247 protein-coding genes, 6 tRNA genes, 5 pseudogenes, 1 riboswitch and 1 other annotated feature (2 of these 260 running past the window's edge) are annotated in these 224,814 nt (G+C 51.7%); of the genes and pseudogenes, 105 read left to right on the top strand and 153 right to left on the bottom strand.

Annotated elements, in window-relative coordinates:
* Positions 1-407, bottom strand: the 5' portion of a protein-coding gene (proQ, locus tag OGY06_RS13095) for an RNA chaperone ProQ (protein WP_003833781.1). 280 nt of this gene lie to the left of the window's left edge; the window shows 407 of its 687 coding nt (coding positions 1-407); the start codon lies at positions 405-407; the stop codon falls past the left edge of the window.
* A gap of 96 nt (positions 408-503) precedes the next feature.
* Positions 504-1,001: a free L-methionine (R)-S-oxide reductase MsrC gene (msrC, locus tag OGY06_RS13100; protein WP_003833782.1), complete on the bottom strand. Its 498-nt coding sequence runs from the start codon at positions 999-1,001 to the stop codon at positions 504-506.
* Positions 1,002-1,129: 128 nt separating this feature from the next.
* Here msrC and yebS point away from each other — a divergent pair, with 128 nt between their 5' ends.
* From yebS to OGY06_RS13125, 5 genes are all read left to right on the top strand, one after another.
* Positions 1,130-2,413 carry a membrane integrity lipid transport subunit YebS gene (gene yebS / locus OGY06_RS13105; RefSeq protein ID WP_003833783.1) on the top strand — a complete coding sequence of 428 codons (1,284 nt, stop codon included), beginning with the start codon at positions 1,130-1,132 and terminating at the stop codon, positions 2,411-2,413.
* A complete protein-coding gene (locus OGY06_RS13110) occupies positions 2,382-5,015 on the top strand; it encodes a PqiB family protein (protein ID WP_003833785.1) in 2,634 nt (877 codons plus the stop codon). The genes yebS and OGY06_RS13110 overlap by 32 nt, the downstream gene beginning before the upstream one ends.
* Before the next feature lie 82 nt (positions 5,016-5,097).
* Positions 5,098-6,519 carry a 16S rRNA (cytosine(1407)-C(5))-methyltransferase RsmF gene (gene rsmF, locus OGY06_RS13115; protein ID WP_003833786.1) on the top strand — a complete coding sequence of 474 codons (1,422 nt, stop codon included), beginning with the start codon at positions 5,098-5,100 and terminating at the stop codon, positions 6,517-6,519.
* A gap of 100 nt (positions 6,520-6,619) precedes the next feature.
* Positions 6,620-6,856, top strand: a complete 237-nt coding sequence (locus tag OGY06_RS13120; RefSeq protein ID WP_029139506.1) for a YebV family protein — start codon at positions 6,620-6,622, stop codon at positions 6,854-6,856.
* Positions 6,857-6,958: 102 nt separating this feature from the next.
* Complete coding sequence (locus OGY06_RS13125; RefSeq protein WP_003833789.1) at positions 6,959-7,150, top strand: YdfD/YebW family protein; 192 nt, start codon at positions 6,959-6,961, stop codon at positions 7,148-7,150.
* Here OGY06_RS13125 and pphA read toward each other — a convergent pair whose 3' ends face one another.
* The 4 genes from pphA to yobA form a co-directional block, all read right to left on the bottom strand.
* Positions 7,151-7,792: a protein-serine/threonine phosphatase gene (pphA, locus tag OGY06_RS13130; protein ID WP_003833791.1), complete on the bottom strand. Its 642-nt coding sequence runs from the start codon at positions 7,790-7,792 to the stop codon at positions 7,151-7,153.
* Between the two features lie 412 nt (positions 7,793-8,204).
* On the bottom strand, positions 8,205-8,543 hold the full coding sequence (locus tag OGY06_RS13135) for a YebY family protein (protein ID WP_003833793.1): 339 nt from the start codon (positions 8,541-8,543) through the stop codon (positions 8,205-8,207).
* A 20-nt stretch (positions 8,544-8,563) separates the two neighbouring features.
* Positions 8,564-9,436: a copper homeostasis membrane protein CopD gene (copD, locus tag OGY06_RS13140; RefSeq protein ID WP_008785042.1), complete on the bottom strand. Its 873-nt coding sequence runs from the start codon at positions 9,434-9,436 to the stop codon at positions 8,564-8,566.
* 3 nt (positions 9,437-9,439) lie between these two features.
* On the bottom strand, positions 9,440-9,814 hold the full coding sequence (gene yobA / locus OGY06_RS13145; RefSeq protein ID WP_003833799.1) for a CopC domain-containing protein YobA: 375 nt from the start codon (positions 9,812-9,814) through the stop codon (positions 9,440-9,442).
* A 143-nt stretch (positions 9,815-9,957) separates the two neighbouring features.
* Here yobA and OGY06_RS13150 point away from each other — a divergent pair, with 143 nt between their 5' ends.
* The 3 genes from OGY06_RS13150 (at position 9,958) to exoX (ending at position 11,637) form a co-directional block, all read left to right on the top strand.
* Complete coding sequence (locus tag OGY06_RS13150; RefSeq protein WP_003034925.1) at positions 9,958-10,188, top strand: DNA polymerase III subunit theta; 231 nt, start codon at positions 9,958-9,960, stop codon at positions 10,186-10,188.
* 106 nt (positions 10,189-10,294) lie between these two features.
* Complete coding sequence (locus OGY06_RS13155) at positions 10,295-10,951, top strand: carbon-nitrogen hydrolase family protein (protein ID WP_063940873.1); 657 nt, start codon at positions 10,295-10,297, stop codon at positions 10,949-10,951.
* A gap of 23 nt (positions 10,952-10,974) precedes the next feature.
* Positions 10,975-11,637 (top strand): exodeoxyribonuclease X, encoded by a 663-nt coding sequence (gene exoX / locus OGY06_RS13160; RefSeq protein ID WP_003833802.1) that lies wholly within the window; start codon positions 10,975-10,977, stop codon positions 11,635-11,637.
* Here exoX and ptrB read toward each other — a convergent pair.
* From ptrB to yebG, 4 genes are all read right to left on the bottom strand, one after another.
* Positions 11,628-13,682: an oligopeptidase B gene (ptrB, locus tag OGY06_RS13165; protein WP_286605464.1), complete on the bottom strand. Its 2,055-nt coding sequence runs from the start codon at positions 13,680-13,682 to the stop codon at positions 11,628-11,630. The genes exoX and ptrB overlap by 10 nt on opposite strands.
* Before the next feature lie 86 nt (positions 13,683-13,768).
* Complete coding sequence (locus tag OGY06_RS13170; protein ID WP_063940875.1) at positions 13,769-14,428, bottom strand: tellurite resistance TerB family protein; 660 nt, start codon at positions 14,426-14,428, stop codon at positions 13,769-13,771.
* A 94-nt stretch (positions 14,429-14,522) separates the two neighbouring features.
* On the bottom strand, positions 14,523-14,876 hold the full coding sequence (gene yebF, locus OGY06_RS13175) for a protein YebF (protein WP_020996626.1): 354 nt from the start codon (positions 14,874-14,876) through the stop codon (positions 14,523-14,525).
* A gap of 121 nt (positions 14,877-14,997) precedes the next feature.
* On the bottom strand, positions 14,998-15,288 hold the full coding sequence (gene yebG, locus OGY06_RS13180) for a DNA damage-inducible protein YebG (protein WP_032943780.1): 291 nt from the start codon (positions 15,286-15,288) through the stop codon (positions 14,998-15,000).
* Between the two features lie 132 nt (positions 15,289-15,420).
* Between yebG and purT the strand changes: the two genes are divergently transcribed.
* The gene (gene purT, locus OGY06_RS13185; RefSeq protein WP_003833812.1) at positions 15,421-16,599 is read left to right on the top strand and encodes a formate-dependent phosphoribosylglycinamide formyltransferase; all 1,179 of its coding nucleotides are present in this window, start codon (positions 15,421-15,423) and stop codon (positions 16,597-16,599) included.
* Positions 16,600-16,666: 67 nt separating this feature from the next.
* Here the strand turns inward: purT and kdgA are convergent, their stop codons facing one another.
* The 3 genes from kdgA to zwf form a co-directional block, all read right to left on the bottom strand.
* On the bottom strand, positions 16,667-17,308 hold the full coding sequence (gene kdgA / locus OGY06_RS13190) for a bifunctional 4-hydroxy-2-oxoglutarate aldolase/2-dehydro-3-deoxy-phosphogluconate aldolase (protein ID WP_003034901.1): 642 nt from the start codon (positions 17,306-17,308) through the stop codon (positions 16,667-16,669).
* A gap of 34 nt (positions 17,309-17,342) precedes the next feature.
* The gene (gene edd, locus OGY06_RS13195; protein ID WP_003833815.1) at positions 17,343-19,154 is read right to left on the bottom strand and encodes a phosphogluconate dehydratase; all 1,812 of its coding nucleotides are present in this window, start codon (positions 19,152-19,154) and stop codon (positions 17,343-17,345) included.
* 233 nt (positions 19,155-19,387) lie between these two features.
* Entirely contained in the window at positions 19,388-20,863 is a 1,476-nt protein-coding gene (zwf, locus tag OGY06_RS13200; RefSeq protein WP_003833817.1) for a glucose-6-phosphate dehydrogenase, read from the bottom strand.
* Positions 20,864-21,227: 364 nt separating this feature from the next.
* On the opposite strand from zwf, the gene OGY06_RS13205 reads away from it, so the two are divergent.
* On the top strand, positions 21,228-22,097 hold the full coding sequence (locus OGY06_RS13205; protein WP_126319786.1) for a MurR/RpiR family transcriptional regulator: 870 nt from the start codon (positions 21,228-21,230) through the stop codon (positions 22,095-22,097).
* A 119-nt stretch (positions 22,098-22,216) separates the two neighbouring features.
* Positions 22,217-23,659 (top strand): pyruvate kinase, encoded by a 1,443-nt coding sequence (pyk, locus tag OGY06_RS13210; RefSeq protein ID WP_003833821.1) that lies wholly within the window; start codon positions 22,217-22,219, stop codon positions 23,657-23,659.
* A 46-nt stretch (positions 23,660-23,705) separates the two neighbouring features.
* On the opposite strand, the gene lpxM is transcribed toward pyk, so the two are convergent.
* From lpxM to znuA, 3 genes are all read right to left on the bottom strand, one after another.
* Complete coding sequence (gene lpxM, locus OGY06_RS13215) at positions 23,706-24,677, bottom strand: lauroyl-Kdo(2)-lipid IV(A) myristoyltransferase (protein WP_020996628.1); 972 nt, start codon at positions 24,675-24,677, stop codon at positions 23,706-23,708.
* Between the two features lie 120 nt (positions 24,678-24,797).
* A complete protein-coding gene (gene mepM, locus OGY06_RS13220) occupies positions 24,798-26,117 on the bottom strand; it encodes a murein DD-endopeptidase MepM (RefSeq protein ID WP_003833825.1) in 1,320 nt (439 codons plus the stop codon).
* A 15-nt stretch (positions 26,118-26,132) separates the two neighbouring features.
* Positions 26,133-27,077, bottom strand: a complete 945-nt coding sequence (znuA, locus tag OGY06_RS13225) for a zinc ABC transporter substrate-binding protein ZnuA (protein WP_063940898.1) — start codon at positions 27,075-27,077, stop codon at positions 26,133-26,135.
* A 78-nt stretch (positions 27,078-27,155) separates the two neighbouring features.
* Between znuA and znuC the strand changes: the two genes are divergently transcribed.
* Positions 27,156-27,911, top strand: coding sequence for a zinc ABC transporter ATP-binding protein ZnuC (gene znuC / locus OGY06_RS13230; RefSeq protein WP_003833829.1), 756 nt, complete (start codon positions 27,156-27,158; stop codon positions 27,909-27,911).
* Entirely contained in the window at positions 27,908-28,693 is a 786-nt protein-coding gene (znuB, locus tag OGY06_RS13235) for a zinc ABC transporter permease subunit ZnuB (RefSeq protein WP_003833831.1), read from the top strand. Before znuC ends, znuB begins: the two co-directional genes overlap by 4 nt.
* Before the next feature lie 78 nt (positions 28,694-28,771).
* On the opposite strand, the gene ruvB is transcribed toward znuB, so the two are convergent.
* From ruvB to aspS, 6 genes are all read right to left on the bottom strand, one after another.
* Positions 28,772-29,782 (bottom strand): Holliday junction branch migration DNA helicase RuvB, encoded by a 1,011-nt coding sequence (ruvB, locus tag OGY06_RS13240; RefSeq protein WP_003034872.1) that lies wholly within the window; start codon positions 29,780-29,782, stop codon positions 28,772-28,774.
* A gap of 8 nt (positions 29,783-29,790) precedes the next feature.
* Entirely contained in the window at positions 29,791-30,402 is a 612-nt protein-coding gene (ruvA, locus tag OGY06_RS13245) for a Holliday junction branch migration protein RuvA (protein WP_003034869.1), read from the bottom strand.
* Between the two features lie 80 nt (positions 30,403-30,482).
* On the bottom strand, positions 30,483-31,004 hold the full coding sequence (gene ruvC, locus OGY06_RS13250; RefSeq protein WP_003034867.1) for a crossover junction endodeoxyribonuclease RuvC: 522 nt from the start codon (positions 31,002-31,004) through the stop codon (positions 30,483-30,485).
* Between the two features lie 34 nt (positions 31,005-31,038).
* Positions 31,039-31,782 carry a YebC/PmpR family DNA-binding transcriptional regulator gene (locus OGY06_RS13255; protein ID WP_003833836.1) on the bottom strand — a complete coding sequence of 248 codons (744 nt, stop codon included), beginning with the start codon at positions 31,780-31,782 and terminating at the stop codon, positions 31,039-31,041.
* Positions 31,783-31,810: 28 nt separating this feature from the next.
* Positions 31,811-32,254 carry a dihydroneopterin triphosphate diphosphatase gene (gene nudB, locus OGY06_RS13260; RefSeq protein WP_003034863.1) on the bottom strand — a complete coding sequence of 148 codons (444 nt, stop codon included), beginning with the start codon at positions 32,252-32,254 and terminating at the stop codon, positions 31,811-31,813.
* Position 32,255: 1 nt separating this feature from the next.
* Entirely contained in the window at positions 32,256-34,028 is a 1,773-nt protein-coding gene (aspS, locus tag OGY06_RS13265; RefSeq protein WP_286605466.1) for an aspartate--tRNA ligase, read from the bottom strand.
* A gap of 287 nt (positions 34,029-34,315) precedes the next feature.
* On the opposite strand from aspS, the gene OGY06_RS13270 reads away from it, so the two are divergent.
* From OGY06_RS13270 to cmoB, 5 genes are read left to right on the top strand one after another with little or no spacing between them, the layout of a single operon-like run.
* Positions 34,316-34,882: a hydrolase gene (locus OGY06_RS13270; protein WP_240389403.1), complete on the top strand. Its 567-nt coding sequence runs from the start codon at positions 34,316-34,318 to the stop codon at positions 34,880-34,882.
* Entirely contained in the window at positions 34,879-35,697 is an 819-nt protein-coding gene (locus OGY06_RS13275) for a DUF72 domain-containing protein (protein WP_003833844.1), read from the top strand. Before OGY06_RS13270 ends, OGY06_RS13275 begins: the two co-directional genes overlap by 4 nt.
* A gap of 52 nt (positions 35,698-35,749) precedes the next feature.
* Positions 35,750-36,145 carry an MAPEG family protein gene (locus OGY06_RS13280; protein WP_003833847.1) on the top strand — a complete coding sequence of 132 codons (396 nt, stop codon included), beginning with the start codon at positions 35,750-35,752 and terminating at the stop codon, positions 36,143-36,145.
* 40 nt (positions 36,146-36,185) lie between these two features.
* The gene (gene cmoA, locus OGY06_RS13285) at positions 36,186-36,929 is read left to right on the top strand and encodes a carboxy-S-adenosyl-L-methionine synthase CmoA (RefSeq protein WP_008785057.1); all 744 of its coding nucleotides are present in this window, start codon (positions 36,186-36,188) and stop codon (positions 36,927-36,929) included.
* A complete protein-coding gene (gene cmoB / locus OGY06_RS13290; protein ID WP_286605468.1) occupies positions 36,926-37,894 on the top strand; it encodes a tRNA 5-methoxyuridine(34)/uridine 5-oxyacetic acid(34) synthase CmoB in 969 nt (322 codons plus the stop codon). The genes cmoA and cmoB overlap by 4 nt, the downstream gene beginning before the upstream one ends.
* A gap of 163 nt (positions 37,895-38,057) precedes the next feature.
* On the opposite strand, the gene cutC is transcribed toward cmoB, so the two are convergent.
* The gene (gene cutC, locus OGY06_RS13295; RefSeq protein ID WP_286605470.1) at positions 38,058-38,804 is read right to left on the bottom strand and encodes a copper homeostasis protein CutC; all 747 of its coding nucleotides are present in this window, start codon (positions 38,802-38,804) and stop codon (positions 38,058-38,060) included.
* 2 nt (positions 38,805-38,806) lie between these two features.
* On the bottom strand, positions 38,807-39,373 hold the full coding sequence (locus OGY06_RS13300) for a VOC family protein (RefSeq protein ID WP_003833855.1): 567 nt from the start codon (positions 39,371-39,373) through the stop codon (positions 38,807-38,809).
* 238 nt (positions 39,374-39,611) lie between these two features.
* Between OGY06_RS13300 and argS the strand changes: the two genes are divergently transcribed.
* Together argS and mrdA2 are read left to right on the top strand one after the other, a co-directional pair.
* Positions 39,612-41,345, top strand: a complete 1,734-nt coding sequence (gene argS, locus OGY06_RS13305; RefSeq protein WP_003833857.1) for an arginine--tRNA ligase — start codon at positions 39,612-39,614, stop codon at positions 41,343-41,345.
* Positions 41,346-41,575: 230 nt separating this feature from the next.
* Positions 41,576-43,513 (top strand): peptidoglycan DD-transpeptidase MrdA2, encoded by a 1,938-nt coding sequence (gene mrdA2 / locus OGY06_RS13310; RefSeq protein WP_003833859.1) that lies wholly within the window; start codon positions 41,576-41,578, stop codon positions 43,511-43,513.
* Here mrdA2 and bglB read toward each other — a convergent pair.
* From bglB to tar, 10 genes are all read right to left on the bottom strand, one after another.
* Entirely contained in the window at positions 43,485-44,624 is a 1,140-nt protein-coding gene (bglB, locus tag OGY06_RS13315) for a beta-galactosidase BglB (RefSeq protein WP_267440876.1), read from the bottom strand. The genes mrdA2 and bglB overlap by 29 nt on opposite strands.
* Positions 44,625-44,930: 306 nt before the next feature.
* Positions 44,931-45,323 (bottom strand): flagellar protein FlhE, encoded by a 393-nt coding sequence (gene flhE, locus OGY06_RS13320; RefSeq protein WP_003833862.1) that lies wholly within the window; start codon positions 45,321-45,323, stop codon positions 44,931-44,933.
* Entirely contained in the window at positions 45,323-47,401 is a 2,079-nt protein-coding gene (gene flhA, locus OGY06_RS13325) for a flagellar biosynthesis protein FlhA (RefSeq protein WP_003833865.1), read from the bottom strand. Before flhA ends, flhE begins: the two co-directional genes overlap by 1 nt.
* On the bottom strand, positions 47,394-48,545 hold the full coding sequence (gene flhB / locus OGY06_RS13330; RefSeq protein WP_003833866.1) for a flagellar biosynthesis protein FlhB: 1,152 nt from the start codon (positions 48,543-48,545) through the stop codon (positions 47,394-47,396). The genes flhA and flhB overlap by 8 nt, the downstream gene beginning before the upstream one ends.
* Before the next feature lie 158 nt (positions 48,546-48,703).
* On the bottom strand, positions 48,704-49,348 hold the full coding sequence (gene cheZ, locus OGY06_RS13335; RefSeq protein ID WP_003034659.1) for a protein phosphatase CheZ: 645 nt from the start codon (positions 49,346-49,348) through the stop codon (positions 48,704-48,706).
* A gap of 10 nt (positions 49,349-49,358) precedes the next feature.
* Entirely contained in the window at positions 49,359-49,748 is a 390-nt protein-coding gene (gene cheY / locus OGY06_RS13340) for a chemotaxis response regulator CheY (protein ID WP_003034656.1), read from the bottom strand.
* Positions 49,749-49,765: 17 nt separating this feature from the next.
* A complete protein-coding gene (locus tag OGY06_RS13345) occupies positions 49,766-50,815 on the bottom strand; it encodes a protein-glutamate methylesterase/protein-glutamine glutaminase (protein WP_003833872.1) in 1,050 nt (349 codons plus the stop codon).
* Positions 50,812-51,684, bottom strand: coding sequence for a protein-glutamate O-methyltransferase CheR (gene cheR, locus OGY06_RS13350; RefSeq protein ID WP_003833874.1), 873 nt, complete (start codon positions 51,682-51,684; stop codon positions 50,812-50,814). Before cheR ends, OGY06_RS13345 begins: the two co-directional genes overlap by 4 nt.
* 19 nt (positions 51,685-51,703) lie before the next feature.
* Positions 51,704-53,305, bottom strand: a complete 1,602-nt coding sequence (tap, locus tag OGY06_RS13355; protein WP_164562670.1) for a methyl-accepting chemotaxis protein IV — start codon at positions 53,303-53,305, stop codon at positions 51,704-51,706.
* 43 nt (positions 53,306-53,348) lie between these two features.
* Positions 53,349-55,004 carry a methyl-accepting chemotaxis protein II gene (gene tar, locus OGY06_RS13360; RefSeq protein ID WP_003833879.1) on the bottom strand — a complete coding sequence of 552 codons (1,656 nt, stop codon included), beginning with the start codon at positions 55,002-55,004 and terminating at the stop codon, positions 53,349-53,351.
* 406 nt (positions 55,005-55,410) lie between these two features.
* On the opposite strand from tar, the gene OGY06_RS13365 reads away from it, so the two are divergent.
* Entirely contained in the window at positions 55,411-56,670 is a 1,260-nt protein-coding gene (locus OGY06_RS13365) for a dicarboxylate/amino acid:cation symporter (protein WP_003833882.1), read from the top strand.
* Between the two features lie 76 nt (positions 56,671-56,746).
* On the opposite strand, the gene cheW is transcribed toward OGY06_RS13365, so the two are convergent.
* From cheW to flhD, 6 genes are all read right to left on the bottom strand, one after another.
* Complete coding sequence (cheW, locus tag OGY06_RS13370; protein ID WP_003034638.1) at positions 56,747-57,250, bottom strand: chemotaxis protein CheW; 504 nt, start codon at positions 57,248-57,250, stop codon at positions 56,747-56,749.
* A gap of 20 nt (positions 57,251-57,270) precedes the next feature.
* Positions 57,271-59,307, bottom strand: coding sequence for a chemotaxis protein CheA (gene cheA / locus OGY06_RS13375; RefSeq protein WP_267440877.1), 2,037 nt, complete (start codon positions 59,305-59,307; stop codon positions 57,271-57,273).
* Positions 59,308-59,311: 4 nt separating this feature from the next.
* Positions 59,312-60,241, bottom strand: coding sequence for a flagellar motor protein MotB (gene motB, locus OGY06_RS13380; protein ID WP_003034631.1), 930 nt, complete (start codon positions 60,239-60,241; stop codon positions 59,312-59,314).
* Positions 60,238-61,125: a flagellar motor stator protein MotA gene (motA, locus tag OGY06_RS13385; protein WP_286605474.1), complete on the bottom strand. Its 888-nt coding sequence runs from the start codon at positions 61,123-61,125 to the stop codon at positions 60,238-60,240. Before motA ends, motB begins: the two co-directional genes overlap by 4 nt.
* Before the next feature lie 124 nt (positions 61,126-61,249).
* Positions 61,250-61,834 carry a flagellar transcriptional regulator FlhC gene (flhC, locus tag OGY06_RS13390; protein ID WP_008785071.1) on the bottom strand — a complete coding sequence of 195 codons (585 nt, stop codon included), beginning with the start codon at positions 61,832-61,834 and terminating at the stop codon, positions 61,250-61,252.
* Entirely contained in the window at positions 61,831-62,172 is a 342-nt protein-coding gene (gene flhD, locus OGY06_RS13395) for a flagellar transcriptional regulator FlhD (protein ID WP_003034622.1), read from the bottom strand. The genes flhC and flhD overlap by 4 nt, the downstream gene beginning before the upstream one ends.
* 793 nt (positions 62,173-62,965) lie before the next feature.
* Between flhD and uspC the strand changes: the two genes are divergently transcribed.
* The gene (gene uspC / locus OGY06_RS13400; protein WP_063940887.1) at positions 62,966-63,394 is read left to right on the top strand and encodes a universal stress protein UspC; all 429 of its coding nucleotides are present in this window, start codon (positions 62,966-62,968) and stop codon (positions 63,392-63,394) included.
* A 17-nt stretch (positions 63,395-63,411) separates the two neighbouring features.
* On the opposite strand, the gene otsA is transcribed toward uspC, so the two are convergent.
* The 6 genes from otsA to OGY06_RS13430 all read right to left on the bottom strand — a co-directional run bounded on the left by otsA (position 63,412) and on the right by OGY06_RS13430 (position 70,300).
* Entirely contained in the window at positions 63,412-64,833 is a 1,422-nt protein-coding gene (gene otsA, locus OGY06_RS13405; protein ID WP_003833894.1) for an alpha,alpha-trehalose-phosphate synthase, read from the bottom strand.
* Complete coding sequence (gene otsB / locus OGY06_RS13410; protein WP_063940888.1) at positions 64,808-65,611, bottom strand: trehalose-phosphatase; 804 nt, start codon at positions 65,609-65,611, stop codon at positions 64,808-64,810. The genes otsA and otsB overlap by 26 nt, the downstream gene beginning before the upstream one ends.
* A gap of 175 nt (positions 65,612-65,786) precedes the next feature.
* Complete coding sequence (araH, locus tag OGY06_RS13415) at positions 65,787-66,773, bottom strand: L-arabinose ABC transporter permease AraH (RefSeq protein ID WP_003034609.1); 987 nt, start codon at positions 66,771-66,773, stop codon at positions 65,787-65,789.
* A 14-nt stretch (positions 66,774-66,787) separates the two neighbouring features.
* A complete protein-coding gene (gene araG / locus OGY06_RS13420; protein WP_286605477.1) occupies positions 66,788-68,302 on the bottom strand; it encodes an arabinose ABC transporter ATP-binding protein AraG in 1,515 nt (504 codons plus the stop codon).
* 132 nt (positions 68,303-68,434) lie between these two features.
* Positions 68,435-69,424 (bottom strand): arabinose ABC transporter substrate-binding protein, encoded by a 990-nt coding sequence (locus OGY06_RS13425; protein WP_003833897.1) that lies wholly within the window; start codon positions 69,422-69,424, stop codon positions 68,435-68,437.
* A gap of 318 nt (positions 69,425-69,742) precedes the next feature.
* The gene (locus tag OGY06_RS13430; protein ID WP_267441255.1) at positions 69,743-70,300 is read right to left on the bottom strand and encodes a DJ-1/PfpI family protein; all 558 of its coding nucleotides are present in this window, start codon (positions 70,298-70,300) and stop codon (positions 69,743-69,745) included.
* A 553-nt stretch (positions 70,301-70,853) separates the two neighbouring features.
* Between OGY06_RS13430 and OGY06_RS13435 the strand changes: the two genes are divergently transcribed.
* The gene (locus OGY06_RS13435; protein WP_003034597.1) at positions 70,854-71,357 is read left to right on the top strand and encodes a non-heme ferritin-like protein; all 504 of its coding nucleotides are present in this window, start codon (positions 70,854-70,856) and stop codon (positions 71,355-71,357) included.
* A gap of 139 nt (positions 71,358-71,496) precedes the next feature.
* On the opposite strand, the gene OGY06_RS13440 is transcribed toward OGY06_RS13435, so the two are convergent.
* Entirely contained in the window at positions 71,497-71,748 is a 252-nt protein-coding gene (locus OGY06_RS13440; protein WP_003034595.1) for a DUF2766 family protein, read from the bottom strand.
* 129 nt (positions 71,749-71,877) lie between these two features.
* Here OGY06_RS13440 and OGY06_RS13445 point away from each other — a divergent pair, with 129 nt between their 5' ends.
* The gene (locus OGY06_RS13445) at positions 71,878-73,299 is read left to right on the top strand and encodes an MFS transporter (protein ID WP_286605480.1); all 1,422 of its coding nucleotides are present in this window, start codon (positions 71,878-71,880) and stop codon (positions 73,297-73,299) included.
* 33 nt (positions 73,300-73,332) lie between these two features.
* Here the strand turns inward: OGY06_RS13445 and OGY06_RS13450 are convergent, their stop codons facing one another.
* Positions 73,333-73,971 (bottom strand): RpiB/LacA/LacB family sugar-phosphate isomerase, encoded by a 639-nt coding sequence (locus tag OGY06_RS13450; protein WP_003034591.1) that lies wholly within the window; start codon positions 73,969-73,971, stop codon positions 73,333-73,335.
* Between the two features lie 267 nt (positions 73,972-74,238).
* Here OGY06_RS13450 and OGY06_RS13455 point away from each other — a divergent pair, with 267 nt between their 5' ends.
* Together OGY06_RS13455 and ftnA are read left to right on the top strand one after the other, a co-directional pair.
* On the top strand, positions 74,239-74,574 hold the full coding sequence (locus tag OGY06_RS13455) for a YecR-like family lipoprotein (protein WP_063940890.1): 336 nt from the start codon (positions 74,239-74,241) through the stop codon (positions 74,572-74,574).
* Between the two features lie 194 nt (positions 74,575-74,768).
* The gene (gene ftnA, locus OGY06_RS13460) at positions 74,769-75,266 is read left to right on the top strand and encodes a non-heme ferritin (protein WP_286605482.1); all 498 of its coding nucleotides are present in this window, start codon (positions 74,769-74,771) and stop codon (positions 75,264-75,266) included.
* Between the two features lie 45 nt (positions 75,267-75,311).
* Here ftnA and OGY06_RS13465 read toward each other — a convergent pair whose 3' ends face one another.
* Positions 75,312-75,551, bottom strand: coding sequence for a YecH family metal-binding protein (locus OGY06_RS13465; RefSeq protein WP_003034586.1), 240 nt, complete (start codon positions 75,549-75,551; stop codon positions 75,312-75,314).
* 225 nt (positions 75,552-75,776) lie between these two features.
* Here OGY06_RS13465 and tyrP point away from each other — a divergent pair, with 225 nt between their 5' ends.
* Positions 75,777-76,988: a tyrosine transporter TyrP gene (tyrP, locus tag OGY06_RS13470; RefSeq protein WP_063940420.1), complete on the top strand. Its 1,212-nt coding sequence runs from the start codon at positions 75,777-75,779 to the stop codon at positions 76,986-76,988.
* Positions 76,989-77,014: 26 nt separating this feature from the next.
* Here tyrP and OGY06_RS13475 read toward each other — a convergent pair whose 3' ends face one another.
* The 6 genes from OGY06_RS13475 to OGY06_RS13500 all read right to left on the bottom strand — a co-directional run bounded on the left by OGY06_RS13475 (position 77,015) and on the right by OGY06_RS13500 (position 81,026).
* The gene (locus tag OGY06_RS13475) at positions 77,015-77,680 is read right to left on the bottom strand and encodes a YecA/YgfB family protein (protein WP_003034581.1); all 666 of its coding nucleotides are present in this window, start codon (positions 77,678-77,680) and stop codon (positions 77,015-77,017) included.
* A 209-nt stretch (positions 77,681-77,889) separates the two neighbouring features.
* Positions 77,890-78,171: a heavy-metal-associated domain-containing protein gene (locus OGY06_RS13480; protein ID WP_003833910.1), complete on the bottom strand. Its 282-nt coding sequence runs from the start codon at positions 78,169-78,171 to the stop codon at positions 77,890-77,892.
* On the bottom strand, positions 78,168-78,524 hold the full coding sequence (locus tag OGY06_RS13485; protein ID WP_003833912.1) for a mercuric transporter MerT family protein: 357 nt from the start codon (positions 78,522-78,524) through the stop codon (positions 78,168-78,170). The genes OGY06_RS13480 and OGY06_RS13485 overlap by 4 nt, the downstream gene beginning before the upstream one ends.
* The gene (locus OGY06_RS13490; RefSeq protein WP_286605485.1) at positions 78,502-79,644 is read right to left on the bottom strand and encodes a transglutaminase-like domain-containing protein; all 1,143 of its coding nucleotides are present in this window, start codon (positions 79,642-79,644) and stop codon (positions 78,502-78,504) included. Before OGY06_RS13490 ends, OGY06_RS13485 begins: the two co-directional genes overlap by 23 nt.
* A gap of 208 nt (positions 79,645-79,852) precedes the next feature.
* Complete coding sequence (locus OGY06_RS13495; RefSeq protein WP_003833916.1) at positions 79,853-80,323, bottom strand: SRPBCC family protein; 471 nt, start codon at positions 80,321-80,323, stop codon at positions 79,853-79,855.
* Between the two features lie 13 nt (positions 80,324-80,336).
* Positions 80,337-81,026, bottom strand: a complete 690-nt coding sequence (locus OGY06_RS13500) for a LolA family protein (RefSeq protein WP_003833917.1) — start codon at positions 81,024-81,026, stop codon at positions 80,337-80,339.
* A 204-nt stretch (positions 81,027-81,230) separates the two neighbouring features.
* Here OGY06_RS13500 and OGY06_RS23225 point away from each other — a divergent pair, with 204 nt between their 5' ends.
* Positions 81,231-81,575 carry a hypothetical protein gene (locus OGY06_RS23225; protein WP_003833919.1) on the top strand — a complete coding sequence of 115 codons (345 nt, stop codon included), beginning with the start codon at positions 81,231-81,233 and terminating at the stop codon, positions 81,573-81,575.
* Positions 81,576-81,731: 156 nt separating this feature from the next.
* Here OGY06_RS23225 and OGY06_RS13510 read toward each other — a convergent pair.
* The 6 genes from OGY06_RS13510 to uvrY form a co-directional block, all read right to left on the bottom strand.
* Positions 81,732-81,818, bottom strand: a tRNA-Leu gene (locus tag OGY06_RS13510).
* 12 nt (positions 81,819-81,830) lie between these two features.
* Positions 81,831-81,904 (bottom strand) — tRNA-Cys (locus OGY06_RS13515).
* A gap of 51 nt (positions 81,905-81,955) precedes the next feature.
* A tRNA-Gly gene (locus OGY06_RS13520) sits at positions 81,956-82,031 on the bottom strand.
* A gap of 151 nt (positions 82,032-82,182) precedes the next feature.
* On the bottom strand, positions 82,183-82,731 hold the full coding sequence (pgsA, locus tag OGY06_RS13525) for a CDP-diacylglycerol--glycerol-3-phosphate 3-phosphatidyltransferase (RefSeq protein WP_003030490.1): 549 nt from the start codon (positions 82,729-82,731) through the stop codon (positions 82,183-82,185).
* A gap of 55 nt (positions 82,732-82,786) precedes the next feature.
* Positions 82,787-84,619 carry an excinuclease ABC subunit UvrC gene (gene uvrC / locus OGY06_RS13530; RefSeq protein WP_063940422.1) on the bottom strand — a complete coding sequence of 611 codons (1,833 nt, stop codon included), beginning with the start codon at positions 84,617-84,619 and terminating at the stop codon, positions 82,787-82,789.
* Positions 84,616-85,272 carry a UvrY/SirA/GacA family response regulator transcription factor gene (uvrY, locus tag OGY06_RS13535; protein WP_003834023.1) on the bottom strand — a complete coding sequence of 219 codons (657 nt, stop codon included), beginning with the start codon at positions 85,270-85,272 and terminating at the stop codon, positions 84,616-84,618. The genes uvrC and uvrY overlap by 4 nt, the downstream gene beginning before the upstream one ends.
* 296 nt (positions 85,273-85,568) lie before the next feature.
* Between uvrY and OGY06_RS23315 the strand changes: the two genes are divergently transcribed.
* Positions 85,569-85,712, top strand: a complete 144-nt coding sequence (locus OGY06_RS23315) for a hypothetical protein (RefSeq protein WP_420269641.1) — start codon at positions 85,569-85,571, stop codon at positions 85,710-85,712.
* A 19-nt stretch (positions 85,713-85,731) separates the two neighbouring features.
* A complete protein-coding gene (locus OGY06_RS13540; protein WP_003030482.1) occupies positions 85,732-85,956 on the top strand; it encodes a DUF2594 family protein in 225 nt (74 codons plus the stop codon).
* A 66-nt stretch (positions 85,957-86,022) separates the two neighbouring features.
* Here the strand turns inward: OGY06_RS13540 and sdiA are convergent, their stop codons facing one another.
* The 8 genes from sdiA to OGY06_RS13580 form a co-directional block, all read right to left on the bottom strand.
* Positions 86,023-86,745 (bottom strand): quorum-sensing transcriptional regulator SdiA, encoded by a 723-nt coding sequence (gene sdiA, locus OGY06_RS13545; protein ID WP_032934487.1) that lies wholly within the window; start codon positions 86,743-86,745, stop codon positions 86,023-86,025.
* Positions 86,746-86,975: 230 nt separating this feature from the next.
* Entirely contained in the window at positions 86,976-87,728 is a 753-nt protein-coding gene (gene tcyN, locus OGY06_RS13550) for an L-cystine ABC transporter ATP-binding protein TcyN (RefSeq protein WP_003030477.1), read from the bottom strand.
* Positions 87,725-88,393 (bottom strand): cystine ABC transporter permease, encoded by a 669-nt coding sequence (gene tcyL, locus OGY06_RS13555; RefSeq protein ID WP_003030474.1) that lies wholly within the window; start codon positions 88,391-88,393, stop codon positions 87,725-87,727. Before tcyL ends, tcyN begins: the two co-directional genes overlap by 4 nt.
* A 21-nt stretch (positions 88,394-88,414) precedes the next feature.
* On the bottom strand, positions 88,415-89,401 hold the full coding sequence (dcyD, locus tag OGY06_RS13560; RefSeq protein WP_063940423.1) for a D-cysteine desulfhydrase: 987 nt from the start codon (positions 89,399-89,401) through the stop codon (positions 88,415-88,417).
* A gap of 107 nt (positions 89,402-89,508) precedes the next feature.
* On the bottom strand, positions 89,509-90,309 hold the full coding sequence (gene tcyJ, locus OGY06_RS13565) for a cystine ABC transporter substrate-binding protein (protein ID WP_003030469.1): 801 nt from the start codon (positions 90,307-90,309) through the stop codon (positions 89,509-89,511).
* Positions 90,310-90,409: 100 nt separating this feature from the next.
* Positions 90,410-90,961 carry a flagella biosynthesis regulatory protein FliZ gene (gene fliZ, locus OGY06_RS13570; protein WP_003030467.1) on the bottom strand — a complete coding sequence of 184 codons (552 nt, stop codon included), beginning with the start codon at positions 90,959-90,961 and terminating at the stop codon, positions 90,410-90,412.
* A gap of 57 nt (positions 90,962-91,018) precedes the next feature.
* Positions 91,019-91,738, bottom strand: a complete 720-nt coding sequence (locus tag OGY06_RS13575) for an RNA polymerase sigma factor FliA (RefSeq protein ID WP_003030465.1) — start codon at positions 91,736-91,738, stop codon at positions 91,019-91,021.
* A 162-nt stretch (positions 91,739-91,900) separates the two neighbouring features.
* Complete coding sequence (locus OGY06_RS13580) at positions 91,901-93,679, bottom strand: FliC/FljB family flagellin (protein ID WP_286605487.1); 1,779 nt, start codon at positions 93,677-93,679, stop codon at positions 91,901-91,903.
* A 255-nt stretch (positions 93,680-93,934) separates the two neighbouring features.
* Between OGY06_RS13580 and fliD the strand changes: the two genes are divergently transcribed.
* The 4 genes from fliD (at position 93,935) to amyA (ending at position 97,697) form a co-directional block, all read left to right on the top strand.
* Positions 93,935-95,347: a flagellar filament capping protein FliD gene (fliD, locus tag OGY06_RS13585; RefSeq protein WP_125112507.1), complete on the top strand. Its 1,413-nt coding sequence runs from the start codon at positions 93,935-93,937 to the stop codon at positions 95,345-95,347.
* A 15-nt stretch (positions 95,348-95,362) separates the two neighbouring features.
* Positions 95,363-95,770, top strand: coding sequence for a flagellar export chaperone FliS (gene fliS / locus OGY06_RS13590; protein WP_048216065.1), 408 nt, complete (start codon positions 95,363-95,365; stop codon positions 95,768-95,770).
* The gene (gene fliT, locus OGY06_RS13595) at positions 95,770-96,141 is read left to right on the top strand and encodes a flagella biosynthesis regulatory protein FliT (RefSeq protein WP_008785101.1); all 372 of its coding nucleotides are present in this window, start codon (positions 95,770-95,772) and stop codon (positions 96,139-96,141) included. The genes fliS and fliT overlap by 1 nt, the downstream gene beginning before the upstream one ends.
* A 68-nt stretch (positions 96,142-96,209) precedes the next feature.
* Positions 96,210-97,697: an alpha-amylase gene (gene amyA, locus OGY06_RS13600; protein ID WP_286605489.1), complete on the top strand. Its 1,488-nt coding sequence runs from the start codon at positions 96,210-96,212 to the stop codon at positions 97,695-97,697.
* A gap of 40 nt (positions 97,698-97,737) precedes the next feature.
* Here the strand turns inward: amyA and yedD are convergent, their stop codons facing one another.
* Positions 97,738-98,151, bottom strand: a complete 414-nt coding sequence (gene yedD / locus OGY06_RS13605; protein WP_003030454.1) for a lipoprotein YedD — start codon at positions 98,149-98,151, stop codon at positions 97,738-97,740.
* A 185-nt stretch (positions 98,152-98,336) separates the two neighbouring features.
* On the opposite strand from yedD, the gene yedE reads away from it, so the two are divergent.
* Positions 98,337-99,542 carry a selenium metabolism membrane protein YedE/FdhT gene (gene yedE / locus OGY06_RS13610; RefSeq protein ID WP_286605491.1) on the top strand — a complete coding sequence of 402 codons (1,206 nt, stop codon included), beginning with the start codon at positions 98,337-98,339 and terminating at the stop codon, positions 99,540-99,542.
* Complete coding sequence (gene yedF, locus OGY06_RS13615; RefSeq protein WP_000790504.1) at positions 99,539-99,772, top strand: sulfurtransferase-like selenium metabolism protein YedF; 234 nt, start codon at positions 99,539-99,541, stop codon at positions 99,770-99,772. Before yedE ends, yedF begins: the two co-directional genes overlap by 4 nt.
* Before the next feature lie 54 nt (positions 99,773-99,826).
* Here the strand turns inward: yedF and fliE are convergent, their stop codons facing one another.
* Positions 99,827-100,141: a flagellar hook-basal body complex protein FliE gene (fliE, locus tag OGY06_RS13620; RefSeq protein WP_079935374.1), complete on the bottom strand. Its 315-nt coding sequence runs from the start codon at positions 100,139-100,141 to the stop codon at positions 99,827-99,829.
* A 216-nt stretch (positions 100,142-100,357) separates the two neighbouring features.
* On the opposite strand from fliE, the gene fliF reads away from it, so the two are divergent.
* The 14 genes and pseudogenes from fliF (at position 100,358) to rcsA (ending at position 111,858) form a co-directional block, all read left to right on the top strand.
* Positions 100,358-102,031, top strand: a complete 1,674-nt coding sequence (gene fliF / locus OGY06_RS13625) for a flagellar basal-body MS-ring/collar protein FliF (RefSeq protein ID WP_003834046.1) — start codon at positions 100,358-100,360, stop codon at positions 102,029-102,031.
* Positions 102,024-103,022: a flagellar motor switch protein FliG gene (gene fliG, locus OGY06_RS13630; RefSeq protein ID WP_003834047.1), complete on the top strand. Its 999-nt coding sequence runs from the start codon at positions 102,024-102,026 to the stop codon at positions 103,020-103,022. The genes fliF and fliG overlap by 8 nt, the downstream gene beginning before the upstream one ends.
* On the top strand, positions 103,015-103,722 hold the full coding sequence (gene fliH / locus OGY06_RS13635; RefSeq protein ID WP_003834049.1) for a flagellar assembly protein FliH: 708 nt from the start codon (positions 103,015-103,017) through the stop codon (positions 103,720-103,722). Before fliG ends, fliH begins: the two co-directional genes overlap by 8 nt.
* Positions 103,722-105,092 carry a flagellar protein export ATPase FliI gene (fliI, locus tag OGY06_RS13640; RefSeq protein ID WP_003030440.1) on the top strand — a complete coding sequence of 457 codons (1,371 nt, stop codon included), beginning with the start codon at positions 103,722-103,724 and terminating at the stop codon, positions 105,090-105,092. Before fliH ends, fliI begins: the two co-directional genes overlap by 1 nt.
* A 21-nt stretch (positions 105,093-105,113) precedes the next feature.
* Complete coding sequence (fliJ, locus tag OGY06_RS13645) at positions 105,114-105,557, top strand: flagellar export protein FliJ (protein WP_003834052.1); 444 nt, start codon at positions 105,114-105,116, stop codon at positions 105,555-105,557.
* Positions 105,554-106,768: a flagellar hook length control protein FliK gene (fliK, locus tag OGY06_RS13650; protein ID WP_286605494.1), complete on the top strand. Its 1,215-nt coding sequence runs from the start codon at positions 105,554-105,556 to the stop codon at positions 106,766-106,768. Before fliJ ends, fliK begins: the two co-directional genes overlap by 4 nt.
* A gap of 104 nt (positions 106,769-106,872) precedes the next feature.
* Positions 106,873-107,340, top strand: a complete 468-nt coding sequence (gene fliL / locus OGY06_RS13655) for a flagellar basal body-associated protein FliL (RefSeq protein ID WP_003834054.1) — start codon at positions 106,873-106,875, stop codon at positions 107,338-107,340.
* A gap of 4 nt (positions 107,341-107,344) precedes the next feature.
* Positions 107,345-108,349, top strand: coding sequence for a flagellar motor switch protein FliM (gene fliM / locus OGY06_RS13660; protein WP_003030434.1), 1,005 nt, complete (start codon positions 107,345-107,347; stop codon positions 108,347-108,349).
* Positions 108,346-108,759: a flagellar motor switch protein FliN gene (gene fliN, locus OGY06_RS13665; protein ID WP_003030433.1), complete on the top strand. Its 414-nt coding sequence runs from the start codon at positions 108,346-108,348 to the stop codon at positions 108,757-108,759. Before fliM ends, fliN begins: the two co-directional genes overlap by 4 nt.
* Positions 108,759-109,136: a flagellar biosynthetic protein FliO gene (gene fliO, locus OGY06_RS13670; RefSeq protein WP_103014243.1), complete on the top strand. Its 378-nt coding sequence runs from the start codon at positions 108,759-108,761 to the stop codon at positions 109,134-109,136. Before fliN ends, fliO begins: the two co-directional genes overlap by 1 nt.
* Positions 109,136-109,873: a flagellar type III secretion system pore protein FliP gene (gene fliP / locus OGY06_RS13675; protein WP_003834056.1), complete on the top strand. Its 738-nt coding sequence runs from the start codon at positions 109,136-109,138 to the stop codon at positions 109,871-109,873. The genes fliO and fliP overlap by 1 nt, the downstream gene beginning before the upstream one ends.
* Positions 109,874-109,882: 9 nt before the next feature.
* Complete coding sequence (gene fliQ / locus OGY06_RS13680; RefSeq protein WP_003030425.1) at positions 109,883-110,152, top strand: flagellar biosynthesis protein FliQ; 270 nt, start codon at positions 109,883-109,885, stop codon at positions 110,150-110,152.
* Between the two features lie 8 nt (positions 110,153-110,160).
* A pseudogene (fliR, locus tag OGY06_RS13685) lies at positions 110,161-111,001 on the top strand (flagellar biosynthetic protein FliR).
* Between the two features lie 233 nt (positions 111,002-111,234).
* Positions 111,235-111,858: a transcriptional regulator RcsA gene (rcsA, locus tag OGY06_RS13690; RefSeq protein WP_003030421.1), complete on the top strand. Its 624-nt coding sequence runs from the start codon at positions 111,235-111,237 to the stop codon at positions 111,856-111,858.
* Positions 111,859-111,912: 54 nt separating this feature from the next.
* Here the strand turns inward: rcsA and dsrB are convergent, their stop codons facing one another.
* The gene (gene dsrB / locus OGY06_RS13695) at positions 111,913-112,101 is read right to left on the bottom strand and encodes a protein DsrB (RefSeq protein ID WP_003030419.1); all 189 of its coding nucleotides are present in this window, start codon (positions 112,099-112,101) and stop codon (positions 111,913-111,915) included.
* 163 nt (positions 112,102-112,264) lie between these two features.
* On the opposite strand from dsrB, the gene yodD reads away from it, so the two are divergent.
* Positions 112,265-112,492 carry a YodD family peroxide/acid resistance protein gene (gene yodD / locus OGY06_RS13700; RefSeq protein ID WP_003030417.1) on the top strand — a complete coding sequence of 76 codons (228 nt, stop codon included), beginning with the start codon at positions 112,265-112,267 and terminating at the stop codon, positions 112,490-112,492.
* Positions 112,493-112,698: 206 nt separating this feature from the next.
* On the opposite strand, the gene OGY06_RS13705 is transcribed toward yodD, so the two are convergent.
* Complete coding sequence (locus OGY06_RS13705) at positions 112,699-112,884, bottom strand: YodC family protein (protein WP_003834060.1); 186 nt, start codon at positions 112,882-112,884, stop codon at positions 112,699-112,701.
* A 77-nt stretch (positions 112,885-112,961) separates the two neighbouring features.
* A complete protein-coding gene (locus OGY06_RS13710) occupies positions 112,962-113,873 on the bottom strand; it encodes a DUF808 domain-containing protein (RefSeq protein ID WP_003834061.1) in 912 nt (303 codons plus the stop codon).
* Positions 113,874-114,051: 178 nt separating this feature from the next.
* On the opposite strand from OGY06_RS13710, the gene yedA reads away from it, so the two are divergent.
* The gene (yedA, locus tag OGY06_RS13715) at positions 114,052-114,972 is read left to right on the top strand and encodes a drug/metabolite exporter YedA (protein WP_003834062.1); all 921 of its coding nucleotides are present in this window, start codon (positions 114,052-114,054) and stop codon (positions 114,970-114,972) included.
* Here yedA and OGY06_RS13720 read toward each other — a convergent pair.
* The 3 genes from OGY06_RS13720 to OGY06_RS13730 form a co-directional block, all read right to left on the bottom strand.
* Entirely contained in the window at positions 114,964-115,431 is a 468-nt protein-coding gene (locus OGY06_RS13720) for a very short patch repair endonuclease (protein ID WP_003834064.1), read from the bottom strand. The two genes, yedA and OGY06_RS13720, sit on opposite strands and share 9 nt — an antisense overlap.
* Entirely contained in the window at positions 115,412-116,842 is a 1,431-nt protein-coding gene (locus OGY06_RS13725; RefSeq protein ID WP_479922176.1) for a DNA cytosine methyltransferase, read from the bottom strand. The genes OGY06_RS13720 and OGY06_RS13725 overlap by 20 nt, the downstream gene beginning before the upstream one ends.
* Before the next feature lie 76 nt (positions 116,843-116,918).
* Positions 116,919-117,611 (bottom strand): phosphohydrolase, encoded by a 693-nt coding sequence (locus tag OGY06_RS13730; RefSeq protein ID WP_218667338.1) that lies wholly within the window; start codon positions 117,609-117,611, stop codon positions 116,919-116,921.
* Positions 117,612-118,052: 441 nt separating this feature from the next.
* Here OGY06_RS13730 and ompC point away from each other — a divergent pair, with 441 nt between their 5' ends.
* A complete protein-coding gene (ompC, locus tag OGY06_RS13735; protein ID WP_206159612.1) occupies positions 118,053-119,240 on the top strand; it encodes a porin OmpC in 1,188 nt (395 codons plus the stop codon).
* Between the two features lie 169 nt (positions 119,241-119,409).
* On the opposite strand, the gene OGY06_RS13740 is transcribed toward ompC, so the two are convergent.
* Both OGY06_RS13740 and OGY06_RS13745 read right to left on the bottom strand, forming a co-directional pair.
* Positions 119,410-119,532 (bottom strand) — tRNA-OTHER (locus tag OGY06_RS13740).
* Between the two features lie 309 nt (positions 119,533-119,841).
* A complete protein-coding gene (locus tag OGY06_RS13745) occupies positions 119,842-121,401 on the bottom strand; it encodes an EAL domain-containing protein (protein ID WP_286605498.1) in 1,560 nt (519 codons plus the stop codon).
* 269 nt (positions 121,402-121,670) lie between these two features.
* On the opposite strand from OGY06_RS13745, the pseudogene OGY06_RS13750 reads away from it, so the two are divergent.
* Positions 121,671-121,772, top strand: a pseudogene (locus OGY06_RS13750) (DinI family protein); the annotation flags it as partial.
* A gap of 170 nt (positions 121,773-121,942) precedes the next feature.
* Here OGY06_RS13750 and OGY06_RS13755 read toward each other — a convergent pair.
* Positions 121,943-122,398, bottom strand: a pseudogene (locus OGY06_RS13755) (recombinase family protein); the annotation flags it as partial.
* Here OGY06_RS13755 and OGY06_RS13760 point away from each other — a divergent pair.
* Together OGY06_RS13760 and OGY06_RS13765 are read left to right on the top strand one after the other, a co-directional pair.
* Positions 122,396-122,788: pseudogene (locus OGY06_RS13760) on the top strand (phage tail protein); the annotation flags it as partial. The pseudogenes OGY06_RS13755 and OGY06_RS13760 sit on opposite strands and share 3 nt — an antisense overlap.
* A 12-nt stretch (positions 122,789-122,800) precedes the next feature.
* On the top strand, positions 122,801-123,331 hold the full coding sequence (locus tag OGY06_RS13765) for a tail fiber assembly protein (RefSeq protein WP_286605502.1): 531 nt from the start codon (positions 122,801-122,803) through the stop codon (positions 123,329-123,331).
* Here the strand turns inward: OGY06_RS13765 and OGY06_RS13770 are convergent.
* From OGY06_RS13770 to OGY06_RS13875, 22 genes are all read right to left on the bottom strand, one after another.
* Complete coding sequence (locus OGY06_RS13770) at positions 123,303-123,842, bottom strand: tail fiber assembly protein (RefSeq protein WP_286605504.1); 540 nt, start codon at positions 123,840-123,842, stop codon at positions 123,303-123,305. The two genes, OGY06_RS13765 and OGY06_RS13770, sit on opposite strands and share 29 nt — an antisense overlap.
* Positions 123,843-123,845: 3 nt before the next feature.
* Positions 123,846-125,888: a phage tail protein gene (locus OGY06_RS23320; RefSeq protein WP_286605506.1), complete on the bottom strand. Its 2,043-nt coding sequence runs from the start codon at positions 125,886-125,888 to the stop codon at positions 123,846-123,848.
* Positions 125,881-126,444 (bottom strand): phage tail protein I, encoded by a 564-nt coding sequence (locus tag OGY06_RS13780; RefSeq protein ID WP_286605507.1) that lies wholly within the window; start codon positions 126,442-126,444, stop codon positions 125,881-125,883. Before OGY06_RS13780 ends, OGY06_RS23320 begins: the two co-directional genes overlap by 8 nt.
* Complete coding sequence (locus OGY06_RS13785) at positions 126,434-127,354, bottom strand: baseplate assembly protein (protein WP_032943847.1); 921 nt, start codon at positions 127,352-127,354, stop codon at positions 126,434-126,436. Before OGY06_RS13785 ends, OGY06_RS13780 begins: the two co-directional genes overlap by 11 nt.
* Positions 127,338-127,691, bottom strand: coding sequence for a GPW/gp25 family protein (locus OGY06_RS13790; RefSeq protein WP_032943848.1), 354 nt, complete (start codon positions 127,689-127,691; stop codon positions 127,338-127,340). The genes OGY06_RS13785 and OGY06_RS13790 overlap by 17 nt, the downstream gene beginning before the upstream one ends.
* Positions 127,692-127,730: 39 nt before the next feature.
* On the bottom strand, positions 127,731-128,849 hold the full coding sequence (locus OGY06_RS13795; protein ID WP_286605510.1) for a contractile injection system protein, VgrG/Pvc8 family: 1,119 nt from the start codon (positions 128,847-128,849) through the stop codon (positions 127,731-127,733).
* 1 nt (position 128,850) lies between these two features.
* Positions 128,851-129,066, bottom strand: coding sequence for a tail protein X (locus tag OGY06_RS13800; protein ID WP_110248547.1), 216 nt, complete (start codon positions 129,064-129,066; stop codon positions 128,851-128,853).
* The gene (locus OGY06_RS13805) at positions 129,041-129,502 is read right to left on the bottom strand and encodes a phage tail protein (protein WP_502872899.1); all 462 of its coding nucleotides are present in this window, start codon (positions 129,500-129,502) and stop codon (positions 129,041-129,043) included. Before OGY06_RS13805 ends, OGY06_RS13800 begins: the two co-directional genes overlap by 26 nt.
* A gap of 5 nt (positions 129,503-129,507) precedes the next feature.
* Positions 129,508-131,433, bottom strand: coding sequence for a hypothetical protein (locus tag OGY06_RS13810; RefSeq protein WP_286605514.1), 1,926 nt, complete (start codon positions 131,431-131,433; stop codon positions 129,508-129,510).
* A gap of 102 nt (positions 131,434-131,535) precedes the next feature.
* Complete coding sequence (locus OGY06_RS13815; protein ID WP_286605516.1) at positions 131,536-131,835, bottom strand: phage tail assembly protein; 300 nt, start codon at positions 131,833-131,835, stop codon at positions 131,536-131,538.
* A gap of 58 nt (positions 131,836-131,893) precedes the next feature.
* Positions 131,894-132,400 (bottom strand): phage major tail tube protein, encoded by a 507-nt coding sequence (locus OGY06_RS13820; RefSeq protein ID WP_016150414.1) that lies wholly within the window; start codon positions 132,398-132,400, stop codon positions 131,894-131,896.
* Complete coding sequence (locus OGY06_RS13825) at positions 132,397-133,866, bottom strand: phage tail sheath family protein (protein WP_286605518.1); 1,470 nt, start codon at positions 133,864-133,866, stop codon at positions 132,397-132,399. Before OGY06_RS13825 ends, OGY06_RS13820 begins: the two co-directional genes overlap by 4 nt.
* 38 nt (positions 133,867-133,904) lie before the next feature.
* Positions 133,905-134,522: a phage baseplate assembly protein V gene (locus OGY06_RS13830; protein WP_032943854.1), complete on the bottom strand. Its 618-nt coding sequence runs from the start codon at positions 134,520-134,522 to the stop codon at positions 133,905-133,907.
* Positions 134,515-135,069, bottom strand: coding sequence for a hypothetical protein (locus OGY06_RS13835; protein ID WP_032943855.1), 555 nt, complete (start codon positions 135,067-135,069; stop codon positions 134,515-134,517). The genes OGY06_RS13830 and OGY06_RS13835 overlap by 8 nt, the downstream gene beginning before the upstream one ends.
* 11 nt (positions 135,070-135,080) lie before the next feature.
* Positions 135,081-135,737, bottom strand: a complete 657-nt coding sequence (locus tag OGY06_RS13840) for a hypothetical protein (protein ID WP_286605520.1) — start codon at positions 135,735-135,737, stop codon at positions 135,081-135,083.
* Position 135,738: 1 nt separating this feature from the next.
* Complete coding sequence (locus OGY06_RS13845) at positions 135,739-136,095, bottom strand: head-tail joining protein (RefSeq protein WP_181631347.1); 357 nt, start codon at positions 136,093-136,095, stop codon at positions 135,739-135,741.
* Positions 136,095-136,430, bottom strand: coding sequence for a capsid cement protein (locus OGY06_RS13850; RefSeq protein ID WP_053389958.1), 336 nt, complete (start codon positions 136,428-136,430; stop codon positions 136,095-136,097). Before OGY06_RS13850 ends, OGY06_RS13845 begins: the two co-directional genes overlap by 1 nt.
* Before the next feature lie 72 nt (positions 136,431-136,502).
* On the bottom strand, positions 136,503-138,605 hold the full coding sequence (locus OGY06_RS13855) for a ClpP-like prohead protease/major capsid protein fusion protein (RefSeq protein ID WP_286605524.1): 2,103 nt from the start codon (positions 138,603-138,605) through the stop codon (positions 136,503-136,505).
* Complete coding sequence (locus OGY06_RS13860; protein WP_106902753.1) at positions 138,562-140,073, bottom strand: phage portal protein; 1,512 nt, start codon at positions 140,071-140,073, stop codon at positions 138,562-138,564. The genes OGY06_RS13855 and OGY06_RS13860 overlap by 44 nt, the downstream gene beginning before the upstream one ends.
* An 8-nt stretch (positions 140,074-140,081) precedes the next feature.
* Entirely contained in the window at positions 140,082-140,297 is a 216-nt protein-coding gene (locus OGY06_RS13865) for a hypothetical protein (RefSeq protein WP_053389961.1), read from the bottom strand.
* Entirely contained in the window at positions 140,294-142,411 is a 2,118-nt protein-coding gene (locus OGY06_RS13870; RefSeq protein WP_286605526.1) for a phage terminase large subunit family protein, read from the bottom strand. Before OGY06_RS13870 ends, OGY06_RS13865 begins: the two co-directional genes overlap by 4 nt.
* Positions 142,412-142,414: 3 nt before the next feature.
* Positions 142,415-142,921, bottom strand: a complete 507-nt coding sequence (locus tag OGY06_RS13875; protein WP_016150425.1) for a DUF1441 family protein — start codon at positions 142,919-142,921, stop codon at positions 142,415-142,417.
* A 313-nt stretch (positions 142,922-143,234) separates the two neighbouring features.
* Here OGY06_RS13875 and OGY06_RS13880 point away from each other — a divergent pair, with 313 nt between their 5' ends.
* The gene (locus tag OGY06_RS13880; protein WP_197385758.1) at positions 143,235-143,774 is read left to right on the top strand and encodes a cytochrome b; all 540 of its coding nucleotides are present in this window, start codon (positions 143,235-143,237) and stop codon (positions 143,772-143,774) included.
* A 75-nt stretch (positions 143,775-143,849) separates the two neighbouring features.
* On the opposite strand, the gene OGY06_RS13885 is transcribed toward OGY06_RS13880, so the two are convergent.
* The 4 genes from OGY06_RS13885 to OGY06_RS13900 form a co-directional block, all read right to left on the bottom strand.
* Positions 143,850-144,380, bottom strand: a complete 531-nt coding sequence (locus OGY06_RS13885; RefSeq protein ID WP_197385757.1) for a DUF2514 domain-containing protein — start codon at positions 144,378-144,380, stop codon at positions 143,850-143,852.
* On the bottom strand, positions 144,377-144,994 hold the full coding sequence (locus OGY06_RS13890) for a glycoside hydrolase family 19 protein (RefSeq protein WP_286605528.1): 618 nt from the start codon (positions 144,992-144,994) through the stop codon (positions 144,377-144,379). Before OGY06_RS13890 ends, OGY06_RS13885 begins: the two co-directional genes overlap by 4 nt.
* A gap of 155 nt (positions 144,995-145,149) precedes the next feature.
* Positions 145,150-145,431, bottom strand: a complete 282-nt coding sequence (locus OGY06_RS13895) for a phage holin family protein (protein WP_197385755.1) — start codon at positions 145,429-145,431, stop codon at positions 145,150-145,152.
* Positions 145,418-145,804, bottom strand: coding sequence for a phage holin family protein (locus OGY06_RS13900; RefSeq protein WP_003833974.1), 387 nt, complete (start codon positions 145,802-145,804; stop codon positions 145,418-145,420). The genes OGY06_RS13895 and OGY06_RS13900 overlap by 14 nt, the downstream gene beginning before the upstream one ends.
* A 363-nt stretch (positions 145,805-146,167) precedes the next feature.
* On the opposite strand from OGY06_RS13900, the gene uspF reads away from it, so the two are divergent.
* Complete coding sequence (gene uspF, locus OGY06_RS13905) at positions 146,168-146,602, top strand: universal stress protein UspF (RefSeq protein ID WP_048221179.1); 435 nt, start codon at positions 146,168-146,170, stop codon at positions 146,600-146,602.
* A 439-nt stretch (positions 146,603-147,041) separates the two neighbouring features.
* Here the strand turns inward: uspF and OGY06_RS13910 are convergent, their stop codons facing one another.
* Positions 147,042-147,230 carry a hypothetical protein gene (locus tag OGY06_RS13910; RefSeq protein ID WP_286605530.1) on the bottom strand — a complete coding sequence of 63 codons (189 nt, stop codon included), beginning with the start codon at positions 147,228-147,230 and terminating at the stop codon, positions 147,042-147,044.
* 144 nt (positions 147,231-147,374) lie between these two features.
* Here OGY06_RS13910 and OGY06_RS13915 point away from each other — a divergent pair, with 144 nt between their 5' ends.
* Positions 147,375-147,749, top strand: a complete 375-nt coding sequence (locus OGY06_RS13915; protein ID WP_016152722.1) for a FlxA-like family protein — start codon at positions 147,375-147,377, stop codon at positions 147,747-147,749.
* A gap of 733 nt (positions 147,750-148,482) precedes the next feature.
* On the opposite strand, the gene OGY06_RS13920 is transcribed toward OGY06_RS13915, so the two are convergent.
* From OGY06_RS13920 to OGY06_RS13940, 5 genes are all read right to left on the bottom strand, one after another.
* Positions 148,483-149,118 (bottom strand): hypothetical protein, encoded by a 636-nt coding sequence (locus OGY06_RS13920; RefSeq protein ID WP_286580222.1) that lies wholly within the window; start codon positions 149,116-149,118, stop codon positions 148,483-148,485.
* The gene (locus tag OGY06_RS13925; RefSeq protein WP_286580267.1) at positions 149,115-149,474 is read right to left on the bottom strand and encodes a RusA family crossover junction endodeoxyribonuclease; all 360 of its coding nucleotides are present in this window, start codon (positions 149,472-149,474) and stop codon (positions 149,115-149,117) included. The genes OGY06_RS13920 and OGY06_RS13925 overlap by 4 nt, the downstream gene beginning before the upstream one ends.
* A complete protein-coding gene (locus OGY06_RS13930; protein WP_286605532.1) occupies positions 149,467-149,775 on the bottom strand; it encodes a Ref family recombination enhancement nuclease in 309 nt (102 codons plus the stop codon). The genes OGY06_RS13925 and OGY06_RS13930 overlap by 8 nt, the downstream gene beginning before the upstream one ends.
* 147 nt (positions 149,776-149,922) lie before the next feature.
* The gene (locus tag OGY06_RS13935; protein ID WP_044711856.1) at positions 149,923-150,102 is read right to left on the bottom strand and encodes a hypothetical protein; all 180 of its coding nucleotides are present in this window, start codon (positions 150,100-150,102) and stop codon (positions 149,923-149,925) included.
* Positions 150,103-150,223: 121 nt separating this feature from the next.
* Positions 150,224-150,460 carry a DinI-like family protein gene (locus OGY06_RS13940; protein WP_191236184.1) on the bottom strand — a complete coding sequence of 79 codons (237 nt, stop codon included), beginning with the start codon at positions 150,458-150,460 and terminating at the stop codon, positions 150,224-150,226.
* Positions 150,461-151,033: 573 nt separating this feature from the next.
* Between OGY06_RS13940 and OGY06_RS13945 the strand changes: the two genes are divergently transcribed.
* From OGY06_RS13945 to OGY06_RS13965, 5 genes are read left to right on the top strand one after another with little or no spacing between them, the layout of a single operon-like run.
* Entirely contained in the window at positions 151,034-151,690 is a 657-nt protein-coding gene (locus OGY06_RS13945; RefSeq protein WP_286605536.1) for a thermostable hemolysin, read from the top strand.
* A complete protein-coding gene (locus OGY06_RS13950; RefSeq protein ID WP_286605538.1) occupies positions 151,671-153,113 on the top strand; it encodes an AMP-dependent synthetase/ligase in 1,443 nt (480 codons plus the stop codon). Before OGY06_RS13945 ends, OGY06_RS13950 begins: the two co-directional genes overlap by 20 nt.
* Positions 153,110-153,775 (top strand): iron-containing redox enzyme family protein, encoded by a 666-nt coding sequence (locus OGY06_RS13955; protein ID WP_286605540.1) that lies wholly within the window; start codon positions 153,110-153,112, stop codon positions 153,773-153,775. The genes OGY06_RS13950 and OGY06_RS13955 overlap by 4 nt, the downstream gene beginning before the upstream one ends.
* On the top strand, positions 153,762-154,568 hold the full coding sequence (locus tag OGY06_RS13960; protein WP_286605542.1) for an SDR family oxidoreductase: 807 nt from the start codon (positions 153,762-153,764) through the stop codon (positions 154,566-154,568). Before OGY06_RS13955 ends, OGY06_RS13960 begins: the two co-directional genes overlap by 14 nt.
* Positions 154,565-155,185 carry a tetratricopeptide repeat protein gene (locus tag OGY06_RS13965; protein WP_191236179.1) on the top strand — a complete coding sequence of 207 codons (621 nt, stop codon included), beginning with the start codon at positions 154,565-154,567 and terminating at the stop codon, positions 155,183-155,185. Before OGY06_RS13960 ends, OGY06_RS13965 begins: the two co-directional genes overlap by 4 nt.
* A 182-nt stretch (positions 155,186-155,367) precedes the next feature.
* Here OGY06_RS13965 and OGY06_RS13970 read toward each other — a convergent pair whose 3' ends face one another.
* From OGY06_RS13970 to OGY06_RS13990, 5 genes are read right to left on the bottom strand one after another with little or no spacing between them, the layout of a single operon-like run.
* The gene (locus tag OGY06_RS13970) at positions 155,368-156,030 is read right to left on the bottom strand and encodes a DUF1627 domain-containing protein (RefSeq protein WP_286605545.1); all 663 of its coding nucleotides are present in this window, start codon (positions 156,028-156,030) and stop codon (positions 155,368-155,370) included.
* Positions 156,031-156,050: 20 nt separating this feature from the next.
* Positions 156,051-157,058, bottom strand: a complete 1,008-nt coding sequence (locus OGY06_RS13975; protein WP_286605547.1) for a phage replication protein O — start codon at positions 157,056-157,058, stop codon at positions 156,051-156,053.
* On the bottom strand, positions 157,055-157,297 hold the full coding sequence (locus OGY06_RS13980; protein WP_087052717.1) for a DUF4222 domain-containing protein: 243 nt from the start codon (positions 157,295-157,297) through the stop codon (positions 157,055-157,057). Before OGY06_RS13980 ends, OGY06_RS13975 begins: the two co-directional genes overlap by 4 nt.
* Positions 157,298-157,309: 12 nt before the next feature.
* Complete coding sequence (locus tag OGY06_RS13985; protein ID WP_286605550.1) at positions 157,310-157,786, bottom strand: toxin YdaT family protein; 477 nt, start codon at positions 157,784-157,786, stop codon at positions 157,310-157,312.
* Positions 157,786-158,025: a Cro/CI family transcriptional regulator gene (locus tag OGY06_RS13990; protein WP_016152706.1), complete on the bottom strand. Its 240-nt coding sequence runs from the start codon at positions 158,023-158,025 to the stop codon at positions 157,786-157,788. The genes OGY06_RS13985 and OGY06_RS13990 overlap by 1 nt, the downstream gene beginning before the upstream one ends.
* A gap of 80 nt (positions 158,026-158,105) precedes the next feature.
* Between OGY06_RS13990 and OGY06_RS13995 the strand changes: the two genes are divergently transcribed.
* Positions 158,106-158,516, top strand: a complete 411-nt coding sequence (locus OGY06_RS13995; protein ID WP_286605553.1) for a helix-turn-helix domain-containing protein — start codon at positions 158,106-158,108, stop codon at positions 158,514-158,516.
* Between the two features lie 314 nt (positions 158,517-158,830).
* On the opposite strand, the gene OGY06_RS14000 is transcribed toward OGY06_RS13995, so the two are convergent.
* On the bottom strand, positions 158,831-159,127 hold the full coding sequence (locus tag OGY06_RS14000; RefSeq protein ID WP_191236174.1) for a hypothetical protein: 297 nt from the start codon (positions 159,125-159,127) through the stop codon (positions 158,831-158,833).
* A 329-nt stretch (positions 159,128-159,456) separates the two neighbouring features.
* Here OGY06_RS14000 and OGY06_RS14005 point away from each other — a divergent pair, with 329 nt between their 5' ends.
* The 5 genes from OGY06_RS14005 to OGY06_RS14025 all read left to right on the top strand — a co-directional run bounded on the left by OGY06_RS14005 (position 159,457) and on the right by OGY06_RS14025 (position 163,555).
* Positions 159,457-159,651, top strand: a complete 195-nt coding sequence (locus OGY06_RS14005) for a hypothetical protein (RefSeq protein ID WP_137379916.1) — start codon at positions 159,457-159,459, stop codon at positions 159,649-159,651.
* Complete coding sequence (locus OGY06_RS14010; RefSeq protein WP_137379917.1) at positions 159,644-159,829, top strand: hypothetical protein; 186 nt, start codon at positions 159,644-159,646, stop codon at positions 159,827-159,829. Before OGY06_RS14005 ends, OGY06_RS14010 begins: the two co-directional genes overlap by 8 nt.
* Before the next feature lie 333 nt (positions 159,830-160,162).
* Positions 160,163-162,010 carry a RecE-related exodeoxyribonuclease gene (locus OGY06_RS14015; RefSeq protein ID WP_502872900.1) on the top strand — a complete coding sequence of 616 codons (1,848 nt, stop codon included), beginning with the start codon at positions 160,163-160,165 and terminating at the stop codon, positions 162,008-162,010.
* A gap of 284 nt (positions 162,011-162,294) precedes the next feature.
* Complete coding sequence (locus OGY06_RS14020; protein ID WP_071667664.1) at positions 162,295-162,537, top strand: DUF4224 domain-containing protein; 243 nt, start codon at positions 162,295-162,297, stop codon at positions 162,535-162,537.
* Complete coding sequence (locus OGY06_RS14025) at positions 162,512-163,555, top strand: tyrosine-type recombinase/integrase (protein WP_286580242.1); 1,044 nt, start codon at positions 162,512-162,514, stop codon at positions 163,553-163,555. Before OGY06_RS14020 ends, OGY06_RS14025 begins: the two co-directional genes overlap by 26 nt.
* Before the next feature lie 66 nt (positions 163,556-163,621).
* On the opposite strand, the gene OGY06_RS14030 is transcribed toward OGY06_RS14025, so the two are convergent.
* A tRNA-Ser gene (locus tag OGY06_RS14030) sits at positions 163,622-163,711 on the bottom strand.
* A gap of 93 nt (positions 163,712-163,804) precedes the next feature.
* On the opposite strand from OGY06_RS14030, the gene mtfA reads away from it, so the two are divergent.
* From mtfA to OGY06_RS14055, 5 genes are all read left to right on the top strand, one after another.
* On the top strand, positions 163,805-164,569 hold the full coding sequence (gene mtfA, locus OGY06_RS14035) for a DgsA anti-repressor MtfA (RefSeq protein ID WP_125112518.1): 765 nt from the start codon (positions 163,805-163,807) through the stop codon (positions 164,567-164,569).
* A 132-nt stretch (positions 164,570-164,701) separates the two neighbouring features.
* A tRNA-Asn gene (locus tag OGY06_RS14040) sits at positions 164,702-164,777 on the top strand.
* 260 nt (positions 164,778-165,037) lie between these two features.
* Entirely contained in the window at positions 165,038-166,075 is a 1,038-nt protein-coding gene (locus OGY06_RS14045) for an extracellular solute-binding protein (RefSeq protein WP_125112519.1), read from the top strand.
* Positions 166,059-167,747 (top strand): ABC transporter permease, encoded by a 1,689-nt coding sequence (locus OGY06_RS14050; protein WP_218667337.1) that lies wholly within the window; start codon positions 166,059-166,061, stop codon positions 167,745-167,747. The genes OGY06_RS14045 and OGY06_RS14050 overlap by 17 nt, the downstream gene beginning before the upstream one ends.
* A 10-nt stretch (positions 167,748-167,757) precedes the next feature.
* Positions 167,758-168,441 carry an ABC transporter ATP-binding protein gene (locus OGY06_RS14055; protein ID WP_191222418.1) on the top strand — a complete coding sequence of 228 codons (684 nt, stop codon included), beginning with the start codon at positions 167,758-167,760 and terminating at the stop codon, positions 168,439-168,441.
* A gap of 24 nt (positions 168,442-168,465) precedes the next feature.
* Here OGY06_RS14055 and ldtA read toward each other — a convergent pair whose 3' ends face one another.
* The 23 genes from ldtA to pduF form a co-directional block, all read right to left on the bottom strand.
* The gene (ldtA, locus tag OGY06_RS14060) at positions 168,466-169,395 is read right to left on the bottom strand and encodes a L,D-transpeptidase (RefSeq protein ID WP_193134166.1); all 930 of its coding nucleotides are present in this window, start codon (positions 169,393-169,395) and stop codon (positions 168,466-168,468) included.
* A 127-nt stretch (positions 169,396-169,522) separates the two neighbouring features.
* Positions 169,523-170,587 carry a nicotinate-nucleotide--dimethylbenzimidazole phosphoribosyltransferase gene (gene cobT / locus OGY06_RS14065; RefSeq protein WP_003834080.1) on the bottom strand — a complete coding sequence of 355 codons (1,065 nt, stop codon included), beginning with the start codon at positions 170,585-170,587 and terminating at the stop codon, positions 169,523-169,525.
* Positions 170,588-170,611: 24 nt separating this feature from the next.
* Positions 170,612-171,355: an adenosylcobinamide-GDP ribazoletransferase gene (cobS, locus tag OGY06_RS14070; protein WP_003834082.1), complete on the bottom strand. Its 744-nt coding sequence runs from the start codon at positions 171,353-171,355 to the stop codon at positions 170,612-170,614.
* Complete coding sequence (gene cobU, locus OGY06_RS14075) at positions 171,352-171,897, bottom strand: bifunctional adenosylcobinamide kinase/adenosylcobinamide-phosphate guanylyltransferase (protein WP_008785131.1); 546 nt, start codon at positions 171,895-171,897, stop codon at positions 171,352-171,354. The genes cobS and cobU overlap by 4 nt, the downstream gene beginning before the upstream one ends.
* Positions 171,894-173,414 (bottom strand): cobyric acid synthase, encoded by a 1,521-nt coding sequence (locus OGY06_RS14080; RefSeq protein WP_003834085.1) that lies wholly within the window; start codon positions 173,412-173,414, stop codon positions 171,894-171,896. The genes cobU and OGY06_RS14080 overlap by 4 nt, the downstream gene beginning before the upstream one ends.
* Entirely contained in the window at positions 173,411-174,226 is an 816-nt protein-coding gene (locus OGY06_RS14085; protein ID WP_003834086.1) for an energy-coupling factor ABC transporter ATP-binding protein, read from the bottom strand. The genes OGY06_RS14080 and OGY06_RS14085 overlap by 4 nt, the downstream gene beginning before the upstream one ends.
* A gap of 8 nt (positions 174,227-174,234) precedes the next feature.
* Positions 174,235-174,912, bottom strand: a complete 678-nt coding sequence (locus OGY06_RS14090; protein ID WP_003834087.1) for an energy-coupling factor ABC transporter transmembrane protein — start codon at positions 174,910-174,912, stop codon at positions 174,235-174,237.
* Positions 174,899-175,180 carry an energy-coupling factor ABC transporter substrate-binding protein gene (locus OGY06_RS14095; RefSeq protein ID WP_003030289.1) on the bottom strand — a complete coding sequence of 94 codons (282 nt, stop codon included), beginning with the start codon at positions 175,178-175,180 and terminating at the stop codon, positions 174,899-174,901. Before OGY06_RS14095 ends, OGY06_RS14090 begins: the two co-directional genes overlap by 14 nt.
* A 2-nt stretch (positions 175,181-175,182) precedes the next feature.
* A complete protein-coding gene (gene cbiM / locus OGY06_RS14100) occupies positions 175,183-175,920 on the bottom strand; it encodes a cobalt ECF transporter S component CbiM (RefSeq protein ID WP_003834098.1) in 738 nt (245 codons plus the stop codon).
* Positions 175,917-176,630: a cobalt-factor II C(20)-methyltransferase gene (locus OGY06_RS14105; protein WP_063940443.1), complete on the bottom strand. Its 714-nt coding sequence runs from the start codon at positions 176,628-176,630 to the stop codon at positions 175,917-175,919. Before OGY06_RS14105 ends, cbiM begins: the two co-directional genes overlap by 4 nt.
* Positions 176,627-177,421: a sirohydrochlorin cobaltochelatase gene (cbiK, locus tag OGY06_RS14110; protein WP_218667334.1), complete on the bottom strand. Its 795-nt coding sequence runs from the start codon at positions 177,419-177,421 to the stop codon at positions 176,627-176,629. Before cbiK ends, OGY06_RS14105 begins: the two co-directional genes overlap by 4 nt.
* A gap of 10 nt (positions 177,422-177,431) precedes the next feature.
* The gene (locus OGY06_RS14115; protein WP_003834104.1) at positions 177,432-178,217 is read right to left on the bottom strand and encodes a cobalt-precorrin-6A reductase; all 786 of its coding nucleotides are present in this window, start codon (positions 178,215-178,217) and stop codon (positions 177,432-177,434) included.
* Entirely contained in the window at positions 178,214-178,939 is a 726-nt protein-coding gene (locus OGY06_RS14120) for a precorrin-3B C(17)-methyltransferase (RefSeq protein WP_003030278.1), read from the bottom strand. Before OGY06_RS14120 ends, OGY06_RS14115 begins: the two co-directional genes overlap by 4 nt.
* Positions 178,939-179,994 carry a cobalt-precorrin 5A hydrolase gene (cbiG, locus tag OGY06_RS14125; protein WP_218667333.1) on the bottom strand — a complete coding sequence of 352 codons (1,056 nt, stop codon included), beginning with the start codon at positions 179,992-179,994 and terminating at the stop codon, positions 178,939-178,941. Before cbiG ends, OGY06_RS14120 begins: the two co-directional genes overlap by 1 nt.
* Positions 179,975-180,748 (bottom strand): cobalt-precorrin-4 methyltransferase, encoded by a 774-nt coding sequence (locus tag OGY06_RS14130; protein ID WP_240389237.1) that lies wholly within the window; start codon positions 180,746-180,748, stop codon positions 179,975-179,977. The genes cbiG and OGY06_RS14130 overlap by 20 nt, the downstream gene beginning before the upstream one ends.
* On the bottom strand, positions 180,741-181,310 hold the full coding sequence (locus OGY06_RS14135; protein ID WP_003834109.1) for a decarboxylating cobalt-precorrin-6B (C(15))-methyltransferase: 570 nt from the start codon (positions 181,308-181,310) through the stop codon (positions 180,741-180,743). The genes OGY06_RS14130 and OGY06_RS14135 overlap by 8 nt, the downstream gene beginning before the upstream one ends.
* Positions 181,300-181,905, bottom strand: a complete 606-nt coding sequence (locus OGY06_RS14140; RefSeq protein ID WP_003834111.1) for a cobalt-precorrin-7 (C(5))-methyltransferase — start codon at positions 181,903-181,905, stop codon at positions 181,300-181,302. The genes OGY06_RS14135 and OGY06_RS14140 overlap by 11 nt, the downstream gene beginning before the upstream one ends.
* Positions 181,899-183,035, bottom strand: coding sequence for a cobalt-precorrin-5B (C(1))-methyltransferase CbiD (gene cbiD, locus OGY06_RS14145; protein WP_003834113.1), 1,137 nt, complete (start codon positions 183,033-183,035; stop codon positions 181,899-181,901). Before cbiD ends, OGY06_RS14140 begins: the two co-directional genes overlap by 7 nt.
* Positions 183,032-183,664 (bottom strand): cobalt-precorrin-8 methylmutase, encoded by a 633-nt coding sequence (locus OGY06_RS14150; RefSeq protein WP_003834115.1) that lies wholly within the window; start codon positions 183,662-183,664, stop codon positions 183,032-183,034. The genes cbiD and OGY06_RS14150 overlap by 4 nt, the downstream gene beginning before the upstream one ends.
* 10 nt (positions 183,665-183,674) lie before the next feature.
* The gene (cbiB, locus tag OGY06_RS14155) at positions 183,675-184,634 is read right to left on the bottom strand and encodes an adenosylcobinamide-phosphate synthase CbiB (protein WP_197385741.1); all 960 of its coding nucleotides are present in this window, start codon (positions 184,632-184,634) and stop codon (positions 183,675-183,677) included.
* Positions 184,631-186,010: a cobyrinic acid a,c-diamide synthase CobB gene (locus OGY06_RS14160; protein WP_286605562.1), complete on the bottom strand. Its 1,380-nt coding sequence runs from the start codon at positions 186,008-186,010 to the stop codon at positions 184,631-184,633. Before OGY06_RS14160 ends, cbiB begins: the two co-directional genes overlap by 4 nt.
* 88 nt (positions 186,011-186,098) lie before the next feature.
* Positions 186,099-186,273, bottom strand: a riboswitch (cobalamin riboswitch).
* Between the two features lie 332 nt (positions 186,274-186,605).
* Positions 186,606-187,517 (bottom strand): transcriptional regulator PocR, encoded by a 912-nt coding sequence (pocR, locus tag OGY06_RS14165; RefSeq protein ID WP_003834122.1) that lies wholly within the window; start codon positions 187,515-187,517, stop codon positions 186,606-186,608.
* Positions 187,518-187,720: 203 nt separating this feature from the next.
* Positions 187,721-188,530, bottom strand: a complete 810-nt coding sequence (gene pduF, locus OGY06_RS14170; RefSeq protein ID WP_003030258.1) for a propanediol diffusion facilitator PduF — start codon at positions 188,528-188,530, stop codon at positions 187,721-187,723.
* 525 nt (positions 188,531-189,055) lie between these two features.
* Between pduF and pduA the strand changes: the two genes are divergently transcribed.
* The 21 genes from pduA to OGY06_RS14275 all read left to right on the top strand — a co-directional run bounded on the left by pduA (position 189,056) and on the right by OGY06_RS14275 (position 205,816).
* Positions 189,056-189,337 carry a propanediol utilization microcompartment protein PduA gene (gene pduA, locus OGY06_RS14175; protein WP_003030255.1) on the top strand — a complete coding sequence of 94 codons (282 nt, stop codon included), beginning with the start codon at positions 189,056-189,058 and terminating at the stop codon, positions 189,335-189,337.
* The gene (pduB, locus tag OGY06_RS14180; protein ID WP_003834129.1) at positions 189,337-190,149 is read left to right on the top strand and encodes a propanediol utilization microcompartment protein PduB; all 813 of its coding nucleotides are present in this window, start codon (positions 189,337-189,339) and stop codon (positions 190,147-190,149) included. Before pduA ends, pduB begins: the two co-directional genes overlap by 1 nt.
* An 18-nt stretch (positions 190,150-190,167) precedes the next feature.
* Positions 190,168-191,832, top strand: a complete 1,665-nt coding sequence (gene pduC / locus OGY06_RS14185; protein WP_286605564.1) for a propanediol dehydratase large subunit PduC — start codon at positions 190,168-190,170, stop codon at positions 191,830-191,832.
* Positions 191,833-191,842: 10 nt separating this feature from the next.
* Positions 191,843-192,517, top strand: a complete 675-nt coding sequence (pduD, locus tag OGY06_RS14190) for a propanediol dehydratase medium subunit PduD (protein ID WP_003834131.1) — start codon at positions 191,843-191,845, stop codon at positions 192,515-192,517.
* A 14-nt stretch (positions 192,518-192,531) separates the two neighbouring features.
* A complete protein-coding gene (gene pduE, locus OGY06_RS14195) occupies positions 192,532-193,050 on the top strand; it encodes a propanediol dehydratase small subunit PduE (protein WP_003834133.1) in 519 nt (172 codons plus the stop codon).
* A 15-nt stretch (positions 193,051-193,065) separates the two neighbouring features.
* Complete coding sequence (locus OGY06_RS14200) at positions 193,066-194,898, top strand: diol dehydratase reactivase subunit alpha (RefSeq protein ID WP_218667330.1); 1,833 nt, start codon at positions 193,066-193,068, stop codon at positions 194,896-194,898.
* Positions 194,888-195,238: a glycerol dehydratase reactivase beta/small subunit family protein gene (locus tag OGY06_RS14205; RefSeq protein WP_003834139.1), complete on the top strand. Its 351-nt coding sequence runs from the start codon at positions 194,888-194,890 to the stop codon at positions 195,236-195,238. Before OGY06_RS14200 ends, OGY06_RS14205 begins: the two co-directional genes overlap by 11 nt.
* A gap of 19 nt (positions 195,239-195,257) precedes the next feature.
* Positions 195,258-195,533: a propanediol utilization microcompartment protein PduJ gene (pduJ, locus tag OGY06_RS14210; protein WP_001057752.1), complete on the top strand. Its 276-nt coding sequence runs from the start codon at positions 195,258-195,260 to the stop codon at positions 195,531-195,533.
* A 24-nt stretch (positions 195,534-195,557) separates the two neighbouring features.
* On the top strand, positions 195,558-196,022 hold the full coding sequence (locus OGY06_RS14215; RefSeq protein WP_148361809.1) for a BMC domain-containing protein: 465 nt from the start codon (positions 195,558-195,560) through the stop codon (positions 196,020-196,022).
* The gene (locus OGY06_RS14220; protein WP_003834146.1) at positions 196,022-196,654 is read left to right on the top strand and encodes a phosphate propanoyltransferase; all 633 of its coding nucleotides are present in this window, start codon (positions 196,022-196,024) and stop codon (positions 196,652-196,654) included. The genes OGY06_RS14215 and OGY06_RS14220 overlap by 1 nt, the downstream gene beginning before the upstream one ends.
* Complete coding sequence (gene pduM, locus OGY06_RS14225) at positions 196,651-197,142, top strand: microcompartment protein PduM (RefSeq protein ID WP_164562631.1); 492 nt, start codon at positions 196,651-196,653, stop codon at positions 197,140-197,142. Before OGY06_RS14220 ends, pduM begins: the two co-directional genes overlap by 4 nt.
* A gap of 3 nt (positions 197,143-197,145) precedes the next feature.
* Positions 197,146-197,421: a EutN/CcmL family microcompartment protein gene (locus OGY06_RS14230; RefSeq protein WP_003030211.1), complete on the top strand. Its 276-nt coding sequence runs from the start codon at positions 197,146-197,148 to the stop codon at positions 197,419-197,421.
* Positions 197,422-197,429: 8 nt separating this feature from the next.
* Positions 197,430-198,437, top strand: a complete 1,008-nt coding sequence (gene pduO, locus OGY06_RS14235; RefSeq protein ID WP_164562630.1) for a two-domain cob(I)yrinic acid a,c-diamide adenosyltransferase PduO — start codon at positions 197,430-197,432, stop codon at positions 198,435-198,437.
* Positions 198,434-199,819: a CoA-acylating propionaldehyde dehydrogenase PduP gene (pduP, locus tag OGY06_RS14240; RefSeq protein ID WP_155848044.1), complete on the top strand. Its 1,386-nt coding sequence runs from the start codon at positions 198,434-198,436 to the stop codon at positions 199,817-199,819. The genes pduO and pduP overlap by 4 nt, the downstream gene beginning before the upstream one ends.
* Before the next feature lie 10 nt (positions 199,820-199,829).
* Positions 199,830-200,942, top strand: coding sequence for a 1-propanol dehydrogenase PduQ (locus tag OGY06_RS14245; RefSeq protein WP_003834163.1), 1,113 nt, complete (start codon positions 199,830-199,832; stop codon positions 200,940-200,942).
* Entirely contained in the window at positions 200,939-202,294 is a 1,356-nt protein-coding gene (gene pduS / locus OGY06_RS14250) for a cobalamin reductase PduS (RefSeq protein WP_125112530.1), read from the top strand. Before OGY06_RS14245 ends, pduS begins: the two co-directional genes overlap by 4 nt.
* Before the next feature lie 2 nt (positions 202,295-202,296).
* Positions 202,297-202,851: a propanediol utilization microcompartment protein PduT gene (gene pduT, locus OGY06_RS14255; RefSeq protein WP_003030201.1), complete on the top strand. Its 555-nt coding sequence runs from the start codon at positions 202,297-202,299 to the stop codon at positions 202,849-202,851.
* Entirely contained in the window at positions 202,851-203,201 is a 351-nt protein-coding gene (gene pduU, locus OGY06_RS14260) for a propanediol utilization microcompartment protein PduU (RefSeq protein ID WP_003834168.1), read from the top strand. The genes pduT and pduU overlap by 1 nt, the downstream gene beginning before the upstream one ends.
* Before the next feature lie 4 nt (positions 203,202-203,205).
* A complete protein-coding gene (gene pduV, locus OGY06_RS14265) occupies positions 203,206-203,658 on the top strand; it encodes a propanediol utilization protein PduV (RefSeq protein WP_197385734.1) in 453 nt (150 codons plus the stop codon).
* Positions 203,643-204,857, top strand: a complete 1,215-nt coding sequence (locus OGY06_RS14270; protein ID WP_003834172.1) for an acetate/propionate family kinase — start codon at positions 203,643-203,645, stop codon at positions 204,855-204,857. The genes pduV and OGY06_RS14270 overlap by 16 nt, the downstream gene beginning before the upstream one ends.
* A gap of 92 nt (positions 204,858-204,949) precedes the next feature.
* Positions 204,950-205,816 (top strand): GHMP family kinase ATP-binding protein, encoded by an 867-nt coding sequence (locus OGY06_RS14275; protein WP_003834174.1) that lies wholly within the window; start codon positions 204,950-204,952, stop codon positions 205,814-205,816.
* Positions 205,817-205,856: 40 nt separating this feature from the next.
* On the opposite strand, the gene OGY06_RS14280 is transcribed toward OGY06_RS14275, so the two are convergent.
* The 7 genes from OGY06_RS14280 to phsA form a co-directional block, all read right to left on the bottom strand.
* Complete coding sequence (locus OGY06_RS14280) at positions 205,857-206,192, bottom strand: DUF496 family protein (protein WP_003834176.1); 336 nt, start codon at positions 206,190-206,192, stop codon at positions 205,857-205,859.
* Positions 206,193-206,430: 238 nt separating this feature from the next.
* Positions 206,431-207,489, bottom strand: coding sequence for an FUSC family protein (locus OGY06_RS14285; protein ID WP_003834178.1), 1,059 nt, complete (start codon positions 207,487-207,489; stop codon positions 206,431-206,433).
* 107 nt (positions 207,490-207,596) lie between these two features.
* Positions 207,597-208,064 carry a DNA gyrase inhibitor SbmC gene (gene sbmC / locus OGY06_RS14290; protein ID WP_003834180.1) on the bottom strand — a complete coding sequence of 156 codons (468 nt, stop codon included), beginning with the start codon at positions 208,062-208,064 and terminating at the stop codon, positions 207,597-207,599.
* A gap of 123 nt (positions 208,065-208,187) precedes the next feature.
* Positions 208,188-209,360, bottom strand: coding sequence for a serine-type D-Ala-D-Ala carboxypeptidase DacD (gene dacD, locus OGY06_RS14295; RefSeq protein ID WP_032934491.1), 1,173 nt, complete (start codon positions 209,358-209,360; stop codon positions 208,188-208,190).
* Between the two features lie 139 nt (positions 209,361-209,499).
* Positions 209,500-210,267 (bottom strand): thiosulfate reductase cytochrome B subunit, encoded by a 768-nt coding sequence (phsC, locus tag OGY06_RS14300; protein ID WP_125112533.1) that lies wholly within the window; start codon positions 210,265-210,267, stop codon positions 209,500-209,502.
* Complete coding sequence (gene phsB, locus OGY06_RS14305; RefSeq protein ID WP_003844270.1) at positions 210,264-210,842, bottom strand: thiosulfate reductase electron transport protein PhsB; 579 nt, start codon at positions 210,840-210,842, stop codon at positions 210,264-210,266. The genes phsC and phsB overlap by 4 nt, the downstream gene beginning before the upstream one ends.
* A 14-nt stretch (positions 210,843-210,856) precedes the next feature.
* Positions 210,857-213,130 carry a thiosulfate reductase PhsA gene (phsA, locus tag OGY06_RS14310; protein ID WP_191222408.1) on the bottom strand — a complete coding sequence of 758 codons (2,274 nt, stop codon included), beginning with the start codon at positions 213,128-213,130 and terminating at the stop codon, positions 210,857-210,859.
* A gap of 399 nt (positions 213,131-213,529) precedes the next feature.
* Between phsA and sbcB the strand changes: the two genes are divergently transcribed.
* On the top strand, positions 213,530-214,954 hold the full coding sequence (sbcB, locus tag OGY06_RS14315; protein WP_003834187.1) for an exodeoxyribonuclease I: 1,425 nt from the start codon (positions 213,530-213,532) through the stop codon (positions 214,952-214,954).
* Positions 214,955-215,012: 58 nt separating this feature from the next.
* Here the strand turns inward: sbcB and plaP are convergent, their stop codons facing one another.
* From plaP to OGY06_RS14330, 4 genes and pseudogenes are all read right to left on the bottom strand, one after another.
* The gene (gene plaP, locus OGY06_RS14320) at positions 215,013-216,374 is read right to left on the bottom strand and encodes a putrescine/proton symporter PlaP (RefSeq protein ID WP_003834188.1); all 1,362 of its coding nucleotides are present in this window, start codon (positions 216,372-216,374) and stop codon (positions 215,013-215,015) included.
* Entirely contained in the window at positions 216,364-216,426 is a 63-nt protein-coding gene (yoeI, locus tag OGY06_RS23235) for a membrane protein YoeI (protein WP_099045591.1), read from the bottom strand. Before yoeI ends, plaP begins: the two co-directional genes overlap by 11 nt.
* A 162-nt stretch (positions 216,427-216,588) precedes the next feature.
* Positions 216,589-217,573 (bottom strand): annotated as a pseudogene (locus OGY06_RS14325) (LysR family transcriptional regulator).
* 41 nt (positions 217,574-217,614) lie between these two features.
* Positions 217,615-218,439: an SDR family oxidoreductase gene (locus OGY06_RS14330; RefSeq protein WP_003834190.1), complete on the bottom strand. Its 825-nt coding sequence runs from the start codon at positions 218,437-218,439 to the stop codon at positions 217,615-217,617.
* Positions 218,440-218,613: 174 nt separating this feature from the next.
* Between OGY06_RS14330 and hisL the strand changes: the two genes are divergently transcribed.
* From hisL to hisF, 8 genes are all read left to right on the top strand, one after another.
* Positions 218,614-218,661, top strand: coding sequence for a his operon leader peptide (gene hisL / locus OGY06_RS14335; RefSeq protein ID WP_100250077.1), 48 nt, complete (start codon positions 218,614-218,616; stop codon positions 218,659-218,661).
* Positions 218,637-218,759 (top strand) — a sequence feature (His leader region). (Overlaps the previous gene by 25 nt.)
* A 45-nt stretch (positions 218,760-218,804) precedes the next feature.
* Positions 218,805-219,704 carry an ATP phosphoribosyltransferase gene (gene hisG / locus OGY06_RS14340; protein ID WP_003834191.1) on the top strand — a complete coding sequence of 300 codons (900 nt, stop codon included), beginning with the start codon at positions 218,805-218,807 and terminating at the stop codon, positions 219,702-219,704.
* A gap of 127 nt (positions 219,705-219,831) precedes the next feature.
* The gene (gene hisD / locus OGY06_RS14345) at positions 219,832-221,136 is read left to right on the top strand and encodes a histidinol dehydrogenase (protein WP_063940463.1); all 1,305 of its coding nucleotides are present in this window, start codon (positions 219,832-219,834) and stop codon (positions 221,134-221,136) included.
* Positions 221,133-222,212: a histidinol-phosphate transaminase gene (gene hisC / locus OGY06_RS14350; RefSeq protein WP_164562624.1), complete on the top strand. Its 1,080-nt coding sequence runs from the start codon at positions 221,133-221,135 to the stop codon at positions 222,210-222,212. The genes hisD and hisC overlap by 4 nt, the downstream gene beginning before the upstream one ends.
* Positions 222,209-223,276 (top strand): bifunctional histidinol-phosphatase/imidazoleglycerol-phosphate dehydratase HisB, encoded by a 1,068-nt coding sequence (gene hisB, locus OGY06_RS14355; protein ID WP_164562623.1) that lies wholly within the window; start codon positions 222,209-222,211, stop codon positions 223,274-223,276. The genes hisC and hisB overlap by 4 nt, the downstream gene beginning before the upstream one ends.
* Positions 223,276-223,866, top strand: coding sequence for an imidazole glycerol phosphate synthase subunit HisH (hisH, locus tag OGY06_RS14360; RefSeq protein ID WP_001103544.1), 591 nt, complete (start codon positions 223,276-223,278; stop codon positions 223,864-223,866). Before hisB ends, hisH begins: the two co-directional genes overlap by 1 nt.
* Positions 223,866-224,603: a 1-(5-phosphoribosyl)-5-[(5-phosphoribosylamino)methylideneamino]imidazole-4-carboxamide isomerase gene (gene hisA, locus OGY06_RS14365; RefSeq protein WP_164562622.1), complete on the top strand. Its 738-nt coding sequence runs from the start codon at positions 223,866-223,868 to the stop codon at positions 224,601-224,603. The genes hisH and hisA overlap by 1 nt, the downstream gene beginning before the upstream one ends.
* On the top strand, positions 224,585-224,814 hold the beginning of the coding sequence (hisF, locus tag OGY06_RS14370; protein ID WP_000880132.1) for an imidazole glycerol phosphate synthase subunit HisF. The gene runs 547 nt beyond the window's last position; the window shows 230 of its 777 coding nt (coding positions 1-230); it begins with the start codon at positions 224,585-224,587; its stop codon lies off the right edge, out of view. The genes hisA and hisF overlap by 19 nt, the downstream gene beginning before the upstream one ends.

Here is a 224,814-nt window from a genome sequence, read left to right on the forward strand (position 1 = left end):
CGCGGTGCGTCTTCTTTTTCACCGGCGGCAGCGGCCGCTTCGCGTTTTTTCGCCTGTTGCTCTGCGCGTTGCGCCTGAACACGGGCTTTAGCTTCTTCCAGCTGTTTGCGAGCATGTTCAACATGTTGTTCATCCAGCTCACCACAAGGGTTGCCGTCGAGATCAACACGCGTTGCGCCCAATTTAACGCCATACAGATAGCGCCAGCTTGAAGTATAGAGACGTAAGGCAGAACGGAGCTGAGTCTTGCTGAGGTTCATTTCACCCTCAACACGCTCTACCAGATCCTGAAAAATGCCAATTTTCAGTGGGCGCGCTTCGCCTTCCGCACTAAAACACTGCGGGAAGCGTTCGGCCAGAAACGCGATGACTTCTTTACTGCTATTCAACTTAGGTTGATTTTCCATGAAATTTCCTGATTACAACGGACGTAGCCAACAAGCGCAGGCATGAACAGGCGACATTATAATGACGTCATCAGTAATTGCTACGTTATCCGTTGATTATCCTGCGACGCGCGCAAAGAATTTTTTGTAATCCGTCGTTGCAAGCACGGTTTCAAGCTGTGCCACAAGCGTACGCAGACCTTGTTCATCTTCTTCAGTAAAGCGGCCAAATGCCGTGCTATCAATATCCAGCACGCCTATTATCTGATTGTCGACAGCGATCGGCAGGACGATTTCAGCATTGCTGGCGGCATCACAGGCGATGTGCCCATCAAAAGCATGTACGTCCTCAATACGCTGAACCTGGTTCTGCGCCACTGCGGTACCGCACACACCGCGCCCTACCGGGATCCGCACGCAGGCAATTTTGCCCTGGAAGGGACCAAGCACCAGCGTATCGTCCTCAAGCAGGTAAAAACCGGCCCAATTCACTTCTGCAAGACGCTCGTACAACAATGCGCTGGTATTCGCCAGCGTTGCCAGAAAACTGGTTTCACCTGCCATCAATGCCTGAAAATCACGGTTCAGATCCGTGTATAGCTCTATTTTGTTCATTATATAATCACTTAGTTGTCTTACTTAAAACTGCAGCCTACTAAAATAAACATTAAATGCGTTAATGCTCAAGATCATTCCCGTCATGAGTTAAGATAACATTACTTCAACAATTTGATTCGCGATACATGGCCTTAACGACACCACGCATCACGCCAACTAAAAAAATAGCCATCAGGTCCATCGGTGAGGCACTACCTCGTGCACATTATCATCGCTGCCCTGAATGTGACCTGATATTTAGCTTGCCTAAAATGCGTTCGCACCAAAGTGCCTTTTGCCCACGCTGCCAGGCAAAAATTCGTGACGGACGCGACTGGTCGTTAACGCGACTGGCGGCCATGGCTTTCACCATGTTGCTGCTGATGCCCTTTGCCTGGGGAGAGCCACTTCTGCACATCTATTTATTAGGCGTGCGCATTGATGCCAATGTGATGCAAGGCATCTGGCAAATGACCCGACAAGGTGACCCCCTTACCGCCTCCTTCGTGCTTTTTTGCGTCGCTGGTGCGCCGCTAATTCTCGTGACTTCAATCGCTTATCTGTGGTTTGGTAATATTCTCGGGATGAACCTGCGCCCGGTGCTGCTAATGCTGGAAAGACTCAAAGAGTGGGTGATGCTCGATATTTACCTGGTGGGTATCGGCGTCGCCTCAATCAAGGTTCAGGACTATGCTTTTTTGCAGCCTGGCGTGGGGCTGTTTGCTTTTATTGCGCTGGTGATCCTCAGTATTTTGACGCTGTCGCATCTTAACGTTGAGCAGCTTTGGGACCGTTTCTACCCGCAAAGACCGGCTCGTCGGCCCGATGATAAGCTCCGCGTCTGCCTTGGCTGCCATTTTACAGGTTATCCGGACGCCCGCGGTCGCTGCCCCCGCTGCCATATTCCGTTGCGCTGGCGCAGAAATCAAAGTATCCAAAAGTGTTGGGCGGCTCTGCTGGCCTCGATAGTCCTGCTTTTACCCGCTAACCTGCTGCCCATCTCGGTAATTTATGTCAACGGCGGCCGGCAGGAAGACACAATCCTGTCAGGCATAATGTCTTTGGCAAACAGTAATGTCGGCGTAGCGGCGATCGTGTTTATCGCCAGTATATTAGTGCCATTTACCAAAGTGATTGTGATGTTTACGTTGTTATTCAGCATCCACTTTAATTGTGAACAAGGGTTGCGCACCCGTATAAAACTACTGCGTATGGTGACCTGGATTGGCCGCTGGTCGATGCTGGATCTCTTTGTTATCGCGTTAACCATGTCGCTGATAAATCGCGATCAGATACTTGCTTTTACTATGGGACCGGCTGCGTTTTATTTCGGCGCAGCGGTAATATTGACTATTCTTGCTGTGGAATGGCTGGACAGCCGCTTACTTTGGGATGCACATGAGTCAGGAAACGCCCGCTTCGCAGACTGAAGCGCAGATTAAAACAAAACGCCGTATCTCCCCGTTCTGGCTGCTGCCGTTCATCGCGCTGATGATCGCAGGATGGCTTATCTGGGGAAGCTATGAAGATCGTGGCAATACCGTGACCATTGACTTTATGTCTGCGGACGGCATTGTGCCAGGCCGTACTCCCGTTCGCTATCAGGGCGTTGAAGTGGGCACGGTGCAGGATATCAACCTCAGCAAAGATCTACGCAAAATTGAAGTCCGCGTCAGCATCAAATCGAGCATGAAAGATGCTCTGCGCAAAGATACCCAGTTCTGGCTGGTCACGCCGAAGGCGTCGCTGGCTGGGGTTTCTGGTCTGGATGCGTTGGTTGGCGGCAATTATATCGGCATGATGCCCGGTACTGGCGAGGCAGAGGATCATTTCGTCGCCCTCGACACCCAGCCCAAGTATCGTCTGGATAATGGCGATTTAATGCTGCATCTGCGCGCCCCTGATCTCGGATCGCTTAATAGCGGTTCACTGGTTTATTTCCGTAAGATTCCGGTGGGCAGGGTCTATGACTACACCATCAACCCGAACCATCAGGGCGTAACCATCGATGTATTGATTGAACGTCGCTTCACCAATCTGGTGAAAAAAGGCAGCCGCTTCTGGAACGTCTCCGGTGTAAATGCGGATGTCAGCCTTAGCGGTGCGAAGGTAAAACTGGAGAGTCTGGCGGCGCTGGTCAACGGTGCCATTGCTTTTGATTCACCCGAAGACTCAAAACCTGCTGCGGCAGACGACACGTTTGGTCTATATCAGGATCTCGCGCATAGCCAGCGCGGAGTAATCGTCAAGCTTGATTTACCCAGCGGAGATGGACTCAAAGCAGGCTCAACATCGCTGATGTATCAAGGATTAGAAGTCGGTCAGCTCACAAAACTGGATTTAAACCCAGGCGGTAAAGTCACCGGCGAAATGACGGTCGATCCCAGCGTCGTAACGCTACTGCGTGACAACACACGAATTGAGTTACACAGCCCTAAATTATCGTTAAGCGATGTGAATCTCAGTTCGCTGCTGACAGGTAAAACTTTCGAGCTGGTACCTGGCGAAGGCGAGCCGTGTAACCAGTTTGTCGTTATCCCCGCTGAGAAGTCGTTGTTACACGACCCAGGCGTCATGACGTTTACGCTGACAGCGCCGGAGAGTTACGGTATTGATGCTGGCCAGCCGCTAATTCTTCACGGCGTACAGGTCGGTCAGGTGATTGAGCGTACGCTTTCCAGCAAAGGCGTCTCATTTACCGTTGCTGTTGAACCACAGCATCGTGACCTGGTGCAGGGTGACAGTAAGTTCGTGGTGAACAGCCGCGTGGATGTCAAAGTTGGACTTGATGGCGTGGAGTTCCTTGGCGCCAGCGCCAGTGAGTGGCTCAGCGGCGGCATTCGTATTTTGCCCGGAACCAAGGGCGAAATGAAAAAAAGCTACCCGCTTTACGCTAACCTGGAGAAAGCGATTGAAAACAGCCTGAGCGATCTGCCAACCACCACGGTCAGCCTGAGCGCCGAAACGCTACCTGATGTGCAGGCCGGTTCGGTGGTGCTTTACCGCAAATTCGAGGTCGGTGAAGTGATTAGCGTTCGTCCTCGCGCCGATGCGTTTGATATCGATCTGCATATCAAACCGGAATATCGCAACCTGTTGACCAGCAACAGCGTGTTCTGGGCCGAAGGCGGAGCAAAAGTTCAGCTTAACGGCAGCGGATTAACCGTACAGGCATCTCCCCTTTCACGCGCGCTTAAAGGGGCGATCAGCTTCGATAATTTAAGCGGTGCCAGCGCCAGCCAACGCAAAGGTGACAAGCGTATTCTGTATGCTTCGGAAACCGCCGCGCGTGCGGTCGGCGGCCAGATAACGCTGCATGCGTTCGATGCCGGTAAACTCGCTGCAGGCATGCCGATTCGCTACCTGGGAATCGATATCGGCCAGATCCAAACGCTTGAGCTGATCACCGCCCGTAACGAAGTTCAGGCAAAAGCGGTTCTGTACCCGGAATACGTGCAGACCTTTGCGCGAAGCGGTACCCGTTTCTCTGTGATCACCCCACAAATTTCGGCAGCGGGCGTGGAGCATCTGGATACAATCCTGCAGCCGTATATCAACGTTGAACCCGGACGCGGTAATCCGCGCCGTGATTTTGAGCTGCAGGAAGCCACCATTACCGACTCTCGTTACCTCGATGGTCTGAGTATTGTGGTTGAAGCACCAGAAGCAGGTTCGCTGAATATCGGAACCCCGGTGTTGTTCAGAGGTATTGAAGTGGGGACCGTCACCGGGCTGACGCTGGGCTCGCTTTCCGATCGTGTGATGGTTGCCATGCGCATTAGCCAACGCTATCAGCATCTGGTACGCAACAACTCCGTGTTCTGGCTGGCATCCGGCTACAATCTCGACTTCGGTTTGACCGGCGGTGTCGTGAAGACTGGTACCTTCAACCAGTTCATTCGCGGCGGCATCGCCTTCGCGACTCCACCAGGTACACCGCTGGCACCTAAAGCACAGGCAGGTAAACACTTCCTGTTGCTGGAAAGCGAACCGAAAGAGTGGCGTGAATGGGGCACCGCCCTGCCACGTTAATGTATCCACTGCTCCGGCGCGAGTACGTACGCCGGAGCAGTTATGCTACACTGCGCACCTGTTTTTTTGCCGGTGGTACCAAGTGGCTTATTTTCCCGACGCCTTTCTGACTCAAATGCGTGAAGCAATGCCTTCCACGCTCTCATTCGATGAATTTCTCGCTGCCTGTCAGCGCCCGTTGCGCCGCAGCATTCGCGTCAATACGCTGAAAATCTCCGTTGCCGATTTCCTCGCGCTGACAGCACCTTACAACTGGTCTCTAACTCCGGTTCCCTGGTGTGCTGAAGGTTTCTGGATCGAACGCGATGATGAAGAGTCAGTGCCGCTCGGCAGCACCGCAGAACATTTAAGCGGCCTGTTTTATATTCAGGAAGCCAGCTCAATGCTGCCAGTCGCCGCGCTGTTCGCCGAAGGCAATACCCCGGAACGCGTAATGGATGTTGCGGCAGCCCCCGGCTCCAAAACCACGCAAATTGCCGCAAAAATGAATAATCGAGGCGCCATTCTGGCGAATGAGTTTTCTGCCAGTCGCGTCAAAGTCCTGCATGCCAATGTCAGCCGTTGCGGGATAGCCAACGTCGCCCTGACCCATTTTGACGGACGCGTATTTGGCGCTGCGTTGCCGGAGTCATTTGATGCCATATTGCTCGACGCACCGTGTTCCGGTGAAGGCGTGGTGCGTAAAGACCCTGATGCGCTAAAAAACTGGTCTGTAGAAAGTAATCTGGAAATTGCCGCGACCCAGCGCGAATTACTCGACAGCGCCTTCCACGCCCTGCGTCCCGGTGGCACATTGGTTTACTCGACCTGTACGCTTAATCGTGACGAAAATGAAAATATCATGCAGTGGTTGATTGAGACCTATCCTGATGCCGTCGAGTTTTTACCTCTGGGTGATTTATTTCCGCAGGCCGAACGCGCCCTGACGCCGGAAGGATTCCTGCATGTATTCCCGCAGATTTACGATTGCGAAGGTTTCTTCGTTGCGCGTTTGCGCAAAACAGCTGCAATCCCTGCACTACCTGCGCCGAAGTACAAAGTCGGAAACTTCCCGTTTAGCCCGCTTAAAGGACGCGAGTCCGCGCTTGTCACGCAAGCCGCGAGCGCTTGTGGACTGCAGTGGGAAGATAATTTGCGCCTGTGGCAGCGCGATAAAGAGATCTGGCTGTTCCCGACTGACATTGAACCTCTGATTGGCAAGGTTCGCTTTTCTCGACTCGGGATCAAACTGGCTGAAACCCACAACAAAGGGTATCGCTGGCAGCATGAGGCCGTTATCGCCCTCGCCGATCCGAACCACAGCCATGCATTCGAGCTGACCCTTGCCGAAGCGGAAGAGTGGTATCGCGGTAGAGATGTTTACCCGCAAACCGCACCGACGAGTGACGACGTACTGGTTACGTTCCAGCATCAGCCGATCGGTCTGGCAAAACGCATTGGATCGCGACTGAAGAATAGCTATCCGCGCGATCTTGTCCGGGATGGCAAACTCTTTACGGGATAACGCACGTTTTTACTGGCGCTTTTGCTAACGTTGACTACGCTGAAAAATGGACGGCCTAACTGGTCGTACCACAACCAGCAAATTAACGGAGAGCACGATGATGAAAACCAGTGTGCGCATTGGCGCTTTTGAAATCGACGACGCCGAGTTACATGGCGAATCGCCGGGGGACCGAACGTTAACCATTCCGTGTAAATCCGATCCAGATTTATGTATGCAACTGGATGCCTGGGATGCCGACACCAGCGTCCCGGCCCTGTTGAACGGAGAACATTCAGTACTATTTCGCGAACACTACGATCGTAAGTCAGATGCCTGGATCATGCGCCTTGCCTGATTCAAAAAGAACCCGTCGCCAGACGGGTTATTTCTTGGTTAATTTCCCTCACCTATCAACATCTTCTACACTACAGGTATGGCTTTACCATTTGAGGATGGAATGTTCACGCTGGTTCTTTTTGTGTGCTATCTGGATGGCGGTTGTGAAGATATCGTGGTTGATGTCTACAAAACTGAGCGGCAGTGCCTGATATCGATGGACGATCAACGTATTCGTAACGGCGGATGTTTACCTGCGGACGACTACATCGACAGTTTCTGGCATCCGGCCCAGGAATACAGCGATTTTTGATTATTGCAGTTGTACCAGCGTTAACTCGCCGCCGAATACAGCGCCGGTATCAATATAGTGTAGATTCTCGCGATCCAGCCGATGGCGCAACGGCGTGTGGCCAAACCAGAAGTGATCCGCGCCGCGAATCGCACAACCACTGTTCATCAGTCTCGAGCGGTCCCACAGCACGCGCTGTAAATCGATCTCTTTTAGCCACTGATAATCATCATCCGGGTAATCGGCATGAGCAATAACGTGTATACCGTTCTGACAATGCAGCTCCAGAATCCAGGGTAACTGCCAACACCCTTCAAGAGCAAATTTCGCTGCCGGTTGCTCCGCCTGCTCGAACCACGAGCCACCATTCATAAACCACATGAATTGATCCCCCGTCGCCAGCGCGTCCAGCGCCATCTGTTCATGGTTCCCCCTGACCGCGACAATCCAGCGTTTACGCAGTAGTTTCAGACAACGCAAACTGTCTGGTCCACGGTCGATAACATCCCCCACTGAAACCAGCAGATCCTGCCAGGGATCAAAACGGTACTGGCGCAGTTTAGCCATCAGCATCGAGAAGCATCCGTGGATATCCCCAACCACCCAGACGTGACGCCACTGCGTACCGTCGATTCGTTGATAGATATTGCCAGGTCGTCCCATGTCGCCTCCAGATTACAAGGGTACCTGATTATAATTTTAGCAATGATGGTAAAAAAGCCTGGACGATCGTGGGCAGGAGTATGGTATGGTTTATGGAGAATGCAGCATGCAATACGTCGTGTTTTGCCCTGGATGGCATCGCATTCGCCACATAAAAAGAGACCGAATACGATTCCTGTATTCGGTCCAGGGAAATGGCTCTTGGGAGAGAGCCGTGCGCTAAAAGTTGGCATTAATGCAGGCTAAGTTACCCTGCCATTTAAGAATAGATGACAGCGCCAGGTTTTCCAGTCCGCGGCTAAAGTGGCCGGAAAAAAAGGACGTTTGTTACGCATCCAAACGCAAAAACCGCAAGTTCTCCTGCGAGATCCTTGCGGTTTTTTATTGGAAATCAGAGCGCTACATCTGACAATTAACAGAGCTTTTCTGCACGCTCTACAAACGGTGCCAGGCTCATTTTTTCGCCCGGTTTCGCCGGATCATCAATCTGGATAATCTCTATCGGCTTTGCCGTGGTTTTTCCGCTCTCCACCTGCTGTCTGGCGACATCATTCAACGGGTATTGCACCAGCGTACTGGGATTGATGACATACAGCGCGTTACCTGGACGGCAGGTCAGCATCACCTCTTCCCGATTAAATGCCCACTTATCTTTGCCAACCTCAAAACGGCTGACGGTAATGACCTGCGGCGCAGCCAGCGCGGCTCCGGAGCTTGCCAGGAGTAATAAAGAGATAATGATTTTTTTCATGCGTTTCGCCAGTCCATCAATCAGAAAGGTTCGAGGGTTGCAAACAGGCTGACAATCGCCAGAACAACGGCTCCTATACCCCATTCCAGCTTGGTCATCCAAATAAAATAGAGAGTCATGCCGCGGTTATCCTGCCGCATGCGTGGTACCAGAACATACCGATTCACCAGCGCAATCGCCACCATTAGCATGACCAGGGCACCTTTTAACAAAAGCAGTCGCCCGTAAGCCATGTGCCAGGGAACAGAAAAACCGACAATAAACAGCGCATTCATAATACCGGTTAGTAAAACACCGATAACGAAAAGATGTCCATAGCGTGAGAAGCGCATCATGGTACTGATGGCCTGTTCCCGCCAGCGACCTTGCGCCATTCGCATACAGTAAAGTACGGGCAGCAAACCACCGAACCAGGCGGCAGCGCATACCAAATGTAAAGCGTGGTTAACCTGCTGGATTGCGCCAGGGATACCGCTGTGCAGCGTCGCATGTCCGACGCCAGCCAGCAAAATAAACTGCGCAATAGTCAGCATTAACAGTAGTCGCGGCATACTGCGCGGCACCATGATGGTCACCACCAGCGTGACCAAGGCGAGGATAATCTGCCATAACCAGACGCCACCAAATTGCGTTTGCAACACGGCGAGCCAAACGTCAGTAGAGACAACATCCCGCCAGCCTGAGCCCATTAACCCACCCTGAATCGCCAGCATCAGCGTCGCGCTGATAAAGCTCCACGTCGCAGCATGCCGTTGCAGACGTAAAAAACGACGCATCATTAAACGACGAACCGAAACGGGAGCCAGCCATGCGCCGTAAAGCGCACAGCCAAACACCAGCATCAAAGCGGTAAAATGGATAAACCGTAGTGCAACCCAGGTAAATGCCAGCATTGGTTATTTCACGCTAAAGGTATATTGCCCCTTCGTCTTGTGACCATCCACGGAGACAACGTGCCAGTCGACCGTATATTTTCCTGCTTCAAGTGTTTGATCAAGCGGAACAATCAGCTGCGTTTTGTCCTGCTCACTGCGCGATGCCTTGCCCGTTTTGATCTGTTCTTTGTTAGGACCGGTCAGCGTTGCACCGCTGAATCCCGGCTCTACGCCTTCAGAAAAATTCAGCGTCAACGCCTGAGGAGATGCCGCAACTTCAGCGTTAGCCGCCGGACTTTGTTTTGTGAGGTGGGCATGCGCCAATGCCGCTGGTGTTGCCAGAACGCTGGCGAGTACGATGAGCGCGTTGCGAAGCATAGATGCAGATGAAGCCATTTCGACTATTCCTTTTTGTTATGTCTAACCTGTAGAGAATAACCTTCTACAATGGTCGAGTCGAGAATCATCATTTCTGTCTTGCCATTAACGCACACTCTTAGTAACTTTGCGCGCCGAAAGACAGAGAAAAGGAAAAGCCCATGAACATCAATCTGGCCAAACTTGAGCAAGCGGAAATGGATAAGGTCAATGTCGATCTGGCTGCGGCTGGAGTGGCATTTAAGGAGCGATACAATATGCCCGTTGTTGCAGAAGTTGTTGAACGTGAACAGCCAGAGCATTTACGCGACTGGTTCCGTGAAAGACTCATCGCGCACCGCCTGGCATCCGTTTCGCTTTCACGTTTACCTTACGAGCCTAAAGTTAAATAAAACTTATATTACGTTACGATTCCTTACATGACGCCTGCTACAGTATAAGCATATTCTTAATCCACACATTAAGGATGGTTGTAGACACTATGAAAAGGAAATCATTATGTCATACTGGAAAATCGCAGCAGCACAATACGAACCTCTTCACACCTCAGTTACCGAACATGTCTCGCATCACCTGCAATTCATTCATGCGGCAGCTCAATGCCAATGTGAATTGCTGGTCTTCCCTTCCCTCTCATTGCTGGGTTGTGTTGATGAGAATGACGCGCTTCCTGCCCCACCCGATGAAGCGCTGTTAGAACCTCTCGCACATGCCGCCGCGACTTATCGCATGACGATAATTGCGGGACTACCGGTAGAACATAACAACCGGTTCGTGAAAGGCATTGCGCTTTTCTCTCCCTGGATGACTTCGCCATTAACCTTCCATCAGAGCCACGGGGCCTGTATTGCCAGACAGCGAAATGCCATCAGCGTTGTAGATAGCCAACCGGAAGGCATTGATATCGACCCGGCTTTTTCGCTGTTCACCAGCTGCCAGTCAGTCAGTGAACCGGAACTGCTCTCCTCTACATCTCGCCTACAAAGTTTCTCACATAAATTCGCCATCGCGGTATTAATGGCCAATGCGCGGGGTAGCAGTGCGTTATGGGATGAACGAGGTCGATTGATTGTTCGCGCAGACAGCGGTTCGTTGCTGTTAACCGGCCAACGCACGCCACGGGGTTGGCAAGGTGATATCATTCCATTACGCTAGTCGTTTTGGGTCAGGAGCATGGCATGTTGCGCATAATAGATACAGAAACCTGTGGTCTACAGGGAGGCATTGTTGAAATTGCTTCTGTCGACGTGGTTGACGGAAAAATAGTCAACCCCATGAGCCACCTGGTACGCCCTGACCGCCCCATCAGCCCACAAGCAATGGCTATCCATCGCATTACTGAAGCAATGGTGGCCGATAAGCCATGGATTGAAGACGTCATCCCGCAGTATTACGGCAGCGAATGGTACGTGGCGCACAATGCCAGCTTTGACCGCCGCGTATTGCCCGATATGCCCGGGGAATGGATTTGCACCATGAAGCTCTCCCGTCGGTTGTGGCCGGGGATCAAATACAGCAACATGGCGTTGTATAAATCGCGCAAGCTGAGCGTCCAGACACCAGCGGGTCTCCACCATCACCGCGCCCTGTACGATTGCTACATCACTGCGGCACTGCTGATCGACATCATGCAGACGTCAGGCTGGACAGCCGATCAAATGGTCGATATTACCGGCCGTCCCGCCTTACTCACTACTTTCACTTTTGGTAAGTACCGCGGAAAACCGGTATCAGAAGTGGCTGAACGCGATCCGGGCTATCTACGTTGGTTATTTAATAACCTTGACAATATGAGCCCGGAACTACGATTAACGCTAAAACACTATTTGGATCACGCCTGAGCAGGTAGTGTTCCCTGCGCCAGTCCAATCAAAAAAGCGTACTCAAGGGCCACGCCTTCGTAAGATTTAAAACGCCCGGATTTACCGCCGTGTCCGGAATCCATATCCGTGCAAAGTAGCAGCAAACGATCGTCCGTTTTCAGCTCACGCAGTTTTGCCACCCATTTTGCTGGTTCCCAGTATTGCACCTGGGAATCGTGTAATCCCGTCGTGACCAGCAGATGTGGGTATGCCTGCGCGGTTACATTGTCATACGGGCTGTAGCTTTTCATATAGGTGTAATACTCTTCGTCCTGCGGATTACCCCACTCTTCAAACTCACCGGTCGTCAGGGGAATTGATTCATCGAGCATAGTGGTTACCACATCGACAAACGGCACCTGAGCAATAACACCATGGAAGCGTTCCGGGCGTTCATTAATGGCGACGCCCATTAACATGCCTCCGGCGCTTCCGCCCATGCCATAACATAACTCAGGCGCGCCATAGCCCATTTTTAGCAGCGCATCACAGACGTCGAGGTAATCATTAAAAGTATTTTTCTTGTGCAGAAACTTACCGTCCTCGTACCACTGTTTTCCTAATTCACCACCACCACGCACATGGGCAATAGCATAAACAAAGCCGCGATCCAGTAAGCTCAAACGGCTGCTGCTGAAATCGGCATCCATGCTGGCGCCATATGAGCCATAGCCATAAACGAGTAACGGATTTTTTCCTTTCAGGAAATACTTTTGATGATAAACCAGCGAAACCGGAACCTCGGTGCCATCACGCGCAGTTATCCATAGGTGTTCGCTACGGTAATTCGCCGCATCAAATCCGGGGACCTCCGTCTGCTTAAGCACACGACGTTCCCCGGTGTCCATATCCAGTTCAAACAACGTGTCCGGGGTGGTCATGGAGGAATAACCATAGCGCAGGCGCGATGTCTCAGGCTCTGGATTATAGGCAAGCCAGGTCACATAAGCCGGATCGTCAAAGGCGATCCCGACCACTTCGCGCGTTTTACGATTAATCTGTCGTAGGCTGGTTAAGCCCCGCTGACGCTCTTCTACCACCAGCCAGTCAGTGAATAGCGTAAAGCCCTCCAGCATCACGTTGTCGCGCGCTGGGATCAGCGTCTCCCAGGCTTGCTCATCACGAACGCGGGTACGATACAGGCCGAAATTTTTCCCCTGACGGTTGGAGCGCAGATAAAAATTGTGTTGATAGTGATCGAGACTGTATTCATGGTCTTTGCGTCGCGCTAAAAAGACCAACGGTTCGGCATCCGCCAGTTCTGCGTCAAGCAGTAAAACCTCACTGGTGGTCGCACTGGCGATATGAATAACCACATAGTGTAGCGAGGTGGTTTTATGCAGGCTGACATAAAAAATATCATCGGCTTCTTCATACACCAGCTCATCCAGTGACGATGGCGAGCCGACTGTATGTCGCCACACCTGATACGGCAATAACGTTGTTTCGTGCTTGCGCACGTAATAGAAAGTCTGAGAATCATTCGCCCAGACCAGATCCGCTTCGACGTTTTCCAGCACTTCCGGATACCAGTTGCCGCTTTGCAAGTTGCGAAAACGCACGCCATATTGCCGGCGAGAGAGATAATCTTCCGCCAGCGCCATGATGGTGTTATCCGGAGATATCGCCAGTCCACCCAGCGTATAAAACTCGCTGTGTGCCGCGCGCTGGTTCCCATCCAATAGAGTATCCCAATCATCCCACTCTTCACTGAGGGCAGACTGACGCTGATAAATAGCATATTCGCACCCCGGTTCATAAATATGCCGGTAGCGATAACCATTCTTCACATAGGGGGCTGATACATCCTGAGGCGGGATACGGTCGATAATCTCTTTCAGGACGCGATCCTGCAAAGCCTGCTGCGAGGCCATAACCTGGCGGCCATACGCGTTTTCTTGTTGCAGATAATCCAGCACTTCTGGCTGCGAGCGGGTGTCATCTCGCAGCCAGTAATAATTATCAACACGAGTATCGCCATGCTGCGTCATGGCGTGAGGAATACGAGAAGCTTTTGGTAGCATGTCATTGTTCTTTTGCTTAAACATCCTATAAGGGTGGCAAAAGACAGCAATGATGCAAGCGAAACATGCGCCTTAGCGGTAAGTAATTAACCCGGTAAAGCCTGTTTTTGTTCTTTGAGATCCTGTTCAATGCCTTCACGAACATCCAGCGGGATCTTCAACGCATCGCCCAGCGCATTGAGATAGCTACGCTCCATAAAGTGGTCGATATCAATCGCCGCACAGCTCAGGAAGTAAATTTCCAGCGCTTCTTCTTCGTTGCGGATGCCCTGCGCCAGGCGCTGAGGATCTAACGGTTGTTCAATAGCACGTTCAATAAGAACGCGGCCCTGCTCTTCCACGCCCGCTTCACGGAGCTGCTGTTCAATGGCCGCTCGTTCTTTGGCATCAATATGTCCATCGCTTTTCGCCGCAAAAACCAGCGCCAGGATCAGACGCTCGGTGCGCTCATCCAGCGGTGAACTTTGTGCGCCAAACTGCGGCTCATCCTGATGCGCAGCGCGAACCTTATCCTTGTATTTGTTCCATAACACGGTACCGGCAACCGCACCGCCGCCCACCAGAAGCGCGCTGGTGCCGTATTTGCTCAGCAATTTTCGTGAAGATTTGTTGGCAACCAGTAATCCTGCCAGACCGCCTAACGCGCCTGGAACCAGAAGTTTACTCAGCCCTTGCTCGCCAGAAGATGACGCGGAGGATCCTTTTTGCCCAAGAAGAGATTGTAGTTGATTCAGCCAATTAGCCATTTTGCCCCTCAAGTACAGACGAATAATCATCAAAGCGTACCCGAGGGGATGTCAGGAAGTGTTCAGGTCATCAAAAGATGTGCAAATACCTGCGTTACTGCGGCTGATACTCCGCCGTTCCGGCTTTGCAGTCGACTTTTACCTGATAGTGAATATCCGCGCTTTTACCGCGAACCGTCAGAGGAACTGACCATTTCCCGTCTTTGCCCGTAATATCGGGCGTGTTGACCCAGGCGACAGGGTCGGCTTGCCCGACGAGTTTTTGATCGTCAGCCCAGCGCGCGATGCGATTTTGCTGATAGTCACGTTTCACGCTTGCCGCAATACCGTCAGCATCCAGTCCTTCGCACTTGGGGAACTGAACATTCTTGCTTTCCATATTTGCCGCAAATACCGATACGCTGGCAGACAATAACAGCAGGCTCAATAACGCTCTTTTTTTATACATTCTTTTCTCCTTAATCTCCCCTTCGTCCTTCAGGTTGCCTGCGGCAACGTGAAATAACGTCAGGGATTGCACAATGATTCAGGGAAAAGCATGGTACAAAACGTCAGGAGCGCAAGTCGTTTCAGGCAGCCTGAGTATCATCCTCAGTGTGTGCATCGTTTTCGACAGCCTGTGGCGAAGGCAGCTTGCCGTTTTTCAGAATGGCGCTCAGCACATCTTTTTGCTCAGCCAGCCACAGGGAGAGAGCTTCACGCTGCTCGTCTTCGAGCGCTACCGGCGATTGCTCCAGCCATGTGTCGAGCAGATCTGCTGTATCCAGCATTTTGTCATACGCATCGGCTTCCTTTTTGCTGGTAAACGACATTTTTTCCTCACCTTCCCGAATGACTACGTATTTAACTTCAACCGCCATTTTTGCAGCCTCTTAAATTAACTGTATTTATGTACAGTATATTCTTTTTAAGCTCTGAAATCAACCTGATAATAAAGACAGACGCAAACGTTTTCGTATATACTGCGCCCAGATAAAACAGGGGATTAATTTATGACGTTATTAGGCACAGCGCTGCGTCCCGCAGCAACGCGAGTGATGTTATTAGGTTCAGGTGAACTGGGTAAAGAAGTGGCGATTGAATGCCAACGCCTGGGTGTGGAAGTCATTGCCGTGGATCGTTACCCCGACGCGCCAGCCATGCACGTTGCCCATCGCTCCTACGTAATTAACATGCTGGATGGCGAGGCATTACGCCAGCTTGTCGAGCGTGAAAAACCACATTACATCGTGCCGGAAATAGAGGCGATTGCCACGGATATGCTGGTCAAACTGGAACAGGAAGGTCAACACGTTGTGCCTTGCGCACGAGCGACCCAACTGACCATGAACCGGGAAGGAATCCGTCGTCTCGCCGCCGAAGAATTGTCTTTACCTACATCATCTTTCCGTTTTGCAGACACCGAAACACGCTTCCGTGAGGCCGTTGCCGAAATCGGCTATCCCTGCATTGTGAAGCCGGTCATGAGTTCTTCCGGCAAGGGGCAGAGCTTTATCCGTTCAGCCGATCAGCTCACCGAGGCGTGGAACTATGCTCAACAGGGAGGCCGGGCAGGCGCCGGACGCGTTATCGTCGAAGGCGTAGTGAATTTTGATTTTGAAATCACCCTGCTAACCGTCAGCGCCGTTGATGGTGTGCATTTCTGCGCGCCGGTAGGTCATCGCCAGGAAGATGGCGATTATCGCGAGTCCTGGCAGCCGCAGCAGATGAGTGACCTGGCGCTGGCGCGCGCGCAGGAAATAGCCCGCAAGGTGGTACTGGCGCTGGGCGGTCACGGACTGTTTGGCGTGGAGCTGTTTGTCTGCGGTGATGAGGTGATTTTCAGCGAAGTCTCCCCTCGCCCTCACGACACGGGTATGGTGACCTTAATTTCGCAGGATCTGTCTGAGTTTGCCCTGCACGTACGTGCATTTCTCGGTCTGCCCGTTGGCGAAATCCGCCAGTATGGACCTTCTGCTTCCGCCGTTATTCTGCCGCAACTTACCAGCCAGAATATCACATTTGATAACGTACAAGCCGCTGTAGGTGCGGGTATGCAAGTGCGTTTCTTTGGCAAGCCGGAAATCGACGGGAGCCGTCGTCTGGGCGTTGTGCTGGCCACAGCACAGAGCATTGAAGATGCGGTGATACGCGCGAAAGACGCAGCCGCACAGGTGAAAGTCGCAGGATAAAAACCAGACCCGTAGGCCGGATAAAACATTGATGCCGTATCCGACCTACGGTTTACGCATTAACGGCTTACTGCTTCGCGCCTTCTACTGCTTCACGAGCCAGCTTGGTAATACGATCGTAATCACCCGCTTCCAGCGCATCCGCCGGAACCAGCCAGGAACCACCGATGCACAGCACGCTTTTCAGTGCCAGGTAGTCACGGTAGTTCGCCGGAGAGATACCGCCGGTTGGGCAGAAACGCACCTGAGAGAACGGACCCGCAATTGCCTGCAGCGCTTTGGTACCGCCATTTGCTTCAGCAGGGAAGAATTTGAACTCTTTCAAACCGTAGTCCATACCCAGCATCAGTTCAGACACGGTGCTGATACCAGGGATCAGCGGAATAGTACCTTCCGTCGCGGCTTTCAGCAGCGGCTCGGTCAGACCCGGACTGATAGCAAACTGTGCACCGGCTTCGGTAACTTCAGCCAGCTGTTGTGGATTCAGTACAGTACCTGCACCAACGATAGCGTCCGGAACTTCTTTTGCGATCGCGCGAATGGCATCCATCGCACATGCTGTACGTAAGGTCACTTCCAGAACGCGCACGCCGCCTGCAACCAGCGCTTTTGCCATCGGCACTGCGTGTTCCAGTTTATTAACCACGATAACCGGTACAACCGGGCCAGTGGTCAGGATTGCTTCTGCACTTGTCTTCCAGTTTTTCATCAGAGTTTTCTCTCGCCTGATTACAAAATAAGTCTTAAAAAGTGATACAGGTTGCGCCCTGTTCCGCACCGGACAGCTTTTCACGCAACGCGCTGAACATTTCACGGCCTGTGCCCACGCGCGATGCGCTGAGGTCAGGAATGTGAGGCTGACGAGAAGCAAGTTCCTCTTCATCAACCAGCAGCGTCAATTCACCTGTCTGTCCATTCACACGAATGATGTCGCCATCGCGTACTTTTGCCAGCAGCCCGCCATCGTAGGCTTCTGGGGTTACATGGATTGCTGAAGGCACTTTACCTGAAGCACCTGAAAGTCGTCCATCGGTAACTAACGCAATTTTGAAACAACGGTCCAATAATACACCAAGTGGCGGCATGAGTTTATGTAATTCTGGCATTCCGTTTGCTTTTGGTCCCTGATGGCGCACAACGACTACGCAATCACGGTCGAGCAGTCCCGCATCGAAGGCCGGCAATACATCATGCTGACTTTCAAAAACAACCGCGGGCGCTTCAATTACCTGATTTTCTACCGGAACCGCCGACGTTTTCATCACCGCACGTCCGAGGTTACCGCTCAGCACTTTGGTACCGCCGTGGTGGGAGAATGGCTGATCGATGGTAGCAATCACATTGCTGTCCAGCGACTTCGCTGCCCCTTCGCGCCAGTCCAGTTCACCCTCGTTGAGCCAGGGTTCCATGGTGTAACGCGACAAACCAAACCCAGCAACGGTGTTCACATCTTCATGCAGCAGACCCGCATTCAGCAGTTCGCGCATTAACACCGGCACGCCACCCGCTGCCTGGAAGTGGTTAATATCTGCCGGACCATTCGGATACAGACGCGCCATCAACGGCACGATATCGGACAGATCGGAGAAGTCGTCCCAGTTAATCAGAATCCCGGCTGCGCGCGCCATCGCAACCAGGTGCATTGTATGGTTGGTTGACCCCCCGGTCGCCAGCAGCGCGACAATACCGTTCACCACTACTTTTTCATCGATCATTTTACCGATCGGCATCCATTCATTGCCGTTACCGGTCAGACGCGTTACCTGACGAGCAGCCGCGGCGGTCAACGCTTCGCGCAGCGGGGCATCCGGGTGTACGAATGAGGACCCTGGCAGTTGCATCCCCATAAACTCCACCACCATCTGGTTGGTGTTTGCCGTACCATAGAACGTACAGGTCCCCGGTGCGTGATAAGACGCCGCTTCGGATTCAAGCAGCGCCATGCGATCGACTTTGCCTTCAGCATACAACTGACGGATACGCACTTTTTCTTTGTTCGCCAGACCACTCGCCATCGGGCCGGAGGGAATAAAGATCGAAGGCAGATGACCAAATGACAGTGCCGCCATCACCAGACCCGGGACAATTTTGTCGCACACGCCAAGGAATAACGCGCCGTCGAACATATTGTGTGAGAGGCCGACAGCAGCCGACATCGCAATCACTTCGCGACTCAGTAACGAAAGCTCCATCCCATCCTGTCCCTGGGTCACACCGTCGCACATCGCAGGAACACCGCCAGCGACCTGGCCTACCGCATTGGCTTCATGCAGCGCTTTACGAATGATGTCCGGATAATGTTCGTACGGCTGATGCGCGGAAAGCATGTCGTTATAGGAGGTAATGATCGCGATATTGTTACGCAGCATGCTTTTCAGCGAGGCCTTGTCATCTGGCTGGCAGGCAGCAAAACCATGCGCCAGGTTACCGCACGCCAGTTGTGAACGATGAACGGTAGTCGATTTCGCTTGTTCAATACGGGCAAGGTAGGCGGAACGCGTGTCGCGAGAACGTTCGACAATACGCTTTGTTACGCGTAACAAATTCGGATTCATAGAGGCTCCTAAAATTTATCTGTCAGAGCGTTGGATCAACAATGTGTTTCAGTTGGGTTAAAAGCAGCTGAATCGCTTGTTAGCCGTAGCTCAGGGGCAAAATCGTTTCAGGCAGTGTAATAAAAAAAGCCCCGCGGGTGAATCCACGCGGAGCTTAAAAGTGCAAAAATTATTCTACAATCTGTGTTAGATCATGTTACCGGTAAAATAACACCTATGGGCTAGATGATATTTTACTCGAATTCGTTCCAGGAACGACCATCACGGGTAATCATGGCCACAGAGGCAACCGGTCCCCAGGTCCCGGCCTGATACGGTTTAGGTGCGTCGTTGTCCATTGCCCAGGCTTCAGTAATAGAATCGACCCACTTCCATGCTTCTTCAACTTCATCTCGACGCACAAACAGCGCCTGAATGCCGCGCATCGTTTCAAGCAGCAGGCGCTCATAAGCGTCGGCCAGATGCGTTTGGTTGAAGGTTTCGGAGTAGCTCAGATCAAGTTTGGTAATTTGCAGGTTATGCTTGTGATCCAGCCCCGGCACTTTGTTTAGTACCTGGATATCGACACCTTCATCAGGCTGCAAACGGATAGTCAGCTTGTTCTGCGGCAGGTCCTGCCAGGATTCTCTGAACAGGTTCAGCTCAGGCGTTTTGAAGTACACCACCACTTCAGAACACTTGGTCGGTAAACGTTTACCGGTACGCAGATAGAATGGAACACCCGCCCAGCGCCAGTTATCGATATCCACACGGATCGCCACAAACGTTTCCGTGTTGCTGCTCTTGTTCGCGCCTTCTTCTTCCAGGTATCCCGGAACTTTTTTGCCCTGGGCAAAACCGGCGGTGTACTGACCACGAACTGTCTTTTCACGTACGTTCGAACGATCGATACGACGCAGTGATTTCAGTACTTTCACTTTTTCATCACGGATGCTGTCGGCGCTCAGATCGGACGGCGGAGACATCGCGATCATGCACAGGATCTGCAGCAGGTGGTTCTGGATCATGTCGCGCATTTGACCGGCCTGGTCAAAGTAGCCCCAGCGCCCTTCAATGCCCACTTCTTCCGCCACGGTAATTTCTACGTGGTCGATAGTGCGGTTATCCCAGTTATTCACAAACAGGGAGTTGGCAAAACGCAGTGCCAACAGGTTCAGTACCGTCTCTTTGCCGAGATAGTGGTCGATGCGGTAAACCTGGCACTCTTCGAAATACTCGCCAACCTGATCGTTGATTTCACGAGATGTTGCCAGTGATGTACCCAGCGGTTTTTCCATCACCACGCGGGCAGGCTTAGCATTCAGCTTTGCTTCACCCAGACCTTTGCAGATCGCGCCAAAGGTGCTCGGCGGCATTGCAAAATAGTTGATGGTGGTACGCGATTTTTGATCCAGCATTTTGCCCAGACGCTTAAACGCGGCGGTGTCGTTGACGTCCAGGTTACAAAACTCAAGACGACCGCTGAGGGTTTCCCACAAACTTTCATCAATTTTTTCTTTCATGAAGGTTTCGAGCGCTTCGCGCACAACCTTGGTATAGGCTGCTTTGTCCCAGTCGGCACGCCCAACCCCAATGATGCGGGTATCCGGGTTAATCTGGCCGGCCTTTTCCAGTTGATACAGGGAAGGCAGCAATTTCCGTCGCGCCAGGTCGCCCTTCGCGCCGAAAATGACCAGATCACATGCCTGGGCTGTTTGCGTTACCGCCATGTCATTCTCCTCAATTAAGTGCCTGGTGCTTTTGCCAGACACTGGTTGTAATTTTATTACAGTGCACTGTACTGCTTTTACGTGAATCCGGAAACCGTAAACGCTTATCCAGCCGTGCTGTTACCGCGAACAGCCGCTTTATTGGCGTATAACCCATCAAAATGGATAAAAAAGTCGTCTTTTTCGTACCCATGAAGAAGTATGAAAATCCGACTCCGATCATGTAATGAAAAAAAACAACAACTATTTTGTCCATTTTGCCCCGTTGCTGCACTAGCAGGGGTACTATCTACCAGAGTTACCACTCGATTTCCCCTTATCGTTGAAATCGTTTTTGCCCATGACCCATGAGTCTACCTACATCATGAATATGCTGGAAAAAATCCAGTTAAAACTGGAACATTTGAGCAAGTCAGAACGTAAAGTCGCCGACATTATTCTTGCCTCTCCCGAGCGGGCAATTCACTCAAGCATCGCTGCGCTTGCTGTAGAAGCCAACGTCAGCGAACCGACGGTGAACCGTTTCTGTCGTAGCATGGATACGCGCGGCTTCCCTGATTTTAAACTGCATCTGGCACAAAGTCTGGCAAATGGTACCCCTTATGTTAATCGCAATGTGGATGAGGATGACAGCGTAGAATCTTATACGGGGAAAATCTTCGAATCGGCGATGGCAAGCCTTGACCACGTTCGTCAGTCGCTGGATAACACAGCGGTAAACCGGGCGGTAGATTTGTTAACCCAGGCGAAGAAAATCGCCTTCTTTGGTTTAGGTTCTTCCGCCGCGGTCGCGCACGACGCGATGAACAAATTTTTCCGCTTTAACGTACCGGTAATCTATTCCGACGACATTGTCCTGCAACGGATGAGTTGTATGAATTGTAGCGACGACGACGTCATTGTGCTTATTTCTCATACCGGAAGAACCAAAAGTCTGGTTGAACTGGCGCAGTTAGCAAGGGAAAACGACGCTATGGTTATCGCCCTCACCTCTCCCGGCACGCCACTGGCGCGTGAAGCCACGCTGGCTATTACCCTCGATGTACCGGAAGATACTGACATTTATATGCCCATGGTCTCTCGACTTGCTCAACTGACCGTGATAGATGTGCTGGCTACAGGATTTACTTTGCGCCGAGGGGCAAAATTTAGAGATAACTTGAAGCGTGTCAAGGAAGCGCTCAAGGAATCGCGTTTTGATAAAGAATTACTCATCAAGAGTGATGACCGCTAAAAGCAATAACAATGTTCTACCCTTTTATCATCCGGGTCGTTCATTTTACCGTTAATGTTTGAGAACGGCCGGATTAATGTTCACGCAACACCTAGTTGTTTCAGTCAACGGAGTATTACATGTCCAGAAGGCTTCGCAGAACCAAAATCGTTACCACGTTAGGCCCGGCAACTGACCGCGATAACAACCTTGAGAAGATTATCGCCGCGGGTGCGAACGTCGTACGTATGAACTTTTCCCACGGCTCTCCAGAAGATCACAAACTGCGGGCGGATAAGGTCCGTGAAATTGCCGCAAAACTGGGACGTCATGTAGCTATTTTGGGTGACCTGCAGGGACCTAAAATCCGCGTATCTACCTTTAAAGAAGGTAAAGTTTTTCTTAATGTTGGCGACAAGTTCCTGTTAGACGCCAACCTCGGTAAAGGCGAAGGCGACAAAGAAAAAGTCGGCATTGATTATAAGGGACTGCCTGCAGACGTCGTGCCTGGCGATATCCTGCTGCTCGACGACGGTCGCGTACAGCTTAAAGTGCTGGAAGTTCAGGGCATGAAAGTCTTCACCGAAGTCACTGTCGGTGGCCCGCTGTCCAATAACAAGGGCATCAACAAACTGGGCGGCGGTCTCTCTGCTGAAGCCCTCACCGAAAAAGACAAAGCCGACATCATTACCGCAGCGCAAATCAGCGTTGACTATTTGGCTGTCTCCTTCCCGCGCTGCGGCGAAGATCTAAACTATGCCCGCCGTCTGGCGCGCGACGCCGGTTGCGATGCGAAAATTGTCGCCAAGGTAGAACGTGCAGAAGCCGTCTGCGACCAGAATGCGATGGATGACATCATCCTGGCTTCTGACGTAGTGATGGTAGCCCGTGGCGACCTGGGTGTTGAAATCGGTGACCCTGAGTTGGTAGGTATTCAGAAAGCGTTGATTCGCCGTGCGCGTCAGCTGAACCGTGCGGTCATCACCGCCACACAGATGATGGAGTCGATGATCACCAACCCAATGCCGACTCGTGCGGAAGTGATGGACGTGGCTAACGCCGTCCTCGACGGTACCGATGCCGTGATGCTCTCTGCCGAAACAGCAGCAGGTCAGTACCCGGCGGAAACCGTCACGGCAATGGCGCGCGTTTGCCTGGGTGCAGAGAAGATCCCAAGCATCAACGTCTCTAAACACCGCCTTGACGTGCAGTTTGATAACGTTGAAGAAGCGATTGCGATGTCAGCGATGTATGCTGCTAACCACCTGAAAGGGGTCACCGCTATTATCGCTATGACGGAGTCTGGTCGTACTGCGCTGATGACTTCTCGTATCAGTTCCGGTCTGCCAATTTTCGCGATGTCTCGTCATGAACGTACGCTGAATCTGACCTCTCTGTATCGCGGTGTCACCCCGGTTCACTTTGACAGCGAAACAGATGGCGTCGTTGCCGCCAATGAAGCAGTGAACCTGCTGCGCGATAAAGGCTATCTGGTTTCCGGCGATCTGGTGATTGTGACACAGGGCGATGTGATGAGCACTATTGGCTCAACTAACACCACGCGTATTCTGACCGTCGAGTAACGCCAGCGTTTGATGTAAAAAAGCCTCTCGTTTGAGAGGCTTTTTTTTATTTCTTCGGATAGAGATCTTTGCGCTTATAGGGCTCAATCTCGCCGGGTTTACGCGTCTTAAGCAGTTTCAGTATCCAGGTGTATTGTTCGACATGAGGCGTGACAAAAATTTCCACCTCTTCGTTCATTCGTCTGGCAATGGTGTGGTCATCCGCTGTCAGGATGTCATCCATCGGAGGACGGACCTTAATCGTCAGGCGGTGCGTTTTACCGTCATACACCGGAAACAGCGGCACTACACGCGCGTGGCAAACCTTCATCAAGCGACCAATTGCCGGTAACGTTGCTTTATAGGTAGCAAAAAAATCGACAAACTCGCTGTGCTCAGGCCCATGGTCCTGATCCGGCAGGTAGTATCCCCAATATCCCTGACGTACAGACTGAATAAACGGTTTGATGCCATCATTACGTGCATGTAATCGGCCTCCGAAACGACGGCGCACCGTGTTCCAGACGTAATCAAATACCGGGTTCCCCTGATTGTGGAACATTGCTGCCATTTTCTGTCCCTGGGAAGCCATCAGCATCGCCGGGATATCTACGCCCCAGCCATGAGGAACGAGAAAAATCACTTTTTCATCGTTGCGGCGCATCTCTTCGATGATTTCAAGGCCCTGCCAGTCAACCCGATTCTGAATTTTCTCCGGACCGCGCAGGGCCAGTTCCGCCATCATGACCATCGCCTGAGGGGCGGTCGCGAACATCTCATCGACAATGGCTTCGCGCTCAGCTTCGCTGCGTTCAGGAAAACAAAGGGATAAATTGATCAGTGCTCTGCGACGTGAGCTTTTTCCCAAACGTCCAACCATCCGTCCGAGCTTTGCCAGAATAGGATCGCGAAATGACGCCGGCGTTAACGCAATCCCAGCTATCGCCGCTACACCCAGCCAGGCGCCCCAGTAGCGCGGATAGCGAAATGATTTATCAAACTCAGGGATATACTCAATATTCTTTTTTTTCGTTTCCATGCTCTTCCAGTGTCTGGTGCGGCGAAAAGTAGATCTGCTGATAGTGTAGCGGCGCACGATGCGCCGTACAAAATAAAAAAAGCCGGCACGCATCGCGTACCGGCTTTATCAGTGTGCTAATTAATCAAAACGTAGCTGAGGCATAACTTCTTTCACCTGCGCCAGATAATCGGTGCGATCCGAGCCGGTCAGACCTTCTGTACGCGGCAGTTTCGCCGTCAGAGGGTTCACGGCCTGCTGGTTGATCCACACTTCGTAGTGCAGGTGCGGACCGGTTGAACGCCCGGTGTTACCTGACAGCGCGATACGATCGCCACGTTTCACTTTTTGACCTGGTTTCACCAATAGCTTACGCAGGTGCATATAACGGGTGGTGTAGGTGCGACCATGACGTACCGCAACATAGTATCCGGCAGCGCCGCTACGCTTCGCTACGACCACTTCACCATCGCCTACCGACAGTACTGGCGTCCCCTGCGGCATCGCAAAGTCGACACCTTTGTGCGGTGCTACGCGTCCAGTCACCGGATTCAGGCGACGCGGGTTAAAGTTCGAGGAGATACGGAACTGTTTCGCCGTCGGGAAACGCATGAAGCCTTTCGCCAGCCCGGTACCGTTACGGTCATAGAACTTACCGTCTTCAGCACGGATGGCGTAATAGTCTTTGCCTTCAGAACGTAAACGCACGCCCAGCAGCTGGCTTTGCTCGCGCTTACCGTCCAGCATTTCGCGAGACATCAGCACTGAGAACTCATCGCCTTTTTTCAGTTTGCGGAAATCCATCTGCCACTGCATGGCCTTAATCACCGCGCTGATTTCAGAGCTGGTCAGTCCGGCCTCTTTGGCGCTGGCGACAAAGCTTCCGCCCACCGTGCCTTTGATACGGCTGTTAACCCAATCGCCCTGCTGCATTTCGCTGCTCATTTTGAAACCTGTCGCAGTGCGATCGTAAGTGCGGGTTTCACGGCGGGACACTTCCCAGGTCAGGCGCTGCAGGTCACCTTCCGCGCTTAACGTCCAGGATAACTGTTGACCAATTTTCAGATTGCGCAGTTCTTTATCGGAAGCAGCGAGCTGACTGATGTCGCCCATATCGATGCCGTACTGATTAAGAATACTGCTCAGCGTATCGCCTGTGGAGACGACATACTCATGCACGCCGGCTTCACCAGACGTTTTGTCATCCAGTTCATCCTGCGGAATGGCTTCGTCTTCCTGCGCGGCCTGATCGATAGGTTCACTGGCCTCAGGCAACAGCGAACGAATCTCGCTTTTTTCCAGCTCGATAGTTTTAACGATGGGTGCAGAATCGGGATGGTAAACATAAGGCCGCCAGACGGCGACGGCCAATGTCAGTACGGTAAGCGACCCCAGCATAACGCGATGGGGTCGCGGCAGATTATTAAATGCCAGAGCGACAGAGCGGGCTATCTGTTGCACGTATTCACTTCCTCATTAATCTCCTTTCAGGCAGCTCGCATACTGGTTGGCTAATTGGTTCAAAAACGCTGAATAGCTTGTTTTACCCAGTTTGATATTCGTTCCGAGCGGATCCAGCGTTCCCATTCGAACGGATGTCCCTCTCGCGACGGCTTCAACGACCGCTGGCCTGAACTGTGGCTCAGCAAAAACGCAGGTTGCTTTTTGCTCAACCAACTGTGTTCTTATTTCATGTAAACGCTGCGCACCAGGTTGAATCTCAGGGTTCACGGTAAAGTGACCAAGCGGTGTTAGTCCGTAGTGTTTTTCGTAGTAGCCATAGGCGTCATGAAAAACGAAATAACCTTTTCCCTTGAGCGGTGCGAGCTCGTTACCTACCTGCTTATCGGTTGCGGCTAATTGTGCCTCAAAATCCTTCAGGTTGGCGTCAAGTTTGGCTCGACTTTGCGGCATAAGTTCCACTAATTTTTCATGGATTGCAACCGCTGAGGCCCGCGCTATCTCTGGGGAAAGCCAAAGATGCATGTTGTAATCGCCATGATGGTGATGCTCGTCACTTTTTTCACTGCCAGCATCATCGTGTCCATGATCGTCATCGTCGTCATCGGCACCTTTCATGAGTAACGGTTTCACGTCATTGAGCTGCGCAATCGTTACCTGTTTCGCGTTAGGAATATTCTTGACTGACTTCTCCATAAACGCTTCCATCTCAGGTCCAATCCAAACAACTAAGTCCGCGCCCTGTAAGCGTTTTACGTCTGATGGACGCAGTGAATAGTCATGTTCGGAAGCCCCATCAGGCAACAGAACCTCAGTGTCTGTTACCCCGTCTGCAATAGCTGAAGCAATAAACCCCAGCGGCTTGAGCGAGGCCACCACAGCGGCATTTGCTGCCTGTGTTGCACTACCCCAAAGAGCAGCGGATAATGCTGCGAAAAGAAGCGTATTTTTATGTAACATAATGCGACCAATCATCGTAATGAATGTAAGAAATGTGATATTATAACATTCTATAACTTCTGCAAGACTAAAATTGATATGACGACTTTGGTTTCACTGGAAAATGTCTCGGTCTCTTATGGTCAACGCCGCGTCCTGTCTGACGTATCGCTTGAACTTCGACCCGGTAAAATTTTAACGCTTCTCGGCCCAAATGGCGCCGGGAAGTCTACGCTGGTGCGCGTTGTATTAGGGCTGGTAGCGGCTGATGAGGGAGTAATCAAGCGTAATGGTCAATTGCGGATTGGCTATGTACCGCAAAAACTGTACCTCGATACTACGCTGCCACTGACGGTAAGTCGGTTTATGCGCTTACGTCCCGGTACCAAAAAAGAGGATATCCTTCCGGCACTGAAGCGCGTTCAGGCCGGGCATCTGATGGATGCGCCGATGCAAAAGCTCTCTGGCGGGGAAACACAACGCGTCCTGTTGGCCCGTGCTTTATTGAATAAACCTCAGCTACTGGTGCTCGATGAACCAACCCAGGGCGTGGATGTCAATGGGCAGGTCGCACTGTACGACCTTATCGACCAGTTGCGACGTGAACTGGATTGCGCCGTGCTGATGGTTTCCCATGACCTGCATCTGGTGATGGCCAAAACCGATGAGGTACTGTGCCTGAACCATCATATTTGCTGTTCCGGTGCGCCGGAAGTGGTTTCTATGCACCCGGAATTCATCTCCATGTTCGGGCAACGCGGCGCCGAACAACTCGGAATTTACCGTCATAATCACAATCACCGCCACGATTTACAGGGTCGTATCGTCTTACGCCGGGGAAATGGTCACTCATGATTGAATTGTTATTACCCGGTTGGTTAGCCGGGATCATGCTGGCCTGTGCCGCTGGCCCACTCGGCTCGTTTGTAGTCTGGCGTCGAATGTCTTATTTCGGTGATACGCTGGCCCACGCTTCGCTGCTGGGGGTCGCCTTTGGCCTGCTGCTGGATGTAAACCCTTTCTATGCGGTTATCGCCGTCACCCTGTTGCTGGCTGGCGGTCTGGTATGGCTGGAGAAGCGCCCTCACCTTGCGATCGATACCTTGCTGGGTATTATGGCGCACAGCGCGTTGTCATTGGGGCTGGTTGTTGTCAGCCTGATGTCCAACATCCGTGTGGATCTGATGGCTTACCTGTTTGGTGATTTGCTCGCCGTGACGCCAGAAGATCTTATCTCCATCGCCATCGGCGTGGTTATTGTTCTGGCGATTCTGTTCTGGCAGTGGCGCAACCTGCTGTCGATGACCATCAGTCCTGATCTGGCATTTGTCGATGGTGTGAAGCTGCAACGCGTGAAGCTGCTGCTGATGCTAGTTACGGCGTTAACGATTGGTGTGGCGATGAAGTTTGTCGGGGCGCTGATTATCACCTCACTGCTTATCATCCCTGCGGCGACCGCCCGTCGCTTTGCCCGTACGCCGGAGCAGATGGCAGGGGTTGCCGTTGGAGTGGGAATGATAGCGGTTACAGGCGGGCTGACCTTCTCGGCCTTCTATGACACCCCGGCAGGTCCTTCCGTGGTGCTGTGCGCCGCGCTGCTGTTTATTTTCAGCATGATGAAAAAGCAGGCGAACTAAGCATGCGTTGCCCGGTGGCGCTGCGCTTACCGGGCCTACAAAATCGCCCAGGCCTGATGAGCGTCACGACATCAGGCACTAAGGCATCTGTGGCGGTGTAATGCCAAAATGGTTCCAGGCGCGCACGGTTGCCATACGTCCACGCGGCGTACGCTGCAGAAAACCTTGCTGAATCAGATACGGCTCCAGCACGTCCTCAATGGTTTCACGCTCTTCCCCAATCGCCGCTGCCAGGTTATCCAGTCCTACCGGTCCGCCAAAGAATTTATCGATAACCGCCAGCAGCAGCTTACGGTCCATATAATCGAATCCTTCCGCATCCACATTGAGCATATCCAGCGCCTGGGCGGCAATATCAGCCGAAATCGTGCCGTCATGCTTCACTTCAGCGAAATCGCGTACCCGGCGTAATAAACGGTTGGCGATACGCGGCGTACCGCGGGCGCGGCGTGCCACTTCCAGCGCGCCTTCATCGCTCATTTCCAGGCCCATAAAGCGTGCGCTACGCCCAACAATGTGCTGCAGGTCTGCCACCTGATAGAACTCCAGGCGCTGCACAATACCAAAACGGTCACGCAGCGGAGAGGTTAACGACCCGGCGCGCGTCGTCGCCCCGATTAGCGTGAACGGCGGCAGATCGATCTTAATCGAACGGGCAGCCGGCCCTTCACCAATCATGATATCCAGCTGATAATCTTCCATCGCCGGATACAGCACCTCTTCCACCACTGGTGACAGACGATGAATTTCATCGATAAACAGCACATCGTGGGGTTCAAGGTTGGTAAGCATTGCCGCCAGGTCACCCGCTTTTTCCAGTACCGGACCGGACGTGGTGCGCAGGTTAACACCCATTTCATTAGCGACAATATTGGCAAGCGTAGTTTTACCCAGACCAGGAGGACCGAAAATCAGCAGGTGATCGAGAGCATCACCGCGCAGCTTCGCCGCCTGGATAAAAATCTCCATTTGCGAACGGACCTGAGGCTGGCCAATGTACTCTTCCAGCAATTTTGGGCGAATCGCACGATCCACCAGATCTTCAGGGGTAGTGCTGACAGCCGAAATCAGGCGATCTGCTTCAATCATCCGTTACCTCACAATGCCGCGCGAAGCGCTTCACGAATCAGGGTTTCACTGCTGGCATCAGGGCGGGCAATTTTGCTCACCATGCGGCTGGCTTCCTGAGGTTTATAGCCCAACGCCACTAGCGCAGCAACCGCTTCCTGCTCGGCGTCGTCCGTTGTCGGACTTGCCGGAGACGTCAGGACCAGATCCGCTGCTGGTGTAAAGAGATCACCATGCAAACCTTTAAAGCGGTCTTTCATTTCTACAATCAGGCGTTCTGCGGTTTTTTTACCAATACCCGGTAATTTCACCAGCGCGCCCAGCTCTTCGCGCTCCACGGCATTAACGAACTGCTGAGCAGACATACCGGAGAGGATCGCCAGCGCCAGCTTCGGTCCCACGCCATTGGTTTTGATTAACTCTTTAAACAGCGTGCGCTCTTGCTTGTTGTTAAAGCCATACAATAGCTGAGCATCTTCTCGCACCACAAAATGGGTGAAAATAATCGCTTCTTGCCCGGCTTCCGGCAACTCGTAGAAACAGGTCATCGGCATATGCACTTCATAGCCTACCCCGCCCGTTTCCAGAAGGACCAGCGGGGGTTGTTTTTCAATAATGATGCCTCTGAGTCTGCCTATCACGTGACGCTCCTGCGTTAAGGGCTAAAAGGTAATGCGCTATCATAAAAAAAGGCTGGATAGATATCCAGCCTCATTTGTCACTAACGTAATCGACCTCGCGCCAAATTCAGCCTCGACTCGCTCATTTGCATGGCGTTCTGACTGACATGGCAGTGGGTAATGGCTATCGCCAGTGCATCCGCGGCATCCGCTTGCGGATTCGCCGGGAGTTTTAGCAGCGTGCGTACCATATGCTGGACCTGGCTTTTTTCCGCGCTACCGATCCCCACCACGGTCTGTTTTACCTGGCGGGCCGCGTATTCAAAGACCGGTAGATCCTGATTGGTCGCCGCAACGATTGCCACGCCGCGAGCCTGTCCCAGCTTTAGCGCCGAGTCGGCGTTCTTCGCCATAAAAACCTGCTCAATGGCAAAATAGTCCGGCTGAAACTGGGTGATGATTTCCGTCACGCCCGCGTAAATCAACTTCAGACGTGACGGTAGATCGTCGACTTTGGTGCGAATGCAGCCGCTGCCGAGGTAGGTCAGCTGCCTGCCGACCTGACGAATAACACCATAACCGGTGATGCGCGACCCCGGGTCAATGCCGAGAATAATAGACATCACGCATCTCCTGTTATTTTATGGCTTAACCACATCATTCTAAGGTGGCAGCAACCTCATCGGAGATTTCACCGTTGTGGTAAACTTCCTGCACGTCGTCGCAGTCTTCTAGCATATCGATCAGACGCATCAGCTTCGGCGCTGTTTCTGCATCCATATCCGCTTTGGTGGATGGGATCATAGACACTTCAGCTGCGTCCGCTTTCAGACCAGCCGCTTCCAGCGCGTCACGTACTTTGCCCATCTCTTCCCACGCGGTGTAAACGTCAATTGCGCCGTCGTCGAAGGTCACAACGTCTTCAGCACCTGCTTCCAGCGCCGCTTCCATAATGGCGTCTTCGTCGCCCTGTTCAAAGGAGATTACGCCTTTTTTGCTGAACAGATAAGCCACGGAACCGTCGGTACCGAGGTTACCACCCGTTTTCGTGAACGCGTGACGCACTTCCGCAACGGTACGGTTACGGTTGTCAGACAGACATTCAATCATAACGGCTGTACCGCCAGGACCGTAACCTTCATAGATGATGGTTTCCATGTTGGAATCTTCATCACCACCCACACCGCGCGCGATTGCACGGTTCAGGGTGTCACGGGTCATGTTGTTAGCCAGCGCTTTATCAACCGCTGCACGCAGACGCGGGTTAGCATCCGGATCGCCGCCGCCCAGTTTAGCCGCCGTCACCAGCTCACGAATTATTTTGGTGAAAATTTTACCGCGTTTAGCATCCTGCGCTGCTTTACGGTGTCTGGTGTTGGCCCATTTACTATGACCTGCCATAAATAATATCTCCAAAAAGCGCGCCTTTTCAGGCGACGTTAATTACAAACTCTTCAATCGCCTGCCGGTTACTCCACGACTTGGTTAATTGGGCGGCTTCAACCGCATTAACCCAACGATAGGTCAGATGTTCGGTGAACACGATCTCTCGTTCTGAGGGAAGTGCCAGGCAAAACCAGGATTCAGTATTACGTTCAATTCCCGGTGCATAGCGATGACGTAAATGGCTAAAAATCTCAAACTCCACCGTGCGCTGACAGTCAATTAAGGTCAGTTGCTCAGATGCAACATCAATGGCGACCTCTTCCTTTACTTCGCGCATAGCGGCTTGCGACGCGGTTTCACCTTCTTCAAGGCTGCCGGTGACCGACTGCCAGAAATCAGGATCGTCGCGTCGCTGTAACATCAGCACTCTCCCGGTGTCCTTTGCATAAATCACGACTAACACCGAGACAGGCTGTTTATATGTCATATCAGTTATTCTCGGCCTTCTTAACAACCTGAATGCTCAGTTCCGCCAGCGCAGCTGCGTTGGCAAAGCTTGGCGCTTCAGTCATCAGACACGCTGCAGCCGTGGTTTTCGGGAAAGCAATAACGTCACGAATGTTGTCAGTACCGGTCAACAGCATAGTCAGACGGTCCAGACCAAACGCCAGGCCCGCATGCGGCGGTGTACCATATTTTAGCGCATCCAGCAGGAAGCCGAATTTCTCACGCTGTTCTTGCTCATTAATGCCCAGAATACCGAATACGGTTTGCTGCATGTCGCCGTTGTGAATACGCACGGAACCGCCGCCTACTTCGTAACCGTTGATGACCATATCGTACGCGTTGGCAACCGCGTCTTCCGGCGCTGCTTTCAGCTCAGCGGCCGTCATATCTTTCGGCGCGGTGAACGGGTGATGCATTGCGGTCAGTCCGCCTTCACCATCGTCTTCAAACATTGGGAAGTCGATAACCCACAGCGGCGCCCATTTGGCTTCGTCGGTGATGTTCAGGTCTTTACCCAGTTTCAGACGCAGCGCGCCCATCGCGTCGGCAACCACTTTCTTGTTGTCGGCACCGAAGAAAATCATGTCGCCGTCTTGCGCGGCGGTACGTGCCAGAATCGCTTCCACAATTTCTGCGTTCAGGAACTTAGCAACCGGGCTGGTAATACCTTCCAGACCTTTCGCACGTTCGGTGACTTTGATGTAAGCCAGGCCTTTCGCGCCGTAAATCTTGATAAAGTTACCGTAATCGTCGATCTGCTTACGACTCAGTGCAGCACCGCCCGGTACACGCAGAGCAGCTACGCGACCTTTCGCATCGTTTGCCGGACCAGAGAACACTGCAAACTCAACGTCTTTCACCAGATCGGCAACGTCCACCAGCTCCATCGGGTTACGCAGGTCTGGTTTATCGGAACCGTAGCGACGCTCAGCTTCGGCAAAGGTCATGATCGGGAAATCACCCAGATCCACGCCTTTAACTTCCAGCCACAGGTTACGTACCAGCGCTTCCATCACTTCACGCACCTGCGGTGCGGTCATGAAGGAAGTCTCAACGTCGATCTGGGTAAATTCAGGCTGACGGTCAGCACGTAAGTCTTCATCACGGAAGCATTTTACGATCTGATAGTAGCGGTCAAAGCCAGACATCATCAGCAGCTGTTTAAACAACTGAGGTGATTGCGGCAGCGCGTAGAATTTACCTTTATGTACGCGAGAAGGTACCAGGTAATCGCGCGCGCCTTCCGGCGTTGCTTTGGTCAGCATCGGTGTTTCGATGTCGAGGAAGCCGTGGTCGTCCATAAAACGACGCACCAGACTGGTGATTTTAGCACGCGTTTTCAGGCGCTGCGCCATTTCAGGGCGACGCAGATCTAAATAGCGATACTTCAGTCGCGCTTCTTCGGTGTTGACGTGGTTAGAATCCAACGGCAGCGAGTCTGAACGGTTGATGATGGTCAGATCGGAGGCCAGTACTTCAATTTCGCCCGTCGCCATATCGGCGTTGACGTTTTTCGCGTCACGCGCACGCACAGTGCCCGTAACCTGGATGCAGAACTCATTACGCAGTTCGGAGGCCAGCTTTAACGCGTCCGCACGGTCCGGATCGAAAAATACCTGCACGATACCTTCGCGGTCGCGCATATCGATAAAGATCAGGCTACCAAGATCACGACGACGGTTGACCCAACCACACAGAGTCACCTGCTGCCCCTCGTGGGACAGACGTAGCTGTCCGCAATATTCTGTACGCATGAGATATCCCTTAACTTTGCCGCAGGCGGATTGTCACCTGTCTCGCAGATGACGAAGTCGCAGCTTTAGCTGAATGTCACAACTGAATGAAAAAAGGCGGCTATTATACTGGAAATTCTGCCGCACGATAAGAGCCTACTGGGATAGACTCTCAGTCCGGTACTGACTGTACGCCTGTTTCCTGGACGGGCATTGCGTAATCTCACAAAAAATAACAAAAATTGTCGCCCCTTTCACACTGATTCGCGATTAAGGTGTAACGGAATTCTTTTATTACTGGAGTGACCATGCTGGAATTGAACGCTAAAACAACCGCCCTTGTCGTGATTGATTTACAGGAAGGGATCCTGCCTTTCGCTGGCGGGCCTCATACGGCACATGATGTGGTTACCCGCGCCGCGCAGTTGGCGGAAAAATTCCGTGCCCACGGTTCCCCGGTGGTAATGGTGCGCGTTGGCTGGTCTGACGATTACGCCGAAGCGCTGAAACAACCGGTAGATACTCATACTCCGGCAAAAGCGTTGCCCGAAAACTGGTGGCATTACCCGGCTGCTTTGGGGAAATGCGCCAGCGATATCGAAGTGACTAAACGCCAGTGGGGAGCCTTCTATGGCACCGATCTGGAATTGCAGCTGCGTCGCCGGGGCATCGATACCATCGTCCTGTGCGGCATCTCAACTAACATTGGCGTGGAGTCAACGGCGAGAAATGCGTGGGAGCTGGGTTTCAGTCTGATCATTGCAGAGGATGCCTGTAGCGCCGCCAGTGCTGAACAACACCAGGGCAGCATGACTCACATTTTCCCGCGCATTGCGCGCGTTCGCAGCGTGGAGGAGATTCTGCAAGCGCTATGATCTATATCGGTTTACCCCAGTGGTCGCATCCAAAATGGGTGCGTCTGGGGATCACCAGCCTTGAAGAATATGCCCGCCACTTTAACTGCGTGGAGGGCAATACCACGCTGTATGCGCTGCCTAAAGCCGATATTGTTGCCCGCTGGCAGGCACAGACCACCGATGCGTTTCGATTTTGTTTTAAGTTTCCGGCGACCATCTCGCACCAGGCCGCGCTGCGTAATTGTGATGACCTGGTACAGGAATTTTTTACGCGTATGTCGCCGCTGGAATCGCGCATTGGACAATACTGGCTGCAATTACCCGCGACCTTTAGCCCACGCGACCTGCCTGCCCTGTGGCAGTTTCTCGATGCGCTCCCGAAACCCTTTACCTACGGTGTGGAAGTTCGCCATCCAGACTTCTTTGCCAAAGGCGAAGCCGAACAGCTATTTAATCGCGGTTTACACGAGCGTGGAGTAAACCGGGTGATTCTGGACAGCCGCCCGGTGCATGCCGCAATCCCACATACTGAAGCAATACGTGACGCTCAGCGCAAAAAACCGAAGGTTCCGGTGCATGCTGTGGTGACGGCAAACCATCCGATGGTACGCTTTATCGGTAGCGATGATATGGCACAAAACAGCGCCCTTTTTGCCGTCTGGCTGACCAAGCTGCCGCTATGGCAACGCACCACGACGCCGTATCTGTTTTTGCATACGCCGGACATCGCGCAAGCCCCGGAGCTTGTTGATACGCTATGGGCAGATTTACACAGTGCTCTGCCAGAGATCGGATCAGCACCCTCTATTCCACAGCAATCTTCTCTTTTCTGAAAATGCCACCTATCATAGTCAGTGCCAGCAGCCATTTTAAAAGGGAGTTTGTATGGTAAGCGCGCTTTATGCCGTATTGGGTGCGTTATTGTTAATAAAGTTCTCCTTTGACGTCGTTCGCCTGCGCATGCAATATCGCGTTGCCTATGGCGATGGAGGTTTTAGTGAACTGCAAAGCGCTATCCGCATTCACGGTAATGCGGTGGAATATATTCCCGTCGCGTTAGTGCTGCTGTTATTTATGGAAATGAACGGCGCAGAGACGTGGATGGTGCATATTTGCGGGCTGATGTTGATTGCCGGACGTCTGATGCATTATTACGGATTCCACCACCGACTATTCCGCTGGCGCCGTTCGGGCATGAGCGCAACCTGGTGTTCGCTGTTGCTAATGGTGCTGGCGAATCTTTGGTATATGCCCTGGGAGTTGGTTTTCTCCCTGCATTAGCGCACAATACGCCACTTTATTTTTCCCGGATTTTTACGTTATGTCTCACCGCGACACGCTTTTTTCTGCGCCTATCGCCAGTCTGGGTGACTGGACCTTTGATGAACGGGTAGCTGAAGTCTTCCCGGATATGATCCAGCGTTCCGTTCCTGGCTATTCCAATATCATATCTATGATTGGCATGCTGGCCGAACGTTTCGTACAACCCAACACGCAGGTCTACGATCTGGGCTGTTCTCTGGGCGCGGCGACGCTCTCGGTGCGTCGCAATATTCATCACGAGAATTGCAAAATTATTGCCGTCGATAACTCCCCGGCGATGGTTGAGCGCTGCCGTCGTCATATTGATGCCTATAAGGCACCGACCCCGGTTGAGGTTGTCGAAGGCGATATTCGCAACATTACTATCGAAAACGCCTCGATGGTGGTGCTGAATTTTACCCTGCAATTCCTTGAGCCACCTGAGCGCCAGGCATTGTTGGATAAGATTTATCAAGGGTTGAATCCCGGCGGCGCGCTGGTGCTGTCTGAAAAATTCAGTTTCGAAGACGCTAACGTTGGCGAACTGCTGTTCAACATGCACCACGACTTCAAACGGGCCAATGGCTACAGCGAACTGGAAATTAGCCAGAAGCGCAGCATGCTGGAGAACGTGATGCTGACCGACTCGGTCGAAACGCACAAAGCGCGACTGCATCAGGCTGGCTTTGAGCACAGCGAATTGTGGTTCCAGTGCTTCAACTTTGGCTCTCTGGTGGCGTTGAAAGCTGAGGTTGGCGCATGATCGATTTTGGTAACTTTTATCAGTTGATTGCCAAAAATCATCTGTCCCATTGGCTGGAAACGCTTCCGGCGCAAATCGCTGCCTGGCAGCGCGATCAGCATGGTTTATTTAAACAATGGTCAAACGCCGTCGAGTTTCTGCCCGAGCTGATGCCGCATCGTCTGGACTTACTACACAGCGTTACCGCAGAAAGTAAAGAACCGCTCAGCGAAGGCCAGCTTAAACGCATCGACACCCTGATGCGGAACCTGATGCCATGGCGTAAAGGACCGTACTCGCTGTACGGCGTCAACATCGATACCGAATGGCGTTCCGACTGGAAATGGGATCGTGTCCTGCCGCACTTGTCTGATCTCACCGGGCGGACCATTCTTGACGTCGGCTGCGGCAGTGGCTATCACATGTGGCGCATGATTGGCGCGGGGGCGCATCTGGCGGTTGGCATCGATCCTACGCAACTGTTTCTGTGCCAGTTTGAGGCGGTGCGTAAACTGCTGGGCAATGACCAGCGCGCTCACCTGCTGCCGCTGGGCATTGAGCAACTTCCAGCGCTCAACGCCTTTGACACTGTGTTCTCCATGGGCGTGCTTTATCACCGCCGCTCGCCGCTGGAACACCTGTGGCAGTTAAAGGATCAGTTGGTTAAAGATGGCGAACTGGTGCTGGAAACACTGGTGGTCGAAGGTGATGAAACTACCGTACTGGTGCCGGGCGATCGCTACGCGCAAATGCGTAATGTCTACTTTATTCCATCTGCGTTGGCTTTAAAAAACTGGCTGGAAAAATGCGGTTTTGTTGATGTGCGCATCGCCGATGTCTGCGTCACCACCACCGAAGAGCAGCGCCGCACTGAGTGGATGGTAACCGAGTCACTGTCCGACTTCCTCGACCCGAACGACCACAGCAAAACGGTAGAAGGTTACCCCGCCCCGCTGCGTGCTGTCTTGATTGCGCGTAAGCCGTGATGGATTGCCCGGTGACGCTACGCGTACCGGGCCTACAACTCCCGTAGGCCTGATAAGGCATCGCCGCCATCAGACATAAAAGGATAAAAAAAGGCCCCTGTTGAAATTGCAGGGGCCTGGTACGAGCAAGCATCATATTGGGCGACATGATGCAACGGTAAAATCAGCTGGCCTGATGGTGTGCAATGATTGCTTTCATTTCAGCAACCGCCGTCCCGTCTACCGCATAGCGCGAATACTCATCCGCCTGCGCATCCGAAGACATCGACAACCCCGAATTGCGATAACGCATTGGTGAAGCCAGCCATACTCCGGCAGAACTGTGGACTTCCTGCACTCCAGCATCAAGGAGCAGGGACAAATTCGAGGCGCGAACCCCCGCTCCGGCCATAATGATTGGAGCACCGGGCAGCGCAATAAGTTCCATTATTTTTGTTAAACCTTGCGCCGCATCTGATTTTTGCCCTGAAGTGAGTACTCTGGCGATGCCCAGCTCAGCTAATTTTTTAAGCGCATTGAGTGGGTTAGCACACATATCAAAGGCCCGATGAAAAGTGACTTGCAGCGAACCGGCGGCGATCATTATTTTCTCCATGCGCGGCATATCGACATTGCCATCCACATCTAAAATGCCGGTCACCAGCCCTGAGAATCCCAGTTCCCTGACCATCGCAATATCATCCAGCATTGCAGCAAATTCACCTTCGGTGTAGTAAAAGTCGCCTCCACGTGGGCGAATAATGGGATTGACGGGAATCGAAATGTGCTGGCGAACGGAACGCAAGACGCCCAGTGACGGCGTTAAGCCCCCTTCTTTGGGTGCCGAGCATAGTTCAATACGATCCGCGACTTTTTGCTGCGCCGTGCGCGCGCACTCCATGCTGTAACAGCAGATTTCCAGTATAGCCATGCTCACTCCTGACGTTCGCTTGCCACAATGGTTTCAATCGACCACGGATGGAATTTTATCGTCACGCTGCCATCGCTAACCGCCAGCGTCGGATTCGGTAAACGCTCACGCTCTCCTTTTGGCGAGCTGGTTTTCACAAATATGCCCGGTTGACTCAGACCGTGATCGGAAAGCAGCGCCAGCGCGCGCGCATTCAGCGTTTCCGCCTCTCCCGGCAGAACAATTTCAATATGTTCCCAGCCTTCATGTGGGTAGCGTTTTTCGCCCGGCCACGGCAGTTCGACGATGGAAAATTGCCAATGTTGCACACAAACCGGCTCATGCAGTTTAAAAAGACAAATTGGTCTGCCGTTAATGATGTTTTCTGACAACAATTCACCGCACTGTTCAAACCCACGACGCCAGCGCTCTGCGGTGGTATTTTGATGGCAACGCAAGGAAATGTGATCGGCTTCCAGGCCTGTGATATCCAGCCCAAGACGGGTAGAAAGTTCCGTTAATGCCTGCGTGAAATGCGGTAAATCTGCAGAAATATCCTGTAGTTCTGCAACGGTTTGCCAGTTCGCCATATTAAAAGCTCATATCCATGTTCAAAGTCGCTAATTTACTCTGTTGCGCTGCGCCATCCAACCGCTGTTTTCTCCGAACACATCATGAATAAATTTACGCCATTGCATTGTTTATATTTCAGGCTACTGGCGGTACACACAATGCTGACGGCAACGGGCATTTGCAGTATACTCCCGCCCTTAATTCTTAAACTGGTGCGGTGAATTTTAGGCCGCTTCATAAATGTAAGGTATTCCGGTGAATATTCAGGCTCTTCTCTCAGAAAAAGTCAGTCAGGCCATGATTGCTGCAGGTGCGCCTGCAGATTGCGAACCGCAGGTTCGTCAGTCAGCAAAAGTACAGTTCGGCGACTATCAAGCTAACGGCATGATGGCTGTCGCTAAAAAACTGGGTATGGCGCCGCGACAACTGGCTGAGCAGGTGCTGACTCATCTGGATCTCAACGGGATTGCCAGCAAAGTTGAAATTGCAGGCCCGGGCTTTATCAATATTTTTCTCGATCCGGCATTTCTGGCGCAGCACGTTCAGCAGGCGCTGGCTTCCGATCGTCTGGGCGTCACTCAACCGGCTAAACAAACCGTCGTGGTTGACTACTCCGCGCCTAACGTAGCGAAAGAGATGCACGTTGGTCACCTGCGTTCCACCATCATCGGTGACGCGGCGGTGCGTACGCTGGAGTTCCTCGGTCACAACGTTATTCGCGCTAACCACGTCGGCGACTGGGGTACTCAGTTCGGTATGCTCATCGCATGGCTGGAAAAACAGCAGCAGGAAAATGCCGGAGAGATGGCGCTGGCTGACCTGGAAGGTTTCTACCGTGATGCGAAAAAACATTACGACGAAGATGAAGCCTTCGCGGAACGCGCCCGTAGTTATGTTGTGAAACTGCAAGGCGGTGACGAATACTTCCGCGAGATGTGGCGCAAACTGGTCGACATTACCATGTCGCAGAACCAGTTAACCTACGATCGCCTCAACGTTACCCTGACCCGTGACGACGTCATGGGCGAGAGCCTGTACAACCCGATGCTGCCTGGCATCGTCGCCGATCTGAAGGCGAAAGGCCTGGCTGTTGAAAGCGAAGGCGCTACCGTCGTATTCCTTGATGAGTATAAGAACAAGGAAGGCGAACCGATGGGCGTTATCATTCAGAAGAAAGATGGCGGCTATCTCTACACCACAACCGACATCGCCTGCGCCAAGTATCGTTACGAAACCCTGCATGCCGATCGCGTTCTTTATTACATCGACTCCCGTCAGCATCAGCACTTAATGCAGGCCTGGACCATCGTACGTAAAGCCGGGTATGTGCCGGATTCAGTGCCGCTGGAACACCACATGTTCGGTATGATGCTGGGCAAAGATGGTAAACCGTTCAAAACCCGCGCGGGCGGCACGGTTAAACTGGCCGATCTGCTGGATGAAGCGCTGGAGCGCGCACGTCGTCTGGTCGCGGAGAAGAACCCAGACATGCCTGCCGACGAACTGGAAAAACTGGCAAATGCGGTCGGTATCGGCGCAGTGAAATACGCGGATCTGTCCAAAAACCGTACTACCGACTACATCTTCGACTGGGACAACATGCTGGCGTTCGAAGGTAACACCGCGCCATATATGCAGTACGCTTATACCCGCGTACTGTCCGTGTTCCGTAAAGCAGATATCGACGAAAGCGCGCTGGCAAATGCGCAGGTCGTCATCAGCGAAGATCGCGAGGCTCAACTGGCGGCACGTCTGCTGCAGTTTGAAGAAACGCTGACCGTCGTTGCACGTGAAGGTACGCCACACGTGATGTGTGCTTACCTGTACGACGTTGCTGGTCTGTTCTCCGGCTTCTACGAGCACTGCCCTATTCTCAGCGCTGAAAACGAAGAGATTCGTAACAGCCGACTGAAACTGGCACAGCTGACGGCGAAAACGCTGAAGCTGGGTCTGGATACACTGGGTATCGAAACAGTAGAACGTATGTAATCACCTCAAGTAATATGAAAGCCCGCGCTATGTCGCGGGTTTTTTTATTTCCCCGAATTACCGCCCTCGTAGGCAGCACTATCAGGCCGACGAGAAACGGCTACGTTCACTGTAATTTGTAACAACCCACAAGGAATGACACATTTCCCTAGAGATATGGAACATCTTTTGCCTGTCATCCCGTCTAAGCCTCCGTATCATTAGGCGGCGAATTAATCGGGTACGGGTCAATGACATTCAGAGATTTTGAGGCGGAAGAAAAGCTCTTCCAGCGGCGTGTATTGGTGGCCTTTGGCCTGGTAGTCATCTGTTTTGGCATCCTGATTTACAATCTGTATAACTTACAAATCTGTCAGCACCAGTATTACACCACCCGGTCGAATGCAAACGACATCAAAATGCTGCCCGTCGCCCCAACGCGCGGCATGATTTACGATCGCAACGGCATCCCGCTGGTGCGCAACGTTACCTGGTACGATATTTCTGTTACGCCGTATAAAATCAGCGATATGAATGCGTTACTCCAGCAGCTCACGCCGATCGTTGACCTCACTCCTGATGACATAGACCAGTTTCGCCATGAGCTGAAAACCAGCAGCCGCTATCGTCCTGTGGTGCTAAAAAATGCGCTAACCGATGTCGAAATCGCCCGTTTCTCGGTAAACCAGTTTCATTTTAGCGGCGTCAACATCAATAGTTACGAAGACCGCCAGTATCCCTATGGCGCGGCGCTGGCGCATGTCCTGGGTTATGTTTCAAAAATCAATGACAACGACCTGAAAGCACTGGATCAAAAAGGTCTGGCGGAGAACTACGCCGCCGATCACAACATCGGTAAGCAAGGTATTGAGCGCTATTACGAAAACGAACTGCATGGAAAGACCGGTTATCAGGAGGTGGAAGTAGATAACCACGGACGCATCGTACGCCTGATCAAAGATGTGCCGCCCGTTGCCGGAAAAGATATCCATCTGACGCTGGATTTACATTTACAGCAATACATTGAGAGCTTGTTGGCTGGCCAGCGTGCCGCCGTTTTGGTTGAAGATCCACACGACGGTTCCGTACTGGCGATGGTCTCAAACCCCAGCTACGACCCTAATCCATTTGTCAAAGGCATCAGCTATCAGGACTATAACAAGCTACTCCAGGATAAAGACCTGCCATTAATCAACCGCGTCACGCAGGGATTGTACCCTCCCGCTTCAACGGTCAAACCGTATATGGCGATGTCGGCATTACTGAACGGTGTGATCACGCCGCAGACCAGTTTCTTCGGTGCCCCTACCTGGACGCTACCCGGCACCGAGCGACATTACCGTGACTGGAAAAAAACGGGCCACGGTATGTTGGATGTCACCAAAGCGATAGAAGAGTCTGCCGATACGTTCTTCTATCAGGTAGCGTATATGATGGGGATCGACCGGATTAACAGCATGCTCAGCCAGTTTGGTTACGGTAAACCGACCGGCATCGATCTTGATGAGGAGTATAACGGCCTGCTCCCGAGCCGTGAATGGAAGCAAAAAGTACACAAAAAAGCCTGGTATCAGGGGGACACTATTTCAGTTGGCATCGGTCAGGGCTACTGGATTGCCACGCCTATCCAGATGGTAAAAGCCATGGTCGCACTGATTAACAACGGCAAGGTTATCGTCCCTCACCTGCTGCTCGATGAAGAGAGCGGCAAAACCATTACGCCGTATCAGGCTCCAGAAGCACCTTCACAAATCGCCTCGGCCTCATCGCCCTACTGGGGACTGGTGCGTCAGGCGATGTTCGGCATGGCGAATGAACCAAATGGTACAGGTTATAAGTTCTTTCACACCGCGCCTTACGGCATTGCGGCAAAAAGCGGCACCTCGCAGGTCTTTAGCCTGAAAGAAAATCAGACCTACAATGCGAAGATGATCCCTGTCCGCTTGCGCGACCACGTGTTCTATACCGCATTTGCACCCTATAAGAACCCGAAGGTCGCGGTGGCGTTAATTCTGGAAAACGGCGGCAGCGATGGTGTCACCGCCGCGCCGGTTATGCGTCAAATCATGGATCATCTGTTTGCCCCGCAGGACAACACGGTACAAACAGTGACGACTGAACAATCAGGTCCGATAGCGGTATCGCCATTGAATACCGATATCAAAAATACTTTCGCAAGTATTCGGTAAGGCACAGCATCGCCATCGCCTGTCCGTAAGGCATGGAGGTCCGAGGGATGTTGCGGTAGAAATCAAGATTATGTCCCATCCCGGTACCAAACGAGGTGTGCAGCAGTTCACCTTCCGGCGAAATATGCTGCACAATGCCGCGAATGGCTTTTTCGGCCACCAGCGCATACTCTTGCCCAACATAGCGTTTACGTACTGCTTTGAGGATCCCATAGGCAAATCCGGCAGTTGCCGATGCTTCCAGATACGACTGAGGGTCGTCCAGCAAGGTATGCCACAACCCACTTTCATCCTGGCATTTCGCCAGCGCCGCGATTTGCGCGTTCAGGACCTGTACCAGATAGCGGTGAACAGCATTGTTTTCCGGTAAATCAAGTAATTCGAGGAAGTCCGGGATCACGATAGTTAACCAACTGTTGCCACGCGCCCAGCGGGCATTAGCAAAGTTATGATTTCCTTCATAGCTCCAGCCGTGGAACCACAGCCCCGTTTCTTTATCCATCAGGTTTTGCACGTGCAGCAGGAACTGATACGTTGCCTCTTCGATGTAGTCCGGGCGATTGAGTAGCTTGCCAATCTTCGCCAGCGGTAAAACCGTCATCATCAGCGTGTCATCCCACATCTGTTGATGGTTTTCTTCCGCCAGCGTGATGTGTTGCATACCACCAAATTCGGTACGCGGCATCTCATGCATTGCCCACTCAGCCCAGCTGTCGAGCCACGGCAGATACGCTGGGTTACGCGTCTCTTCATAGCGATACGCCAACGTTAAAAATGGCGCCATGGTGTTCACGTTTTTGGTGGTCGCACCTTCAGCAAAACGCTCGGCAAACCAGCTATCGATGATATCGCGCATCGTTTCATCGCCGGTTTGCAGATAGTACTGATACATCCCGTACAGGCCGACGCCGTGTGTCCACTCCCATCCCGCCCAGCCTTTAGTATCAATTACGCGTCCATCGTCCAGACGCAGCAAAAACTCGCCGGTTTCGTCATGAATATTGACCAGGTTATGCGTCACCTTTTTGATCAGCGTTTTTAATTCATCCCTGGTAATAAAATGTTCTGGCTGGCGCAATAACGGGCTATGTTTAACCGGGTAAACAATCATTTACTTAACCTCTGTCAATGTCGGATTCAATGCTGAGACTTGCCCCTGTTACGGCGCAGAAGCTTTTTTGGAGGCCCCGCAATCCTCGCTTTGACAATGGGCATCCTTATAGGGTCACAGTAAAAGCTAACAGGAAGTGAAACCTTTCTATTTCTGCCAGAAGGATTCGTGAAATGGCAAGAATGCAAAGAGTCCGGCAACGTACGTCACTTATTTTATAAAACGGCGTTTCTATTTAATTGAGTGAGAGACTGAAATGTTGAAACAACCAGCAGTTTCAACTGCTGGTCTGAATGACGGAGGGTGTTAACGGTAGTTCACAATCACCTGATTGCTCTGAATGCGTAACGCGGGGATCAGGCGACCACCGCCGGGGACCTCCCAGACAAAATGCATCGGTTCAATGGCCGGAACGTTATTGAACCCGTTGGTGGTCCCACTTTGCCCGTCCAGCTCGACACAACGGGACTGAGAACATAAACGCACCCGCAAACCTGCGGGCGTGGGGCCATTCAGCTCATAGCGCCAGGCCACCAGCGTCATCAAGCCTGAGACCGGCTGGCTGGGAACCAAAGGATCAGACGAGGCTGACTGGCCACGGTGATTTAAGGTGATCCCCATACCACTTGCCTGCCAGGCCCCTTCTCCAGCGGCCTGCGCCACCAGAGGAAAAAACAACAACCACAGTAACTTACGCATTATTTACCTCCAATGGTCGCCGTCATGCGGATATGGCGGTTATCGGAAAGCTCCATATTCGATAACACCACCAACTGCGGGATGCTGCGACGTAAAAACCGCGCCAGTAACGGACGTAACGCGTGATTAACCAGCAAGACTGGCGGCGCGCCCAACATTTCCTGCCGGGACAGCGCTTCCTGAGTCTGGGCCAGCAGTCGGTCTGCAAGCCCAGGCTCCAGGCCGCCGCCCCCCTGCAGCGCTTGCAGCAGCAAACGCTCGAGCGGAGTATCAAGACCGATAACCTGAACCTCTTCATTACCCGGGAACCACTGCTGAGTGATGGCGCGTCCTAACGCAACACGGACGACCGCGGTAAGCTCATGCGGATCGTTTTGCAGCGGCGCATGTTCCGCCAGTGTTTCAAGGATGGTGCGCATATCGCGAATCGGTACTTTCTCGTCCAGTAAGTTCTGCAGCACTTTATGCAGCGTGGTGAGCGTCACAACGCCCGGCACCAGATCTTCCGTCAGCTTTGGCATCTCCTGCGACACTCGATCCAGTAACTGCTGCGCTTCCTGACGGCCAAACAGCTCAGCGGCGAACTGCCCAATCAGGTGGTTTAGATGAGTAGCGACAACAGTACTGGCTTCAACCACCGTAAAGCCCTGAATCTGCGCCTGTTCCTTCAATGCGCTTTCAATCCAGATAGCGTCCAGTCCGAACGCCGGATCGACCGTTTTCTCACCCGGTAGCGACCCGGCGGCGGTACCCGGGTTAATGGCCAGCCAGCGTCCCGGATAGGCGTCACCGCTGCCAATCTCTACCCCTTTCATCAAAATTCGATAGCGGGCCGGCTGCAGATCCATATTGTCTCGAATGTGTACCACCGGCGGCAGGAAGCCCATATCCTGGGCAAATTTCTTACGAATACTGCGAATTCGCCCCAGCAACTCACCATCTTGTTGAAAATCCACCATTGGGATCAGGCGGTAACCAACCTCCATGCCCAGCGAATCTTCCAGCTGCACGTCGTTCCATGTGGCTTCCACCACGGAGTTGTTTTCCGGCATTTTCACCGGCTGCGGTTCATCTGGCGCTTTTTGCTCACGACCGCGCATCCACCATGCCAGAGCCAACAATGCGGCAGTAAACATCAGAAACACCAGGTTCGGCATGCCCGGAACCAGACCCAAAAGTCCAAGTACCGCCGCACTGAGCAACATGACGCTGGGGTTACTGAACAGTTGGGTCACCATCTGTTCGCCTACGTCCTGGTCGGTACTCACGCGGGTCACGATAACGCCCGCCGCGGTAGAGATAACCAGCGCAGGAATTTGTGCCACCAGCCCGTCACCGATGGTCAGCAGGGTATAACTTTCCGCAGCGCTGCCCATGCTCATACCATGCTGCAACACCCCAACTAACAGACCGCCGACCACGTTGATCACCATGATCAAAATACCGGCGATGGCGTCTCCACGGACGAATTTACTCGCACCGTCCATTGAGCCGTAAAAATCCGCTTCCTGGGTCACTTCCGAGCGTCGTTTTTTAGCTTCATCTTCGCCAATCAGACCGGCATTCAAATCCGCATCAATCGCCATCTGCTTGCCGGGCATTCCGTCCAGCACGAAGCGAGCGCCAACCTCGGCGATACGTCCGGCACCTTTGGTGATTACCATAAAGTTAATGATGACGAGAATCACGAAGACCACGATGCCGATCGCAAAGTTACCGCCCACCAGGAAGTGACCAAAGGCTTCAACTACCTTCCCCGCCGCCGCTGCGCCGGTGTGTCCTTCCATCAAAATGATACGGGTCGACGCGACGTTCAGCGCCAGGCGTAATAATGTGGTAAACAGCAAAATCGTCGGGAATGCGGCAAACTCCAGCGTACGCTGGGTGAACATCGCCACCAGCAGCACCATGATCGACAGCGCAATGTTAAATGTGAACAGCAAATCGAGGACGAAAGCCGGCAGCGGCAGCACCATCATCGACAGGATCAGCAGGATGAGGATCGGTCCGGCAAGGATTTGCCATTGCGTGGATTTCAGGTTGCTGGGCAGACGCAGCATCGCGACCAGATTAGCCATCAGTATTCTTCTCGTTCATGAAATCCAGTGCTTCAGGCACCGGAAGGTTTTCAGGTTGTGGTGGACGCTTGCCGCCAGCCAGACGCCAGCGTTTTAGCTGCCATACCCATGCCAGTACTTCAGCAACGGCGGCATACAATTGACCCGGTATTTGCTGACCAATTTCAGCATGGCGATAGAGCGCACGCGCCAGTGGCGGCGCTTCTAATGTCGGGACACGGTGCTCTGCGCCAATTTCACGGATGCGCAGCGCAACCAGCCCGGCCCCTTTCGCAACAACTTTCGGCGCGCTCATTTTGTTCTCGTCATACTTCAACGCCACTGAGTAGTGCGTAGGGTTAGTGACAATAACGTCTGCTTTCGGCACATCCGCCATCATGCGACGCTGAGCGGCCGCGCGCTGCATTTGACGAATTTTGCCCTTAACGTGCGGGTCACCTTCGCTTTGCTTAAATTCATCGCGGATATCCTGACGCGACATACGTAGCTTTTTCACATGGCTATAGATCTGGAAAAAGACGTCGAACCCCACCATCGGAATAACGCCAAGTACCACCAGTAGTGCACACATACCGACTAAATCCAGGGCGTTGCCCATCGCCGTAATCGGTGACTCCGCCATCAGACGCATCATCGCCGGCCAGTTATGCCAGAGATAAAATCCGGCCACGCTTCCCACTAACGTGGACTTCAGTATCGCTTTGAGCAGTTCTGCGCCGGTTTGCGCGGAAAACATGCGCTTAATGCCCGGCAGCGGATTCAGCTTCGAGAATTTGGGTTGCAGGGATTTACCGCTGAAAATCAAGCCGCCAAGCATCACCGGGGAGATTAAAGCCACCAAAACGACGCCGGTAATCAACGGCAACAGCGCAATCATCGCGTCTTTAATCAGCAGGATGATTTGGCTGAGGATCAGATTCGGGTCGTTAACCATGCTATGGTCAAAACGTAATCCGGCCGACAGCATGCCAGCCAGTCTGCGGGCAAGCGACTCCCCACCTATCCAGATAATGCACACACCCACCAGCAAAATAAGCAGTGAGGTTAGCTCTTTGGATCGGGGGATCTGCCCTTCTTCCCGCGCTTTTTCAAGTCGGTGGGGTGTGGGGGCTTCTGTTTTGTCGTCGTCGCTTTCTTCTGCCACGCATCAGACCCTGGATAGAGATATAGGCGAGAATGATGCCAGAACAGCTATCCAGCAATGGGAAGAGTAAGCGGTAAAAAAGACGGGATTTATGGCTTTAAGCAGAATTGCGCGTAAGCCGGATGAGAGGCCCACGCCTCACATCCGGCAAATACTCATCAGAACCCGAGGCTATCCAGCAGGTCGTCAACCTGATCCTGACTTGCCACTACACCGGCTTTCGAGGCGTCAACCTGCGGGCCGTTAAGCAAGCTTTCGTTTTCACGTTTTGGACGTGCGCCCTGTTCCGGAATGTTTTCCAACAGAACCATCAGCAGCTGACGTTCAATTTCCTGGATAACATCCATCATGCGCTTGATGACCTGTCCGGTGAGATCCTGGAAATCCTGCGCCATCATGATGTCCAGCAACTGGGCATTGGTAAAGCTGGTATGTCCAGGCACATCACCAAGGAACTGACGGGTATCGGTGACCAGTTCACGAGCATCGGACAGTTCGATCGGATTTTCGAACCATTCATCCCAGCGTTTGGTCAGGTCTTTGGCCCCTTTTTCCATCGCGTCCTGATGCGGCTGCGAAGCTTCTACGCTGTTTAGCGCACGCTCCGCCGCCTGCGCGGTCATCTGCACAACATAATCGAGACGATCGCGGGCATCAGGAATCGCTTCTGCCGCTTCGGCAATGGCCTGATCCAGCCCCAGTTCACGCAAGCTGTCGCGCAGCATTCGGGTCAAACTGCCGATGCGCGCGATGATGTCCCCGGCAGAGTGTTCGTCAGCAGGTTTAATTTGTGGTTGCATCATCATCACACCCTCACATGCCCAGTTTCTCAAAGATTTTATTCAGTTTTTCTTCCAGCGTCGCCGCCGTGAACGGTTTCACGACATAGCCACTGGCACCTGCCTGTGCTGCCGCAATGATGTTCTCTTTTTTCGCTTCTGCCGTGACCATCAGCACCGGCAGAGAAGCCATCCCGCCATCGGCACGGATGGTTTTCAGCAGTTCCAGTCCATCCATGTTCGGCATGTTCCAGTCAGAAATAACAAAGCCGAATCCCCCAGCCTGCAGCTTGTTCAGCGCATCCACGCCATCTTCAGCCTCTTCAACATTGTTGAATCCCAGCTCTTTAAGCAGGTTACGCACGATGCGACGCATGGTGGAAAAGTCATCCACAACCAAAAACTTAAGCTCTTTATCCGCCATAAAAATAAACTCCTGATTCAAATACGTATTGCCTGTCCGGCACTAATTTTCACCAGCATTTGCTGGCTCACCTGGCTAAGATCGACCACTTCGCTTACGCCACCCATATTGATGGCCTCGCGCGGCATGCCGAACACCACACAACTTGCTTCGTTTTGCGCAATGGTCCAGGCTCCCGCCTGATTCATCGCTAACATTCCGGCTGCGCCATCGTTGCCCATACCGGTCAGGATCACCCCGACGGCATTGCGCCCCGCATGTTTCGCCACCGAATGGAACAGCACATCCACTGAAGGCCGATGCCGATTAACCGGCGGACCGTCATGAATTTTGATTTGATAGTTCGCGCCGCTGCGCGCCAGTTCCATATGCTTGTCACCCGGCGCGATATACGCATGCCCTGGAAGTACGCGCTCTCCGTCCTCTGCCTCTTTCACGGTTATCTGGCACAGTTTGTTCAGACGTTCTGCGAACGAACGGGTAAATCCTGGCGGCATATGCTGGGTAATAAGAATACCCGGACTTGAAAGCGGCAATGGCTGGAGTACATGGCGAATTGCCTCTGTTCCTCCGGTTGACGCCCCAATCACCAGCAATTTTTCCGAACTGAGTAATGGCCCTGCCTTCAAGGTCGTCGGTGCAGCCATGGGCTTATGGGCCGCCAGTTTTGCCCGCGATGCGGTGCGGATTTTCTCCGCAATCATCTCGCTATACGCCAGCATTCCTTCGCGGATCCCCAGTTGCGGTTTGGTGACAAAATCAATTGCCCCCAGCTCCAGCGCCCGCAGCGTGACCTCTGAACCTTTACCGGTCAGCGAAGAAACCATGACTACCGGCATCGGACGCAGACGCATCAACTTCTCAAGAAAGTCGAGGCCGTCCATGCGCGGCATTTCCACGTCCAGCGTCAGGACGTCGGGATTGTATTTTTTGATTAAATCCCGGGCGACCAACGGATCCGGCGCCGTCGCCACCATTTCCATATCACTGTGACTGTTAATAATTTCGGTCATGATTTGACGCATCAATGCAGAATCATCTACCGACAACACCCTGATTTTACTCATGCTTTATCCTTACCTGGCGCATGCGCATACACGGTCTGTCCACGCAGGCTAAACTCGCGCACAAGGTTGCTAAAGTTTTCTGAATGACCTGCAAACAGCAGCCCGTCAGGTTTAAGAAGTGGAACAAAACGGTGCAAAATGTCCTGTTGAGTCGTTTTATCGAAATAGATCATAACGTTACGACAAAATATGGCGTCGAACGGTCCTGGCACGTTGTACTGCTTATCCAGTAAATTCACGCTGGAAAATTCAACATGACCTGCCAGTTCCTGCCGAACGCGTACCAGCCCTTCATGCGGTCCGGTGCCGCGCATGAAATAACGCTGCAGCTGCTGGGGTGACAGCGTCTTTAGCTCATCAAGGCGATAAATGCCATTTCTGGCCTTTTCCAGCACTTCGGTATCAATGTCGCTGGCAAAAACACGCCAGCGGCCCGGTGCCATACCTAAGGTATCGGCAAGCGTAATCGCAATGCTGTAGGGTTCTTCTCCGGTTGACGCCGCCGCGCTCCAGACGCGGTATTCACCGTTGCGCCGACGAGCATGATCTGACAGCACCGGAAAATGATGCCCTTCGCGAAAAAAAGCGGTCAGGTTGGTAGTCAGGGAGTTAATAAAAGCCTGCCACTCAGCGCTGTTCTGGTTAGCTTCCAGCATGCTGAGATAGCGACCAAAGTCATCCAGCCCCAGGGTACGCAGACGACGAACCAGGCGGTTATAAACCATGTCCCGCTTATGGTCGGCCAGTACGATCCCCGCACGCTGGTAGATTAATTGACATATCCGACGAAAATGCGCGTCAGACAGCGCGAGGCGCTGTGTCATCTGTAACAATAATGACGTTTGCCCGGAGGGCAGAGATGATGTCATAGCGCCTTCTCAATCACATTCAGGATACAACGGGCGCAACCTGAGGCTGCGCCAACTCTTGTTTTGCTACGGTTTGCTCTTCAAGTTTAAAAAATGCGACACAAGCAGAAAGATGATCGGCCTGCGTCGCAAGTTGTCCGGCGGCGGATGCGGCTTCTTCCACCAGACCGGCGTTTTGCTGCGTCACAGAGTCCATCTGGCTGACGGCCTGCGCCACCTGCTCAATGCCTCTGCGCTGTTCATCGGATGCCGAGGCAATCTCGCCCATGATGTCGTTAACCCGGGTCACCGAACTGACAATTTCCGTCATCGTGCGCGACGCCATATCCACCAGTTGCGATCCCTGATGCACCCGGGTGACGGATTCCTCAATCAGTCCCTTAATTTCTTTCGCCGCCTGTGCGCTACGGCTTGCCAGATTGCGCACTTCTCCGGCGACGACGGCAAAACCACGCCCTTGCTCCCCCGCTCTGGCGGCCTCTACCGCGGCATTCAACGCCAGGATATTGGTCTGGAAGGCAATGCTGTCAATCACCCCGATAATGTCGCCGATTTTCTGCGAGCTGGCAGAAATCTCATGCATGGTGCTGGCGACCCGGGACGTCTGCTCGCCACCTTTATGCGCTGTGTCTGCCGCACTTTTGGCGATTCCTGATGCCTGGCGCGCGTTATCAGCGTTCTGGCCGACGGTGGCGGTCAGTTGTTCCATGCTGGCCGCCGTTTGCGCCAGCGCAGCCGCCTGCTGTTCAGTCCGTGAAGACAAATCGTTATTGCCCATCGCGATTTCTGAAATACCGCTATGCATGGCTGAGCTGCCCTGACGAACGTCACTTACCGTTTCGCGTAACGCCTGTTGCATCTTCTGCAGGCTGGCAAAAATAGCCGAGATCTCATTGCGCCCATAAACTGCTACCGGTCGTGCCAGGTTCCCCGCGGCAATACTGTCGAAATGGCTGCCAATAATCGCCAGCGGCTGAACGATCATCTTGCGTGACCAGAACAGCGCACCGCTGGTGAGCAGTGCCGCCAGTACCACCATGGTGGCGAAAATCACCCCCGACATATGGTAATTACGCTGACTCTGCTCCCCCGCCGTTTGCAACACGCTGTCAATGTTGCTCTGCCACGCATTCACATTCGCATCAAAAGCATCCTGAGCCGCCTGCACCGGCGCGGTCAGAAAATCTGACAACTGATTGTTTTCAAGCCAGGTTGCCTGATGCGCGAGAGCGCTGTGCCACTGGCTGAAGCTATTCTCCGTTGCGCCAAACAGCGCCTTGCCTTGCTCCGTCGAATCCGACGTCGCCATAAAGCGTTTAAACATCAATTCAGACTGCGTCAGGCTATCGCGCGCGAGGGTCATCAGCGTTTTGATGTCCTCTGGCGGATAGCTCAGGGCGGTCAGCGTCCCTGCCTTATTAAGGGCCGTACTGGCCTGTAATAACACAGCGCGGGTTTGGGCCAGCGCAGCGCGTTGCTGATTACTCCGTTCGACCTGATTCAGGTTCTGAAAACCGTCCCGAAATGCCCAGAAGGACAAGCCATTACTGCCAATCTGCAAAACTCCGCAGAGGATCAAAATCAAAAACAGCGTGGTCGAAATTCGAATACGATTAAACATCAACGCTCCCATCGGGCGGCACTGGCCGCGGTTTAACTATCAGTCAAAATGTTTCCCAATTCGTATCTTGTTCAATGCTCTGGCGCGGATAGGATGCGCTCGGGGCTGCAGGTAATCGTGTATCGCGCGGTTTTGTCGAGGCCGGACGTGACGCAAGACGGAAAGTCGATACCGACTGCGTTAAGCGACTGGCCTGTTCTTCAAGAGCGGCCGCTGCGGCAGCTGACTCCTGTACCAATGAGGCGTTTTGCTGCGTAACACGATCCATTTCAGAGACCGCGAGCGCAACCTGATCAATCCCCCGGCTTTGCTCGTCAGATGCCGAGGCAATCTCGCCCATAATGTCTGTCACCCGCGTCACGGCATTGACGATATCGTTCATCGTTTCGCCGGCGCTTTCTACCAGTACGGAACCGGTATCAACCCGGGAAACGGAATCTTCAATCAATGCCTTAATCTCTTTCGCCGCCTGCGCACTGCGGCTTGCCAGATTACGCACTTCACCCGCCACCACAGCAAAGCCGCGGCCTTGCTCACCGGCACGCGCTGCTTCAACCGCCGCGTTCAGTGCGAGAATGTTGGTCTGAAAGGCAATGCCATCGATGACGCTGATGATGTCGGCGATTTTCTTCGAGCTATCGGCGATTTCGTGCATGGTGTTCACCACGCTATCAACCACTTTGCCGCCATGCTGCGCGGTATCGGACGCGCTTTTCGCCAGTTGCGAGGCCTGACGCGCGTTGTCCGCGTTTTGCTTCACGGTTGCGGTCAACTGTTCCATGCTGGCTGCGGTCTCTTCCAGTGCAGACGCCTGCTGTTCCGTACGAGATGAAAGGTCAGTGTTTCCGCTGGCAATTTCGCTGGTACCGGAATAAATCGCATCAGAGCCTTCACGCACCAGGGTGACGGTTTCCGTCAAGGAGCGCTGCATATGATCAACCGTACTGGCCAGCTCGCCGATTTCGTTACGACCGCTAACAGCGAGAGTTGCGGTTAGGTTACCGCTGGCGATTTCCCGGATATGGGCAATGACACGGGACAGAGGATTAAGCAGGGTATGACGGATGCCGTACCAGACCACCACCAGAATCAGCACCAGCACGACGGCCAACACGCCAAGCTGCCATTGGGCGAAATGGTAATCCCGCGCGCTTTGATCAAATGCCTGGACGTAAAGCTTTTCGCTAACGCTGGCGTACTTGCCCAGCGCCTCGCCGAGCGCGTTTTGCATTCCCTGCGTAGGCTGCGCGAAGTAGGCGTCCATATTGCCGCTTTCCAGAAACTGAACCAGTTCTGCCAGGGCAGCATGGTACTGCTGATATTTTTCCTCGACGTTGCCGCTGGCTTCTGCCATTTCCGGCAACGGTGTGATGTTTTTAAATTTTGCGTAATGCGTTTCAGCCTGCGCCAGCGATGCTTTCGCATTCTTCAGCAGATCGTTTTTAGCGCTGCTTTGCTGGTTAGACGCATCCATCATCATGCGCGCAGAAGAACGGCTTAAATTGATTCGTGTCTGCAGCATCAGATCCCATGTTGAGGTGAGTTCACTTTGCTGCTGTCGAAGATCGTTAGAAATAACAAAACTTTGCTGATTCTGCTGCAATGAAGAAAACAACAGACCACCGGAAACAAGCTGTAGCAGTGCGAAAACCCCCAGCACCATCATCAGCATTGTGACAACGCGGATACGGTTAAACATAAGGCACCTTCCTGAAAACGAGTTATCAACGTTATCGGCACTCGCTGAGATAACTTTACGTTTGCGAAAAGGAAATCCTGAAGGGATGTGAAGCCTGGCGAGGGGAAGATAAAACGGGTGCGCAGCAACCACAAATCATTCACATAAAAACACCATAATTATCATGTAAATAACATTTATTTTCATCGATGAGCACGGCCAGAATGGCCGAAGTACGCATTTTTATGTGATTGAGATCACACATACGCATCGTAAATACCACAACAAAATGGATAAAAAATTAAAAAAAGTTGTATCCGCTTACGCTTTAATCCAATTTATATGATGAATACCTCGTTACCACTTAATAAGTATAAAAAATGAGTAACCGATCAATAAATGTTAAATCCTTACTGAGGGCTTTTTAGTGGCAAATGCAAACAAACTCACGTTGTTTATCGTGATCTTCATGCTGGCGGGGATCCTGTCGGGTGCGGTGATCCACTCTTATGCCTCCCCCGGCGTTGTAACCGCCTGGGCCGATAATATTACGCTTCTCACCGACATCTTTTTACGTCTGATTAAGATGGTGATCGCGCCTTTAGTATTCAGCACCCTGACAGTTGGTATTATGCGTCTGGGGGAAACGTCCACCATCGGTCGTGTGGGCGGGAAAGCGATGATCTGGTTTATCAGCTCTTCTATATTGTCTATCCTGGTCGGTCTGTTTGTGGTTTCCCTTGAGCAACCCGGCAGCGGGCTGAACCTGGCGATCCCACTGGAAGCCACCGACACCGGTCTCGCCGTGGGCGGCATGAGCCTGAAAGGTTTTCTGACGCATACCATTCCAACCAGCATCGCCGAAGCGATGGCTAACAATGAGATCCTGCAAATTGTGGTGTTCTCAATGTTCTTCGGTATTGGTGGCGCATCGCTCGGAGAGAAATTTAACGCTCCACTGGTTGCCGCGCTGGATGTGGTTTCCCACATTATGCTGAAAGTGACCGGCTACGTGATGTACGTTGCGCCGCTGGCTATTTTTGCCGCCATCTCTTCCGTCATCTCCACCCAAGGGCTGGGGATCCTGCTTAACTATGCGTCGTTTATCGGCGGCTACTATGTGGCGATTTTGCTGACCTGCCTGGTTCTCCTGGCTGTGGGATATGTCATGCTGAAAAAAGAGGTATTTCGCCTGGTGAGCATGCTGAAAGACCCGGTTTTGGTCGCATTCACCACCAGCAGCTCTGAGGCCGCTTATCCGAAAACGCTGGAGCAATTAACTAAATTTGGCTGCTCACCCAACATCGTGTCATTCGTGCTACCTATCGGTTATTCGTTTAACCTGGTCGGTTCCATGGTCTATTGTTCATTTGCCTCTATGTTTATCGCGCAGGCCTATAACATCCACCTATCCTTCGCAGAAATCACCGTCCTGATGCTGACGCTGATGCTGGCGTCCAAAGGGATTGCCGGTGTGCCACGTTCAGCACTGGTAGTGTTGGCTGCAACCATCCCGAGCTTTAACATTCCGGTCGCCGGGATCCTGTTGCTGATGGGAATTGACCACTTCCTGGATATGGGACGTTCAGCAATCAACGTATTAGGTAACGGGATTGCAACGGCGATGCTGGCGCAGGATGAAGGTTTACTGGAAGAAGAACCGGAGCTGGTTGAGCGGGAAGCGTAAGAGGGAAATCTGCCGGATGCGCTACGCTAATCCGGCCTGCAACAGCAATCATTGTAGGCCGGATGAGTTATGACGATTATGCGACGTGGGAAGCGGCAATATCCAGCAGCGCCATTTCTTCGCTGTTCAGCAGCTTCTCAATGTTGACCAGAATCAGCATCCGGTCACCCAGCGCACCCAATCCCGTCAAATATTCCGTTGACAGCGTGACCGCAAACTCCGGTGCCGGACGGATTTGATCCGTTGTCAGCGACAGCACATCCGAGACGCCATCTACCACAATGCCAACCACACGCTGACCCAGATTCAGCACGATCACCACGGTGTTTTCGTTGTAATCCACATCGCTCTGGCTAAATTTCACGCGCAGGTCGACGATAGGCACAATCACACCACGCAGGTTTGTGACGCCTTTGATAAACGCTGGCGTGTTAGCGATGCGCGTCACCTGATCATAACCACGGATTTCCTGCACTTTCAGGATATCGATACCGTACTCTTCATCCCCCAGCGTAAACACGAGGAATTCCTGACCTGACGGTTCGCCGGCCAGTTTAGTTACATTACTCATACCGGTCATATTATTCCCTTCTCACTCAATCAGGCGGCTGTGATCGCCACACGTTGTTCGCGGTTTAACCCCTGCAATGCAGAGACATCGACAATCAGCGCGACGCTGCCGTCGCCGAGGATCGTTGCAGCAGAAATACCTGGCACTTTGCGGTAGTTGCTTTCCAGGTTTTTGACCACCACCTGGTGTTGGCCAATTAACTGATCCACCAGCAGCGCATAGCGACGCCCTGCACTTTGTAAAATGACCACTATGCCCTGAGTCGCTTCAGTTTTAGCGCCTTCAACCTCAAAGACTTTCCACAACTCAACCAGCGGTAAATATTCGCCACGCACTTCCAGAACGCGCTCTCCTCCGGCCAGCGGATGGAGATCTTCTTCGCGCGGTTGCAGCGATTCCATAACGGCATTCAGTGGCAGAATGAAGACCTCATCGGCCACACGCACGGACATCCCGTCGAGGATCGCCAGCGTCAGCGGCAGCAGAATGCGAATAGTGGTCCCCTGTCCCTGTTTAGACTGGATCTCAACATGGCCGCCCATCTCCTGGATATTTCGCTTCACCACATCCATACCCACGCCGCGTCCGGAAACATCCGTCACCTGTTCGGCGGTCGAAAAGCCTGGAGCGAAGATCAGCATACCCACTTCGTCATCGCTCATGTTTTCGTGGATCGGCATGCCCTGAGAGACAGCTTTAGCCAGGATACGTTCGCGGTTCAGGCCAGCGCCATCATCGGTCACTTCAATACAAATATTCCCGCCCTGATGCTCCGCGGAAAGCGTCAGATTGCCGATTGGGCTTTTGCCGGATTCAAGGCGTTTTTCCGGCAATTCGATACCATGGTCGAGGCTGTTACGCACCAGGTGCGTCAACGGATCGATGATGCGTTCAATCAGGCTCTTATCGAGTTCGGTTGAGCTACCAACCTGCGTCAGCTCGACCTGTTTACCCAGCTTACCGGCCAGATCGCGCACCAGACGAGGGAAACGGCTGAACACGTACTCCATTGGCATCATACGAATCGACATCACCGACTCTTGCAAATCTCGGGCGTTACGTTGTAACTGACCCATACTGGTGATGAGATCGCCGTGATTGACAGGATCCAGTTCGTTAGAGCGCTGGGCCAGCATCGACTGCGTGATCACCAACTCGCCAACCAGGTTAATAAGCTGATCAACCTTTTCAACTGCTACGCGGATACTGGTCGACTCGCTGGCGCGGGCGGGTTTTTCACGTTCCGCGCGGCTATGTGGTGCTTCACTGGCGGTAGCTTTCACCGCAGGTGCCACAGCAACCGGCTGCGGCTCAATGACAACAGCCACCTCATCAGCTTCAGCTGCCACAGGCTCTGCGCTGACGGTTTCGAATTCAATTTGGTCGGCTTCAATGACAAAGCAAAGCACCGCGATGATGTCATCTTCTGCGAGGTTGCCATCAAGCGTTGCTGATAACGTGTCGCTTCCTTTTACCACATCGGTTAAGGTCGCCAGATTCCCCAGTTCCTCTTCCAGTAAATCCACTTCGCTGGCTTTCAGGCGCGAGAGAGTAATGCGTTTTTTGCTCTCTTCACTGGCGGGTTCAGGCTTTGCAACCGCCTCTTCCTGCATCGCGGCGCTGTCAACAACGCTAAGTTTTGCTGGGTTGACAACTGCCGGTGCGGTTTCACCTTTCGCTTCGAGCGCTAACTGCCGTAACGCCTGGCAGATATACTCAAAACTGTCGGCATCAGGCTCCACTGAGCTTTTATAGGCGTCGAGCTGTTCCTGCATAATATCTTTCGTTTCCAAAAACAGGTTGATAATGTCGGCATTGAGCTGCATCTCGCCACGCCGCGCTTCATCCAGCAGGTTTTCCATCAGATGGGTCGTTTCCTGCAAAATGGTAAAGCCGAAGGTGCCCGCCCCGCCTTTAATCGAGTGCGCTGCACGAAAAATGGCATTCAGCTGTTCGGAATCCGGGGCTTCAGGAACCAAATCAAGCAGGTGTTGCTCCATATCAGCCAACAGTTCGTCAGCTTCATCAAAAAATGTCTGATAAAAATCGCTAATATCCATGCTCACGCTATCACCTCGGATTGGCTGGTGGCGATGTGGGAACGCTTACCGGCGGGAGTTCCGCTGGCCGTTGTAAGACACTTACCGGCTCATTCTGGCTTTCAGCGTTTTCATGCAAAATGGCCTCTTCTGCCTGCTTATTGAGAACCAGCAGGCTAATACGGCGGTTGATAGCGTCTTCAGGACCGCGATCGCTCAGACGCATCGTGGCGGCCATACCTACCACACGTAATACTTTTCCATCATCCAGACCGCCGCTAACCAGCTCGCGACGCGATGCATTTGCGCGATCGGCAGACAATTCCCAGTTGCTGTACCCTTTCTCACCATTCGCGTAAGGGTAATCATCCGTGTGACCGGAAAGGCTGATCCGGTTAGGGATCCCGTTGAGCACTGGTGCAATCGCGCGCAGGATATCGCGCATGTACGGCTCAACTTCAGCGCTACCGGTCTTAAACATCGGACGATTCTGACTGTCGATAATCTGTATCCGCAGCCCTTCCTGAACTAAATCAATCTTTAAATGCGGACGCAGCGCTCGCAGTTTGGGATCGGATTCAATCAGTTGATCGAGATCGCCGCGAAGTTTGCTCAAGCGGCTCTGTTCCATACGTTTTCTCAGGTCATCAATATTCGGCTGTTTGTTCACCTCGCCCTGCTGCTGGGTGTAATCATCCCCGCCGCCTGGAATCGGGCTTTGGCTATTCGAAATACGATTTCCCCCGGTCACTGCGGTGGCCAGCGGTGTACGGAAATATTCGGCAATCTGGATCAATTCTTTAGGGCTGGAAATAGAAATGAGCCACATCACCAGAAAGAAGGCCATCATCGCGGTCATAAAATCGGCGTAGGCGATTTTCCACGAGCCATGCGCCCCACCACCGTGATTCTTATGCTTGCGTCGCTTTACAACGATAATGGGATGGGCCTGATTTTTCATGCGTCCTCGGTCGTCTGTTGCGCAGTTGGATTTCTCACCGCACGAACATGTTCTTCCAGTTCGATAAACGAAGGACGTTCGCTGGAGTACAGTGTTTTACGACCAAATTCAACGGCAATCGGCGGCGCGTAACCATTCAGATTGGAGAGCAGCGTTATCTTCACGCACTGCATCATTTTGGTTGTTTCAGCGCTTTTCTGTCGCAGAACGCTGGCAAGCGGAGAAATAAATCCATAGGCCAGCAAAATACCGAGGAATGTTCCCACCATCGCATGCGCAATCAACGCACCCAGCTCTGCTGCCGGGCGATCGGCAGAAGCCAGCGCATGCACAACCCCCATAACGGCCGCGACGATCCCGAATGCCGGTAGTGAGTCGCCGACCATCGCCAGACTATTCGCCGGGACTTCAGCCTCACTCTCATGAGTCTCAATTTCTTCGTCCATCAGCGCTTCAATTTCAAACGTATTCATGTTGCCGCTGATGATCAGGCGCAGATAATCGACAATAAAATCAAGCATTACAGCATCCGCAAGAATGCGCGGATAGCTGGCGAAGATTTCACTTTCTTTTGGGTTTTCGATGTCGCGCTCAAGCGAGAACATGCCCTGTTGACGCGACTTGGCCATCAGGCGATACAAGAGCGCCAGCAGATCCATATACATCGCTTTGGTGTATTTCGAACGACGGAAAAGCACCGGGATCGCTTTCATCGTCCCTTTGATGGCTTTCCCGTTATTGCCGACGATGAATGCCCCAATACCCGCACCACCGATAATCACCAGCTCAGCCGGTTGATAGAGTGCCCCAAGGTGTCCGCCGGTCATCATGTAACCGCCGAAAACTGTACCAATAACAACCAGGTAACCTAATAAGATAAGCACGACATCATCCTTTCGCAATTGACTATGACAGGATGCGCAGTCGGGCAATTAACGTAAGGTCAGGACAAAAAAAAGCAGCGGTAATTGCTTACCGCTGCTGGAGTGTTCATCCACACCGTATCAGTTAAACAGCCTGTTCGATCTGTTCATCCAGCAGTTGTGGAATAATATCGGCAGCATTCTGGGAAAGTTTACGTCTTTTTACGGCCCGTGATGGCGGTTGGCATAAACTACAGGCAAAGCTGCCTGCGGGTTGGTGTGCGTGGGTGATAAAATTCCCACCGCAGCAATTGCATTGGGACAACTCCAGCAATCCGCTGTCGACAAATCGCACCAGCGTCCACGCGCGGGTTAACGCCAGCAGTGGCCCTTCTTCAGGCTGCGGGCACTGCTCAAGATATAACCGATACGCCTTGATCACTGCATCCACGCCGCTACAGAGACCCGTTTTGAGCAAGAATTGCCATGCATTGCAAAACATCGACGCATGAATATTTTGTTCCCACGTCATAAACCAGTCGGTGGAAAACGGGAGCATCCCTTTTGGCGGAGGACTACCGCGTAATTCTTTGTACAGCTTGATTAATCGACCACGGCTTAATTGCGTTTCGCTTTCCAGCATTTGCAAACGGGCGCCCAATGTGATTAATTCCATTGCTAACTGGATATCACGCGCTTCCTGAACAATGCTTTTTTCGCTCATCATCAAGCCCTTTTCTTACGTGCTGCATCATCGATGTCGCTTAACAGGCGTGTTGAAAGCATGATACCAGTATGAATTTGCTGAAGATCGTCAACGCGGGAGTCTTGCGTCAGGCGAGTAACAGTCTGGTGATCGTCGAAACGGAAATGACATACCAGTTGGTTTGTTTCCGCCAGTTTGACCATTTGAGGAAGTGTTAATGTTGCCAACGTGTCCGCCATTTCCTCGCTGATACCAAGGCGAAACATCGCAGATGCTTTGTCCTGAACGATCAAACGCTGTGCAAGCAATAAATATGACAAATTGATGTCATAGATGTGTTTCAGCAACTCGGATGTATGCATTATTTGCATCCATAATAACCAACATTGTTTTCATGCGGTAAAACCGCACCCCGTGATGTCGCCGGGAAGGCCCGGTAAAAAAAAGCAAAAGGTCAAATACATAGCAGCGTGACGACACTTACGCGTTGTCTAAACATTCCCTTTTAAGAAGGCAGCGTCCCTTACAAGCCCACATCAATTCTTACAAATGTCTAAGATTTTTCCTAATTCGACGCAACTCTACCCGCCGTCAGTTACACATACAACGGAGCTATGCTGCGAATTTAAAGAATATGTGATCAAGATCACATAAACCAGCCAAACACTTAACATAAATCCATCAGCGTAGCTTTTACTTTGCTTATTTTTTACTCTGCCATCATCCATTTCAATTCCTGATGTACGAATATTCTTGCAATAAAAGCGAATAGTATTTTGTTCACATCCGTTAATATCACGCCGTGAAATAGCGAGCTGGATCACATATTTAACTCAAAAAACTTTTTTAATTAAATTCTTTATAAACAATAAGTTAAATATTTAGAGTGATTAATTAATACCGCGATGTGACGACCTTGCAAATGTTAATATATGTTTAATTTCCATTAACACATTGTTTTCATTAGCAGTGGGTTTCACTTAAGTAACTTGAACATATCTGCAACTAATATGAATCGATTATTCTATTTATAAGAATAATTAATGAATAATCATGATGACATTCACACTATGAAGGAAGGAAACGTTGCAGTATGGAGTAAGCTGAGTAAAGCTGAAAAGCCCTCTCATAATTCTTGAAAAAAAGGAGCGAGTTATGAGCTATTCGCACATTCTTGTTGCTGTTGCCGCCACCCCTGAAAGTCAGCAGTTGTTAGACAAGGCGGTTTCTATCGCTCGCCCTGTCAACGCCCGAATTAGCCTGATTACACTGGTCTCAGACCCCGAACTGTATAACCAGTTTGCTGCCCCCATGCTGGAAGACCTGCGTGAAGTCATGCAGGAAGAGACTCAGGATTTTATCGACAAACTTAGCAAAGAAGCAGAATACCCCATTGAACATACCTTTATTACCTATGGGGCTCTGAATGAACATATCCTGGATGTATGCCGCAAACACGCCGTTGATCTGGTCATTTACGGCAACCATAACCACAGTTTTTTTTCGCGCGCTGCCTGTTCAGCGAAAAGCGTGATTCATACCAGCCAGGTGGACGTTCTTCTGGTTCCGCTAGCTGGAGATTAATCCACAGTGCCACGACTTCATGCGAGTTTAGAACAGGAAGAGATATTGTCTGGCAGTTGGCATTGACTCCGACGCGGCGTGACCGTTTTAAGATCGCAAATGAACGTCGCCTGCCAGTTGTCGATATCGTTTTTAACGATAGTCTCAAGCATTTCAGCGTGGCGCGAGATACGTTCGGTAAGTGGCATCGTCAGCGCCTGGTTTAATGCGCCTGCCACTTCATCCCGATCATAAGGATTAACAATAAGCGCGGAGGTTAGCTCGTTCGCCGCCCCGGCAAATTGCGATAAAACCAGCACGCCAGGGTTAGCAGGATCCTGTGCGGCCACAAACTCTTTCGCCACCAGGTTCATACCATCGCGCAACGGGGTCACCAACCCTACATCCGAGTAGCGGAAGATCTTCATCAGCAATTTACGATCAAAATACTGGTTCAGATAGTAAAGCGGCGTCCAGCCCAGTTGCCCATATTTGCCGTTGATTCGCCCTGCCTCTGTTTCCAGTTGGTGGCGAATATCCTGATAGGCCTGCACCTCTTCACGCGAGGTCGGTGCTATCTGCGTATAGCGAATTTTACCGTGGTGCTGCGGATAATGTTCCAGTAAGGCCTCATAGGCCTGAAAGCGCTCCGGCAAGCCTTTGGAGTAATCCAGACGCTCCACGGAGAAAATATTCTGCACATTTTTAAGCTCCGCTTTTAGCTGTGCCAGTTTTGGCGGCAGCGGACCGGACGCCTGTCGAGCAATCTCATCCGGTTCAATACCGATGGGATAGACCTGAGTGCGAAACGCTTTTCCCCATGCCTGGTGGTGCTTATCTTTATGCGTGGTCACCCGAGTCTGGGCTGCGAGACAGTCCAGAAAAGCCTGACGATCGTTTTCGGTCTGGAAACCAAGCAAATCAAAATCACACATTTGCTCAAGCAGCGCCAGATGTGGCGGGAGCGCATTAAAAATTTCCGGCGTCGGAAACGGAATATGCAGGAAAAAACCGATGCGATTACGCACGCCGCGCTTACGTAACTCGCAGGCAAACGGCAACAGATGGTAATCATGAACCCAAATAATGTCGTCATCGCCAAGCAACGGCAGAAGTTTATCTACCAGTAAGGCATTAACCCGTTGGTAGCCTTCCCAGGCAGAGCGCTGAAACTGAACTAAATCCAGTCGATAGTGAAACGCGGGCCATAAAACCGCATTTGAAAACTGGCAGTAATACTCTTCGTAATCTTGCTCACTCAAATTAAACGAGGCCCAGGTGATATTGCCACGCGTGACCTTTTTTAACGGTTTATCCTCATTACCTGTATCACCACTCCAGCCAAACCATAAACCACCAGCAGCTTTTAACGCGCCCAGTACACCGACCGCGAGCCCACCCGCGCTCCCTTTGTCATCTGGTGAGGCGATACGATTAGATACTACGACTAAACGACTCATAGCCACCTCTTCTGTTATTCGTTGCTTTCGGTTCTTGCTGCGAAGAGTTAATTTTCTCCAGCCAGCGCCAGACATCCCTGACGCCATCCAGACGCCATGTCGCCTGCGTCGGCCCGATCCCCACCTTCACGGAAATACCGCCAGCGCGGTTAACTACAGCAAACCCTGTTTCATCTGTCAGATCATCACCGAAAAACACAGGGATCCGGCCAGCAAAAGGCGCTTCCTGCATAAATGCAGCTATCGCGTCGCCTTTATTGCTGCCCTTAGGCTTTATTTCCACGACACATTTTCCGTGCTGCAGAGCAAGCTGCGGCCATCTGCGCGTGATGCCTTCAGCCAGGGTAACCAGCGCCGCTTCGTGTTCGGGTGCCTGGCGATAATGCAACGCGAAGGCCATGCCTTTGGTTTCAAGTGTTGCCCCCGGTAACGTCACCAACGCTGCGTGTAATAACGCCCCGGCTTCACGTTCGATACCTTCAGGCAGGTTTACTATGTGCGTCTGACCATTGATGTCACGGCGTTCTGCCCCATGTACTCCGGCAAGCGGAAAACGAAACGGAGTAGTGAGTGCGTCAAGCTCAACCATTGAGCGCCCTGAAATCAATGCCAGCGCATCCGCATTCTGCGTCGCTAACTGATGTAGACATTGCAGGATTGTCTTCGGGACAACGACCTGGTCGGGAAAGGGTTTAATCTCAGCAAGTGTCCCATCGAGATCAAAAAAGTAAGCACAGTTTGCAGATTGTTCAGGGGGTAAAGTCAGTGATGCTGTCACCCGGTTATCCTCCTCATCATGGTCAGAACGCCACGCGGATCGCGGCATATAGATGATGTATGACGGATATAAGTATAGACAGTGTGACCATGCTCGCCATTTGAAAAAACAATCGCCAGCCGGGTAGCGGCTGGCGACGGGCAGAAGCTAGACTAAAAAGTTGGGGTTTAAATCATCAAACGGTACGCTTCGCTTTTTGCTTATAACGGTCGAAGATCACCGCCGCCAGCAGGATGAGGCCACGTACCACATACTGCGCGAACGGAGAGATATTCAGCAGGTTCATCGCATTCTCAACTGTACCCAGGATCAGCACCCCGGCCACCACATATGAGATTTTTCCGATGCCGCCTTTAAGCGAAACGCCCCCTAACACGCAGGCCGAAATAACGATCAACTCATAACCGATTGAGGTCATTGGCTGGCCGCTGGTCATACGCGATGCGAGGATAATCCCGGCAATGGCGGATACCAGACCGGAAAGAATAAAGATAATAATCTTGGTGCGAACAACCGGAACCCCAGCCAGGCGCGCCGCCTCTTCATTGCCCCCAATGGCCAGGGTATTACGCCCAAACGTGGTTTTGTTCAGCAGTAAGCCAAAGACAATGAAACAAACGACCGTGATCCAAATAGGCGCCGGCAGACCAAACCAGTTAGCATAGCCGAGTGTGAAGAAACGCTCGTCTTCAATCCCGACTGCCTTACCGTCGGAGATAATATAGGCCAGACCACGTACAATCTGCATTGTCGCAAGAGTCGTGATCAGGGCGTTAATTTTTAACCGCGCAATCACGAACCCATTGACCAGGCCACACAGAATACCGAGCAGCAGTCCGGCAGCCACACCAATCCACAGACTTTCGGTCATGTTAATAACTACGGCAGTGGTAACACCAGCACAGGCAATCACAGATGCGACAGACAGGTCGAAATCACCGGATGCAAGGCAAAACAGCATCCCGCAGGCAACCATACCCGACATCGATACCGCCAGCCCTAACCCCTTCATGTTGATGAAAGTCGCAAAGTTTGGCACAAAGAGGGAACAAACCAGGAACAGCACGGCGAACACCACCAGCATGCCGTATTGATCCCAAATGCGGCCCAGATTTAGCGCCGACTTCGCTGCGCCAGAACCCGATGTAGAAACGGAAGACATCATACTCTCCTTATTCAGGCTACAGCCTGGCTGACTTTAGGCATAGCAAGGCTCAACGCCTGGCGCTCATCCGCCTGTTCATGAAGCAACCCACCGGCAACTTCGCCCTCTCTCATCACCACGATACGATCGGCGACACCGAGCACTTCTGGCAGGTCACTGGAAGCAAACAATACGGCCACTCCGCGCGCTGCGAGGGCATAAATCACGTTGTAAATTTCATGCTTGGCGCCCACATCAATGCCGCGTGTAGGCTCATCCAACAAAATCACTTTCATCTCTTCCGATAACCAACGACCGAGAATAGCCTTCTGTTGATTACCGCCGGAGAGGTTCATGATCAGTTGCTCTGCACCCGGCGTTTTTATGTTGAGTGAACGAATATGGTGATCGGCATTGGTCTCTTCCCAGCCGTTGTTGATCACGCATCCCCCCAGAACATGCTTACGCCGTGCACTAATGTTGATGTTGTTGCGCACTGAATGGACCGGAATGATCCCTTCGGCTTTGCGATCCTCCGGGCACAGCATCATACCCGCTTCAATGGCATGGCTTGGTTTACGGATATCGATAGGCTGTTCATCAATAAATACCTGGCCCGCTGTGATACGCGTACCGCCGAACAGCCCTTTCATTAATTCGCTACGTCCGGCCCCCACCAGGCCAAACAGCCCGACAATTTCACCGCTTCGCACAGATAAGCTGATTGGCGTACGCACGCCAGGAGCTTTGACTTCATGCAGCCGCAGACGCTCTGTGCCATACGGTCTGGATTTCCAGCCATAGATATCCCCGAGGTCACGCCCGACCATCGCCTGCACCAACGCATCGTGATCGACCTGCTGCATGTCCGAGAACGTTTTGACGTAATGACCATCTTTAAACACGGTGATGGCATCGCTGAGAGCAAAAATCTCCTCCATACGGTGCGAAACGTACAGAATGATACGTCCTTCGTTGCGCAGCTCACGGATAACGCGAAACAGATTCTCAATCTCGCGAGCCGACAGGGAGCTGGTTGGTTCATCAAAGGCGATAATTTTGGCGTTTCGCGCCAGCGCTTTTGCAATCTCCACCATCTGCCACTGGCCAATGGAGAGGTATTTCAGTGGGGTATCGGGATCAATATCCATCCCCAGATGCTTCAGCTGGATTCCTGCTTCATAGTTCAGCAGCGAGCGGTTCACAATCCCGCCTTTGTGCGGTAACTGCCCTAAGTAAATATTCTCGGCAACGGTCATTTCCGGGACGAGATGCAGTTCCTGATAAATAATGGCGACACCGGCGTTGAGTGCGGCAGTGGTATCCGCGAACGAAACTTCCTGTCCGCGGATCGTCAGAGATCCCGTTGTTGGCGCATAGTTACCGCTGAGAATTTTTAAGAGTGTTGATTTCCCGGCGCCATTTTCGCCCATCAGCGCATGCACCTGTCCGGCATAGCAGTCGAAACTGATATCCGTCAGCGCCTTAACGCCCGGGAACGTTTTGCCAATGCCGCGAAATGAGAGATACGGGGTAGACTGTTGCATAACGTCTCCGTGAGTCAGGATTTTACCGGCCTGGAAAACCGCCGGACGTAGGCCCGGTAAGCACAGCGCCACCGGGCATTGCGCCGGATGGCGGCTTCGCCTTATCCGGCCTACAACATCGCAGCATTTCTGTTACTTACCGCCTAAGCCTTTCTTCGCCAGCTCTTCTTTGAAGTTATCGCGGGTAATCAGCACCACATCCGTCACTTCAGTGAATGCCGGTGGCTCTGCACCTTTCGTTACCCAGTTGTAGAGCATTTCACTGGATTTATAGCCGTGCACGTCCGGGCTTGGCAGCAGTGAACCGTAGAACCCGGTCGCTTCGCCTTTAGACAGCTCGCTAACCGCGTCAACGCCGTTGATCCCGATACCAATCACGTTTGGTGCTTTGAAGCCCTGCCCTTCGGTAGCACGTACGCCACCCAGCACGGTGTTGTCGTTCATGCCGACAATCAGCCAGTTTTTGACTTCAGGATGCTGAACCAGCATGGAGTTGGCGGCGTCAAATGCGCCGGGGATGTCATTCGATTTTGTTGGGACCTGGTAAATTTGTTTTTCCGGGAAGCCTGCGGCTTTAAGCGCTTCCATTGAACCAGAAGTACGACGACGTGCGGTATCCAGTTCGTTGGCGGTAATGGCCATTACGGCGGTGGATTTCACATCCCAACCGCGTTTTTGCATCTCCTTGTACAGCTCCTGGCCCTGGCGTTCACCAATTTTGGTTGCCGCCATCATCACCAGCGGCACGGTATCCATCGGCTTACCTTTAGCGTTGGCAAACTGGTCGTCGACGGCAATAACTTTCATATCGTAGCCACGCGCCTTAGCCATAATGGCTGGCCCCAGTTTTGGATCTGGCGTGCAAATCACAAACCCTTTTGCTCCACTTGCAGCCAGGCTGTCGATGGCGTTCAGGGTTTTCTCACCATCCGGAACGGCAATTTTAATCACCTCAAAACCAAGGTCTTTACCGGCTTTATCGGCAAATTTCCATTCAGTCTGGAACCACGGTTCTTCCGGCTGTTTGACCAGGAAACCGAGCTTCATGGATTCAGCGATAGCGGATTGTGACATAATGGCAGCCAGACCGATGGCAGCCAGCGCTTTAGTGAATTTGTGCATGGTTAACTCCAGCTTTAACGTTCTTTTATGTAGGGTAAAATCAGACGATTTTTTGTAATTCGGACGTAAAACAAGGCATTACCTTTTATTGATAAGATCAATGCCAGTGCTGAGAGTATTTTTAGCGGGAAATTGATTCTCCATAAGAGAGCGGCATCACACCACAGAATTACAGTAATTGCGTACATAAATTCAGCGGGAAATGACATAAAAAAACGCGGTTTTGTCGACGGGAAAAAAGAGGGATAGCAGATTAGTCCATAACATCAGCCAACGAATCCTTGTTCCCGAATACCGAAGCATTCGGGAGCACAATGATTACCATCTGTAATAAATGTGGTCAGCATGATCGCGAACCGGAATGTCATCTTCCAGCAGACGCGCTGAAAGCGTGAAAGCAAAATCGAAAATATGCCCTAACCCTTTGCCGCTAATAAGGTTGCCATCTTCAACAACCGGCGCATCAATATATTCGCCATCCGCGACGTTTTGCCACAGATCTCCCGAACACACATAGCGGCGCCCCTTCAGCAGGCCGTTGCCGCCCAGCACACGCGCCGCCGCAGAACACACCGGGCAAATGAGTTTTCCTGCATCGTCATGGCGAGCGATAAACTGGGTGACAGCCTCACTGGCGGCAAGGTTAACGCTGCCCTGCGGCCCGCCGGGTAACACAACGGCATCATAAAGATCCGTCTGACGCGCAGCCAGCGTGCTGTCCGTCACCATCGGCACGTCATGGTAGCTCACCACCGCACAGGACTCGGCGCAGGCCAGTGTTTCAACTTCGATCTGCAGGCGGCGCAGAATATCAATGGTAACAATGGCTTCCGCCTCTTCAAAACCAGGTGCCAGTAGCACGGCAACCTTTTTCATACACACTCCTCGATTTTTCCAAATACACCAAACAATAAATGCCGAATCATTCAGGCGCTTAACTTTATTAATTTCCACAAAACTGATCTGGCGCAAAAAATTAGCCAGCAGATAGCGTTCACCGACGCGGGTCAATGGTGAAATTTCTTCATCCGAAGACCAGATAATCATCTGGCGACAGACAATACCTGATTGTGAAATTCCATTTCGTGATATGAAACATCATTTCATTATCAATATTTTACTTTAATCCCATAAATATCAATCTGTTATATTCACAGCATTTATATGCACAAGCGGAAAAATCACTAATATTGCTATGACAATATGTAAAAAATCATAAATACGCAGATTTAAGGATTTTCTTATGTCGGGACTGGAGTTATGCTGAATCTCGATCGGGAGCGAATATAATTCGTGATCACTAAAGGACCGGCGGAACGGATTTATTCTGCTAACAGTTTTAATTGTACGTAGTGGTGACGTGTAGCGGCAGCCCGTTGCACTGACGTTAGTAACGTACATTCCCCTTTCTGGAAATAAGGATATTGATATGGCTGCAGTTGGAATTGTTCATAAACTCAACACACAAATGAACCTCGAGTTCTACGCATCGAATCTTTACCTGCATCTCAGTGAATGGTGCTACGAACACAGCCTGACTGGCACCGCAACCTTTCTACGCACCCAGGCGCAAGGTAACGTGACTCAAATGATGCGTATGTTTAATTTTATGAAAAGTGCCGGGGCTAACCCTATCGTCAAGGCTATTGATGTTCCGGGTGATGAACTAACTTCCCTTGAAGAACTGTTTCAGAAAACGCTGGATGAATACCAACAGCGCTACAGCAAGCTATCACGCTTAACTAATGAAGCAGAAGCCTTGAATGATGCAACAACCATTGATTTTCTTCACGATCTGGAAAAAGAGCAGCAGCAGGATGGCGTGCTGTTACAGACGATTCTTGATGAAGTCCGCAGCGCTAAACGTGCGGGACTGTGCATGGCGCAAACCGATAAGCACCTGCTGAACGTCGTGAACTATCAACATCACTAATCTTCAATTTTCATCGTGTTAATGCCGGATAACGATGCGACGCACCTTATCCGGCTGGTGCTTAATTTTCTCTACGCTCACGCCTCTCATTCTGCGAGGCGCAAAAAAACCTTTCTAAAACCTGAAACAACGGTTTATTTTAGTGAGATTCATTCTGCGGCGTGAATTTCAACTCGATCAAGGCAACCGCTTTTTGTATTGCGCGCATAGTGACCGGATCGGCACCTGCAGGATGGCTGGAAAAGTCGATGCTTTTCAGCTGGCTGGACATTTTCTCCCGAACTTCTACTGGGGCAATAACATCAAGAACATCCAGAATCTGCTTGATAACCAGCTGACAGGCAACAACGTCCGAGAGCAGTTCCTGATCGGCATTCAGTGTTTGGGACATAGTGAGCTCCTTATAGAAAGGTCGTCATAGTACCCATTCAACGAACGAAACGATAGCCGCGCATGCCTTCCGAATGCGCTGAAAATAAAAATAGTTCCAGTCAGTTTCTTTTGAGATGGCAAGCACAACATGAGTGAACATTTTGCGGTTGAGAACAAACGCGGTCTATCCCCGGCGGCATTACTGGTTGCCGGGGCTTTCTTTATGGAGTTTATTGACGGCACGGTGATTGCCACCGCACTGCCCGACATGGCGAAAAGTTTTGGCGTGCAGGCAGTTGACCTAAACATAGGTATCAGCGCCTATCTGATCACCCTCGCGGTACTGATCCCCGCCAGCGGCTGGATTGCGGATCGCTTCGGCGCCCGAAAGGTGTTTACCCTTGCACTGGCGATATTTACTCTCGCCTCGGTTTTATGCGGTTTGTCCGAAAGCCTTGAGAGCTTTGTCGCCATGCGAATCTTACAGGGTATAGGTGGTGCGCTAATGGTTCCGGTTGGCCGACTCGCGGTATTACGAACCACGCCTAAACATCAGTTGATCACCGCTATTGCGACCCTGACCTGGCCCGCGTTAGTCGCACCCATCATTGGCCCTCCCCTTGGCGGATTCATTACCAGCTATGCCAACTGGCGCTGGATCTTTTTCATTAATGTACCGCTCGGAATACTGGCGATTGCGCTGGCGCTACGTTTTATTCCGGATATTCATGACGACGAGCGCCGCCCATTTGATATAACGGGATTTATCGCAACCTCTGTTGCGATGGTGAGCCTGGTGTATGCCATGGAGTTACTGGGAACCCAACAGCCTCAGGGCTGGCTGACCGCCGGACTTTTGGCGCTAGGAACAGTGACCTTTCTGTTTGCACTGCATCATTTTCATCGCACCGCCTGGCCAATGATTCGCCTTGATGCCATGAACGTCCCTACTTTTCGCGTCACCATGTATGGCGGATCGCTGTTTCGTGCCTCTATCAGCGCCGTGCCGTTTCTGCTGCCGTTAATGTTTCAGGTAGGTTTTGGCATGAACGCTTTTCACGCGGGTTCGCTGGTACTGGCGGTATTTGTCGGCAATCTGACGATTAAACCTGCCACCACACCGTTGATACGCTGGCTGGGCTTTAAGAAACTGCTGTTGATTAACGGTGCACTTAACGTTCTGGCGCTGCTGGCCTGTGCATTAATTACGCCACAGACCCCCGTGTGGGTTATTTTGCTGGTGTTGTATCTGGGCGGCGTGTTCCGCTCAATTCAGTTTACCGGCGTCAGCACACTTGCCTTCGCTGACGTCCCCGCGGCACAAATGAGCTACGCTAATACGCTGTTCAGTACGGCGACACAATTAGCGGTGGGGTTGGGCATTTCTTTAGCCGCTATTGGCATCCGCATTGGCGATGTGGTCAGTGAAAAGCTGGCATTGGGCAATGTTCCGGGGATCAGTTTCCGGCTGGCCTTTGTCGCTATTGCCATTATTTGTCTGGTAGGTATGGTGGATACGCTGCGGCTCACCCATGATGCAGGAAGCGCAGTATCGAACAAGAACAAGTAGCCCGGAGGGTGAACGCCGCCGGGCCAACAGGATTTAGCCAATCACCTCGCGTACAAACGCTTCGATTGCTTTGTCCTGGCAGTTTTCAAAGAAGCACTGCTGGAAGCGCGGGCCTGATACAGCGGTTTTCACCAGTTCAGGATCGATCGCGCGCAGCGTGTCCAGATAATTTTCTTTTACCACAGCCGCTTTCACCTGATTCAGAATACCGGCGTTACGCACCTGCGGCTCTTTACGCTCCGGTGGGTAGCCTTCACCATTACGCCCGGTGAACGCTTTTTCAAACATATAGCGCACATTCAGCTCAGCACCCCAGCCAAAACCTTTGGCGAATGCCAGAGAAAGCGCGTTGCCGTTGTTAATCTGAGAGAACAAGAACGCATCTGCAGGATCGAGGCAATAACCACACACCACACCCGGATGGATATTCAGTGACATCATTGCCCCCTGGCCCGTACCGCAACCTGTAACAACAAAGTCTACAGCTTTGGAATTAAGCAGGATGCTGGCCATAATGCCTAAATGGATGTAGGTCAGATGATGATCATTTTCGTCGCTCATCCCAACGTTATAGACCGGAAAACCTTTCTCATCCGCAACGGCCTTAAGCTCGTTATGGATGATGGCGTTTTTGCTTGCCTGGCTGTTTTCCATCATCAATGCAATTTTCATTCTGTACTCTCCTGAATGCGCTGCGGTAGCCCGCTGAAAGTCATAACATTCAGCCACATTACTATTTTGCAATCACACTTTCAAATTTAATGAAATTTAGTTTTAAAAAACAAAGTTGCGCTCACATTCCTGTCTGAACAGTTCAGAATTGCCGCAAACAAATGACCTCGTTGTGATTAATCGCAGGTGATCTTCGGGCTATTCAAGCCATTGATGAGGGTCTCTGTATGCCATGATAGTGTATCTTCGAACTTTCAGAGCGATCTCATGAAGACTTTTATCCTGGCGCTTTTGCCGCTCATGCTGACAGGATGCATAATCACAAAACAGGCACAGGTCAGCGAAGCCAGCGCCATCACTGGTGTGGTTCGCCTCACTTATAATCAGGCCATGTTACAAACAGCACGTACCGATGACTACGTTACCCAAGGGACAGCCACCAAAGAGTGTCAGCGCCTGGGCTATGCCAGCGCAGAAGCGTTTGGTCAGCCGGTGTCAACCTGTAGCGTGTATGCTGGCTCTCTGTGCTTAAATACCAAAATTACACTCGCCTGGCAGTGTCATGGTGTCGCGGTGCCCCAGTCACCTTCTTTCAATTATTAATATTTCCGACCAGCTCATTTTTGCTGGTCTTTTACCACTTTATTATTTATATCCTCCGTTTAATATCGTTAATGCGTTTTATTCCCATTCGCATTTTTAATAAATAAATTTATTATTTTACCTTTTGCAAATAATTAAATAACAAATTATAGTGGCGCCACGTCAATATATAATAACGTTTGTGGAGCAGAACCATGCTGAAAACAGAAATGATCAACCAACTGAATGAGCAAATGAATCTTGAATTATATTCATCTCTGCTCTACCAACAGATGAGCGCGTGGTGCAGCTATCACAGCTTCGAAGGTGCCGCCGCCTTTTTGCGCCGTCACGCCAAGGAAGAGATGACGCACATGCAGCGTCTGTTCGACTACCTGACCGATACCGGCAGTTTGCCGCGTATTAATACCGTTTCTTCACCCTTTGCTGAATATGCGTCTCTGGATGAACTGTTCCGTGTTACTTACGAACACGAGCAGCTAATCACCCAGAAAATTAATGAGCTGGCACACGCGGCAATGACCCACCAGGATTATCCAACCTTTAATTTCCTGCAATGGTATGTTGCCGAGCAGCATGAAGAAGAGAAATTATTTAAATCTGTTATTGATAAGCTGTCGCTGGCAGGAAAAAGCGGCGAAGGTCTTTATTTCATCGACAAAGAACTGGCTACGCTTGATACACAGAATTAATATTTTAGGGCAATGATGGCAGCCCGCCATCATTACCCTTTGAAATCAGTGACGGCAGATCTTGCTTTCGTGCGTAGAGAAGCCGTCTTCTTTTGCAATAAACTTTCCCTTCGCCGCTAAAAACGCCACCAACTCGCCTGCCGTCATATCCGCCGCAGAACAAGTGTGAAAACGCGCCTGCTCGCCGAAACGTGCCGTAATCGCCGCTTCAAGGCTGGCATTTGAATACTGCTCACCAGATTCAATCATCATGTTAAGCACTTCGTGACCGTGAATAGATTCCATATTACCTCCTTAATAAAGTCCGTAGCCTAATGTGAACCGCACATCGTCGCTTTGCGCTAACGCAGGTTTATCAGCAGATAAATGTCATTTGTTATACATCTTAACGGTCAAAATATCGTAAACATTAATGTACAGTCATTGTAACGGTGATTTGACGAAAATAGCGTTTTGCCTTAATCTGCGCCGCAGATATAACCATTGATTATCTCTGGGACAGAGGAAAGCGTGAAAAACAGAACCCTGGGTAGTATTTTTATCGTGGCGGGAACCACGATTGGTGCCGGTATGTTGGCAATGCCGCTGGCTGCGGCAGGCGTGGGGTTTAGCGTCACGCTGGTATTGTTAATCAGTCTTTGGGCGTTGATGTGCTACACCGCGCTGTTGCTGCTTGAAGTGTATCAACATGTCCCGGCTGACACCGGGCTGGGTACACTGGCAAAACGTTATCTTGGTCGTTACGGACAATGGGTAACGGGCTTTAGCATGATGTTTTTAATGTATGCCCTGACGGCGGCGTACATCAGTGGTGCAGGTGAACTGCTGGCCTCCAGCATCAGCGACTGGACCGGAACAAATATATCCCCGACAACAGGCGTACTGCTGTTCACCTTTGTTGCCGGTGGCGTGGTTTGTGTTGGGACCTCGCTGGTCGATCTGTTCAACCGTCTGCTATTCAGTGCCAAGATAATCTTCCTGGTGGCGATGCTGGCTCTGTTAATGCCGCATATTCATAAAGTGAACCTGCTTACGCTGCCGCTGCAACAGGGGTTGGCGCTCTCCGCAATCCCGGTCATCTTCACCTCGTTCGGTTTTCACGGCAGTGTTCCCAGTATCGTCAGCTATATGAACGGTAACATCCGTAAACTGCGTTGGGTGTTTATTACGGGTAGCGCTATTCCTCTGGTCGCCTATATCTTCTGGCAATTGGCGACGCTTGGCAGCATTAACTCGACAACGTTCATGGGGCTATTAGCCAACCACGCAGGCTTAAATGGCTTATTGCAGGCATTGCGTGAAGTCGTGGCTTCGCCGCACGTCGAACTGGCGGTGCATCTGTTTGCTGACCTCGCGCTGGCGACCTCTTTCCTCGGCGTTGCATTGGGATTATTTGACTACCTGGCCGACCTCTTCCAGCGCCGCAATACCGTAGCGGGAAGAATGCAAACCGGCGCGGTAACCTTCCTGCCGCCGCTGGCATTCGCGCTGTTCTATCCGCGTGGTTTTGTCATGGCATTAGGGTATGCGGGCGTTGCCCTGGCGGTGCTGGCGCTGCTCATTCCCTCGATGCTGGCCTGGCAGAGCAGAAAACATAATCCGCAGGCCAACTACCGCGTAGCAGGCGGTGCTCCGGCGCTGGCGCTGGTATTTTTGTGCGGCATTGTGGTGATAGCAGTACAGTTTTCTATTGCAGCAGGATTACTACCAGAAGTGGGTTAAAACAAAGGGGCTTTCGCCCCTTTCTGTTAGTGCAAACAGCACTGCTTATATTTCTTGCCGCTGCCACACGGACAAGGGTCATTTCGCCCTACTTTGGCATCCACTTTCACCGGTACTTTGACCGGCGTTTCCTGAGGATGCGCCATCCAGTAAGCATGCAGGTCCAGCGCTGCCAGGCGGATGGCATCGACGCTCTCTTCAAACGCTTCCGGCGTTAGTTTCTCAACCACCGCAAAGTTCTCTTCCGTACCGTGCAGCGCAATAGCTTCAAGTGCTGGTTTTAACGTGTCCGGTAACGCGGACCAGTCTGACAGTGCGACGCCGCGCATATAACCAAAGCACCACTCTTCAACGATGGTCAGTTCATGCTCGTCAATTTCACGTAAACCAAACAGCGGCTCAAACTGCTCAGGATATTCATCCAGACGATCGGCCGTATCCGCCATATGTTGAAACGCCAGGTTCATGAAACGCGTCATTTCTTTTTCGGAGGACCAGCGAGGGACATACTGCGCGCCGCCCCAAATCGCGACCAGCCACTGCTCTGGTTCAATTTCATACGGTGAACTCAGCACCGCTGTCAGCAAACCATCCAGTTCTGACACATCCAGAATAGCCTTGTCTGTATTGTACTTAGTCAGTACATCATCCAGCCATTCCAGTTCGCTCTCGTTTAATGGTCCCGTTTTCATAACGCTTTTCCTTAGTCAAAAAATCTTGCCTGTGATCATCCTACATGGCTGGAGGGATAACAGATAAAAATGGGCATATGCGGCATACAGCTGCCGCCTGTTCAGGTTAACAGGAAACGCGTGGAATTCCGGAAGTTAACGCACAAAAGAGAACACTAAGCCGCCGGGCATCATACCGGGAAAACACAATAAAACCACCCGTAGGTGGTTTACTGTTGTTCAATACGGTTGAGCGTTGCGGTATAGCCCGTTTTCGCTACCGCGTTAAGTAAAGTATCGGTTGGGAAACCTTCTGGCACAATCGCTTCTGCTTGTCGGGTTTTTAGGGAGGATTTTGCTTTAATCACACCGTCGGTTTCACGTAGCGCCTGATTGACCGAAATAACGCATAACGAGCAGGTCATATTTTGTATATCAAGCACCACTTTTTGATTGGCCGCCTGAGCCCACAGCGGCAGAAGCAGGCATGCAACTAGCGTGAAGATCTTCATTCAAATACCTCATAAAACCAGGCAACTAGCGTTGGATAAAATAGCACCGGCAAAATCAACGCCAACGCGCACCAGTAGAGAACGCGCGCTTGCTTCAACGTTAACCATCCGGAACACCACAGCCGCCTGGAAAAATAGAGCCGCCAGAAGACGCGCAGTAATAAACCCAATGACACCAGCATCAGGGGAATTCGCAAAAACTCAAACTGGGTGAAAACAGCAAAGCTCGCCGCCGAAATACCAAACAGCAGATAGAGCAGCGGTCCAACGCAGCATAAGCCAGCGGTGACGGCAGCCGCCGCGGCCGTCAACAGGGTGAGTCCCGCCCCTTTAGCGTTGTTCTGTGGCGACATAGCTGTAGGAGAACGCTTTAAGATCATAGAAATTGATCGGGTCACCATCGACTTCAGCGTAAGGATAGCCAAAGTTGTTCATGGCTCCCTGCTCCGTTGCCGGATACAGCTCGAAATCACGCCCGTAGTTGAATCCAACCCAGTTCATTTCCCAGTTACCAAACAGGTAAGTGTTTACCGCCTGGACATCGGCGTCCTGATGCGACTTTTTCTCTGCCAGACGCATTTTGGTCACATCAGCAGGATCGCACGGTAACCAGCCGTAACCGGCCAGATAGAATTCGGCGCGACAATGTTGTCCGCCACTCACATCAGCGACACCTGCACTGTCAGCTTTGCCAAAAGCGCTTTTCGAGTAGCGTTCGAGCTTATTGGCTTTGCCCAGACGGATGCCAAACAGTTCGCGTGCCGGAATACCGCTGGCCCGTGCCAGAGCAACAAAAACGGAGCTCATGTCGGTGCATTTTCCTTTGAGCTTACCGCTTTTTAAGATCTCCGCCACATCCCCCGTGCCGCAGCCGATAACGTCGTTATCGCGCTCCATATGGCTACTCACCCACTCGTAAATCAGGCGTGCTTTTTTCAGCGGATCCTGCTCATTACCGGTAATTTTACGTGCGGTTTCCAGAACCTGCCCATCAACTGGGGTATGTGTCGTCGGCAGCAGGTACGGTTTTACATCCAGCGGATAAATAATCTGCTCCGGCGCTTGCCAGGTTTTCAGCGCATCCTGCTTCAGCGGCTCCCAGTCGGCGGTTTCAATGTCGATATCAACGTTAATCAACAGTTCGCCCTGCGAGTCAGGCCAGGTGGCAAACAGCGTTTTCGCGCCATAAGTATTATTAGTGGTAACGTACGCATGCTTGTAGTTTCCGCTAAAGGCAAGCGCCGTCATTTGTTGAAACGCGGTATCTACCGGAAGCGGGATCCACAGTTTTACCACGCCGCTCGATCCCTTAGGAGGGTTAAGTTTATACGTCTGGGATAACACAAAGCGCCGACGCGCGACTGGTGCAACGGATGGCTCAGCGGCGTGAACCGTCTGGCTAATAACCGCAGGACCGACTAAACCGGCGGCGGAAAGGAGAACGCTATTTTTGAGAAATTGTCGACGTTGCATTGCTGTCTGTCCATGTTGTAAGAGTTGAGCTACGGCTAAGAAGGTAAAAACCGTGTGCGATCATCACAGCAGACAGACGCTGACATAAAAAGGTGAGCCGATGGAGGTTATTCATCAATAACAGACCTGTTAACTGTGAATGAAATAAGAAACTGCGCGACAGATAGTAAGCCATAGACAGGCAAAAAGTACAGCCGTGAGGGCGAGTTCAGAAAATATAGACATTCGTTGCAAGCTTACGGGCTAGCCCTCTGGCCCCTTCGCGCATAACCATATCGTGATTCCAGCGAAAAACAGGTGCCGCCAGCGGGGCAAGATAATTCATCCAGCGGATCGTGGTACGTACATTCCAGTCATATCTGACGATAGTTTCTGCACCACTTGCAGAAAAAGACCACACGCCTCGCCCTTCAACCGCCCCGCTGGCTTGCCCCTCAAGCAGCGAGCAAGGCAGAATATTCAACACGTTGATGTCAAAGGTTAAGCGATAAGGAAGCGCTCCTTTCCAGGTATAACGATGCAGCGCCCCAATGCCCTGTATATCACCTTTTTTAATCTCAACAATGCGTTCCAGACTTTCCCACCATTCAGGCCACTGATCGGGATGAGAAAAAACATCCCATACCTCCTGAATAGAAGCCTCAACCCGCCAGACAGTGGAAAACCGATAGTTAGCCATAATACAGACTCCCTCAAGGCGAGAAGAAATTGGCGGGAAAACGGATGTTAATGACCATAGCATCCAGAAGCACGGTTTCTAATCGCTGCTCATCTGGCGCATAGCTGATCACTTTGGCAGGGAGTCCGTGATAATTATCCAGCCAGACGTCATAACGATGTACTCCATCAATCACCATTGTTCCAGGCCCAACCACAGATACGTGCATTGTCGCCCGTCCTGCAAGGTTTTCCTTACCAACTGTGGTTGTTGTCCCTTCGCGTTGCAGATGACGAATATTGCCCAACAACACGCCGATATCAGAGCGATCCACCCGATGACCACGCTCATCCTGGATCAATGAATTAGTAGGCGACAGGTGCAAAATGGGCAATGTACCCACACCAAATGGCCATAACGTCACTTTACCGCTGACAGGATTAAAGATAAGCACCGCACCTGAATGCGGTTGGGTAAAATCCATCCGCACATACCCAGGCTTTTGAAAGCTATAGCGAATAATTTTGCTTTCATCGGATGGCGACGAGGAGCGCATCATAACCTGATAAGACCTCAGGTTATTAAATGACTGTTGAGAAAATGCGATGGGATCCGTAGCCCTGGCATTCTGCGAAAAGATATCTTCTTTTTCCACCGAATATGCTGCACCACTAAGGGTGAGCAATGCTGCGAACATGACTATCGGAAAAGATGAAATGTTCATAGCAGCCCCCTGAACCAGCACTGTCTGCAAACAGAAGTAATCACCTGTTGACTGTTTTTATTATAGTTCTTAACTGCGCAGCACTACTCTTCCGATCTTTTAAATACAGTATGGACAGCAGGTTTAAAATATTGGTTTTCTTTTCAGTTAAGATGACAACATAAAGCTATACTTTAATAGCCATGCTTTTTATAGGTATTAATCATGAAACTGCCATCGGTATTTTCATGCGCCGTTCTCATATTACTGCTGCTGGCGTCATCGTCTGCCACAGCCAGCGCGTTACAAAACCAGGCCGTCAGAGAGCAAGAGTTGAGCGCGGCACTTCGAGCTGGTAATGGTGTGTTCATCATTGGCGGGACGGGTGATTTCGCTTTCACGTTCAGGGCACGAAACCGAATCCACAGACAGCTGGCGATACAGGATGGCTTTGGCGATCCCATCCTGATGAATGGTTTCCAGGACCACAACTATAATCCCGCCCGCGATGGGTTTATCAACAACCCTGCCCGAGGGGGCTTTATGTTTAACGCGCCGATTCGGCGATAGATTGATTAGCAATAGTGAGTATATAGAGGGCTGTTTACGTTTCTGGCAGGCTGCTTGACGCAAAGTATCTATGCTTGTAAAAAACAGGCACAAAAAAACCACCCGTAGGTGGTTTCACGACACTGCTTATTGCTTTGATTATTCTGTTCTTTCCCATGGTACCCGGAGTGGGACTTGAACCCACACAGCGCGAACGCCGAGGGATTTTAAATCCCTTGTGTCTACCGATTCCACCATCCGGGCTCGGGAAGAAATTGGAGGCGCGTTCCGGAGTCGAACCGGACTAGACGGATTTGCAATCCGCTACATAACCGCTTTGCTAACGCGCCGAAATCTTCTGGCTTTACAGCCAACATCCGCTATTGCCGATGTCTTAAATTTGGAGCGGGAAACGAGACTCGAACTCGCGACCCCGACCTTGGCAAGGTCGTGCTCTACCAACTGAGCTATTCCCGCATCACCAAGTAACTTTGTTAATCACTTGATTTTGTTATCGTCTGGCAATCAGTGCTGCCGTTCGATGCGTTGCATTCTACTTACCTGACGCAATGAGTCAACGATATTTTTCACCACTGACGATCGTTTGCTGAAATTTGCGTCGAAACGATCACTGATCAAGCAAATCTCCACGTGCAGCGCTCAAATACTGGAACATTGACCACAAAGTCAGTATCGCGGCGACGAAGAAAAGTGCGATCCCAGCATACTCTACCCAGATATTTGGACGCCACAGCAGCCAGGCCAGAGCAGCCATTTGCGATGTGGTTTTCACTTTACCGATCCAGGATACGGCTACGCTGCTGCGTTTACCCAGTTCGGCCATCCATTCACGCAGTGCAGAGATGATAATTTCACGCGCAATCATTGTTGCGGCAGGAAGCGTCACCCACCAGCTGTGGTAATGCTCGGTCACCAGGACCATCGCGATTGCCACCAGCACTTTATCAGCGACCGGATCGAGGAAGGCACCAAAACGCGTGCTTTGGTTCCAGCGGCGCGCCAGAAAACCGTCAAACCAGTCAGTGACCGCTGCGATACAGAAGATCAGCGCACAAACAAAGGGAGCCCAGGTGAATGGCAGGTAAAAAGCCAATACAAAGAATGGGATCAGGATGACGCGAAACAGCGTGAGCAACGTAGGGATATTAAATTGCATATGACGGATAACTATCTGTTGTCAGTGAAATTACCCCTATGTTGCTACAGAGGGCCTAATGTTTCAACGAGTAGAAGATCTTTTCTGCCAGAGCTTGCGAAATACCCGGCACTTTTGCAATTTCTTCGATACTTGCGTTACGAAGACCTTGCAAACCTCCCATATATTTCAACAACATCTGGCGACGCTTTGGCCCGACACCTTCGATGGTCTCAAGCGTGCTGGTGCTTTTCACTTTCGCCCGCTTTTTACGATGCCCGCTAATCGCATGATCGTGAGATTCATCGCGGATATGCTGGATAACGTGCAATGCAGGCGAATCCGGCGGCAAACTAAAGCCCTCACCTTCCGGCTCAAAGAACAGCGTTTCCAGACCGGCTTTACGATCGGCCCCTTTTGCCACCCCCAGCAAGAGTGGGTGCTGTTTGTCCCAGGGAACGTCCAGCTCAGCAAAAACGGCTTTCGCCTGCCCCAGTTGGCCTTTACCACCATCGATCAATATGACGTCCGGAATCTTACTGTCTTCAATCGCCTTCCCGTAACGCCGACGTAAGACCTGATTCATCGCCGCATAATCATCACCCGGCGTAATACCGGTAATGTTGTAGCGACGATATTCTGCACGCAGCGGGCCATTGGCATCAAAGACCACGCAGGAGGCTACCGTCTGCTCGCCCATCGTATGGCTGATGTCGAAGCACTCCATACGCTTCACCGCAGGTAACTTCAACACCGATGCCAGCGCCGTCAGACGTTGCGTAATCGTCGACTGCTGAGAAAGTTTCGTGGTGAGCGCCACTGCCGCGTTGGTCCGCGCCAACTTCAGATAACGCGCGCGATCCCCTCGCGGTTTCGTCTGCACGTTAATCTTCCTGCCGGCCAGTTCAGACAGAGAGTCTGCCAGCAGGGTTTTATCGCTAAGATTAAAATCGAGCAGGATCTCCCCGGGTAAGGTACGCATCTGGCTACCCTGCAGATAAAACTGCCCGACAAAGGTTTCGACGACCTCGCCGAGTTCCGTGCCACCGGGTACTTTCGGGAAATAGCTGCGGCTGCCCAGCACTTTACCCTGGCGAATAAACAGAACGTGCACACAGGCCATACCGGCGTCAAACGCCACGCCAATGACGTCCAGATCGTCTCCGGTATTAGAGACAAACTGTTTTTCTGTTACGCGGCGTACGGCCTGAATTTGGTCACGAATGCGCGCAGCCTCTTCAAACTCGAGATTTTGGCTGGCCTTTTCCATGCGGGCGATCAGCTGCGTTAATACCTGATCGTCTTTTCCGGACAAGAACAGACGAACATACTCGACCTGCTGAGCATACTCTTCCTCACTCACCAGACCCGCAACACACGGACCGAGACAGCGGCCAATCTGATATTGCAGACAAGGCCGAGAACGGTTGCGATAAACGCTGTTTTCGCACTGGCGGATAGGGAATATTTTCTGCAACAGCGCCAGCGTTTCACGCACCGCATAACCGTTAGGGAACGGTCCAAAGTACTCGCCTTTGGCATGCTTTGCCCCGCGATGCATCGCCAGGCGCGGGTGGGTATCGCCGCTAAGGAATATAAAAGGGTAGGATTTATCATCGCGCAGCAATACGTTATAGCGCGGCTGATACAGCTTGATGTAGTTGTGCTCAAGCAATAACGCTTCGGTTTCAGTGTGCGTTACCGTGACATCAATCTGCTGGATTTGCGCGACCAGCGCTTCGGTCTTGCGTGACGCAAGATTGCTACGGAAGTAGCTAGAAAGCCTTTTTTTCAGGTCTTTCGCTTTCCCGACATAGATAACCGTCCCGGCGGTATCATACATACGATAGACGCCGGGCTGACTGGTCACGGTTTTCAGGAACGCTTTGGCATCAAACTGATCGGTCACTGGCTTGTTAATGTCTCCGCATTACACAGGCCATGGCGAATTGCCAGGTGAGTCAGCTCTACATCGCCATGAATGTTTAATTTACTGAACATTCGATAGCGATAGCTGTTCACCGTTTTAGGACTAAGATTCAGTTGTTCTGAGATCTCATTGACCTTCTGACCTTTGGTGATCATCAGCATAATCTGCAACTCGCGTTCAGACAAACTGGCAAACGGGGTTTCCGTTTTCTCAGGCTCAATCTGGCTGAGCGCCATTTGCTGAGCGATATCGGAGGCAATATAACGCTGCCCGGAAAAAACCGAACGAATCGCACTCACTACTTCCTGGGGGGCGGCGCCTTTGCTGAGATACCCTGCGGCCCCTGCCTGCATAACTTTTGCAGGTAATGGGTTTTCGGTGTGCACCGTCAGCATGATCACTTTAATGTCTGCCGTGGAACGCGCAATTTTGCGGGTTGCTTCCAGACCGCCAATACCGGGCATATTCATATCCATCAGCACAACGTCAACGGAATTTGAGCGGCACCATTTTACCGCATCTTCACCGCAGCACGCTTCGCCGACAACTTTTATGCCTTTTATATCTTCCAGAATGCGTCGTATCCCTGCGCGCACCAGTTCGTGGTCATCAACAAGAAAAACGTTGATCAAAGGAATATCTCCAGAATAGGGATAACGCTACCGATAGTTAATCGGTCCTATGTTAACGGGTTTTATCTCAACTTTGAAATGTAAAAAACGCCCGACTTTCGATTTTGCTCTCGTTTTTGGAAATTAGATTGTACGACGAGTGGAAACTATCAGTCCTGACAGCCTTCTGCCACGGTTATATCTGCATAGCTGTTTCAGAATAGTGACAAAAAATTCATATTCCTCCGATGAATGCAAAATAGGCAGTCAAAGTTGTAACAATAATTAACGAGGAAAATACTCGAAATAAACAACATGTGGAGAAAATATATGCACTGCAACATATTGTTTATTTTAATGTCCACAACATTAATCCGCGCAAAAAACAACCACAGATATTTTTAGCCTCGCTTATGGTATACTCCGCCGCCTTAAGATTTGACATCGCACTTTTTCATTGAAACATAACGAGGAAAATAAATGAGTACGCCTGACTTTTCCACTGCTGAGAATAACCAGGAACTGGCCAATGAAGTCACCTGCCTGAAAGCCATGTTAACGCTGATGCTGCAGGCAATGGGTCAAGCCGATGCAGGCCGCGTGATTCTTAAAATGGAAAAACAGCTCGCGCTGATTGAAGATCAATCACAGGCGGCGGTATTTTCCAACACGGTTAAGCAAATTAAACAAGCTTACCGCCAGTAAAAAGAAACCGGCTGATAGCAATGCTCTCAGCCGGTTTTGCGTCTGACACTCAGAACGATAATTTACTCAGATAAGCCCGGTTGCCGCGGCATAACAGGCTATCTGCGTTTTGTTTGGCGCATTGAATTTCTTTTGCATATTCTTCTGGTGGAAGTTCACTGTATTTTCGGAAATCGACAGAATGATGGCTATCTCTGAAGAGGTCTTGCCCTCGGCCGTCCATTTCAATATTTCCTTTTCCCGCTTGCTAAAGCGCATTTCTGGCGCCATAACCATGTCATCTTCCAGCCGCGTCAGTACAGACAGGCTTTCCCGTACCAGAAGCTGCATCCTGAGCTCCACTTCATCGTTTGCAAAGCGACTATTACGGATACTCGCCCGCGATACCGATAAAAAACCCAACGCCCGATTAGGCAACATTAAGCATTGCGTCATCCCTTTGCGTAAACCGTGATTGCGTGCGGCATCCCACAAAGGTTGCGCATCGCGAAACAGAGTATCGTTCCAGGGTAAATGCCCCTGACTGAAGTTTTCAGGTTTCAGCACCGGATCAATGGCGAAATAATTTTCGGACTGATAATGCGCCACCCATGCTTTGGGATAGGTCGTATGAAGTGACGTTTTAGGTCGGGTAAAAGGTACCGGATGACGAACACAGAGCGCGTAAAAATCAAACTCTAAGTGCTGCGTCTGTTGCTGTAATTCATTATAGACATCCTCTGCCGCCGCCATTTCCTGAAAGCGTAACAGCATGCTCCGTCGCCAGGTGAAGAAATCATGATCCTGCATACTAAGTGGTAATGCCCCTGAGATTGATAATCATCCAAACATATGAAACAAGCTAACACATAAATGTATTTTATATATGCAAATTATCGGACAAATGAACAATTACTTGAGTATTACTCAACAGCGGAAGGAAGTAACAGAATCAAATGCTAATAATAAAGCAATAATTATAAATAGTTATGCGAAGAGCACTCGCCAGAAACAATCCCAGCGAGCGCTATATGTACTATTTATTGCATCAAAAACTTTTCAAGAAACTGGCGGGTACGCGGCTGCTGCGGATGCGTGAATAAGGATTTTGCGGGTCCCTGCTCCACTATCCGTCCTTGATCCATAAATATCGCTCTATCGGCAACATCGCGAGCAAAGCTCATTTCATGCGTCACAATCACCATGGTGCGTTTTTCCTGCGCCAGTTGGCGGATGGTATTAAGTACCTCGCCAACCAGTTCAGGATCAAGTGCGGAGGTCGGTTCATCAAAAAGAATAACCTCAGGTCGCATCGCCAGCGCTCGGGCAATCGCTACGCGCTGCTGCTGTCCGCCCGATAAACGCCGCGGATAGCTGGTTTCTTTACCTGCCAGCCCGACTTTCGCCAGCAGCTCACGCGCACGAGCTGTCGCTTCAGCTTTTGGTTCACCTTTGACTATCACCGGCCCTTCAATAATGTTTTCCAGCACCGTCCGATGGGGGAACAAATTAAAGTTCTGGAACACAAAACCGACATGCTGACGTAACTGACGAATCAGCCCTTTCTGCTGGGTCAACGAACGTGCGGTATCAATGGTAATCTCACCCACTTTAATGGTGCCCGCCTCCGGTTGCTCCAGCAAATTAATGCTACGCAGCAGCGTGGTTTTGCCCGATCCGCTCGGCCCGATAATCGCGACTACTTCACCAGGTTTGACGTCAAGATCAATCCCATGCAGCACCGTTTGCCCATGAAATTTTTTGACCAGGTTTCTGACTTCGATAGCACTCATTTCGGCTCTCTCTCCTGGCGATTCAGTTGTTCTTCAAAATAGTTTTGCAGCGCAGAAAGCACCGTCGCCATCACCCAGTAAATCAACGAGGCCGCCAGATACATCGTAAAGACTTCCAGCGTACGCGAGGTAATCAGCTGCGCCTGACGGAACAGTTCCGGTACCTGAATAGTGGCGGCCAAAGAAGTATCTTTCACCAGACTGATAAAGCTGTTGCTCAGCGGCGGCAACGCAACGCGCGCAGCCTGTGGCAGGATTGCCCGGCGCATGGTCTGCCAGCGCGTCATACCAATACTGGCACCCGCCTCCCACTGTCCTTTGTCGATGGAAGAGATTGCCGCACGCAGGGTTTCCGCAGCGTAGGCAGCCGTATTCAGCGACAAGCCAATCATCGCCGCCGGGATGGGATCAAGCTCAATACCAAACTGTGGCAGACCGTAATAGATCATGAACAGCTGGGCAATCAGCGGTGTTCCGCGAAAAATAGAGATATAAAAACGCGCCAGCCAGCGCACAGGCAACAGCGGTGACAAACGCATCAGCGCCAGGATAAACCCCAGCACGAGGCCAAAAAACATGCCGCCGATACTCAGTTGCAGCGTAAAAACCGCGCCTTTGAGCAGATACGGTAGAGAATCTATTACCAGTTGGATACTTTCATGCATTAGAGTTTTTCGACCTGGTTGTTACACGTGAGGATGGTAGGCAAACAGTGCAGGTGCCCCACCGGTATGAATAAAGAGGATTGGCCCTTCGTCTTTAAAGCGTTTCTGGCTGATACCGTCAATCAAACCCGCCATCGCCTTACCGGTATACACCGGATCCAACAAAATGCCTTCCAGGCGCGCCAGCAGTTTTACCGCCTCCATGCCCTCTTCGTTTGGCGTACCGTAGCCTGGCGCAAAATAATCGTCCCATAGCAGGATATCCGCGGAGGCCGTCAGTTCCAGTTCTCGGGCAATATCCTGCTGCAGCGTAATAACTTTGGGTTTTTGATCCGCCACGCTGCGCGAGACAGTCACGCCGATAAGCTCGACGTCTGGCATCAGTTGTTCCAGACCCACGGCCAGTCCGGCATGCGTTCCCGCACTGCCCGAGGCAACCACTACGGAAGAGAGCGCGACGGCCCCTTCACACTGTTGGGCAATTTCCAGCGCGCTTTCCACATAACCCAGTGCGCCCAGCGCGTTAGAACCGCCAACCGGGATCACATACGGGCGGAAGCCCTGTGCTTCAATGCGCGTCGCCAGTTCCTGAAGTTGCGCATTCGGGTCGGTCAGCGCATCGCACATTTCGATCTGCGTATTAAACAGGTCCAGCAGCAGACGGTTGCCATTGGTGAGATAATTTTCCGCCGTGGTGCCAATCGGATTTTCCAACAGAGCTACGCAGTGCAGGCCAAGCTTAGCTGCTACCGCCGCCGTCTGGCGCACATGGTTAGACTGAATCGCACCTGCGGTTATCAGCGTATCAGCGCCTTCACGCAGTGCGTCTGCGGCAAGGAACTCCAGCTTACGCAGCTTATTGCCGCCCATGGCCATCGGCGTGACGTCATCGCGTTTGATGAAAATATCGCGCCCGAGGTAGTCGGAGAAGCGTGGAAGATATTCGAGCGGCGTTGGCGCGCCAATAAATTCCAGACGTGGAAAGCGCGTTAAGTTATGCAGCGGCATACAGCCTCCGGTATTCGTTGTTGTGATGTTCTTTTTATTATGCACGCTCAGGCGCAATGAAATAAAAAAAGGCGCTGTTAAAGGCGCCTTTTTTCATCGGATGCCGATTATTTCGTCACATCCGCTCCAAACCATTTTTCAGACAGCGCTTTCAGCGTACCGTCTTTCTGCATTTCAGCAATGGCCGCATCAACCGCTTTCAGCAGATCTTCATTGCCTTTGCGCAGCGCCACGCCGGACTCCTGGCGGGAGAATGCTTCACCGGTCACAGCCAGCGTATCTTTGGTTTTCTTGACCAGATCCAGCGCCGCCAGACGGTCAACCAGAATGGCGTCGATACGGCCTACACGCAGATCCTGGTATTTGGTCGGGTCATCATCATAGGTACGAATATCCACGCCCTGTACGTTCTGGCGCAGCCACTCTTCATAGTTGGTGCCCAGACCAACGCCGACTTTTTTACCTTTCAGATCGGCAGCGGTCTTAATAACGCCTTCATTACCTTTCTTCACCAGCGCCTGAATACCAGAAACCGTATACGGGGTAGAGAAATCGTATTTTTTCTTACGTTCGTCAGAGATGGTCACCTGGTTGATGACCACGTCAATGCGCTTGGAATCAAGAGAGGCCAGCATACCGTCCCACTTGGTCGGCTTCAGATTAGCTTTCACCCCAAGGTGCTTGGCCAGTTCCTCAGCGAACTCCACTTCGAAACCGGTCAACTTGCCATCATCGCCCTGAAAACTAAACGGGGGATAGGTCCCTTCCAGGCCCACCAGCAGCGTGCCACGCTCTTTAACTTTATTTAACAGACCTTCATCTGCATAAGTCTTTACGCTCATTCCAGCGACAAGTGCAACAGCCATTACACCCATCAGAGCCTGACGTCCCAGAAGTGCTAATTTCATAGTTACCCCGAATATTGTCATTAGTGACTGCTATTTATGAGCATAGTGTAAAGCGTTTGCTGTGTTCCACAAACACGACTCTGTTACACCTTATTCGTTTTTAATATATATCAGAACTGGCTGTCCAGGAGGATTTCTGCATATGTCCCATATGGGTATGGGCTTTAAACTGCTCATACTTACGCAAGGCGATGCGGTAATTGTTGGTGCTGGTTTCCGGCAGCCACGGGGCAAGGTTTTCGTCGAGGAACCCTTCCTGCAGCAGGTCATGAGAGATATTTTGTTCGGTCAGATGATTGCCAAGACGGCGCAGGCGGACAACGTATTCACGTACCGTGCCGTGACTCATTTCGGTTTGCTCAAATAAAAACTGTTTAAAACCGATAATGTCGAAAAAGTCGCTCTGCTCTTTGCAATGCAAATCACCGCAAAAACGACACAGTGCCACCCACTCTTTTTTCTCCTGCTCCCACTCGGCTTCATCCAACAAAGTGTCCAGTCGGGCGATGGCGATTTTATTCACAATTTGCCCACGACGAACCAGCGTGATCCGGTCGAGCAACTTAAAGCAATGGGCGCAATGCGTCTGGCTGTGTTTGAAATCTTTGAGGTAGCGGCTTAGAGGCCGTCTTTTTGATTGCTGCACCGTCATGAGAACTCCTGGTAGTCAATTCGTAATGCGGCATTGTTCAGGGGTAATAATGTACCCCTATAGCTTACCCAGCTTAGTGCGTAGACGTTTGATGGCCTGACTGTGCAACTGGCTGACCCGTGATTCCCCGACTTCCAGTACCGCGCCAATCTCTTTCAGATTCAGCTCTTCCTGGTAGTACAGCGTTAACACCAGCTTTTCGCGCTCCGGCAACGCCTCGATCGCGTCCATCACGCGCTGGCGGAGATTACCCTCAAGTAGCTGTTGTAACGGGTTTTCCTGCTGATGTTCTTCCGTCACCAGCTCAATACTATCGCCATGCTCTTCCCGCCACTCGTCATAAGAGAAGAGTTGGCTGTTATTGGTATCGAGCAACATCTGACGATACTCTTGCACAGGAATAGCCAGACGCGCCGCCACTTCGGTTTCCGTCGCGTTGCGCCCTAATTCCTGCTCCAGTTGTCCCATCGCCTGTGCCACTTCGCGAGCATTGCGCCGAACGCTACGCGGCACCCAATCCCGGCTACGTAGTTCGTCCAGCATTGCTCCACGAATACGCTGCACTGCGTAAGTGGTAAATGCCGTTCCTTGCAAAGCGTCATATCGGTCAACGGCATTCAATAACCCGATGCCGCCCGCTTGTAGCAGGTCATCCAGTTCTACGCTCGCCGGCAAACGCACCTGAAGGCGCAATGCTTCGTGACGCACCAACGGTACATAACGCTGCCACAGCGAGTGTTTATCCATTACACCTTCAGCGGTATACAGTGAATTCACGATAAACAGCCCTGCGTTAAATGAGTTATCGGCATGATTATCCGTTTCTGCAGGGGTTTTAATCGGGTGAATAGTGGGTGAAATGAGGGGTTATTTGGGGGTTACGGGTAAAGCTAAATGTAAAAAACCCCGCCGAAGCGGGGTTTGCGCGATAAGCGTAAATTAACGCAGCAGAGACAGAACGTTCTGCGTAGTCTGGTTAGCCTGCGCCAGAACAGAGGTACCCGCTTGTTGCAGGATCTGAGCACGAGACATGTTAGACACTTCGGTCGCGTAGTCAGCATCTTCGATACGGCTACGAGCAGAAGACAGGTTGTTTACGGTGTTGCCCAGGTTGGTGATGGTAGAATCGAAACGGTTCTGCACAGCACCCAGATCGGAACGCAGTGCATCAACTTTAGCCAGAGCATCATCCAGTGCTTTCAGAGGGTCTTTGGTTGCAGTTCCGGAGCTAGTGGTATCAGTTGTAATTTTACCTTTTCCATCCGCATAAACAGCGTCACCTACTTTTTTCGCATATGGGTTATTAGAACTATTGTCAACCGTCGTACCATCAGCTAATAAGTTCGCCTTAACAGTCACCGCCCCTGTATCTTTATCAACTGCATACTGAGTAGTATATTTTGCTACAGAGGTAAAATTGCCTGCTGAATCGATATATTTATCTTTTGCTTTACCTACATCGGTGCCATCAAATTCAACTTCACCGCTCATTAGCCCAGAAGTGTAACTAATTTTTGCGCTGACTGATGCACCCGTCGTAGTTGTTGTCTTATCAGCTGCAGCAATTTTTGACATCACTGCATCTTTAGAGATAGTCGCCTTGTAACTTATATTTCCGTTTGTTGCATCTTCAAATTTATATTCTGCAGCACCAATACTAATTGTTGAAGTATGCTGGTTCGTTGCACCAGTTTTGGATGCATCAGATGACCCTTTGAATAGGGTGGTTAAAGTTGCTTGCGTTCCACCACCAGCATTGTTTGTCGTGAGGTTACCTGCTGAATCCAGATAAGCAGTTTGACCACCGATAGTCAACTTACCATTTTCGTCTGCTTCAAACTCAACCGTACTAGCGCTACCTGCTACAGCAGCATAAGAGCCTTTAATTTTACCAACATCAGGAGCTAAACCAGCACCAAATGTCCCCGCATCCGCAGCTTTGACTTTTGCATCATATGAAAAACTGCCAGAAGCAGCATCGTATGTGTATTCTGTAGTGACGTTTGCAGTATCTTTAGTTACTACACTAACCTTGTCACCAGTGTTTAATTTGTCAAAAGCTTGAGCTGCTGTTAATTTACTATTATCGGTTGTTAAATTGTACAACCCACTTCCAACTGTTGTTTCTTTAGCTCCAGCGGCAGTCAAATTACTTACCGTTGCCGCTTTATTGGCTACAGATCCTTTGCCATTCACATTGAAACCATTAAGTCCCAGCGTATCAGAGGTTATTTCCTTCAGATCGATGGTAATAGTTTCACCATCGTTAGCCCCTACCTGAATTTTTAGGCTGTTGTCTTGAGAGAGTACTTTCACGCCGTTAAACTGAGTCTGACCGGAAACACGGTCAATTTCACTCAGACGCTGGGTAATTTCGTTCTGGATGGAGTCCAGGTCAGACTGGGAGTTAGTACCGTTGGTTGCCTGAACGGACAGTTCACGCACACGCTGCAGGTTGTTGTTGATTTCGGACAGTGCACCTTCAGTGGTCTGCGCGATGGAGATACCGTCGTTGGCGTTACGGGAAGCCTGGGTCAGGCCTTTAACGTTAGCAGTGAAACGGTTAGCGATCGCCTGACCAGCAGCATCGTCTTTCGCGCTGTTGATACGCAGGCCGGAAGACAGACGCTCGATAGCGGAGCTCAGGGAAGACTGAGATTTGTTCAGGTTGTTCTGGGTCAACAGCGACAGGCTGTTTGTATTGATGACTTGTGCCATGATCTTTTCCTTATCAATTACAACTTGATGTTATTGGGCTGTTGCCCACGGTTTCTCACCGTAACCCATGTATCGGCACCTTAATTTCGAACTTTAGAAAATTTTTACTTTCCGCCCTCTTTTTTCTTAGCCCCAGAAATACCCGCAATATGCCCCACTATTCTGCGCATTATTTTAACAAAACTATCATTAAACTTTGCGCGCAGATTGCCGATAACCCGCTTAACTACTGTTTGCAATCAAAAGGAATTAGGCATGGCTTCATTTACTTCTCTTGGCGTCGGGTCAAATCTGCCGCTGGATACGTTGCTGAACAACCTGACTATCGCGGAAAAAAAACGCTTAAACCCAATCACTCAACAACAAAGCGATAATACCGCGCGTCTGACCGCCTACGGCACATTAAAAAGTGCACTGGAAAAATTTCAGACTGCGAACACTGCGTTAAATAAAGCCGATCTGTTCAAAAGCACGACCGTTACCAGCAGCAGCGAAGATCTGAAAGTGACCACCGAAGCGGGGGCGGCACCGGGTATCTATACCATTAGCGTCACCCAACTTGCGCAAGCGCAATCTTTAAGAACCAATTCAACGACTACGATTGCTTCAACAAAAGACGCGCTGGGTGATAGTTCAGCAGAAACACGCACCATAAAAATTACGCAGGAAGGCCGTAAAGAGCCACTGGAAATTAAGCTGAATAAAGACCAGACCTCACTGGATGAGATCAGCAAAGCGATAAACGATGCCGATAGCGGAATTTCGGCCAGCATCGTTAAGGTTAAAGATGGCGACTACCAATTGGTACTGACTGCCAGTGAAGGCGAAGCCAATAAAATGACTATCTCCGTTGAGGGAGACAGCAAGCTAAATGACCTGCTGGCGTATGACAGCGAAACCGGTACCGGGAATATGAAGGAACAGGTTAACGCTCAAAATGCGAAGTTAACCGTAAATGGTATCGATATTGAACGTTCCAGTAATAAAATTACCGATGCTCCTCAGGGCGTAGTACTCGATCTGACCAAAAAAGTCACTGACGTTCGAGTCACGGTAACAAAGAATAACGACAAAGCAACCGAAGCCATTAAAGGCTGGGTCGATTCATATAATTCCCTTATCGACACCTTTAATACGCTGACCAAATATAAAGAAGTTGATCCGGGTGCTGAAGCGCAAGACAAAAATAACGGAGCGCTGCTTGGTGACAGTGTTGTTCGTACGATTCAAAGTGGAATTCGTGCACAATTTGCCAACGGTGCCAGTGATGGCGCTTTTAAAACATTAAATGAAATTGGTATTAAGCAGGACGGCGCAACCGGCAAGCTAAAAATTGACGATGATAAGCTGAAAAAAGTCCTGAACGAAAATACAGCCTCCGTGCGTGAACTGTTAGTTGGCGATGGTAAAGAAACCGGTATTACCACCAAAATTGCCACCGAAGTAAAAAGCTACCTGGCTGATGACGGTATTATCGACAGCGCACAAGACAGTATTAACTCAACGCTGAAAAAACTGACTAAACAGTATCTGTCTGTCAGCGCCAGTATTGATGACACCGTGGCGCGTTACACGGCACAGTTTACGCAGTTAGACACCATGATGAGCAAGCTCAACAACACCAGTAACTATCTGAGCCAACAATTTACGGCGATGAATAAATCCTGATAACACGAGGTAAGTATGTATACCGCGAGCGGTACCAAAGCCTATGCACAGGTCAGCATAGAGAGTGGCGTAATGAGCGCCAATCCGCATCAGCTGATTGAAATGTTGTTTGATGGCGCGAACAGCGCCCTCGTGCGCGCTCGCCTGTTTATGCAACAGGGTGATATCGTCGCCAAAGGTGAGGCCTTAAGCAAAGCCATTAACATTATCGACAATGGTCTGAAAGCCGGCCTGGATCAGGAAACTGGCGGTGAAATCGCTACTAACCTGTCCTCGCTGTATGACTATATGATTCGCCGTTTACTGCAAGCTAACTTGCGTAATGATTGTCAGGCCATTGAAGAAGTCGAAGAGTTACTCGGCAACATTGCAGATGCCTGGAAACAGATCTCACCGAAAGCGTCGTCCCAGGAGTCTCGTTAATGACCTCAGCCGTGGAGTTTATCAACCGTTGGCAGCGCATCGCGCTACTCAGTCACTCGCTGCTGGAACTGGCGCAGCGCGGTGAATGGGACCTTTTACTGGAACAGGAAGTTACCTATCTGCAAAGTATTGAAGTGGTCATGGAAGAGCAAACTCCACCGGGCATTACGCGAAGTATTCAGGACTTAGTGGCCGGGTATATTAAACAGACGCTGGATAACGAACAATTACTTAAAACGTTGTTGCAGCAGCGTCTGGATGAACTCAGTAATCTCATCGGTCAGTCGACACGCCAAAAGACGCTGAATAACGCCTATGGTCGTCTTTCCGGTATGCTGCTGGTACCCGACGCCCCCACCTCGCCACAATAATTTCCCGTCTCGTCTGAATTATCTTCCATACTCCAGAGGTCGGCCAAACGACTTCTGGAGCACGGAAGATGAAAAATCCCACGTTATTGCAGTACTTCCACTGGTATTACCCTGATGGCGGTCAACTCTGGCCCGAGCTTGCCGAACGCGCAGGCGGACTCAATGATATCGGCATCAATATGGTGTGGTTGCCTCCCGCCTATAAAGGCGCGTCCGGCGGCTATTCCGTTGGCTATGATTCCTACGATCTGTTTGATTTGGGCGAATTCGACCAAAAGGGAACCGTCGCCACCAAATACGGCGATAAAAACCAGCTGCTGGCGGCGATTGACGCGCTGAAACACAATGATATTGCCGTACTGCTCGACGTGGTGGTTAACCACAAAATGGGCGCTGATGAGAAAGAAAAGATCCGCGTCCAGCGCGTTAACGCCGAGGATCGTACGCAAATAGACGATGAGATTGTCGAGTGCGAGGGCTGGACGCGCTATACCTTCCCTGCCCGCGCTGGCCAGTACTCGCAATTCATTTGGGACTTTAAATGCTTCAGCGGCATTGACCATATCGAGAATCCTACCGAAGACGGCATTTTCAAAATCGTTAACGATTACACGGGCGAAGGCTGGAACGATCAGGTTGATGATGAGTTGGGTAATTTTGATTATCTGATGGGAGAAAACATTGATTTTCGCAATCACGCGGTGACTGAGGAGCTCAAATACTGGGCGCGTTGGGTAATGGAGCAAACCCAGTGTGACGGCTTTCGTTTAGATGCGGTGAAACATATTCCGGCATGGTTTTACAAAGAGTGGATCGAGCACGTGCAGGAAGTGGCACCCAAGCCGCTGTTTATTGTGGCGGAATACTGGTCCCATGAGGTCGATAAACTGCAAACCTATATTAACCAGGTCGAGGGGAAAACCATGCTGTTTGATGCCCCTTTGCAAATGAAGTTTCACGAAGCGTCCCGCCAGGGGCGCGATTATGACATGAGCCAGATTTTCACCGATACGCTGGTGGAGGCCGATCCCTTTCATGCGGTGACGCTGGTTGCGAACCATGACACCCAGCCGTTACAGGCGCTGGAAGCCCCGGTCGAGGCATGGTTTAAGCCGCTGGCCTATGCGCTGATCCTGTTACGCGAAAACGGCGTACCGTCGGTGTTTTACCCTGACCTCTACGGAGCGCATTACGAAGACACCGGCGGCGATGGCGAAACCTATCCTATCGACATGCCGATCATTGAACAGCTTGATGAACTGATCCTCGCGCGCCAGCGCTTCGCGCACGGGGTACAGACGCTCTTTTTCGATCATCCTAACTGTATCGCTTTTAGCCGCAGCGGTACGGATGAGGATCCCGGCTGTGTGGTGGTATTGTCTAACGGCGATGACGGGGAAAAGACCATCAATCTCGGCGCCAATTATGGCAATAAAACCTGGCGGGACTATCTGGGAAATCGTGAAGAAAGCGTGGCCACCGATGAAAACGGTGAAGCGACGTTTTTCTGTAACGGCGGGAGCGTCAGCGTGTGGGTGATTGAAGACGTGTTGTAAAGCTCAACCCCGGTGACCGATGGTTACCGGGGCGTACGGCTTATGGCAGTGGCGTGGCCAGCGGCGTTTTCTTTAACGCGTCAGCACATTCCTGCGTCGGGCGATCCACCCGCTGCAGCGTCATACCGTCATATTCCAGCGTATTGCCTTCACGCTCGATCTCGTACAGCTCGCGTTTCACCGTCACGTTGGTGAGATCGCCAGAGAGCATCGTCAGTTTCCCCGGCAGCGCGATCACCCGCTGCCACTGGCGACAATCCAGCGTATCGCCCTCTTTCGTTATCACCAGACTGGCAATGGCTTCCGGGCTGACCAGACTGCGTTGCGGACCTTTTGACTGCCAGTATCCTTCCAGACCGGCTGGCGCTGGCGTTTTCACCACGTCGTTATAATTTTCTACTTCGGCGCATCCGGTAAGCGCCAGAAATACACCAACGATTGCTAATTTTTTCATCATTCATCCTGCATGCGAAGAAAATGGGATTGTGGCATTAAAGGCCTGATGTCGCCAGCCTTTCGGCAGCGTTGAGAAAGATTGATCCAGACGGTGTTACCTCTTATTACTCATAGTCAAAAATTCTGAACGGTGTAGTATCCACACTTCTTGTTACATACCTTCTGAGTTCAGAGGCACAACGCATGTCATGGCAACACTTCAAACAGGCCTGGTTAATTAAATTTTGGGCCCCCGCCCCTGCGGTCATCGCAGCGGGTCTTCTATCCACTTACTATTTCGGCATTACGGGAACCTTCTGGGCCGTTACCGGTGAATTTACCCGCTGGGGTGGTCAAATCCTGCAACTGTTTGGTGTGCACGCCGAAGAGTGGGGATACTACAAGCTGATCCATCTCGAAGGCTCGCCCCTGACCCGCATCGACGGCATGATGATCCTCGGTATGTTCGGCGGCTGTTTTGCTGCCGCACTGTGGGCCAACAACGTCAAGTTACGCATGCCGCGCAGTCGGGTGCGCATTATGCAGGCGATAGTCGGCGGGGCAATCGCCGGATTCGGCGCACGGCTGGCAATGGGCTGTAACCTGGCCGCATTCTTCACCGGCATTCCGCAGTTCTCACTACACGCCTGGTTTTTTGCGCTGGCCACGGCCATTGGCTCCTGGTTTGGTGCACGCTTTACCCTGCTGCCAATATTTCGTATTCCGGTCAAAATGCAGAAAGTCTCCGCCGCTTCGCCGTTAACGCAAAAGCCGGATCAGGCCCGTCGCCGTTTCCGCCTGGGCATGCTGGTGTTTATCGGCATGATCGGCTGGGCGCTACTCACCGCGATGGATAAACCCAAGCTCGGTCTGGCGATGCTGTTCGGTGTTGGGTTCGGTCTGCTGATTGAACGGGCGCAAATCTGCTTCACCTCCGCCTTCCGCGACCTGTGGATTTCCGGTCGCACCCATATGGCAAAAGCGATCATCTTCGGGATGGCGGTCAGCGCCATCGGTATCTTTAGCTACGTGCAACTGGGCGTCGAGCCTAAAATCATGTGGGCGGGTCCAAATGCGGTGATCGGCGGTTTGCTGTTCGGCTTTGGCATCGTTTTAGCGGGCGGATGTGAAACCGGCTGGATGTACCGCGCCGTTGAAGGCCAGGTGCATTACTGGTGGGTTGGTCTGGGCAACGTTATTGGCTCGACCATCCTGGCCTACTACTGGGATGATTTTGCTCCCACGCTCGCCACCAACTGGGACAAAGTGAATCTGCTCAACACCTTCGGTCCGCTCGGCGGTCTGCTGGTGACCTATCTGCTGTTGTTTGCCGCGCTGATGCTGATTATTGTCTGGGAAAAACGTTTCTTCCGTCGCGCAGGGCTGACGCCTGCCAAGGAGTCTGTATGAAAAATATCGTGCCTGATTATCGCCTCGATATGGTCGGCGAACCGTGTCCATATCCGGCTGTAGCCACGCTGGAAGCGATGCCGCAATTGAAGAAAGGTGAAATTCTGGAAGTGGTGAGCGATTGCCCGCAGTCAATCAACAATATTCCACTGGATGCGCGTAATCACGGCTATACAGTGCTGGATATTCAGCAGGATGGCCCAACGATCCGCTATTTGATTCAGAAGTAACTGGTTGCCGGATAGCGTTGCGCTTATCCGGCAAACATTCTCTGCACGTTGTCCCTACACCTGCATCGACATCACTTCCTGATACGCCGACACCAGTTTATTACGCACCTGAATACCCATCTGCATCGATACCGACGCTTTTTGCATATCGGTCATCACATCATTTAACGCAATACCCGGCTCACCCAGGGTAAATTTCTCAGCCTGCGTACGGGACGCGGTTTGCACATCGCTGATCCTGTCTAACGCAGCATGCAGTTGCCCGGCAAAACTCACGGTCGGTTGTGGCTGCATATCCTGCGTTTTTGCTGACATCGCCGTGGCCTGTAACTGGCTGATGACCCCTTCAATCCCCTGTATTGCCGACATTCTGATCCCCTGGATGATTTTTTACGTAGCTGAGATTACCAGTTAGTCAATAAGATAAAGGCGTTAAATAACGATAAAAAACCACGGTTTTTAACCCATAGAAAAATTCGAAACCGCAAATAATGAGACCGTCAATTTTTCGAGTTTGCTGACCCGGGAGTGAGTCTTGTTCCACTTTGCAAAAAACGCCGTCCACGATAAGCCACGAGGTGCGAGATGAGTGCGACAGCATCGACTGCAACCCAGCTTAAACCTCTCGAGTGGTTAAACCGCCTGCGCGCGAATCCCAGAATTCCTTTGATTGTGGCGGGAGCCGCTGCCGTCGCTATCATCGTGGCGATGGTCCTGTGGGCGAAAGCGCCTGACTATCGCACGCTGTTCAGCAATCTTTCCGATCAGGATGGTGGCGCGATTGTCACCCAACTGACGCAGATGAACGTTCCCTATCGTTTTACTGAGGGAAGCGGTGCTATAGAAGTTCCTGCCGATAAAGTCCACGAACTACGTTTACGTCTGGCGCAGCAAGGTCTGCCGAAAGGCGGCGCCGTTGGTTTTGAACTGCTGGATCAAGAAAAGTTTGGTATCAGCCAGTTTAGCGAGCAGGTCAACTACCAGCGTGCGCTGGAAGGTGAATTAGCCCGTACCATTGAAACGCTTGGACCGGTAAAACGCGCCCGCGTGCATCTGGCAATGCCGAAACCGTCGCTGTTTGTGCGTGAGCAAAAAGCGCCTTCGGCCTCCGTGACCGTGAATCTTGAACCGGGTCGCGCACTGGATGAAGGTCAGATCAGTGCAGTTACACATCTGGTTTCCAGCGCTGTCGCAGGGTTACCGCCGGGCAACGTTACGCTGGTCGACCAGTCAGGTCATCTGTTAACTCAGTCGAACACCAGCAGCCGCGATCTCAACGATGCGCAGTTGAAATACGCCAGCGATGTCGAAGGCCGCGTTCAACGTCGTATCGAATCGATCCTGTCGCCGATTGTCGGCAACGGTAACGTACATGCGCAGGTCACCGCACAGCTGGATTTTGCTAATAAAGAGCAAACCGAAGAACAGTACCGCCCAAACGGTGATGATTCCCAGGCCGTGCTGCGTTCACGCCAGTTAAACGTCAGCGAGCAGATCGGGAGCGGAGCGCCAGGCGGCGTACCGGGCGCATTGTCTAATCAGCCAGCACCCGCGAATACCGCGCCAATCTCCAACCCTCCGGCTAATCAGCAAAATGCGCAAACCACGCAGACGGCAAATAACAGCAATAATGCCGGTCCACGCAGTACGCAGCGCAATGAAACCAGCAACTATGAAGTCGACCGTACCATTCGCCACACCAAAATGAACGTCGGCGATGTGCAGCGTCTCTCGGTGGCTGTGGTGGTCAACTATAAAACGTTGCCGGACGGCAAACCGCTGCCGTTAACCGCCGATCAGATGAAACAGATTGAGGACCTGACTCGCGAAGCGATGGGCTTCTCCGACAAACGTGGCGATACCCTGAACGTGGTGAACTCTCCGTTCACGGCGACCGACGATTCCATTGGCGAGCTGCCGTTCTGGAAACAGCCGTTCTTTATTGATCAGTTGATGACCGCAGGCCGTTGGTTGCTGGTTCTGCTAGTTGCCTGGATCCTGTGGCGCAAAGCTGTTCGCCCGCAGTTGGTTCGCCGCAGCGAAGAAGCAAAAGCGGTACAAGAACAAACGCGTATCCGTCAGGAAACCGAAGAAGCGGTAGAAGTTCGCCTCAGCAAAGACGAACAGACCCAGCAGCGTCGTACGAATCAGCGTCTGGGTGCAGAAGTGATGAGCCAGCGTATTCGTGAAATGTCAGATAACGATCCGCGCGTCGTGGCGCTGGTCATTCGCCAGTGGATGAGTAACGATCATGAGTAATGCCCTTACCGGTACCGATAAAAGCGTCATCCTGCTGATGACCATTGGCGAAGATCGCGCGGCAGAGGTGTTTAAACACCTTTCCACGCGCGAGGTTCAGGCGCTGAGTACAGCGATGGCGAACGTACGCCAGATCTCCAACAAACAGTTGACGGAAGTGCTGGCCGAGTTTGAGCAAGAAGCAGAACAGTTTGCCGCGCTGAATATCAACGCCAACGAATATCTGCGCTCCGTGCTGGTGAAAGCGCTGGGCGAGGAACGCGCCTCCAGCCTGCTGGAAGATATTCTGGAAACCCGCGATACCACCAGCGGCATTGAAACGCTCAACTTTATGGAGCCGCAAAGCGCCGCCGACCTTATCCGCGACGAGCATCCGCAGATTATCGCCACCATTCTGGTACACCTCAAACGGGGCCAGGCCGCCGATATTCTGGCGCTGTTCGACGAGCGTTTACGTCACGACGTGATGCTGCGTATCGCCACCTTCGGCGGCGTGCAGCCTGCCGCGCTGGCAGAACTGACCGAGGTACTGAACGGTCTGCTCGATGGACAGAACCTCAAGCGCAGCAAAATGGGCGGCGTGAGAACGGCGGCAGAAATTATCAACCTGATGAAAACCCAGCAGGAAGAAGCGGTTATTACCGCCGTACGCGAATTCGACGGCGAACTGGCGCAGAAAATTATCGACGAGATGTTCCTGTTCGAAAACCTGGTGGAAGTCGACGATCGCAGTATCCAGCGTCTGCTGCAGGAAGTGGATTCCGAATCGCTGCTGATTGCGCTGAAAGGTGCCGAACAGCCACTACGCGAGAAGTTCCTGCGCAACATGTCGCAACGTGCTGCCGATATTCTGCGCGACGACCTTGCCAACCGCGGTCCGGTGCGCTTGTCGCAGGTGGAAAACGAACAGAAAGCGATTCTGCTTATTGTGCGTCGTCTGGCGGAAACCGGCGAGATGGTGATCGGCAGCGGCGAGGATACCTATGTCTAACGAACTGCCGTGGAAAGTCTGGACTCCGGACGATCTCGCCCCACCAATGGCAGAGTTCGTGCTGGCTGACCACAGCGAAACGCCGCTGTCCGAAGAGACGGAAGAACCCGAGCTTTCAGCAGAGCAACAGCTTGAACAACAGCTCGCACAGCTGCAAATGCAGGCCCATGAGCAAGGGTATAACGCGGGGCTGGCGGAAGGTCGACAAAAGGGTCATGAACAAGGCTATCAGGAAGGTCTGAGTCAGGGGCTGGAGCAAGGCCAGAACCAGGCGCGCGCGCAGCATGCGCCGATCCATGCCCGCATGCAGCAGTTGGTGAGCGAGTTTCAGAATACGCTGGACGCACTGGACAGCGTCATTGCCTCGCGCCTGATGCAAATGGCGCTGGAAGCTGCGCGTCAGGTGATTGGTCAGACGCCTATCGTGGATAACGCTGCGCTGATTAAGCAGATCCAACAGTTATTGCAACAGGAACCGCTGTTTAGCGGTAAACCGCAGCTGCGCGTCCATCCGGACGATCTCCAGCGTGTTGAGGAGATGCTCGGTGCCACTCTCAGCCTGCACGGCTGGCGGCTGCGCGGCGATCCCACGCTGCATCACGGCGGTTGTAAAGTCTCAGCAGACGAAGGCGATTTGGATGCCAGCGTCGCCACTCGCTGGCAAGAACTCTGCCGTCTGGCAGCGCCGGGAGTCGTGTAATGACCACTCGCCTGACTCGCTGGCTCAATACGCTGGACAACTTCGAAGAGAAAATGTCGCTGCTGCCTGCGGTGCGTCGTTACGGTCGCCTGACCCGCGCCACCGGGCTGGTGCTGGAAGCCACGGGGTTACAGCTGCCGCTGGGTGCCACCTGCGTCATTGAACGCCAGGACGGCAACGAAACCCAGGAAGTCGAAAGTGAAGTCGTGGGTTTTAACGGTCAACGTCTGTTTCTGATGCCGCTCGAAGAGGTCGAAGGCGTTCTGCCCGGCGCACGCGTATACGCGAAGAACATTGCCGGAGAAGGTCTGCAAAGCGGGAAGCAATTACCGCTTGGCCCTGCTCTGCTGGGTCGAGTGCTGGACGGTAGCGGCAAACCGCTCGACGGACTGCCCGCCCCGGATACCACCGAAACCGGCGCGCTGATTACGCCGCCGTTTAACCCGCTGCAACGTACCGCAATAGAACACGTCCTGGATACCGGCGTACGCCCCATCAACGCGTTGTTAACCGTAGGTCGCGGCCAGCGTATGGGACTTTTCGCAGGCTCCGGCGTCGGTAAAAGCGTCCTGCTCGGCATGATGGCGCGCTATACCCAGGCCGACGTCATCGTCGTGGGCCTGATTGGCGAGCGTGGCCGCGAAGTTAAAGATTTTATTGAAAATATTCTCGGCGCTGACGGTCGCGCACGCTCGGTAGTGATTGCCGCTCCGGCGGATGTCTCGCCGCTGTTACGTATGCAAGGCGCGGCCTACGCCACGCGCATCGCCGAAGATTTCCGCGATCGTGGACAGCACGTATTGCTGATTATGGATTCCCTCACCCGCTATGCGATGGCGCAACGTGAGATAGCCCTGGCAATCGGCGAGCCGCCGGCAACCAAAGGTTATCCGCCGTCAGTATTCGCCAAATTACCTGCGCTGGTTGAACGGGCTGGGAACGGTATCCACGGCGGCGGTTCAGTTACCGCGTTTTATACAGTACTGACCGAGGGTGACGACCAGCAGGACCCGATTGCCGATTCCGCGCGCGCGATACTGGACGGGCACATCGTGCTGTCTCGTCATTTAGCCGAAGCGGGTCACTATCCGGCCATCGATATTGAAGCCTCGATCAGCCGCGCCATGACCGCGCTCATTAGTGAAAAACACTATGCACGGGTACGTAACTTTAAACAGCTGCTGTCCAGCTTCCAGCGTAACCGCGATCTGGTCAGCGTGGGGGCGTATGCCAAAGGCAGCGATCCAATGCTGGATAAAGCCATCGCCTTATGGCCACAGCTGGAAGCGTTCTTACAGCAAGGCATTTTTGAACGGGCTGACTGGGAAGATTCTCTGCAAGCTTTAGAACTGATTTTCCCTGGTGTGTGATTAAGCAGGAGAGCATAGGTCATGGCACAACATGGTGCGTTAGCAACACTGAAAGACCTGGCTGAAAAAGAGGTAGATGACGCCGCTGTCTTATTAGGAGAGATGCGTCGTGGCTGTCAGCAGGCAGAAGAACAATTAAAAATGCTGATCGATTATCAGCATGAGTATCGCAACAATCTGAATACCGATATGGGCCAGGGTATTACCAGCAATCGCTGGATTAACTACCAGCAATTCATTCAGACGCTGGAAAAAGCGATTGAGCAACACCGCCAACAGCTCAATCAGTGGACGCAAAAAGTGGACATGGCTTTGAACAGTTGGCGCGACAAAAAACAACGATTACAGGCGTGGCAGACGTTGCAGGACAGACAAACCTCGGCGGCGTTACTGGCCGAAAACCGTCTGGATCAGAAAAAAATGGATGAATTTGCTCAGCGCGCAGCTATGAGGAAACCCGAATGATTACTTTACCCCAACTGATTACCACCGACACCGACGTAGCCGCAGGTCTTCAGTCAGGCAAAGCGGTAGATTCACCCGAGGATTTTTTAGCGCTGCTGGCTGGCGCATTAGGTGCGGGCGACGCGCAGGGTAAAGACGCTCCGCTGTCGCTTGCCGACTTACAGGCGGCCAGCAGTAAGCTGCAAAAAGGGTTACTGCAAAAAAATGGCGATGCCACACAGTCGGTCAAATTAACCGATCTGCTGGCGCAACAGGAGCTACAAACCGAGGCTTCTCTTGCCGACATGACGGACGCTCAGCAACTGTTGTCTGCCCTCACGCCTTCACTAAAAGCTAATGCCCTGACGACACTGGGCAAAGTTGCTCAGCAGGACGAAAAAAACACCACGCTGAGTGATGACGATCTCGCCAATCTGAGCGCGTTGTTCGCCATGCTGCCAGGACAACCGCTGGCTACGCCTGCCGTCGACAGCGCACCAGCCCCAGTTGATGCCACGCTTTCGGCGTTGTCACGTGGCGCTGCACACGGTGCTATCGCCGATAACGCTGGCGAATTGCTGGCGGGTGATGCCAAAAAAGGCAAAGCGGATGTCACGGTTGCTGGCGGTGGTGCAAATCAAGTAAACAATCCAACATTAACCCCGCTGACGGCGGCGGCGAACGCCAGAGCTGAAATCGACAGCACCCCGTCACCAACCAGCATTGGCATGACTGCGGCCCCGCTAAGTGGTCCGCAAACACACGCACAACCGTTACCGACGGCCGCGCCGGTGTTAAGCGCTCCGTTAGGTAGCCATGAATGGCAGCAATCGCTGAGCCAGCACGTCACATTGTTCACGCGCCAGGGCCAGCAAAGCGCAGAGCTGCGTCTGCATCCGCAGGACCTGGGTCAGGTACATATTTCCCTCAAGATGGACGACAACCTCGCACAGTTGCAAATGGTTTCACCGCACAGTCACGTGCGCGCCGCACTGGAAGCCGCATTACCGATGCTGCGTACGCAGTTGGCTGAAAGCGGGATCCAACTGGGGCAAAGCAACATCAGCAGTGAAAGCTTCGCCGGACAACAGCAGTCTTCCGGGCAGCAACAGCAGGCGGGTCGCGCTCAGGGACAAGACATTTTTGCTGCTGAAGATGACGCAATACTGGCAACCCCAGCCTCACTGCAAGCCGCTGCCCGCGGCGATGGCGCAGTAGACATCTTCGCCTAACGCCAGAGGTAGCATGATTATCCGCGTCTTTTCCACGCTTTGTCGTGGACAGGACACGGGATAATCAGCCCATAAGCTGTACCGAAACAGGAAGCCCGTATCTGATGACTGACTCCGCGATTAACAAAAAAAGTAAACGCGCTATTTGGATCCCTCTGCTGGTATTAATTACCCTCGCCGCCTGCGCAACTGCGGGTTATAGCTACTGGCGCATGCAGCAGCAGCCGTCCGCCAGCGTCAAAGCGGAACCGCCTCCACCGCCAGCCCCGGTGTTCTTTGCGCTGGATACCTTTACCGTCAATCTGGGTGATGCAGACCGTGTGCTGTATATCGGTATCACGTTGCGCATGAAAGATGAGGCGACACGTTCACGTCTTAATGAATATCTGCCGGAAGTGCGCAGCCGCTTGCTGCTGCTGTTCTCTCGTCAGAATGCAGCCACACTCGCCACCGAGGAAGGTAAGCAACAGCTGATTACCGCCATCAAAGAGACGCTGGCGACTCCGCTCGTTGTTGGACAGCCGAAACAGGTTGTCACCGACGTTCTTTATACAGCTTTTATTCTGCGGTAAAGACATGGGCGACAGTATTCTTTCTCAGGCTGAAATCGACGCATTGCTCAACGGCGATAGCGAAACCAAAGACGAACCCATTTCAGGTATCGCAAAAGAAAGCGATATTCGTCCTTATGATCCCAACACTCAGCGTCGCGTGGTACGTGAGCGTTTACAGGCGTTGGAGATCATTAACGAACGCTTTGCGCGCCAGTTCCGTATGGGGTTATTTAACCTGTTGCGCCGTAGCCCGGATATTACCGTGGGTGCGATCCGTATCCAGCCATACCATGAATTTGCGCGCAACTTACCGGTTCCGACCAACCTGAACTTAATCCACCTGAAGCCGCTGCGCGGTACGGGTCTGGTGGTGTTCTCACCGAGTCTGGTATTTATCGCCGTAGACAACCTGTTTGGCGGTGACGGTCGTTTCCCGACGAAAGTCGAAGGTCGCGAATTTACACACACGGAACAGCGCGTTATCAACCGCATGCTGAAGCTGGCGCTGGAAAGCTATAGCGACGCGTGGAAGGCCATCAACCCACTGGAAGTGGAATACGTTCGTTCCGAGATGCAGGTGAAATTTACCAATATCACCACCTCTCCGAACGACATCGTGGTGAATACCCCGTTCCACGTTGAAATTGGCAACCTGACCGGTGAATTTAACATCTGTCTGCCATTCAGCATGATTGAACCACTGCGTGAGCTGCTGGTGAATCCGCCGCTGGAAAACTCACGTAATGAAGATCAGAACTGGCGCAATAATCTGGTGCGTCAGGTTCAGCATTCTGAGCTGGAGCTGGTGGCAAACTTTGCCGACATTCCGCTGCGGCTATCCCAGATTTTAAAACTGAAACCCGGCGATGTACTGCCGATTGAAAAACCCGACCGCATTATTGCTCATGTGGACGGCGTGCCTGTGCTGACCAGCCAGTATGGCACCGTAAACGGTCAGTATGCGTTACGCGTAGAACATCTGATAAACCCGATTTTGAATTCGCTGAATGAGGAACAGCCCAAATGAGTGATATGAATAATCCGTCCGATGAGAACACTGGCGCATTGGACGATCTGTGGGCTGACGCGTTAAACGAGCAAAAAACCACGCCCACCAAAAGTGCGGCCGATGCGGTATTCCAGCAGTTAGGTGGCGGCGACGTCAGCGGTGCTTTGCAGGACATCGACCTGATCATGGACATTCCGGTCAAGCTGACCGTCGAACTGGGCCGTACCCGCATGACCATCAAAGAGCTGCTGCGTCTGACGCAGGGTTCGGTTGTCGCACTGGATGGTCTGGCAGGCGAACCGCTGGATATTCTGATCAACGGTTATCTGATTGCGCAGGGCGAAGTCGTCGTAGTTGCGGATAAATACGGTGTGCGTATCACTGACATTATCACCCCGTCTGAACGTATGCGCCGTCTGAGCCGTTAATCATGAATACCCAGGCTACCGTTTCTCAACCCGCCGCCGTTCCCGGCTCACCGCTGGTGCAGGTAAGCGGCGCGCTGCTCGGGATCATCGTCTTGATCCTGGCGGCGGCCTGGGTCATTAAACGTCTGGGGTTTGCCCCCAAAAGTGCCGGTACGCGCGGGTTGAAAGTTACGGCCAGCACCTCACTGGGTCCACGTGAGCGCGTGGTGATTGTCGAGGTCGAAGATGCCCGTCTGGTACTTGGCGTCACAGCCTCGCAGATTAACGTCCTGCACACCCTGCCCCCGGCACCTGCCGATGCAGAAGAAAAAACGGCCTCCCCTGCGGATTTCCAGGCCATGATGAAGAGTTTGCTGAAGCGTCCTGGGAGATCCTGATGCGCCGTTTGTTATCCCTTACGCTGGCAGGCTTGTGGCTTTTCAGCCCCGTTGCCCTCGCCCAACTCCCGGGTCTGGTCAGTCAGCCGTTGCCGGGCGGCGGACAAAACTGGACGTTGCCCGTGCAGACGCTGGTGTTCATCACCTCGCTGACGTTCCTGCCTGCAATTTTACTGATGATGACCAGCTTCACCCGCATCATCATCGTTTTCGGTCTACTGCGAAATGCGCTGGGTACCCCCTCTGCACCGCCTAACCAGGTGCTCCTGGGCCTGGCGCTCTTTTTGACCTTTTTCATCATGTCGCCGGTGATCGATAAAATCTACGTTGACGCATACCAACCGTTCAGCGAAGAGAAGATCTCCATGCAGGAAGCAATGGAGAAAGGCGCCCAGCCGCTGCGTGAGTTTATGTTGCGCCAGACCCGTGAAGCCGATCTGGCACTCTTCGCGCGCTTAGCAAACAGCGGTCCGTTACAGGGACCAGAAGCCGTGCCGATGCGAATTTTGCTGCCTGCTTATGTCACCAGTGAGTTGAAAACAGCATTCCAGATAGGCTTTACCATTTTTATTCCGTTTCTGATTATCGACCTGGTGATTGCCAGCGTGCTGATGGCGCTCGGGATGATGATGGTACCGCCCGCCACAATCGCGTTGCCGTTCAAGCTGATGCTGTTTGTGTTGGTAGACGGTTGGCAGCTGCTTGTCGGCTCGCTGGCACAAAGCTTTTACAGTTAAAGGCGCGAAATGACTCCTGAATCGGTCATGATGATGGGCACAGAGGCGATGAAAGTCGCCCTGGCCCTTGCTGCGCCTTTGCTGTTGGTCGCTCTGGTCACAGGTCTTATCATCAGTATTCTGCAGGCGGCGACCCAGATTAACGAAATGACGCTGTCCTTCATCCCCAAAATTGTCGCGGTGTTTATTGCCATCATTGTTGCTGGCCCGTGGATGCTTAACCTGCTGCTCGACTACGTGCGTACGCTGTTCAGCAATATCCCCTATATCATAGGGTAGACAACGTTATGTTGCAGGTGTCCAGCGTTGAGTGGCTCCACTGGCTGAATTTATACTTTTGGCCTTTGCTGCGCATACTGGCGCTCATCTCAACGGCCCCCATCCTCAGTGAACGAGCCATCCCTAAACGGGTAAAGCTGGGGCTGGGATTGATGATTACCGTCGTTATCGCCCCATCGATTCCCGCCGTTGACGTCCCCATCTTTTCTGTTGGCGCGCTTTGGCAGGCAATGCAACAAATCCTGATCGGTATCGCTTTAGGCTTCACCATGCAGTTTGCGTTTGCCGCAGTACGTACCGCCGGGGAATTAATTGGCCTGCAAATGGGCCTTTCCTTCGCGACGTTCTTCGATCCCGGTAGCCGTCTGAATATGCCGGTACTGGCTCGACTGATCGACATGCTCGCCATGCTGCTGTTCCTGACCTTTAACGGCCATTTATGGCTGATATCGCTGCTGGTAGATACTTTTCATACTCTGCCCATCGGCGGCAATCCGGTGAACAGCAATGCGTTTCTCGCGCTGGCACGGGCGGGCAGCCTGATTTTCCTCAATGGGCTAATGCTGGCCCTGCCGGTAATGACGCTGCTGCTCACGCTGAACCTCGCACTTGGTTTGTTAAATCGCATGGCGCCACAGCTGTCGGTTTTCGTCATCGGCTTTCCTCTCACTCTGACCGTAGGTATTTCACTAATGGCGGCATTAATGCCATTAATTGCGCCATTCTGCGAACGATTATTCAGTGAAATTTTTAATTTACTGGCCGATATCGTCAGCGAAATGCCTGGAAAATAATAACCCTTATTTTTTATCCTGTTTTACTAAGGATTGTCCTAAATTTAAAAAGTGACAACATCCACCAGGATATCTCTGTCGCGGCTTATTTGTTTTTGCCTCACTCACATAACGCAACATTCACTTTACTTTAAGATGTTTCCTGGCAAATTATACGCAACTTTACGGGATAGTAAATTCGCCTGAAAAACAGCGAAAGCGTCATCTTGGGTCGTTATTATTCCGTTTAGTTGTGATGAAATAATCAGGTAAGGGGAATTATCGTTACGCATTGAGTGAGGGTATGCCATGTCAACGATTATTATGGATTTATGCAGTTACACCCGACTAGGGTTAACCGGATATCTGGTAAGTCGGGGAGTGAAAAAAAGGGAAATCAACAACATTTCCAACGTTGATGAACTCAGTCTCGCCTGTGTCTCTCAACAACCCGCAGTGGTGTTTATTAATGAGGACTGCTTTATCCACGATCCTGCTAATAGCCAGCAAATAAAGCAAATCATTAATCAGCATCCCAGCACATTATTTATTGTGTTTATGGCAATTGCCAACGTGCATTTTGATGAATATCTACTCGTCAGAAAAAATTTATTGATTAGTTCTAAATCGATTAAACCTGACTCACTGGATAAACTACTTGGCGATATTCTGAAAAAGGAAGTAGATATTGCTATTGATGTGAATCTGCCGACATTATCATTAAGTCGAACCGAATCCAGCATGCTGCGTATGTGGATGGAGGGTCAGGGAACAATACAGATATCAGATCAAATGAATATCAAAGCCAAGACGGTGTCATCCCATAAGGGGAATATAAAACGAAAGATTAAAACGCATAATAAGCAAGTTATCTATCACGTTGTGAGGCTTACGGATAACGTCACCAATGGTATCTTTGTGAATATGCGCTAAGACGTTCTGACTGGTGGCGACTCCACCAGTCAGAATCAAACAGCAGAACTCATGTCACTCCACTTTTTCCACAAAGATACCATCCTGATGACCTGATTCATTAAAGAACCAGATACCGAGCGGGTAGTCTTCCAGCGAAACCAGGTACATGGTGCCTTCACTAAACTCTTCGATTGCCAGTACCACGCCCGGTCGACGAGGACCGCCGTCCGTTTTGACTGTGACCCGATCATTCACCTTCATAGTTTTCCTCCTGTGGCTTTGTGCCAGTGTAGAACAAATTCCTTTTTCTGGCAGCGCTGTGCACGCGCGATTGCGGGTTTTATCGACGGTCTATACTTAAGTTGTGCGTATCTGATGTTTGGGTACGCTCCCCCGGTATCCTTAACGGTTGAGAGGTATGAGGATGAAAACCGCGAAAGAGTACAGCGATACGGCCAAACGTGAAGTCAGCGTCGATGTCGACGCGCTGCTAAAGGCAATCAACGAAATCTGCGAGAGTGAAATTCATCGTAGCCAGGATGACCCGGAGCGCGTCAGCGTTGACGGGCGTGATTACCATACATGGCATGAACTGGCCGATGCGTTCGAGCTTGATATCCATGACTTTAGCGTGTCGGAGATCAATCGCTGACTGAGGGCGAAAAAAATCCCGGCCCTTATCGGGTCGGGATCAAGCTTGCTTATGCAAGAAGCACTTGTAAATTCGTTACACCAGAAAATCTGATGTGAACCAAACCTTATCTGCAATTTTTTTGCCTGACAAGTAAATAATTCTCACCGGAATGATAAATATAACTAATGGGTGAGAGATCACCAGGTTACGGTCGAGCCTAATGTTCAGGCATCCTGGGAGAGCTGTCTTCGCTCGCCAGGCACCACCAGTTCATCTTCACGGAATGCTTCCCGTTTAACACCAAAGCCGTCGTACCAGCGACACTCCACCATTCCGCTGGCATACCCGGTAACGATCATACGTGGGCCACCCTCTTTGGAGGTGACTTCCTCACTGACAGAAAAGACCATACCCGCCTCCTGTATCAAGAGAAACCTTTACACCTTAGATGACAAAGAGGCGTTTTGCGTAATCAGTCCTGTAACAATTAGTGCGAAACTCCGCGCACTCTGGCGACAGCTTTTACCAGCAGAACGACAATCCCACCGATGATAAAGCCGAGCACCAGGTTAAGCAGGGTCGGAAGCATTAGCGAAATCAATGTACTTTGCTGCTGAGCAAAATGTTCAATCGCATGATGCAGCGGCGATATTCCGTGTACCACAATGCCGCCTCCCACTAAAAACATCGCCAGTGTGCCGACCACAGAAAGTGTTTTCATAAGCCAGGGGGCAACCACCAGCAACCCTTTGCCTAGCGACTGGGCAAGCAGGCTACGCTTTTCTGCCAACCAGTACCCGATGTCATCAAGCTTAACGATAATCCCAACCAGGCCATACACGCCCACGGTCACCACTAACGCGATACCAGATAGTACCAACACCTGATTCAGCAAGGGTGCGTCCGCGACAATACCCAGCGTAATCGCGACAATCTCGGCAGACAAAATGAAGTCGGTACGTATTGCCCCTTTGATTTTATCTTTCTCAAAGGTGAGTGGATCCTGTGCGGCCAGAGCAGTCAGACGCTGCTGACGCTCTTCCGGGCTTTCTTTGTGCTTACGCGCCTCCAGGGTATGCAGAACCTTTTCCACCCCTTCAAAACAGAGAAACGCCCCGCCTACCATTAATAAGGGGGTGATCGCCCAGGGGATAAATGCGCTTATCAATAGCGCCAACGGCACCAGAATAACTTTGTTAACAAACGATCCTTTCGCCACGCTCCAGACTACCGGGAGTTCGCGGTTCGCCCGCACACCCGACACCTGCTGCGCATTAAGCGACAGATCATCCCCCAGCACGCCCGCGGTTTTTTTCGCGGCCAGTTTTCCCATCACTGAAATATCATCCAGCAGCGTGGCGATATCATCGAGTAAGGTCAGTAAGCTACTTCCTGCCAAAATTTTCACCCTCAATATTATTTTTTTGCAGTCATAAGTATGAAGTAAAACACGCCATGCTGAAACTGACCTTTCTGGTCAACAAGTTTTTAACATCAACACGTAATTATAAGTCTCGCCAGTAAGATAGTTTTGACGTTTACTATGTTGCACCTTTTTATTTTCACCGTGAGGGATTATGCGTTTCAGGCAATTGTTACCGCTTTTCAGTGCGCTATTCGCGCTGTACATCATTTGGGGTTCCACGTACTTCGTTATTCGCATTGGCGTTGAAAGCTGGCCACCGTTAATGATGGCAGCCGTACGTTTTCTCTCCGCGGGAATTTTATTAACAAGTTTCTTACTTATTCGTGGGCATAAGCTGCCCCCCTTACGCCTAATCCTGAACGCCGCGCTAATTGGTATCCTGCTGCTGGCTGTGGGTAATGGGCTGGTCACCGTCGCAGAACATCAAAATGTCCCTTCTGGTATTGCCGCCGTGGTGGTCGCCACCGTCCCGCTATTTACGCTGTGTTTTAGCCACTTTTTTGGCATCAAAACGCGCAAGCTGGAATGGTTGGGGATAGCGATTGGGCTAGCAGGGATCATCATGCTAAACAGCGGAGGCAATTTAAGTGGCAATCCGTGGGGCGCTATTTTAATCCTGATCGGTTCGATAAGCTGGGCGTTTGGCTCGGTGTACGGTTCACGCATTACCCTACCCGTTGGCATGATGGCCGGAGCCATTGAAATGTTAGCCGCCGGTATAGTGCTGATGTGTGCATCGCTACTCTCCGGGGAAAAACTGACCACCATGCCAACATTTTCAGGCTTTATGGCGGTGGCTTACCTGGCCCTGTTTGGTTCCATTATTGCCATTAATGCGTATATGTTCCTGATCCGCAATGTCAGCCCGGCGCTAGCCACCAGCTATGCCTACGTCAATCCGGTTGTTGCCGTGCTGTTAGGTACCGGTCTGGGGGGAGAAAGACTGGCTCCTATCGAATGGCTGGCACTCGGCGTGATCGTGTTTGCTGTGGTGCTGGTGACGTTGGGGAAATACCTGTTCCCTGTTAAAGCGGATGCCGTTGCTACCCCGTCGGAAAAAACGTTACAGTAAATGAATACCGAGAGTGTCGATCTGCGCGGTGTCACCACCGCCGCAGATCCACTCGATGACACGTTCAGATAACGCTTCATCGTCCAGCTTTTCGCGACCACGCAGGGCACACTCCCAGACAATCAGTACGCGCCAGCCCAGAACCTGCAACTTTTCACAATCCCGCGCATCGCGCTGGACATTTTTGCCTATTTTTTCCAGCCAGAATTCCGTTCGTGTCGCGGGGACTTTAAACAAATAGCAATCGTGGTGGTGCCAGAAACAGCCGTGAGTAAAAATCACACAATGATAATCATCCACCACAAAATCGGGGCGACCGGGTAACGTCCCATCCTGCACGCGAAAAGTTACCCCCTGCTCTGTCAGCACGCTGGCAAGGCGTTTTTCAATTGCGGTATCGCGGGTAGCTATCGCCCGCATATTTTTACTGCGTGTTGCTTTATCGTGAACGTCTGCCACGCTGATTCTCTTTCTCGCGAATAGCAACTGCCTGCCTGATTTTCGGCTCCAGCAGCCTGGCCACCGCCGCAAATGCCGGAACGACCACCGAATTACCAAACTGGCGATAAGCCTGGGTATCCGACACGGGGATCCTGAACTGATAGCCCTGCGGAGATTCAAACCCCATCAGACGCGCGCACTCTCTGGGCGTAAGTCTGCGTGGGCGGTGTCGCTGATTCTGCGGATCGTCAAAATCTTTTTCACCCAGCGCCATATCCCAGCCACGGTCAATCAGGATCTCCGCCCCATCCTTATAATAACGCGCAGATAATGTGCGCGTTACGCTATCAGGGTTACCGGGATACACCATGCCATAGCCAAATCCATTGCCCCGCGCCTGATGCTTTTTCGCATAGCGATAGAGGTATTTCCACAGCACCGACGTCAGCACATATTTCGCATCGACGGTCGGCTCAAGCAGTTCCGCCAGCGTGGTACGCCGCGGCGGATAACGCGTGACGATATCCCGCAGCGTGAAGTCTGATTTCAGATTTAGATCGCGTCGGAAGCCGACAAGCACGATACGTTCGCGATGCTGAGGCAAAAAATGTTGCCCATCGATAATTTTCGGATCGTCCGGACCGTTATCCGCCGCATCCGCCACGTCATAACCCAGCTCGTCCAGCGTTTGCATAATGATGCGAAACGTTTTGCCCTGATCGTGACTCTTCAGGTTTTTGACGTTTTCGAGCACAAATATGGCTGGCCGACGCGCATCGATAATGCGCACCACGTCAAAAAATAGCGTGCCTTGCGTATCACAGGCGAAACCATGGGCCCGCCCTAACGCGTTTTTCTTTGATACACCAGCCAGAGAAAATGGCTGGCAAGGGAATCCGGCCAACAGCACGTCGTGTTCAGGAACATGCTGGCAAATATGTTCTGCCGCCTGCTGGTCACTCACCCCGTCATGATGGCTGAGTGTGATATCACGAATATCTTCATTAAAGCGGTGTTGGAGCGGATCGCAGTAGTTGTTCGCTTTATAGGTGCGCACAGCATGCTTGTTCCACTCACTGGTAAACACGCACTGCCCGCCAATCGCTTCAAAGCCGCGACGAATACCGCCAATGCCAGCAAAAAGATCGATAAAGCGAAAGGCATAGTGCGGATGATGCGCAGGTGGTTTCGGCAACAAAGTATTCAGATGAATGAGCTCGCGGTCGCTGAGGCGATGCCATGTTTCATTAGCAACCACTCGCTTAAAGATGGCCGGGCTCCAGCGGTTCTCGCCAACGCCATTCAGATGAGCAACCAGCGTTTTCACGTCATATATTTCAAGCAACTTGGCCAACATCACCTGCACGTCGGTCTCGTTTTCATCTGTCATCGGGTTCATGGAGCCTGCTACTGAAAAATTATCCTGCATACATTTAACCGGCAGAAATGGATAACCGACAGATTAACATAAATTAGCGCGATTGACGTTTCAGCCGAACTGGCGACTAGCGCGCTTTAAAGGGTTGAATCGCGTCAAGATCCAGCATTTCGTATTCTCCTTTTAACTCCGCACTCAGCTTCGCCATATACGTCAGTAAAAAATCCGCATTATGTTGTGCCAAATGCCGCCCTCGTTCGGTTTGCATCGTCAACGGCAACGTCAATAATTTGGTCTGGAAGTGATCGAGCGCGTACTGTTTATCGTCAAGGCTACGCTTGCGGGCAAACGGATCTTCCGCATTAAACAGCGAACCCCCCAACGCCCCTGAAACGGCAAATACGCGCGCTAAACCAATTGCACCCAGCGCCTCAAGCCGGTCAGCATCCTGCACGATTTTGGCTTCAAGGGTTTCTGGCGCGATTTTGGCGCTAAAACTGTGTGCCTCAATGGCATGACACACTGCCGATAACCGCTGTCGTGGAAAATCCGGAAAATCGCGCATCAAAACGCGACGTGTTTCCAGAGCTGCCAGTACCGACGAACGATGACGCTCAGGATGGTTCTTCGGCAGGCTGACGAGATCGTGGAAGTAGCATGCGGTCAGCACCACCAGCCAGTCCACGGTGGCAGCTGTACTCAGCTTTTGCGTCGTCATCCACACACGTCGAAAGTGAAAGATGTCATGCGCAGCATCTTGTCCGGAATGGTTATCAGCTAACCAGGCTTCAAATCGCGACTGCCAGTCGTGCAGTTTCATGCTATCTCCCTTTGTAGAAAGAAAATCACCTTAGCAACAATTTTCATTGCAAACCACTGCCTGCCCCATCACATAATTATTTTTTATTATCACACCGAAAACAAAACCCTCATGAATTTATAAAACCCAAAATCCCAATATCGACAAATATATTATATGAATAACAAAAACAAATTCTCATGACAAATAAAATACACTCCAAAAATAAATAACGCACAATACATAATGCATTGATTAAAAATGATTTATTTTGCAAATAACAATGTAATGCACATGCATTCAAAGTTATAAAAAGGCACTTAAGAAACATTTGGAAATATTTTAAATACATTTGTTACATGTTATATTTTAAATTAAATGAACTTCATAGATAGTATCCAAATGTAGTCACTCGGATAGTACTACATATTCATTTTAATTATCATGCAAAGGGAATACATAATGAAAAGAAAAGTACTGGCACTGCTTCTCCCTGCTTTATTAGCTGCAGGCGCAGCAAATGCGGCTGAAATCTATAATAAGAACGGCAATAAACTGGATCTGTACGGTAAAGTCGATGGTCTGCGTTATTTCTCTGATAACCCTGGCGACGATGGCGATCAGACCTATGCGCGTGTAGGTTTCAAGGGTGAAACACAGATCAACGAGATGCTGACCGGTTACGGTCAGTGGGAATATAACATTCAGGCCAACGGCACCGAAGGTGACAAAGGCGATTCCTGGACTCGTCTAGGCTTCGCCGGCTTAGGTTTTGGCCAGAACGGTACCTTCGACTACGGTCGTAACTATGGCGTGGTCTACGACGTAGAAGCCTGGACCGATATGCTGCCGGAATTTGGCGGTGATACCTACACCCAGACCGACGTGTATATGACCGGTCGTACCAACGGCGTGGCCACCTACCGTAATAACGGCTTCTTCGGTCTGGTTGATGGCCTGAACTTTGCACTGCAGTATCAGGGTAATAATGAAGGTGAAGGTACATGGAGTGGCCAGGAGGGTTCCGGTAATAGCCAAAACCGTAAACTGGCGAAAGAAAACGGTGACGGTTTCGGTATGTCTACCTCCTATGACTTCGACTTTGGTTTAAGCCTGGGTGCGGCATACTCCGCATCTGACCGTACTGATGAACAGGTTGCGCGTGGTTACCAGGACGGAATGAACCAACGTAACAACTATGCGGGCGGTGAAACAGCTGAAGCCTGGACCGTTGGTGCTAAATATGATGCGAACAACGTTTACCTGGCAGCCATGTATTCAGAAACCCGCAATATGACTTACTATGGCGGTGGTAACGGTGAGGCTAGCGGCGGTATCGCTAACAAAACGCAAAACTTTGAAGCCGTTGCTCAGTACCAGTTCGACTTTGGCCTGCGCCCTTCCATCGCTTACCTGCAATCTAAAGGTAGCGATTTAGGTGGTCAGGAAGTCAGTCGTGGTAACTGGCGTTATGTCGACAAAGACCTGGTAAAATATGTTGATGTGGGCATGACGTACTATTTCAACAAAAACATGTCCACCTATGTCGATTATAAAATCAACCTGCTGGACGAAGACGACAGCTTCTATGAAAGCAATGGTATCGCAACTGACGACATCGTTGCGGTTGGTTTAGTCTACCAGTTCTAATTGACGCAAAAACAAGCAAGCCCGCTTCATATGAAGCGGGCTTTTTATTTATACGAAACGTATTTTTTTATCACACGGGCATTACAACGATAAACTTGTGAGGATACTCAAAGAAAAAAACATCCATGAGAACTGTCGTTGAAAGCGAGGCGTGCAAGTGCTTGAATAGTGGCGGAGAGAGGGGGATTTGAACCCCCGGTAGAGTTGCCCCTACTCCGGTTTTCGAGACCGATTTCATTGGTAATATTTTCAATAACTTAACTTTTCTTGCTGGTATATCCACAATATTTCCACTTCATAAAATTCAACTAGTTACGCGTTTATCCATACTTAATATACCAACACTTTCTGAGCTAAAACCTATAGTTCAAAGTACAACCTAGAGGTGAGACTGTGTGGAAGATATTCCCAGTCAATGACGCGTGAAGCCTAACTCGGCCAGCTCTCTGATGAAGCCGAACATGACATTACATACAATTTTGAACCAACTCGCAGATTGAATGCGGCAAGAGATCAAAATCCTTCTGCAGTTAAATTTATATATCTCGCGGTTACACGTGTTATATAGAATGCGAAAACAATGAAAATAAAGTGTTAAATGTTAAGGCAAATTGGCATCCTCGACTAATTTTGTCAATTTATCTATAGATAGTGGCTTTGAGTAATACCACCCTTGGACACCGCACTCAGGGAACATTTCAGTTAAATATTTCACCTGAGTTGATGTTTCTACACCTTCGAAAACGACTTTGTGAGTTATATCTTTAAAAATCTCCACCAACCCTGACAATACATTATTATTTATAGAGCATTCATCGATAGAATCTGTAATTGACTTATCAATTTTAATTTCATCTATTTGTAAATTTGATAGCCAGTTTAAATTTGAATGACCAGTCCCGAAATCATCAATAGCTATTGATATACCTTTATTATTAAATAAAGAAATAACCTTTTGGAGGGAATTTATTTCCGCGCTCTGCCTTTCTGTTAACTCCATCATTATCATACCTGGTTTTATATTTGATTCATCAATCATCTGAAACACTTTTTCTTGAAATGATTCCGACAGAAGGTCTTGAGAACTAACATTAATGCTTATAAAAATATCAAATTCCTCAGAAAGAGACATGGTTTGCTTTACTACCATTCGAAATACAAAATCACTTATTCCCTGGATTAAACCATGCTTCTCTGCAATAGGGATAAAAATATCAGGAGGAATGCTACCAATATCATGATCATCCCATCTAATTAGTGCTTCCACACCAATAATTTTTCCGGTTTTTATTTTATAAATAGGTTGATACACAAGATATAATGATTCGCTTCTTATCGCATTTTTTAATCTTGAAACTAATGATTGCTTACGTGCAACTCTTTGATTATAAAAACCACCCAGAAGAACACCAGTTACAATAGATGTAAAGGAAATCAACAACATCGTTAACCAACTATCGAAACTCATCCACGGAAATTTAACTCCCCCCATGACACAGATATTATTATTTTTATTACAGCTTTGCGTGGTAATAAGTCCTAGTTGGTAGGATTTATCATGCTGAGCCTCTTCAAGAAGATCGACCTGCTCACCAAGTTTGAACAAATGAAGCGAATGATCTCTGTCACCTACAATTGCAGAAAACTCCTTCTCTTCATGGTCTGTAACAAATATATTAAATGCAAATGGTGAAATCGTTATGGCTAATTTTTGATTGCTTAGCAAATCAGCTTTTACATTATTTCCCAGTAACACACCAAAAAACCAAGTTACATTGTCCTTTTCAACTTTTCTATCATAGATATTGAGAAGCAATGGTGCTGGCAACACTCCCCATAAAGCACTACATATGACTGCACCATTTGAAATAAATGATATATCTTTTATAAGAGCATAGGGCCATAAGGCCACTCTTAGAGCATGAAGTTGTAGTTCACTACAAGGACTATAAGCATTAAATATTTCATAACTATCATTTATTTTATCAATCTGTTGAATGAGACTAACACTTCTATTCAAAACTCGTTCTGTATATGATGCAATCCTCTCCTTGTATATATAATACATTGAAATCTCAGACAATGAGAAAAAAATAAAAAATGAAAACGTGATTGATATCACATAAGGCTTAATTCGTTTTAAATTGTGGTTATTCTTCACACCGACCTCTTTATATGCCTGACCCTATGTAACAACATACATTCTACTATCTGTCGTGAATCAAATACATACAGTTAAAACAGATTATCGGCTAAAACAAATATATCTTTATGTTTTTTATTAGAAAAGAACGTTATAAAATAACGCAAAACCACATCCAAGTTAGATTTGTGTTTGCATTTTAGCCAAATAAGTGGCACTTCATCTTGTATTCATAGGTCTAATGTAAAGGATGTAATTCTAAGGGAAATAAGTGTGAAACCGCGCCTTTTCCCGATACTGGTACTTGGGTAAAACCGATGATGACACTGCCGGCGATCAACACTGACACCAGCAAGCACGAGAAGGAACAGATTAGCCGTACTGTTTAGGAAATGTTTGAAGAAGCTGATATGTGGATGGTTTCAGATTAAACGCCTTGAACCTTGATATTGCTTAAGTACAATCCGCCGTGACTGGCAATCATTCAATACTCGCACTATCGAACGTTCGCCAGTCCGCCGCCGCCCGTTCTTGCATACGACGACGCGGTGGCGTCTTCTCAACACCGCGCAGGAAATTTTTTGTATAGCGTTGACACCCCTACATCATAAATTATAGCCACACGTTTTCGTGACTCTCCAGCAGCAATCAACCTTCCAGCCTGAGCCCACTCTTCAGCAGTTAACTTTGGTCGTCTGCCGCCGATCCGACCATCTTCGCGCGCAGCTGCTAAACCAGCCCGTGTTCGCTCAACAATAAGCTCTCTCTCCATCTCCGCAAGCGCTCCCATGACATGAAAGAAAAAGCGTCCCATCGGTGTGGAGGTATCTATACTGTCGGTCAGGCTACGGAAGTTTATGCCGCGTTCCCTCATTTCTTCGACCAACACGACAAGATGCCGCATACTACGACCGAGTCGATCCAGCTTCCAGACCACCAGCGTGTCACCTTCTGATAATGTTTTGAGCACCTTTTTTAAGCCTGGTCGGTCAGACGTTTTTCCACTTATCTTATCGGAACAACTAACGCTCTCGGCGGTAACTCAATTGTTTTGGGCGACAACGACACTGGTTTTAAACAGAACGGTGACGGCATTCTGGATGTTTATGCCAACAGCGCCCATGTTTTCCGTTTTCTCCCCGGCTCCGTTGAAAGCGCGGTGCCGTTAAAAGTTAGTGGAGTTGAAGTTGCAACACAGGCATGGGTGCTACAGAACTTTGTCCAGAATATCGACCTGACGGCACCTGCTGAAGTTGGATTCTGGGATGGGCGGGGCTATCCGCGAGGAACGGATGGTGCAGCCATGTACAACTTTAATATGGTTGGTGGGAGCAGTAACGTCGGTAATTTCATCGTTCGTTATACACGAAAACAGGTGAATAACACCTGGTATGTAATTAACTAAAAGGGAATAAAAATGCAGAGTTTCGGTAAATTCACCCCCTATACACCTGATACCACCGACAGACCAAAAATTATCGATGGTCAGAACGTTCTGTTTTTACAGGATGATAAAGGCAATGACTGGTATGACGTAATTGAGTTTTTTGATGAGTCAAAGACGCTGAAAATCGGCTATGACGATGATGGCGCGGTAAGAACGTTCTCGACAAATATTCATGCATTCTTCCCGGTTAATCTGAGTGTCGCTGAGCTTCCTGCAACAAAAGCTAATTTGCGTGTCACGCTGGGTGATGACTGGTTTTATAAAGACGGTAAATTGCAGCAAATTCGTAATCATCTGGCGGTTGCTGAGGCGGAGCGTGACAACCGTATGGAGGAGGTTACAGCGCGTATTAACTGGCTGGAGGACGCACAAAAAGACGGTGATATCTCAGTCGAGGAAGAAGCAGAACTGGCGGCGCTACGGGCTTATCGTACCGCGCTACGCCGCCTTGATTTAACTACAGCACCAGATGTTAAGTGGCCTGAATATTCGGTGTCGTAGGCCATTCAGGTTTTGAAGTATCTACACGATTCACCATTACGCTGTAGCGCTCCCAGACTTCGAGCGAGGCGATTTCGTCACTGGTAGCAATATCCAGCTTCACCGCCCGTTCAAGCGGAGCAATTGCCGCCATAGCCTCTGCAAGCAGGCTGGATTTTTTTCTTTCGGCCTGCTCTATTAACTCTGATTGCGTATAAACACGAGGAGATACTTTCCCGTCCCGATACTGCCAGCCGCCATCGATCCAAACGTCATCGAATGACGCGGTGTACTCCACCTCTGCAACACTTTTGTCGACTGGCCAAAGCGTCGTTATGTCACGGGAAAAAGAGCGTATAATTCCCTCGTCATCAATGACAAGTTTCATTGTATCTGTGGCAAATTTCTTCTGTGCTTCATACCAGTCTGTTCCATCTTCTGACCGCAAAAACATTACGTTGTGCTTTTCTACTAATTCAGCCTGTTCACCTTCCACAGGATGATAGCGAGTAAATCTTTTAAAAAACCGCATTATTTATACCCGTCCAATTGTGAGCCAGTTACCGTTGATATTTTGCTGAATCCAGGTGTAATAAAACCCCTCGTTGTTGTCCCATTCCCCATTGACCTGAGAGCCAATTAGCACACCTCCGGCTGGCACCAGGCGCTGACCTGAGTTTTTCTCTGCGTCAATATAAGCCACGCCTGATTGTCGGATATTTTGGACAAAGTTTTGCGATACCCACGCTTGAGTTGCGTAATTATCTTTTGGCTGATAACGAGCATCAAAGTTTTCGTAGTTGCCTGGCAAAACCCGATTGCCGCATACCCAATCCGCGTCAGTATTCATGAAGGCCTGCCCATCACTTCCATTTGCTGTGCGGGACTTATTAATCATGTAAATGCCGAACTGATTATTACCCAGCCCGCCAATTATGAAGTGTCTGTCATGATGTTCCTGTCTGACAATTGCCGACGCGCCGTCATTGTCCACAGGTGTAACGTTGGTAAAACAAGGCTGCCTGCGCAAGTCTATCCAACTGCCAGTCCAACCAAATACCTGCACGGCATCAGGAACAATTCTCATCACCTGACGACCATTGGAATAACTATCAAGTACACCGTCGCCGTTCTGTTTTAAACCGGTATCAGCGTCACCCAAAACAATTGAATTCTCGCCCAGGACATTATCAACCCCAATACCCAGTGAGCTGCTAATCTGAGCACCACCGCTGGCGAGTAATTTATGTTCCATCATAACCTCACCCGTTCTCAGATTAATACTGAGTGGGCGCAGTGGGCCGATATCGCCATTCTCCCCCTGATTTTCCAGCGTGGGGATAAGATGCAGGCTCTCTTCCGAACGCCGGAAAATCAGGCCTCGTTGTTCATCAAATATCCTCAGGGCATTAGCTCCATGGATTTTCAGTTCACCGAGCATTGTGTCGCCTGAGCGTTTCAAATCTCTGCGCCAGCCTGGTGAATAGTCATCACCATGATTGATGTAAGTAAACTGAGCACTGAGTGTTCCTCCCCCCGTCGAGGCTGTAGTAACACGAATGGTCATCGCGCCACGGTTGCCCATCACCTCGACTACAGCCCCAGCCAACTGGATATTTCCGCATCCTGTATCCGTGATAGTTCGGTTATCACCGTAAGACCATGAACCTTTGCACATCCAGTATGGATGATTAAATGCCCCCTGATTTTCAAGCCAGACAATAAACTCCGCAGTCGTCCAGTTGCCGCCTCCACCAATGCTTATTCCTCCACTGAAAGCCCTCGCAGCACCGATATTTCGCACGAACCAATCAGGTTGTGGAACATCCGCGCCGTTCTGGTCTTTTTGCAGTGATCCAGCCGCGCGATTTATCGTTTCTACCAAACCAAGGTTTTGTAGAAATAATGCGACATTCGGTATATCAGCGCCGTTCCGGTCTTTCGCCAGTCGCGCATTCGCATTATCCATTACGATCTTAACTGCCGCAGGGGTGGCAGCCTGCGTTTCACTGGTGCTGTTCAACGCGCTGTTAAGTTGAACCAGCCCTCTTTGTTGTGTCGTGCCATCGAGGACACCAATGGATTCACGCGACGTTTTTTGTGCTTCCGCGCCCCGCGCTTTTATCTCTTTCAGGTTCTGGTCAATGCGCAGGAATAAGCCGTCACCTGTAGCAACATTCAGCGTGATATTTGAGGTATCTGATACCGCCAGGCGAAACTGCATGTTAACGCTGACACCACCAACCGGCTTATCGATCGATGGGCAGTTTGCCACCGCGTAAAGCTCTCCGGCGTCAGTCATTAAACCGACTTCGCGAACGGTGAATCCACCAACCCCGGTCGGCAGAACGATTTTTGCCATTAACTGCGTGGACTGCTCCGGTGACACCACCAGCTCAGCGATATCTCCCCGGTAAGTTTCATTGATCAACCGGATTTGCGACGGATCGGGTTTAACCTGCTTGCCATTACTGTCCCCCACCACAAAGTGAGTCAGTACAATCAGGCGACCACTGGCCAGCGCCTCCGCTTCCAGTTCTTTACCCCGGTTAGTGATAATTGAGTAGTAATCAGCCATGAGATTCCCCGGCAAAAATGTCCACATCGATATGCGCTGTTGTCGCACCCGAAATATAAAAAGCCCCGTCCATACCCACATTCGTCATCACATCGATTCTGCTCAGATAGCTGCGCAGGTTCTTGGCCCGATCGGTGAGCTGGCGGATCTGATGATAGAGAGCGTCGCTGACCCCCTCACTGCTCTGTACTTCGATCCGGAAGGTGTAAGGTTCAGCGCGCGGCGTGTCTTCCCACCACTCAACCACGGTCGTGGGCAGGTTCACAGACCCGAGAGAACGGCGTACCGCCCCGGCCGTTCCCCTGTGCTGATGAACATAAGCGGCATCTTTTATCACCTGTCGCTTCTGCGCCTCTGTCCAGCCGTCATCCCAGAAATCAACGGCATGCTCCCAGGCCAGCCAGGGGAGAAGATGCGCCGGACAGGTGTCAGGATTTTTGGACTTGCGCACCTTGTTAGTATCGAGGGTGGCGATTTGCTCAGCGCTGGCCTGCTCCTGCGCCCGCTCTTCATGAAATGCGCCTGGAGGAAGCAGAGATCGAAACTTAGCCGTCATTGCTGCTTACCTCCCTGCGGGTGACATTAATGGCGGTACACCACGGGGCTTTACCCGCTTCCGCTTCCAGATCTGTCACCGGAGAAATCAGCCTTACCCGTACCACACCGGATTGCTGCAGCGCGGCATAAATGGCGGACAGCGGGATGACAGTTTTAATCCGATGGGAAAGCATGGTGTATGACCGTAAAACATCGATGGCATTATTCAGCACCGTACTGGCGTCAGGTCCTTCCGGGATCTCCAGCTCCGCCGTAACGGCATAGTTTGCAATCGTGGCACTTTTTACCGTCACATAGTCCGTTAACGGGCGGATTTCATCCGCATTCAGTGTGCTGTTAACCTTATCAAGCAGGGGCTGTCCCGCTGTCCCATCCCCGGTACGGGACAGGACATAGACATCAACGTAGCCGGGCCGGTTATGGGTTTCCGGCCCATAGGCATCTGCATCCAGCACATCCGTATCGGCAGACTTCGCATGAAAGCGGTATGCGTTACGCGCGCCTGCTGTATTCAGCTGCGCCCATGAAAGCTGGATACGTTCACGAAATGCCGCATCGTCTTCCAGTTCAGGCTCCACTGGCGGGATGGCAAGCGGATCGCCGGGCTTAATAACCTGACGTTTAACGTTGAATGCAGCACCTATCTGGTCAAGGTCTGCCTCTTTTGCACTCGCGAGAAATACCGCCCGCACGGCATCATTAACCCGCTGAAACGCAAGTGTCAGCTGGTAGGCATTCACCTCCCCCTGTTTAAACGTTGGATCGGATTCCACCAGCGCATCAAACTGCTTATCAAGTTCCCGCAGGCGCGCCAGCCACCGGGTGAAGATTTCAGTCGCATCCGGCACCACAATGGCATCCGGTACGTCCAGTTCGGACAGGTTGATCACGTCATAGCTGCTTGCCATAAATCGTTATGTCTCCCGTTCTGACAGGTAAATTGGTTTCCTTGTTGATCCCCTCGATATCCAGCACACAGCCGGACTCCCCTTCAGGAAAGGAAACAAGCACACGTGTTACCTTCAGCCGCGTCTCCCACCGGGCCAGTGCGGTCGCAGACGCGGCGATTATTTGTAGCCGGGTCAAATCATCCCGTGGGTTATCCACCAGCGAAAACAGATCGCTGCCATAGTCACGGACAAGAACCCGGCTCCCGATGGGGGTAGTCAGTATGTCGCTGACGGACTGGCGCAAATGGGCGACGCCGGACAGGCGTTTTCCGGTCCGGTTGTTTACACCGTTCATGATTAAATTCCGTTGCTGAGTCGCCGGATGGCGGGAGGGTTAACCGAAGTAGGACGGGCCTTTTTTGTCCTGCTTTTCTGATTTTTTCGAAGCCGCTGCGGGTTTACGAATATCCACGACAAGGTTGTAGGTGTAGCTGAATCCTGCTGACGTCAGAGAAAAGACCAAAGACTCAACCACCCAGGCCCGATCCTCACGGGAGCCAAAACCGGAAGTCGACACACTTGCTTCTGCTGTCAACGGAACATGTTTAGGGCGACATGGCCCCGTGAGCGTCATTTTCTGCTCGTTACGCTTCGCCTGTGTTTTCCTGGAATTTGCCTGTTGCTCGGCGGTGTTTTTCTCCGACTGGGTATAGGGATTGGTCATCGCCGGGCCATCATGTTCAACGGAGGAGGTCTTTGTCGTGCCGTCCTCCTCGTCGTAATAACGCACACCGATTTTCTCTTTGGCTTTTCCTCCGCTCCCCGTAGCTTTCCCCGTCGAACTCCCCCGCTCACCTTCACTGTAGGACCAGTTTGATACTTCATCCGGAGTGATGGTGATCCCGCCAGTCTGTTTCCCTGAAGCCGTTGCCGTGGCTCCCTGTTGCAAAAAAAGCCAGTAACCTCCCGATGGTTTACTCACTGCGTTGTAGTCACGCGCAAGCCTTGCGAGCAGGTTGGCATCTGATTCCGCCACCTGATCAATATGGTTGATACGAATATCTTTCAACGCGTCGGCCACGCGGGGAATAAGCCCGTTATCGGTGGCCACTGTTTTGACAATATCGGCAAGGCGAAGGTTATCCCAGCTCCGGGTTTTCTGGCTTGTCACATCTCCGGGTTGTTTCTGGGCGTTCATCGGCGCGGCTGTCGCATAAAGCTCAATACGCCTTGGCGGGCCGCTGCTGGAAACACCACTGACAACAAACCAGCCTTTATCGTTCAGCTGATCATTGAATCCCAGAGCAACCCGAAGCCGGGCACCTTTAGTGGGAAGCGACAGCGTTTCAGAGATGAGGCTGATTTTCAGTTCATCGGCTTTCGCTGTTGCCCCACCATAATCCGTCAGGGTCAGTTCACTCAGGCATTGTTGCAGCACCCGGGTGATATCTTTCCCTTCGGCCTGAATGCTGAAGGCCGGCGCATATTCCGGCATCGCTGTCTGATCTGCCATATCAATCCCATAAACTGAATGGCGATTCCGCTACGGGCGTCACCAGATCCGGCAGTGTGATATACAGGCCGGAAGGATACATAGCCCCCTGTTCCGCCAGCCCCTGATTGGCTTCAAGAACCTGAGTCACCGAGTCTGAAAGATTTTCAGTACCGTAATGCACGGCACAAATTGCATCCAGTACATCTCCGTCACGGGTTTGATAGATCGTCGGCATAGTGTTTTAGCGTCATCGTCCAGTTTTTATTTCGGTGACCGCCACCCGGTAAAAACTTACTCGTCGTGTCTGAAAAGTCGGTCACCACCCACCACCCCAGCACATCGCCTTCTCCGCTGACAAGCTGCTGGGGTTTCGCCTGTTCGGCAAGTTCAAATAAATCATTCACCCCTTCCACCCCTTTACGGAAAAAGGCGTGAGACTGCCCTTCAAGCCTGACGGTACGGCCAGGCTTTCCGGTGTACTGAAGAAGGTCCTGTTTGCCGATGCGTTCCTGTTCACTCCAGCGCCAGCTGGCCTCACGGGTGAGCAGATGATAAGCCGCTGTATCAATCGAAAAGGCGAAATTCCCCAGCATCATCATCACGCGGGCTTCCTGCCCACCCCGTAATGCGCCTGTACTGCGCTGACCGGAATCTTCAAATATCGGGATAATTTCACTCACCAGACAAGTCCCCCATCCAGAAGGCTGTTATCACCATTAAAGGCAGAATTGTTTTTCGTCACCGTGGTCACTTCATCGGCAATGGCTTTCTCATCCTGTCCCGGTGCAGCATTAATTTCGAAGTGGTATTCAAATTTGCGGTTATCGGTTATCTGCCGTGATGGCGGCTGCTTATCCAATATATCCATTTTCTGAAGCAGACTTTCCCAGTAACCGCCCGTGCTCTCGTCTTTCAGAATCAGCGGCTCAGCAGGTGACCTGTCTGTTGCAGTAAGATTCCTGTCCTGCTGCCCGGCGGGAAGAAGGGGAGCATTCGGATACTTTTCCCCTGCGCAGGCGCTTTCTCCTTCCCCCTGGCTGTACGTCAGCCCTGATGGTTCTCTTTTCCACTGACTGGCAGATGTTACCGGCTCATGCGCGTAATTATCCCAGGCTCCGGTACTGCTTTCCGGGGCCTCTTTAACGGTTTGCGCTGCATGCTCCTTGTTTTGCTGTAGCGCGGCATTCCAGTTTAAAAGCGAGTCGCCGCCTTCCGGTGACAGATATTTATCAAGCGATTTGTTAAATGTTTCATCATCAGAATCAAAGCCAAACAATCCCCGGGTGGATTCCCAGGAGTGCTTAACTTTTTGCGGCAGGTCCGGACGCTCTTTCAGTTGCTGGTCAAACCATTCCCCCTGTCCATTCTGGCTGGCCCTGAAACGCGCTCTTTCTACCCCATTTGCCGCAAGCGTTTTGAGGACGTCACGCTGGTCATTACGGTCATCCGGAAGCAGCCAGGACAGCTTTTTAGCCAGTGCATAAATAATTTTGCCGACAAAAACCACCCCCTGCCCGAACGACAGAACACCGGGATAAAGGTCATTTCGCAGGAAAGTCACAATGCGCTTGATCCCGCCACCTTTGAACCAGTCGGCAAGATCATTCGTCAGGTTACGGATATCCGGCGCCAGTTCATTTCCCAGTTGCCCGGAAATTTCTGCGACCGCAGAAGAGAAAACAGTGCGGAGATTATTGATAGCCTGATTACCCGCAACCGCCCCATCAGCTCCCTCTTTGGTCACAATGTTGTAGCGCCGCTGTTCGTCCATCAGGTCGCGATAGCTCCGGCCAGACTGCTTGATAAGCATCAGCAGTTTGCTCGCTTCCCCGCCAAAAAGGGAATCCAGTGCGAAGGAAGCTTTTGACTCGTCCTGAAGGCTGAGCGCCCGTTCAACAATTTTGTCGAACTGCGCCATATCGCTGAGCCCGGCAAAATCCCCCGCTTTGAAACCGAGCGTTTCAAACGCATCCTGCAGCGAGCCCTGCTTACCGTTCTGCTTATACTCCCCGGATTTGTGCAGATACTCTTCAAAGAGATCGCCAATGTTTTCCGCATTCATGTCGTACTGCTTCGCCAGAGAATCCCAGGCATTAAATGTGGCCACGTCCACGCCGTAACTTTTTGCGACATTAGTGCGGGTTGCCGTTTCAGCATTGGTGGCGGCTGGCGCTATCAGTGTGCCAAGTGCTGAAGCCACTACACCGCCACCGCCAATAGCCAGCCCGGATCCAAACATCCCGCCCACCTGGCCAGCAATCCCCAGACCGCGCCGGAACAGACCTTTACCGGCACCCTTGAACGCCTGAATGCGCTGTGCTTTTTGCATCTGTACATTCAGTTTCTGCTGCTCCGCCTCCGTTTTGCGGATTTCCCTGGAAACATCGGTATAGCGGCGCTTCAAATCTCCCAGGCTTTCACCGGCCAGTTTGGCGCGTTTGATTTCTGCTGCCAGTCTGGTCTGGTCTTTTGTCAGTCGTTCAGACTGCTTTCCGACATCCTTCAGGCTTTTTTGCAGACCATCTGCAGATCGTTTCCATGAATTATCCAGGTTTCCGCCAAAGGTAATGACGGCCTTAAGGTTCTGGCTTATTCCGCCCATGGTTTATCGTCTCCAGTTCGTCTGTCAAAAAATCAGAGAAAGTGCTGAACGGCATATCGAGGTATTCCGCCATCGGAAAATGCAGTCGCCGCCCCAGAAATCTTATTGCCCGGAGGAGCCCGCCTTCGGTCGCTTCGCGGGCGGGAGCATAAAAACGTTAAAGGCATCCAGCAGCTGTGAGTAATCTGCCGCCGTCATCAGCCAGAGATCCTGCTCACTGAGATTGCACAGCAGCGCAATCATGCGGGCTTCTTTCTCTTCTTCGTTGCCGCGGTCTTTGGCATGAGTGATTCGATCGCGAACCAGCGGTTCACGCATGGTGACTTCATCGATCACAACCCCGCTATCAAGTGATACGGGGGAATACAGTTTTATAACGCGGGTTTCACCAGGAAAGATCATAATGTGCTCCATAAAAAAACGGCCCGCAGGCCGTTACAGTGGTGGGATAACAGTAAAATCAGAGACGCACTTTGGCAGCCAGGCCAGAAAGCACATCCACGCCATTCACCCGGCGGGCGAAACGCTCTGTATCGATGGCGAACAGTTCGCGCCCGTCCAGTGACTGACGGTAGTAGCTGACAGCAATATCAACCGTCACGGCATTTTCGGAAAGCGTGTCCTTACTCCGCGCATCCGGCGTGACAGTCTGTACAAACCCCTCAATTTCCTCAACCGTACCGCGTGCAGTGCCGTTACCGAGATAGCCCTGATAAGCCGTAAAGCGTGAACGGCTGCCGCTGACAAAACCAAAGCTGGCCAGCATATCCGTGTCTATCCCATAAAATTTAACCTGACAGGTCAGTGCTTCCATGCCGTCATCAACCGGGGTGGGCGCATCCTGTGCGCCGGTACGCAAATCCGTTTTAACAATAGCCAGAGACGGCGGCGTAAATTCATGCGCCCCCTGGATACGGATCCCCTGCCGGAAGAAGGTCCAGACGCGTAGTGTGTTTTTATCGCTCATGCTGCAAGCATCTCCTCAAGCGCATAGTTATTGTTCACCCGGACGCGCAGGCTGATAAGTTCAGTCGGCGATTTCGGACCAAAGTCATAATTGATGTACAGGGCACCCGACGCCATGGTTTCCGCGGTGTTCAGTTCTTCATCCAGCCAGGCCCGCCCACCGAATATAGCGCCAAGACCGACCAGTTGCCGCATATAGGCATTGATGGTACCGATAATGTCATCCGCATTTTCCCGGTCCAGTGGGCGGTCAACATACTCCAGCATGGTTTCCTGAATGCTGTCCTCAATAACATCAGCAGTACGGCGGACAGATTCAAAACGCCACTGTGGATTGGTAGCACACAGACGGTTCCCCCAGTGTTTAAAACCCGCCCGGCGGATAATGGTGGACACGTTCTGCATGTTGAGCAGGTTTGCATCGCAGTTCTCATCCCCGAGGATAAATTCATCGATCTGCTCAACACCGAGGATGTTGTTGATGTCCTGGTTCGACTTGCTCCACCACCAGCCTTTTTCAAAGTCGATGCGGGCGCGTAACCCGGCAGCAAACGCAGAGTAAGGCCGATAAACCAGCTGGCCATCTGCATCGCTTGCCTGGACCCGCGGGCGCAACAGTTCAGTTCGTGCGCCATAGGACTGGCGACGCTGTACCACTTCCTGCAGCGTCGCACCGGAGGCGCAGTCAACATATGCAACGGCGCGCAATTTCCCGGCCACGGTTTCCAGTCCCTTACCAACCGCATCGTCCTCACTGAATCCCGGCGCTATCACAATACGCGGCTGGTACGTGGTAACAGATTTCGCTGAAGACAGGGTGCCGATCCCCTTCAGTACCGCAGCGCGTCGTTTTGCCACATCGTTTTCATCTGCCACACGCACCACCACCGCCAGCGCATTACGCTGAACGTTAATGTCTGTCAGTGCCTGTTTCAGCGTACCTTTTTCACCCAGGCGGGATAACAGCGTGGTGCCGACGACCGTCACCGGCGTATTGAGTGGAAAGGGTTCATCTTCACCCCCCGCTAATTGCAGGCTGAAGGGCTGGACAATCCCGTCACCGCGCCCACTCGCACTGACTTTTGCGCCATCAACACCACCGACAGCCTCAGCAACGTCTTCGGGTTTAGCTGTGATAACACCGTGCTCATCACAACCCAGCGTGATTTTCAGTGTCAGCGATTCAGGCTCCCAGCTTGCTGACGTCACAACCGCAGCAGGATTTTCGGCTGCCGGCTGTCCGGCCAGCGCAGCGACATTGATGACATTACCTTCCCGCCCCTTAATGGTTGCAGTGAAGTCGATAACGTTATCGAGAATGGGTGTACCGGATGATCCCGATGCGGCTGTTCCCCCCGACGCATCAGGTGCTGTTCCCACCAGGCCGATAATGGCGGTCTGAATCGTGGTAACCGCCACCGTACCCGAGGTGAGTTCAATAGTTTCAACGCCATGTAACTGAGACATGTTTTTTCTCCAGGCATAAAAAAACCTGCCGCAGCAGGTCACATTTTCTGATTAGGTTTATCGGTGAGCCCGCCGCTGTCGCCGCGGTGATCGTGGTTGTTAAAGACTTCACGTATCTTGCTCATGCTGCCGGATTTATCCGTTATCTCCTTTGACGCCCCGATATTCCCTGCAACCGACGTGTCAGCATTAATCTGGGTTTTGCCATGAACTGTCAGGGTATCGGTAATTTCTACCGGACCATCCAGCGTGCCTTTACCGACAATTTTGTAAGTTCCACCATCAGCCAGCGTAATCGTCAGGGCATGCGCGTTCCTGTCATAACGGATCTCGGTCCCGTCGCTGTAACGGGTAATGTGCTCGCTGTCACTTCCTTCCGGCACCGGCAGCTTTCCTGTGTTCCAGCCGGGAAACACCCGTCCGTTGTTGAGTTCTCCGGCTTCGGACAGGACCGTAACCGCATCCCCCACGGCATAAGGATTTGAATCAGCACGGTTAGTTCCTGAAAACCCCTGGCACAACGGCAGCCAGGTCGTGATGATATCCCCCAAATCCACCCGGCATTTTGGGATGCGATCGTGCCTGACGGAATGAATAACACCGCGCCGGACAAGGTTCGCCAGTCTGCGCTGCAGGTCACCTTCTATATCACTCATCGGGCTGAGCCTCCCAGATAAGCTGATAGTCATCCACGTGATTACGGCCCGTATCAGGTGCAGCACCCAGCCAGGCCTGCTGCAGAGGCATGCCATTGTGTGCAAAGGGGTCAGTACCAAATGCAGCCGCCTGGGTGAATGAAATACGCCAGACCAGATAATCATCCATTCGCGGATCAAACTCATCACGTTCAGCCGTGGTGAATACCGCAGGCTCAATATGGCCCAGACCAAACTGCTGCCCGTCAATCCACTGGGTAATATCGGCCGCAGCGGTTCTGACAAAAATCTCAGGCTGACTCACACCCGATCCGGCGGCATCCACCACCACGAAGAGATCACAGGTTAAATTAACGCTCAGTTGCCCCTCATTACCTCCACCCTGTTCCCAGCTGTTAATCGAGAAATACACCGCGGGCGTGGTCAGGCCCGAAAAGCGGGGAACATTTCGTTCCGGATACGCACCGGCATCACGCACCCATCCGATTTTTTTTAATGCGTCAGTCACGGCATCGTGATACCGCCCCAGCAACAGTGGCTCGGCCATCGTTCGTTACCTCAGACAGAAATACGGGCTTTTACGCGCCCGCGAATGTCGGTTTCAAAGTGATGCATAAAAATCTCCATCGCTTCCGCAAATGCGTTGTCCTCGATGTAGTTCAGCATCGGTTCGTAGATATCCATTTCTGCTTCGCGTGTCCGGCGGGTCAGGGGATCGCGAATAACCACCGTCCGGCGATTATCCCGTTTTGAACGGGACACCTCCCCGTTTTCAAACGACCGTTCGCTCAGCAGATTACCTTTTGGGGAAAATCCGGCGTTTTCTGCCTGGCGGCGCGCTTTAATAAAACGCCCCGTGTTGCGGTCACGCCGGGTATGGTGCGGTCGCAGCCGCCCGTTGATTCGTCCTTTAAGGTCTTTCACCTTAATGGCATTCAGCCCGAACCAGAGCCGGAAGTTATCCAGTTGCGATCCCCTGTCCAGACGAAAAGACAGCAGACGGTGCCGGACCATATCCATACTGCGTGGGGCCAGCCCTCCTTTCAGATCCGCCATCGCTTTCTTACGCAGCGTGGCGGCAGTACGCCTGAGTGCGCGCGAGTATGCTGCACGGAACTGTTTTTGCGTCGCACCGATACTGTCCGCAATTCGCCAGATAACATTCACATCAATATCGACGGGTAAATCCCGTCGCAGTCGAGACTCCCGCGCCATATCAGCTCCATTTATCGATCTGAGGCTGTGTTTTGCCGGGTTCCCCATATGCCAGCGTGACGCGGGTCCGCCCTTCTTCATCCGCGCCGATATGTGTCACCCGGTAAGGGATGGTGTTGATCACGACACCGTCATGTTTTTCGAGACCGGAAATATCCGCAGTCATTGCACTGAACGCCGGGGATTGGTTCTGAATTTCCCCGCCACCCGGTACACCCGACAGCGCATCCGGTGATTCAAAAATCACGGTCACCAGACGCGGGCCTTCACCCGTTTGCAGGCATGCAGGGACTTCTTCGGCAAACGCCCGGTTAATCCGGGCATCTGCTTTAGCCAAACGCTCCCGGAACCGGCTCATCAGAACCCCAGGCGGACGGCAACATCAGCATCATCCGCCTCAGCTGCTCCCCAGGCGGAACCAACAACCGGGTTTGGCGTTGCATCATCGCCTTTTGCCACCGTCAGCTTGCCGGCAGCCAGATACAGTTTCTGGCCTGCCGCAATTTCTTCTGCCGCTTTAGGCAGCACAAAAACACCGGCCATATGCAGTGTTCCCCACTCGCCAGCAGGAATATCGCTGTGTGCCACCCCGGCAATTCCGCCGACCGTCACCAGCGCACCGGATGAAACGGCATCAACACCCGCATTGTGATAATCCAGTGTGGTACCGTCCTGCTGATAGTTATTCGCCATGTTTTTTCTCCATAAAAGGAAAAGGCGACCAGCGCCGCCTTCAGGGATAAAAAAACCGCCAGGCGGCGGTCGTTATTTTTTGGTGACTTTAACCAGCCCGCGCCAGTCAAGCGGGGCCACACCCGCATCAATGCGCACCATGAATGCGGCACCGTCTACAGTAAAGCCCTGCTGCTGTTCCAGATATGGCGTGTCGATACCGTCCAGATAGGCCACTTCAATGGTGTCGCGCCCCTGCGCAGCAGTCAGATAAAAATCCGTCGGGCTGCTGTCATCCAGGCGGGCCTCAGAAGCCACTGTCACAAAGTTCTGGATCGGGTTAACGATCCCGCTGTTCGCGTCTGCGCCCGGTACGCTGGCGGACTTAATCAGCTGGTTTGCCCGTGACTCAATTGCCACTGGCGTCAGCATGTAGGCCGGACGAATATTCAGACGACGATCGCCGGATTTTTGCAGCAGCATTGCCTTACGTGCAGTATCCAGCCCTTCAATACTCAGATCGGCTGCAACAAGGTTGCCATGATCGGCGTGGAACAACGGCTTACCGTCCGACATTTTCGGGTTGCTGGTCAGTACAGCCCAGACCAGATCGCCGACAGTGGCTCGCGCAGCAAGCCCCATTGCCTGCGGGATACGCGTCAGCATATCCAGGTCGTCGTTGATGATAGTCTGGCGGTCAATGCTGAAGAGCTCACCATAGGTGGCCAGTGCAATCGGCTCACCGCGATCTTTAATGGTGACATATTTATATTCCGCCCCGGCGCGAACCTTACGCAGCGATGCCAGTGATTCCAGGCCAACGCGGTGCGCGGTTTTGAAATCGGTCAGTGTGCCTTTACGGGTCCACTGTTCGAATGTTTCGCTGGCCTCATCCCAGCCAAGCAATGCCGCCTTATGCGCCACATCCATCAGGATATTGCCGAAATCGCTGCTGCTATGGGTGAACGCCAGCCCAACCATCGCCTGTGCGGTACCGACACCAGAAATACCGATACCACGATCCACCAGCGAGGCGCGGGCCAGTTCGCGCAGGGTATACCCGTTGTAGGCGTTATCTTTTTCCGCCTGCGCATAGCCCGCACGGTTCATCACCGCCGCACGAATGGAATCACCAACAATATTCCCGTTACCCGCATGGATGTGAACTGCACCCGGACCGGCACTCGGGGTAGTCCCTGCCGCCAGCGCACTGAGCAATTTGGTGCGGGCCTGTTCCGCTGAGCAGGAAATATCCGTGATGCATTCCGCTTTCAGCGAACCGAAAGCAGGAAACGCATCAAACACAGCGGAAACTGCGCTGACTCGTTGAGTATTCGCTGCCTGCATCTGCTGCTGGAGCTGGGCGGCCAGCGCGGTAATGTCGATATTTCCTGCCAGCGGTTGCTGGGTGGGTTGCTGTGCCGGTGGGTTATTTGCGGCCTGCGGCGCCGGGTTTTGTGCGGGCTGCGGCTGACTGACAGGAGCTTCGGCACGCGGCCCAAAAAGGTTGTTAATCTGTTCTGGCATATTCTGGTAATCCTTCAGTTTATTTTGATTCACACAGGCCGCGGCCTGCAGTTCTGGTTCAAGCGTGTCAGCGAAACCTTTTTCCACCGCCTCCGCGCCATTAAGCCAGGTTTCAGCTTTCAGCATCGCCTCCAGTTCTTCCTGCCCCAGCCCGGTCTTGTTCATGTAGGCACTGAGCATCAGCGCTTCATTACGATCAAGCCAGGCAGCGTAATCACGTATGTCATCGGAATCCCCGGCGATCCCGCCCCACGGCTTGTGTACCATCAGCCAGGCGTTTTCCGGCATATGCACCGTGGCACCGGGCAGGCAGACAATCATTGAAGCCATACTGGCAGCCACGCCGTCCACCCAGATATCCAGCTTCGCCTTCAGACGGGACAAGGTGTTAAAGATGGCAAATCCCTGCATCACATCGCCGCCCGGGCTGTGGATATGCAGATCGACGGCGCTGGCCTCAAACACCCCGGCCTCCTTACAGTCGGAGACGAACTGCTGAGCAGTAATCCCCCAGCCGCCGATCACGTCATAGAGAAATATTTCCACACGCCCTGCAGCCAGTGCGCGAATCTCATACCAGCACTGACCGTTTGCGGCATCGATACCAGCCACACTGGCGCGGGGGTTAATCATCGTCCCGTGACGGGGCGGGCTTATCATTTGCTGCATCAGGGAGCACTCCTTTATCGTTGGCGGCGTCTGAGTCGAACACCAGCCCGTTTTCTCGGTTGAATTTGGTTTCCCGGAGACGCTGACGTTTCACCTCCTGCGGATTCTGACCACGTGCGCGCGTCCATTCGGCTTCTGTGCCAGCCCCCCCACGGACAATTGCCTTCCAGGCAGCAGCCTCTTTTCCCGGATCAATCCATGGCATGACTGGCCCAAGATAGAGCGCGTTGTAAAGGGATTTTTTGTCGACATCTTTGGGGATGGTAACGCCGCTAAGCAACGCCATTGCCAGCCAGTTTCGGTATACAGGACGGCTTTGCTGCCCAACAAACCACTGCTGCAGCACGTTGTAACCTTCAAAACTCTCTACCAGCTCCTGCCGTTGTGAACTGTAGGTACCGTTGTAATCCCGCGCGATACTGGAATAACTGCCACGAGTCCCCGCCGCCACAGCGCGCATCTGACCGTTCCTGAACTCATAAAGATGAACATTCGGGCGATTCGACTCCACCATGCCCAGATCCTCGCCTGGCTTTAGCTCGTCGTAAATCATCCCCGGCGCAATATCGTAATGGCGCTGTCCACCCGGTGTTGAAAACTCGGTTTCTGTATCAAGAGACTGAGCATCCCCACGTTTGATATAGAAACCCAGCGCCGCCGCAATACGTGCCGCCACGCGCTCACTCTCTTCATAATCCTTAATATCGGAGAGCCGGGTGATCACGCCATGGATGAGGCTGATCCCCCTTAACTGATGAAGCCGTTTACGCATAGCCAGGTGCAGCATGCTGTCAGCCGAAACAGTTTTTAAATCAGCATTGAGTCCCGCAAAACTGGCAGGATGGTTCTTATAAACTCTGTAGCCCGTCGGTCGACCCCAGGCATTGACAATAATCCCCTGGCGGATCTGCTGCCCGGAGGTACTATTCAGGTTAAACGGAACAAAATCCGCCTCCAGCAGTTCAAGAGAAAACGGTACCTGGGTTGAATGCTGCAAACCGGCTACATTTCCCCGCACCATCTGTGTAAACACTTCACCATCACGCAGTGCTGAACGTAACAAAAGCCGCTCTGCTTCCGGACGGGTAAACATCCCGGTCACTTCCGGACGAACCGACCATTCCGCCCAGAGCGCGGATAACTGACCAGCAAACTCAGAGTGAAGATTACCCTCAAGATCAAGCGGCTGCGGTTCAACGTGGATCCCGTGAGCACCGATAACCCGATCCTCCATCTTGTCAAAAAGACCAATCACCAGATCATGGTTTTCATCAAGCCAGCGGGCCTGCTCTCGTAATGAAGTACCGGCTGCAAATACAGCGGTGTCCGCTGACCGGGATTCACGTTTCCCCTTATGCAGACGAGTCGGATTTGCTGCCTCATAGGCTCTGAGTCTGAGTCGGTTTTGTGCGCGTGATGCCGCCCACCCGGGCGATATTGCGCCCAGTGCCTTTTCAAAAAATCCCATGATTTGCCTTACAGAAAGTTAGCGAGTTTGAACGAGCCGCTGCGGTTTGAGACAGCGCGCCAGCGCCTTTCCCAGTATTCAAGCTCGTCACGCAGGGCTTTGGGGTCATGGTTGGTAATTGCCCGGCCATTAACCCCCGTGAATGACACGCTTTTACCGTCCAGAGAATCCCGGTAAGCCTGGCGCACAGTTACCAGCATCTGCTGAATTTCTGATTTCGTCACAGCCAGCCTCCGTTGTCACTGACACCCAGCCAGCCACCAGAAAGCGGGCTGGGCTGTTCAGTTACAGAAACAGGAGACGAACGTACAGGTACCGCTTTTTTCACAGCAATCTCCCTGGGGCGATCCCCGTCAATGATGTTTGAATTACTCTCCTGAGCGGCTGCCCATGCCGGTGGCTGTTCCCAGTCCCGGATTTTTTCATAACCACGCAGGACAGCGACGGCATGGGCATAACAGAAAAGGTCAAAGGCTTCGTTATTGCCTTTTCCGGGCTTGCGCCATTTTCCGTCCGTACCGCGTTCTTCGTAGGTAAGTTCTTCGTAGAACCACTCCCCAAGCCAGTCAGGAAAATGGATATACCCGGCACCGGGTGTTTCACGCTCAAGGTTGTTACTGAGCTGATCTTTTAGCAGGTCTGTCTGCAACAGATATACCGGAACCTCACCACGCGCATCCGCCCGGCGATCGCTTCGGCCTGTGTTGTCAGGGTGCGTTTTGGTAATGATTTTCTGGCGTCGGGTGCTGTCACCTTTTATCAGGTAAACCCGTTTACCCAGTCCGTCACGACGACACTGGCGCCAGAATTTATAGGCGTTATCCGTTACCCCATCTTCCCCGCCGCTGTCGACAGCCATTGCAAGAATGGGCATCCGTCGCGAGGGGTCTGACTGCAACGCATAGGTTTTTTCGAGGACATCCGTGATGAGCAGTTGCCAGTCTTCCGGATAGGATCCGGGATGCACCTGCTGTGCCTCACCATTTTCATCACAACGCAGGGACTGGCGGATGTTATAGCGGTCCACCAGCCAGCGTTCGCCGTTTTCACCGTACCCGATGATCTGGACGACAAAACGGCGCTTCTTCCCACCCTGCACATCCACCGACGCCAGAAGAAAACGGACTTTCGGCGGCACAAGCCGTTTGCCATAGTCTTCTGCCCGCAGCATCAGCACGTCAGCACGTCGCTGCTCACTGGCTGCACGGGGAAGATAAGGCAGCCCCCAGTCAGTATTAATTACCGTCTTGAGTGTTTCTTCGCTGCCGGTGGCCTCATAGTCCTGTTCCGCCGTCAGTAATTTGTAAACCAGTTGCGCCCATGTCTGGTATGCCGCCGCAGGTCCCTCCATCCAGAACGAGGCAATGCGCGAGCGTCGGGCTTCTCCGGTGATGTTGCCCTCACGGTCGATAGTCTGACCCTCTCGTAACCAGACACCCTTTCCGTTCAGTTCCCGCTTCCTGTCGGCGGTAATCATGCCGCTACAATGCGGACAATCAATATGCGCCGCTTCACTGGCCTTTACCGGGTCAGACGTTTCCCGGTAGCCTGTCATCGCCTCCATGGCCGGTTGAAAGTATTCCCCGCAATGTGGACATGGCCAGTACCAGCGACGACGATCGCCGCGGTTATATAAAGAAAGGATCCCGGTCGTGGGAGGGGCTTCGTGAGGTGACTTTCTCCGCCACTTCGTATTGGTGATTTCCCTGCCCGGTGAACTCTCGACCAGCGTCATCCCTGCCGACATAAAGGTGGTGGTACGTTTTGAAGCAAGCGAAAATCCGTCCCCTTCCCCGTCGATATCTTCCGGGAAGCGATCGTAATCCGTCAGCGCCACACACTTAAAATCTGAGGACGACATGATGTTGATAGACGGCCAGCCTATCTTCAGGTAGTTCCCGGCAAGGAAAGTCCGGTCATGCACGTTGTTGTCATTGCGTGAAGGACTCAGCCGGCATGCCACCTCCGGGCTGACACGAAATGTTCGGGCCAGACGTTTTTTTGAGTGTTCGCGCGCTTTTTCTTCCGTCATCTGAATGATGAGCATGTCAGACGGATCACAGACAACGTTGTACACCACCCAGCCATCAATCAGACCAATGGTTTTACCCGTTCGGGCAGGGCCAACAAAAATGACAGCATCATATTCGCGTGATGCCAGGCAGTTCATCGGCTCCACAACATAAGGGGCAAGATTAGGATCCCACTCAACGGAGTTACCCACACCGACCGGAACACGCATATATTTATGTACGGCTTCGGCTACAGGCATTCGACGTGGTGCTCTGATGATCCCGGCAGTGTTTTTTTTTAGCTCCGCCGCCGTGGCCTGTCGCATGGCTTACTCCTCTTCTGGCGAACTGTCCTCCTGTTCCGGCGTATCTGCCTGCTCAACCTTCAGGGCTATCTGATCCCGCAGGTCATCGATGACTTTTTGAACCCGAACGACGGCTGCAGGCGTCATCGCGCAATCACGTTCAAGAATATCCGGCAGCGTTTCCAGCACCTGAACGACGGCTTTTGCCATCGATGAAAATTCTCGGGTCACTGTCGATGCCGGGATTAACTCACCTGTTTCCTGCTGGAATTTAAGCCTCTCGCGTTCAGACTGAAACCACGCCTTACGATCCGGCGGTAACATCTTATCGATATCCACCAGCTCGGGTGCCGTGGTTCGGCCCAGCAGTTCCCGGAGAATATCGACAACAGAATAAAGCTTGAGACGAGAATTACTGCCTGGAGCGGGCTCAACATTATTCAGCCTGCTTGCGATCGTCTGACGATGAAGATCGGTCACCGCTGCCAGTTGATTGATGTTGAGGCGAAGGTTCTTCAGTTCGTTATCCATGATGATGAACAATATTTAACCATTTCGACATCGTGAATAATCTCACGACTGAAATATCAACAAGTTAAGGGAATGATGATGATGCCGATAAAATGCAAAAAACCAGCCGTTTTCCGCGTGTCCTCGCCCCCTCGGTGTTCAAAATAGCAAGGAGTACCTTTTTAAATGAAAATTACTATCATTCACATAACTAATAAATATAATCCTATCGAGATTTAGCTGAAAATAACCAATCTATATCTCTCAACAAAATAAGGATTTGTTAAGCTTCATGCTTTATGGTCGATGTAACACATAGTTTGAGGCAAGAATAATGATCAGATTCTCAAAAATTCAGATTCGCTTACACTGGCTAACTCTGATGTTAATAGCGATAACCTATGCGGCTATGGAGCTGCGCGGATGGTTTCCCAAAGGCAGCAACACCTACCTTCTTATGAAAGAAACACATTACAATACCGGGGTATTTGTCTGGTTTTTAATGATAATACGGTTAATTATTAAACATAAGTATCATGACCCAGCTATCACTCCTCCCCCGCCTGCATGGCAGATGATGGCTGCTAAAATAATGCATATCCTGCTCTACATTTCTTTTGTGGCTCTACCATTACTAGGTATTGCAATTATGGCTTACGGTGGAAAGGACTGGAGTTTCTTAGGTTTTAACATTGCGCCTTTCGTTACTCCTGACGGAGAAACAAAGTCACTTATCAAAGATATACACGAAACACTGGCAAACATCGGGTATTTTTTAATCGCAGCACATGCTGGTGCAGCGTTATTTCATCACTACATCCAGAAAGACAATACTCTTTTGAGGATGCTCCCTGATTGTAACGAAAAGAAATAACCAGAGGCTTTAATATCGTACATTATGGCAGTTGTACAATAAACGACTGCCATAATGACTGTCCTGATTTCATCTTTAAATACCAGTTTTATTTGACTGTCTCACCGACTCGTAAATACGCTCACACGTTATCCCGGCGGTGTACCGTTCATCAGATCGCGCAGCATAATATCGAGCTTCTTCTGCAAGGCGTCCGAGCATGTCGGCGAGCACTGCGGCGTCGGCTCCGGCTGTTTTGCTTCTGACGGCAGCGGCAAGATCTGCGGTGTGCTTTGCGGCGCCCAGGTGGGCGGCAAGCTTTGTTGCTTCGGTGCGCAACTGGTTAACAGTGGCAGACAGGCCAGCAGCAGTGGCAGCAGATTTAGCGGCTTGTGCTTGTGCATCTTTTAGTGCCTCATCACGGGCAATAATACGCCCTTGTTCAATCCAGCGGGCGGCAGTCTGCGCGTTCGCTTCCTGTGAAGATTCCACGCTATTGCGGTCAGCCCACTTCTTTTGCCAGCCCCGCTCACTCCAGACGTTCCCGGCAAGAAACGCACCAGCCATCAGCAACAATACAATGATTGTTTTCCACCGTGCCTTAACTAAAGCAAAGATCGCTGTCATACCAGCAACGCCGCCCGCGCTTTGTTATAACGACTATTTCTGTCAGCCAGTCCATTCTGGCCACCGTTAATGATCTGCGTGACGCGTACAACATCACCTGAATACATCAGGCAACCACGTAACGCGAAATACCAGGCAGCAGAACGGGCTGCATGCTTCTCCTGTGTCAGCAACGCTGGTGTGCTGATCAGATCGAGCTTCAACGCCGCACCGCATTTAGCGTAGTTCTCGCGGCCAGTGATTTGAAGCAGGCCACGACCGCGATATTTCCAGCCATCGCCCTGGCTGTTATTCCCCATGCGGTCACCGTACACCAGATTGGCTATTTGCGGCTGGTGGGCCACCTGCTTACCATCGACACGACCCAGCATTTCACACTGATAAGGAGTAAGGCGTTTACCAAAGGTTTTCTTCAGCCCCTCTACCGAGTAGTTGAAGCTTTCCACCAGCGAGGTAAAACCAGCAGACTCATGCCCAACCTGGGCGATGAACATAGCCAGATCGTTCGTAGCTGTAATGCCAAACTCTTTTATTGCCGCATCAATGTGCAGAAACCAGAGTGCAGAAAGCCCGGCGCTGATACCAGCCGCCTGCTGAAATTGTGATTGGTTCATATAGTTACCGGATAAAACCACTATTAATGGTAGGGATTGGAATTCACCTGAGATAATGAAATTAAATTTAATTTAAGTCACAATGAGACTTAAGATAAATCCTAATAATTTCATCTTCTTTGCGGGTTGTAGCGATGTCGTTGCGACTCGCTTTTTTATTTGTGAACAGCATCAATAAGCCGCGCTACGTTCCCTCTGACGGCGACCAGCACGGACAGGAAAATAATGTTGGCCCCGATAGTGGCCCACGATGAGTAAGGGTAGATACCGCACAGATACGCCAACGGAACGGCGCTGTAGATGACCGTAATCAGCCACGCTAAGCGAGATATCCACGGTCGATGTCGGGAATCACCCCGACGGTAAAACATCAGGGTCAGCACTACCCCAGCGCAAAGCAGCGCGTTGATTGTTGCCGATGGGTCATTTAGTACCACCTGAACCTCCCCGGCGCGTTATCAGCGCCACCAGCGAGCCGACATCCTGGTTATTCAGAAACGTCAGGATTTTGACAGCTAAAGCAGAAACGATTACGGCTCCGATAGCGTCCAGAGGCTTATCACTGTAACCAGTCCAGTCAGCCAGCTTTGAACCAACCAGCCCTGAGCAGATGATCCCGGCAATGTAGGACACGACAAAATACGCCAGCCGACGTGCTGCGCTAAGGTCCGCAGCCGTTGCTATATAAAATACAGCCCCGGCAAATGCGCCAAATACCACGCCGTAATCGGTTCCGGAAAGAAATCCATAGACGCTGGCCCCCGTCAGGACACCACCAGCCAGCCCAGTACCGGAAATCGGATCGGACATTTAGCCCCCTCTTAATTGCTGTGAGTCCTCTCAGGAATGAGGGGAAATAGGTTCAGGCTTCACGGGCTGGATTTGTCAACAATGCACGTAGCGGATGATTCCCGTGAGCCTGATATGAAAAAGGCCGCCATGCGGCAGCCTCGAAATGAATACGGTTGTTACATTGATGGAGTAAGTGGAGTCTTAAGCAACTCTGATACTTGAACAATACCTACATAATGAATCCTGCCCCCCAGAATCATTAGATTGAAAGCGCAAATAGTATGAAGGTACCAATTCGTAAGTTTTGCCAGCCAAGACACATTTTTTTTTGTCCCAGATACTAAACTTCCTGCCGAACAAAAAACAAACAGGATGGCTAAAATGTACAACTCTATTTTAGTACCAATTGATGTTTCTGAGACTGACTTAACACGGCAAGTTATCCCCTATGTTCAGGCTCATTCTGTATTAAATACTGCTAAAGTACATTTTCTAACAGTAGTTCCCACATTGCCTTATTACTCATCTTTAGGTCTGGCATATTCAGCAGAAATGCCAAAATTAAAAGACATTCAGCACGCTGCATTATTGAAACTGGATGAAATCGTGAAGCAATTCAAAATCCCTGCGGGAAAAACCCAAACACATGCAGCCGCTGGGTCACCAAAGGATCAAATACTTAATCTCGCTAAATCAATCGATGCTGACTTAATCATTATTGCCTCACATCGTCCAGACATTTCAACCTACCTCTTAGGATCGAATGCAGCCGCCGTTGTCCGACACGCTGGTTGCCCTGTACTTGTAGTTCGATAAGAAATGAATCGCCACGCGCTTAGATGACATTCCGTTAGCTAGAATTACACTATCAAAATGCAAGAAAAAGGCCCATTCCATGGAGTGGGCCTGAAAAGAAGTATTTTGATTAACGTGATGCCGGGTGCCTCCCGGTGGATCTTTGGCTGACAAACCATGACCCGTGTGCACTAAGCATGTCATTCCATGACTTTGTTTACTGTCAGTTTCACCCCTCCGCTTAGGGGGATTCATCACAATTACGTCAAAACGAGAGCTTTTACTAGATGCTCTATAACTTTAGAACCAATAAGAAAAACCTGCAATCAAACAACACTATTATTCTAAAAGGATCAGACTTCACGGGCTTGATTTATCAACAAAGCACGTAGAGAGTGATACCCGTGAGCCCGAAATGGAAAAGGCCACCATGCGACAGCCTCGAAGTAAGTGCGGTTGTTTATATAGGTGGAGTAAGAGGACCTTCTAACACTTCTGCTTCACCGTTATGGCAAATGTCGTCTCCTCTTGTCAGATGCCAGACTCCTGTGATTTTTTTACCCGTTTCCAGATCATCAACAGTGTCATTCGTGTAGTACGCTACCTGTACAACTCCGACATGCTGAATCCAGTAATACCCTTCTTTCATAAGCTCCTCCGCGATACTCAGCAGATAGTATAGAGCGGCACAAATAATACTGTGGTGCAGGAAGCCACAACTTAACCTTTGCTAATAAAGTAATTTCGAAAGATGACGATAATGGGTAATAAATGTAAGGCCGGAGGAACCACCATGAGCATGACAGTTAGCACTTTGGGTCAGGACATACTGCAAAGCACAGTAAAACAAGCACCTTCAAGTACTGGAAACTCTGTTTCACAACAAATTCAAAACCTGAAAAAACAAATTGGTGAGTTGACAAAAGAACTCAGCGCCATGGGTTCAAAAATAAATGAAGTAACCTCCGAAGATGAGGCAAAACTGCTTAAACAGCAGATGGAGATGATTCAAAGGCAAATCGAGTCTATGTACGCAAAAATTGCTCAATTACAAAAACAAGAAGCAGAAAAAAACCAAATGGCATCGGGTGCATTACCTACGGTAAGTGACAAATCAAGTTCGAACGTTGCAGGGAATAATACTAAAAATATTGATGTCTACGTTTAGCAGTTGCCCCCCTCTCATTTTTCCTCTGAGCTAGAAACGAAAAAGCATTGGAGCATTGTGAGAACTTGTTTTCAGGTTAACAATTTCAGCTCGGCGATATGACAGGGGTACTGGTGCAATGCACCTCGCGAATACCCCTGTCGTATCGCCGAAAAGCAAAAACCCCGCACTGGCGGGGTTCTCGTTATATTCAAATTGTTCGCTTTTCGTCGCTGACATCGTGGCGCAGCTCTGCCAAGCATGAATCAATTATTCACTTTGTTGGCCCGTTTTCAAACGTTTTTACATCATAAAGCACTTATAGCTAACTCTAACCGACATTTTGTACAAATATCACTCAACAAATGAGTTATTCGTTACAAAACGATCGTTTTGAACGATCGATAAATAAAAATCGATCTGTAATACCAATTTTAATTGTGTGGTTATCGCACGTAGACTCAGGGCCAAACCTAATAAATGGAATTATCATGAGCCTTTATCACTACTTGGCCATATATATCGCGGGCTTCATCATAATGTTTGCTTTGTTAGTTCGTGGGGATCGGGTACACGGCCTCGAGTTTGACCTGGCTGATACGTTGATAACCTCCTTTCTGTGGCCCTTCTACTCTGTGGCTATTATCTGTATTAAGATTTATGAGCGGTTTAAACAGAATCGTCACTAATAGCCATTTACCCCGACTACTAACCGGGGTTTTTGTTTCGAATTACAGACTCATCAGCCTCCCGGTCAGTTCCTCTTTTGGTATGACCAACCATCCTCTAACCCGGCTCTCATCTGGTTACGAACCGCAAGGAATGTTTTTGCTCTGAATATTTCCAGGCACCATCGCACGCGTGTTCTCGCCTCCCCGTCGGTTAACCATGGCGCAATCGCCTGCAGTTCCCGGGTTATGTCTGAGATTTTTTTTCGGGTGGTGTAATACTGAAGACCAACGACATAAACCGGATCGTTTATATCCAGTGCCTGCAGTACGCATTGTTCAACAAAATCGACATCATCATTATGCAAAGCTTCATCAATCACACTGGCAGTTGACTGTGGCCAGAGAATGCTATGTGCCCTGTTCATCGCCTGCTGTCCACGGAATCCCTCTTCACGAGCCTGGTTCAACGCTGCGGTGAAGCGTTCTAACGCCTTATCTGACCAGTTCCGTCCCTTAAGCACATTCCAGCACGCGTGTCCTCGCGGCATACGTGGTGCTGTTTTTCCTCCCACCCCTTCCCCCCAGGTAGTGAGCAAGGATTTAATCCATCCGGACTGAATCCCCGTCAGGAGAATGCATTTACCCAGCCAGCTTTTACGCGGCGCAGCTGCTGCTTTTTCAAATGCTGACTGCTTTAGTCTGAGTTGGCGTGGCGTCATGCTTTTAGATCCTCAATAATTATTCTCCCGGTTTCTCCCCATAATTTTGATACCCGCACATCCCATATATGAGCATCATTTTCGTAAATGGCATCCATCAGGGCTTTCATCATATTGTCAAAATCAGGTTTTATCTGGTGTGGTTTACCGTTGAAATCAGCCCGTTTCTTTTTGCTCCAGCTCGCTGGCATCGGCAAGATGAAGGTGACATGCGCACCGCTTTCCGGCAGCTCAACACCCTGCAGACGAACTTCATCACAGAAAGCCCGGTAGCGCAGAACCTCGGGGCGTTTTTTCCATTTGTCAGCGCGCGTCATTCTGGGCTTGCCGACAGGCGTGATTTTATATTCAGGCATGAGTCGATTTCCCCAGTTCGTAGAGAACCTGCACCAGTAGCTCTGTTTCAGTACCGAAGTTATTTTCCCAGGACTGGCGACCGGCATGAATGGCCACACCGTGACCGCCGGTTCGATGATGGGTATGACAGAGAGGAATTACGTGAAAATTGTCTGCACGAACAGACATCCCGGTACCGGAGCTACAATGATGGATTTCTGCGGGAGAATCTCCCAGCCCTTCGTTGCGGCAGACAATGCAGCGCAATTCAGCTACACGGGAAAGATGAAATTTTTCAGCTTTATTTTTTGATTTGCTCATGCCGTACCACCAGCACGAACAAAGGCACCGTTTGTGAAGAAACGGCGTGATTGGGGTAATTCATTTCTTTGCGCCATCGTGATTTCCCGGTTGGCGCAGTGTTACTCAGCGGGCTGTTCAGACCCGTTTTCATTATAACCCAACTTGTCAGGCATCTGAAACAGGTAGACCAGCTTTCTTCCTGACCTCTTCCAGTGCCCGTAAAGACGTTACAAACTCATCTTTACGTAATGCAAACCCCCTCACCACGCGCCCCTTCACAAAATAAATCAGAACCGGGCCAGTGTGCTCCGGCAACCCTGGGATTAAATCATCCGGAATTTGCATGAGATGCCCCTTGCAAAGATTCCCACATCTGAATCGACCTGTATTACCTGATAATAATTGTGCGAGGCGATGCGGAAACTCGATCTAAAAAATGGCAGCAGGTGCCACCAGCTTAAGGGGGTTAACTAACCAACCACTCGTCTGTACTTCCACAGGTATCCAGGAGAATTGATTCAATTTTCTTTATGTCGTCCTTGTCACCGCCAAGAACGCTGAAACCGTCAGCCCCAGCTCCACGAATGCTCTGGCTACAGTTTTCATCCTGATGCCCCAATCTTTTCAGCAACTTTTTTTCCAGTGCTGGTACCGTGCCATTTGGAAGTTCTTTAGTGCGATCAATGGCTAATTCAACTCTCATAATTGCCTCCAATGCATATACTGTGTTTTTGTACAGTATACCTGTAAGCAGAAATGGTCAACGATTTAAGAGCACAAATTGTTAATTTTTGTCAGGACACATAAGTGGAAATTCGCTGTAGCGGATTGAATTAGCGATATTTTATTAAGCTGCTATTTTTTCTACTGGCAATACCTAAACAAATTAACCCTGGCCAGCGTCTCATCGAACAGCGTAGGTAGAACCATGAAGTAACACCTGACCACCTACAAGTCGTATTTTTCAATCAACATGGAGTCTGGCTCGCGCCATGAGCAAACGTTTTACGTTTCTATTGAGGTGGACAAATCCCGGAAGCTACTTCCCCCCTGAAACCAGGATATTAAGGTTTCGTTAATCATTTTCTTTCAGCTTGACCACCGAAATTATGACTACCCATTTACGTAATGTATTTCCACATCAGGACATTGCGTTTTTTCGGGTCCTACACATCTTTGTCGCGGTATTGGATTTAAATTACCTGGCTCATGCTCAACTTAATGTTGACATAATGTTAACTCGCCATACTGGTAAGACGCTAAAAGAGGTCTTCCTATGCGAATCTTATCTCCTTATACGTTGCGCTGGCTTCCTGGTGAACGTGAACAGAATGATATTTCAGTGTTTATTCGTGAAAGTTATTCTCAGTTTTATCATGCTTCTCTTCCACGCTGCATGCCATGGTTACTTGGAATGTTCGATGCAAACGGAGAATTAAAAGCAGCCTGTGGCGTCCAGCCAGCCTCAATGGGCAAGATATACCTCGAACACTATCTTGATGTCCCGGTTGAAGCAGTGCTGTCTGCACGATTGTCACATCCCGTTTCACGCGACTCGATTGTTGAAATTGGTAATTTTGCCGCGAGCGACGGGGCAAGCGCCCGAATAATGTTTGCGGCTCTATGCCTGCTTCTCAATCAATACTGCTATTCGTGGATTGTCTTTACCGGAACAAAAAAAATACGCAATATCTTTTTCCGCCTGAATCTGCAACCAGTCACATTGATGTCTGCTGACCCGACAAGGCTTGGCGAAGCTGCGCGTGAATGGGGGAGCTATTACGAACATGACCCACAAATTATGGCGGGGGAGTTACATGGTGGGCAAACCACACTGAGTCAGTCCAGCCTGTTGCTGGGAATGTTTGCTGATCCGCCTTCTGCTCCCTGGATAACCCCTTCCGGAGGATCTTATGCTTCTGAACATGCTTGAGAAACAGGCTGCGCTTCAGCCAAATGCCATCGCCCTGCAGGGCGATTCTCGCTCGTGGAGCTGGCAGCAATATCATGAAGCCGTTAAGGCAGTAGCCGAACAATTATCTTCCCTCAAGGTAAAACGGCTGGCACTTGAAATGGATAACAGCCCGGAATGGGCCATCATCGATCTGGCATGCCTGGTAAGTGGAGTGGTGATCATCCCTGTCCCCTCCTTTTTCAGCGGGCAACAGAAAGCCTGGGTACGATCATCAGCCTCTGTGGATGCACAAATCGGAGGAGAAATCCTGGCGGATTGGCAGGAACACGATTTTGTACTCGGAATACTGCAAATCCGCGCAGTAGAGAACCCCGTGACTCTGCCGGCAGGAACGGCAAAGATAACGTATACCTCCGGTACAACCGGAGAGCCAAAAGGCGTCTGTCTGAGTCTTGATGGTATGGAATGGATGGCTCAAACCTTAGCGACCGCATTGCACCCCCTGAATCTGGAAAAACACATGGTGACACTGCCCCTCAGTATCCTGCTGGAGAATCTGTGCGGCGTTTACATTCCTCTGCTACTTGGCGCTGAGACGGTGATTCTCCCACCCTCCCGGATTGGGTTTGAAGGTTCCAGCCGCTTTAATCCCGCCCAGTTTCTTCTGGCGCTAACCACCTGGTGCCCACAAAGTCTGGTGCTGGTACCGGAGTTGCTACGTGTGTTACTGCAGCTGCACAAGCAGGTACCGGGCAGTACGCAATCTTTACGGTTTGTCGCCGCAGGCGGCGGCAAGGTTCCGGCTTCGTTGCTGACAATGGCGATAACGAGTGGTTTACCAGTATATGAAGGGTATGGCCTCTCCGAATGTGGCTCTGTCGTTGCTCTAAATCTGCCCGACGCAATAAAAGAGAACAGCGTTGGTCGGCCGTTACCGGGTATCCGGATCCATGTTGATGACCAGCAGCAATTGTGTGTCACCAGCCCGGCCAACGCTCTGGGCTATCTGGGAGACGCGCCTGCCTCACCCACGGTTGCCACCGGCGATCTTGGCAGTGTCGATGAACACGGCTTTGTTCGTATTCAGGGACGCCTGAAGAATGTGCAGATAAATGCCTTTGGTCGTAATTTTTCACCTGAATGGCCTGAGGCAGAGGCCATGACCTGTCCGGCTGTACGCCGGATAGTGATTTTTGGAGAAGGCTTAAGGCATAACGTTGCACTTGTTGATGCCTTCGACGGGCAACAGATGCAGGCCCGCGAGCAGCTGCTGGCCCTTTCCGCGCGCCTGCCTGATTATGCGCAGTTCCATCGCTTATTATTCACTTCAGCTATATCAGAGCCTGGCATGCTCACTACAAATGGCCGCCCACGCCGGGAACTCATCCGGCAATCCTTCTGGCAACACATTCGCACCTGTAGTGAAAAGGAGTCATCATGAGCTTTTATAACAAATTACAACAACAGACTGAGGACGAACGCCGGAGTTTACTCTCCTCACCTGTCATCGCGCGCTGCCAGGCTGGTGATATCTCGCGCGACCTGTATATCGCTTTTCTGACACAGGCTTACTATCACGTCAGCCATACCGTCCCCCTGTTGATGAGTGCGGGCAGCCGCTTGCCAGCCTCACATGAAGCCGTTCGGGGCGCAATTGCTGAATATATTGACGAAGAGTACGGGCATCAGGAATGGATCCTGAACGATATTCAGGCTTGCGGCGGTGATGCGGAAAGCGTTCGCAATGGCACCCCGGGGATACCGATAGAAATGATGGTTGCCTGGCTCTACTACCGCATTGAACGGGTCAACCCTATGAGTATTTTTGGCATGGTACAGGTACTGGAGGGAACCAGCGTGTCTATTGCTACCGCGATTGCAGCCCAGGTGGAACGGACACTGGGGCTGCCAGAACAGGCGACAACCTACCTGCGTTCACACGGTGAACTTGATCAGGGGCATCTTAAATTTTTCGCCTCACTTATGGACACCGTAACTGATGAAGCCGATCAGGCAGCCATTATCTATGCTGCTCGTCGCGTCTATCACCTGTACACAGAGATGCTTAACCAACTGGGGCAGACCACGTATGAACCTGCATGATAAAACCGTTCTGCTGACTGGCGCCAGCGGTGGTATCGGACAAGAGCTGGCGCAAAGGCTGGCGCACAAAGGAGCCAGACTCTACCTGGTTGGACGAAATGCGCAGGCGATGACGCTTCTTAAAGAGATGCTTCCCAATCCGGAACGGCATCATATTGCGCTGATGAGCAGTTATACTGATGACGAAATCGTCGCGCTGGCCAGCAGATTCAAAGATGAAAATAAACTGGATATCCTGATCAACAATGCCGGAACCAGCCGTTTTGCACTGTTTGAACAACAGTCTTTTGACGATATTCGGGAACAGATTAGAACCAATATCGAAATCCCCACCCTGTTGACCCGCGCCTTGCTGGATAAGTTTAATCCGCAGGGCATCATCCTGAACATTGGCTCGATATTTGGCGAAATTGGCCACCCAGCCTGGAGCGTGTATAGCGCCACCAAAGCGGCTACGCACCGTTTGTCGGAAGCGCTGGGGCGCGAGTTAAAGGGGAATGGTATCAGCGTACTATATGCTGCGCCGCGTGCCACCGAAACAGCGCTCAACAGTGACGAGGTTTACGCGCTTAACCGCAAACTGGGTAACAGCAGTGATTCCCCGCAAGTTGTCGCCATACGTCTGGTACAACTCCTTGAGACAGAGCAGAAACTCTACCGCTTCGGCGCGATGGAACGTCTGTTCGTTAAAATCAATGCCTGGTTTCCCGGTTTAGTGGACAAAGCGCTGGGTAAAAAATTACCAGTGATCCAGTCCTATACCCAGGGCACATTCAAAGGTGAAGACAAATGAAAATTATGAAAACGTTGCTCCTGACAGCAGCTTTTCCCGCCTCTGCCATGGCGACTACCACGCTGGAAAACCTCCAGCACGACTGGTCCGTTTGTCAGTATCAGACTCTAGAAGCAAAAAAAGAGAGCTGCTTTACTACACTGAGTCAGCGGGCCCATAGTGCGAGCCAGGCGAAAAATAATGCTGATGCGGCATTGCTTATCTGGTCGGCGATTATCGACAGTAGCTGGGCGGGGGCTAAAGGAGGGCTGGGTGCATTGAGTCTGGTCAAACAGGCCCGTAGCGATCTGGAAAAAGCGATCAGCATCGACCCCAATGCTTTACAAGGTTCAGCCTGGACCAGCCTTGGGGCGCTATATTATCAGGTTCCCGGCTGGCCGATTGGGTTTGGTGATAAAAACAAAGCCGAAGAAATGCTGAAAAAAGCATTGGCGATAAATCCTGATGGCATCGATCCAAACTATTTTTACGGTGACTTTTTGCTGAAAGAGAAAAAGACTGACGAAGGGAAACGCTATCTCGAAAAGGCTCTTAAAGCACCGGCTCGCCAGGGGCGTGAAATTGCCGACCAGGGACGCCATCGCGATATAGCAAAAGACCTGGAAAGTATTCAGTAAAATATTCAACCCCCTGCGTTGTTATAACGCCTGGGGTTGTTAGTTTGTAAATCCGTGTCACCTTTCCTCAATTGGCGAAATCTCCGTGTTCGTACTGGTACCTCAAGGTAGTTTCTTACATAAATTGAGAGTCTGCCCCTGAACAAAGTGGGTGGATGGACAGCGTGGTAATTCGCTCTGTTTCATTGCGCCAGCTCCTGCATCAGTGCGCCATGTTTGCGAATGCTGCGAACGGCTTCACGAAGTTTTTCCAGGTTGGCCAGCTTAACTTTTGTGCGGCGAATTTCATTTGAGATACCGCGTACCGTTGGGATCAGCAGATCATCAGGACGGCTGACCAAAGCGGGGATTTCCTCAACAATTTCGGTGACAGATTTTTCTAGTACTGGTGGAGTTGATGTCTCCGGTTCCCGTGGTGCAGAGCTTTTGTTTTTCACTGACGCAGTGGCCGACACCGAATAAACAAACTTACTGCCCACTTTTTCGCGGATGATCCGCCCTTTTGTCATGTGGTGGGTCAGCATTGGCGCCACACGTTTTGACTCAATACCTGCCAGTGTTGCCAGCTCAAGGGATGTCTGTGGTCCATGTTCTGCCAGTAATGCGATGACGTCGCTGACTGATACACTTGCCGGTGTTTTGCTGACAGAGCTGGCCGCCGTGGGCTGTGATTTAACTTCCCCGGTAGCAACTTTCCAGTACCCGTTAACCTGAATAACCTCCTTACGTTCTTCAAGCTCTCGAAGCATCCCGATCACAGCCGCAGGCTCAATTTTCATGCGCGCCGCAATTTCACGGGCGGTCGCTTTTTCCATCGCTTTCAATACGTCTAAAATGGTTTCCATAAATTCTCCAGGTTAATTTTTTAGCCCCTGAAACCTTCAGGGATGGTGTTGTCTGGCACTGAAATGGCGTTAACATCCCGTTGTTGCGTGCTACCGCCAAGGCGGATAATTAATTCATCCCACTTTTCCCTCAGCTTTGACGGACTCAGGACGTTGCGACACCAGAACGGATCACGCTGCACGCGTTTGAATAAATCGCAAATCTGGCGATGGGTACGCCCGTCTATGCAGCGCATCAGGCGTATTTCGTTTGCCCAGGCATTCCAGTTAGGGTCTTTTGGGCGTGACAGTTCGCCGTCTGTCTCGGCGGCCTTCTCGTAGAGTTTTTTGATGCGGGAAAAAATCCACTCAGCGCACTGGTGATCCTCTGGTGTGCCCCATTTGCCTTTTTGCTGTTCAGAAGATGATTTTTTTTCTTCGCCTGCGGATAGATCGGCTTCCGGGGACACAGTTCCCGGACAAGAAGAGATCTGTATGTATTTATCTGTTTTAAGATCTGTATAGAGAATAGATTCGGCTTGAGAGCCGTTTCCAGGATTCGGCTTATGGGCCGTTTCCATTCGGCTTAAGAGCCGTTTGGTTTCGGCTTGAGAGCCGTTTCCATTCGGCTTAAGAGCCGAATCCAGCACTGGCGGGAATATCAGGGCAATTAATGCCTCTTCATTGATGCGATAATGCATCTTCGGCGTACCGTTTACCTTGCGTTTCTTCTCTTCGATAACACCAGGCAAATACTGGCTGATTATTTTGCTCATTGCCTTACGAATGACATCCTCGCTGGACGCGCGCACTTCCGCAGCAATTACCGCATGCTCTTTGTAAAACCAGCCATTTTCGAGGTGGGATTTACCTGACCAGAACACCAGTTGATTCAGGATCGCCGCGAGTAAATGCTGCTGGCGGTCACCGGCGAAAAAATCCAGGTAGGGACAAGGGATCGTGATGCTGTTCCCCTGACCGGACATCGACTGGACAATCTCAAAAATTCTACTCACACAAAACTCCGTACCTGCTGTGCGCTCTGTCATGACTGCACCTTCCTGAACTTGAGTTCAAACTCTCTCCGGCCTGTCTCGCAGATGTCCTGATAACCTTCGTATCGGTACATAACCCGAAGATGAGAAACTCTCATTACCGTCACCATGCGTCCGCGTTCGTTGCGGTATTTCATCCCCGGAATCAGTTCAGCGCTGCGATCGACTGTCTCCGTCGGTAATCTGTGCTTCATCGCATTTTTCATACGGTCTACTAATTCCTGGGCAAGCATGGGAGCCTCCTGTTACACCGCGCGGGGACCAATTTGTTTGAACTGGATGCTGACGCCGGGAATGAGATCGGCCAGCGCCTGAATTGCCTCTGCCGTTTCTTTGCGGATTATTTGCACTGGCTTACCAGTCAGCACCGCGCTGGTCGCCTCGATGCACTCGCGGTTCGCAATGGCCACCAGGTTATGTAAGTCATGCTGACCAGCCAGTTCTGCATTCATCGCAGCTCGGATTGCTGGCGCCAGTGCAGCTGCCTGACCACGATAGTTTGGCGTGTCATTTCGAAATGCCCGCTGGATGATCTGCGTGTTGTTATGCAGGCGGCGCGCAAACTCTGACGGGTCGACGATATCCGCCAGGTTATCCAGCAAATCACCGTAGTGATGCGCTGTAATTAGCGGGACTATCTTTTTCCAGCCCCCTTTCCTGCCATCTTTCATAGCCCACTCTTCCAGCTCGATGGCCAGCAATTTAATCTCGTTGATTTTCATCAATCAGATTCCTTCTTGGTTGTGCAGGTATTCTGTTTTCCAAGGCGTTTGGCCTGGCGGTAACGGTCATAAACGTCTTTGTCGTAGATGAGTACGCCACCCGAGGCTTCCTCCAGGCGGCGGGCCCGACCTTCGGGAACAAGAGTTCCCCATTTGTAAAGAGACTGAAGTTCAACACCGGCGGCTTTCGCGAGTTTTGTTTTGGTGTCAAAAAAAGCAAGTGCTTCACATGTGAGCATGTGACCTCCATTTTGTTAGGTATGTCTAACACTAGCTTGCGCGGGATATCTAAGTCAATAAAATTTAGAATTGTCTAACTATGAAAAATTTAAACAGCCTTGGACAAAGAGCTCTTGCCAGACGTAAAGAGCTCAAGCTGACTCAGCGTGAGGCAGCCAAACTTGCTGGTGTTGCGCACGTAACCATTTCGCAATGGGAGCGTGATGAAACGCAACCTGTCGGCACTCGTCTGTTTTCGCTCGCAAAAGCCCTATCATGTACGCCGACTTGGCTGTTGTTTGGAGATGAACAGCAAAACCCTGTACCTGCCAATGAATTACCATCCACCACTCAGTTGACTGACAAGCATCGGGAGTTGATAGATCTCTTTGATTCTTTGCCTGAATCAGAGCAAGAAGCCCAGCTTCAGGAAATGCGAGCGAGAGTGCAGAACTTCAATAAATTGTTCGAAGAGCTTCTCCAAGCCAGACAACGCCAAGCAAAAAAATAATTTACTATTTATCAGTAAGTTAATTTAAATTCGCTCATTTTGTTAGTTTTACCTAACAAAAAATCTTGCTTATTCCGTTAGACATATCTAATCTAAATCCCATCAAGTAACCACACGCAGTGATTACTCAGAATCAAAATGTTCCGCTTACCCTGGCGATACAGGGCCAGAAACAAAAAAGCGCCCTACTTGGACGCTTCGCTAATTAACATTCTGGATATCCATTACAGGAGCAGTCATGCAGAAACAAAAACTTACCCCGAGGGAGTTCTGGCTTTTGGTTAAAGCCAGAGCTGAAATCAGCCTCTCAGAAATTAACAATCATGCTTCTCGCGGGGATGACTCGCTCGAATGGCATCTTGTGGAAGTCGCCAGCCTTGCATCTCTATTGAGAGAGCAAGACGAAGCTCCTCCATCGACATCTCACGACACTGTTTAATTGTCCAGCCATGTTTACGACTCAAATACAGATAGACAGCATCAAAACCATAAATATCAGAAGGATATCTCTCTTCCTCTGACAGGTGATCGCCAAAACATTCCAAAGAATAGTTTAAGTCAGCAGTTGCATGGTGTAGCTGCCAGCGAACCTGGTAAAGTTCTTTGTTCACTTTTAATCCTTATCATTATTGTGGGTATTCAGATTAACCGAATCCTTGTTGTTGGGGAATAGCAGGATCCACCGCGCCTGATGTGGTTAAAAGCAGGCCAAAGCAATAAGAAGTAGAACCCTGTTCTGGCGGCCCGGTGTTTTCCCGTATGTATCCGGCCACCGCCAGCTTTTTCAGGGAACAACATGCAAGCGCACTCCTTCACTTACCAGTAATGTGTGACAGGTCTGAAACAGGCGGAGTGCGCTTGCAGATGTGATTAGTTGCTGTGTGTGCTGCGTGGTCTTTGCCCATCTCCCACGATGGGCACCTTTTTTACCGGAGGGTTTATGAAAAATTCACAGCCAGTTATACCGGACGGGGATCCTGATGTGGAAAGCTCAGTAAGTAATTTTATTCATCAGTTAACCGTTCCTGCTTTTCGCGACTGCCTTACAGCTGAACTTGAGGCATTGTACGAACAACAGAAGGCAGCTCTCGATCACACAGAATCTTTACTCAGGATGGTGCGTGCCAATGGTTAAATTTACCAGCGAAGATATTGCCCAACGTACAGCTGAAGCTGAATATAAAAAAGCTGTGGCTGATATAACCGGTGTTAAAAAATACAAAGATGAGGCGGTGCTGGATATGTGCTTCATCAAAGTAATGACAAAAATAGTTAACGACCAGAGGGTTAATATTAGCGAATTTTTACGCTGAACTTTTATTTGCCCCCTTCGATAACTTCAAACAATTAAGAGATTTTTTATTTATGCCTTAACTGGCAGGGCTAACTATATCCATCAATGATGGCCCTGTCATAGCCAGCAATGCAGGGAGGGTAAGTGACACTTGAGTGCTGTCCGTATTGCAAAAAATGGAGTTCTGATGACTCCATGTATAAATCAACAAAAAGAATGAATAAGAGAGTAGTCACTGCTTATTTCTGTAGCCTTGAGCATGCTATCTCCTACAAACAAATTCATGAACCACGGCGCTGTAATTTAAGCAGAAGCAATGCACGCCATTCACATAAATATTATTGAGGTTATTATGACAATTGGATTAAAAAATTTTGGCGGGAGATTCGAACCAAAAAAAAGCGCACTTGAAAAAGATAGTACGCTTCCGATTTATGTTGCTTTTAAACAAGCCAAGAATAAAACAATAGCAAAAACATTACTGCATGCGGATTTTATACAGTTCGCGCCAGATTATGCTGATGATTATTTTTCTCCCAAGGTATGGGAAGCAGAGGAAGGAATGTTCTGCACTGTTGAAGGGCAGTTCTATACCGACCTCTTCACCGGTGACATTATCTGGAATGCTGAAAAAGGCGAACCAGAGCGCGTTATGGTTGAACCAGAGCTTGCTGGCGATAATGAACAACTTAATGCTGGCGCGCCGGAAGAGCAAATGAAGCCGGTGAAAGAACTTGATGTGCTGGCCCGTGCATACTGCCTCGCGGTGTTTGGTGCCATTGATGAAATCAACCCTTCTCAGTATGGTCAGTTAATCGACATGCTGAATGATGATGAATTTACCTCTTTACGTGAACAGGCGGAGGCTATCGCCAAAGAATCCCGCGTTCTTGCCCTGCTTCCTGAGAAACAGACCGAATGCCTGGCCTGGGTACGTCAGAAGGCCCGCAACAATGCGAAATGGCCAGACTATAAAAACCTGTTTACCAAATGGCTGGACACACCAGCGGATAAACGTGAGCCAGTAAAACTTAAAGCTGGAGAACCTGAAACCGGAGACGAGACTCACACCGAATCTGGCTGCACGCTCGGCGGCGGTAACGTAACCGATCGCGTTCTTCCACATACGCTGGCAACCCTGCGCCGCGAGGTCTGCATTGGTATTCTGGGTATTGCTATGGATTTCGATATCTACGAGCTGCCACATGCCGTTCATGATCGCGCAAAAAAAATGGAAGAAACCGGTACAGATGAGCGATTTACCGCGTGGTGGAAACAGTTACGCCGCACGCCCGGTATTCTGGATTTTTCCCGCGCAGCAATTATTGCCCTCATTAAATCCTCTCCAGAGGATATCTACCGCGATCCGGTAAAACTGCGCGAATACATCAATAAAAACCTGACTGAGTCAGATCACGCCAATCCGGGTCCACTGATTGTTGATATCGCCTGCGGCCGTACATCAGCCCCCCTGCCGCAAAAAAATAATGAGGTGGCCCTCAATGATCAATCCGAACAGACGTTACCGAACGAAACTGAAATACCAGCAGTCTGCCCGTCTCGCACTGCGGAACTCGACATGGAACTGGATGCAGCATTTGCTAATAGCGCCTCAAATGAGGGCGAAAAAACGGAAGTAACCGAACAGGAAAACGATCGCCCACTTCTAGATGATCATGAAATTGAGATTGCCCACGCGCTGAACGACCTGCTTTCCGGACGTACCGACATTATGGGTAAAGAAGAAGCGGAAGGCGTTGTGACATGTACCGGTCATATTATCGCTGACATTCTTCCTCTGCTGATCATCGATATTGCCACCACTGAATTTTGTCTGTCGCCCAATTTCAGCGACGAAGAAGTTCACGATGTCGCAACGACAATTCTTGATAGCTGGTCTGATGATGCTGCCGTACGTCAGAAAATCGCCCTAGATGCGATCGTGGAATATCGTCGCCCGGAACCGCCAAAACCGGTGGAGATGGATCCTCCCGTGGTTACCGTTAAGCCGAAAAAGGAACCAGAAACAGTATTTGCGCCAATACCTGCCCCGATGACCCTCACATACCGCCAGCAACTGACGCTCGCAGCTCTGCAGGGGATGTGTGCAAACCCGGCATACCGCGGCGATTTTGAAGAATTGCCGCACATGGCCGCAGCGTTGGCCGCTGGGGTTATAAGTGCGGAGGCGGAGCAGTGACAGAGAATTTAACCGGCGATGAAGCCCTGATCCGTTCTCTGCACGTCTGTGATGATGGATGTGACTGGACTGTCTGGCATGTATGGCGAATGGGTGAACGGCGGCGCATAAGCGAACATGTTTTCACGCGACCGCCAGTTCGTCAGCGTGCTTTACCGCTGAGCATAAAACCCAAGAAAAAACGGCGCCAAAAAAGAAAGGCAAAACCAACTGCTGATTTTTGATCATCAATCTTCGCCAGCTGTTTCACGTACTGTAATGGCTGGCTATCGGGAGAATAGCCGATGCATGAACTTACACTGTCTCCTCAGGAAATTGCAGAAATTACTGGCTATCAGCGCTACACCCACCAGCAGCGACAACTGCGGTGTCACGGCATACCGTTCACCACTGATGGGCGGAACCGCCCAATTGTATTGCGCAGAAGTATTGATCCCGGAGTTTCTGAATTACCTAAGGTCGATGAATATGTTGCACTTGAGCCAAATTACGACGCAATCAATGGGCAGACCAAGAAAAGATCCTAAAGACAAGCATCTTCCTCCACGCGTAACTAAAAACCGTTATAGCTATGTGTGGAAGCCAAAAGGCACAAAACAAAGCGTAACACTGGCATCTATTACCGGGACAAGCATGTCCCGGCTATGGGCGCGTTATGAGGAAGAAAAAGCCAAACGTTCAGACGTAATGACATTTTCTAAATTATGGAAATTATTCACCAGCAGCCCAGCTTTTGCTGAACTTGCTCCGCGGACACAGACTGATTACAGGTCGTATGAAAAAAACCTGGTCCCAGTGTTCGGGAATATGCGAGCAGATGACATAAAAATTGAGATGGTCAGGATCTATATGGATAAACGTGGCCAACGCAGTATTAACCAGGCAAACCAGGAACTCGGCGGGATGTCGCGTGTTTTCTCATGGGGATATGAACGAGGGTACGTGAAAGGAAATCCGTGCAAAGGAGTACGCAAGTTCTCTTTAAAAGCCCGTGACGTGTACGTGACAGACGAAGAATATCAGGCAATTTATGAAGAGGCGGCACCAGCTCTCCGGGTTGGCATGGAGATATCTTACTTATGTGCGGCTCGCGTTTCAGATGTTCTTTCTCTCAAATGGTCGCAAGTAAGCGAGGAAGGCATTTTTATCCAGCAGGGAAAGACCGGCACTAAACAAATAAAAGTCTGGACTGAACGGCTTCATAACGCCATCGAACTTGCAAAAACTCTGGGTGGGCGGGAAACGGTTATCTGTAGCAGCAAAAAAACTAAATACTCGAAAAGTGGGTTTAACGATCTGTGGGAAACTGCAAGGGAAGCAGCAGGAAAAAAACTAGATAGAAAACTACCATGTACATTTCATGATCTCAAAGCAAAGGGAATATCTGATTACGAAGGCTCGAGTAAGGACAAACAACTATTCTCAGGTCACAAAACTGAAAGCCAGGTTGTAGTTTATGACAGAAAAGTGAAAATTTCTCCCACATTGGATCTTCCAGTATTGGGCAAATCAGAAGATGATGATGGCGAGTTTTATACCAAGTGAATATACCAACACTATACCAAGTGTGACATGAGTCGTTGAAAGGAATTGAGCTAAGTGTTTGAATAGTGGCGGAGAGAGGGGGATTTGAACCCCCGGTAGAGTTGCCCCTACTCCGGTTTTCGAGACCGGTCCATTCAGCCGCTCTGGCATCTCTCCGTTTTGGCGGTTGCCATGATGCCAGGTAATTTGGCATTTTAACAGACCCCGTTCCGTCAATTTCGTTCAAGTGACGAGTTTGCGAGCAAAACGATGATTAAGTGGCCCTGGAAAGAGCAAGAAACAACCCGGAGTGACGACTGGCCGTGGGACGACGCCCTGGCTATACCTCTTCTGGTGAATCTCACCGAGCAAGAACAAGCCAGGCTTATTGCCCTGGCCGAGCGCTTTTTACAGCAAAAAAGACTGGTAGCGCTTCAGGGGTTTGAACTTGACCCACTGAAAAGTGCGCGTATTGCGCTGCTTTTCTGTTTACCTGTTCTGGAATTAGGGATCGAGTGGCTCGACGGGTTTCATGAAGTTCTGATCTACCCTGCCCCGTTTGTCGTGGACGATGAATGGGAGGACGATATTGGGCTGGTGCATAATCAACGCGTTGTACAGTCCGGGCAGAGCTGGCAACAAGGTCCGATAATCCTTAACTGGCTCGACATTCAGGATTCTTTTGATGCCTCCGGCTTTAATCTGATCATCCATGAAGTGGCACATAAGCTTGATATGCGTAATGGCGACCGTGCCAGCGGTGTTCCGGCAATCCCCCTGCGCGATATCGCCAGCTGGGAGCACGACCTGCATGCCGCAATGAATAACATTCAGGATGAAATTGATCTGGTCGGTGACACCGCGTGCAGTATAGATGCCTACGCAGCGACCGATCCTGCCGAATGCTTTGCCGTTCTATCGGAGTATTTCTTCAGTGCCCCTGAATTATTTGCACCACGTTTTCCGGCCTTATGGCAACGTTTCATTCAATTTTACCGCCAGAACCCCATGGAGCGGTTACGCGATACCCGCTAAGGTGGCCATTGTCGCTCACCAAATGTGCATTAACGCTGAATTTGAAGATTAATTAACCAATTGAAATGACGTGCTAATTTTACTGTTGACACCTCATGGTGAGGTCAGTAATATGCGCCTCGTTCACACGATTCCTCTGTAGTTCAGTCGGTAGAACGGCGGACTGTTAATCCGTATGTCACTGGTTCGAGTCCAGTCAGAGGAGCCAAATTTAAGAAGCCTGCTTAGGAAACTAAGCAGGCTTTTTGCTTTTCCGGTCGCTATAAAAAACCCTCTAATAAGTCCCCTGCCTGCTCTGCACCGCTGTTACATGCCGCATCACAACGTTGATTAAAGTTATGTAAATGTAAATCGTTTAAACTTTGCAATTATTGTAAGTGCTAGTGATTATCATTTATTGTACGCGAGCCAAAGGAACGAGCCCCCGCTCGGTTCACTGTACGTTCCAATTACTCTGGGATATAAACGATGAATTCTCTGCCTCGCGCCGGACTGCGCCGTATCACACTTGCCTCTGCCCTGGTCTTCTCTGTTAGCCTACCGGCTTTCGCTCAGGAAACGTTAACGCTCTATACCACCCGTGAACCGGGTCTGATCCAGCCTTTGCTTGATAGCTGGACCAAAACCAGCGGCATCAAAGTCAGTACGGTCTATATCAAGGACGGTATGCTTGAGCGCGTTAAAGCTGAAGGTAAAAATTCACCTGCCGACCTGCTGATGACCGTCGATGCCGGTAACCTCATTGATTTAGTGGAAGCGGGTGTAACTCAGCCTGTAGAGTCAGAAGCACTGAAAACCGCTATTCCGGCTAATCTGCGCGGCGCAGATGATCAGTGGTTTGCGCTGTCGATGCGTGCCCGCGTGCTGTATGCCGAGAAGTCACTGCCAATCGATAACTGGCATTACGAACAACTCGCCAGCCCTGAGTACAAAGGTAAAGTCTGTATTCGTTCCGGACAGCACCCGTATAACACGGCGCTGATCGCCGCAATGATTGCTCATCACGGTGAAGCAAAGACCGAAGAATGGCTGCGCGGTGTGAAAGCTAACCTGGCGCGTAAAGCTACCGGTGGCGACCGCGATGTTGCTCGCGATATTCTCGGCGGAATTTGCGATATTGGTCTCGCCAACTCCTATTACGTCGGCCATATGAAAAACGCCAAAGAAGGCAGTGATGCACGTCAGTGGGGCGATGCGATTAAAGTCGTTAAACCCACCTTTGAAAATGGCGGTACACACGTCAACATCAGTGGCGCAGCTGTAGCCCGCTATGCGCCAAATAAAGCCGATGCCGTTAAGCTGATGGAATATCTGGTTTCCGCACCTGCCCAGCAGCAGTATGCGAAAGCGAACTTCGAATACCCGGTATTGAAAGGCGTGACGCTTGATCCGGTTATCAGCGCAACTATTGGTGAAATCAACGTCGATAAAACGCCGTTAACCGAAATCGTTAAATATCGTAAACAAGCTAGTCTGCTGGTAGATAAAGTTGGATTCGATCAATAAACCTCTGCAGTTTCCGACGTTACGCGGCCTGGTTTCCGGGCCGCAGTCATTATTAACGCCGCTACATCTTGGCGCGCTGTGCGTAGCGCTTGGCGTTCTGACACCGATCATTGCGCTGATTTGGCAGGCTACCCAGGCCGATTTATCTCACTGGGATAATCTCCTGACGTATGTACTGCCTGCCGCACTAAAAAATACCGTGCTGTTATTAGCCGGTGTCGCGGTGATGGTCGGCGTGATTGGCGTAGGCAGCGCATGGGCGGTAACGGCATGGGATTTTCCTGGACGTAAAATTCTTAGCTGGGCGTTACTGTTGCCGCTGGCAATGCCAACCTACATTGTGGCCTTTGCGTGGCTCGATCTGCTGCATCCGATTGGCCCCCTGCAAACCTTTATCCGTTTTTTACTGGGCTTTGACAGCCCAAGACAGTTCCGGCTGCCAGATTTACGCTCACTTTCCGGCGCAATCATCCTGCTCGGATTAGTGCTATACCCATACGTGTATCTGACAACCCGCGCTATGTTTATCAGCCAGCCGGCCCATTTACTGGAAGCCGCACGCACGCTGGGATGCAGCGCAACCGGAACCTTTTTTCGTGTTGCTTTGCCCATGGCCCGTCCGGCACTGGCCGTTGGGATCAGCCTGGCACTGCTGGAAACGCTCAACGATATTGGCGCATCGGAGTTTCTCGGGGTACAGACGTTAACCGTTACCGTGTACACCACATGGATCTCGCGTTCTGATTTATCTGCTGCGGCGCAAATTGCCTGCATGATGCTGATGTTTATATTCCTGATTCTGACACTGGAATTTTATGGTCGCAAAAAACAAGGATTCAGCAGCCGCAGCCTGCGGGAAATTCAACCTTCGCGCGTGCAGGGCTGGCGCGGTTGGCTGCTCGGTGGCGTTATTTCACTGCCGGTTGTACTGGGTTTTCTGGCACCGGTACTGTTTTTACTGTGGGAAAGCGCCAAACGCATAGGCGATGAGAACCCCCTTTCCTCTTCGTTACTGTCAGCATTGCAAAATACGCTATCGCTGGCAGCGGGAACCACGCTGGTGGTGGTTTGCGTCAGTATGCTGGTGGCCTGGAGCGCCCGCCATAGCGCCGCAGACAACGCCATGCCGGGATTTCGTCGCGGCGTGATGCGTCTGGCCTCTTTAGGCTATGCGGTTCCCGGCACAATTCTGGCGATTGGTTTTTTACCCCCCGCCATGGCTGTCGACCGCTGGCTGGCCGATTTACTGGATGTTCGCGGCCTGCCGCTGATGTCCGCAGGGATCCTGCTGGTAATTTGTTGTGCCATGCGATTCCAGGCGATTGCCATTGGCGCGCTGGATTCTGGTCTGGGCCGCATTCCACCTTCGCTGGAACAGGCGTCTCGTCTGTTGGGCGAGAATGGTGCGGGGACGTTTGCACGAGTCCATTTTCCCCTGCTGCGCCCGGCATTAGTCAGCAGTGCCCTGCTGGTTTTTGCTGATGCCATGAAAGAGCTGCCAACAACGTTGCTTTTGCGCCCGGTCAATTTTGAAACGCTGGCAACGTTACTGTATGCGGAAGCCGCACGTGGAACCTATGAAGAAGGTGCTATCGCCGCGCTAATGATTGTTTTAGCTGGCACGCTACCGGTTATTTTGTTGGTGCGTCACCAAATGACTCGCCGTGGTTAAGAGAGCAACAATGTCAGAAATTGCATTACGACTCGAGGATGTACACGTTGCTTATGGCAACAGCCAGCAATCGGTACTGAGCGGATTTTCAATGTCGGTACGTAAAGGTGAAATTGCCTGTCTGCTGGGTGCTTCAGGCTGCGGAAAAACCACGGTACTACGCGCAGTTGCCGGATTTGAACGCCTGCAAAACGGAGAGATCTATGTGTCACAGCGACGTGTTGCCGGTCCCGGCGTTCATCTGCCACCGGAAAAACGTCATGTCGGCATGGTCTTCCAGGAATATGCGTTATTCCCCCATCTGACCGCGCAGCAAAATGTGGCCTTTGGATTGCGTCGCATGCCGCGTGAGGAACAACAGGCCAGAGTGACTGAGCTGTTGAAAATGGTGGAGTTACACAGCCATGCCAACCGCTATCCGCATGAGCTTTCCGGCGGGCAACAACAGCGTATCGCCCTTGCGCGCGCGTTGGCGCCACATCCGGAAATCCTGTTGCTGGATGAACCCTTCTCCAGCCTGGATAAGCGCACACGTGAGCGTCTTGGCAACGAGGTTCGGGATATTTTGCGCGCCGCCGGGCAAACGGCGCTGTTGGTTACCCACAGTGAACACGAAGCCCAACTAATGGCTGACCATATTGGCGTGGTAAAAATGGGGCAGTATCAAATTAAAAAAGCGACCCATCCGACCTGAAGGTCAACAAAGTCGCCCTGAAAATTAATAATGCTTCTGTACCAGGCTGATGTTCACCGGCATACCGGAGCGCCTTTCCAGTGCCTGGCTCCCGCGGCTCACATCCACGTCATTCCCGCTGATAAAGGTGCGCAAAGCGGGAGTGACTGACAAAGGCACCTTTCTGTCAGACTCGTATTCCGAACGGTTTCGTGACAGCGGCTCATGAACTTCCACCCAGCGACTACCGTCCGGCTCTTCGCTGTATTTCACCGGTCGGTCAATTAATTGTACACGCGTCCCTACAGGCACCGTATCAAACAGGTACTTGATGTCATCATTCCGCAAACGGATGCACCCCTGACTTACCCGCAAACCAATGCCAAAATTCGCATTTGTGCCATGTATGGCATAAAGCCTGCCGATATAAATCGCATACAGCCCCATCGGGTTATCTGGTCCAGCGGGCACAAACGCAGGCAAGGATTCCCCGCGTGCGGCGTATTCACGGCGGGTATTTGGCGTCGGTGTCCAGCTTGGTGCTTCCTGCTTACGTTCGACTGCCGTCACCCAGTTACGCGGCGTTTCTCTACCCGCCTGACCAATGCCAATGGGTAAAACCTCAACCGTATTGCTGCCAGCAGGATAATAGTAAAGCCGCATCTCGGCGACGTTGATGACAATCCCCTCGCGCACGGTATCCGGAAGTATCAGTTGCTGCGGTACAACCAGCGTTGAACCCGATTTAGGCAGAAAAACATCGACGCCCGGATTGGCTTCAAGCATATTGCTCAACCCCTGCCCGTACTGAGCGGCAAATGCCTCCAGCGGCTTGGTGTTTCCTGGTGGAACCGTAATAGTCAAAGGACTACCCACCAGGCGACTCCCTTCTGGCGGCAGCGGATAACTCACCGCCTGTGCGCCCTGACTCGCAAGCAGCATAATGAGTGAACAAAGCAGTTTTACACGACGCATCTTTTTCCTTTCCTTCGTCGCAACAGATATCCGTTAAGTATAGCTTTTATTATCTGTTTTAGTGGGTTACGACATATCTGCGCATAAAAAAACCTCGCCAACAGGCGAGGTTCAGGTTGAGCGGTAACTACGCTTCCTTACCATCTGGAAGCACAATATTGCTGGCGGCTAACTGCCCCATATTTTTGTACATAGCGCAGGCAGCTTCAATAATCGGCATCGCCAGCGCGGCCCCGCTACCTTCACCTAAACGCATCCCCATATTCAGATAAGGATCTAATTCAAGATGCGCCAGCGCGGTGCGGGCACCCTTCTCAGCGGAGAAGTGTGACGGGATTAGGTAGGGTTTAATCTGCGGTGCAATCTGGCTGGCCGCCAGAGCAGCAGAATACGAAAGAAAACCATCCAGCACGACCGGCAGGCCACAGGAGGCCGCACCAAGCATCACCCCCGCCATACCGACAAGATCAAACCCGCCAACCTTAGCCAGCACATCGACACCGTCAAGGCGATCCGGTTGATTGACGGCAATTGCCCGGCGCACAACGTCTACCTTATTCCCCACCCGAGAAAGAGGAAGGTTAGCGCCAATACCCACGACTTCCTCAGCATCACTGCCGGTCAGCACACTGACAATGGCCGCCGCAGGTGTGGTATTTGCCATACCAAGCTCACCGACACCAAACAGCGTTACGCCGTCTTTTGCCAGTTCATGGGTATAGCGGATGACTTCCAGCAACAGCTCTTCTGCCTGCGAACGGCTCATTGCCGGACCTTCGGCTATATTGCCGCAGCCGCGTGCCACACGCATATTCACCACACCGGGAATAGGTTCAGCATCAATCCCAACATCTATCACATGGACCTTCGCCCCCGCCTGAGCGGCCAGGACGCAGACGCCGGTCGTTCCACGCGTCATATTGGCAGCCTGAATAGCCGTGACAACTTTAGGCGAAACGGCAACCCCTTCATCCCACACACCGTGATCGGCGCACATCACCAGCATCGCTTTGCCATTCACATGCGGCACACCCTTCAGGCCAGGCATCCCGGCCAATTGTACGGCGAGAGATTCGAGTCGCCCCAAACTTCCCGGCGGCTTAAGCAAGCCGTCGATATGCTGCTGCGCGCGCAGCATCGCGGCACTGTCGGGTGATGGGATCGTGCGGAGTAAAGAGGTTAAAGTCTGCATAAGGGTTCCAGTATGTGGGCTGACTCAGAGCAGAGCCAGCAAGAAAATCAACTCGCCAAGTTCAATGGCAGCGCCCAGCGTATCGCCGGTTTGCCCACCCAACGTGCGTTTTAATAACTGCCCAAGAATAAAAATCGCCACTATTGTGACAACCAGCGCTGCCACGCCGCGCATGCCGGGAAGTAGCACGGCGGCAAGGATCGCCGCTAATCCCAACGTAACGCAGGTTTGACGCCCGGTGACTTTGCCAATAAAAACGTTGCCCAGCCCTTCTTCGCGGGCATAGCGATGCCGATACATCAGCAACACCGCCGTTCCTCGCCCGGCGACACATGCAGCTGCCAGCGCGGCCAGCATTGGCGTGCCACGCAAAGCCAGTTCACTCACCACCAGTACCTTCGCCAGTAAAACGAAAATTAACGCCAGTCCACCGTGGGTGCCCAGACGACTGTCGCGCATGATTTCCAGCATCCGCTCGCGTCGGCGCGCCGAAAAAATGCCGTCACAGGTATCCGCCAGACCATCCAGATGAAATCCCCCGGTCAGCAATGCCAGTGTCAACACCGCAAAAAGGGCCGCCAACGGAATACCGCACCAGGGCTGGAGCGCCATAAAGACCAGCCCCGTCAGCCCTCCCAACACGACGCCAATCAGGGGAAACATTACAATACCGCGGGAATAGTGCTCGAAATCCAGTCCTTGCGACCAGCGAGCAGGAACGGGCAAGCGACTGATAAAAGAGAGCATTGCCCAGAACAACTTACTCATTTAATTTTGACTCCAATTCCTGATACCACCAGCCAGACCTCATCCGCTGCCGCCGCCAGTCGCTGGTTCACGCGTCCTGCAATATCACGAAAATGCCGCGCCAGACGGTTCTCCGGCACAATCCCCATTCCCACTTCGTTTGTGACCAACACGATCTTTGCCGGGCAGCGCTGACAGGCTGCGATCAGCGAACGGATTTCACCTTCGATAGACTGCTCCATCGCCGCGTAATCCCAGCTGTCCGGATCGCTTTCACCGCCCAGCGCAAACAGCAAGTTGGTCACCATCGTGGTGATGCATTCCAGCAGAATAGCTTCCTGAGGATCGTTCGCTGTCGTGATCAGTTCATCAAGATGTTGCCAACGTTCGGCTGTCCGCCAGTGCGCAGGACGTCCATCGCGATGATGCTGAATTCGCGCAGCCATCTCCTCATCAAAAATCTGCGAAGTCGCAATATACAAAACGTTTGGGGAATCAGCGATCAGCGCTTCCGCATGCCGACTCTTACCGCTTCGCGCGCCGCCAGTAACCAGAATCATCATACTGGCTCCCGGTGTTGCTGCATGATGGTATAAATTTTCTCAATATCGATGTGTTGCCGCATCGCATCCGCCAGCAGATCAAACTGCTGCGATTTATATTGCGCGTAATGGAAGGTGGAATCCAGCGGAGCTAACCCTTTACGTTCTCGCAGGCCATTGATCAACGCTCGGGTGAAATCATCGCTGTCGAAAAGACCGTGAAGATAGGTGCCGAACGCCAGGCCATCCGGAGTGACCGCGCCGTCAGCAACGTTGCCGCCGTCTTTGTGCAACGTCATCACCGACCGGCATTCATCGGTTAATGCTGTTTCGCCCATATGAATTTCATAACCGCGAACGGATAACCCCGCCGTGCCCGCCAACCAGTCAGGCAGCGATGAGGACATTTTTCCCTCAACCAGGGTCGTGGTTTTGTGCTGGGCAAAATGGGTGACTGTATTGAGCAAGCCCAGCCCCGGCAGCGTACCGAGCCCCGACTCTACTTCATCAATGATGGTGTCACCGAGCATTTGATAGCCGCCGCAAATCCCCACCACCGGTACGTTATTACGATGTAATTGCACGACGCCATGTGCCATCCCGCTTTCACGCAGCCACACCAGATCGCCAAGGGTATTTTTACTACCCGGCAAAATCACCAGATCGGCCCCCGCCAACTCTTCAGGCTGACGAACATAGCGCACGCGCACATCCGGCTGCGCAGCAAGCGCATTAAAATCAGTAAAGTTAGATATGTGTGGAATTTGAACAACGGCGATGTCGATGTCGCGTTTGTCAGTGCGCAAATACTTGCCCTTTTGCAGCGCAACGCCATCTTCATCTTCCAGATCAACATCCAGCCATGGCATCACGCCCAGTACCGGAACACCGGTCAGCGCTTCAATTTGCTCGATACCAGAGTGCAGCAGCGTCACATCACCGCGAAACTTATTGATGATCACCCCTTTTACCCGCGCGCGTTCGTGATCGTGCAACAGCGCCAGCGTGCCGTAAATGGAAGCAAACACTCCGCCACGATCGATATCCGCCACCAAAACGACAGGGCACTGAGCCATCTCTGCCATACCCATATTGACGATATCGCGATCGCGCAGGTTAATCTCTGCCGGGCTCCCCGCACCTTCCAGCACCAGCACATCAAACTCCTGCGCCAGGCTGTTATAAACTGACAGGATCTGTTCCCGCAGACGTGGCTTGTACTCGTGGTAACTCACCGCGTCCATATCGGTCGCCACTTTGCCCATCAGCACCACCTGCGCTTTTCGATCGCTGGTCGGTTTAAGCAGCACCGGGTTCATACGCACATCTGGCGTAATACCTGCAGCTTCAGCCTGAAAAATTTGCGCGCGGCCCATTTCTTTTCCCTCTGGCGTAATGCCAGAGTTCAGCGCCATGTTCTGCGATTTGAACGGCGCTGTATGCAGTCCATCCTGATAAAAAATACGACACAGCCCGGCGACCAATACGCTTTTACCTACATCAGATGCCGTTCCCTGCAACATTATTGCCTGCGTCATGACGCCTCCTTCAGTGCGTTCTCTCGCATACAGCTAAAAAATTCAGCCTCTGTTTTACACAGCGGGAAGCCCAGCTCTGTATGCAGCTTCACCAGCCAGGGCTGAGTTAATCCCGCTTGTTCAATCAGTTCAGTCTGGGCGAACACGTCGCCTGGCGCGCCGTGCGTGAGTACTTCGCCCCGGCGTAAAACGTACACCGCATCACTAACTTCATAGATAAGATCGATATCATGGCTGGAAATTACGACGCGGTTTCCTTGCGCAACGATGCGTTTGATTATCTCAATCATCTGCGTGCGGCCTGACGGGTCGAGGCCCGCAGTAGGTTCATCCAGCAGCAGATACTGCGCCTGCAACACCAACGCCCCGGCAATCGCTACGCGTTTTTTTTGCCCATGGCTTAAACACTGAATGGGCTGATGGCGAAAATGCTGGGCGTCGACCAGCGTAAGCGCATCTTCCACGCGGCGAGCGATTTCAGCCTCATCCACCCCAAGATTGCGCAGGCTAAAGGCGATATCGCTGTCGATATCGGTATAAAAGATTTGCTGATCGGGGTCCTGAAATACCGTTGCCACCTGTTGACGCAGCGCCAGCAGGCCGCGCTTGCTGTAATCCAGCGGTTTGCCCTGCCACATCACCGCGCCTTGCTGTGGGCGCAATAAGCCACTCAGGTTCATAAACAGCGTGGATTTCCCGCAACCATTAGCGCCTACCAGCCCGGTGACGGCATGCGTAGAAAAATCCAGCGTTAGCCCTTTGAGGATCGGGTCATCCTGATAGCGAAACCAAAGCGCTGAGGTGGCAAGCATACTTTTCCTTACAGGTGAAAATCACCCTGATACAGTTTGATATCCAGTGTGGTGGTCATTTGCTGGTAGCGGATCAACACGCGGGTAAACAGCAATCCCACCAGCATTGCCAGAGAGCGGTAGCCCAACGGCAAGCTACGATAACCAAAACGCAGCGTTTGTGCGCGATGAATAGCCAGCGCCTCGTCTAACAGGATAAAAATAAACCGCCAGGTCAGCAGGATCTGCTCAGTTAGCAGGCGAGGAACATGCGCGCGTTTGAGTAAGATAATTAATTGCGGAAACGGCAGATTCAGCACCAGCCAGAAAGTTGCCGCCAGCGCGGCAAGGCTGCGCCAGAAGGTTTCATTGGCGGTTACCAGACCTGGTGCGCTGATCCCCAACCAATAACTTCCCACAGGTATGCTGGCCAACAGCGTCTGTGGATCGCGGCTGATGCTAAACAAAATGGTCACCACGCCAACCGTGAGAAAACCAAACGGTAATGCCATCCAACGGCACCAGCGCCAGAAGGAAATACGCAGCAGCCAGCAGCTCAGCGCGGCAATAAGTAAAAGCTCAATACCCTGCCCCAATGGGGGCAGAGTAAACGCCAGAATCATCATCACCAGCCAGAGCAGAAATTTCCGCACCGGCGAGACATGAACCCAACGGCTTTGATAGCTAAGCCTGTCAAGCCCGGTCATCACGGCGTTGCCTACCCTTGGTGTAACCCAGGATATAGAAAATCACAGCTGCGCCCAGCGATCCCTGGAGTGTAAACAGCAGACTTTCAATTTCACCGCTTGCGGGTTCATACAACGGCTGGAACCAGGGCTCATAATGCGGGGCAATAGCCTGAATCTGGCTTTCCGCCTCACCATCTGAACCGCCGTATTCCCCACCGTGGTTGATAAAGAACGGCAGGATCACCAGCGCCACTACCATGCCCAATATAATCAGCGTCTTTTTCATCGTTAATGCCCTTGTGCGGTTATCAACTGGCGTTTGGTTAGCTGATCGTAAATCAGCACGGTAAGTAACCCTTCCGCAATCGCAATTGGGATCTGCGTCAGGCAGAAAATCCCCATGAACTTAATGATTGAGCCGGTAGCACCAGCAGAGGGATCCGGGAACGCAACGCCCAGCTGTACCGAGGTCACAAAATAGGTGACGAGATCCGCCAGCATCGCACACAGGAAGACGCAGACATCACGACGCAGCCCTGCGCGGCAGGCCATTTTCCACACCATGTAACCCACTACCGGGCCAATTACCGCCATCGACATGCCGTTCGCGCCGAGCGTCGTTAAACCACCGTGTGCCAGCAGCAGAGCCTGGAACAGCAGGACAATCGCCCCAAGGATGGCAACCACGCCCGGTCCAAACAGGATAACCGCCAGGCCTACACCGGTAGGATGTGAGCAGCTTCCTGTAACGGAAGGAATTTTCAGCGCCGACAGCACAAAAATAAAAGCGCCACACAGGGCCAGCAAAACCTTCTGGTGGTTATCCTCCTGCACAATTTGGCGCAGACGTACCAGCCCGTACCACAGGCAGGGTAAAAACAGCAGCCACCAGGCCAGCGCCCACATCGGCGGCAAGAAACCTTCCATAATGTGCATGGCGAACGCTTGTTCAGGAACAATCATCAGTAATAGCGCCGCAGCCAACCCGCTGAAAGACAGCTGTTTTAGCTGTTGTTCAAGCTTCATTGTGCATACTCCCACTGTTTATTGACCAGAATGGTCGAGAAATAAGGCAGCGGCTGATCGTCGCTCACCTCATCGAGATGACGCCAGCACTGTTCACCTGGCAGCGTGGCTTCAGACATCATTAATGCACAGTCCAACAAACCCTCTTGTTGTAGCAGCGCTTTAATACGCGCAAAACGACCGTACACTTTCATCAACACCAGACTGTCATGCTGTTTTAACGCTTGCTGGATTTCCGCTTCCGGTGCGGTACAGGAGACCACCGCCAGTGACTGCTGCTCCATAGCGAGCGGCGTTTTGGAACGCGCGGCAATCGCGGCGAAAGACGTGACGCCAGGAACGATTTCCAGCCAGTCAGGACAACCAATACGCTGAAGTAAAAAGACCCAGGTGCTGAACAGCATCGCATCGCCGAGAGTGATAAACCCCACCTGCTTACCGGCCTCGACTTCCTGAACCAGCGCGGCAGCAACTTCATCCCAGACGGCCTCTTTTTCAACGCTATCGGCACTCATAGGAAAATGACAGCAGCGGACTTCGGTCTGTTCACCGATATACTCACGTACAATCGACAATGCCAGACTGTCACCGCCTTTACGCCCGGCAGGCGCATAGAGAATATCCAGCGCGCCCAGCGTGCGTGCGGCACGCACGGTAATCAAGTCGGAAGCACCTGGCCCGGTGCTCAGTGCATACAGTTTTCCGCTCATGCTGCTTCCTCCAGCGCCACATTAAGCGCCTGCTGTAAATGTGCCACGAACATGGCGCGAACCGCCGGGTTCTCACCCAGACCACTAAGCCACGGCGTAGCCGGTATCCCTGCTGCATTGAACAACGTTTTCCAGGAATCATCTTCGTCGGAGGCCATATCGTTGATGGCATGGTCGCCAGCGACTAACATCAGCGGCATCAGATGCACCGCCGTCACCCCTTCCTGAGATAAACTTTCAATCAACACATCCACTTCCGGATAGCTTTCCACCGCCCCAACCCGCGCGGGAAAGCGCTGCGCCGTCATCATGTGGTCGAGACAGGCATAGGCGGCAAAAGCATGGTGGCTGGCACCGTGTCCCATAAAAACCACTTTTTCACTTTCGCCAAGCGCCGGCATCTGCTGTTGCAGCGCCAGCATCAACTGGGTGTAATCTTCATGGCTGCTCAGCAGCGGTACACCCAGCGTCAGGCGTGAAAACAGCGGACGCATACTTTGCACTTCGCGGACAATTTTTTCGTATTCGTCGCCATTGATAATGTGCAGTGACTGAATAGCCACATCCTGATACCCCTGCTCCGCCAGTTTTTGCAGCGCCTGCAGCGGCGTATCGATTTCAATGCCGTCGCGCTGCTTGAGCTTGCGGATTATCATCCCGGAGGTAAACGCCCGGAACAGGTCGCGGTCAGGGCAGCTAGCTGCAAGATCGCGCTCACAGGTCACAATATTTTTCTCGCAGGTGTCGTGATAGCTGGTGCCAAAGCTGACCACCAGAAGCGCCTTTTTCATCTCAAACTCCTTAAGCAGTGGCCAGCCAGCGCGTTAAACGCACCCCAAAGGCGGCCTGACTTTCCAGTAACTCTTCTCCCGTCACCAATGGTGCCGGACGTGTAATCACGATGCAGGGGATTCCGGCATCCAGACAGGGCTGAACCTTTTCCTGATAACCACCTTCAGCGCCAGATGCTTTGGTGATCACCACATCAGCCTGGCACTGGCGATAAAACGCGGCGTTGAACTCGGCGCTGAACGGCCCGCACAGTGCGAAGATTTCACCGACACCAAATCCCAGATCCGCGCATTGCTGAATGACCTCAGGAACAGGCAGAACGCGCGCCAGCAGCGTTTTTTCAGGCAACCCTTCGCGCCAGATGGCCAGATCTTTACTGCCGGTAGTCAGCAGCACACGATCGCCGAAGCGTCGCGCCACCTCACAGGCTTGCGGAATGCTTTGTACGGTATACAGGTGCGGGTGAGTTAACCCACTCAACTGCTCAGGGCGCTGGTAGCGGCTTAGCAGTACGCCCGCCGCTTCGCAGGCGCTCATGATGTTGCGGCTCACCACCTCGGCGTACGGATGCGAGGCATCGATCACCCAGCGCGTCCGATTTTCCTGTAGCCAGGCAATCATTTGTTCTCGCTCCAGACGCCCGCAGCGCACCTGGCCTTTGATGTCTCCCGCCAGTTGTTTCCCTGTTGGGGTTGCAACTGACAGGGTGTAGGCCACGTTTGCCGCATCCAGTTGCTGGCACAGCATGCGCGCATCGCTCGTACCGCCCATGACCAGCACATCACCGTAATTCACAGCACATAACCTCGTGGCGTGATCATCAGGCCGTCCTGAACATAGGTTGTTTTGTTACCCACGATCACAAGGCTGGTCATATCAACCGGTTCGAAATCCATTTCACCGAGCGTGGTTAACCATTTTTCCTGCTTTTTACGTCCGGCAGACTTCACAATACCAACCGGCGTTTGCGCGCTTTTGCTGGCGGAAAGCAGCTCAAATGCGCGCGCCAGATGACCTTCGCGACCCCGACTGCGCGGGTTGTAGAAACAGATAACAAAGTCTGCCTCACCGGCGGCAACGATGCGTTTTTCAATAACCGGCCATGGCGTTAACAGATCGCTTAAGCTGATGTGGCAGAAGTCGTGCATCAGCGGCGCGCCCAGCAAAGAGGCCGCGGCAATACTAGCGGTCATGCCAGGTATTAGCCTGACCTCAACATCCAGCTTTTGCTTGCTGACCAGTTCGAGCACCAGCCCGGCCATACCGTAAATCCCCGCGTCACCGCTACTGATCAGCGCCACGTTATGACCCGCCTGTGCCAGTTCGATCGCCGCCTGGCAGCGTTCAATCTCTTTGCACATTCCGGTTTTGATCACCTGCTTGTCACCCGTGAACGCTTTTACCAGATGGGTGTAGGTTTTATAGCCAACGATGATTTCCGCTGCCTGCAGTGCTTCAACGGCTTCCATGGTCATCATTGCCTGCGAGCCAGGGCCAATTCCAATTACGCTTAACATCAGTGTGAAACTCCCAAAGTGATGGTGACGCCCTGTTCTCGCAGGGTCTCGCCTAACAGTTTTCCGTGGCTCAACAGCCAGGCTGCAGGACCGGAAACGCTTCCTGTACCTACCGTTTTGCGAACAAACGATGAGGCCGGAAAACGGTGCTCATGCTCACGCAGCGCGTCAGCGGTAAAGGTTTCGAAAGGAACGCGACAGCACGAAGCCAGTTGGATAAGTCCCTGTTCATCTTTTTTCAGCGTGATGCTGCCAATCGCTTTTAGCGCCAACGGATCGAGCTGTTGAGCTTCAAGTTGCCGGGCAAGCAGCGCAGCCAGCAGAGGGAACGGCGTATCACGGCGACAGCCAATTCCGGCCACAACCCGCTGTGGCACCAACTTCCAGTGCTGAACAGGCAGGTCAGGTAAATTGGTGCGTAAGGTGATGCACACCAACGCATCCAGTTCGGGGAGCTGGTTAAGATCGGTAACCGTAATAAATCCGCGCCGGTCGCAATGGCTGACATCCTGCGTCAGTTCGTCATCCCACCACAGACCAACCCGTTTATTGCTGACCAGCATCTGATTCACGATCTTCACCGCCGAACGGAAATCACTCATCCGGGCATTCAGTTGAAATGCCAGCGTATCCAGTGCCGCCATATCGTTCACATCCGTCGCGGTAGTGATAACCGGGTCAGCGCCCAACATGCCCGCCAGATAACGCGCCAACGCATTGGCACCGCCCGCGTGGCCGGAGAGCAGGCTGATGACATGCTGGGCACGTTCATCAATGACCACCACTGCCGGATCGCAGAATTTGTCATTGACCAGCGGGGCCAGTACGCGCACCGCAATGCCGGTCGCACCGACAAAAATCAGCGCCGAGTAATTCGTAAACGCTTCGCGGGCGGTATTCGCAAAACCGTTTTCAAAGGGAATAAACCCCTCCTCCAGCAGCTTTTCACTGGTAAAACAGGTAACCGGCAGCATGGCTGCCAGACGTTTCGCCAGCACAACGCCACCAGGAGTCAGGCAAAAAAGCGCAATTGACTCAGGCTTTACGGTATTCATGGCTAAAGTCCGCCGCATAGAGTTTGGAGTAGTGATACTCCGAGCCCAGGAAATTACCGACCAGAATAAGGGCCGTTTTACGGATGTCCGCATCGCGAACCTTGTCGCCAATATCCGCCAGGGTCCCGCGCACAGTCTGGCTTTCCGGCCAGGTCGCTTTATAGATCACCGCCACGGGCGTGGTCGCCGGATAGCCGCCTTCAATCAGACGCTCAGCCACCCGATGAATGCGCTGGACGGAAAGATAAATCGCCATAGATGTCTGGTGACTGGCAAAAGACTCCAACTGTTCACGTTCCGGTACCGGGGTGCGGCCTTCCAGGCGCGTAATGATCAGACTCTGTGAAACTTCAGGTACGGTGTACTCCACACCCAGCTCCGCCGCCGCGCCGAGGAACGCGCTGACGCCAGGCACCACCTGCCAGTCAATCCCGCGTTTGGTCAGCTCCTCACCCTGCTCGCGTACGGAACCGTACAACGAGACATCGCCGGTTTGCAGGCGCACAACGGTCTTGCCCGCTTTCACTCCAGCTTCCATCAGATCAAGGATCTGCTCCAGATGCAGTTCAGCGCTGTCGTGACATTCAGCACCGGCAGGGCAATACTCCAGCAGTTCAGTGTTAATCAGCGATCCGGCGTAGATAACAACCTGCGCCTGCTGTAGCAACCGGTAACCTTTGAGGGTAATCAGCTCGCGATCGCCAGGACCTGCGCCAACAAACCACACGCTACGGGGATCAAAAATCTCAGACATGGTTTCCTTCCTTCTGACAGGCGATAACAAATACGGGGTTATTCGGTTTGAAATAGTGACCACTGCCAAGCGTGGCAAGCGAGGAAACCTGTAACTGCAGGCAATCCACTCCCTGTACGCCAAGATGGTCCAGATGTGCCAGCGCGGTGTTGAGGTTTTCCTGGAGGATAAACGTCATCACCAAACGCCCTGCGGGATGCAATTGGCGCATCGACCAGTCAATCAGTTCGGTCAAATGGCCGCCGCTGCCGCCCATGAAGATGGCATCGGCTTTTTCCGTGATGGTCATGGGTGCAACACCGGGAAAAATATCGATATTTGCGCAGGCAAAATGCTGGCGGTTTTCATCCAGCAACCTAAGCGCCGCCGGGTTACGTTCGATGGCCGTTACACGTAATCCGGGATATTGCAACGCGGCTTCTATCGACACGCTGCCGGTTCCGGCGCCAATATCAATCAGGTGACTGGCGCGGTGTAATTCAAGTTTTGAGAGGGCAAGTGCGCGTACCGCTTCTTTAGTCATCGGCACTTTCTCTCCACGCAGAAACAGCTCATCTTTCATCAAGGATCACCACTGCATTCATGTCATAGTCAGCGTTAACTTCACGCACAGGCAGGAAATGGATCTGTTCGTTTTCCATCGCCAGGTTTTCGCCAATCACCATCCAGCGATGCCCCTTGCCTCGGGCAATGAGCTGCTGTGCGATTTCACGCGGGCCACACAGCGCATCAGTCACCATCGCCACCTTGTTATGCCGCGCCAGCTCGTCGAAACAGACGCTGCGGCCATGGCTACTGGTCAGCCACATATCGTTCATATCAATACCGGACTGCGCGCACAGGTACTGCACCGCGCTAATACCGGGAATTATCCGCACATTCTCAATGCCAAAATGCGCCACCATACGCGTCCCGATGCCGTAAAACAGCGGGTCGCCAGACGCCAGTACCACAACATGCTTCTCCTGGTGCGCACTAATCCAGCTCAGGAGTTCCGGGATATTGGCGCCAAGAGCAAACTGTTCACCGGCAAAATCCGGGAATTGCTGCAAATGCCGCTTTCCACCGACCAGAACATCCGCCGTCGCGACCGCTTCACGCGCCGCAGGCGTCATCAAATGCAAACCGGCTGGCCCCATCCCTACAACGGTTAACATTGCATCTCCTCAGCAATCTCTGCGACCGGGCGATTACTGCCAAGCACCTGATTATCAAAAGAAAACATGATAGCGTCGCAGGTCGGGGGATTTTTGGTAAAGCGCAGCGTTTGCAGGACACGCATACAGATGCGCTTAGCCAGGTGGTTATAAATGTGCTGAAAACCGTATGCGTCGATGTGTTCCATCGCCGCCTCGGTGGTATCGCAGTCGCTGACCAGCGTCAGCAGTTCCAGCGGTGCGCCAAGTAGCGCGAGGTGGGCCACCAGCGTTTCCATGCGGGCATCGGCAATATGGCTATGAGTGTGGAAGATCCCCGCCGCGATTTTGACGAGCTTACCGGGGTGCCCCACCAGCACGATTTGCCGGAACCCCAGACGTACGGCTTCTTCAATCATGTAACCGACAAAGTTGCTCATGGTGACCACAACCTGGGTGTCGATACCCATCTGCTCGCGAACAAAACGCTCGCCGTGGTTTCCAGGCACCAGTACGACACGCTCCAGCCCCGCCGCCCGCTTAATTTCCAGCTCCAGCGACAGTGAACGCTTCCAGCTCTCTTCCGACATCGGCGTGACAATACCCGTGGTGCCAATAATCGAAATGCCGCCCAAAATGCCAAGGCGCGAGTTGTAGGTTTTTTGCGCCCGTTCTTCGCCTTCTGGCGCGAAGATTTCAATCTGCGCCCCACGATTTGGGCCAATCGCTTCGCGGACGGCAGATTCAATGGTCTGGCGAGGTGTACGGTTAATCGCCGAACTGCCCACCGGCAGGCCAATCCCTTTGCGGGTTACCGTACCGACCCCTTCACCGCCCTGTAAGGCAATCACGCCACTATCGTCTAACGTCACGCGGGCAAAAATCAGCATGCCGTGGGTGGCGTCCACATCATCTCCACCGTCTTTGCGGATGGCCGCTATTGCCTGCTGCCCTTCGATATGCGGTGACTCCACGCTCAGGCACAGCGTCACCCCGGAAGGCGTCACGATGGAAACCTGATGGATGAGGTGTTGGCGCAATACCATCAACGCGGCAACTTTTGCCGCAGCCGTGGCGCACGATCCCGTGGTATATCCTTTACGCAGCGCTTTACCGTTGTGCCACACCGGCGTATCGAAGGCCTCGCTCATCGCGCCCCCTGCATGTGATAAAGCATGGCGTTGACGATAGCGGCGGCGACATTGCTTCCCCCTTTGCGGCCTAACGCTGCAATGGCGGGCAAATTGCTTTGGGTCAGGGCATCTTTCGACTCTTCAGCACCAACGAACCCGACCGGTACACCCACCACACCGCTGACGGCAACATCATGCTCAAGCAGGCGGAACAGCGCAGTCGGCGCGTTGCCAAAGACAAACAGCTTTTCCCCCTCTTCCTTCACCGCAATGTCAACCGCCGCCATGGACCGGGTAATACCCTGCTCTTTTGCCGTACGCACAACCCGCGGGTCGCTGATGTAGCAGCGGCATTCACCGCCGAATTTTGCCAGCAGCGTTTTATTGATCCCGGAAAGCGCCATCGTGGTGTCGGTATAAATCACGCTCGAACGGCTAAGCGCAGCACAAAACTGCTCCAGCACATCACGGGAAAACCACAGAATGTCCAGCCAGTCAAAATCTGCCGTCGTGTGAATAACACGCTTGATAATGGCTTCATGTAACGGACTGGCAAACTGATAGTCCGGACGCGTTTCACGGATGATCTCGCCAATAATGTCGAAACTTTTGGCTTCAATCGCCTGGGGTTGCTGGATATATTGCATTATGTTGTCCTCAGGCTACACCGACCCACAGCCACCGCAGCGCAATAAACAGCGCCAGTGCCAGCGTCGATGCCACCCACATCAGTCGAATCGTATGGGAAATGTCGTCTACCGAAATGTCGCGTTGAGCATCACCGATCCACGGTTTCTCAACGCGCTCGCCAAAGTAGTCATTAGGACCACCCAGACGAATGCCTAATGCCCCGGCTACGGATGCCTCTGACCACGCACAGTTTGGGCTGCTGTGGTTGTAGCGATCGCGCCAGCCAATCTGTAAAGCTCGCGAGCCGTCTTTACGGCATAAAAATGCCGCCACGCCCAGCAACAGCCAGCTCAGTCTTGCAGGAATAAAGTTCGCAACATCGTCCAGACGCGCGCTGACCATACCAATAGCGCGGTATTTTTCATGTTTGTAGCCCACCATGGAGTCAAGGGTGTTTACCGCTTTGTAGGCCATCGCCAGGGGCGCACCGCCGAGGAGGAGAAAGAACAACGGCGCGATAATGCCGTCTACGGTGTTTTCAGCCACGGTTTCCACCACCGCGCGATTGATCTGCTGCGGTTGCAGTTGTGAGGTATCACGCCCCACAATCCATGACAATTTTTCCCGACTCTGAGCAAGGTCACCGGCCCGCAGCGGACGTTCGACATCCTGCGCGGCCTTTGCCAGGCAGCGCCCGGCCAGCACGGTAAAGATCATCCATACCTCTACCACCCAACCCAACCAGGGATGAACAGATTCTGCCAGTGCCAGCACGCCCCAGGACACAGCCCAGGTCAGACCAACCACCACAATCCACATCACCGCACCGCCAATGCGCAGCGCACGGTCGCTATAACAGTAACGCCGAACAATTCGCTGCACGGCAGAAATCAGATTGCCAATCCAGCGCACCGGATGCGGCCAGTTCTGCGGATCGCCGATGATAAAATCAAGCAGCCAGGCAACACACCACGCAAGGATCGTCATAGCGCACTCCTCGCGGCTGCCAGCCAATGGTTAAGCATCTGCGGACGTTGAGCAAAATGAACGTGTAGATAGCTGGCGAAGGTGTTTCCGACCTGCCAGCCGCCGGACCAGGCTTGCAGCGTTTTACCATCGCGCACTTTGCGACAGTTCATCACCGCTGGCGTTTCAGGAGTAAAATCGGAGTAGTGGAATTCATGTCCGCGCAGCACTTCACCTTCTGCAGCTAACAATGTTTGCTGCGCGGCCTGCGCTTCGCAGTAGCCAAATCGGGTCAGACGTTTCCCCATTTTGCTGTGGCCGGGAATGATATCCGCCATCAGCCAGGTATCGCCGTTGCTGTCCTCAAGCGAACTGCCGAGATACATCAGCCCCCCGCACTCTGCATAAATCGCGACGCCACGTTGATGTGCCTCTCGCAGTTGATTCAGTATCGAGACATTGCGAGCCAGCGCCGCAGCGTGTAGCTCAGGATATCCGCCACCTAACCAGATCATCTGACAGTCCGGCAAACAGGTGTCGTGCAACGGGCTAAAACGAACAATATTTAGCCCCGTACGTTCCAGCAGCGTAATGTTATCCGGGTAGTAGAAGTTGAAGGCTTCGTCATCGGCAATTGCAACCGTTAGCCCTGCTCCGGCGTCTGCGGCGGGCAGCGTTGGCCATTCGCCAGCAGGAAGATTGGTTGACTGGCTTAATGTCAGCAGCGCGTCAATATCAAGGGTTTGCTCCAGTGTCGCGGCAAAAGCCTGCCACGGTTGCTGATTGATAACCGACTCACGTGCGGTTACTAAACCCAGATGACGTTCGGGAAGGGCAACGCCCTCCATACGGGGTACGTAGCCCAAGACGGGTACATCGCAGTAACGTTCGATTGCGACTTTCAGTAACTGGTAATGCGTTTCGCTGTTAACCCGATTAACAATAACCCCGGCGATGTTCAGGGTGGGATCAAAATGCTGAAACCCCATTACCGTTGCGGCGATTGAAGTGGAAACGGCTTTACCATCAACCAGTAAGATGACCGGACAGCCTAACTGTTTAGCCATCGCGGCGGTGCTGCAGTAGTTTGGGTCGGTACCATAGCCGTCATACAGCCCCATCACACCTTCAATAACGGCAATATCCGCATGTTGCATCTGCTCGTTGAATAGAGCGTTCAGCGTGGGGACGGGAAGCATGAAGCTATCAAGATTACGGGAAGCGGTACCGCATACCGCTGTATGCCAGCCGGTATCAAGGTAATCAGGACCCACTTTGCATGGCTGGACGCGCAAACCGCGTTTTTTCAACAAGCTCAACAAGCCCAGCGTCACCGTGGTTTTACCACAGCCGCTTCCGGTACCTGCAAGAACAAATGCGTGAAAATTGGCCGCCATACCCTGATCCTGTTCAGGGTGGTAGGGGTGTAGAGATACCCAGTCTCTCGACTGTATGCATCTGAACCACCCACTTCCCACCGAAGTTGTTGGTAGTCACTGACAGGCAGGTCTTCTGGCTTAGCGTCATCCTCACCCGTCCTTCCCAATCTTGCGATCAGTGGTCCATACGGGGTCGTCAGCATCACAGCAGCGGGGGCTGCGGGGGATTCTCACCCCCTTCCCTACCACAAATGTGGCAAACCTGTCAGTTCAAGAGCCTGGTTAATTAAGCTCTCTGTTATGAGGTAATTTCACAACCTCATGACAATAATTCAATTTAATATCTTTCCGAGTTCATTCAGCCAATTTTCTGGCCTTAACCCACTTATTCATACGTTCACTTTTTGAATGAAAGTATCAGCTAAGAATAAAGAAAGTCATTCGCGCAGACACTGTATCTCATCACAAAAATAAAAACTGGTGCAGTTTATCCCTCTAATACCATTATTTTGTTGCGCTATGACAATTTATTGACTGCTGTTGTCACATTTCATTTTATAATGACTGACATAGCACCCGATATCAAAAATCGGCAATAGCAAAATATTGCTATTTAAGCGGATTCACCGCGTGAAATGACATTTATTTGCTGGCGAAATGCCTGCGGCGTAACCTGATAGGTCTGGCGGAAAACTTTGCAAAAATAACTTGTTTGCGAAAAGCCTAAATTACGCGCAATGCTGGCTATGCTCCAGTCACTGTGACAAAGCAGCTCTTTGGCACTGGCCATTCTTTGCTGGTTTACCCATGCGTTAAAACCAATACCCTGATATTTTTTGAACAATTTGCTGAAATAGTACGGGCTAAGGAAAACATGAGAGGCAACATCTTCCAGACGCAGATCGTCTGATAAATGTGCATCAATATAGCGCAGGGCTTTTTTCATTTTACTGTCATGAGGGTTGGTACTACGGTTAGCGCGTACCGGCTCTGACTGCTGCGGGTTATCTTTGATAACAACAAAATTAAGTTGTTTCTTAAGGCAATTTTCGACGATGAGCTTGAGTAAATCCGCTGAAGCAATGACTCGAGAATAGTCCATTTCAGGTACATTACGGAACTCGTTTACCAGTTCGGGATCGGCTTGCCAGCGGTCATCGACGTTCAGAATATCAACGAGGCCTACATCGTTACTTAAGCGTACTTGTCCACAAAGCACGAACCCTACCAGGTGTCCCGCGATGACCAGCGGAATTGAGAAATCGGTAAGCCCGGCATGGCAGCGATAAATGCAGGGTTGATCGGATTTAGAGGCTTCCAACCCTCCACAGCGGTCGCTCATACGACAACGCGTACTATGCTGAGGATGCTGGCGCATCAACTGGCAAAAAGGAGTGAAATTAAAAAGCTCAGAAATTTCATCACCGTGAATATTGACAACCACAACAGCCAGACTGGTGGCCTGTGCAAAATCCTGTGCGATTTTATTAATGAGTTCTGAGTTCAGGGCACTCGCAGAAATCATGATAAAACCTCTCAGTTAATTTATTGTTATAAATAAAACATATTATTCACACATTCTTTTTCATCTCACGATCCAGCGCTCTGATGAAAGTCAGCATCGAACATAACAAAAGTCTCCCACTCTTGGGAGACTTTTTAAGCCGTTCAGGAAACCGGATCACGAAAACAGTTTTTACCTTTCAATAATAAACATCTTTCGTGAAGCTAACTCTCGTTTTCCTCCAACTTACACGAATTACACGGTAAATTTTTGCCAATAAAATAACGATAAATTGCTGCGCCCGCACAGGCGCCGATGATGGGAGCCACAATCGGCACGATGAAATAAGGGATATCGCGCCCGCCGGTCATCGCAACATCACCCCACCCGGCCATCCAGGCAAACAATTTAGGACCAAAATCACGTGCCGGGTTCATCGCAAAGCCGGTAAGTGGGCCGGTTGATGCGCCGATAACGGCAACCAGAATACCAATCAGCAGTGGTGCTAACGGGCCTTTGGGAACACCGTTACCGTCGTCCGTTAGCGCCATAATCATCCCCATCAGAATGGAGGTAATCACCACTTCGACCAGTGCGGCCTGCCAGACACTCAGTGCGGCGGCAGGATACGTACTAAAAATGCTGGCAAGTTGCAGGCTTTCCAGACTGCCGCGTACCATTTGGTGGGCTGATTCATACTCAATAAATAAGCTGCCGTACAACAAATAGGCCAGCATAGCGCCACCAAAGGCACCCGCTATCTGAGCGACAGAATAAGGCAGTACTTTACGCCCCGGAAAACAGGCAAACAACCAAAGTGCGATGGTAATCGCGGGGTTGAGATGGGCCCCAGAAATCCCGGCTGTCAGGTAAACTGCAAGCGAGATCCCCAAGCCCCATATGATGCAGATCTCCCACAATCCCAAACTGGCACCCGCGACCTTCAGGGCGCTCAGGCACCCAATACCAAAAAACAAAAATAGTCCGGTACCCAAAAACTCAGCAATACATTGCGCTCTTAGTGAATCGTTCATTGTGACACCTTCTAAGCAGAGTTCGTGTCTTTACCAGCGGACTCCTTGCTGGCAGGAAGATTACTTCAAGGCTTACTATAAAAATCTGTACCGGCAAATTGTTGGCAATCTGCAAGCGACATGCCCTTAAAAATCGTGTTGCGATAGCAAATTCTTGCTATCACCTTTATTAAAGCAGGCGATAAAACGAGGATTTACCCTATTAAAAGTACATTTTCAAAATAATAAAATATTGCGAACAGCAGAATTCCATTTTCAAACGATCATCACAATTTCATTTTTCTCGCATAGCAAATGATATTTAAACTGTCACTCGGAAAAGTGTAAATATGGAATTAACATAACCAAATAGTCACATTACTTAAACTAAAAATAACCAACAAAAACAAATTGTTATGATGAAATATAGCAATTTTATCTCACCATAACCCCACTATTTTTTCACTCTTACTTTCAACTCAGCCATTCTTTTTCCTCGCTTCTTTTTATAGTCATGAAAATCGGGACAACCCAGGCGAGGTCTTTATGCAACAAGAAGCGTTAGGAATGGTAGAAACCAAAGGCTTAACTGCAGCCATAGAGGCCGCAGATGCAATGGTGAAGTCAGCCAATGTAATGCTGGTCGGCTACGAAAAAATTGGTTCGGGGCTGGTAACAGTCATTGTCCGTGGCGATGTCGGCGCAGTCAAAGCAGCAACAGATGCAGGTGCCGCCGCAGCCCGTAATGTGGGAGAAGTGAAAGCCGTACACGTCATCCCACGCCCGCATACCGATGTAGAAAAAATCTTACCGAAGGGAATTAGCTAATGAGCAGCAATGAGCTGGTTGAACAGATCATGGCGCAGGTGATTGCTCGCGTGGCAACGCCGGAACAGCAGGCTATCCCTGAAAATAATCCTCCAACACGAGAAACGGCTATGGCAGAGAAAAGCTGCAGTTTAACGGAGTTTGTCGGTACCGCGATTGGCGACACCGTCGGTCTGGTAATCGCCAACGTAGACAGCGCCCTACTGGACGCAATGAAACTTGAAAAACGGTATCGCTCCATTGGCATCCTTGGCGCCCGTACTGGCGCAGGCCCGCACATCATGGCCGCCGATGAAGCGGTAAAAGCCACCAATACTGAAGTCGTCAGTATTGAGTTACCACGTGATACCAAAGGCGGCGCAGGTCATGGCTCGCTGATTATTCTTGGTGGCAACGATGTTTCCGACGTGAAACGCGGCATTGAAGTCGCACTGAAAGAACTGGATCGCACCTTTGGCGATGTTTATGCCAATGAAGCGGGTCACATCGAAATGCAGTACACCGCACGCGCCAGCTACGCACTTGAAAAAGCCTTTGGCGCACCGATTGGCCGTGCCTGTGGCGTTATCGTCGGCGCGCCGGCATCCGTTGGTGTCCTGATGGCCGATACGGCCCTGAAATCAGCCAACGTGGAAGTTGTGGCCTACAGCTCCCCTGCCCATGGCACCAGCTTCAGTAACGAAGCCATTCTGGTTATTTCGGGTGACTCTGGCGCTGTTCGTCAGGCCGTTATCTCCGCCCGTGAAATCGGTAAAACCGTACTCGGGACCCTCGGCTCAGAGCCGAAAAACGATCGTCCGTCCTACATCTGATATCAGTGAGGCTGATTCATGAGATCGAAAAGATTTGAAGCACTGGCGAAGCGCCCTGTGAATCAGGATGGTTTCGTTAAGGAGTGGATCGAAGAAGGCTTCATTGCGATGGAAAGCCCGAACGACCCCAAACCGTCGATTAAAATCGTCAACGGTACAGTCACTGAACTGGACGGTAAATCCGCCAGTGAATTTGACTTAATCGACCATTTCATTGCCCGCTACGGCATTAACCTGGCGCGCGCTGAAGAAGTCATGGCGATGGATTCGGTCAAACTGGCCAATATGCTTTGCGACCCTAACGTGAAGCGCAAAGACATAGTGCCGCTGACCACCGCAATGACGCCGGCAAAAATTGTCGAAGTGGTGTCCCATATGAACGTCGTTGAGATGATGATGGCGATGCAGAAAATGCGTGCTCGTCGTACACCCTCTCAACAAGCGCACGTCACTAACGTCAAAGATAACCCGGTGCAGATTGCCGCTGATGCCGCTGAAGGCGCATGGCGCGGGTTTGACGAACAGGAAACAACCGTTGCCGTTGCACGTTATGCGCCATTTAACGCCATTGCGCTGTTAGTCGGCTCGCAGGTTGGACGCCCTGGCGTATTAACCCAGTGCTCGCTGGAAGAAGCTACCGAACTTAAGCTCGGCATGCTAGGCCACACCTGCTACGCGGAAACCATCTCCGTCTATGGTACTGAACCCGTCTTTACCGACGGCGATGACACGCCATGGTCGAAAGGCTTCCTCGCCTCGTCCTATGCATCCCGTGGTCTGAAAATGCGCTTTACCTCCGGTTCTGGCTCAGAAGTTCAGATGGGTTACGCCGAAGGAAAATCAATGCTTTATCTGGAAGCCCGCTGCATTTACATCACCAAAGCTGCGGGCGTACAGGGCCTGCAAAACGGTTCAGTAAGCTGCATCGGTGTCCCTTCCGCCGTGCCGTCAGGCATTCGTGCAGTGTTGGCTGAAAACCTGATTTGTTCCTCTCTGGATCTGGAATGCGCCTCCAGCAACGACCAAACCTTTACCCACTCGGATATGCGTCGTACTGCGCGTCTGCTGATGCAGTTCCTGCCGGGTACTGACTTCATTTCTTCTGGTTATTCCGCGGTGCCGAACTACGACAACATGTTTGCAGGTTCGAACGAGGATGCTGAAGATTTTGACGACTACAACGTTCTTCAGCGCGACCTGAAAGTAGACGGTGGTCTGCGTCCGGTTCGTGAAGAAGATGTTATCGCCATTCGTAACAAAGCGGCACGTGCGCTGCAGGCCGTCTTTGCCGGGATGGGATTACCACCAATCACTGATGAAGAAGTGGAAGCTGCGACCTACGCCCACGGTTCGAAAGATATGCCGGAACGTAACATCGTTGACGACATCAAGTTTGCACAAGAGATCATCAATAAGAACCGTAACGGTCTGGAAGTGGTGAAAGCCCTTGCTCAGGGCGGATTTACCGATGTCGCTCAGGACATGCTCAACATCCAGAAAGCCAAGTTAACCGGGGATTACCTGCATACCTCCGCCATTATCGTTGGCGACGGACAGGTGCTATCCGCTGTCAATGATGTTAACGACTATGCCGGTCCGGCAACAGGTTATCGCCTGCAGGGCGAACGCTGGGAAGAGATCAAAAACATCCCTGGCGCACTTGATCCCAACGAGCTTGGCTAAGGGGTGAAAAATGGAAATTAATGAAAAACTGCTGCGCCAGATAATTGAAGATGTGTTGTCTGAAATGCAGACCAGCGACAAACCCGTCTCTTTCCGCGCATCTACAGCGGCAAGCGCACCTCAGGCTGCGGCGACACAGGGAGACAGCTTTCTGACCGAGATTGGTGAAGCCAAACAAGGCCAGCAACAGGACGAAGTGATTATTGCCGTAGGGCCGGCGTTCGGGCTCTCGCAAACCGTCAATATCGTAGGTATCCCGCATAAGAATATCTTGCGCGAAGTGATTGCCGGTATTGAAGAAGAAGGCATTAAAGCGCGCGTTATCCGCTGCTTTAAATCCTCCGATGTGGCGTTTGTCGCCGTTGAGGGGAACCGTCTGAGCGGTTCCGGGATCTCTATCGGCATCCAGTCAAAAGGTACCACGGTTATCCACCAGCAGGGGTTACCGCCGCTTTCAAACCTGGAGCTGTTCCCTCAGGCACCGCTTCTGACGCTGGAAACCTATCGTCAGATCGGTAAAAACGCCGCGCGTTATGCCAAGCGTGAATCTCCGCAACCGGTCCCTACTTTGAATGACCAGATGGCTCGTCCTAAGTACCAGGCGAAATCAGCCATTCTGCACATTAAAGAGACCAAATACGTTGTGACAGGCAAAAACCCGCAGGAACTGCGCGTGGCGCTTTGATAAAGGATACCTCCATGAATACCGACGCAATTGAATCGATGGTTCGGGATGTGTTGAGCCGGATGAACAGCCTGCAAGGCGAGTCCGCGACTCCGCCCGCGGTGAGTTCATCAGCACATACCGCGAAAGTCACGGATTACCCTCTCGCGAATAAACATCCTGAGTGGGTAAAAACTGCGACCAACAAAACGCTGGACGACTTCACGCTTGAAAATGTTCTGAGCAACAAAGTGACCGCGCAGGACATGCGCATCACCCCTGAAACACTTCGCCTGCAGGCGGAAATCGCCAAAGATGCCGGACGTGACAGGCTGGCGATGAACTTCGAGCGCGCAGCCGAGCTTACCGCTGTTCCTGACGATCGCATTCTTGAGATCTACAACGCGCTGCGCCCGTATCGCTCAACAAAAGATGAGCTGATGGCTATCGCCGACGATCTCGAAAATCGTTATCAGGCAAAAATCTGTGCAGCTTTCGTTCGTGAAGCGGCAGCGCTGTACGTTGAGCGTAAAAAACTCAAAGGCGACGACTAACTCAGGGAAAGGATCATGCGATATATAGCTGGCATTGACATAGGCAACTCATCAACGGAGGTCGCTCTGGCTACTCTCGATGAGTCTGGCGTGCTGAGCATCACCGGCAGCGCGCTGGCAGAAACCACCGGAATTAAGGGCACATTACGTAATGTGTTTGGCATTCAGGAGGCCCTTACGCTGGCGGCAAAAAACGCCAGTATCAATGTCAGCGATATTTCGCTCATCCGTATTAACGAAGCCACCCCGGTCATTGGCGACGTGGCGATGGAAACAATAACCGAAACCATCATCACTGAATCCACCATGATCGGCCATAACCCTAAAACACCGGGCGGCGTCGGGTTAGGCGTGGGCGTCACTATTACGCCGGAAGACCTTCTCAGTCGCCCGGCGGATACGCCCTATATTCTGGTGGTGTCATCGGCATTTGATTTCGCCGATGTTGCTACGATGATTAATGCCTCCGTCCGTGCTGGATACCAGTTGACTGGCGTTATTTTGCAGCAGGACGATGGCGTGTTGGTCAGCAATCGTCTGACTCACCCCCTGCCCATCGTCGATGAAGTCCTTCATATCGACCGTATCCCGTTGGGGATGTTGGCTGCCATTGAGGTCGCCGTACCAGGAAAGGTCATTGAAACCCTTTCTAACCCCTACGGCATTGCAACTGTCTTTGGCCTCAATGCCGATGAGACTAAAAACATTGTTCCGATGGCACGGGCGCTGATCGGCAACCGTTCAGCCGTGGTGGTGAAAACGCCGTCAGGTGATGTGAAAGCGCGAGCGATTCCTGCCGGAAATCTGGAGCTACAGTCTCAGGGTCGTACCGTACGGGTCGACGTTGCCGCGGGCGCCGAAGCGATTATGAAAGCGGTTGGTGAATGCCCAAAACTGGATAACGTGACCGGAGAAGCTGGCACCAATATTGGCGGCATGCTGGAGCATGTGCGCCAGACGATGGCTGAATTAACCAACAAACCCAGTCATGAAATTTTTATTCAGGATCTGCTGGCGGTCGATACCTCGGTTCCCGTCAGCGTGACGGGTGGACTTGCCGGTGAGTTCTCGCTGGAACAGGCTGTCGGCATAGCCTCCATGGTGAAATCAGACCGCCTGCAAATGGCGATGATTGCCCAGGAGATCACGCAAAAACTCAACATTGATGTCCAGGTTGGCGGGGCCGAAGCCGAAGCTGCCATTCTGGGAGCCTTAACAACTCCGGGCACAACACGACCACTGGCTATTCTGGATCTCGGCGCGGGTTCAACCGACGCTTCTATCATCAATCCTAAGGGCGAAATTATTGCCACGCACCTGGCAGGCGCAGGCGATATGGTCACGATGATCATTGCCCGTGAACTGGGTCTGGATGACCGTTATCTCGCTGAAGAGATTAAAAAGTATCCGTTGGCGAAAGTTGAGAGCTTGTTCCACCTTCGCCACGAAGACGGCAGCGTTCAGTTCTTCCCTACGCCTCTCCCACCAACGGTTTTTGCGCGCGTGTGCGTAGTGAAACCCGATGAACTGGTGCCACTGCCTGGTGAACTGGCGCTGGAGAAAGTACGGGCCATTCGTCGAAGCGCCAAGGAGCGCGTTTTCGTTACTAACGCACTCAGAGCGCTACGTCAGGTCAGTCCGACCGGGAACATTCGGGATATTCCCTTTGTGGTGCTGGTTGGCGGCTCATCTCTGGATTTTGAAGTTCCACAGCTGGTCACCGATGCTCTGGCGCATTATCGACTGGTTGCCGGGCGCGGCAACATTCGTGGTACCGAAGGTCCGCGCAATGCGGTTGCGACAGGACTGATTCTCTCCTGGCATAAGGCATTCGCTCATGGAAAGTAATCTCACCACACCAGCCATCGTTATCTTCACCAGTGCTGACTGTGCTGACGTCTGGAATGACGTACTGCTGGGTATTGAAGAAGAAGGGATCCCCTTTGTAATTCAGGAGAGTAGCTCAACTGACGTTATCCACAACGCATGGTTGGCCGCCTGCCAGTCTCCATTGCTGGTCGGTATTGGCTGTAGCCGCGAAAAACTGGTCGTGCACTACAAAAACTTACCCACATCAGCACCACTTTTTACGCTGACGTATCAACAAAATAGCCACGATCGCCGCAGCATTGGTAACAACGCTGCGCGGCTGGTTAAAGGCATTCCGTTCCGGGAATGCCACTCATAACCCATAGGAGAAAAGCAGTATGAATAACGCACTGGGACTGGTTGAAACAAAAGGGCTTGTCGGCGCTATTGAAGCCGCTGATGCCATGGTGAAATCCGCAAACGTGCAGTTGGTTGGATACGAAAAAATAGGCTCTGGCCTTATCACCGTTATGGTTCGCGGTGATGTCGGCGCGGTGAAAGCAGCCGTAGATGCTGGAAGCGCAGCCGCAAGCGCCGTTGGTGAGGTGAAATCCTGCCACGTTATCCCGCGTCCGCACAGCGACGTTGAAGCCATTTTACCTAAATCCGCATAAGTCGTTGCAACCAAGGAGCACAGCGTGAAGCAATCACTGGGATTACTTGAAGTTAGTGGTCTGGCATTAGCCATCAGTTGCGCGGACGTCATGGCGAAAGCCGCCTCCATCACGCTGGTGGGCCTCGAAAAAACCAACGGCTCAGGCTGGACGGTGATCAAGATAATCGGGGATGTGGCCTCCGTCCAGGCGGCCATTTCCACCGGTGTCAGTTTCGCTGACCAGCGAGATGGACTGGTGGCTCACAAAGTCATTTCCAGACCCGGGGACGGGATCCTGTCGCATAGCGTTGCCCTGGAGCCTGAGCCAACGCCAGAGCCCATACCAGCCGTACCGCATGAAGAGATATTTGTAGTCCATGATGTACCCGAAGCCCCGCAAGATGCAGAGTTGATTAGCTGCAATTTGTGTCTTGATCCTGCCTGCCCTCGCCAAAAAGGCGAGCCGCGCACGCTTTGTCTTCACTCTGGCAAACGAGGTGAAGCGTAATGGATAAACAGCAACTGGAGACCACTGTCGCTAAGGTTCTGGATGAAATGCGCGAGCGCCCGATTCCGCTGGGGATCTCTAATCGTCATATTCATCTGTGCGCTGAAGATTACGGTCGCTTGTTTCCCAATCACCCCATTAGTGAGAAAAAAGGGCTATTGCAGCCAGGACAATATGCAGCAGAGCAGACTGTCACGCTGGTGGGGCCAAAAGGTCAGTTAAAAAATGTGCGTTTACTCGGCCCGCTGCGCAGTACCAGCCAGGTCGAAATTTCTCGTACCGACGCCCGCACGTTGGGAATTGCTGCTCCGCTGCGGATGTCGGGCAATATTCAGGGCACACCCGGTGTTCGTCTCGTCAGCCCATTTGCTGAACTGGACTTAGCATCCGGGGTGATCGTCGCCCAACGGCATATCCATATGTCGCCGCTCGATGCTCTGATTCTGCGGGTTTCCCATGGTGATAGAGTCTCGGTCGCCATTAATGGCGATGAACGTCGACTGATTTTCGATAACGTCGCCGTACGCGTTTCGCCGGATATGCGCCTCGAAATGCATATCGATACAGACGAAGCCAATGCTGCAGGCGCTGATAATCCCCAGGCATTCGCCACACTGGTGACCTCACGATGAACAACGAACTGCTGCAACGCATTATCGAGGAGGTTGTTTCCCGATTAAAAAAACGCGCGGAAAGCACGCTCACTCTTAGCGTCGCGCAGTTACGGGAAATCGATTCACGGACAGTATTCTGCCAGTACTCGTCGCTCCATCTCCAGCAAGTGGATCTGCCATTACTGGAGCGAATTGCCGAAGTCTGCCCAGCCAACATGTCGGTGGGAAAGATTCACGACGCGCTGGCATGCGGAGTCCGCGTGAAAATTTCACTACAACACCGATTATTACCCGCAATCCCCGTGAAAAAACTCGCACGTCTACCGCTGGAGTTCAATGACGAACGGGGACGAATCATCTTTTTGCATCCTGAGAAGCTTCTCAGCTATGCCGACGTCGCCCAATTAAGGGATGGCGTACTGGTGTTGCGCCGTCGGTGTGTCGTGACGGCTCTGGCTCAGGAAGCAGTCAGTCTGCGAAATGTCCAACTAATTAAGCAGGAGTGAGCTATGCATCTGGCACGGGTTACAGGCGTTGTGGTTTCCACGCAAAAATCCCCATCACTGGTGGGAAAAAAACTGTTGCTGGTACGTCGGGTAAGTGCTGACGGAGAGCTTCCTGCGTCCCCTGTGAGTGGAGATGAAGTCGCTGTTGATTCTGTCGGCGCGGGAACTGGCGAACTGGTATTACTCAGCAGCGGCTCCAGCGCCAGACACGTTTTTTCTGGCCCTAATGAGGCCATCGATCTGGCTATCGTCGGCATTGTCGACACGCTTTCTCGTTAGGAGGAACTATGGCGATTTATACCCGTACTGGTGATGCCGGAACAACAGCCCTCTTTACCGGACAGCGCGTGAGCAAAACGCATCCACGCGTGGAAGCCTACGGTACGCTGGACGAACTGAATGCGGCGCTAAGTCTGTGCATTTGTGCAGCGAAAAACCCGCAGCACTGGCAGTTACTTGAAAATATCCAGCTGCAGCTTTTTTGGTTCAGCGCCGAACTGGCAAGCGAAAGCGAAGAACCAACGCCAGAGCAGCGCTACATCAGCTCGGAAGAAATTGCGGCACTGGAAGCTGCCATCGATACCGCAATGGGAAGAGTACCGCCGCTGCGCAGCTTTATTTTACCTGGCCGCAGCGAAGCCGCCAGCCGACTGCACTTTGCCCGTACGCTGGCACGCCGCGCAGAGAGACGACTGGTCGAGCTCTCCACCGAGATATCCGTCAGACACGTGCTGATGCGTTATATCAATCGCCTGTCCGACTGCTTATATGCGCTTGCACGAGCAGAAGATCATGACGCCCATCAAAACGACATCATTCAGAAAGTGGCTGAGCGCTATCTCGCTGCCGTTCAAGCACCAGCCATAAAGGAGCCGACTATGTCTCTGTCTTTTCAGGAGCTCCACCAACTCACTCGCGCTGCGGTGACGAGAGCAGAAGAACTTCAGGTTCCGATCGTCATTAGCATTGTTGATGCGAACGGGACCCAAATGGTGACCTGGCGCATGCCTGACGCATTACTCGTGAGTAGCGAACTGGCACCCAAAAAAGCCTGGACTGCCGTGGCGATGAAAACCGCCACACATGAGCTGACATCGGCAGTTCAACCCGGTGCTGCGCTTTACGGTCTGGAAAGCCATATGCAGGGAAAAGTCGTCACCTTCGGTGGCGGGTACGCATTATGGCGTGAGGGTTTACTCCTCGGGGGTCTTGGCATCAGCGGAGGAAGCGTTGAACAGGATATGGACATTGCAGAAACGGCCATTGCGGCGATTAACGTGAGAACACATCAATGAATACTTCAGAACTTGAAACCCTTATTCGTAACATTTTGAGTGAACAACTCGCCCCGGCAAAAGCAGAAGTTCAGGGTAACGGTATTTTTCCGTCCGTTGGCGAAGCGATCGATGCCGCGCATCAGGCTTTTCTGCGTTACCAGCAATGTCCATTGAAAACCCGCAGCGCCATCATAAACGCCCTACGCGAAGAACTGACGCCTCATCTTGCTTCACTGGCCGCTGAGAGCGCTGCCGAAACGGGGATGGGCAACAAAGAGGATAAGTTCCTTAAAAATAAAGCCGCGCTGGACAACACTCCAGGTATCGAAGATCTCACCACCACGGCGTTAACCGGCGACGGCGGCATGGTGTTATTCGAGTATTCACCGTTTGGCGTGATTGGCTCTGTCGCCCCCAGTACTAACCCGACAGAGACCATTATTAACAACAGCATCAGCATGCTGGCGGCAGGGAATAGCGTTTATTTCAGTCCGCATCCGGGTGCTAAAAAGGTTTCACTCAAGCTGATTGCCATGATTGAAGATATTGCTTTCCGTTGCTGCGGAATTCGTAATCTTGTCGTCACGGTCACAGAACCCACTTTTGAGGCTACCCAGCAGATGATGGCGCACCCTAAAATCGCAGTTCTGGCGATTACCGGTGGCCCAGGCATTGTTGCTATGGGCATGAAAAGCGGGAAAAAAGTCATCGGCGCAGGCGCAGGAAATCCACCCTGCATTGTTGATGAAACAGCCGACTTGGTTAAGGCGGCGGAAGATATCATCAATGGCGCATCCTTTGATTACAACCTCCCCTGCATTGCTGAGAAGAGCCTGATTGTTGTTGATGCCGTTGCCGAACGACTGGTTCAACAGATGCAGTCTTTTGGTGCGATGCTTCTCAATAGCGAAGAGGTAGACAAACTGCGTGCTGTCTGTCTACCAGAAGGCATAGCCAATAAAAAACTGGTGGGTAAAAGCCCGGCAACCTTACTGGAAGCAGCAGGAATACCGGTTCCGGCAAAAGCACCTCGATTACTGACAGGCATCGTCAAGGCTGACGACCCGTGGGTTACCAGCGAGCAATTAATGCCAATGCTCCCCGTCGTAACAGTGAGCGATTTTGACAGTGCATTAACGTTGGCCCTGGAGGTTGAAGAGGGATTGCATCACACCGCCATTATGCATTCGCAAAATGTGTCACGTTTGAACCTTGCCGCGCGCACGCTTCAGACCTCCATCTTTGTGAAAAATGGCCCCTCTTACGCCGGGATTGGCGTTGGTGGTGAAGGCTTTACCACCTTCACTATTGCGACGCCAACCGGTGAAGGAACAACATCTGCGCGCACTTTCGCACGCTCTCGTCGTTGCGTGCTGACAAACGGTTTTTCTATTCGTTAATGGGGCCGTTATGAATAGCTTTTCACTGCAAACTCGATTGTACAGCGGCCAGGGAAGTCTGGATGTGCTCAAGCGTTTCACGAATAAGCATATCTGGATTATTTGCGATGCTTTTCTCGCGCGTTCTCCCCTGATTGAAAAGCTGCGCAACGCTCTGCCAGCGGATAACCGCATCAGCATTTTCAGCGATATCACCCCCGATCCCACCATCGGTACGGTAGTTCAAGGGATTGCACAAATGCAGTCCCTGCGACCGGACGTCGTGATGGGTTTTGGTGGCGGCTCAGCACTGGACGCCGCAAAAGCCATCGTCTGGTTCAGCCGACAGTTCGGTATTGATATTGAAACCTGTGTCGCAATTCCCACCACCAGCGGCACAGGCTCTGAAGTAACCAGCGCCTGCGTGATTAGCGATCCGGATAAAGGCATTAAATACCCATTGTTCAATAACGCACTTTACCCGGACATGGCCATTCTTGATCCAACGTTGGTCGTCAGCGTACCACCTGCCATCACCGCGAATACCGGCATGGACGTGTTAACGCATGCACTGGAGGCTTACGTATCCACGAAGGCCAGTGACTTCACCGATGCACTGGCTGAAAAAGCGGCTCAAATCGTCTTCCAGTACCTGCCTGTCGCCGTCAGCAAAGGCGACTGTCTGGCAACCAGGGGGAAAATGCACAATGCGTCAACGCTCGCGGGAATGGCATTTAGTCAGGCTGGACTGGGGATCAATCATGCGATTGCCCATCAGTTGGGTGGTCAGTTTCATCTGCCGCATGGACTTGCCAATGCGCTGCTGCTGACCCATGTCATTCATTTTAATGCCCGCGATCCGCGGGCTGCGAAGCGCTATGCCCGTTTTGCTAAAGCCTGCCATTTATGCCCGGATAACGCGAACGATACAGCGGCATTGAATGCGCTCATCCATCACATCGAGCTACTCAAAAAACAGTGTGCGTTGCCTTCTTTTGTTGACGCGCTTAAAGACGGAAAGCAAGTCTGGTCACAACGTATCCCGTCGATGGTTCAGGCCGCGCTGGCTGACGTCACGCTGCAAACCAATCCTCGTGTTGCCGACGCCAGTGCCATGCAGGAACTGCTTGAGGAATTATTATGAAGACAGCCATGACGGCAGAGTCCACGCTCTATGATGCGCAGACCATTCGTGAACGCGTTCGCGCAGCGGGTGTTGTCGGAGCCGGAGGCGCAGGCTTTCCTGCTCACGTAAAATTACAGGCGCAAGTCGATACCTTTCTGGTCAATGCGGCTGAATGTGAGCCAATGCTGAAAGTTGACCAGCAGTTGATGGCCGTCCAGGCTGAGCGACTTATCCGCGGCGTTCAATATGCCATGACGACTACCGGAGCCAGTGCCGGAATTATTGCACTCAAAGAGAAATACCAGAAGGCTATCAATGCATTAACGCCCCTTCTGCCTACCGGGATCCGCTTACATATTTTGCCCGATGTCTACCCGGCAGGTGACGAGGTTCTGACCATCTGGATGGCAACAGGTCGGAGAGTTCCGCCTGCCGCGCTGCCGGTTAGCGTCGGTGTGGTGGTCAATAACGTCCAGACCGTGCTCAACATCGCCAGAGCAGTTGAGCAGCAGTACCCCGTTACGCGTCGTACCCTGACCGTTAACGGCGCAGTCGCCAGTCCTATCACACTCACAGTCCCTATCGGAATGTCTTTACGTGACGTTCTGGCGCTGGCCGGTGGCACAACCGTTGACGATCCCGGCTTTATTAACGGTGGTCCGATGATGGGCGGCCTGATTACTTCACTGGATACCCCTGTCAGCAAGACCACCGGGGGCCTGCTGGTTTTGCCTAAGTCTCATGCGTTGATTCAGCGGCGGATGCAGGATGAACGCACCGTGCTTTCTGTAGCAAAGACCGTTTGCGAGCAGTGCCGTTTGTGTACGGATTTGTGCCCGAGGCATTTGATCGGTCATGAATTATCCCCGCATCTGCTGGTTCGTGCGGTTAATTATCAGCAGGCGGCCACACCGCAACTGCTGCTCACGGCCCTGACCTGCTCAGAATGCAATGTGTGTGAAAGCGTAGCCTGTCCGGTTGGGATTTCACCGATGCGCATCAACCGTATGCTTAAACGTGAATTGCGGGCGCTCAACCATCGTTATGAAGGGCCGCTAAATCCTGAGGATGAAATGGCGAAGTACCGGCTGATCCCAGTTAAACGCCTTATTACCAAACTGGGTCTTAGCGACTGGTATCACGATGCGCCACTGGCTGAAACTGATTATTCCACAGATAAAACGACGCTGTTGTTACGCCAGCATATAGGTGCCAGCGCCATCCCATGTGTAGAACAAGGCGAACGCGTTGTTCGCGGTCAATGTGTTGCCGATGTGCCCTCCGGTGCATTAGGCGCGCCTGTTCACGCCAGTATTGACGGTATTGTCAGCGAAATCACTGAGCAATCCATCACGGTAATTAGAGGTTAATCATGTCTCAGGCTATAGGGATTTTAGAACTCACCAGCATTGCCAAAGGAATGGAAGCTGGCGATGCCATGTTAAAAAGCGCGAATGTGAATTTACTGGTCAGCAAGACCATCTGCCCGGGAAAATTTCTACTCATGCTCGGTGGTGACGTAGGAGCCGTACAACAGGCGATTGCCACTGGAACATCTCTTGCTGGCGATATGCTCGTTGACAGTCTGGTACTCCCCAACATTCATGCCAGCGTACTCCCCGCAATCAGCGGACTAAACAGCGTGGATAAGCGTCAGGCTGTTGGTATTGTCGAAACATGGAGCGTTGCTGCCTGCATCTGCGCCGCCGACCGGGCGGTTAAAGCCTCCAACGTCACGCTGGTACGCGTCCATATGGCATTTGGTATTGGCGGCAAGTGCTACATGGTCGTTGCTGGCGATGTATCCGATGTGAATAACGCGGTGACGGTTGCCAGTGAAAGTGCGGGTGAAAAAGGCCTGCTGGTTTACCGCTCGGTCATACCCCGCCCGCATGAAAGCATGTGGCGACAAATGGTGGAGGGATAATGGAAAGACAACCCACCACGGATCGAATGATTCAGGAATATGTACCTGGCAAACAGGTCACGCTGGCGCATCTTATTGCTAATCCAGGTAAAGATTTGTTCAAGAAACTGGGATTACCCGATTCGCTTTCCGCAATCGGTATTCTGACCATTACCCCCAGCGAAGCCTCAATCATCGCCTGTGATATCGCCACGAAATCCGGGGCGGTAGAGATTGGTTTTCTCGACCGGTTTACCGGCGCGGTGGTACTGACGGGTGATGTTTCTGCCGTTGAGTACGCACTGAAACAGGTAACCCGAACGCTGGGCGAAATGATGCGTTTTACCGCGTGTCCCATCACCCGGACGTAATCTCATGAAACGTATCATGCTAATTGGCCCCAGCCAGTGCGGTAAAACGTCGCTCACGCAGTGCATGCGGGGAGAGGCACTTCACTATCAGAAGACCCAGGCCATAGTCTGGTCTCCTACGACAATAGACACGCCGGGTGAATATCTTGAGAACCGCTGCCTGTACAGTGCGCTGCTGGTCAGCGCCTGTGAAGCAGACATTATTGCGCTGGTACTCAATGCTGACGCGCCGTGGTCACCATTTTCTCCCGGTTTTACCGGACCAATGAACCGACCCGTTATTGGCCTCGTTACCAAAGCCGATTTAGCCAACCCGCAGCGTATTTCTCTTGCGGAGAGTTGGTTAGTTCAGGCTGGTGCGCAAAAAGTATTTGTCACCAGCGCGCTGGAGAATACCGGGGTCGATGAGATGTTCATTTTTCTGAATGCAAAGGAACCTTCATGTCTCACAAAATAATGGCCATTAATGCAGGTAGTTCCTCGCTTAAATTTCAACTACTGGCGATGCCGCAGGGTGAAATGATCTGTCAGGGGTTGATTGAACGCATCGGTTTGTCTGATGCGCAAGTCACCCTAAAAACGCCAGCGCAGAAATGGCAGGAGACTTTGCCCGTAGCCGATCACCGTGAAGCCGTAACGTTGCTCCTGGAAAAACTGCTCAACCACCACATTATCAGCAGTCTGGATGAGATCGACGGCGTGGGCCATCGCGTCGCGCACGGCGGGGAATCCTTTAAAGACTCAGCGCTGGTAACTGATGAAACGCTGGCAGAAATCGAGCGCCTCGCGGAACTGGCTCCTCTGCATAACCCGGTCAATGCGCTGGGGATCGCGGTATTCCGCCAGCTATTGCCCAAAACGCCAGCCGTTGCGGTGTTCGACACCGCCTTTCATCAAACGCTTGATGAGCCTTCTTTCATCTATCCCCTGCCCTGGCGTTACTATGCAGAGTTGGGTATTCGTCGCTATGGTTTTCATGGTACCAGCCACAAATACGTTAGCTCACAGCTTGCTGAAAAACTGGGTGTACCACTCAGCGCCCTGCGCGTTGTTTGTTGTCATCTGGGCAACGGCAGCAGCATCTGCGCCATCAAAGGCGGACAATCGGTGAATACGTCAATGGGCTTTACGCCGCAGTCTGGCGTGATGATGGGCACGCGAAGTGGCGATATCGATCCGTCCATTTTACCGTGGATTGCCCTGCGAGAAGGCAAAACACCGCAGCAGCTCAACCAATTGCTCAACAATGAGTCCGGATTGCTCGGTGTTTCTGGTATCTCACCTGACTACCGCGACGTTGAACATGCCGCAGATACGGGCAATCACCAGGCTGCGCTGGCGTTGACGCTTTTTGCTGAGCGCATTCGTGCCACCATTGGTAGCTATATTATGCAGATGGGCGGTCTGGATGCCCTGGTGTTTACCGGTGGTATTGGCGAAAACTCCGCACGGGCGCGCGCTGCGATCTGTCGTAATCTGAATTTCCTGGGTCTGGCCGTTGATGAGGAAAAAAATCAGCGTAATGCCACCTTCATTCAGACGGAAAATGCGATGGTCAAAGTAGCAGTGATTAATACCAATGAAGAGCTAATGATTGCGCAAGACGTTATGCGTTTAGCGATATCTGAAACTGTGACATTGGGCATTCCTGCATAATACTGCCGCACCGCAAATTGCGGCAAATCATGGTAATAGCGCGATCGCCATGACACTATGCGCCGAGGATTGCTGATCACATAGGTGAAGACGTGGCTGTTGCGCAATGTCCCGCATCGTGCGGAGAACTTATCCAGGGCTGGATACTGGGCAGTGAGAAATTGGTCTCCTGCCCGGTTGAATGGTATAGCACCGTTGAGGTCACTTCAGGTTCACCGCTGACAGATGAACGTCCACTTTCGCGGGCGATGGTTGAGAGGTTATTGCTGCACTGGCAATACCCGGCACAAATGAGTCAGGATATTCGAATTGATGTCCAGTCAACCATTCCTGTCGCTAAAGGGATGGCCAGCAGCACAGCGGATATCGCCGCCACGGCAATCGCCACGGCGCAGTATCTGGGGCATCAGCTAGACGAATCCACTCTGGCGCAGCTTTGCGTTTCGCTGGAACCTACCGACAGCACCGTTTTCCGCCAGCTTACGCTGTTCGATCATAACGACGCCTCCACGCAAATTGCCTGTGAAGCCCAGCCTCAACTCGATCTGCTGGTTCTCGAAAGTCCGGAAACCTTGCTTACTGCTGATTATCACCGTACGCCACGCCAGTCAGGATTACTGGCAGGCGCTCCAGCGCTGAAACGCGCATGGGAAAAGGTACAGGAAGCCTGTATCAGTCAAAATCCCTATCGGATGGGTGAAGCCGCCACGCTGAGCGCGATCGCCAGCCAGTTGCTGTTACCTAAACCAAATTTTGATTCACTTTTAGCGCTGGTAGAAGAATGTGATTTATACGGTGTCAACGTTGCGCACAGTGGCAGCGTAGTCGGTCTGATGCTCGACAGAAAGCGTCATGATGTGGACTACATAAAATGGATGCTGACGCAGAAAAAATTGACGGAGCACTGGCCGGAACAGCATTTGTTGCGGATGGTAACTGGCGGGGTCGAACTGCAATAAGGGCCGCCGCTAAGCAGCGACCCGAACAAGCATAAAATCGTTACTCGGCTTTCGCTTCGCCGTTTTTCACTTCGCCCATCGCTTTCAGCTTTTTAGAGATGTCGCGGCGCTCTTTAGAGATCTCAGCGTTTTTGATGATGTAATCATCAACACGATCTTCATAATCGCTTTTCATGCTGGCGATAATGCCCTGAATCGCTTCCACGCTCATTCCAGGCTTGATGTAGTCACTCAGGTTGTCCAGCAGCAGAACACGTTTCTGGTTGTCACGGATCTTTTTCTCAACGTCCTGGATTTCACGTTGCAGTTTGTTTTTACGACGGAACAGACGAACAAATTCCAGCACGTCCTGGAAAGAAGGCTTGGTAGTTTCCATTTTTACACCCCTGATAATGTGAGATTCGGATTCGTTAAAACAACGGCTAAAGTGGGTCAACATTACTTTCATGCCCGCCATACTTCAAGTTGCATCTGCATCGACCATGCATGGTTGAAACCTGAATTATCGAGGGTAAAGCCATTGCAGTTACCAATGGTTTTAGCCTTTTTCAGTATCATACCTCTAATCGTTGCTGAATCGAAGCAGCAGTAGAACCAATCCCCTCATCTGCTCTTTATTTGCGCAGCGCGCGACAGATCAAATGAGAGAGCAACTCCAGCTGTCGCGCCATTTCCATATTTAGCCAAACGTAGCCGTGAATGGGCGTTTCAGCGACATTATCGCCCTTATGCTCAGCAATAAGCTGACGTAACTCCACCACGGTGTCATTGAGTTTTTCCGTATTGGCAAGCACCGGTTGTGGATTACCTTCATACAATGCGTGGGTTATCGTCAGTAGCGCCTGTTGTGTCCTGAGCTGGGTTTCACGCAAAGTGTGCGCATTCAACATGACAAAGTGGCTGGTACGGCTGGCCCAAAGCGCATTGATTTGCAGCTCAAGCATGCAGACCAGGTTACGATTAACCGTTTGAATAGCTTCAAAGATTGATTTTTGAATGTGGGTTTCCTTGCTCGCGGGGACGATGAGCCCACGCATTTTGACAACATCGCTTAAAAGCTGTTGTAAATGCTTCTCCAGTCGCGGTTGCTCCAGCAGGTTGGGAGATAGCGCAGCCTGATACACCCGATTGTACCCCGTTACACAATGCGCCAGTTGAATTCGCCAGTGTATAAATGCCCGCTGCGGCCAGATACCGGTAAACAGCATTGCCAGTAATGAACCCAAAATAACATCGCCACCGCGCCATAACGCTGTGTTCATATCTCCAGCGGGGGCACCCACAACGACCGCAAGCGTTATACCAATCAGCAACGCCTGATACGGCCTTTTACCCAACGCCAGCCAGCCGCAGAGAAACATCGCCACCGCGCACCATATCAGCATTAGCGGAAGTGAAAAGAGCTCCAGACGAAGGGCCACCAGCCCAAGTACCGATCCCAGAATTGTCCCGCCAATACGCTCAAACGCTCTGGGGACAACGTTCCCCCAAAAGGAAATAGGCCCCATGATTACCACCAGCGTAATCAGAGGCCATGTACCTTCAGGAATGTTCAACAGGCGAACCAACAGAAAAGTAAAAAGAAACGCCAGCGCAATGCGAACACCATGCACCACACGATAATGACGATACAAACGAATTTCAAAAGGACTCAGTGACTTATCTGCACGCACTCATGCACTCCGTCAGGGAATTGCAAAGAACAGAATTGTACCTGTTTTTTGAGTGAAAACATCACCCTGATGACCAAGACATTCATCCTGATTTACACCAAAAACAGTTACTTCGACTGTACCGGCACGTACATTTCAATGTCCCAGTAGCCGTCCTCCATGCCATTGTTCATATAAACTTCAAAGCAGGGTTTAGCGGCTATCGCATACGTCGAATCCTGCAGCAGGCGCTCAAAGAACTGATACCACGGCGTCGCGAAGTCATAATTTTCAACGCGCGCAACGGCGATAGCATAGTCGCCCCCCGCCAGTTCGGTCTGGATCACCCCTTCGCTGTTTTCTGGGATCTCAAAACCTTCAGGCACAGACACCACGGTATCACAACGCAGTTTTTCCGCCGGAACAACGTCAGGATTGTCGTAATAAACGGCTATCCATTCCAGCGGTACGATCTGCTTACCATCAACCCACATCATTAACTGCTCGAAACCCTGCTTTACCGTTTGTTCCCACGGTCCAACCATATGGAAACCAGCAATTATGCGTTTCTCGACCTGCTTTATCTCGTACTCCATATAACCTCCGCTATTACACTGTATTTATATACAGTGTAATTTTTAGGTATGACGGCCACAAGGAATCAGTGATTATTATGTGAGCAGATTCGCACTCTTGCCAGTCAGGCACATCAGGAAAAACTACGCCTTGTGGTGGAAGTAATCGCTCAAACGCGAGAAGACGCCGCCTTCGTTGACAGACTCCAGCGTAACCAGAGGCCAGTGCGCCACCAGTTTATCCCGATCGTAGAGTTCAATTTCCCCCACACGTTGATGGGCAGCAATGGGGGCAACCAGTTCTTTCTTATCAAGAACATATTTTGCCTTGATATTAGCGACTTCGGCTTTAGGCAGGGCCATCCAGAAATCCTGCTCTGTGCCAAGGCTAATTTTTTCTTTATCGCCATACCAGATCCGTTCAATACCAACTTGCTTACCACTACGTAAAACCTGCACGGTATCGAAGTTCTGTTGTCCCCATTGCAGCAGTTTTCGCGCCTGGTCTTCACGCCCTTTCGCACTCTCCGCCCCCATCACAACCGCAATCAGGCGGCGCTGCCCATCAACGGCAGAAGCAATCAGGTTGAATCCAGCGCCGGAGGTATGTCCTGTCTTCAGACCATCGACGTTCATGGTTTTATCCCACAACAAACCGTTACGGTTTTGCTGCGTAATTCCGTTCCAGGTAAGGCTTTTTTCACTGTACATATGGTAGAAATCCGGCTCTCCATGGATGATAGCTCTCGACAGCACAGCCAGATCGTAAGCTGAGCTATGCTGACCTGGCGCATCCAGACCATGTACCGTTTCAAAATGCGTGTCCCGCAGGTTCAGCTTTTGCACATAGTTGTTCATCATCGCGACAAACTGCGGCTGCCCTCCGGCGATGTAATCCGCCAGCGCCACACAGGCATCATTACCGGAATCAACAATTAACCCGCGACTCAGATCGCGCACAGAAACGCGATCCCCTTCTTTCAGGAACATTAAGGACGAACCGACGAATACCGGATTATCTTTCGCCCAGGCATCTCGTCCTACAGTGACAATATCTGTCGGACTAATACGCTTGCTGTCGATTGCGCGATCGACAACATAGCCGGTCATCAGCTTGGTCAGGCTGGCAGGGTTGCGCTGCTGGTGTTCATTTCCGGCTGTCAGGATTTGGCCCGTGGTGTAATCCATTAATACCCACGCCCCGGCATTAATTGCTGGAGGCTGTGGAGCGAAACTGGCGACGTCGGTCGCATACGCGGGCGAAAAAATCATCGCAAATAGTGAAGCGGCAATAAACAAACGGCGTTTCAACAGCATGTCCTCAGGAAATGGAGAAATAGCCGTTCTTTTTACGGAAGTTCTGGCGAACAAACATGGATAAATTGCAAGAAAATGTGACATAAGGCACATTTTCTTGCTGTAAGGATAGGATTTCAGATATCAACCACGTCTGGCGTTACCCTTTGCGAGGTGCTGTCTCTGCGTGATGGCTGCGATGACGATGATAGCCATCTATCATGCTGCGGAAAATCTGCCCCGGAGTGTCACCCAGCGTGCACAGGTAAATATGTGCACAGATGAACAGTAAGCCGACAATCGCCAACACCATATGCAGCACCAGCATCACAGGCCCTGCCCCTATTACCTGCGGGTAGAGGCATAACAACCCGGTGATGATTAGCAGCGGAACCAGCGCATACATGATGGCCAGATAAGCCAGCTGTTGTAGCGGGTTAAATTTACTCTCTGCCGTTGCGGCAAACGGGTGTGGTTCCCCCTTCATGATACCATACAGATAAAAGCGCGTTTGCAACAAGCAGCGTGATATCAACCCGTTAAACTTCACCCGGTAATGACAACCGTTGCCGCTGGTTGCGTTGATTAGCACAAAACCAACCCAGAAGGCCAACAAGGCGAAACCGCACCAGGTATGTACCTGCACCATCAATGCCACCGGTCCGACAGAGAAGTGCCCAAACAGGCCGCTCAGCAAAAGCAGGATAAAAAGCAGCGCATTACCCCAGTGCCAGCGGCGAACTGCCAGCGAATAGAGGTAATCCCGATGTTCTTCTCCGGTTGCCGTTTTGGGTGCCAGCATCCGACGTAACAGCGCGTGCATAACCAGGCCCGCAATCATCAGCACAATAACAACGCCTGCATAAATGAGCCACAGCGGCCAGTAGTCCGGCGCATAGTTAAGCTCTGCTCCCCAGATAGAATTCATGCTTTACCCTCCTGATGGATCTCTTTACGCCGATAAACACTCACCGGGCCGCTACGCGTATCCTGCTGGCGATAAACCTCTTTTTGATTTATCCAGTGCTGAATTTCCGGGTCGTCGCGACGACCAAATTTCAGCGCATCCGTCGGACAAACGGAAACACAGGCGGGCGATTGTCCTGTCTCCAGTCGCGTATCTGCGCAGAAGTTACATTTGTCGGCAATTCCCGTTTGCGGATTGAGATAACGGACGTGGAACGGACAAGCGGCAACGCAGTAGTCACAGCCAATACAGCGAGACTTATCCACTTGCACAATGCCATTTTCGTCGCGAAATGACGCACCGGTCGGACAAACGCTGACACACGGCGCATCTTCACAATGCTGACAGGAAACGCGAACAAACTGGAAGTGGGACAGCACCTCGGGTTCATGTTCGGGTGAACGGATCTGCACCTGTAAGCGGCTAAATCCCTCTGGCACATCATTCAAAACTTTGCAGGCAACCGTACATGCCTGACAGCCGATACAGCGTTTCTCGTCATGCAGCATGACATAAGGGTTTGTAGATTGATTCATGATGTTCTCCTTTCTCATGCCCGACGAAGCGTAACGCCAGCGGTGTGGACTACCGTACCGGAAACCGGACTGGTAACATGCGGAAGCAAATTACCGCAGTGAATACCGTGCGTTGTCGCTGCGGTTTTGGCTCCCGCCTTGGCGCCAAATCCCATATAAACAAACAGCGTATCGGGCCGAATTCCGGCGGTGACCAGCGCTTTACCTTTTTCCTTGCCGGTCGCATTTTCCAGCCAGATGTCATCACCGCTTTTGATGCCTTTTTCACGGGCCGTTTGCGGGTGGATCCACACCGCGTTATCCCACATCAACTCGCTAAGCAGTGGCACATATTGCGTCGCACCGTTGGTATGAACCGCCACTTTTCCCTGGATAAAATAGAGTTCACTGTCGCCTTTGAGCGCAAAATTGCGCGCGCGCGGAATACCGTAGCCAGGCAGGAGCGTTTCCAGCTCTTCGGAATAGAGTTCAATTTTTCCTGACGGAGATTTAAAGCGCAGTTGCTCGCCATAGGTACCGTCGCTGTCAACCGCCACCGCGCCCGGATAGCGTTCCACAAACTGACGCACCGCTTCAGGTTCACGCAGCAGCAACGGAATCCCCCACTCCCGGTACCCTTTCTGACGCAATTCAGCAGATAGCGCATGATCGCCATTAAGCTGGTACAACTGACGCGTTTGCATATCCTGCCATGGGTAGAATTGGCCAAGGCCTAACTGCACGGCCAGCTCTTTCCAGATTTGCCAGCTCGGACGCGCATCACCAATAGGCTCCACTACCTGTTGGCGCAGGGCATAGGCTGGATTCAGGCCCGACATGTCTGAAACTTCTTCATCGCGCTCAAGGTAAGTACATTCAGGCAAAAGGTAGTCGGCATACGCCGCGCTTTCGCTTAAATAGACATCACAACTGACCACAAGGTCGAGCTGTTCAACGGTTTTGACCAGATCCGGTCGACAGGTAACGGTTTGGAAAGGGTTGTGTCGGGACATAATCCATCCCTTCACCGGATAAGGCGTCTGGTTTAACACAGCATCAATGATGCTTTGCACCACACCACCGCCCGCCGCGATGTACTTAAACTGCGGGGCTACCAGATCGATACGCTGCGCCGTTGGCTTGGGTAATTTGACATCGGGTTTTGCCAGCACCGGAGCGACCTTCTCGCCAGCCAGCTTATTGTAAGTTGCCGCCGCTTTTTTCTGATACAAACCGCCTTCACGCTCAATATTGCCAAGCAGCACATTGAGGGTAAAAATCATGCGCCGCATATCAATTTCTTCTTGCGAAAACGTCGCTCGATGGCCCGGACTGACGATGGCATGAGGCGCGCAGGCGGCCATTTCGCGGGTGACCCGAACAATGACATCAGCAGGCACATCCGCGAGCTGCTGCGCCCATTCCGGCGTGGTCTCTTGTACCGCTTCTGCCAGTTGCTCAAACCCCGTGGTGTAGCGCGCCACAAAGTCTGCGTCATACAGATTTTCATTGATCATGACGTGACACATGGCCATCAGCACCGGTAAATCGCCGCCCGGTTTGAGCGCATGCCATTCATCCGCCTTGCTGGAGAATACGGACAAACGGGGATCGAAGCTGACCATCTTCGCACCCTTCTCCTGCGCGGTCATCAGCTCATGCGTATCAGCAACCTCGATCCCTTCATAGAGGTTATGGCCAAAAGAGACCATATAACGGGTATTGGCGATATCCATGGCTAAATCACCACCCATCATAACTTTAGCGGCAATGGCTTTACCGGCAGGACACGTTGATGCGTGAGTAAAGGTATTCGGTGACCCGAAAGCCGTCGCGAGGTGGAATAAATGGCCAGACAGCGAGCCGGATTTAGACGAGAAGACGACTCCCTGGGGACCATATTGCGTTTTTATTGCCGTCATTTTTTCGGCGATTTCTTTATACGCCTGTTCCCAGCTAATAACCTGCCAGTCACCGCTCCCGCGAGGTCCTGTGCGTTTCATGGGTTTAACAATGCGATGAGGGTCGTTGACCAGGCTAACGCCGCTGCCGCCGCGAGCGCAGACACGTGTCCCCTGCTGTGGCGCATTAGGGTTTCCCTGAATAAAAACCGTTTTATTATTAATCACCTGAGCCTGAATTGGGCAGCGAAAAGAACACATCTCGCACAAACTTGGCGTCAGGGATGTTTTCCCTTTGATACTCTCCGGAGAATTTCGTGCCAGTGCCCCGGGCGGGAAACTGCCTATCGCACAGGCTGAACAGCCTATACCCACTCCTCGCAAAAAATTACGCCGACTAATGCTCATATAACCTCCTGTTATTAGATATATCCAATAATTATATGGCGTTTAGATTATTTATTTTTTACATCAATCACATTTCATTACAATGCATGACAGCGAATTGACATAAATAAAAACCCATTGTTTATAAAAGATTTTTAAAGTTTCCAGAACACAAAAAAGAAGAGGAAAATAACAATAATGGTTATCAGTTAGATTATTTACAAACCCGCAACTTCAAGATATTTTATTTCCGTAATTTATTTTAACAGTGCGAAATTTATTAATTAATTCTATTAATGCCCTGTTTATCTCAATTTTATTGCGTGCACAATCCAGCTTCGATAATGCCATGGCTGATTATCTCGCTATTTTTTGGTATTCTTGAACCAGCGCTAAATTGATCCCGGACATAACTGAACAATGAATGACGGCAAGCAGCAACCTGGTTTTCTCTTCCACGACTACGAGACCTTTGGTACCCATCCGGCGCTGGACAGACCCGCGCAATTTGCGGCTATCCGCACAGATAATGATTTCAACATCATCGGTGAACCAGAAGTCTTTTATTGCAAACCCGCGGACGATTATCTGCCGCAGCCTGAGGCGGTGTTGATTACGGGTATCACACCGCAGGAAGCACGTGAAAAGGGAGAAAATGAAGCCGCTTTTGCTGCACGCATCCACGCCCTGTTCACCGTACCGAAAACCTGTATCCTGGGCTATAACAACGTGCGCTTCGATGATGAGGTGACGCGTAACATCCTGTATCGCAATTTCTACGATCCCTATGCATGGAGCTGGCAGAACGATAATTCGCGCTGGGATCTGCTGGATGTGATGCGCGCCTGCTATGCCCTGCGCCCTGAAGGCATTAACTGGCCGGAAAACGACGACGGCTTACCCAGCTTCCGCCTGGAGCATTTGACCAAAGCCAACGGTATTGAGCATACCAATGCTCACGATGCGATGGCGGACGTATACGCCACAATTGCAATGGCGCAATTAGTGAAGTCGCGCCAGCCGCGTCTGTTTGATTATCTCTACAGCCATCGTAATAAGCACAAGCTGGCCGCGTTGATTGATGTCCCGCAAATGAAGCCGCTGGTCCATGTCTCTGGTATGTTCGGCGCATGGCGCGGCAACACCAGCTGGGTAGCGCCATTGGCGTGGCATCCGGAGAATCGCAACGCGGTTATTATGGTCGACTTAGCCGGTGATATTTCGCCGCTGCTCGAACTCGACAGTGACGCCCTGCGCGAGAGGCTTTACACGTCTAAAGCGGATCTGGGTGATAACCCGGCCGTACCGGTTAAACTGGTGCACATCAACAAATGCCCGGTACTGGCACAGGCGAATACCCTGCGTCCGGAAGATGCCGACCGTCTTGGCATTAACCGCCAGCACTGTCTGGATAATCTCAAAGTTCTGCGCGAAAATCCGCACATACGCGACAAAGTGGTTGCGATCTTTGCAGATGCAGAACCCTTTACACCATCAGATAACGTAGATGCCCAACTTTATAACGGCTTTTTCAGCGATGCTGACCGTGCGGCGATGAAAATCGTTCTGGAAACCGAACCACGCAATTTACCGGCGCTGGATATCTCCTTTGTCGATAAGCGCATTGAAAAACTGTTGTTTAATTACCGTGCACGTAACTTCCCGGGAACGCTGGACGAAGCAGAACAGCAACGCTGGCTGGACCATCGCCGCCAGGTATTCACACCGGAGTTTTTGCAAAATTACGCCAATGAACTGCAGTTATTGAGCCAGCAGTATGCGGATAACAAAGAAAAGTTGATGCTGCTGAAATCACTCTGGCAGTATGCCGAAGAGATTGTATAAGTCCCACGCATAAAAAAACGGAGAACATGTCTCCGTTTTTTTTAGTTAAATGCCGTTATTACGCGACATCTTCATCGTACTGCGGCACCGGGTTGCGGAAGCTTTTGGTCACACAAGCCAGGTAAATCAGACCAATACCGGCCCAAATCAGACCCAGAACCATTGAGCTCTCTTCCAGGTTAACCCACAGCGCACCAACGGTCAACGCACCGCACATCGGCAGGAACAGATACTGGAAGTGGTCTTTCAGCGTCTTGTTACGCTTCTCACGGATCCAGAACTGGGAGATCACCGACAGGTTAACGAAGGTAAACGCCACCAGCGCACCAAAGTTAATCAGCGCCGTCGCCATCACCAGGTCGAAGTTGATTGCCAGCAGAGCAATCGCACCAACCAGAATGATGTTCATAGACGGAGTACGCCATTTCGGGTGTACATAACCGAAGAAACTTTTCGGGAACACGCCGTCACGCCCCATCACGTACATCAGACGCGCTACGCCTGCATGCGCCGCCATACCGGACGCCAGTACGGTAATGGTAGAGAAAATCAGCGCGCCAACCTGGAAGAACTTACCGGCGACGTACAGCATGATTTCAGGCTGTGAAGCGTCTGGATCCTTGAAGCGCGAGATATCCGGGAAGTACAGCTGCAACAGATAGGTGGAGACGATAAAGATCAGGCCACCAATCAGCGCAGTCAGGAAAATCGCACGCGGGATCACGCGCTCAGCGTCTTTGGTTTCTTCTGACAGGTTGCTGATACCGTCAAAACCGGTGAACGAGAAGCACAGGATGGTAGCGCCTGTGATCATCGGGATCACGTGTGCATCACCTGACCAGAACGGACGGCTGCTCGCCAGCGTACCGGCACCTTCCCCTTCGAACACGCCATAAACGACCATGCCGAGGATCACTGCAATCAGCACCACCTGCAACAACACGATTACGGTGTTGAAATTCGCAACGGATTTAAGGCTGCGCAGGTTAAAGGCTGTCATAAAGGCCACCAGCGCCACCACGAATATCCATGACGGTATCGACGGCACCAGGGCTTCAAAATAAATTTTTGCCAACAGAATGTTGATCATCGGAGCGAACAGGTAGTCCAGCAGTGATGACCAACCCACCATAAAGCCAACGGTCGGGCTAATGGATTTCTGGGCGTAAGTGTAGGCAGAGCCTGCAGACGGATAGCGACGCACCAGTTTACCGTAGCTCAGTGCGGTAAAGAGGATGGCGATCAGTGCAAAGGCGTAAGCTGTCGGGACGTGACCATCGGTCATTCCTGATACGATACCGAATGTATCGAACAGCGTCATCGGCTGCATATAGGCAAGGCCCATCATGACAACCGGAACCAGCGTAAGCGTTTTACGTAATTCCACGCGAGAGGTGTTTGGAGTAGCGTTATGCGACATGGTTATCCCCCATTACGGCGAAAACCGTCGCGTAAGCAAAAAATTGCCCCATTTTTTGTTAATCCTCAGCGACAACAACTGTCGATTTTTAAGTAAGTATCTATCCGGTACGAAGCCCGGCCTCTTTTATGAATGATTGGTTTGATGCAAAAAAATAACCGACGCGTATTAAAACGTCGGTTAATGTCATTTTTTGCAAGCGGCGTATTTTGCACTAAATTGGGGAGAAATAACAAGAGATTGAAGTAGCCACAAAAGAATATTTTTTCTTAACTGATTGATTTATCAGCAGCCGTTTTCACATACACCCCTGCAATAGCACTATTTGCTAAAATTTCATCCCGCCACCAGGCACTGGCCAACCCGGCGGTCTGTTCATTCCAGCCTATCCACACGGGTTCAAAGACAATTTGTGCGACCACTTTTTTCTCAATCAGTGCGCCGCTCTCCAGAAATCGCTGCGCCAGGTAGCGCGGAATATAACCACATCCCAGACCGCTGATTTGCAATTCCAGCTTGGTTTTGAAGTCAAAAACGGTAATAGCTTCCTGATCGTCAAGCACCTGGGAACCTGAGACGTTGGCATGCTGCGCATTGTCGCCCACCACAATGGCGCGAAAACGGCGAATGGTACGACGATTTAACGGTTCCTGTTCCTGCGCCAGCGGGTGATGCGGCGCAACCACAAACACCTGTTCCAAAACTCCCAACCGTGCAAAACCAAATTCGCTCGCTGCAGGGGGTTCATGCATGGCGCCAACGATAATATCCGCCCGGCCCTGAATGAGGGCATCCCAGGAGCCGCCCAGCACGCCATTGATAAATTTCAGGCGCGTCACGCTGTGGTGTTGATAGAAAGATTCGATGAGTGGGGCCAGCAGTGAAAAGGGAAACGTATCATCTACGCCAATAACCAGTTCATTCTCCCAGCCTTCGTGAAGTTTAATCGCCTGTTTTTCGAGTTCACGAACGGTGTGCAGCACCTCCCTCCCCTTTTCCAGCAGCATCTGTCCGGTGCGGGTGAACTTAGCCCGGTGTCCGCTGCGATCGAGTAGCTGAATATTAAGATCGCTTTCCAGCTTATGGACCGTGTAGCTAAGTGCAGACGGCGTCTTAAACAATTTTGCCGACGCCGCCGCGAAACTGCCCTCTTTTTCTAATGCATCGAGGATGATAAGAACGTCCAGCAGTGGTTTCATACTCGCCCCCTGGCGGTATACAGCGGCACTCTGCTGGATTGTCACTCCATTGGCATCACCAGCGGGTCGGGATACTGGTACTCAAACCCAAGCTCATTACAAATACGGTTGCCATCAATGACTTTACCTTTACCGTTATCCGTACCGCCGCGAAATTCCGGCGGCTCCATCCCCAACTGGCGGGCCATCTGCGGATAGAACACGTTACGCGCCGGATGCATAGGCGCACATATATTATAGATGTGTCCCCCTTTAGGCGCTTGCAGCAGTAACGTGATGGCAGAAACTACATCGTCCAGATGCACCAGATTGACGCCATGATGTCCGTCAGGTGCCGTCTTGCCAGCGAAGAAGCGACCAGGATGTCTTCCCGGACCGACCAACCCGGCCAGACGCAAAATATCCACCGACGTACCTGGCAAATTGTGCAACCAGTCTTCAAGTTCTTTCAGGACACGACCGCTCGCCGTGACCGGATTACGCGCCGTTCCCTCTTTCACTGTTCCTTGAACGTCACCATAGACTGACGTCGAACTGGTAAAAATAATTCGTGGGATGCGGTACGCCAGCGCACTGTCCACCAGTTCCTGCATTGCCTGCAGGTAAAATGCCTCCCCGGGACCGCTACGGCGTGCAGGCAGCGTAATGACCAGCGCATCGGCGTCCATCAGTGCATCGAGATCGTCAGCCTCACAGACCAGTTCAGGTTCCAGGCGCAGCGAGTAACTCTCGATACCGCTCATGCGGGCCGCTTCCACCCCATCCAATGTGGTTTTGCTGCCGGTAACCTGCCAGCCTCTCGCCGCCAGCGACATGGCTAACGGCATGCCTAACCAACCTAACCCGACAATTGCGACCTTTTTCATGCCTTCTCTCCTGACTTTTGGCCTATAACGCAAGGCTACGCCAGCCCACGGTGGCTGACAATTCATAGTATCAATATGAAATGAATTAATGATCAAAAAAAGCCCTTGCTTTCCGTAGCTAAAGTGGTTTAGGTTAAAAGACATCAAATGAATAAACATTCATCGAGAAAATTTATGACACGCGCTCAATTCAAACACCATCATCACCATCATCCTGACTAGTCTTTCAGGCGATGTGTGCTGGGAGACATTTAAATCTTCCAGCGGTGCATGAGCGTATGAGAAAGCCCCCGGAAGATTTCTTCCGGGGGCTTTTTTTTGTGCGTGACCCAAACTGATTCAGACAGGATAACGAGGAATAAAGAATGTTAGACAACACCCGTTTACGCATAGCTATGCAGAAATCAGGCCGCTTAAGCGATGATTCACGCGAATTACTGGCCCGTTGCGGCATTAAAATTAATCTTCACACCCAGCGCCTGATTGCGATGGCGGAGAACATGCCGATCGATATTCTGCGCGTGCGTGATGACGATATCCCAGGTCTGGTGATGGACGGCGTCGTTGACCTCGGCATCATCGGGGAAAATGTTCTGGAAGAGGAACTGCTCAACCGCCGGGCCCAGGGTGAAGACCCTCGCTATTTTACCCTGCGCCGTCTGGACTTCGGCGGCTGCCGTCTTTCGCTGGCAACCCCGGTTGATGAAGCCTGGGATGGCCCGGCAGCGCTGAACGGTAAACGTATCGCGACCTCTTACCCACACCTGCTCAAACGTTATCTCGATCAGAAAGGAGTTTCGTTTAAATCTTGTCTGTTAAACGGCTCAGTAGAAGTCGCTCCCCGTGCGGGTCTGGCTGATGCGATTTGCGATCTGGTGTCCACCGGCGCAACGCTTGAAGCCAACGGTCTGCGCGAAGTAGAAGTGATCTACCGCTCTAAAGCCTGTCTGATTCAGCGCGACGGCGAAATGGCCGAAGCCAAGCAACAACTGATCGACAAACTGCTGACCCGTATCCAGGGGGTTATTCAGGCCCGTGAATCCAAATACATCATGATGCACGCGCCGAGCGAGCGTCTGGACGAGGTCATCGCCCTGCTGCCCGGCGCAGAGCGCCCTACCATTCTGCCGCTGGCAGGCGACCAGCAGCGCGTTGCCATGCACATGGTCAGCAGCGAAACCCTGTTCTGGGAAACAATGGAAAAACTGAAAGCGCTCGGTGCCAGCTCAATTCTGGTGTTGCCGATTGAGAAGATGATGGAGTGATCTGTTGCCTGATAGCGCTTCGCTTATCAGGCCTACAAGAATTGTCACAATTATTGATATTACGGGTCTTGTAGGCCGGATAAGGCAGCGCCGCCATCCGGCAACACCCGATGATGGAGTAACGACCATGAGCTTCAATACCCCGATTGACTGGAATAGCTGTAGCCCTGAGCAGCAGCGCGAACTGCTGATGCGCCCGGCAATTTCCGCCTCTGAAAGCATCAGCCGTACGGTGGCCGAGATCCTTGAGAACGTCAAAAATAACGGCGACCGGGCGCTGCGTGAATACAGCGCAAAGTTCGATAAAACCGAGGTTGGCGCGCTGCGCGTGACCGAGGAAGAAATCCAGCAAGCCAGCAGTCGCCTGAGCAACGAGCTAAAACAAGCGATGCAGGCGGCGGTGAGAAATATTGATACTTTCCACACCGCGCAGATCCTGCCGCCGGTGGATATCGAAACCCAGCCGGGCGTGCGTTGCCAGCAGGTTACCCGCCCTATCGCTTCCGTGGGCCTGTATATTCCTGGAGGTTCAGCGCCGCTGTTCTCTACCGTATTAATGCTGGCGACCCCGGCGCGCATCGCTGGCTGTAAAAAAGTGGTGCTGTGCTCACCGCCGCCGATTGCCGATGAAATCCTCTACGCCGCGCAGCTGTGTGGCGTAAAAGAGGTGTTTAATGTGGGCGGCGCGCAGGCCATTGCCGCGCTGGCGCTGGGCACCGAATCTATTCCTAAGGTCGATAAAATCTTCGGGCCAGGCAATGCATATGTGACCGAAGCCAAACGCCAGGTCAGCCAGCGTCTTGACGGCGCGGCCATCGACATGCCTGCTGGCCCGTCCGAAGTGCTGGTTATCGCCGATAGCGGCGCGACGCCGGACTTTGTTGCCTCTGACCTGCTTTCTCAGGCAGAACACGGCCCCGACTCGCAGGTTATTCTACTGACGCCAGACGCTACGCTTGCCGAAGGCGTTGCCAAAGCCGTTGAACGCCAGCTCGCTGAGCTTTCCCGCGCTGAGACCGCACGTCAGGCACTCTCCGCCAGCCGCTTAATCGTGGCGAAAGATCTGGCGCAGTGCGTTGAAATATCTAACGCCTACGGTCCGGAACACCTGATTATTCAGACCCGCAACGCGCGTGAACTGGTTGATGAGATCACCAGCGCCGGTTCGGTGTTCCTCGGCGACTGGTCGCCAGAATCCGCAGGCGACTATGCTTCTGGCACCAACCACGTTCTTCCGACCTACGGCTATACCGCGACCTGCTCAAGCCTTGGGCTGGCTGATTTCCAGAAACGGATGACCGTACAGGAATTAACCCCACAAGGTTTCTCTGCCCTGGCCTCAACCATTGAAACACTGGCCGCTGCTGAACGACTGACTGCCCACAAAAATGCCGTCACCCTGCGCGTTAACGCCCTGAAGGAGCAAGCATGAGCACTGACAACTTTCTCAGCGTCACTGATTTAGCCCGTAAGAATGTTCGCGAATTAACGCCCTATCAGTCTGCCCGTCGTCTCGGTGGTAACGGCGATGTCTGGCTCAACGCGAATGAATACCCCACTGCCGTGGAGTTCCAGCTCAGTCAGCAGACGCTGAACCGCTACCCGGAGTGTCAGCCGAAAGCGGTGATTGAGAATTACGCGCAGTATGCTGGCGTCAAACCGGAGCAGGTGCTGGTCAGCCGCGGCGCAGATGAAGGGATCGAACTGCTGGTGCGCGCGTTTTGTGAACCCGGTAAAGATGCCATTCTCTACTGCCCGCCGACTTACGGCATGTACAGCGTCAGTGCCGAAACGATTGGCGTTGAGTGCCGCACCGTTCCGACCCTTGAGAACTGGCAACTGAATTTGCAAGGCATCGCGGACAAGCTTGATGGCGTGAAGGTAGTCTACGTTTGCAGCCCGAACAACCCAACCGGTCAGCTGATAAACCCGCAGGATCTGCGTTCACTGCTCGAAATGACGCAGGGTAAATCTATTGTGGTCGCTGATGAAGCCTATATTGAGTTTTGCCCGCAGGCCACGCTGGCAGGCTGGCTGTCTGAGTATCCGCATCTGGTGATATTACGCACGTTGTCCAAAGCGTTTGCGCTCGCCGGTTTACGCTGCGGGTTTACGCTGGCGAACGAAGAGGTTATCAATCTGCTGTTAAAAGTGATTGCCCCTTACCCGCTCTCTACGCCGGTGGCAGATATCGCCGCCCAGGCGCTGACGCCGCAAGGGATTTCCGCCATGCGTAAACGCGTAGAGCAGATCCTGGAAGAGCGTCAGTATCTGGTAGATAACCTGAAAACAATTCGCTGTGTAGAGCAGGTATTCGATTCTGAAACCAACTATGTTCTGGCGCGCTTCACCGCATCAAGTAGCGTATTTAAATCTTTGTGGGATCAGGGCATTATCTTACGAGATCAGAATAAACAACCTTCGTTAAGCGGCTGCCTGCGAATTACTGTCGGAACCCGTGAAGAGAGCCAGCGCGTCATTGACGCCTTACGTGCGGAGCAAGTATGAGCCAGAAGTATCTTTTTATTGACCGTGATGGAACCCTGATTTCCGAACCGCCAAGTGACTTTCAGGTCGATCGCTTTGACAAACTCGCCTTCGAGCCGGAAGTTGTTCCCGTTTTACTGAAACTGCAAAAAGCAGGTTTTAAGCTGGTTATGATTACCAACCAGGATGGACTCGGAACCCAGAGTTTCCCACAGGCTGATTTTGACGGTCCGCATAACCTGATGATGCAAATTTTCACCTCTCAGGGCGTGAAGTTTGATGAAGTATTGATCTGCCCGCACCTGCCAGCGGACGAGTGTGATTGCCGTAAGCCAAAAGTGAAGCTGGTTGAACAGTATCTGGTTGAACAGGCCATGGATATGGCGAACAGCTACGTCATTGGCGATCGGGTGACCGATATTCAGCTCGCTGAAAACATGGGCATTAGCGGATTGCGTTACCATCGCGACACCCTAAACTGGGCGATGATCGGCGAGCAGTTGACCAAACGTGACCGCTACGCACACGTTGAGCGTAATACAAAAGAAACGCAGATTGACGTCAAAGTCTGGCTGGACCGCGAAGGCCGCAGCAAAATCAATACTGGCGTTGGCTTCTTTGACCACATGCTGGATCAAATCGCCACCCACGGCGGTTTTCGCATGGAGATTGCCGTCAAGGGCGATCTGTATATAGACGATCACCACACCGTTGAAGATACCGGTCTGGCGCTGGGCGAAGCCTTAAAGCTGGCGTTAGGCGATAAACGCGGCATCAACCGTTTTGGTTTTGTACTGCCAATGGATGAGTGCCTGGCACGTTGCGCGCTGGATATCTCCGGCCGCCCACACCTGGAGTACCGCGCGGAGTTTACCTACCAGCGCGTTGGCGATCTGAGCACGGAGATGATCGAACACTTCTTCCGTTCACTCTCCTACACCATGGGCGTCACCCTACACCTGAAAACCAAAGGCAAAAATGACCATCACCGTGTGGAGAGCCTGTTTAAAGCCTTTGGCCGTACGCTGCGTCAGGCGATTCGTGTAGAAGGCGACACGCTGCCCTCTTCAAAAGGAGTGCTGTAATGAACGTGGTGATTCTGGACACCGGCTGCGCCAATCTGCACTCGGTAAAATCCGCCGTCGCACGCCACGGATATGATCCCGTTGTCAGCCGTGACCCGGACGTGGTGCTGCGCGCCGATAAACTGTTTCTGCCGGGCGTCGGCACCGCGCAGGCGGCTATGGACCAGTTGCACGAGCGCGAACTGATTGAACTGATTAAAGCCTGTACGCAACCGGTACTGGGGATCTGTTTAGGTATGCAACTGCTGGGCCGTCGCAGCGAAGAGAGTAACGGTGTCTCACTACTGGGCATTATTGAACAGGACGTCCCGAAGATGACCGATTTCGGTCTGCCGCTGCCGCATATGGGCTGGAATCGCGTCTATCCGCAGGCGGGGAACCGTCTGTTCCAGGGCATTGAAGATGGTGCGTATTTCTACTTTGTACACAGCTACGCTATGCCGGTAAACCCGTGGACCATCGCCCAGTGCAATTACGGCGAACCGTTTACCGCGGCAGTACAAAAGGACAATTTCTTTGGCGTACAGTTTCACCCGGAACGTTCGGGCGCGGCTGGGGCACAGTTGCTGAAAAACTTTCTGGAGATGTAATGATTATTCCGGCATTAGATTTAATCGACGGCACGGTGGTGCGTCTTCATCAGGGCGATTACGCTAAGCAACGTGATTACGGCAACGATCCTCTCCCCCGTTTGCAGGATTATGCAGCCCAGGGTGCTGAAGTGCTGCACCTGGTTGATTTAACCGGCGCGAAAGACCCGGCACAGCGCCAGATCCCGCTGATCAAAACGCTGGTCGCTGGCGTCAACGTTCCGGTTCAGGTTGGCGGCGGCGTGCGTACAGAAGCAGACGTGGCGGCGCTTCTTGACGCAGGTGTGGCGCGCGTGGTGGTGGGTTCGACGGCGGTAAAATCCCCCGAGATAGTCAAGAGCTGGTTTGCCCGTTTTGGTGCCGACGCGCTGGTACTGGCGCTGGACGTTCGTATTGACGAGCACGGTAATAAACAGGTTGCAGTCAGTGGCTGGCAGGAAGATTCCGGGGTTTCACTGGAAGAACTGGTTGAGACCTATTTATCCGTCGGCCTGAAGCACGTGCTGTGCACCGATATCTCCCGCGACGGCACGCTGGCCGGCTCAAACGTCGCGCTGTATGAAGAAGTGTGCGCAAAATACCCGCAGGTGGCATTTCAGTCATCTGGCGGCATTGGCGGAATCGAGGACGTAGCGGCCCTGCGCGGGACCGGAGTTCGCGGCGTGATCGTCGGACGCGCCCTGCTGGAAGGAAAGTTCACCGTTGAGGAGGCCATTCAATGCTGGCAAAACGCATAATTCCTTGTCTGGACGTCCGTGACGGGCAGGTGGTAAAAGGCGTCCAGTTCCGCAATCACGAGATTATTGGTGACATCGTCCCGCTGGCAAAACGCTATGCCGATGAAGGCGCAGATGAACTGGTGTTCTATGATATCACCGCTTCCAGCGATGGCCGCGTAGTGGATAAAAGCTGGGTATCACGCGTGGCGGAAGTGATCGATATCCCGTT

The organism is Citrobacter sp. Cpo147, assembly GCF_030332405.1.
Classification (GTDB): Bacteria; Pseudomonadota; Gammaproteobacteria; order Enterobacterales; family Enterobacteriaceae; genus Citrobacter; species Citrobacter portucalensis.

Bases quoted from the DNA above. Each gene is read 5' to 3' on its own strand.
- OGY06_RS13960 (WP_286605542.1), top strand. From the start codon at position 153,762: ATGAACCTGCATGATAAAACCGTTCTGCTGACTGGCGCCAGCGGTGGT.
- cobT (WP_003834080.1), bottom strand. From the start codon at position 170,587: ATGCAGACTTTAACCTCTTTACTCCGCACGATCCCATCACCCGACAGT.
- ftnA (WP_286605482.1), top strand. From the start codon at position 74,769: ATGCTGAAAACAGAAATGATCAACCAACTGAATGAGCAAATGAATCTT.
- OGY06_RS13490 (WP_286605485.1), bottom strand. From the start codon at position 79,644: ATGCAACGTCGACAATTTCTCAAAAATAGCGTTCTCCTTTCCGCCGCC.
- plaP (WP_003834188.1), bottom strand. From the start codon at position 216,374: ATGTCGCATAACGCTACTCCAAACACCTCTCGCGTGGAATTACGTAAA.
- otsA (WP_003833894.1), bottom strand. From the start codon at position 64,833: ATGAGTCGTTTAGTCGTAGTATCTAATCGTATCGCCTCACCAGATGAC.
- OGY06_RS13930 (WP_286605532.1), bottom strand. From the start codon at position 149,775: ATGAGCAAATCAAAAAATAAAGCTGAAAAATTTCATCTTTCCCGTGTA.
- fliT (WP_008785101.1), top strand. From the start codon at position 95,770: ATGACCTCAGCCGTGGAGTTTATCAACCGTTGGCAGCGCATCGCGCTA.
- OGY06_RS13950 (WP_286605538.1), top strand. From the start codon at position 151,671: ATGCTTCTGAACATGCTTGAGAAACAGGCTGCGCTTCAGCCAAATGCC.
- OGY06_RS13840 (WP_286605520.1), bottom strand. From the start codon at position 135,737: ATGGCGCGGGAGTCTCGACTGCGACGGGATTTACCCGTCGATATTGAT.
- OGY06_RS13275 (WP_003833844.1), top strand. From the start codon at position 34,879: ATGATCTATATCGGTTTACCCCAGTGGTCGCATCCAAAATGGGTGCGT.
- fliK (WP_286605494.1), top strand. From the start codon at position 105,554: ATGATTACTTTACCCCAACTGATTACCACCGACACCGACGTAGCCGCA.
- OGY06_RS13540 (WP_003030482.1), top strand. From the start codon at position 85,732: ATGAGTACGCCTGACTTTTCCACTGCTGAGAATAACCAGGAACTGGCC.
- hisG (WP_003834191.1), top strand. From the start codon at position 218,805: ATGTTAGACAACACCCGTTTACGCATAGCTATGCAGAAATCAGGCCGC.
- fliZ (WP_003030467.1), bottom strand. From the start codon at position 90,961: ATGACGGTGCAGCAATCAAAAAGACGGCCTCTAAGCCGCTACCTCAAA.
- fliF (WP_003834046.1), top strand. From the start codon at position 100,358: ATGAGTGCGACAGCATCGACTGCAACCCAGCTTAAACCTCTCGAGTGG.
- yedD (WP_003030454.1), bottom strand. From the start codon at position 98,151: ATGAAAAAATTAGCAATCGTTGGTGTATTTCTGGCGCTTACCGGATGC.
- tcyJ (WP_003030469.1), bottom strand. From the start codon at position 90,309: ATGAAATTAGCACTTCTGGGACGTCAGGCTCTGATGGGTGTAATGGCT.
- sbcB (WP_003834187.1), top strand. From the start codon at position 213,530: ATGAATGACGGCAAGCAGCAACCTGGTTTTCTCTTCCACGACTACGAG.
- OGY06_RS13855 (WP_286605524.1), bottom strand. From the start codon at position 138,605: ATGCAGCAAATGATAAGCCCGCCCCGTCACGGGACGATGATTAACCCC.
- OGY06_RS13110 (WP_003833785.1), top strand. From the start codon at position 2,382: ATGAGTCAGGAAACGCCCGCTTCGCAGACTGAAGCGCAGATTAAAACA.
- OGY06_RS14245 (WP_003834163.1), top strand. From the start codon at position 199,830: ATGAATAGCTTTTCACTGCAAACTCGATTGTACAGCGGCCAGGGAAGT.
- pphA (WP_003833791.1), bottom strand. From the start codon at position 7,792: ATGGGACGACCTGGCAATATCTATCAACGAATCGACGGTACGCAGTGG.
- OGY06_RS13825 (WP_286605518.1), bottom strand. From the start codon at position 133,866: ATGTCTCAGTTACATGGCGTTGAAACTATTGAACTCACCTCGGGTACG.
- OGY06_RS13480 (WP_003833910.1), bottom strand. From the start codon at position 78,171: ATGAAGATCTTCACGCTAGTTGCATGCCTGCTTCTGCCGCTGTGGGCT.
- OGY06_RS14020 (WP_071667664.1), top strand. From the start codon at position 162,295: ATGCATGAACTTACACTGTCTCCTCAGGAAATTGCAGAAATTACTGGC.
- OGY06_RS23225 (WP_003833919.1), top strand. From the start codon at position 81,231: ATGAAACTGCCATCGGTATTTTCATGCGCCGTTCTCATATTACTGCTG.
- fliN (WP_003030433.1), top strand. From the start codon at position 108,346: ATGAGTGATATGAATAATCCGTCCGATGAGAACACTGGCGCATTGGAC.
- OGY06_RS13990 (WP_016152706.1), bottom strand. From the start codon at position 158,025: ATGCTCACATGTGAAGCACTTGCTTTTTTTGACACCAAAACAAAACTC.
- yebF (WP_020996626.1), bottom strand. From the start codon at position 14,876: ATGTATAAAAAAAGAGCGTTATTGAGCCTGCTGTTATTGTCTGCCAGC.
- phsC (WP_125112533.1), bottom strand. From the start codon at position 210,267: ATGAATTCTATCTGGGGAGCAGAGCTTAACTATGCGCCGGACTACTGG.
- OGY06_RS14150 (WP_003834115.1), bottom strand. From the start codon at position 183,664: ATGCAATATATCCAGCAACCCCAGGCGATTGAAGCCAAAAGTTTCGAC.
- znuB (WP_003833831.1), top strand. From the start codon at position 27,908: ATGATTGAATTGTTATTACCCGGTTGGTTAGCCGGGATCATGCTGGCC.
- pduF (WP_003030258.1), bottom strand. From the start codon at position 188,530: ATGAACGATTCACTAAGAGCGCAATGTATTGCTGAGTTTTTGGGTACC.
- fliQ (WP_003030425.1), top strand. From the start codon at position 109,883: ATGACTCCTGAATCGGTCATGATGATGGGCACAGAGGCGATGAAAGTC.
- OGY06_RS13810 (WP_286605514.1), bottom strand. From the start codon at position 131,433: ATGGGCGGAATAAGCCAGAACCTTAAGGCCGTCATTACCTTTGGCGGA.
- OGY06_RS13500 (WP_003833917.1), bottom strand. From the start codon at position 81,026: ATGAACATTTCATCTTTTCCGATAGTCATGTTCGCAGCATTGCTCACC.
- OGY06_RS14130 (WP_240389237.1), bottom strand. From the start codon at position 180,748: ATGTCTGAGATTTTTGATCCCCGTAGCGTGTGGTTTGTTGGCGCAGGT.
- pduP (WP_155848044.1), top strand. From the start codon at position 198,434: ATGAATACTTCAGAACTTGAAACCCTTATTCGTAACATTTTGAGTGAA.
- sbmC (WP_003834180.1), bottom strand. From the start codon at position 208,064: ATGGAGTACGAGATAAAGCAGGTCGAGAAACGCATAATTGCTGGTTTC.
- fliH (WP_003834049.1), top strand. From the start codon at position 103,015: ATGTCTAACGAACTGCCGTGGAAAGTCTGGACTCCGGACGATCTCGCC.
- hisD (WP_063940463.1), top strand. From the start codon at position 219,832: ATGAGCTTCAATACCCCGATTGACTGGAATAGCTGTAGCCCTGAGCAG.
- OGY06_RS14085 (WP_003834086.1), bottom strand. From the start codon at position 174,226: ATGCTTGCCACCTCAGCGCTTTGGTTTCGCTATCAGGATGACCCGATC.
- tar (WP_003833879.1), bottom strand. From the start codon at position 55,004: ATGTTTAACCGTATCCGCGTTGTCACAATGCTGATGATGGTGCTGGGG.
- OGY06_RS13870 (WP_286605526.1), bottom strand. From the start codon at position 142,411: ATGCGACAGGCCACGGCGGCGGAGCTAAAAAAAAACACTGCCGGGATC.
- uspC (WP_063940887.1), top strand. From the start codon at position 62,966: ATGAGCTATTCGCACATTCTTGTTGCTGTTGCCGCCACCCCTGAAAGT.
- OGY06_RS13475 (WP_003034581.1), bottom strand. From the start codon at position 77,680: ATGAAAACGGGACCATTAAACGAGAGCGAACTGGAATGGCTGGATGAT.
- fliJ (WP_003834052.1), top strand. From the start codon at position 105,114: ATGGCACAACATGGTGCGTTAGCAACACTGAAAGACCTGGCTGAAAAA.
- OGY06_RS14080 (WP_003834085.1), bottom strand. From the start codon at position 173,414: ATGACGCAGGCAATAATGTTGCAGGGAACGGCATCTGATGTAGGTAAA.
- phsA (WP_191222408.1), bottom strand. From the start codon at position 213,130: ATGAGCATTAGTCGGCGTAATTTTTTGCGAGGAGTGGGTATAGGCTGT.
- cbiM (WP_003834098.1), bottom strand. From the start codon at position 175,920: ATGAAGCTTGAACAACAGCTAAAACAGCTGTCTTTCAGCGGGTTGGCT.
- tcyN (WP_003030477.1), bottom strand. From the start codon at position 87,728: ATGAGTGCTATCGAAGTCAGAAACCTGGTCAAAAAATTTCATGGGCAA.
- OGY06_RS13440 (WP_003034595.1), bottom strand. From the start codon at position 71,748: ATGTCCCAAACACTGAATGCCGATCAGGAACTGCTCTCGGACGTTGTT.
- dcyD (WP_063940423.1), bottom strand. From the start codon at position 89,401: ATGCCGCTGCATAACTTAACGCGCTTTCCACGTCTGGAATTTATTGGC.
- OGY06_RS14220 (WP_003834146.1), top strand. From the start codon at position 196,022: ATGGATAAACAGCAACTGGAGACCACTGTCGCTAAGGTTCTGGATGAA.
- hisC (WP_164562624.1), top strand. From the start codon at position 221,133: ATGAGCACTGACAACTTTCTCAGCGTCACTGATTTAGCCCGTAAGAAT.
- yebS (WP_003833783.1), top strand. From the start codon at position 1,130: ATGGCCTTAACGACACCACGCATCACGCCAACTAAAAAAATAGCCATC.
- pgsA (WP_003030490.1), bottom strand. From the start codon at position 82,731: ATGCAATTTAATATCCCTACGTTGCTCACGCTGTTTCGCGTCATCCTG.
- dsrB (WP_003030419.1), bottom strand. From the start codon at position 112,101: ATGAAGGTGAATGATCGGGTCACAGTCAAAACGGACGGCGGTCCTCGT.
- OGY06_RS13125 (WP_003833789.1), top strand. From the start codon at position 6,959: ATGTTCACGCTGGTTCTTTTTGTGTGCTATCTGGATGGCGGTTGTGAA.
- cmoB (WP_286605468.1), top strand. From the start codon at position 36,926: ATGATCGATTTTGGTAACTTTTATCAGTTGATTGCCAAAAATCATCTG.
- OGY06_RS13900 (WP_003833974.1), bottom strand. From the start codon at position 145,804: ATGTCCGATCCGATTTCCGGTACTGGGCTGGCTGGTGGTGTCCTGACG.
- cbiG (WP_218667333.1), bottom strand. From the start codon at position 179,994: ATGAATACCGTAAAGCCTGAGTCAATTGCGCTTTTTTGCCTGACTCCT.
- pduM (WP_164562631.1), top strand. From the start codon at position 196,651: ATGAACAACGAACTGCTGCAACGCATTATCGAGGAGGTTGTTTCCCGA.
- amyA (WP_286605489.1), top strand. From the start codon at position 96,210: ATGAAAAATCCCACGTTATTGCAGTACTTCCACTGGTATTACCCTGAT.
- araG (WP_286605477.1), bottom strand. From the start codon at position 68,302: ATGCAACAGTCTACCCCGTATCTCTCATTTCGCGGCATTGGCAAAACG.
- OGY06_RS14045 (WP_125112519.1), top strand. From the start codon at position 165,038: ATGAATTCTCTGCCTCGCGCCGGACTGCGCCGTATCACACTTGCCTCT.
- fliG (WP_003834047.1), top strand. From the start codon at position 102,024: ATGAGTAATGCCCTTACCGGTACCGATAAAAGCGTCATCCTGCTGATG.
- OGY06_RS13270 (WP_240389403.1), top strand. From the start codon at position 34,316: ATGCTGGAATTGAACGCTAAAACAACCGCCCTTGTCGTGATTGATTTA.
- OGY06_RS13135 (WP_003833793.1), bottom strand. From the start codon at position 8,543: ATGAAAAAAATCATTATCTCTTTATTACTCCTGGCAAGCTCCGGAGCC.
- OGY06_RS13785 (WP_032943847.1), bottom strand. From the start codon at position 127,354: ATGGCAAGCAGCTATGACGTGATCAACCTGTCCGAACTGGACGTACCG.
- OGY06_RS13955 (WP_286605540.1), top strand. From the start codon at position 153,110: ATGAGCTTTTATAACAAATTACAACAACAGACTGAGGACGAACGCCGG.
- OGY06_RS14270 (WP_003834172.1), top strand. From the start codon at position 203,643: ATGTCTCACAAAATAATGGCCATTAATGCAGGTAGTTCCTCGCTTAAA.
- cheZ (WP_003034659.1), bottom strand. From the start codon at position 49,348: ATGATGCAACCACAAATTAAACCTGCTGACGAACACTCTGCCGGGGAC.
- pduB (WP_003834129.1), top strand. From the start codon at position 189,337: ATGAGCAGCAATGAGCTGGTTGAACAGATCATGGCGCAGGTGATTGCT.
- fliD (WP_125112507.1), top strand. From the start codon at position 93,935: ATGGCTTCATTTACTTCTCTTGGCGTCGGGTCAAATCTGCCGCTGGAT.
- cbiK (WP_218667334.1), bottom strand. From the start codon at position 177,421: ATGAAAAAGGCGCTTCTGGTGGTCAGCTTTGGCACCAGCTATCACGAC.
- OGY06_RS13155 (WP_063940873.1), top strand. From the start codon at position 10,295: ATGTCATACTGGAAAATCGCAGCAGCACAATACGAACCTCTTCACACC.
- OGY06_RS13915 (WP_016152722.1), top strand. From the start codon at position 147,375: ATGAGCATGACAGTTAGCACTTTGGGTCAGGACATACTGCAAAGCACA.
- OGY06_RS13255 (WP_003833836.1), bottom strand. From the start codon at position 31,782: ATGGCAGGTCATAGTAAATGGGCCAACACCAGACACCGTAAAGCAGCG.
- fliL (WP_003834054.1), top strand. From the start codon at position 106,873: ATGACTGACTCCGCGATTAACAAAAAAAGTAAACGCGCTATTTGGATC.
- OGY06_RS14025 (WP_286580242.1), top strand. From the start codon at position 162,512: ATGGGCAGACCAAGAAAAGATCCTAAAGACAAGCATCTTCCTCCACGC.
- OGY06_RS13965 (WP_191236179.1), top strand. From the start codon at position 154,565: ATGAAAATTATGAAAACGTTGCTCCTGACAGCAGCTTTTCCCGCCTCT.
- ruvC (WP_003034867.1), bottom strand. From the start codon at position 31,004: ATGTCTATTATTCTCGGCATTGACCCGGGGTCGCGCATCACCGGTTAT.
- yedE (WP_286605491.1), top strand. From the start codon at position 98,337: ATGTCATGGCAACACTTCAAACAGGCCTGGTTAATTAAATTTTGGGCC.
- OGY06_RS13835 (WP_032943855.1), bottom strand. From the start codon at position 135,069: ATGGCCGAGCCACTGTTGCTGGGGCGGTATCACGATGCCGTGACTGAC.
- OGY06_RS13455 (WP_063940890.1), top strand. From the start codon at position 74,239: ATGAAGACTTTTATCCTGGCGCTTTTGCCGCTCATGCTGACAGGATGC.
- znuC (WP_003833829.1), top strand. From the start codon at position 27,156: ATGACGACTTTGGTTTCACTGGAAAATGTCTCGGTCTCTTATGGTCAA.
- OGY06_RS14160 (WP_286605562.1), bottom strand. From the start codon at position 186,010: ATGGCGGCCAATTTTCACGCATTTGTTCTTGCAGGTACCGGAAGCGGC.
- OGY06_RS23320 (WP_286605506.1), bottom strand. From the start codon at position 125,888: ATGGCTGATTACTACTCAATTATCACTAACCGGGGTAAAGAACTGGAA.
- OGY06_RS13450 (WP_003034591.1), bottom strand. From the start codon at position 73,971: ATGAAAATTGCATTGATGATGGAAAACAGCCAGGCAAGCAAAAACGCC.
- OGY06_RS13580 (WP_286605487.1), bottom strand. From the start codon at position 93,679: ATGGCACAAGTCATCAATACAAACAGCCTGTCGCTGTTGACCCAGAAC.
- OGY06_RS14090 (WP_003834087.1), bottom strand. From the start codon at position 174,912: ATGACCGGGCTTGACAGGCTTAGCTATCAAAGCCGTTGGGTTCATGTC.
- OGY06_RS14230 (WP_003030211.1), top strand. From the start codon at position 197,146: ATGCATCTGGCACGGGTTACAGGCGTTGTGGTTTCCACGCAAAAATCC.
- pyk (WP_003833821.1), top strand. From the start codon at position 22,217: ATGTCCAGAAGGCTTCGCAGAACCAAAATCGTTACCACGTTAGGCCCG.
- OGY06_RS14005 (WP_137379916.1), top strand. From the start codon at position 159,457: ATGAAAAATTCACAGCCAGTTATACCGGACGGGGATCCTGATGTGGAA.
- cheW (WP_003034638.1), bottom strand. From the start codon at position 57,250: ATGACCGGTATGAGTAATGTAACTAAACTGGCCGGCGAACCGTCAGGT.
- pduS (WP_125112530.1), top strand. From the start codon at position 200,939: ATGAAGACAGCCATGACGGCAGAGTCCACGCTCTATGATGCGCAGACC.
- OGY06_RS13940 (WP_191236184.1), bottom strand. From the start codon at position 150,460: ATGAGAGTTGAATTAGCCATTGATCGCACTAAAGAACTTCCAAATGGC.
- OGY06_RS13850 (WP_053389958.1), bottom strand. From the start codon at position 136,430: ATGGCGAATAACTATCAGCAGGACGGTACCACACTGGATTATCACAAT.
- lpxM (WP_020996628.1), bottom strand. From the start codon at position 24,677: ATGGAAACGAAAAAAAAGAATATTGAGTATATCCCTGAGTTTGATAAA.
- bglB (WP_267440876.1), bottom strand. From the start codon at position 44,624: ATGATTGTTTACCCGGTTAAACATAGCCCGTTATTGCGCCAGCCAGAA.
- cutC (WP_286605470.1), bottom strand. From the start codon at position 38,804: ATGGCTATACTGGAAATCTGCTGTTACAGCATGGAGTGCGCGCGCACG.
- OGY06_RS13920 (WP_286580222.1), bottom strand. From the start codon at position 149,118: ATGACGCCACGCCAACTCAGACTAAAGCAGTCAGCATTTGAAAAAGCA.
- OGY06_RS14330 (WP_003834190.1), bottom strand. From the start codon at position 218,439: ATGAAAAAGGTCGCAATTGTCGGGTTAGGTTGGTTAGGCATGCCGTTA.
- yedF (WP_000790504.1), top strand. From the start codon at position 99,539: ATGAAAAATATCGTGCCTGATTATCGCCTCGATATGGTCGGCGAACCG.
- OGY06_RS13485 (WP_003833912.1), bottom strand. From the start codon at position 78,524: ATGTCGCCACAGAACAACGCTAAAGGGGCGGGACTCACCCTGTTGACG.
- OGY06_RS13170 (WP_063940875.1), bottom strand. From the start codon at position 14,428: ATGGCTAATTGGCTGAATCAACTACAATCTCTTCTTGGGCAAAAAGGA.
- OGY06_RS14140 (WP_003834111.1), bottom strand. From the start codon at position 181,905: ATGTTAACCGTTGTAGGGATGGGGCCAGCCGGTTTGCATTTGATGACG.
- OGY06_RS13495 (WP_003833916.1), bottom strand. From the start codon at position 80,323: ATGGCTAACTATCGGTTTTCCACTGTCTGGCGGGTTGAGGCTTCTATT.
- OGY06_RS13910 (WP_286605530.1), bottom strand. From the start codon at position 147,230: ATGAAAGAAGGGTATTACTGGATTCAGCATGTCGGAGTTGTACAGGTA.
- OGY06_RS14055 (WP_191222418.1), top strand. From the start codon at position 167,758: ATGTCAGAAATTGCATTACGACTCGAGGATGTACACGTTGCTTATGGC.
- fliM (WP_003030434.1), top strand. From the start codon at position 107,345: ATGGGCGACAGTATTCTTTCTCAGGCTGAAATCGACGCATTGCTCAAC.
- OGY06_RS14010 (WP_137379917.1), top strand. From the start codon at position 159,644: ATGGTTAAATTTACCAGCGAAGATATTGCCCAACGTACAGCTGAAGCT.
- OGY06_RS14200 (WP_218667330.1), top strand. From the start codon at position 193,066: ATGCGATATATAGCTGGCATTGACATAGGCAACTCATCAACGGAGGTC.
- ptrB (WP_286605464.1), bottom strand. From the start codon at position 13,682: ATGCTACCAAAAGCTTCTCGTATTCCTCACGCCATGACGCAGCATGGC.
- OGY06_RS14135 (WP_003834109.1), bottom strand. From the start codon at position 181,310: ATGAAAGATGAGCTGTTTCTGCGTGGAGAGAAAGTGCCGATGACTAAA.
- OGY06_RS13925 (WP_286580267.1), bottom strand. From the start codon at position 149,474: ATGCCTGAATATAAAATCACGCCTGTCGGCAAGCCCAGAATGACGCGC.
- OGY06_RS14105 (WP_063940443.1), bottom strand. From the start codon at position 176,630: ATGAGCGGAAAACTGTATGCACTGAGCACCGGGCCAGGTGCTTCCGAC.
- hisB (WP_164562623.1), top strand. From the start codon at position 222,209: ATGAGCCAGAAGTATCTTTTTATTGACCGTGATGGAACCCTGATTTCC.
- OGY06_RS13445 (WP_286605480.1), top strand. From the start codon at position 71,878: ATGAGTGAACATTTTGCGGTTGAGAACAAACGCGGTCTATCCCCGGCG.
- OGY06_RS13860 (WP_106902753.1), bottom strand. From the start codon at position 140,073: ATGGGATTTTTTGAAAAGGCACTGGGCGCAATATCGCCCGGGTGGGCG.
- OGY06_RS13150 (WP_003034925.1), top strand. From the start codon at position 9,958: ATGAACATCAATCTGGCCAAACTTGAGCAAGCGGAAATGGATAAGGTC.
- OGY06_RS13815 (WP_286605516.1), bottom strand. From the start codon at position 131,835: ATGATCTTTCCTGGTGAAACCCGCGTTATAAAACTGTATTCCCCCGTA.
- mtfA (WP_125112518.1), top strand. From the start codon at position 163,805: ATGATTAAGTGGCCCTGGAAAGAGCAAGAAACAACCCGGAGTGACGAC.
- yodD (WP_003030417.1), top strand. From the start codon at position 112,265: ATGAAAACCGCGAAAGAGTACAGCGATACGGCCAAACGTGAAGTCAGC.
- aspS (WP_286605466.1), bottom strand. From the start codon at position 34,028: ATGCGTACAGAATATTGCGGACAGCTACGTCTGTCCCACGAGGGGCAG.
- pduE (WP_003834133.1), top strand. From the start codon at position 192,532: ATGAATACCGACGCAATTGAATCGATGGTTCGGGATGTGTTGAGCCGG.
- OGY06_RS13970 (WP_286605545.1), bottom strand. From the start codon at position 156,030: ATGGAAACCATTTTAGACGTATTGAAAGCGATGGAAAAAGCGACCGCC.
- mrdA2 (WP_003833859.1), top strand. From the start codon at position 41,576: ATGACATTCAGAGATTTTGAGGCGGAAGAAAAGCTCTTCCAGCGGCGT.
- cmoA (WP_008785057.1), top strand. From the start codon at position 36,186: ATGTCTCACCGCGACACGCTTTTTTCTGCGCCTATCGCCAGTCTGGGT.
- OGY06_RS13425 (WP_003833897.1), bottom strand. From the start codon at position 69,424: ATGCACAAATTCACTAAAGCGCTGGCTGCCATCGGTCTGGCTGCCATT.
- OGY06_RS13770 (WP_286605504.1), bottom strand. From the start codon at position 123,842: ATGCGGTTTTTTAAAAGATTTACTCGCTATCATCCTGTGGAAGGTGAA.
- OGY06_RS13995 (WP_286605553.1), top strand. From the start codon at position 158,106: ATGAAAAATTTAAACAGCCTTGGACAAAGAGCTCTTGCCAGACGTAAA.
- rcsA (WP_003030421.1), top strand. From the start codon at position 111,235: ATGTCAACGATTATTATGGATTTATGCAGTTACACCCGACTAGGGTTA.
- copD (WP_008785042.1), bottom strand. From the start codon at position 9,436: ATGCTGGCATTTACCTGGGTTGCACTACGGTTTATCCATTTTACCGCT.
- yedA (WP_003834062.1), top strand. From the start codon at position 114,052: ATGCGTTTCAGGCAATTGTTACCGCTTTTCAGTGCGCTATTCGCGCTG.
- msrC (WP_003833782.1), bottom strand. From the start codon at position 1,001: ATGAACAAAATAGAGCTATACACGGATCTGAACCGTGATTTTCAGGCA.
- OGY06_RS13935 (WP_044711856.1), bottom strand. From the start codon at position 150,102: ATGCAAATTCCGGATGATTTAATCCCAGGGTTGCCGGAGCACACTGGC.
- fliP (WP_003834056.1), top strand. From the start codon at position 109,136: ATGCGCCGTTTGTTATCCCTTACGCTGGCAGGCTTGTGGCTTTTCAGC.
- OGY06_RS14120 (WP_003030278.1), bottom strand. From the start codon at position 178,939: ATGTTAAGCGTAATTGGAATTGGCCCTGGCTCGCAGGCAATGATGACC.
- hisH (WP_001103544.1), top strand. From the start codon at position 223,276: ATGAACGTGGTGATTCTGGACACCGGCTGCGCCAATCTGCACTCGGTA.
- yobA (WP_003833799.1), bottom strand. From the start codon at position 9,814: ATGGCTTCATCTGCATCTATGCTTCGCAACGCGCTCATCGTACTCGCC.
- OGY06_RS13205 (WP_126319786.1), top strand. From the start codon at position 21,228: ATGAATATGCTGGAAAAAATCCAGTTAAAACTGGAACATTTGAGCAAG.
- OGY06_RS14280 (WP_003834176.1), bottom strand. From the start codon at position 206,192: ATGGAAACTACCAAGCCTTCTTTCCAGGACGTGCTGGAATTTGTTCGT.
- OGY06_RS13465 (WP_003034586.1), bottom strand. From the start codon at position 75,551: ATGGAATCTATTCACGGTCACGAAGTGCTTAACATGATGATTGAATCT.
- OGY06_RS13880 (WP_197385758.1), top strand. From the start codon at position 143,235: ATGATCAGATTCTCAAAAATTCAGATTCGCTTACACTGGCTAACTCTG.
- cheR (WP_003833874.1), bottom strand. From the start codon at position 51,684: ATGACATCATCTCTGCCCTCCGGGCAAACGTCATTATTGTTACAGATG.
- cobS (WP_003834082.1), bottom strand. From the start codon at position 171,355: ATGAGTAAGTTGTTCTGGGCAATGCTCTCTTTTATCAGTCGCTTGCCC.
- araH (WP_003034609.1), bottom strand. From the start codon at position 66,773: ATGTCTTCCGTTTCTACATCGGGTTCTGGCGCAGCGAAGTCGGCGCTA.
- flhD (WP_003034622.1), bottom strand. From the start codon at position 62,172: ATGCATACATCCGAGTTGCTGAAACACATCTATGACATCAATTTGTCA.
- ompC (WP_206159612.1), top strand. From the start codon at position 118,053: ATGAAAAGAAAAGTACTGGCACTGCTTCTCCCTGCTTTATTAGCTGCA.
- pduA (WP_003030255.1), top strand. From the start codon at position 189,056: ATGCAACAAGAAGCGTTAGGAATGGTAGAAACCAAAGGCTTAACTGCA.
- OGY06_RS13885 (WP_197385757.1), bottom strand. From the start codon at position 144,380: ATGACAGCGATCTTTGCTTTAGTTAAGGCACGGTGGAAAACAATCATT.
- cbiD (WP_003834113.1), bottom strand. From the start codon at position 183,035: ATGAGCGAGGCCTTCGATACGCCGGTGTGGCACAACGGTAAAGCGCTG.
- OGY06_RS13765 (WP_286605502.1), top strand. From the start codon at position 122,801: ATGCAGAGTTTCGGTAAATTCACCCCCTATACACCTGATACCACCGAC.
- OGY06_RS13300 (WP_003833855.1), bottom strand. From the start codon at position 39,373: ATGGCGAACTGGCAAACCGTTGCAGAACTACAGGATATTTCTGCAGAT.
- tcyL (WP_003030474.1), bottom strand. From the start codon at position 88,393: ATGCATGAAAGTATCCAACTGGTAATAGATTCTCTACCGTATCTGCTC.
- pduT (WP_003030201.1), top strand. From the start codon at position 202,297: ATGTCTCAGGCTATAGGGATTTTAGAACTCACCAGCATTGCCAAAGGA.
- OGY06_RS13705 (WP_003834060.1), bottom strand. From the start codon at position 112,884: ATGGTCTTTTCTGTCAGTGAGGAAGTCACCTCCAAAGAGGGTGGCCCA.
- OGY06_RS13975 (WP_286605547.1), bottom strand. From the start codon at position 157,058: ATGACAGAGCGCACAGCAGGTACGGAGTTTTGTGTGAGTAGAATTTTT.
- fliI (WP_003030440.1), top strand. From the start codon at position 103,722: ATGACCACTCGCCTGACTCGCTGGCTCAATACGCTGGACAACTTCGAA.
- OGY06_RS14095 (WP_003030289.1), bottom strand. From the start codon at position 175,180: ATGAAAAAGACGCTGATTATATTGGGCATGGTAGTGGCGCTGGTGATC.
- pduC (WP_286605564.1), top strand. From the start codon at position 190,168: ATGAGATCGAAAAGATTTGAAGCACTGGCGAAGCGCCCTGTGAATCAG.
- sdiA (WP_032934487.1), bottom strand. From the start codon at position 86,745: ATGCAGGATCATGATTTCTTCACCTGGCGACGGAGCATGCTGTTACGC.
- znuA (WP_063940898.1), bottom strand. From the start codon at position 27,077: ATGTTACATAAAAATACGCTTCTTTTCGCAGCATTATCCGCTGCTCTT.
- OGY06_RS13430 (WP_267441255.1), bottom strand. From the start codon at position 70,300: ATGAAAAAGGTTGCCGTGCTACTGGCACCTGGTTTTGAAGAGGCGGAA.
- pduU (WP_003834168.1), top strand. From the start codon at position 202,851: ATGGAAAGACAACCCACCACGGATCGAATGATTCAGGAATATGTACCT.
- OGY06_RS13345 (WP_003833872.1), bottom strand. From the start codon at position 50,815: ATGAGTAAAATCAGGGTGTTGTCGGTAGATGATTCTGCATTGATGCGT.
- cheY (WP_003034656.1), bottom strand. From the start codon at position 49,748: ATGGCGGATAAAGAGCTTAAGTTTTTGGTTGTGGATGACTTTTCCACC.
- OGY06_RS14015 (WP_502872900.1), top strand. From the start codon at position 160,163: ATGACAATTGGATTAAAAAATTTTGGCGGGAGATTCGAACCAAAAAAA.
- OGY06_RS13985 (WP_286605550.1), bottom strand. From the start codon at position 157,786: ATGAAAATCAACGAGATTAAATTGCTGGCCATCGAGCTGGAAGAGTGG.
- pduJ (WP_001057752.1), top strand. From the start codon at position 195,258: ATGAATAACGCACTGGGACTGGTTGAAACAAAAGGGCTTGTCGGCGCT.
- OGY06_RS13945 (WP_286605536.1), top strand. From the start codon at position 151,034: ATGCGAATCTTATCTCCTTATACGTTGCGCTGGCTTCCTGGTGAACGT.
- pduO (WP_164562630.1), top strand. From the start codon at position 197,430: ATGGCGATTTATACCCGTACTGGTGATGCCGGAACAACAGCCCTCTTT.
- nudB (WP_003034863.1), bottom strand. From the start codon at position 32,254: ATGACATATAAACAGCCTGTCTCGGTGTTAGTCGTGATTTATGCAAAG.
- cobU (WP_008785131.1), bottom strand. From the start codon at position 171,897: ATGATGATTCTGGTTACTGGCGGCGCGCGAAGCGGTAAGAGTCGGCAT.
- edd (WP_003833815.1), bottom strand. From the start codon at position 19,154: ATGAATCCGAATTTGTTACGCGTAACAAAGCGTATTGTCGAACGTTCT.
- OGY06_RS13875 (WP_016150425.1), bottom strand. From the start codon at position 142,921: ATGGATAACGAACTGAAGAACCTTCGCCTCAACATCAATCAACTGGCA.
- OGY06_RS13890 (WP_286605528.1), bottom strand. From the start codon at position 144,994: ATGAACCAATCACAATTTCAGCAGGCGGCTGGTATCAGCGCCGGGCTT.
- OGY06_RS13730 (WP_218667338.1), bottom strand. From the start codon at position 117,611: ATGAAACTGCACGACTGGCAGTCGCGATTTGAAGCCTGGTTAGCTGAT.
- dacD (WP_032934491.1), bottom strand. From the start codon at position 209,360: ATGCTGTTGAAACGCCGTTTGTTTATTGCCGCTTCACTATTTGCGATG.
- cbiB (WP_197385741.1), bottom strand. From the start codon at position 184,634: ATGACGATCCTTGCGTGGTGTGTTGCCTGGCTGCTTGATTTTATCATC.
- OGY06_RS13120 (WP_029139506.1), top strand. From the start codon at position 6,620: ATGAAAACCAGTGTGCGCATTGGCGCTTTTGAAATCGACGACGCCGAG.
- pocR (WP_003834122.1), bottom strand. From the start codon at position 187,517: ATGATTTCTGCGAGTGCCCTGAACTCAGAACTCATTAATAAAATCGCA.
- purT (WP_003833812.1), top strand. From the start codon at position 15,421: ATGACGTTATTAGGCACAGCGCTGCGTCCCGCAGCAACGCGAGTGATG.
- motB (WP_003034631.1), bottom strand. From the start codon at position 60,241: ATGAAAAATCAGGCCCATCCCATTATCGTTGTAAAGCGACGCAAGCAT.
- OGY06_RS14205 (WP_003834139.1), top strand. From the start codon at position 194,888: ATGGAAAGTAATCTCACCACACCAGCCATCGTTATCTTCACCAGTGCT.
- ldtA (WP_193134166.1), bottom strand. From the start codon at position 169,395: ATGCGTCGTGTAAAACTGCTTTGTTCACTCATTATGCTGCTTGCGAGT.
- zwf (WP_003833817.1), bottom strand. From the start codon at position 20,863: ATGGCGGTAACGCAAACAGCCCAGGCATGTGATCTGGTCATTTTCGGC.
- flhA (WP_003833865.1), bottom strand. From the start codon at position 47,401: ATGGCTAATCTGGTCGCGATGCTGCGTCTGCCCAGCAACCTGAAATCC.
- fliS (WP_048216065.1), top strand. From the start codon at position 95,363: ATGTATACCGCGAGCGGTACCAAAGCCTATGCACAGGTCAGCATAGAG.
- flhE (WP_003833862.1), bottom strand. From the start codon at position 45,323: ATGCGTAAGTTACTGTGGTTGTTGTTTTTTCCTCTGGTGGCGCAGGCC.
- OGY06_RS13800 (WP_110248547.1), bottom strand. From the start codon at position 129,066: ATGCCGACGATCTATCAAACCCGTGACGGAGATGTACTGGATGCAATT.
- OGY06_RS13795 (WP_286605510.1), bottom strand. From the start codon at position 128,849: ATGGCAGATCAGACAGCGATGCCGGAATATGCGCCGGCCTTCAGCATT.
- phsB (WP_003844270.1), bottom strand. From the start codon at position 210,842: ATGAATCAATCTACAAACCCTTATGTCATGCTGCATGACGAGAAACGC.
- OGY06_RS13845 (WP_181631347.1), bottom strand. From the start codon at position 136,095: ATGAGCCGGTTCCGGGAGCGTTTGGCTAAAGCAGATGCCCGGATTAAC.
- ruvB (WP_003034872.1), bottom strand. From the start codon at position 29,782: ATGATTGAAGCAGATCGCCTGATTTCGGCTGTCAGCACTACCCCTGAA.
- OGY06_RS13820 (WP_016150414.1), bottom strand. From the start codon at position 132,400: ATGAGCGATAAAAACACACTACGCGTCTGGACCTTCTTCCGGCAGGGG.
- OGY06_RS13435 (WP_003034597.1), top strand. From the start codon at position 70,854: ATGGCTGCAGTTGGAATTGTTCATAAACTCAACACACAAATGAACCTC.
- tap (WP_164562670.1), bottom strand. From the start codon at position 53,305: ATGTTTAATCGTATTCGAATTTCGACCACGCTGTTTTTGATTTTGATC.
- fliE (WP_079935374.1), bottom strand. From the start codon at position 100,141: ATGTCGGCAATACAGGGGATTGAAGGGGTCATCAGCCAGTTACAGGCC.
- pduD (WP_003834131.1), top strand. From the start codon at position 191,843: ATGGAAATTAATGAAAAACTGCTGCGCCAGATAATTGAAGATGTGTTG.
- exoX (WP_003833802.1), top strand. From the start codon at position 10,975: ATGTTGCGCATAATAGATACAGAAACCTGTGGTCTACAGGGAGGCATT.
- OGY06_RS13830 (WP_032943854.1), bottom strand. From the start codon at position 134,522: ATGAGTGATATAGAAGGTGACCTGCAGCGCAGACTGGCGAACCTTGTC.
- OGY06_RS13790 (WP_032943848.1), bottom strand. From the start codon at position 127,691: ATGAACGGTGTAAACAACCGGACCGGAAAACGCCTGTCCGGCGTCGCC.
- OGY06_RS13280 (WP_003833847.1), top strand. From the start codon at position 35,750: ATGGTAAGCGCGCTTTATGCCGTATTGGGTGCGTTATTGTTAATAAAG.
- pduV (WP_197385734.1), top strand. From the start codon at position 203,206: ATGAAACGTATCATGCTAATTGGCCCCAGCCAGTGCGGTAAAACGTCG.
- yebG (WP_032943780.1), bottom strand. From the start codon at position 15,288: ATGGCGGTTGAAGTTAAATACGTAGTCATTCGGGAAGGTGAGGAAAAA.
- OGY06_RS13780 (WP_286605507.1), bottom strand. From the start codon at position 126,444: ATGACGGCTAAGTTTCGATCTCTGCTTCCTCCAGGCGCATTTCATGAA.
- OGY06_RS13980 (WP_087052717.1), bottom strand. From the start codon at position 157,297: ATGCTTGCCCAGGAATTAGTAGACCGTATGAAAAATGCGATGAAGCAC.
- hisA (WP_164562622.1), top strand. From the start codon at position 223,866: ATGATTATTCCGGCATTAGATTTAATCGACGGCACGGTGGTGCGTCTT.
- OGY06_RS13725 (WP_479922176.1), bottom strand. From the start codon at position 116,842: ATGCAGGATAATTTTTCAGTAGCAGGCTCCATGAACCCGATGACAGAT.
- uspF (WP_048221179.1), top strand. From the start codon at position 146,168: ATGTACAACTCTATTTTAGTACCAATTGATGTTTCTGAGACTGACTTA.
- kdgA (WP_003034901.1), bottom strand. From the start codon at position 17,308: ATGAAAAACTGGAAGACAAGTGCAGAAGCAATCCTGACCACTGGCCCG.